At 54.5% G+C, this 210945-nt stretch carries 209 protein-coding genes, 2 tRNA genes, 1 other RNA gene, 3 pseudogenes, 3 riboswitches and 3 other annotated features (2 of these 221 only partly in view); of the genes and pseudogenes, 137 read left to right on the top strand and 78 right to left on the bottom strand.

Annotated features, from left to right (window positions below):
- A protein-coding gene (locus BA6348_RS26825; RefSeq protein ID WP_155808668.1) for a hypothetical protein crosses the window boundary here: on the top strand, nucleotides 1-134 show its 3' portion. It extends 40 nt beyond the left edge of the window; the window shows 134 of its 174 coding nt (coding positions 41-174); its start codon lies beyond the left edge, outside the window; it ends in the stop codon at nucleotides 132-134.
- Between the two features lie 1953 nt (nucleotides 135-2087).
- On the opposite strand, the gene BA6348_RS18660 is transcribed toward BA6348_RS26825, so the two are convergent.
- A complete protein-coding gene (locus tag BA6348_RS18660; RefSeq protein ID WP_005831964.1) occupies nucleotides 2088-2345 on the bottom strand; it encodes a hypothetical protein in 258 nt (85 codons plus the stop codon).
- Nucleotides 2346-2690: 345 nt separating this feature from the next.
- Here BA6348_RS18660 and BA6348_RS18655 point away from each other — a divergent pair.
- From BA6348_RS18655 to mnmL, 3 genes are all read left to right on the top strand, one after another.
- Nucleotides 2691-2775: transfer RNA gene (locus tag BA6348_RS18655), tRNA-Leu, on the top strand.
- 289 nt (nucleotides 2776-3064) lie between these two features.
- Nucleotides 3065-4303, top strand: a complete 1239-nt coding sequence (locus tag BA6348_RS18650) for a glycosyltransferase family 2 protein (protein WP_005831962.1) — start codon at nucleotides 3065-3067, stop codon at nucleotides 4301-4303.
- A 203-nt stretch (nucleotides 4304-4506) separates the two neighbouring features.
- The gene (mnmL, locus tag BA6348_RS18645) at nucleotides 4507-5475 is read left to right on the top strand and encodes a tRNA modification radical SAM protein MnmL/YtqA (RefSeq protein WP_005831960.1); all 969 of its coding nucleotides are present in this window, start codon (nucleotides 4507-4509) and stop codon (nucleotides 5473-5475) included.
- A 52-nt stretch (nucleotides 5476-5527) separates the two neighbouring features.
- Here mnmL and BA6348_RS18640 read toward each other — a convergent pair whose 3' ends face one another.
- Entirely contained in the window at nucleotides 5528-6256 is a 729-nt protein-coding gene (locus BA6348_RS18640; protein WP_122952664.1) for a glycerophosphodiester phosphodiesterase, read from the bottom strand.
- 371 nt (nucleotides 6257-6627) lie between these two features.
- Here BA6348_RS18640 and ablB point away from each other — a divergent pair, with 371 nt between their 5' ends.
- Nucleotides 6628-7482: a putative beta-lysine N-acetyltransferase gene (gene ablB, locus BA6348_RS18630; protein WP_026557000.1), complete on the top strand. Its 855-nt coding sequence runs from the start codon at nucleotides 6628-6630 to the stop codon at nucleotides 7480-7482.
- A 2-nt stretch (nucleotides 7483-7484) separates the two neighbouring features.
- On the opposite strand, the gene BA6348_RS18625 is transcribed toward ablB, so the two are convergent.
- Entirely contained in the window at nucleotides 7485-9029 is a 1545-nt protein-coding gene (locus BA6348_RS18625) for a PucR family transcriptional regulator (protein ID WP_039970545.1), read from the bottom strand.
- A 148-nt stretch (nucleotides 9030-9177) separates the two neighbouring features.
- Between BA6348_RS18625 and BA6348_RS18620 the strand changes: the two genes are divergently transcribed.
- From BA6348_RS18620 to BA6348_RS18590, 7 genes are all read left to right on the top strand, one after another.
- Complete coding sequence (locus BA6348_RS18620) at nucleotides 9178-10530, top strand: aspartate aminotransferase family protein (RefSeq protein ID WP_026557002.1); 1353 nt, start codon at nucleotides 9178-9180, stop codon at nucleotides 10528-10530.
- Between the two features lie 15 nt (nucleotides 10531-10545).
- Nucleotides 10546-11238 carry a 3-oxoacid CoA-transferase subunit A gene (locus BA6348_RS18615; RefSeq protein WP_005827939.1) on the top strand — a complete coding sequence of 231 codons (693 nt, stop codon included), beginning with the start codon at nucleotides 10546-10548 and terminating at the stop codon, nucleotides 11236-11238.
- Nucleotides 11220-11897, top strand: coding sequence for a 3-oxoacid CoA-transferase subunit B (locus BA6348_RS18610; protein WP_005827940.1), 678 nt, complete (start codon nucleotides 11220-11222; stop codon nucleotides 11895-11897). Before BA6348_RS18615 ends, BA6348_RS18610 begins: the two co-directional genes overlap by 19 nt.
- Nucleotides 11898-11930: 33 nt before the next feature.
- The gene (locus BA6348_RS18605) at nucleotides 11931-13211 is read left to right on the top strand and encodes a peptidase (RefSeq protein ID WP_005827942.1); all 1281 of its coding nucleotides are present in this window, start codon (nucleotides 11931-11933) and stop codon (nucleotides 13209-13211) included.
- A 156-nt stretch (nucleotides 13212-13367) separates the two neighbouring features.
- The gene (locus tag BA6348_RS18600; protein ID WP_007785009.1) at nucleotides 13368-14786 is read left to right on the top strand and encodes an aldehyde dehydrogenase family protein; all 1419 of its coding nucleotides are present in this window, start codon (nucleotides 13368-13370) and stop codon (nucleotides 14784-14786) included.
- A gap of 78 nt (nucleotides 14787-14864) precedes the next feature.
- Nucleotides 14865-14953: transfer RNA gene (locus BA6348_RS18595), tRNA-Ser, on the top strand.
- A gap of 354 nt (nucleotides 14954-15307) precedes the next feature.
- Nucleotides 15308-16876, top strand: coding sequence for an acyl-CoA synthetase (locus BA6348_RS18590; RefSeq protein ID WP_025848496.1), 1569 nt, complete (start codon nucleotides 15308-15310; stop codon nucleotides 16874-16876).
- A 164-nt stretch (nucleotides 16877-17040) separates the two neighbouring features.
- Here the strand turns inward: BA6348_RS18590 and BA6348_RS18585 are convergent, their stop codons facing one another.
- Nucleotides 17041-19308 (bottom strand): exo-beta-N-acetylmuramidase NamZ domain-containing protein, encoded by a 2268-nt coding sequence (locus BA6348_RS18585; protein WP_122952662.1) that lies wholly within the window; start codon nucleotides 19306-19308, stop codon nucleotides 17041-17043.
- Nucleotides 19309-19586: 278 nt separating this feature from the next.
- Here BA6348_RS18585 and BA6348_RS18580 point away from each other — a divergent pair, with 278 nt between their 5' ends.
- The 7 genes from BA6348_RS18580 (at nucleotide 19587) to BA6348_RS18550 (ending at nucleotide 28209) form a co-directional block, all read left to right on the top strand.
- On the top strand, nucleotides 19587-20381 hold the full coding sequence (locus tag BA6348_RS18580; protein ID WP_237716671.1) for a copper amine oxidase N-terminal domain-containing protein: 795 nt from the start codon (nucleotides 19587-19589) through the stop codon (nucleotides 20379-20381).
- 64 nt (nucleotides 20382-20445) lie between these two features.
- Nucleotides 20446-21069, top strand: a complete 624-nt coding sequence (locus BA6348_RS18575) for a sporulation protein (RefSeq protein WP_026557004.1) — start codon at nucleotides 20446-20448, stop codon at nucleotides 21067-21069.
- Between the two features lie 117 nt (nucleotides 21070-21186).
- Nucleotides 21187-24411 (top strand): AfsR/SARP family transcriptional regulator, encoded by a 3225-nt coding sequence (locus BA6348_RS18570; RefSeq protein ID WP_122952661.1) that lies wholly within the window; start codon nucleotides 21187-21189, stop codon nucleotides 24409-24411.
- Nucleotides 24412-24615: 204 nt separating this feature from the next.
- Nucleotides 24616-25197, top strand: coding sequence for a TetR/AcrR family transcriptional regulator (locus BA6348_RS18565; RefSeq protein WP_005827954.1), 582 nt, complete (start codon nucleotides 24616-24618; stop codon nucleotides 25195-25197).
- Nucleotides 25198-25244: 47 nt separating this feature from the next.
- Nucleotides 25245-26435, top strand: a complete 1191-nt coding sequence (locus BA6348_RS18560; RefSeq protein WP_005827956.1) for an HlyD family secretion protein — start codon at nucleotides 25245-25247, stop codon at nucleotides 26433-26435.
- Nucleotides 26428-27603 (top strand): ABC transporter permease, encoded by a 1176-nt coding sequence (locus BA6348_RS18555; protein WP_005827958.1) that lies wholly within the window; start codon nucleotides 26428-26430, stop codon nucleotides 27601-27603. Before BA6348_RS18560 ends, BA6348_RS18555 begins: the two co-directional genes overlap by 8 nt.
- Before the next feature lie 93 nt (nucleotides 27604-27696).
- A complete protein-coding gene (locus BA6348_RS18550) occupies nucleotides 27697-28209 on the top strand; it encodes a DUF3907 family protein (RefSeq protein ID WP_005827960.1) in 513 nt (170 codons plus the stop codon).
- A gap of 63 nt (nucleotides 28210-28272) precedes the next feature.
- Here the strand turns inward: BA6348_RS18550 and BA6348_RS18545 are convergent, their stop codons facing one another.
- The 7 genes from BA6348_RS18545 to BA6348_RS18515 all read right to left on the bottom strand — a co-directional run bounded on the left by BA6348_RS18545 (nucleotide 28273) and on the right by BA6348_RS18515 (nucleotide 35149).
- On the bottom strand, nucleotides 28273-28866 hold the full coding sequence (locus BA6348_RS18545) for an NAD(P)H-dependent oxidoreductase (protein WP_007785026.1): 594 nt from the start codon (nucleotides 28864-28866) through the stop codon (nucleotides 28273-28275).
- 33 nt (nucleotides 28867-28899) lie between these two features.
- Nucleotides 28900-30303: a S8 family peptidase gene (locus BA6348_RS18540; protein ID WP_005827965.1), complete on the bottom strand. Its 1404-nt coding sequence runs from the start codon at nucleotides 30301-30303 to the stop codon at nucleotides 28900-28902.
- A 71-nt stretch (nucleotides 30304-30374) separates the two neighbouring features.
- Nucleotides 30375-31007 carry a trimeric intracellular cation channel family protein gene (locus BA6348_RS18535; RefSeq protein WP_005827967.1) on the bottom strand — a complete coding sequence of 211 codons (633 nt, stop codon included), beginning with the start codon at nucleotides 31005-31007 and terminating at the stop codon, nucleotides 30375-30377.
- A 19-nt stretch (nucleotides 31008-31026) separates the two neighbouring features.
- On the bottom strand, nucleotides 31027-31803 hold the full coding sequence (locus BA6348_RS18530; RefSeq protein ID WP_005827969.1) for a Cof-type HAD-IIB family hydrolase: 777 nt from the start codon (nucleotides 31801-31803) through the stop codon (nucleotides 31027-31029).
- A gap of 134 nt (nucleotides 31804-31937) precedes the next feature.
- Nucleotides 31938-33053 carry an ABC transporter ATP-binding protein gene (locus tag BA6348_RS18525; RefSeq protein WP_005827971.1) on the bottom strand — a complete coding sequence of 372 codons (1116 nt, stop codon included), beginning with the start codon at nucleotides 33051-33053 and terminating at the stop codon, nucleotides 31938-31940.
- Nucleotides 33054-33161: 108 nt separating this feature from the next.
- Nucleotides 33162-34196 carry a PucR family transcriptional regulator gene (locus tag BA6348_RS18520; protein ID WP_122952660.1) on the bottom strand — a complete coding sequence of 345 codons (1035 nt, stop codon included), beginning with the start codon at nucleotides 34194-34196 and terminating at the stop codon, nucleotides 33162-33164.
- Nucleotides 34197-34240: 44 nt separating this feature from the next.
- Nucleotides 34241-35149 carry a metallophosphoesterase gene (locus tag BA6348_RS18515; RefSeq protein WP_005827974.1) on the bottom strand — a complete coding sequence of 303 codons (909 nt, stop codon included), beginning with the start codon at nucleotides 35147-35149 and terminating at the stop codon, nucleotides 34241-34243.
- Nucleotides 35150-35311: 162 nt separating this feature from the next.
- Here BA6348_RS18515 and acsA point away from each other — a divergent pair, with 162 nt between their 5' ends.
- Nucleotides 35312-37027 carry an acetate--CoA ligase gene (gene acsA, locus BA6348_RS18510; protein ID WP_025848509.1) on the top strand — a complete coding sequence of 572 codons (1716 nt, stop codon included), beginning with the start codon at nucleotides 35312-35314 and terminating at the stop codon, nucleotides 37025-37027.
- 125 nt (nucleotides 37028-37152) lie between these two features.
- Here acsA and BA6348_RS18505 read toward each other — a convergent pair whose 3' ends face one another.
- From BA6348_RS18505 to BA6348_RS18495, 3 genes are all read right to left on the bottom strand, one after another.
- Nucleotides 37153-38118, bottom strand: coding sequence for a cation diffusion facilitator family transporter (locus BA6348_RS18505; RefSeq protein WP_005827978.1), 966 nt, complete (start codon nucleotides 38116-38118; stop codon nucleotides 37153-37155).
- Nucleotides 38119-38145: 27 nt separating this feature from the next.
- Entirely contained in the window at nucleotides 38146-39192 is a 1047-nt protein-coding gene (locus tag BA6348_RS18500; RefSeq protein WP_122952659.1) for a flavin-containing monooxygenase, read from the bottom strand.
- A gap of 135 nt (nucleotides 39193-39327) precedes the next feature.
- Complete coding sequence (locus BA6348_RS18495) at nucleotides 39328-39729, bottom strand: ArsR/SmtB family transcription factor (protein WP_005827982.1); 402 nt, start codon at nucleotides 39727-39729, stop codon at nucleotides 39328-39330.
- Between the two features lie 139 nt (nucleotides 39730-39868).
- Here BA6348_RS18495 and BA6348_RS18490 point away from each other — a divergent pair, with 139 nt between their 5' ends.
- The 3 genes from BA6348_RS18490 to BA6348_RS18480 all read left to right on the top strand — a co-directional run bounded on the left by BA6348_RS18490 (nucleotide 39869) and on the right by BA6348_RS18480 (nucleotide 42433).
- Nucleotides 39869-40873 (top strand): permease, encoded by a 1005-nt coding sequence (locus tag BA6348_RS18490; RefSeq protein ID WP_007785036.1) that lies wholly within the window; start codon nucleotides 39869-39871, stop codon nucleotides 40871-40873.
- A 13-nt stretch (nucleotides 40874-40886) separates the two neighbouring features.
- A complete protein-coding gene (locus BA6348_RS18485; RefSeq protein WP_122952658.1) occupies nucleotides 40887-42038 on the top strand; it encodes a TIGR03943 family putative permease subunit in 1152 nt (383 codons plus the stop codon).
- 80 nt (nucleotides 42039-42118) lie between these two features.
- Nucleotides 42119-42433 (top strand): gamma-glutamyl-gamma-aminobutyrate hydrolase family protein, encoded by a 315-nt coding sequence (locus tag BA6348_RS18480; protein ID WP_122952657.1) that lies wholly within the window; start codon nucleotides 42119-42121, stop codon nucleotides 42431-42433.
- Nucleotides 42434-42482: 49 nt separating this feature from the next.
- Here the strand turns inward: BA6348_RS18480 and BA6348_RS18475 are convergent, their stop codons facing one another.
- The 3 genes from BA6348_RS18475 to BA6348_RS18465 form a co-directional block, all read right to left on the bottom strand.
- Complete coding sequence (locus BA6348_RS18475; protein ID WP_005827990.1) at nucleotides 42483-42884, bottom strand: SET domain-containing protein; 402 nt, start codon at nucleotides 42882-42884, stop codon at nucleotides 42483-42485.
- Between the two features lie 99 nt (nucleotides 42885-42983).
- The gene (locus BA6348_RS18470) at nucleotides 42984-43634 is read right to left on the bottom strand and encodes a response regulator (protein WP_005827993.1); all 651 of its coding nucleotides are present in this window, start codon (nucleotides 43632-43634) and stop codon (nucleotides 42984-42986) included.
- Complete coding sequence (locus tag BA6348_RS18465) at nucleotides 43631-44437, bottom strand: sensor histidine kinase (RefSeq protein WP_005827995.1); 807 nt, start codon at nucleotides 44435-44437, stop codon at nucleotides 43631-43633. The genes BA6348_RS18470 and BA6348_RS18465 overlap by 4 nt, the downstream gene beginning before the upstream one ends.
- A 106-nt stretch (nucleotides 44438-44543) precedes the next feature.
- Here BA6348_RS18465 and thiD point away from each other — a divergent pair, with 106 nt between their 5' ends.
- On the top strand, nucleotides 44544-45338 hold the full coding sequence (gene thiD, locus BA6348_RS18460; RefSeq protein WP_122952656.1) for a bifunctional hydroxymethylpyrimidine kinase/phosphomethylpyrimidine kinase: 795 nt from the start codon (nucleotides 44544-44546) through the stop codon (nucleotides 45336-45338).
- A 62-nt stretch (nucleotides 45339-45400) separates the two neighbouring features.
- Here thiD and BA6348_RS18455 read toward each other — a convergent pair whose 3' ends face one another.
- Entirely contained in the window at nucleotides 45401-46738 is a 1338-nt protein-coding gene (locus BA6348_RS18455; RefSeq protein WP_242507372.1) for a DUF4179 domain-containing protein, read from the bottom strand.
- A gap of 6 nt (nucleotides 46739-46744) precedes the next feature.
- The gene (locus BA6348_RS18450) at nucleotides 46745-47269 is read right to left on the bottom strand and encodes a sigma-70 family RNA polymerase sigma factor (RefSeq protein ID WP_025848525.1); all 525 of its coding nucleotides are present in this window, start codon (nucleotides 47267-47269) and stop codon (nucleotides 46745-46747) included.
- A 140-nt stretch (nucleotides 47270-47409) separates the two neighbouring features.
- Here BA6348_RS18450 and BA6348_RS18445 point away from each other — a divergent pair, with 140 nt between their 5' ends.
- From BA6348_RS18445 to BA6348_RS18400, 10 genes are all read left to right on the top strand, one after another.
- Nucleotides 47410-47619: a hypothetical protein gene (locus tag BA6348_RS18445; RefSeq protein WP_035317425.1), complete on the top strand. Its 210-nt coding sequence runs from the start codon at nucleotides 47410-47412 to the stop codon at nucleotides 47617-47619.
- An 80-nt stretch (nucleotides 47620-47699) separates the two neighbouring features.
- Complete coding sequence (gene splB, locus BA6348_RS18440) at nucleotides 47700-48773, top strand: spore photoproduct lyase (protein ID WP_026557011.1); 1074 nt, start codon at nucleotides 47700-47702, stop codon at nucleotides 48771-48773.
- A gap of 160 nt (nucleotides 48774-48933) precedes the next feature.
- Nucleotides 48934-49575, top strand: a complete 642-nt coding sequence (locus BA6348_RS18435; RefSeq protein ID WP_025848528.1) for a deoxynucleoside kinase — start codon at nucleotides 48934-48936, stop codon at nucleotides 49573-49575.
- Nucleotides 49576-49619: 44 nt separating this feature from the next.
- Nucleotides 49620-50309, top strand: coding sequence for a deoxynucleoside kinase (locus BA6348_RS18430; RefSeq protein ID WP_005828008.1), 690 nt, complete (start codon nucleotides 49620-49622; stop codon nucleotides 50307-50309).
- A 268-nt stretch (nucleotides 50310-50577) separates the two neighbouring features.
- Nucleotides 50578-51315 carry a class I SAM-dependent methyltransferase gene (locus tag BA6348_RS18425; RefSeq protein WP_005828009.1) on the top strand — a complete coding sequence of 246 codons (738 nt, stop codon included), beginning with the start codon at nucleotides 50578-50580 and terminating at the stop codon, nucleotides 51313-51315.
- Nucleotides 51316-51403: 88 nt separating this feature from the next.
- Nucleotides 51404-51688: a 4a-hydroxytetrahydrobiopterin dehydratase gene (locus BA6348_RS18420; protein WP_005828012.1), complete on the top strand. Its 285-nt coding sequence runs from the start codon at nucleotides 51404-51406 to the stop codon at nucleotides 51686-51688.
- A gap of 105 nt (nucleotides 51689-51793) precedes the next feature.
- Nucleotides 51794-52117 carry a hypothetical protein gene (locus BA6348_RS18415; RefSeq protein WP_007785058.1) on the top strand — a complete coding sequence of 108 codons (324 nt, stop codon included), beginning with the start codon at nucleotides 51794-51796 and terminating at the stop codon, nucleotides 52115-52117.
- Nucleotides 52114-52887, top strand: a complete 774-nt coding sequence (locus tag BA6348_RS18410; protein ID WP_005828016.1) for a DUF3109 family protein — start codon at nucleotides 52114-52116, stop codon at nucleotides 52885-52887. Before BA6348_RS18415 ends, BA6348_RS18410 begins: the two co-directional genes overlap by 4 nt.
- Before the next feature lie 67 nt (nucleotides 52888-52954).
- The gene (locus tag BA6348_RS18405) at nucleotides 52955-53464 is read left to right on the top strand and encodes an acyl-CoA thioesterase (protein WP_025848534.1); all 510 of its coding nucleotides are present in this window, start codon (nucleotides 52955-52957) and stop codon (nucleotides 53462-53464) included.
- A 75-nt stretch (nucleotides 53465-53539) separates the two neighbouring features.
- Nucleotides 53540-54460, top strand: a complete 921-nt coding sequence (locus BA6348_RS18400) for an aldo/keto reductase (protein ID WP_026557012.1) — start codon at nucleotides 53540-53542, stop codon at nucleotides 54458-54460.
- 106 nt (nucleotides 54461-54566) lie between these two features.
- On the opposite strand, the gene BA6348_RS18395 is transcribed toward BA6348_RS18400, so the two are convergent.
- The 5 genes from BA6348_RS18395 to uvsE form a co-directional block, all read right to left on the bottom strand.
- Nucleotides 54567-54995, bottom strand: a complete 429-nt coding sequence (locus tag BA6348_RS18395) for a thiol-disulfide oxidoreductase DCC family protein (RefSeq protein ID WP_026557013.1) — start codon at nucleotides 54993-54995, stop codon at nucleotides 54567-54569.
- A 105-nt stretch (nucleotides 54996-55100) separates the two neighbouring features.
- Nucleotides 55101-56609, bottom strand: a complete 1509-nt coding sequence (gene hutH, locus BA6348_RS18390; protein ID WP_007785063.1) for a histidine ammonia-lyase — start codon at nucleotides 56607-56609, stop codon at nucleotides 55101-55103.
- A gap of 325 nt (nucleotides 56610-56934) precedes the next feature.
- A complete protein-coding gene (locus BA6348_RS27425; RefSeq protein ID WP_242507371.1) occupies nucleotides 56935-57378 on the bottom strand; it encodes a hypothetical protein in 444 nt (147 codons plus the stop codon).
- Nucleotides 57379-57552, bottom strand: a complete 174-nt coding sequence (locus BA6348_RS26815) for a hypothetical protein (RefSeq protein WP_165329001.1) — start codon at nucleotides 57550-57552, stop codon at nucleotides 57379-57381.
- A gap of 347 nt (nucleotides 57553-57899) precedes the next feature.
- Nucleotides 57900-58832 carry a UV DNA damage repair endonuclease UvsE gene (uvsE, locus tag BA6348_RS18380; protein WP_122952665.1) on the bottom strand — a complete coding sequence of 311 codons (933 nt, stop codon included), beginning with the start codon at nucleotides 58830-58832 and terminating at the stop codon, nucleotides 57900-57902.
- Nucleotides 58833-59144: 312 nt separating this feature from the next.
- Here uvsE and BA6348_RS18375 point away from each other — a divergent pair, with 312 nt between their 5' ends.
- From BA6348_RS18375 to BA6348_RS18350, 6 genes are all read left to right on the top strand, one after another.
- Nucleotides 59145-59627, top strand: a complete 483-nt coding sequence (locus BA6348_RS18375) for a hypothetical protein (protein ID WP_026557015.1) — start codon at nucleotides 59145-59147, stop codon at nucleotides 59625-59627.
- A 271-nt stretch (nucleotides 59628-59898) separates the two neighbouring features.
- The gene (locus BA6348_RS18370; RefSeq protein WP_026557016.1) at nucleotides 59899-61074 is read left to right on the top strand and encodes an amidohydrolase; all 1176 of its coding nucleotides are present in this window, start codon (nucleotides 59899-59901) and stop codon (nucleotides 61072-61074) included.
- A 33-nt stretch (nucleotides 61075-61107) separates the two neighbouring features.
- Nucleotides 61108-61938, top strand: a complete 831-nt coding sequence (locus tag BA6348_RS18365) for a DUF3100 domain-containing protein (RefSeq protein ID WP_005832930.1) — start codon at nucleotides 61108-61110, stop codon at nucleotides 61936-61938.
- Nucleotides 61935-62372 (top strand): hypothetical protein, encoded by a 438-nt coding sequence (locus BA6348_RS18360; protein ID WP_005832928.1) that lies wholly within the window; start codon nucleotides 61935-61937, stop codon nucleotides 62370-62372. The genes BA6348_RS18365 and BA6348_RS18360 overlap by 4 nt, the downstream gene beginning before the upstream one ends.
- Before the next feature lie 172 nt (nucleotides 62373-62544).
- Nucleotides 62545-63336: an ABC transporter ATP-binding protein gene (locus tag BA6348_RS18355; RefSeq protein ID WP_005832926.1), complete on the top strand. Its 792-nt coding sequence runs from the start codon at nucleotides 62545-62547 to the stop codon at nucleotides 63334-63336.
- Between the two features lie 93 nt (nucleotides 63337-63429).
- Nucleotides 63430-64119, top strand: a complete 690-nt coding sequence (locus BA6348_RS18350; RefSeq protein WP_005832924.1) for an MBL fold metallo-hydrolase — start codon at nucleotides 63430-63432, stop codon at nucleotides 64117-64119.
- A gap of 89 nt (nucleotides 64120-64208) precedes the next feature.
- Here the strand turns inward: BA6348_RS18350 and BA6348_RS18345 are convergent, their stop codons facing one another.
- From BA6348_RS18345 to BA6348_RS18335, 3 genes are all read right to left on the bottom strand, one after another.
- A complete protein-coding gene (locus BA6348_RS18345; protein ID WP_026557017.1) occupies nucleotides 64209-64826 on the bottom strand; it encodes a SurA N-terminal domain-containing protein in 618 nt (205 codons plus the stop codon).
- Nucleotides 64827-65025: 199 nt separating this feature from the next.
- Nucleotides 65026-65712: a tetratricopeptide repeat protein gene (locus BA6348_RS18340; protein ID WP_007785072.1), complete on the bottom strand. Its 687-nt coding sequence runs from the start codon at nucleotides 65710-65712 to the stop codon at nucleotides 65026-65028.
- An 80-nt stretch (nucleotides 65713-65792) separates the two neighbouring features.
- Nucleotides 65793-67739: a beta-propeller domain-containing protein gene (locus BA6348_RS18335; protein ID WP_007785074.1), complete on the bottom strand. Its 1947-nt coding sequence runs from the start codon at nucleotides 67737-67739 to the stop codon at nucleotides 65793-65795.
- 179 nt (nucleotides 67740-67918) lie between these two features.
- Here BA6348_RS18335 and BA6348_RS18330 point away from each other — a divergent pair, with 179 nt between their 5' ends.
- The 6 genes from BA6348_RS18330 to BA6348_RS18305 all read left to right on the top strand — a co-directional run bounded on the left by BA6348_RS18330 (nucleotide 67919) and on the right by BA6348_RS18305 (nucleotide 73940).
- A complete protein-coding gene (locus tag BA6348_RS18330) occupies nucleotides 67919-69454 on the top strand; it encodes a fumarate hydratase (protein WP_007785077.1) in 1536 nt (511 codons plus the stop codon).
- Nucleotides 69455-69641: 187 nt separating this feature from the next.
- Nucleotides 69642-70607: a HipA domain-containing protein gene (locus BA6348_RS18325; protein WP_122952654.1), complete on the top strand. Its 966-nt coding sequence runs from the start codon at nucleotides 69642-69644 to the stop codon at nucleotides 70605-70607.
- Complete coding sequence (locus tag BA6348_RS18320) at nucleotides 70597-71343, top strand: HIRAN domain-containing protein (protein ID WP_005832914.1); 747 nt, start codon at nucleotides 70597-70599, stop codon at nucleotides 71341-71343. The genes BA6348_RS18325 and BA6348_RS18320 overlap by 11 nt, the downstream gene beginning before the upstream one ends.
- 177 nt (nucleotides 71344-71520) lie before the next feature.
- Nucleotides 71521-71904, top strand: a complete 384-nt coding sequence (locus BA6348_RS18315) for a LysM peptidoglycan-binding domain-containing protein (RefSeq protein ID WP_005832912.1) — start codon at nucleotides 71521-71523, stop codon at nucleotides 71902-71904.
- Nucleotides 71905-72025: 121 nt separating this feature from the next.
- The gene (locus tag BA6348_RS18310; protein WP_005832911.1) at nucleotides 72026-72214 is read left to right on the top strand and encodes a hypothetical protein; all 189 of its coding nucleotides are present in this window, start codon (nucleotides 72026-72028) and stop codon (nucleotides 72212-72214) included.
- Nucleotides 72215-72443: 229 nt separating this feature from the next.
- A complete protein-coding gene (locus BA6348_RS18305; protein WP_122952653.1) occupies nucleotides 72444-73940 on the top strand; it encodes an MDR family MFS transporter in 1497 nt (498 codons plus the stop codon).
- Between the two features lie 65 nt (nucleotides 73941-74005).
- Here the strand turns inward: BA6348_RS18305 and BA6348_RS18300 are convergent, their stop codons facing one another.
- Together BA6348_RS18300 and yfkAB are read right to left on the bottom strand one after the other, a co-directional pair.
- Nucleotides 74006-74260: an alpha/beta-type small acid-soluble spore protein gene (locus BA6348_RS18300; RefSeq protein WP_026557020.1), complete on the bottom strand. Its 255-nt coding sequence runs from the start codon at nucleotides 74258-74260 to the stop codon at nucleotides 74006-74008.
- Nucleotides 74261-74290: 30 nt separating this feature from the next.
- Nucleotides 74291-75406 (bottom strand): radical SAM/CxCxxxxC motif protein YfkAB, encoded by a 1116-nt coding sequence (gene yfkAB, locus BA6348_RS18295; protein ID WP_005832907.1) that lies wholly within the window; start codon nucleotides 75404-75406, stop codon nucleotides 74291-74293.
- A gap of 78 nt (nucleotides 75407-75484) precedes the next feature.
- Between yfkAB and BA6348_RS18290 the strand changes: the two genes are divergently transcribed.
- A complete protein-coding gene (locus tag BA6348_RS18290; RefSeq protein ID WP_026557021.1) occupies nucleotides 75485-76165 on the top strand; it encodes a DUF1385 domain-containing protein in 681 nt (226 codons plus the stop codon).
- Between the two features lie 212 nt (nucleotides 76166-76377).
- Nucleotides 76378-76923: a GNAT family N-acetyltransferase gene (locus BA6348_RS18285; RefSeq protein WP_005832903.1), complete on the top strand. Its 546-nt coding sequence runs from the start codon at nucleotides 76378-76380 to the stop codon at nucleotides 76921-76923.
- 45 nt (nucleotides 76924-76968) lie between these two features.
- On the opposite strand, the gene BA6348_RS18280 is transcribed toward BA6348_RS18285, so the two are convergent.
- Entirely contained in the window at nucleotides 76969-77499 is a 531-nt protein-coding gene (locus BA6348_RS18280) for a gamma carbonic anhydrase (protein WP_005832901.1), read from the bottom strand.
- 13 nt (nucleotides 77500-77512) lie between these two features.
- Entirely contained in the window at nucleotides 77513-77821 is a 309-nt protein-coding gene (locus BA6348_RS18275; RefSeq protein ID WP_025848379.1) for a HesB/IscA family protein, read from the bottom strand.
- A gap of 135 nt (nucleotides 77822-77956) precedes the next feature.
- On the opposite strand from BA6348_RS18275, the gene rnpB reads away from it, so the two are divergent.
- The 3 genes from rnpB (at nucleotide 77957) to BA6348_RS18260 (ending at nucleotide 81255) form a co-directional block, all read left to right on the top strand.
- Nucleotides 77957-78346: RNase P RNA component class B (gene rnpB, locus BA6348_RS18270), an RNA gene on the top strand.
- Nucleotides 78347-78571: 225 nt separating this feature from the next.
- Nucleotides 78572-80614 (top strand): molybdopterin-containing oxidoreductase family protein, encoded by a 2043-nt coding sequence (locus BA6348_RS18265; RefSeq protein WP_122952652.1) that lies wholly within the window; start codon nucleotides 78572-78574, stop codon nucleotides 80612-80614.
- A 47-nt stretch (nucleotides 80615-80661) separates the two neighbouring features.
- Complete coding sequence (locus tag BA6348_RS18260; protein ID WP_235694761.1) at nucleotides 80662-81255, top strand: DL-endopeptidase inhibitor IseA family protein; 594 nt, start codon at nucleotides 80662-80664, stop codon at nucleotides 81253-81255.
- A 46-nt stretch (nucleotides 81256-81301) separates the two neighbouring features.
- Here the strand turns inward: BA6348_RS18260 and asnB are convergent, their stop codons facing one another.
- Nucleotides 81302-83149, bottom strand: a complete 1848-nt coding sequence (gene asnB / locus BA6348_RS18255; RefSeq protein WP_122952651.1) for an asparagine synthase (glutamine-hydrolyzing) — start codon at nucleotides 83147-83149, stop codon at nucleotides 81302-81304.
- 133 nt (nucleotides 83150-83282) lie between these two features.
- Between asnB and BA6348_RS18250 the strand changes: the two genes are divergently transcribed.
- From BA6348_RS18250 to BA6348_RS18225, 6 genes are all read left to right on the top strand, one after another.
- Nucleotides 83283-85034 carry a LytS/YhcK type 5TM receptor domain-containing protein gene (locus tag BA6348_RS18250; protein WP_025848389.1) on the top strand — a complete coding sequence of 584 codons (1752 nt, stop codon included), beginning with the start codon at nucleotides 83283-83285 and terminating at the stop codon, nucleotides 85032-85034.
- Nucleotides 85034-85762 carry a LytR/AlgR family response regulator transcription factor gene (locus BA6348_RS18245; RefSeq protein ID WP_005832892.1) on the top strand — a complete coding sequence of 243 codons (729 nt, stop codon included), beginning with the start codon at nucleotides 85034-85036 and terminating at the stop codon, nucleotides 85760-85762. Before BA6348_RS18250 ends, BA6348_RS18245 begins: the two co-directional genes overlap by 1 nt.
- Before the next feature lie 140 nt (nucleotides 85763-85902).
- Nucleotides 85903-86253, top strand: coding sequence for a DUF485 domain-containing protein (locus BA6348_RS18240; protein WP_005832890.1), 351 nt, complete (start codon nucleotides 85903-85905; stop codon nucleotides 86251-86253).
- Complete coding sequence (locus BA6348_RS18235; RefSeq protein ID WP_005832888.1) at nucleotides 86250-87776, top strand: solute symporter family protein; 1527 nt, start codon at nucleotides 86250-86252, stop codon at nucleotides 87774-87776. The genes BA6348_RS18240 and BA6348_RS18235 overlap by 4 nt, the downstream gene beginning before the upstream one ends.
- A gap of 135 nt (nucleotides 87777-87911) precedes the next feature.
- Nucleotides 87912-89429, top strand: coding sequence for a solute symporter family protein (locus BA6348_RS18230; protein WP_371861776.1), 1518 nt, complete (start codon nucleotides 87912-87914; stop codon nucleotides 89427-89429).
- Between the two features lie 46 nt (nucleotides 89430-89475).
- Nucleotides 89476-89787 (top strand): hypothetical protein, encoded by a 312-nt coding sequence (locus tag BA6348_RS18225; RefSeq protein WP_005832886.1) that lies wholly within the window; start codon nucleotides 89476-89478, stop codon nucleotides 89785-89787.
- 50 nt (nucleotides 89788-89837) lie between these two features.
- Here BA6348_RS18225 and BA6348_RS18220 read toward each other — a convergent pair whose 3' ends face one another.
- Together BA6348_RS18220 and BA6348_RS27420 are read right to left on the bottom strand one after the other, a co-directional pair.
- A complete protein-coding gene (locus BA6348_RS18220; protein WP_122952649.1) occupies nucleotides 89838-90077 on the bottom strand; it encodes a Ger(x)C family spore germination C-terminal domain-containing protein in 240 nt (79 codons plus the stop codon).
- A gap of 12 nt (nucleotides 90078-90089) precedes the next feature.
- On the bottom strand, nucleotides 90090-90743 hold the full coding sequence (locus BA6348_RS27420; RefSeq protein WP_242507370.1) for a hypothetical protein: 654 nt from the start codon (nucleotides 90741-90743) through the stop codon (nucleotides 90090-90092).
- Between the two features lie 214 nt (nucleotides 90744-90957).
- On the opposite strand from BA6348_RS27420, the pseudogene BA6348_RS18210 reads away from it, so the two are divergent.
- The 14 genes and pseudogenes from BA6348_RS18210 to BA6348_RS18145 all read left to right on the top strand — a co-directional run.
- A pseudogene (locus tag BA6348_RS18210) lies at nucleotides 90958-93095 on the top strand (molybdopterin-dependent oxidoreductase); the annotation flags it as partial.
- A gap of 111 nt (nucleotides 93096-93206) precedes the next feature.
- Entirely contained in the window at nucleotides 93207-93701 is a 495-nt protein-coding gene (locus BA6348_RS27860) for a helical membrane plugin domain-containing protein (RefSeq protein WP_309479501.1), read from the top strand.
- Between the two features lie 151 nt (nucleotides 93702-93852).
- Nucleotides 93853-95181 carry a cytochrome ubiquinol oxidase subunit I gene (locus BA6348_RS18200; protein ID WP_026557023.1) on the top strand — a complete coding sequence of 443 codons (1329 nt, stop codon included), beginning with the start codon at nucleotides 93853-93855 and terminating at the stop codon, nucleotides 95179-95181.
- A complete protein-coding gene (locus BA6348_RS18195) occupies nucleotides 95178-96191 on the top strand; it encodes a cytochrome d ubiquinol oxidase subunit II (RefSeq protein WP_007785108.1) in 1014 nt (337 codons plus the stop codon). Before BA6348_RS18200 ends, BA6348_RS18195 begins: the two co-directional genes overlap by 4 nt.
- Nucleotides 96192-96437: 246 nt before the next feature.
- A complete protein-coding gene (gene fdhF, locus BA6348_RS18190; protein ID WP_026557024.1) occupies nucleotides 96438-99389 on the top strand; it encodes a formate dehydrogenase subunit alpha in 2952 nt (983 codons plus the stop codon).
- A complete protein-coding gene (locus tag BA6348_RS18185) occupies nucleotides 99389-99868 on the top strand; it encodes a helical membrane plugin domain-containing protein (protein WP_005832877.1) in 480 nt (159 codons plus the stop codon). The genes fdhF and BA6348_RS18185 overlap by 1 nt, the downstream gene beginning before the upstream one ends.
- A 44-nt stretch (nucleotides 99869-99912) precedes the next feature.
- Nucleotides 99913-100335, top strand: coding sequence for a phosphate-starvation-inducible protein PsiE (locus tag BA6348_RS18180; protein ID WP_026557025.1), 423 nt, complete (start codon nucleotides 99913-99915; stop codon nucleotides 100333-100335).
- A complete protein-coding gene (locus BA6348_RS18175) occupies nucleotides 100332-100682 on the top strand; it encodes a Na-translocating system protein MpsC family protein (protein ID WP_005832873.1) in 351 nt (116 codons plus the stop codon). Before BA6348_RS18180 ends, BA6348_RS18175 begins: the two co-directional genes overlap by 4 nt.
- A 36-nt stretch (nucleotides 100683-100718) precedes the next feature.
- Nucleotides 100719-101540, top strand: a complete 822-nt coding sequence (fdhD, locus tag BA6348_RS18170) for a formate dehydrogenase accessory sulfurtransferase FdhD (protein WP_025848403.1) — start codon at nucleotides 100719-100721, stop codon at nucleotides 101538-101540.
- A complete protein-coding gene (gene moaA / locus BA6348_RS18165; RefSeq protein ID WP_039971437.1) occupies nucleotides 101527-102534 on the top strand; it encodes a GTP 3',8-cyclase MoaA in 1008 nt (335 codons plus the stop codon). The genes fdhD and moaA overlap by 14 nt, the downstream gene beginning before the upstream one ends.
- A gap of 5 nt (nucleotides 102535-102539) precedes the next feature.
- Nucleotides 102540-103793 carry a molybdopterin molybdotransferase MoeA gene (locus tag BA6348_RS18160; protein WP_122952648.1) on the top strand — a complete coding sequence of 418 codons (1254 nt, stop codon included), beginning with the start codon at nucleotides 102540-102542 and terminating at the stop codon, nucleotides 103791-103793.
- A 77-nt stretch (nucleotides 103794-103870) separates the two neighbouring features.
- On the top strand, nucleotides 103871-104500 hold the full coding sequence (locus BA6348_RS18155; RefSeq protein WP_242507369.1) for an HD-GYP domain-containing protein: 630 nt from the start codon (nucleotides 103871-103873) through the stop codon (nucleotides 104498-104500).
- Nucleotides 104501-104675: 175 nt separating this feature from the next.
- The gene (locus BA6348_RS18150) at nucleotides 104676-105737 is read left to right on the top strand and encodes an HD-GYP domain-containing protein (protein WP_122952646.1); all 1062 of its coding nucleotides are present in this window, start codon (nucleotides 104676-104678) and stop codon (nucleotides 105735-105737) included.
- A gap of 150 nt (nucleotides 105738-105887) precedes the next feature.
- Nucleotides 105888-106757 carry a universal stress protein gene (locus BA6348_RS18145; protein ID WP_005832862.1) on the top strand — a complete coding sequence of 290 codons (870 nt, stop codon included), beginning with the start codon at nucleotides 105888-105890 and terminating at the stop codon, nucleotides 106755-106757.
- A 128-nt stretch (nucleotides 106758-106885) separates the two neighbouring features.
- Here the strand turns inward: BA6348_RS18145 and BA6348_RS18140 are convergent, their stop codons facing one another.
- Both BA6348_RS18140 and BA6348_RS18135 read right to left on the bottom strand, forming a co-directional pair.
- Nucleotides 106886-107278 (bottom strand): MFS transporter, encoded by a 393-nt coding sequence (locus BA6348_RS18140; protein ID WP_007785128.1) that lies wholly within the window; start codon nucleotides 107276-107278, stop codon nucleotides 106886-106888.
- A 145-nt stretch (nucleotides 107279-107423) separates the two neighbouring features.
- Nucleotides 107424-108017 carry a TetR/AcrR family transcriptional regulator gene (locus BA6348_RS18135; RefSeq protein WP_122952645.1) on the bottom strand — a complete coding sequence of 198 codons (594 nt, stop codon included), beginning with the start codon at nucleotides 108015-108017 and terminating at the stop codon, nucleotides 107424-107426.
- Between the two features lie 151 nt (nucleotides 108018-108168).
- Between BA6348_RS18135 and BA6348_RS18130 the strand changes: the two genes are divergently transcribed.
- Nucleotides 108169-109011, top strand: coding sequence for a deoxyribonuclease IV (locus BA6348_RS18130; protein WP_005832855.1), 843 nt, complete (start codon nucleotides 108169-108171; stop codon nucleotides 109009-109011).
- A gap of 51 nt (nucleotides 109012-109062) precedes the next feature.
- Nucleotides 109063-109464 (top strand): hypothetical protein, encoded by a 402-nt coding sequence (locus BA6348_RS18125; protein WP_005832854.1) that lies wholly within the window; start codon nucleotides 109063-109065, stop codon nucleotides 109462-109464.
- A 125-nt stretch (nucleotides 109465-109589) separates the two neighbouring features.
- Here BA6348_RS18125 and BA6348_RS18120 read toward each other — a convergent pair whose 3' ends face one another.
- Complete coding sequence (locus BA6348_RS18120; RefSeq protein WP_026557029.1) at nucleotides 109590-111014, bottom strand: sigma-54 interaction domain-containing protein; 1425 nt, start codon at nucleotides 111012-111014, stop codon at nucleotides 109590-109592.
- Between the two features lie 287 nt (nucleotides 111015-111301).
- Here BA6348_RS18120 and BA6348_RS18115 point away from each other — a divergent pair, with 287 nt between their 5' ends.
- The 6 genes from BA6348_RS18115 to BA6348_RS18090 all read left to right on the top strand — a co-directional run bounded on the left by BA6348_RS18115 (nucleotide 111302) and on the right by BA6348_RS18090 (nucleotide 116216).
- Nucleotides 111302-111970: a CoA transferase subunit A gene (locus tag BA6348_RS18115; protein WP_005832850.1), complete on the top strand. Its 669-nt coding sequence runs from the start codon at nucleotides 111302-111304 to the stop codon at nucleotides 111968-111970.
- Complete coding sequence (locus BA6348_RS18110; protein ID WP_007785141.1) at nucleotides 111970-112632, top strand: 3-oxoacid CoA-transferase subunit B; 663 nt, start codon at nucleotides 111970-111972, stop codon at nucleotides 112630-112632. The genes BA6348_RS18115 and BA6348_RS18110 overlap by 1 nt, the downstream gene beginning before the upstream one ends.
- 40 nt (nucleotides 112633-112672) lie before the next feature.
- Entirely contained in the window at nucleotides 112673-113488 is an 816-nt protein-coding gene (locus BA6348_RS18105; protein WP_005835056.1) for a transporter substrate-binding domain-containing protein, read from the top strand.
- 87 nt (nucleotides 113489-113575) lie between these two features.
- Nucleotides 113576-114241 carry an amino acid ABC transporter permease gene (locus BA6348_RS18100; RefSeq protein ID WP_025848420.1) on the top strand — a complete coding sequence of 222 codons (666 nt, stop codon included), beginning with the start codon at nucleotides 113576-113578 and terminating at the stop codon, nucleotides 114239-114241.
- An 18-nt stretch (nucleotides 114242-114259) separates the two neighbouring features.
- Entirely contained in the window at nucleotides 114260-115000 is a 741-nt protein-coding gene (locus BA6348_RS18095; protein WP_122952644.1) for an amino acid ABC transporter ATP-binding protein, read from the top strand.
- A 28-nt stretch (nucleotides 115001-115028) separates the two neighbouring features.
- A complete protein-coding gene (locus tag BA6348_RS18090) occupies nucleotides 115029-116216 on the top strand; it encodes a thiolase family protein (RefSeq protein WP_007785148.1) in 1188 nt (395 codons plus the stop codon).
- A 202-nt stretch (nucleotides 116217-116418) separates the two neighbouring features.
- Here the strand turns inward: BA6348_RS18090 and BA6348_RS18085 are convergent, their stop codons facing one another.
- The 3 genes from BA6348_RS18085 to BA6348_RS18070 all read right to left on the bottom strand — a co-directional run bounded on the left by BA6348_RS18085 (nucleotide 116419) and on the right by BA6348_RS18070 (nucleotide 120617).
- Nucleotides 116419-117690, bottom strand: a complete 1272-nt coding sequence (locus tag BA6348_RS18085) for an erythromycin esterase family protein (RefSeq protein ID WP_026557032.1) — start codon at nucleotides 117688-117690, stop codon at nucleotides 116419-116421.
- Nucleotides 117691-118026: 336 nt separating this feature from the next.
- Nucleotides 118027-119742 (bottom strand): arginine--tRNA ligase, encoded by a 1716-nt coding sequence (gene argS, locus BA6348_RS18080; RefSeq protein ID WP_007785153.1) that lies wholly within the window; start codon nucleotides 119740-119742, stop codon nucleotides 118027-118029.
- Between the two features lie 76 nt (nucleotides 119743-119818).
- Nucleotides 119819-120079, bottom strand: a binding site (T-box leader).
- Nucleotides 120080-120122: 43 nt separating this feature from the next.
- Nucleotides 120123-120617, bottom strand: a complete 495-nt coding sequence (locus BA6348_RS18070; protein WP_005835067.1) for a hypothetical protein — start codon at nucleotides 120615-120617, stop codon at nucleotides 120123-120125.
- 213 nt (nucleotides 120618-120830) lie between these two features.
- On the opposite strand from BA6348_RS18070, the gene BA6348_RS18065 reads away from it, so the two are divergent.
- On the top strand, nucleotides 120831-121109 hold the full coding sequence (locus BA6348_RS18065) for a hypothetical protein (protein ID WP_007785156.1): 279 nt from the start codon (nucleotides 120831-120833) through the stop codon (nucleotides 121107-121109).
- On the opposite strand, the gene BA6348_RS18060 is transcribed toward BA6348_RS18065, so the two are convergent.
- Entirely contained in the window at nucleotides 121106-121213 is a 108-nt protein-coding gene (locus BA6348_RS18060; RefSeq protein WP_005835070.1) for a YjcZ family sporulation protein, read from the bottom strand. The two genes, BA6348_RS18065 and BA6348_RS18060, sit on opposite strands and share 4 nt — an antisense overlap.
- Before the next feature lie 210 nt (nucleotides 121214-121423).
- Nucleotides 121424-121525, top strand: a riboswitch (SAM riboswitch).
- A gap of 116 nt (nucleotides 121526-121641) precedes the next feature.
- Between BA6348_RS18060 and metH the strand changes: the two genes are divergently transcribed.
- Both metH and BA6348_RS18050 read left to right on the top strand, forming a co-directional pair.
- Nucleotides 121642-125094, top strand: coding sequence for a methionine synthase (metH, locus tag BA6348_RS18055; protein ID WP_005835072.1), 3453 nt, complete (start codon nucleotides 121642-121644; stop codon nucleotides 125092-125094).
- A gap of 33 nt (nucleotides 125095-125127) precedes the next feature.
- Nucleotides 125128-126993, top strand: coding sequence for a bifunctional homocysteine S-methyltransferase/methylenetetrahydrofolate reductase (locus BA6348_RS18050; RefSeq protein ID WP_005835074.1), 1866 nt, complete (start codon nucleotides 125128-125130; stop codon nucleotides 126991-126993).
- An 80-nt stretch (nucleotides 126994-127073) separates the two neighbouring features.
- Here the strand turns inward: BA6348_RS18050 and BA6348_RS18045 are convergent, their stop codons facing one another.
- From BA6348_RS18045 to BA6348_RS18035, 4 genes are all read right to left on the bottom strand, one after another.
- Entirely contained in the window at nucleotides 127074-127922 is an 849-nt protein-coding gene (locus tag BA6348_RS18045; RefSeq protein ID WP_005835076.1) for a phosphotransferase, read from the bottom strand.
- A 214-nt stretch (nucleotides 127923-128136) separates the two neighbouring features.
- On the bottom strand, nucleotides 128137-128715 hold the full coding sequence (locus BA6348_RS18040) for a mismatch-specific DNA-glycosylase (protein WP_026557033.1): 579 nt from the start codon (nucleotides 128713-128715) through the stop codon (nucleotides 128137-128139).
- 122 nt (nucleotides 128716-128837) lie between these two features.
- Nucleotides 128838-128981 carry a hypothetical protein gene (locus BA6348_RS26810; protein ID WP_005835081.1) on the bottom strand — a complete coding sequence of 48 codons (144 nt, stop codon included), beginning with the start codon at nucleotides 128979-128981 and terminating at the stop codon, nucleotides 128838-128840.
- Between the two features lie 186 nt (nucleotides 128982-129167).
- Complete coding sequence (locus tag BA6348_RS18035; RefSeq protein WP_122952642.1) at nucleotides 129168-130688, bottom strand: carboxypeptidase M32; 1521 nt, start codon at nucleotides 130686-130688, stop codon at nucleotides 129168-129170.
- A 188-nt stretch (nucleotides 130689-130876) separates the two neighbouring features.
- On the opposite strand from BA6348_RS18035, the gene BA6348_RS18030 reads away from it, so the two are divergent.
- Both BA6348_RS18030 and BA6348_RS18025 read left to right on the top strand, forming a co-directional pair.
- Nucleotides 130877-132475: a peptide chain release factor 3 gene (locus BA6348_RS18030; protein WP_025848437.1), complete on the top strand. Its 1599-nt coding sequence runs from the start codon at nucleotides 130877-130879 to the stop codon at nucleotides 132473-132475.
- A 123-nt stretch (nucleotides 132476-132598) separates the two neighbouring features.
- Nucleotides 132599-133750, top strand: a complete 1152-nt coding sequence (locus tag BA6348_RS18025; protein ID WP_035317419.1) for an MFS transporter — start codon at nucleotides 132599-132601, stop codon at nucleotides 133748-133750.
- A gap of 1082 nt (nucleotides 133751-134832) precedes the next feature.
- Here BA6348_RS18025 and BA6348_RS18020 read toward each other — a convergent pair.
- The 4 genes from BA6348_RS18020 to BA6348_RS18005 form a co-directional block, all read right to left on the bottom strand.
- The gene (locus tag BA6348_RS18020) at nucleotides 134833-135978 is read right to left on the bottom strand and encodes an IS4 family transposase (protein WP_025845287.1); all 1146 of its coding nucleotides are present in this window, start codon (nucleotides 135976-135978) and stop codon (nucleotides 134833-134835) included.
- 92 nt (nucleotides 135979-136070) lie between these two features.
- Nucleotides 136071-136532: a hypothetical protein gene (locus tag BA6348_RS18015; RefSeq protein WP_165329000.1), complete on the bottom strand. Its 462-nt coding sequence runs from the start codon at nucleotides 136530-136532 to the stop codon at nucleotides 136071-136073.
- Nucleotides 136533-136651: 119 nt separating this feature from the next.
- Nucleotides 136652-137427, bottom strand: a protein-coding gene (locus BA6348_RS18010; RefSeq protein ID WP_170206163.1) for an IS5 family transposase whose coding sequence is annotated in 2 segments (ribosomal slippage) — nucleotides 136652-137100 and nucleotides 137100-137427 — 777 coding nt in all. Because the reading frame shifts where the segments join, the coding sequence is not laid out codon by codon here.
- 28 nt (nucleotides 137428-137455) lie between these two features.
- Complete coding sequence (locus BA6348_RS18005; protein ID WP_129552216.1) at nucleotides 137456-138565, bottom strand: hypothetical protein; 1110 nt, start codon at nucleotides 138563-138565, stop codon at nucleotides 137456-137458.
- 519 nt (nucleotides 138566-139084) lie between these two features.
- On the opposite strand from BA6348_RS18005, the gene BA6348_RS18000 reads away from it, so the two are divergent.
- The 3 genes from BA6348_RS18000 to BA6348_RS17990 all read left to right on the top strand — a co-directional run bounded on the left by BA6348_RS18000 (nucleotide 139085) and on the right by BA6348_RS17990 (nucleotide 142695).
- Entirely contained in the window at nucleotides 139085-139408 is a 324-nt protein-coding gene (locus BA6348_RS18000; protein ID WP_005827057.1) for an ArsR/SmtB family transcription factor, read from the top strand.
- A 95-nt stretch (nucleotides 139409-139503) separates the two neighbouring features.
- A complete protein-coding gene (locus BA6348_RS17995; protein ID WP_026557036.1) occupies nucleotides 139504-140505 on the top strand; it encodes an NADP-dependent oxidoreductase in 1002 nt (333 codons plus the stop codon).
- A gap of 246 nt (nucleotides 140506-140751) precedes the next feature.
- On the top strand, nucleotides 140752-142695 hold the full coding sequence (locus BA6348_RS17990) for an AraC family transcriptional regulator (protein ID WP_122953106.1): 1944 nt from the start codon (nucleotides 140752-140754) through the stop codon (nucleotides 142693-142695).
- Between the two features lie 255 nt (nucleotides 142696-142950).
- Here BA6348_RS17990 and BA6348_RS17985 read toward each other — a convergent pair whose 3' ends face one another.
- The 3 genes from BA6348_RS17985 to BA6348_RS17975 are packed head-to-tail and all read right to left on the bottom strand — an operon-like array spanning nucleotide 142951 to nucleotide 144750.
- Complete coding sequence (locus tag BA6348_RS17985; protein ID WP_129552215.1) at nucleotides 142951-143130, bottom strand: hypothetical protein; 180 nt, start codon at nucleotides 143128-143130, stop codon at nucleotides 142951-142953.
- Nucleotides 143117-143908, bottom strand: a complete 792-nt coding sequence (locus BA6348_RS17980) for a DUF817 domain-containing protein (protein ID WP_005827063.1) — start codon at nucleotides 143906-143908, stop codon at nucleotides 143117-143119. Before BA6348_RS17980 ends, BA6348_RS17985 begins: the two co-directional genes overlap by 14 nt.
- Nucleotides 143905-144750, bottom strand: coding sequence for a sulfurtransferase (locus BA6348_RS17975; protein ID WP_005827065.1), 846 nt, complete (start codon nucleotides 144748-144750; stop codon nucleotides 143905-143907). The genes BA6348_RS17980 and BA6348_RS17975 overlap by 4 nt, the downstream gene beginning before the upstream one ends.
- A 97-nt stretch (nucleotides 144751-144847) precedes the next feature.
- Here BA6348_RS17975 and BA6348_RS17970 point away from each other — a divergent pair, with 97 nt between their 5' ends.
- Nucleotides 144848-145456, top strand: a complete 609-nt coding sequence (locus BA6348_RS17970) for a DUF502 domain-containing protein (RefSeq protein WP_025848451.1) — start codon at nucleotides 144848-144850, stop codon at nucleotides 145454-145456.
- Between the two features lie 90 nt (nucleotides 145457-145546).
- Here BA6348_RS17970 and BA6348_RS17965 read toward each other — a convergent pair whose 3' ends face one another.
- Both BA6348_RS17965 and BA6348_RS17960 read right to left on the bottom strand, forming a co-directional pair.
- The gene (locus BA6348_RS17965; protein ID WP_005827069.1) at nucleotides 145547-145792 is read right to left on the bottom strand and encodes a hypothetical protein; all 246 of its coding nucleotides are present in this window, start codon (nucleotides 145790-145792) and stop codon (nucleotides 145547-145549) included.
- Nucleotides 145793-145944: 152 nt separating this feature from the next.
- Nucleotides 145945-146382 carry a DUF2621 domain-containing protein gene (locus BA6348_RS17960; RefSeq protein WP_007785178.1) on the bottom strand — a complete coding sequence of 146 codons (438 nt, stop codon included), beginning with the start codon at nucleotides 146380-146382 and terminating at the stop codon, nucleotides 145945-145947.
- 174 nt (nucleotides 146383-146556) lie between these two features.
- On the opposite strand from BA6348_RS17960, the gene BA6348_RS17955 reads away from it, so the two are divergent.
- From BA6348_RS17955 to BA6348_RS17945, 3 genes are all read left to right on the top strand, one after another.
- The gene (locus BA6348_RS17955; RefSeq protein ID WP_005827074.1) at nucleotides 146557-146931 is read left to right on the top strand and encodes a hypothetical protein; all 375 of its coding nucleotides are present in this window, start codon (nucleotides 146557-146559) and stop codon (nucleotides 146929-146931) included.
- Between the two features lie 98 nt (nucleotides 146932-147029).
- Entirely contained in the window at nucleotides 147030-147992 is a 963-nt protein-coding gene (locus BA6348_RS17950) for a tetratricopeptide repeat protein (protein WP_005827076.1), read from the top strand.
- 170 nt (nucleotides 147993-148162) lie between these two features.
- Entirely contained in the window at nucleotides 148163-148552 is a 390-nt protein-coding gene (locus BA6348_RS17945; RefSeq protein WP_007785186.1) for a VOC family protein, read from the top strand.
- Between the two features lie 90 nt (nucleotides 148553-148642).
- Here BA6348_RS17945 and BA6348_RS17940 read toward each other — a convergent pair whose 3' ends face one another.
- Genes BA6348_RS17940 through BA6348_RS17930 form a run of 3 tightly spaced genes read right to left on the bottom strand, consistent with a single transcriptional unit; the run spans nucleotide 148643 to nucleotide 151231 of the window.
- Nucleotides 148643-149449, bottom strand: coding sequence for an ABC transporter permease (locus BA6348_RS17940; RefSeq protein WP_005827080.1), 807 nt, complete (start codon nucleotides 149447-149449; stop codon nucleotides 148643-148645).
- Nucleotides 149430-150233: an ABC transporter ATP-binding protein gene (locus BA6348_RS17935; protein WP_005827083.1), complete on the bottom strand. Its 804-nt coding sequence runs from the start codon at nucleotides 150231-150233 to the stop codon at nucleotides 149430-149432. Before BA6348_RS17935 ends, BA6348_RS17940 begins: the two co-directional genes overlap by 20 nt.
- A gap of 5 nt (nucleotides 150234-150238) precedes the next feature.
- Nucleotides 150239-151231 carry an ABC transporter substrate-binding protein gene (locus BA6348_RS17930; RefSeq protein WP_005827085.1) on the bottom strand — a complete coding sequence of 331 codons (993 nt, stop codon included), beginning with the start codon at nucleotides 151229-151231 and terminating at the stop codon, nucleotides 150239-150241.
- A gap of 130 nt (nucleotides 151232-151361) precedes the next feature.
- Between BA6348_RS17930 and rnz the strand changes: the two genes are divergently transcribed.
- The 3 genes from rnz (at nucleotide 151362) to BA6348_RS17915 (ending at nucleotide 153525) form a co-directional block, all read left to right on the top strand.
- Nucleotides 151362-152321, top strand: a complete 960-nt coding sequence (rnz, locus tag BA6348_RS17925; protein WP_025848458.1) for a ribonuclease Z — start codon at nucleotides 151362-151364, stop codon at nucleotides 152319-152321.
- Between the two features lie 327 nt (nucleotides 152322-152648).
- Nucleotides 152649-153305 (top strand): YczE/YyaS/YitT family protein, encoded by a 657-nt coding sequence (locus tag BA6348_RS17920; RefSeq protein WP_025848460.1) that lies wholly within the window; start codon nucleotides 152649-152651, stop codon nucleotides 153303-153305.
- A 130-nt stretch (nucleotides 153306-153435) separates the two neighbouring features.
- Nucleotides 153436-153525 carry a YjcZ family sporulation protein gene (locus BA6348_RS17915; protein WP_007785194.1) on the top strand — a complete coding sequence of 30 codons (90 nt, stop codon included), beginning with the start codon at nucleotides 153436-153438 and terminating at the stop codon, nucleotides 153523-153525.
- Between the two features lie 89 nt (nucleotides 153526-153614).
- Here BA6348_RS17915 and BA6348_RS17910 read toward each other — a convergent pair whose 3' ends face one another.
- A complete protein-coding gene (locus tag BA6348_RS17910) occupies nucleotides 153615-153854 on the bottom strand; it encodes a stage VI sporulation protein F (protein ID WP_025848465.1) in 240 nt (79 codons plus the stop codon).
- 191 nt (nucleotides 153855-154045) lie between these two features.
- Here BA6348_RS17910 and BA6348_RS17905 point away from each other — a divergent pair, with 191 nt between their 5' ends.
- Nucleotides 154046-154975, top strand: a complete 930-nt coding sequence (locus tag BA6348_RS17905; protein WP_005827093.1) for a S8 family peptidase — start codon at nucleotides 154046-154048, stop codon at nucleotides 154973-154975.
- Between the two features lie 75 nt (nucleotides 154976-155050).
- On the opposite strand, the gene BA6348_RS17900 is transcribed toward BA6348_RS17905, so the two are convergent.
- Complete coding sequence (locus BA6348_RS17900; protein WP_026557037.1) at nucleotides 155051-155377, bottom strand: hypothetical protein; 327 nt, start codon at nucleotides 155375-155377, stop codon at nucleotides 155051-155053.
- Nucleotides 155378-155450: 73 nt separating this feature from the next.
- On the opposite strand from BA6348_RS17900, the gene BA6348_RS17895 reads away from it, so the two are divergent.
- Together BA6348_RS17895 and BA6348_RS17890 are read left to right on the top strand one after the other, a co-directional pair.
- Nucleotides 155451-155915, top strand: a complete 465-nt coding sequence (locus BA6348_RS17895; RefSeq protein ID WP_005827098.1) for a YaiI/YqxD family protein — start codon at nucleotides 155451-155453, stop codon at nucleotides 155913-155915.
- Nucleotides 155899-156567: a phosphatase PAP2 family protein gene (locus tag BA6348_RS17890; protein ID WP_122953107.1), complete on the top strand. Its 669-nt coding sequence runs from the start codon at nucleotides 155899-155901 to the stop codon at nucleotides 156565-156567. The genes BA6348_RS17895 and BA6348_RS17890 overlap by 17 nt, the downstream gene beginning before the upstream one ends.
- Before the next feature lie 5 nt (nucleotides 156568-156572).
- Here the strand turns inward: BA6348_RS17890 and BA6348_RS17885 are convergent, their stop codons facing one another.
- Nucleotides 156573-157457, bottom strand: coding sequence for a LysR family transcriptional regulator (locus BA6348_RS17885; protein WP_122953108.1), 885 nt, complete (start codon nucleotides 157455-157457; stop codon nucleotides 156573-156575).
- A 133-nt stretch (nucleotides 157458-157590) separates the two neighbouring features.
- Between BA6348_RS17885 and BA6348_RS17880 the strand changes: the two genes are divergently transcribed.
- Nucleotides 157591-158808, top strand: a complete 1218-nt coding sequence (locus BA6348_RS17880; protein WP_007785202.1) for an MDR family MFS transporter — start codon at nucleotides 157591-157593, stop codon at nucleotides 158806-158808.
- A 307-nt stretch (nucleotides 158809-159115) separates the two neighbouring features.
- Here BA6348_RS17880 and BA6348_RS17875 read toward each other — a convergent pair whose 3' ends face one another.
- A complete protein-coding gene (locus tag BA6348_RS17875; protein ID WP_007785204.1) occupies nucleotides 159116-160549 on the bottom strand; it encodes an amino acid permease in 1434 nt (477 codons plus the stop codon).
- Between the two features lie 216 nt (nucleotides 160550-160765).
- Entirely contained in the window at nucleotides 160766-162106 is a 1341-nt protein-coding gene (locus BA6348_RS17870; protein ID WP_237716668.1) for a sigma-54 interaction domain-containing protein, read from the bottom strand.
- A 278-nt stretch (nucleotides 162107-162384) separates the two neighbouring features.
- Here BA6348_RS17870 and BA6348_RS17865 point away from each other — a divergent pair, with 278 nt between their 5' ends.
- Nucleotides 162385-163596, top strand: a complete 1212-nt coding sequence (locus tag BA6348_RS17865; protein WP_122953109.1) for an ornithine--oxo-acid transaminase — start codon at nucleotides 162385-162387, stop codon at nucleotides 163594-163596.
- A gap of 275 nt (nucleotides 163597-163871) precedes the next feature.
- Nucleotides 163872-164009 carry a sporulation histidine kinase inhibitor Sda gene (gene sda / locus BA6348_RS17860; protein ID WP_005827113.1) on the top strand — a complete coding sequence of 46 codons (138 nt, stop codon included), beginning with the start codon at nucleotides 163872-163874 and terminating at the stop codon, nucleotides 164007-164009.
- A gap of 161 nt (nucleotides 164010-164170) precedes the next feature.
- Here sda and BA6348_RS17855 read toward each other — a convergent pair whose 3' ends face one another.
- Nucleotides 164171-164674 (bottom strand): hypothetical protein, encoded by a 504-nt coding sequence (locus BA6348_RS17855; protein WP_005827115.1) that lies wholly within the window; start codon nucleotides 164672-164674, stop codon nucleotides 164171-164173.
- A gap of 277 nt (nucleotides 164675-164951) precedes the next feature.
- Between BA6348_RS17855 and BA6348_RS17850 the strand changes: the two genes are divergently transcribed.
- From BA6348_RS17850 to BA6348_RS17830, 5 genes are all read left to right on the top strand, one after another.
- Nucleotides 164952-166481, top strand: coding sequence for an AbgT family transporter (locus BA6348_RS17850; RefSeq protein WP_005827117.1), 1530 nt, complete (start codon nucleotides 164952-164954; stop codon nucleotides 166479-166481).
- 203 nt (nucleotides 166482-166684) lie between these two features.
- Complete coding sequence (locus tag BA6348_RS17845) at nucleotides 166685-167854, top strand: MalY/PatB family protein (RefSeq protein ID WP_025848476.1); 1170 nt, start codon at nucleotides 166685-166687, stop codon at nucleotides 167852-167854.
- A 107-nt stretch (nucleotides 167855-167961) separates the two neighbouring features.
- Nucleotides 167962-168894, top strand: a complete 933-nt coding sequence (glsA, locus tag BA6348_RS17840) for a glutaminase A (protein WP_005827121.1) — start codon at nucleotides 167962-167964, stop codon at nucleotides 168892-168894.
- 93 nt (nucleotides 168895-168987) lie between these two features.
- Nucleotides 168988-169269, top strand: a complete 282-nt coding sequence (locus BA6348_RS17835; RefSeq protein ID WP_005827123.1) for an Fpa/YlaN family protein — start codon at nucleotides 168988-168990, stop codon at nucleotides 169267-169269.
- A 103-nt stretch (nucleotides 169270-169372) separates the two neighbouring features.
- Nucleotides 169373-169613, top strand: a binding site (T-box leader).
- Between the two features lie 39 nt (nucleotides 169614-169652).
- Nucleotides 169653-169902, top strand: a binding site (T-box leader).
- Between the two features lie 56 nt (nucleotides 169903-169958).
- Nucleotides 169959-171299, top strand: coding sequence for a sodium-dependent transporter (locus BA6348_RS17830; RefSeq protein ID WP_025848480.1), 1341 nt, complete (start codon nucleotides 169959-169961; stop codon nucleotides 171297-171299).
- 87 nt (nucleotides 171300-171386) lie between these two features.
- On the opposite strand, the gene cax is transcribed toward BA6348_RS17830, so the two are convergent.
- Nucleotides 171387-172430 (bottom strand): calcium/proton exchanger, encoded by a 1044-nt coding sequence (gene cax, locus BA6348_RS17825; protein ID WP_005827127.1) that lies wholly within the window; start codon nucleotides 172428-172430, stop codon nucleotides 171387-171389.
- Between the two features lie 171 nt (nucleotides 172431-172601).
- Between cax and BA6348_RS17820 the strand changes: the two genes are divergently transcribed.
- The gene (locus BA6348_RS17820) at nucleotides 172602-172862 is read left to right on the top strand and encodes a hypothetical protein (protein ID WP_005827129.1); all 261 of its coding nucleotides are present in this window, start codon (nucleotides 172602-172604) and stop codon (nucleotides 172860-172862) included.
- 68 nt (nucleotides 172863-172930) lie between these two features.
- Here BA6348_RS17820 and sleB read toward each other — a convergent pair whose 3' ends face one another.
- A complete protein-coding gene (gene sleB, locus BA6348_RS17815; protein WP_007785218.1) occupies nucleotides 172931-173698 on the bottom strand; it encodes a spore cortex-lytic enzyme in 768 nt (255 codons plus the stop codon).
- A 148-nt stretch (nucleotides 173699-173846) separates the two neighbouring features.
- Here sleB and BA6348_RS17810 point away from each other — a divergent pair, with 148 nt between their 5' ends.
- Nucleotides 173847-175475 carry a thiamine pyrophosphate-binding protein gene (locus tag BA6348_RS17810; protein WP_007785220.1) on the top strand — a complete coding sequence of 543 codons (1629 nt, stop codon included), beginning with the start codon at nucleotides 173847-173849 and terminating at the stop codon, nucleotides 175473-175475.
- Between the two features lie 74 nt (nucleotides 175476-175549).
- The gene (locus BA6348_RS17805) at nucleotides 175550-175885 is read left to right on the top strand and encodes an Asp23/Gls24 family envelope stress response protein (protein ID WP_005827135.1); all 336 of its coding nucleotides are present in this window, start codon (nucleotides 175550-175552) and stop codon (nucleotides 175883-175885) included.
- A gap of 53 nt (nucleotides 175886-175938) precedes the next feature.
- Here BA6348_RS17805 and ftsW read toward each other — a convergent pair whose 3' ends face one another.
- Together ftsW and BA6348_RS17795 are read right to left on the bottom strand one after the other, a co-directional pair.
- Entirely contained in the window at nucleotides 175939-177108 is a 1170-nt protein-coding gene (ftsW, locus tag BA6348_RS17800) for a putative lipid II flippase FtsW (protein WP_007785222.1), read from the bottom strand.
- A gap of 70 nt (nucleotides 177109-177178) precedes the next feature.
- Nucleotides 177179-177523 (bottom strand): YugN family protein, encoded by a 345-nt coding sequence (locus tag BA6348_RS17795; RefSeq protein WP_005827140.1) that lies wholly within the window; start codon nucleotides 177521-177523, stop codon nucleotides 177179-177181.
- Between the two features lie 176 nt (nucleotides 177524-177699).
- Between BA6348_RS17795 and BA6348_RS17790 the strand changes: the two genes are divergently transcribed.
- The 6 genes from BA6348_RS17790 (at nucleotide 177700) to BA6348_RS17765 (ending at nucleotide 182281) form a co-directional block, all read left to right on the top strand.
- Entirely contained in the window at nucleotides 177700-178140 is a 441-nt protein-coding gene (locus tag BA6348_RS17790) for a CBS domain-containing protein (RefSeq protein WP_005827142.1), read from the top strand.
- A gap of 135 nt (nucleotides 178141-178275) precedes the next feature.
- On the top strand, nucleotides 178276-179325 hold the full coding sequence (locus BA6348_RS17785; RefSeq protein ID WP_007785224.1) for a MerR family transcriptional regulator: 1050 nt from the start codon (nucleotides 178276-178278) through the stop codon (nucleotides 179323-179325).
- A gap of 448 nt (nucleotides 179326-179773) precedes the next feature.
- Entirely contained in the window at nucleotides 179774-180172 is a 399-nt protein-coding gene (tnpA, locus tag BA6348_RS17780) for an IS200/IS605 family transposase (protein ID WP_025843694.1), read from the top strand.
- 398 nt (nucleotides 180173-180570) lie between these two features.
- The gene (locus BA6348_RS28060; protein ID WP_371861764.1) at nucleotides 180571-180768 is read left to right on the top strand and encodes a zinc ribbon domain-containing protein; all 198 of its coding nucleotides are present in this window, start codon (nucleotides 180571-180573) and stop codon (nucleotides 180766-180768) included.
- A 275-nt stretch (nucleotides 180769-181043) separates the two neighbouring features.
- Complete coding sequence (locus tag BA6348_RS17770; protein ID WP_026557044.1) at nucleotides 181044-181787, top strand: thermonuclease family protein; 744 nt, start codon at nucleotides 181044-181046, stop codon at nucleotides 181785-181787.
- A 167-nt stretch (nucleotides 181788-181954) separates the two neighbouring features.
- Entirely contained in the window at nucleotides 181955-182281 is a 327-nt protein-coding gene (locus BA6348_RS17765; RefSeq protein WP_122953110.1) for a LytR/AlgR family response regulator transcription factor, read from the top strand.
- On the opposite strand, the gene BA6348_RS27410 is transcribed toward BA6348_RS17765, so the two are convergent.
- Nucleotides 182252-182821 carry a hypothetical protein gene (locus tag BA6348_RS27410; RefSeq protein ID WP_221175369.1) on the bottom strand — a complete coding sequence of 190 codons (570 nt, stop codon included), beginning with the start codon at nucleotides 182819-182821 and terminating at the stop codon, nucleotides 182252-182254. The genes BA6348_RS17765 and BA6348_RS27410 overlap by 30 nt on opposite strands.
- A gap of 254 nt (nucleotides 182822-183075) precedes the next feature.
- Between BA6348_RS27410 and BA6348_RS17755 the strand changes: the two are divergent.
- The 10 genes and pseudogenes from BA6348_RS17755 to BA6348_RS17710 all read left to right on the top strand — a co-directional run.
- Nucleotides 183076-183331, top strand: a pseudogene (locus tag BA6348_RS17755) (EAL domain-containing protein); the annotation flags it as partial.
- Nucleotides 183332-183571: 240 nt separating this feature from the next.
- A complete protein-coding gene (locus BA6348_RS17750) occupies nucleotides 183572-184150 on the top strand; it encodes a glycerol-3-phosphate responsive antiterminator (protein WP_026557046.1) in 579 nt (192 codons plus the stop codon).
- Nucleotides 184151-184300: 150 nt separating this feature from the next.
- Nucleotides 184301-185563: a PTS galactitol transporter subunit IIC gene (locus tag BA6348_RS17745; RefSeq protein ID WP_005827156.1), complete on the top strand. Its 1263-nt coding sequence runs from the start codon at nucleotides 184301-184303 to the stop codon at nucleotides 185561-185563.
- A gap of 21 nt (nucleotides 185564-185584) precedes the next feature.
- On the top strand, nucleotides 185585-187099 hold the full coding sequence (locus tag BA6348_RS17740; RefSeq protein ID WP_026557047.1) for an FGGY-family carbohydrate kinase: 1515 nt from the start codon (nucleotides 185585-185587) through the stop codon (nucleotides 187097-187099).
- Nucleotides 187100-187113: 14 nt separating this feature from the next.
- On the top strand, nucleotides 187114-187872 hold the full coding sequence (locus tag BA6348_RS17735; protein WP_026557048.1) for an SDR family NAD(P)-dependent oxidoreductase: 759 nt from the start codon (nucleotides 187114-187116) through the stop codon (nucleotides 187870-187872).
- Between the two features lie 31 nt (nucleotides 187873-187903).
- Nucleotides 187904-188758, top strand: a complete 855-nt coding sequence (locus BA6348_RS17730; RefSeq protein ID WP_005827160.1) for a class II fructose-bisphosphate aldolase — start codon at nucleotides 187904-187906, stop codon at nucleotides 188756-188758.
- Between the two features lie 18 nt (nucleotides 188759-188776).
- Nucleotides 188777-189820, top strand: a complete 1044-nt coding sequence (locus BA6348_RS17725; RefSeq protein WP_005827161.1) for a 2-hydroxyacid dehydrogenase — start codon at nucleotides 188777-188779, stop codon at nucleotides 189818-189820.
- A 140-nt stretch (nucleotides 189821-189960) separates the two neighbouring features.
- The gene (locus tag BA6348_RS17720; RefSeq protein ID WP_005827163.1) at nucleotides 189961-190197 is read left to right on the top strand and encodes a spore coat associated protein CotJA; all 237 of its coding nucleotides are present in this window, start codon (nucleotides 189961-189963) and stop codon (nucleotides 190195-190197) included.
- Nucleotides 190187-190456 carry a spore coat protein CotJB gene (locus tag BA6348_RS17715; protein ID WP_005827164.1) on the top strand — a complete coding sequence of 90 codons (270 nt, stop codon included), beginning with the start codon at nucleotides 190187-190189 and terminating at the stop codon, nucleotides 190454-190456. Before BA6348_RS17720 ends, BA6348_RS17715 begins: the two co-directional genes overlap by 11 nt.
- A 20-nt stretch (nucleotides 190457-190476) precedes the next feature.
- Nucleotides 190477-191046, top strand: coding sequence for a manganese catalase family protein (locus BA6348_RS17710; RefSeq protein WP_005827166.1), 570 nt, complete (start codon nucleotides 190477-190479; stop codon nucleotides 191044-191046).
- Between the two features lie 53 nt (nucleotides 191047-191099).
- Here the strand turns inward: BA6348_RS17710 and BA6348_RS28055 are convergent, their stop codons facing one another.
- Both BA6348_RS28055 and BA6348_RS28050 read right to left on the bottom strand, forming a co-directional pair.
- A complete protein-coding gene (locus BA6348_RS28055; protein WP_122953112.1) occupies nucleotides 191100-191399 on the bottom strand; it encodes a hydroxyacylglutathione hydrolase in 300 nt (99 codons plus the stop codon).
- A 3-nt stretch (nucleotides 191400-191402) separates the two neighbouring features.
- Nucleotides 191403-191781: pseudogene (locus BA6348_RS28050) on the bottom strand (ribonuclease J); the annotation flags it as partial.
- A gap of 202 nt (nucleotides 191782-191983) precedes the next feature.
- On the opposite strand from BA6348_RS28050, the gene BA6348_RS17700 reads away from it, so the two are divergent.
- Nucleotides 191984-192403, top strand: a complete 420-nt coding sequence (locus tag BA6348_RS17700) for a hypothetical protein (RefSeq protein ID WP_005827170.1) — start codon at nucleotides 191984-191986, stop codon at nucleotides 192401-192403.
- 93 nt (nucleotides 192404-192496) lie between these two features.
- Here the strand turns inward: BA6348_RS17700 and BA6348_RS17695 are convergent, their stop codons facing one another.
- Entirely contained in the window at nucleotides 192497-192946 is a 450-nt protein-coding gene (locus BA6348_RS17695) for a protease complex subunit PrcB family protein (protein WP_025843700.1), read from the bottom strand.
- A 67-nt stretch (nucleotides 192947-193013) separates the two neighbouring features.
- Between BA6348_RS17695 and BA6348_RS17690 the strand changes: the two genes are divergently transcribed.
- A complete protein-coding gene (locus tag BA6348_RS17690) occupies nucleotides 193014-194921 on the top strand; it encodes a hypothetical protein (protein ID WP_242507368.1) in 1908 nt (635 codons plus the stop codon).
- 72 nt (nucleotides 194922-194993) lie between these two features.
- Nucleotides 194994-195449, top strand: a complete 456-nt coding sequence (locus tag BA6348_RS17685) for a YlbF/YmcA family competence regulator (RefSeq protein ID WP_005827176.1) — start codon at nucleotides 194994-194996, stop codon at nucleotides 195447-195449.
- Nucleotides 195450-195463: 14 nt separating this feature from the next.
- On the opposite strand, the gene BA6348_RS17680 is transcribed toward BA6348_RS17685, so the two are convergent.
- Complete coding sequence (locus tag BA6348_RS17680) at nucleotides 195464-195793, bottom strand: hypothetical protein (RefSeq protein ID WP_026557052.1); 330 nt, start codon at nucleotides 195791-195793, stop codon at nucleotides 195464-195466.
- A 77-nt stretch (nucleotides 195794-195870) separates the two neighbouring features.
- Between BA6348_RS17680 and BA6348_RS17675 the strand changes: the two genes are divergently transcribed.
- Nucleotides 195871-196215 (top strand): YlbG family protein, encoded by a 345-nt coding sequence (locus BA6348_RS17675; RefSeq protein WP_005827179.1) that lies wholly within the window; start codon nucleotides 195871-195873, stop codon nucleotides 196213-196215.
- A gap of 160 nt (nucleotides 196216-196375) precedes the next feature.
- A complete protein-coding gene (locus BA6348_RS17670) occupies nucleotides 196376-197140 on the top strand; it encodes a LamB/YcsF family protein (RefSeq protein WP_005827181.1) in 765 nt (254 codons plus the stop codon).
- A gap of 90 nt (nucleotides 197141-197230) precedes the next feature.
- Here BA6348_RS17670 and BA6348_RS17665 read toward each other — a convergent pair whose 3' ends face one another.
- The 3 genes from BA6348_RS17665 to modA are packed head-to-tail and all read right to left on the bottom strand — an operon-like array spanning nucleotide 197231 to nucleotide 199469.
- A complete protein-coding gene (locus tag BA6348_RS17665; RefSeq protein WP_005827182.1) occupies nucleotides 197231-197935 on the bottom strand; it encodes a sulfate/molybdate ABC transporter ATP-binding protein in 705 nt (234 codons plus the stop codon).
- A 15-nt stretch (nucleotides 197936-197950) separates the two neighbouring features.
- Nucleotides 197951-198634 (bottom strand): molybdate ABC transporter permease subunit, encoded by a 684-nt coding sequence (gene modB, locus BA6348_RS17660; protein ID WP_005827184.1) that lies wholly within the window; start codon nucleotides 198632-198634, stop codon nucleotides 197951-197953.
- A gap of 22 nt (nucleotides 198635-198656) precedes the next feature.
- Nucleotides 198657-199469 (bottom strand): molybdate ABC transporter substrate-binding protein, encoded by an 813-nt coding sequence (gene modA / locus BA6348_RS17655; RefSeq protein WP_122953114.1) that lies wholly within the window; start codon nucleotides 199467-199469, stop codon nucleotides 198657-198659.
- A 146-nt stretch (nucleotides 199470-199615) separates the two neighbouring features.
- Here modA and BA6348_RS17650 point away from each other — a divergent pair, with 146 nt between their 5' ends.
- The 5 genes from BA6348_RS17650 to BA6348_RS17625 all read left to right on the top strand — a co-directional run bounded on the left by BA6348_RS17650 (nucleotide 199616) and on the right by BA6348_RS17625 (nucleotide 203666).
- Complete coding sequence (locus tag BA6348_RS17650; protein ID WP_005827190.1) at nucleotides 199616-200578, top strand: helix-turn-helix transcriptional regulator; 963 nt, start codon at nucleotides 199616-199618, stop codon at nucleotides 200576-200578.
- A 181-nt stretch (nucleotides 200579-200759) separates the two neighbouring features.
- Nucleotides 200760-202628: a stalk domain-containing protein gene (locus tag BA6348_RS17640; protein WP_122953115.1), complete on the top strand. Its 1869-nt coding sequence runs from the start codon at nucleotides 200760-200762 to the stop codon at nucleotides 202626-202628.
- Nucleotides 202625-203146, top strand: coding sequence for a shikimate kinase (locus BA6348_RS17635; protein ID WP_025843705.1), 522 nt, complete (start codon nucleotides 202625-202627; stop codon nucleotides 203144-203146). Before BA6348_RS17640 ends, BA6348_RS17635 begins: the two co-directional genes overlap by 4 nt.
- 67 nt (nucleotides 203147-203213) lie before the next feature.
- Nucleotides 203214-203375, top strand: coding sequence for a YqzE family protein (locus BA6348_RS17630; protein ID WP_005827201.1), 162 nt, complete (start codon nucleotides 203214-203216; stop codon nucleotides 203373-203375).
- 36 nt (nucleotides 203376-203411) lie between these two features.
- A complete protein-coding gene (locus BA6348_RS17625) occupies nucleotides 203412-203666 on the top strand; it encodes a YkuS family protein (protein ID WP_007785290.1) in 255 nt (84 codons plus the stop codon).
- A 113-nt stretch (nucleotides 203667-203779) separates the two neighbouring features.
- On the opposite strand, the gene BA6348_RS17620 is transcribed toward BA6348_RS17625, so the two are convergent.
- The 3 genes from BA6348_RS17620 to BA6348_RS17610 form a co-directional block, all read right to left on the bottom strand.
- Nucleotides 203780-204628 (bottom strand): hypothetical protein, encoded by an 849-nt coding sequence (locus BA6348_RS17620; RefSeq protein ID WP_206699437.1) that lies wholly within the window; start codon nucleotides 204626-204628, stop codon nucleotides 203780-203782.
- Nucleotides 204629-204732: 104 nt separating this feature from the next.
- Nucleotides 204733-205854 (bottom strand): YqhG family protein, encoded by a 1122-nt coding sequence (locus tag BA6348_RS17615; RefSeq protein WP_026557056.1) that lies wholly within the window; start codon nucleotides 205852-205854, stop codon nucleotides 204733-204735.
- Between the two features lie 36 nt (nucleotides 205855-205890).
- Nucleotides 205891-207591, bottom strand: coding sequence for a DEAD/DEAH box helicase (locus tag BA6348_RS17610; protein WP_005827210.1), 1701 nt, complete (start codon nucleotides 207589-207591; stop codon nucleotides 205891-205893).
- A 220-nt stretch (nucleotides 207592-207811) separates the two neighbouring features.
- A riboswitch (glycine riboswitch) is annotated at nucleotides 207812-207908 on the top strand.
- Nucleotides 207909-208025, top strand: a riboswitch (glycine riboswitch).
- 91 nt (nucleotides 208026-208116) lie between these two features.
- On the opposite strand from BA6348_RS17610, the gene gcvT reads away from it, so the two are divergent.
- The 3 genes in view from gcvT to gcvPB are tightly spaced (at most 43 nt apart) and all read left to right on the top strand, a layout consistent with a single transcriptional unit that may run on beyond the window.
- Nucleotides 208117-209220, top strand: coding sequence for a glycine cleavage system aminomethyltransferase GcvT (gcvT, locus tag BA6348_RS17605; protein WP_005827212.1), 1104 nt, complete (start codon nucleotides 208117-208119; stop codon nucleotides 209218-209220).
- Between the two features lie 43 nt (nucleotides 209221-209263).
- On the top strand, nucleotides 209264-210616 hold the full coding sequence (gene gcvPA, locus BA6348_RS17600; protein WP_122953116.1) for an aminomethyl-transferring glycine dehydrogenase subunit GcvPA: 1353 nt from the start codon (nucleotides 209264-209266) through the stop codon (nucleotides 210614-210616).
- On the top strand, nucleotides 210609-210945 hold the 5' portion of the coding sequence (gcvPB, locus tag BA6348_RS17595) for an aminomethyl-transferring glycine dehydrogenase subunit GcvPB (protein ID WP_005827216.1). The gene runs 1136 nt beyond the window's last position; the window shows 337 of its 1473 coding nt (coding positions 1-337); its start codon is at nucleotides 210609-210611; the stop codon falls past the right edge of the window. Before gcvPA ends, gcvPB begins: the two co-directional genes overlap by 8 nt.

Genomic DNA, 210945 nt, shown 5'->3' with positions numbered 1-210945 from the left:
ACCGCAGGGAAGTGCCTTCTTTCGTAGCGGGGAAGCCAGGGGTTTACACGATTTATTATGGAATTGATTACAAGGAAAACGGTCAAAACGTGCGCGTGTATCTTTCCACGAAAATTACGGTAGAGAAACAATAAGCAAACGCCCACTAAGCGGAGTCGGTTCCGGTCGGTGGTTTTTTTACCCCAAACTTCTGCAGCAGGAAGACACGATGTCAAAGACGACCAGGAGCGTGTTTGAGTCGTTTTTGGTTCCACAGTAACATTGGGCAGCGGGCATACGCTCCGTTGAACAGCAGACGGCCTAGGCAGGCGTGAAGTCGAGCGCAAAGTCTGCGTTTCCAGACGACACGATGAAAGGCTTTGTGCGCTGCAAAATTAGCGGTTGTAGACGAACTGCAAGCAGGAAGCCGGGTCTCATCATTTTCACGATTGTACAAGAGAACTGGCGGCATATATGCTGCACGTGTTCGGAAAAATGGAAGGCAATTCGGCCACGATAGTGTATGCGAATCGGTATGTAGAGGCGTGCTTCAAGGAATGGCATAAGTAGGAGAGGTAAAAAGTTTACAGAAGTTGTGAAGCTGTTAGCGACGCCTAAGACCTGGTACCGCTATATTTAGTACGAATTAGACAATGTGTACATATCCCACTGAGAGCACGATGCAGTGCAGCTACTGGCGCCCGCTTTCGTTCCCATGTCAGTTTCTCACGAAGGTTAGAGCGAGAAAGCAGAAGGCGTACGCGCGAGTTCAGGAGGAAAGAACAACAAATGCACGAGGGGTGTTCTCAAGACTTGCCGACTTGCCGTATGATGCCGCATGCCTTTTGCATCTGACCAATTTTCATCTGTTTGACTTCTGCAAAACCGCAACGCACAATCCAGCCTTTTTGCGAAAAACGATCCTGCTTGCGATTAGGCGGCCTTTGCTGCCCGAGATATAGGGGCCTCTTCGCTCTCATTCAATAGCAGAGCGTGCGTAGACAGGAGAGGGGAAGGAAAGCTTCCGTGCATGATACATGAACAGCGCAAAGTACTCTCTTACCACGTCCTCACTTTTATCCGTACGCAGCACGAAGCATGTACGTGTATTACAAGGAGGTGTTTACAGGACGACTTACTCCGCAAATAACTCCCCACCTTTCCTACCTCTACGATCTATTCAGATCTATTCATACCTGCAAAGCAGCTTTTATGTATATAGCCGACCAATCCTATAACACAAACGAGCCAAAAAATTTCAAAAACGCACAGCCTCTCATAGCTATCTTTCCTACACGCTAGGGCAACTCAAACCGATTTTTGCAAGGCGAAGAGACTTTAGGTTGAAAACCCATTAAGAGCTGAACGGCAAAAACGTAGAGACTCGCAAAAATGTAACAAAATAAGAGCCATTTTGTCGACAGAAAATGACTAAAAATGACACACATATAATAAGGAAGCTTTTCGATGGACGAGCATATTCACTACGAGTAGATTCCCCTGAAAATTCACTCGCTATTCTATATAACGTATCACAAGAAAAAAAGATACTCCTCTCTGCAAAAATGATTTCAAGGGCTGCTATTTTTCTCCGTCCTCGGAAAGTGGAGTATCAGTGGCGAGAGGACCGCCGTCAGAAAGAGGACCGTCATTGGCAAGTGCACGAAAGGAAACAGGCTACAGGTCATGCAAGCCGTTCAGGGACATTCCTTCGTGTTATCCGGCCATTGCCCGGCGACCTTTGCTATTTTCACAGAGTAAATAGCCTAGTAGCAAACGCAAGGGCAAGAGGACAAAACGACAAAACGATACAATCCAACCGATGGTGGGAGTCAGAGTCAAATCCAGGTCCTGAAAAGTCCTGAAAGGTGCTGAAACTCGCCTGGAGACGCCTAAGCATGAATAGCTACTTGACGCTACAGCAGTCGTTTTGCACCACACGGTATGCATCAGAGAAGAAGAACGGCAAAAGCACACCCAAAGAACAGAACAGCCAAAACAAAGCCAAGTACAACAGAAACCCCCACAAGCAGAAACCTGGCAAAGCCCTTGCTCAAACCGCAGCCGCTGCCCCCACCCCAGAAAGGAAGACCACGAACATATCGTGGTCAAATAAAGGGATTGTAGTAGTAAAGGCCATGCAGGTAACGCCGCTCTGCTTTTTCTAGCGCAACCGCCTTTTCGCTCTCAAGGGAAGCACGGAGCTTCTCCCAATACTCGGGAGTGGCATCGCTCAAATCGACCTCCAGCTCGTCGCCAACCAGGTTGCGGATTAGCTGCCAATCATCTGGATGCTCATACTGCTTCATGCCGCCGCCAATGAGCCGAATATCGTGCAGAAGCTGTTTGATATTCTCGGGAATCATCGTTTTTCCCCCATGACGAAAAATTTTTTTGAGAAAGTTGGCCTTCCACTACTGGTAATAATTTGTCTTTTTCGCCCTGAAATATGTAAGAAAGCCGAAAAATATGGCGCTGCGGTCTATGCATAATCGTGGCGAATCGAGGAGAGCGGATCCCAAAACTACTGTCCCTATTTTTGGAAAAACAAACAAAATCCGCGTGTTTTCGACAGGAAATAAATGCGGTTCCCAGATAGAATTTGGGCACTCAGATGGAGGAAAACGCTATTGACTTCGAAAAATGGATTGTGTATACTCAAAAACGTGATTCTGCGGCAGGTAACCTGCACAAACGGTCACGGATAACAGGCGGTCGTGGTGGAATTGGCAGACACACCATCTTGAGGGGGTGGCGGGGCGACCCGTGCGAGTTCGAGTCTCGCCGACCGCACCATCGTATCGAACCGGGGACTAAGCTTGGACCTCGTGTTTTCGAAATAAATCAAGCCTTTTCGACAAGGGCTTTTTTTTCTGCTCATGTTCAAGGCTTGTCGAATAGAAAGAGAAAAAGGTGGGAAAGGTGTTAGCAGTGCCTTCTTTTTTCCCACTTTTGGGTCATTGATCTTGAAACGCTTTTGATGTACACTCCCAATTGGGAGAAATACAATAGAGAAATGTTGGAAAAACAACACTACCTGAAGTCAGATCAGACCCAATTTGATTCAGGTCGAGGAGAAGAACCCATGAGTGTAATTAGAGAGATCATTGAGGGATTATTCATCGGATTCACTTCAACGGTAGGTGTGATTAGCACGTACCAAACGCTGGTTTCTTGTGCGGGCCTGTTCCGCAAAAAGGAGCAGGTGACAAGCGAGCCACAAAAAACATTTGCTGTACTGGTTGCGGCGCATAACGAAAGTGCCGTAATCGCTCCACTGATTGAGAACCTGAAAAAGCTGGACTACCCACGCGAAATGTACGACATCTTCGTCATTTGCGACAACTGTACTGACAACACTGCTGAGATCAGTCGGGCACACGGAGCCATCGCGTGCGAGCGTTTTGACACGTCCAAGCGCGGAAAAGGCTACGGGATTGAGTGGATGCTGGAGAACCTCTGGGCAAGGCCAAAGCAGTACGATGCAGTCGTCATGTTTGATGCAGACAACCTGGTTGAAAAGAACTTCCTGAAAGTGATGAACGACCGTCTGGTCAAAGGGGCGCGCGTGATTCAAGGCTATCTGGATTCGAAAAACCCGTTTGACTCCTGGATTACCCTGTCTTATGCTGTGACGTATTGGTTTACAAACCGCATGTGGCAGTTGGCCCGTCACAACCTTGGCCTGCCGAACACGTTAGGCGGTACGGGCTTGTGCATCGAGAGCAATCTGCTCAAGGAGATGGGCTGGGGAGCAACCAGCCTGACGGAAGACCTGGAGTTTGCTACGCGTTGTATTGAGCGCGGCATTTATCCGACCTGGGCCCATGATACGAAAGTATGGGATGAGAAGCCGATTGACTTGAAAGCTTCGATGCGCCAACGCTTGCGCTGGATGCAAGGTCACTACGATGTGGCTGGACGCTACATCGGAAGCGTACTGAAAAACGGCTTGAAGGCAAGAAGGCTGGGCATGCTTGACGCGGCTTTCTACCTGTTCCAGCCGATGTACGTGCTGATGGTGACGATGATGTCCTTGCTGTTTTTGGGCCGATATTTTGACATTGCGGCTCTGACGCCTGCTGCTACCATCCTGCCAACCTGGCTGGTGTACGGATCTACGGCTGTGTTTTATTTATTGCCGATTCTGGCGCTCTACCTCGAGAAAGTGCCACTAAAAGGATATTTGGGACTGCTCTTGTTGCCGTTCTTTTTCCTGACGTGGCTGCCGATCATGTTTTACGCGTTTTTCACCAAGAAAAATCAGGTGTGGAGCCATACGTCCCACACTCGCGCCATTCGTATCGAGGAGATCCAGCAATAGGCACGTGAAGCAAAAGACCACAGGTGCATCTCGCCCTGTGGTTTTTCTGTTAGCGAAAGTGGCGAAAGGAGCCTGTGATCTGGTATAATAACGCGATCACCACACGAAAAGAGAAAGCGTTGCAACTGGGAAAAAGGCACCCTGAGCGTTGGCTGCGCGGACAAAACCGAACCCGCAGCCGGGCCACGAGGAGGAATACGGCGATGAAGCTCGCACCACAACATTGCGATCACGATACTCCCTTGCTGTGGGGAGATAAACGATACCATACATGGAACTACCATTTGCGTTCGACTTTTCACGAAAAAATTTTCAAGGTTCCGCTGGACGGGGGCTTCAGTTGCCCGAACCGGGACGGCAAGGTCGCGACGGGTGGCTGCACGTTTTGCAGTGCGCGCGGCTCCGGCGATTTTGCCGGGGACCGGAGAATGGATCTAAAGCGCCAGTTTCACGATGTGAAAACCCGGATGCATGAAAAGTGGCCCCAGGCCAAATACCTTGGCTTTTTCCAGGCGTACACGAACACGTACGCCCCTGTAGACGAACTGCGCGAGATGTACGAGGTCATTCTCCGGCAGGAAGGAGTTGTCGGCCTCTCGATCGCAACGCGTCCTGACTGCCTCCCGGACGATGTGGTGGAGTATTTGGCGGAGTTGAACGAGCGGACGTATCTGTGGGTGGAGCTGGGCCTGCAAACGATCCACGAGCATACCGCGCAACTGATTAACCGGGCGCACGACTACGCCTGCTATGTCGATGCGGTGGAGAGGCTGCGCAAGCACAACATTCGCGTCTGTACGCACATCATCTACGGGTTGCCGGGAGAATCGCACGAAGAAATGATGCAGACGGCCGATGCGGTCGCCCATCTCGACGTGCAAGGGATCAAAATTCATTTGCTGCACCTGCTGCGCAAGACGCCGATGGTCAAGCAGTACGAAGCGGGCCTGCTGGAATTTCTTTCGCAGGAGGAGTACACCAAGCTCGTCGTCGATACACTTGAAATTTTGCCGCCGGAAATGATCGTCCACCGCATCACAGGCGACGGGCCAAAGGATTTGCTGATCGGTCCGATGTGGAGCCGCAAGAAGTGGGAAGTGCTGAACGGGATCAATGCCGAGCTGAACCGCCGAAACAGTTGGCAAGGGAAGTTTTATGTTCCGCACAGGTAAAAGTTGATTGATAAACAAAAAGGAGCCTCCGAGAAGGCTCCTTTTTTCGTGGCTATTCAACATGGATGATTTTTCTGGCGCGCCCCGGATAGTTGGTAATGATCCCGTCCACGCCGATATCGACGGCCCGCTGGATTTGCCGACTGCTGTTTACCGTCCAGCCGTAGACGGTCAACTGGCGCTGTTTGGCCTGTTGAACCAGTTCGCGTGTGAGCTGGTCGTACGGGACGTGCAACTGCTCGCAACGATACTGGCTTGCGACTGCCCACGGTTTTGCGAGCGGGCCGACGTATAAAAGGCCGGTCGTTTGCGCAGGATCCAGTTCTTTGATGCGCAACAAACTGTCGAAGTTGAACGTGGAAATGATCGTTCGCTCCGTGAGCTGATAGCGCTGGATCAGCTCAATGACTTTTTCTTCAAGGTGGGGCTGGTTTTGAAAAAAATTTTTCAATTCGATAATAAAGCGTAACGATGTATCGGAAAAGGCTTGAAATACCTCGCGCAAAACGGGAATCCGGGCTTTTGGATAACGCGTGGAGCAAGTTTTGTCTGCGCGAAGCTGGCGCAGCTCCCGCATCGTATAGCCGCGCACAGGACCGGAGCCGTTTGTCGTCCGTTCCAGTCGGTGATCGTGAATGACGGCCAGCTTGTTGTCGCGGCTTAGCTGGACGTCCAACTCAATCCCGTCCGCCCGCTTGCGGACAGCAGCGTGAAAGGCTTCCATCGTGTTTTCCGGATACAGGCCGGAAGCGCCGCGATGCGCGAACACAAGTGTGGACACGTGGGCTTCCTCCCTTCTCAGACGTGTCATGCATATTACATGCATATGTAAGTGGCCCCTCGATACTACCTATCCTGAGGGGCACAAAAGAGATTCTATGAGATTGAGACGAGAACGATGACGAGGAGAACGAACAGGACCAAAACAAGGGCGAAATCGTTGTTTCTGCTGCAGCTCATTAATACCCCCTCCTTCCCAGATGGAGCAACTCCCTTCATCTTATGAACCAATAGGGAAAATGGCGCTCGTCGAATGCCCAACCTGCCCGCATTTGTGCCTGGCTGCCCACTTTTTATACAGATTGGCAGATGACGGAGAAGCTCCATTTGCTACAATGAAAGCACAAGGAAACAAAGGGGAGGGGTAGTTTCATGACACAGACACAGATTGAGGAAATGCTCGCTGCGGGCGATTTGGTGGACGATCGGCAAAACCGCAGGGTCAAGCTGCATCTGTACGACCGGGCGCGGCTGAAGGAATACGACCAGATGCTGCGGCAGGTGGCCGAGAAGTCGAATGCCACCAAGCTGATCGTCTACGGGAAAAAGCGGGACGTAGCGGAGTGGCTCGCGCTTGGCTATCGGCAGGAAGGGGTCATTGACGGATTTTTTCGCGGAGAAAATGCCTACATGCTCACGGCGTATGTGACAGAGGAACGGGCGACGTCGACAGCGCCTGAGCTGGCGGAGGAAATTTTGGCGCTGAGTCTGGCAAAGGCGGGAGCGGGGGAAGAAAAGCCGCTGCCGGAAGGGTACAGCATGCGTCCGGCAACAGAGGCAGATGCAGAGGAGCTGGCACGCCTGTACGGCCTTGTGTTCGCGACGTATCCTACCCCCATGGATGATCCGCATTACGTGCGCAAGACGATGCAGGAGGGGACGGTGTACTTCGTCGTCGAGCATGCCGGGAAGATCGCCTGCGCAGCGTCTGCCGAAGTGTCGGAGCGGATGGGCTCGGCGGAGATGACCGACTGTGCCACCCACCCCGATCACGCCGGAAAAGGCCTCCTCCAGCCGCTGTTTTGCGCTCTGGAAAAAAAGATGGAGGAGGCAGGGATTTACTATCTCTATACCTTGACCCGGGCGCAATCGGCCGGGATGAACGTGACAGCAGCCAAGATGGGCTATGAATACCGCGGTCGGCTCATCAACAACTGCACGATTTTTTCCGGATTCGAAGATATGAACATCTGGGTGAAGCCGCTGCGGCAAACCAGGGACGAATAAGGCTACTCGCGGGAAGGAAACAGTTGCTGCTGCAGGCGGCGGGCCATGAGCGCCAGTTGAAGCTGCCAGCGCTGATGGGCATCCTCCAGGCGGTAGCCTGTTTTTTCCTCGATCTGGGTCAGGCGGTATTTCAAGGTGTGGCGGTGAATATATAACGCTTGGGAGGCTTGCAGGCCGTTCCCGTTTTGCGCGAGGTACACCTCCAGCGTCTCCAGAAGCTGCTGGTTGTATTTGCTGTCGTAGCGAATCAACGGCTCCAGGATCGGCTTCCACAAGCCGAGCATGCTCTGCTCGTCGCGGTGGTAAGGAAACAGGAACTGGTAGCCTTGCATGTCCCGGTAGCGCAGCATTTGCGGGGCGCGAGCGAGCAAGGGATAGGCTTGCAGCGCGAACATGGCTTCCTCGGACGCGCCAGAAACATCTGTCAACTGATCGCGCGGATTGCTGATGGCGACCTGCAAGGGAGTGGAGGAATGCAGCCCCTCCCAGCGGGCTGTGAACTGCTCCAAGAGCTGCAGGCTCGTCCGGTCATCGGGCAGCACGAACAGCAGGCAATGAGGCCGTTCTCGCAGCAAATACGAGCGCTGGTGGCGGTCGCAAAGCCTGCGCATCAGCGTGATGGCGCTTTGGTGCAGCTCCCCGAGCCTGTCCGGTTCGGCAGTGTCCACCTTGACGGCCACGACGAGATGCTTGCCCGACAACGGGTATCCGAGCATGCGACAGCGGCTTTCCAGCTCTTGCGGACTCATCGGCTTTCCGTTTAAAAGCTCCTCGACGAAGTCGCCTTTCAGCCGCCATTCTGTCGCAGAAACGGCGCGTTCTTTTACATATTCGAGCGCACACAAGGTAGCTGCGTGCTGGAGCGCCACATCGTCCAGCTCCTTCCACGCTTCCCGCGGCTTGGCCAGGCTGAGCGTGCCGAAATGCTCGCGACTGGCGCGGATGGGTACCGTATGCACGTGCTCTCTCGCTTCGTCATCGGTCGGCGCTGTCGGGCAGCCGTGCTGGGTCACTTCAAAGCCGAGCGCATCCAAAAGCGTCACGCCGCCGCCCGTCAGCTCTGCCAACTCGGCGGCGATGGCAGGCAGACCGCCTTTGGACAGGGCTGCGTCGATCATCCGGTTGTGGATCGCCTGCGAATAGGCGAGCGTCTCGAACTGCCGGTTGACGATCGGCTGCAAAATGGCTCTGGTAATCGTCGAGAAGTTGATTTCGGTCGGAATTTCGATGAGCGGGAGCTGGTGGCGATCAGCCAGCTCAAGAAAGCTTTCGGGAATTTCCCGCAAGTAAAATCCGGTATGGATGGCGACTCCGCTCAGCTTTTGTCTCGCCAACGTCGGAATGAACGAGCTTTGCCGCTCCATATTTTCAGCGAGGCCGAATCCGGTCGTAATCAAAAACTCGCCTTCCTGCAGCCGACTGGCGTCTTCGAGCACCTCGACAATCGTCACCCAGCGAATCGGATTGTCCAGTCCGCCCGCTCCGGCGATCAACCGCGTCTGCACCATGTCAGGCAGTTGCAGAGCCTCTCTGATCGTAATCGTCACGAGGCACACCTCCGTGTTGCAAAGTTCTTTATACAAAATGTACAAAAGATTTTGTCTCTTCGCCATATTTTTTTGCCAGCGCGTCGGATGGATGAACCGCACAGGTCAGCTAGGATAGAGGGAGAGAATAAGCGAGGTGGCGACGATCATGAGCAGAAGCTATGTAATCAAACCGGAGTTGGGCAAGACGTATCCGTTCATTTCTCATGGCAAAGGCATTTATTTATACGATAAAGACGGCAAGCGCTATATCGACGGCTGCAGCGGGGCTGTGACCGCGAGCATCGGCCACGGGGTGGAAGAAGTCGCCGAAGCGATGTACCAGCAGGCCAAAGAAGTATCGTTTGCGTACCGCTCGCACTTCAGCAGCGACGCTGTGGAGGAGCTGGGGGCGAAGCTGGCCGAGTGGGCGCCAGGTTCGTTGAACTGGACGTTTTTTGTGAGCAGCGGCTCCGAAGCGACGGAGACAGCGCAAAAAATCGCGATCCAATACTGGCAGGAAAAAGGCAGGCCGACGAAAAACAGAATCATCTCCCGCTGGATGAGCTACCACGGCATCACCATGGGGGCGCTCTCCATGTCGGGGCACGTGCTGCGCCGGAAGCGCTTCGTTCCGCTTTTGGAGGACTATCCGACGATTACCGGGCCGTATCCGTACCGCAGACCAGCAGGCATGTCGCTGGAAGCGTACGCCCTGGAATGCGCGAATGAGCTGGAGCGGGCCATTCTGCGCGTCGGAGCCGAGCAGGTGGCGGCCTTTATCGCGGAGCCGGTTATCGGGGCTTCCGGTGGCGCGGTCGTCCCGCCAGACGGCTACTTCCAGCGGATTCGCGAAATTTGCGACAAGTACGAAGTGCTGTTCATCGCCGACGAAGTGATGACAGGGGTAGGGCGCACCGGAAAAGCGTTCGGGGTCGATCACTGGGGTGTCGTGCCTGACCTGATGACGCTTGGCAAAGGGATGAGCGCCGGCTATACGCCGATGGCTGCCACGATGGTGACGGATGAAATTATCGAGACGATCACCCAGGGAAGCGGGCTGATTATGGCGGGACACACATACAGCGCCAACCCGCAGTCTGCTGCCGTCTCGCTCGCGGTTTTGAAGTACGTCGAGAAGCACGGCCTGATCGAGAAAGCGGCCGAGCAAGGCGCTTACTTGCTGTCTCGCCTGCAAGAGCTGGCAGATGAATTGCCGCTGATTGGCGAGGCGCGCGGTTTGGGCATGCTCTGCGGTCTGGAATTTGTCAAAAACAAAGAAACGAAAGAGCCGTTCGCCTTGTCAGAAGGAGTGGCGTCCAAGGTCATCGCGAAGGCATTCGAAAAAGGTCTGCTCATCTATCCCGCCATGGGGGGAATCGAAGGCGTGGCAGGAGACTCGATCATCGTTTCCCCGCCGCTGACGATTACAAAAGAGCAGATTGATGAACTGATCGCCCTCTTGAAAGATGCGATTGTCAGCGTCCAGCAGGAGCTAAAAGACAAGGCGCTGATTGGCTAGAGGGGGGAGACTGAAATGACAAACCGTTTTGATAAAGTGGTGACCGTACAGGAGGCGTTGTCCCATTTTCGCGATGGGATGACGCTGCTCGCGGGCGGCTTTGGCGGGGTAGGCAATCCGCCGACACTGATCCAGGGCATTTTGGATCTGGGTGTGCGCGACTTGACGCTGATTAGCAACGACACGGCGTTTCCGCACATCGGAATCGGCAAGCTGGTGACAGAACGACGCGTGAAAAAAGTGATTGCCTCTCACATCGGCTCCAACCCGAACGCAGGGGCGCAAATGACGGCAGGCGAGCTTGAGGTCGAGTTTTGCCCGCAGGGGATTCTCGCCGAGCGTGTACGGGCGGGCGGCGTCGGTCTGGGCGGGATTCTCTCCGACGTCGGCATTGGCACGATCGCGGAAAAAGGCAAGCAAAAAGTCGTGCTGGACGGAAAAGAGTACCTGCTGGAGACGCCGCTGACGGCGGAAGTGGCGATCGTCCATGCGAAAAAAGCGGACCGCTTCGGCAACCTGGTGTACGATACGAGCGCGCGCAACTTTAATCCGCTCGTGGCGATGGCGGGCGATATTACGATCGTGGAAGCGGACGAGATTGTCGAGGTAGGCGAGCTGGACCCGGAAGAAATCGTCACGCCTGGCGTCTTCGTCAACTACATCGTGCAAAGTGAAGGGGTGAACTGGCAATGGGCGTGGGAGAAGTAAAAGAGACCGAGAGCTACCGCGAGCGAATCGCGCGCAGGGCGGCGATGGAAGTCGAGGACGGCATGATTATCAATTTGGGGATCGGCATTCCTACGCTGGTGGCCGATTTTATCCCTGCTAACAAACGCGTCATGTTTCACGCGGAAAACGGCATATTGGGTACCGGACCGAGCCCGGCCAAAGGAGAGGAAAACGCCATGCTGTGCAATGCGGGCGGTTTTCCGGTCACGCTTGCGGCGGGGGCGTCTTTTTTTGACAGTGCCACGGCCTTTGCGATCATTCGCCGCGGCTTGCTGGACATGACGATCCTCGGCGTCCTCGAAGTGAGCCAAAACGGGGATATCGCCAACTGGATCGTGCCAGGCAAACGCGTGCCGGGTATGGGCGGAGCGATGGAGCTGGCGCAAAAAGCGAAAAAGGTCATGGTCGTAACCACGCACCTCGACAAAAACGGCCGCTCCAAAATCGTGCGCGAATGCTCGCTTCCGCTGACAGCGAGCAAGGCGGCAGACTGGATCATTACCGATATGGCCGTGATGGAAGTGAAGCCGGACGGCCTGTATTTGCGCGAGGTCATGTATCCGTACAGCGTGGCCGATGTGATCGGAGCCACCGAAGCTGAACTGAAGGTAGAGGGAGAAGTGGGCGTATTCCGCTAGGCAAAGACGATTCCAAAAGAACGGGGGAAGAACATGGCGAACTGGCAAGCGCTGATACGAGAGCAGTTGGAAAAAGATCGGGAGGCTTCCGTCAAGCTGCTGCAGGAATGGGTGCAAAGCCCGAGTGTGCAAGGAGCGGAGGAGTCCATTCAAAAAAGCATCGCCGAGCTGTTGGCGAAAATGGGTCTGGACGTCGATTTGTGGGTCATGGCGGGGGAGGAGCTTGTTTCGCATCCGTACTTCGTGTCGCCGCGCCAAACGTTTGAAGGCAGTCCGAACGTCGTCGGGGTCTGGAAGGGCGCAGGCGATGGCCGCTCGCTCATTTTGAACGGGCACGTCGATGTCGTTCCCGCTGGCGATTACGCGCAGTGGAGCGACGATCCGTTCAGCGGAAAAGTAGCGGATGGCAAGCTGTACGGCCGCGGCGCGACAGACATGAAGGGCGGCAACCTGTCCTCGCTGCTCGCGATCTCTGTCTTGCAAAAGCTGGGCGTGCGGCTGAAGGGGGACGTCATCTACCAAAGCGTCGTGGAGGAAGAGAGCGGGGGAGCAGGAACGCTCGCTACGATTCTGCGCGGCTACAAGGCAGATGCCGCGCTCATCCCTGAGCCGACCAACATGAAAATTTTCCCGAAACAGCAAGGCTCGATGTGGTTCCGACTGACCGTCAAGGGGCGTTCTGCTCACGGCGGCACCCGCTACGAAGGGGTGAGCGCCATCGAGAAGAGCATGCTGGTCGTGCAAGCGATTGGCCGCCTGGAAAAAGAGCGCAACGATCGCCTGGACGATCCGCTGTACGCCAAGCTGCCGATCCCGATTCCGATCAATATCGGGGTGATCGAAGGCGGAAAATGGCCGTCGTCCGTCGCCGATCTCGTCAAGCTGGAAGGCAGGATGGGAGTAGCGCCTGGCGAGCAGATGGACGATGCCAAGGCGGAGATGGAGACGGCTTTGCAGCGTCTGGCCGAGGTCGATCCGTGGTTTGCCGAGCAGCCAGTCGAGCTGGAGTGGTACGGCGCGCGCTGGGTGCCGGGAGATGTCGCGCAAGATCATCCGCTCATGGAGATTTTGCAGGACAAGTTCGCGGCAGTGACTGGCGAGCGCGCGATCGTGGAAGCTTCGCCATGGGGAACAGACGGAGGCTTGCTGACGGCGCTGGCCGACACGCCTGCGATCGTCGTGGGGCCGGGCGTCACACAGGTCGCGCACTACCGGGACGAGTACATCGTGCTGGATGACGTGTTCCGCTGCGCGGAGATTTTTGCGCTGACCATGCTGGACTGGTGCGGCGTTGCAGAAGGGCCAGCGAAGTAGGAGAGCGGGTAGCGGGCAGCTTTCGGCTTAGGGTTCGATTTTTTATGCGAAAAATGAAAAAGTTTCGCCTCCACGCAAGGAAGCGCGATCTGCTCTGGAGAATGATTGGAGGATGAGATGCGATAGTCCAATCGTTGAAGGACGGAGGAGATGGCGATGAAAAGAGCGTGTTATATCGGGGGAAAATGGGTGCCGATGGCAGAACATGCTCCGTTGTATTCACCTTGTACGGGCCAGGCAATTGCCCATGTTCCCCAGGCCGACGCGCAGGCAGTAGAACGGGCGATCGCGGCAGCCGAGGAAGCGACGACGGTGATGCGGCGGATGCCTGCTTACCAGCGGGCGGCTATCCTGGAAAAAATCGCGCTCCTTTTGGACGAACGGATGGAGGAGGCGGCCCGGATCGTCGCGCTTGAGGCCGGAAAACCGATCAGGACGGCGCGGGGGGAAGTGATCCGCACCGTGCAAACGTATCGGTTTGCAGCGGGAGAAGCCAAACGGCTGCACGGAGAAACGATCCCGCTCGACGCCGCAATCGGCGGAGAAGGTCGCCTGGCGTACACGGTCCGCGAGCCTTTGGGCGTCGTCGGGGCGATTACGCCGTTCCCGTTTCCGCTCAATCTGGTTGCGCACAAGGTCGGACCTGCGCTCGCTGCGGGCAATGCCGTGGTGCTGAAGCCCGCTTCGCAGACGCCGCTCAGTGCGCTTTTGCTCGCCGAACTGGCCGAGCAGGCGGGACTCCCGCCAGGGGCGTTGAACGTCGTCACAGGCAGCGCAGCCGTCGTGGGCGAAAAGCTGGTGACAGACCCAAGAGTTCGCGCCTTGAGCTTTACGGGAAGCCCGGCGGTCGGGATCGACATTCGCAACCGCGCTGGCCTGAAAAAAGTGATTTTGGAGCTGGGGGCCAACTCTGCGGTCATCGTCGATTCCGACGCGCAACTGGACGAGGTGGTGCCGCGCTGCCTGTTTGGCGCATTTGCTTATTCCGGCCAAGTCTGCACGTCCGTCCAGCGCATTTACGTCGCAGAGGGCCTGTACGACGAGTTTGTCAGCCGCTTTGTGGCGCAGACGAAGGCGCTCTGCGGCGGCGACTCGCTCGATGAGCACGCTGACTTTTCCGCAATGATTCACCCGCGGCAGACCGAGCGTGTGCTGGAGTGGATTGGCGAGGCGCTGCAACAGGGAGCACGGCTTGCCTGTGGCGGCGAAGTGGTGGAGCGGATGCTGTTGCCGACCGTTTTGACCCATGTGCCGCATACGGCCAAAATCTGTTGCGAGGAAGTGCTTGGGCCTGTCGTGCTCATCAACCCGGTAGCGTCCCTGCAAGAAGCGATCCGCCTGGTCAATGACTCGCGCTACGGTCTGCAGGCAGGCGTGTACACGAACAACCTGAGGGCTGCGCTGGAAGCGGCAGATGAGCTGCGGGTTGGAGGCGTCATCATCAACGACATTCCCACCTTCCGGGCCGATCATATGCCGTATGGAGGCGTCAAGGAAAGCGGCTTGGGAAGAGAAGGCGTCAAATACGCCACAGACGAGCTGAGCGAGCTGAAGCTCGTGGTGGTCAAGCGCTGAGACAGCCAGCGGCAGTCGGTCTGGAGGCGCTTGCAAGCGCGCTTGGCGCTATGCTATAGTTAAATCAGTCAGCAACGCGGAGGGATACCGAAGTGGTCATAACGGGGCGGTCTTGAAAACCGTTAGAGTGCAAGCTCACGCGGGTTCGAATCCTGCTCCCTCCGCCATCTTTTTTGCAAGCAGCCGATATAGGATGTACAGGACGAAGCGATCTCTTTTTTGCAGAAGAGGTCTTTTTCTTTTACAGCAGGAAAAGGTCAAGCTGCGGGTTTGGCAGCAACGAGACGGTCGCTGGGCAGGACAGCCGTTTTTTTCCTGAAAATCCAGAAGAACCAATATCGAAGCTTGGCGCGATATGATATATGCTGTACACAAGGACTCGATTGTTTCTTGGGGCCTGCGGCAGCTTCAATAATGCAGAGGGGGCTTCCGCTTTTTTTAGGATAAAATATCAGAAAATAAACATTATATAGAAGATTAAGATATAATAAAAGGGAAACGAGGATGAGGGAGGTATCACGATGATCGAAGCCCAACGAGCCAGAAGAAATACGCTTGGTGACATCCTGCGAAGAAGCCGAATGCGTTACCCGGACAAGATTGCCTTGCAGTTTGAGGAGGAAGTTCTTACATACAGCGAGCTGGATCAGCTTGTCAATCAGGCGGCGCACACCTTCCTCGCCAACGGTTTGCAAAAAGGCGAGAGAGTGGCGGTGCTGTCCCGAAACTCCATGGATTTTGTCATTCTCAACTTCGCGCTGGCCAAAGCGGGACTGATTATGGTGCCAATCAACTTCATGCTGAATACGAGCGATGTGGCGTTTATTTTGGGGCACGCGGAGGTGAGCGCCTGCTTTGTGGCACCGGAGTTTCTCGCCGTGGCGCAAGAGGCGATTGGACAGGCCGATCTTTCGCCCAAGCTGCTGTCGCTTGTCTCCAGACCCGCGAAGCCGGAAGGGGAGTGGGTGCCGTTTCGCACGTTGATTCAGGACGCGAGCACGGACGAGCCGGAGCAGGAGCTTTCCGACGACGATGTCGCCCACATTTTGTACACGAGCGGTACGGAGTCGCGGCCAAAAGGGGTCATGCTGACGCACGGCAGCATTTTGTCCGAGTACGTGAGCACGATTATTGATGGGAACATGTCCCACGACGACGTGGCGATCCACGCGCTCCCGTTGTTCCACAGCGCACAGTTGCATTGTTTTCTCGGTCCCTATATTTATCTCGGGGGCACGGGCATCATTTTGGAGCAGGCGACGCCTGGCCTGATGCTGGAGATGGTCGAGACGCATAAGGCGACACAGCTTTTTTGCCCGCCAACAGTTTGGATTGCCTTGCTGCGCTCTCCCGATTTTGCCTCCCGCAACCTGTCCTCGCTGCAAAAGTGCTACTACGGAGCGGCGATCATGCCGGTGGAGGTGCTGAAGGAGCTGGGGACACGCTTGCCGAACGCACAGTTCTACAACTTTTACGGGCAGACAGAGGTAGCGCCGCTGGCGACGGTTTTGTCGCCGAAGGACCAGATTCGCAAAGCAGGCTCGGCAGGCAAGCCCGCGCTGAACGTGGAGACGAAGATTGTGGATGATGAAGGTGTCGAGGTGCCAAGAGGCTGCATTGGCGAGATCGTGCATCGGACCAGCCATGCCATGATCGGCTATTTCCGCGACGAGGAAAAGACGCGGGCTGCCTTCCAGGGAGGCTGGTTCCATAGCGGTGACCTGGGGATTATGGATGAGGAAGGGTATATTACGGTCGTCGATCGGAAAAAGGACATGATTAAATCGGGTGGCGAGAACGTAGCGAGCAGGGAAGTGGAGGAGCTGATTTATCAGCATCCGAAAGTGTCCGAGGTGGCGGTGATCGGCGTTCCGCACCCGTACTGGATCGAGGCGGTGACAGCGGTCGTTGTGCCGAAGGCTGGCGAGACATTGACGTCAGAGGAGTTGCTCGCGTTTTGCAAGGAGCGTCTTGCCTCGTTCAAGGCACCGAAGTACGTCTTCATCACCGACACGCTGCCGCGCAACCCTAGCGGGAAAATATTGAAGCGCGAACTGCGTCTGCGGTACGATACGCTTCCGACTTCGTAGTTGCCTGTTTGCAGACGGGCAGGGTGATGGTGATAAATGAAAGTCCGGTTTGACTGTGGCAAGTGGGTAGAGGGATAGTGGCAGACTGACAGACTAACTGCGATAACAGAAAACCCGCCCGATGGCCGGAAGCGTCCGGTTTGTCGAGCGGGTTTTTCCGTGTTCTATTTCACATTGGAGACAGTCGGCCGGTCAGGGCTGATGACTTCGAAGCGGTAGCCTTTTGACTTTAAAAAGGTGATGACTTCCGGAAGTGCTTGCGCTGTTGGCGTTTTGGTGCTTGCGTCGTGCATGAGTACGACAATCTCTTTTTGCGATTTTACTTGCTGCTTGATATTGGCGAGCGCCTGTTGGGCTGTGTATTGATTGCTGCGGGCGTCGCCGTTGGTGACATTCCAGTCGATGAAGATGTAGCCTTTTTTGTTCGCTTCGGCTTTGATGGCACTCATGACTGTTTTTTGCTTGTTGTACCGTTTCGGGTCCTGGTATTTGAGGCTGACCGTGTTGGTGCTGCCGCCCGGGTAGCGGAACAAAACAGGCTTGGTGCCGATCGCTTTTTCTATGAGCTGATTGCCTTTCTCCAGGTCGGCGAAAAAGGCTTCGGTGCTTTTGTAAACGACTTGGTAATCGTGCGAGTACGTATGCCCGCCGATGGCATGGCCTTCCGCGACCGCCCGCTTCAAAATCGCTTCGTTGCCAGGGACGTGTCTGCCTACGATGAAGAAAGTAGCTTTCACCTGGTATTTTTTCAGTGTATCGAGTACGTGCGGCGTCACAGGCGACGGGCCGTCGTCAAACGTCAAATACGCGATTTTTTCCCCTGGCTTCGGCGCTGGTGCAACGGGCGGCTTGGGAGCCGGAGCGGTCGCGCCAGGCGGCTGGGCAGTTCCCGGTTTCGGAGCCGGAGCCGTCGTGCCGGGCGGTTGAGCAGTTCCAGGCTTCGGACTGGGAGCCGTCGTACCCGGAGGCTGAGCAGTTCCAGGTTTCGGAGCCGGAGTAATCGTGCCAGGCGGTTGAGAAGTCCCAGGCTGCGGAGCCGGAGCCATTGTACCGGGCGGCTGAGCCGTTCCAGGCTGCGGAGATGGGGCCGTTGTACCGGGCGGCTGAGCCATTCCAGGCTGCGGAACCGGAGCCGTCGTGCCGGGCGGCTGAACCGTCCCAGGCTCAGGAGCCGGAGCGGTTGTACCAGGCGGCAGTGTTGCCCCAGGCTGGCTGTGGATCGCCTCAGTCGGAATGAACGGGGCATCGCCATAGATTAAAAAGCTTTTACGCAGCTCCGTAAATTTGCCCAAGGCTTCTGCATAAGAGTCAACGATTTCTTGCGGGCTTTTGCCTTGCGCAAGCAGTGGGCCGATCTTGCTTGTGCCCATCACATGCTCGAACAGCGTCTTTTCCTTGTCAGTGCCAAGCGGTACGGGAAACGGCTGGAGCTGTCGCGCATAGGCAAGGGCGTACATCCCGGTTTTCACAGGATTGAAGCTGCGCGGATCGTAAATGTGCAGCCGGACGCCGCCCGCTTTCTCCTTTTTCTCCGGGAGAAAAATCACGCCAGGCAACAGGCTGCCGTTCATGAGATCGGCGTATTTCACGGAATCGATGCCTTCTGCGCCAACCCAAGTAAAATGGTCTGCCTGGGTAACAGGGGTGCCTTCGCCGAGTCCTGTCGCCATGTAACCGTAGACAGAAGCGAGGTCAGGCAAATGCGGGGAGCCCGGAACCCAGCTCAGCCCGGTCTCCTGATAGAGCATGGTGCGGGTGTAGCCTTGCATCGGGACGACGTACAGATCCGCGCCAATGGAACGGTTGAAAAACAAGGCAATCTCGCCGATGGTCATTCCGTGGGCCAAAGGCAGCTCGTCGACGCCGATAAAGGACTCATACGGCTTTTCCAACACGGGTCCTTCCACGATGGTGCCGCCGAGCGGGTTGGGCCGGTCGAGCACGATGACTTGCTTTCCCTGCTCCTTTGCCGCCGTCATGGCGTATTTCAGCGTCGATATGTAGGTGTACGTCCGGGAGCCAATGTCTTGCAGATCGACGAGAAGGGTGTCAAAATGCTCCAGCATTTCCGCTGTCGGCTGGCGGGTCGAGCCGTACAAGCCGTAGACCGGAATGCCGTAAACCGGATGGAGGAAGATCTCCGGCTGGTTCCCCACCTGTGCCTTGCCATCCAAACCGTACTCGGGAGCGAACAAAGCTGTGAGGGTAACGGAGCGGTCACGACGCAAAAGGTCGATGGTGCTCATTCCCTGGCTGTTGACGCCGGTTTGGTTCGTAATCAGCCCGACTTTTTTTCCTTCGATCAAATAATGGAATCGGTCGAACAGTACATCGCTTCCCAATTGAACGGCAGCGGTGTTGGCGGAGCTGCCTCCGGGGGGAATCATGGTCAAGATCAGTGCCAGGATAAGAAAAGGAATAAACTTTTTCATCATCATTGCCTCTTTCGAAGAAAAATACAGTCGTTTCTTGTTCATTGTAACGGTTTTTGTCAGGAGTATGGTTGTATTTTTGTAACAATTTGAAATTAGGTCTAAAGATAGAGGAATATCGTATTTATTGACGATTTCCAGTTGGTTTCTGCTTGTCCAATCGGGTTACTTCCTTCTACAATGACAGTACGATCTTGGTAGGCTATTTGCAGGAATGGCTTGAAACCGCTCCAAGCCTATAGTAGATTAAGAATCGTGTGAATCTTATTGGAAACGGAGTGGACATTTTGCTGAAAAAACTCGCATCATTCGTGCTGGCAATTGCCCTGGTGCCTATGGCAACATTTTCTGCCGCGGCAGCTCCTGCCCCTGCGCAGACTGCCGTCAAGGTGGAGTACAATAAAAAAGCGATTGTATTCCCCGATCAAAAGCCTTTGATCCGCGACAGCCGGACACTGGTACCGATTCGTCCCATCGCGGAAACGTTGGGCTTTAAAGTCGACTGGAACGAGAAAACGAGAACCGTAACGATCGACAAAGGCAACGACAACATCCGCCTGGTCGTCACGCAAAAAATTGCCAAGAAAAATGGACAAACCATCAATCTGGACGTGCCTGCGCAAATCGTCAACCAGCGCACCGTCGTGCCTGTGCGCTTTATTGCCGAGGCACTGAGCTACAAGGTTGATTGGGACCCGGCTACGCAAACGGTTTTGATTGCGGATCAGGCTGTTGCCAATCCAAATGGGACAGAAGAAAAGCCGCAGGAACAAACAAAGCCGACGGAAGAGGGCAAAAAGCAGGATACGGTGAGTCTGATCGACAAGGAGAGCGTCGTAGGCCAATTTTTTACTTTCTCGCCAATGGGGATATACAAAGTAGCAGGTAAGGTAGACCCTAAAGCAACGGTTATCGTCGATTTGGAAGGAACTTCCTATTCTGTTGATGTGAAATCAGACGGAACATTTGAGTTTTATCAAACTACACACGATGGCATTCGCAATTTCACCGTGAAGGCAGAATTGGACGGTAAACAGGATACGTTTGAAGGCGAATTGCAAAGTGCAAACTAAGCCAGCCACTTCCTGAGTAAGAACACCTCCCGCGCACAAACTATGCGCAAGGAGGTGTTTTTTGTTGAAGCGAATTGGTTTTGGCCTATACGCGTCCATTCTGCTTGCCGGTCTGTTGACGGGCTGCTCGCCAAACAAAGAACAAGGCACCGAAGATCGCAACGGAAACCAGGCCAAATTCGAAGCGTACGGCATCAACTATCGCAATGACAAGGTCGGGATGGACAAAGGACCCGCAGCGATGATTAGCCAAAAAATGGTTCATAACCGCGAGCCGCACCTCGTCGCCTATCTGGAGCGGCATGCGGAGAAGGTGCCGGGCGTAGTCGATATCAAGGTGCTCGCGTACAAGGACAATCTGCTGGTCGGTGTTTTGCCAGTGGATACGCCCAAGCCGGATGAAGTCAATCCGCGGCCGTCGATCCCCTATACACCGGGAAAAATTATCCGCAACGACAACGGGCATACAGATGCGCTGCAAAAGCGCGTGGTAGACCGAATGCGCAGCAGGCTGCAGACGGAGTCGCGCTTCAATCTGATGTACGTGTCCACCAACAGGGCGATTTACGATCGCATATCCGATTTGCACCAGCGCATCCTTCGCGGCGAGGAAGTCAGCAACGAGGAGTTCCAGGTGCTGCTCAATGACATCGGCTATACGGTCAAAGGGTACAATCTCGTCGATTGACAAAAGACCACCTGGATGCCCGGGTGGGCTTTTTGTCGAGCGGGGCTTGCGGCAGGAGTTTTGCAAGAAATGGGGAAATAGTCTGGAAGAGTAGGTGAACGGCAAGGAGTGCAACCGATGAGTCAATTCCAGGTACCCATTTCCAAAATAACTCTTCCTTCGCAAAAGCCGTATGTGCTGAGGCGTCCTGCGCTGGCGCGGAAACTGCGGCTTCTCGCGCATGCACAGCTCTGTCTCATCCACGCGGGGGCGGGTTACGGCAAAACGACATCGTTTGCGACGTTTTTGCACGATGAAGCGCGCCGTGCCTCTTGGTATTTCATCACGGAGGAAGACGCGGCGGTCGCTGATTTTTTCTGGTGTCTCACGGAGAGTGTCCGCCGGGTCGTACCTGACTTCGGACAGACGCTGCGGGAGCTGCTGCAGCGGCAAGCGCAGCACAGTGCCTCATCTGAGCAAGAACGGGAACAGGCGACAGACGGCGAGCGGCTCGCGGACTTGTTTGCCCAGGAGTGCGCGCAGCTTCCGGACGATTTCGTGATCGTCCTCGACAACTACCACCGGATTGCCAGCGGCAGTGCAGCCGACAGCTTCGTTTCCCAACTGGTTGAGCTGTTGCCGCATAAAGTCAAACTGGCGATCTTGACCCGCGTTCGTCCTAACTGGACACAACTGGAGCTGCTCACGGCGCGCGGCGAATGCCTGGAGCTTGCGACAGACGACCTGGCGTTTACGCTGGAAGAGAGCGAAGCTTTTTACTCGGATCAGTACGATATCGCCCTGACAGACGACGAGTGGAAGCAAGTAGACGAGGTCACGCGTGGCTGGGTGATCGCACTGCGCTCGATCGGTGAAAAAATTGCGAGGGGGTTCAAGCTGGCTGACAGCCTGCACGAGCTGTCCCGGCTGCTGCATGTACTGGAAGCGGACGTGTGGATGGGGCTTGACGGGAACATGCAGCAGTTTTTGATGGAGGCCGCGGCACTGGAGGCGTTTACCCGCGAAGACTGTCTGCAAGTACTGGGCGCAGGGGCAGAGGAAAAACTGCAGGAGGCGAGACGCAGCAACCTGTTTTTGCATGTAGATGAACGGGGCATGTACTTTTTCCATCCGCTGTTTCAGCGGTTGTTGTCGAGCAAGCTCGCGTCGCGCCAGGACATTTACCGGCGGGTCAACCAGGGAGCGGCCGTCTGGTACCGCCGCAAAGGCGAAGAGGAGCGAGCATTTGAGCGTTTGCGCCTGATTGAGCAGTGGGATGTGCTCGGCGCGTGGCTTTGTCTCGCTGCGGAGCGGTTTTTGAGCGCAGGCGTGCTGGACGGGCTGTACAAATGGCTGGCGCTTGTGCCGGATTCGATCAAAGCGCAGGAGCATTGGCTCTGGTTTTACCAGGGAGAGGTGGAGCGATACCGCTGCCTGTACGCCAAGGCGTTTGCCTCCTATGAGCAGTTTCTCGCCTTTTGCGAGGAAAAGCACGATCAGATCGGCCTGTGCCGCGGGCTGGAAGGCAAAGCGAGAGTCCACCTCGACAGCGTGCAGGGCGTCAAGGCGGAGGAGTTGCTCAAGCGGGCGATCCAGCTTCTGCCGCCGCAAGAGCAGGAGAGCGAAATGGCGCCAAGGCTGTATCGCTTGCTGGCGGAGATTTATACGAACCGCGGCGACTCCAGGCAGGCAGCGGCTTGGTATGAAAAAAGCCAGGAGCTGGAGCAGCAGACAGAGGTAGAGCTGGAGTCGCGGCTGCTGTTTCGCACAGGTCGGCTGCAGTCGTCCATCCAGCTTTTGGAGAACAAATGGCAGTTGGAGCAGACCCGGCATCCGACCTTGACGCGCTCGTATCGGGAAACGTCGCTGCTGCTGTCCTTTGTCTATGCGTTAAACGGCGAGTGGGAGCGCGGCTTCGAGGCGGCAGAGACGGCTATTCAGCTCGGGCGTGCGGCGCATTCCCCGTTCGTGGAGGCGAATGGCTACGTCCGCAAAGCGCACGCGGCGCTCATCAGCCAGGGGCTGCCTGCCGAGGAAATTCGCCAGCTCTACGAAAAAGGCTTGCAAATGATGGAGGAGTTGCAGTCGACGCGCGGAAAGTCCGAGACGCTACTCGGGCTGACGCTGTTTCACGCCAGTCAAAAGGCGCTCGACCAGGCGCTGTTGTACGGCAGGCGAGGCATCCACGAGACGGAGGCGATGCGCGATGACTGGCTGGGCAGTCTGGTGCGCATGGCAATCGGCATCGCCTATGCCAAATACGGCAAGGACAGCGAGGCGCTGGAGACGTTTCGCGATTGCTCGGAGCGGCTGAGTCATTGCGGAGACAGCTACCACGTGGCGATTTGCCAACTGTGGCAGAGCTTTCTTGCGTACCGCAGCAAGCAGTGGGAGCTGTTCGTCCCCGCCGTGACCCAGGCGCTGTCGCTGATGCAGACCGGGGAGTACTCTTTTTTGCTGCAACGCCCGACTTTGCTCACTCCGTACGACGTGCAGCAGTTGATGCCGATTTTGTTGGAAGCGGAGCGGCGCAAAGTGTCGCCGGACTACGTTTCACAACTGCTAAACGATCTCGGCCTGCAAAATGTCACGTTTCACCCGGGCTATACGTTGCGCATCCAGACGTTGGGGGCGTTTCGCGTCTGGCTGGGAGAGCGCGAACTGAGTGAAAAGGCATGGCAGCGCGGAACCGCCAAGCTGCTGTTCCAGTTGCTGTTGACCAAGCGCCATCACCTGCTGGCCCGCGAAGAGATCATGCATCGCCTGTGGCCGGACAGCGTCGAGGAAGCGGCGATTCGCGACTTCAAGGTCGCGCTTAACGCCTTGAACAAAGCGTTGGAGCCAGATCGGGCGGCGCGGACCGACACCTTTTTTATCCAGCGCCACGGCAGCTCCTACGGCTTCAACCTCGCGTCGGGGTATCACCTCGATGTGGAAGAATTTGAAAAGCTGGTCACATTGGGTTTGGCCGAGCAGGACGAGCGCCAGGCTGCGCTTTTGCTGGAAAAAGGGCTGGGCTACTACTTGGGCGAGTACATGCCGGAGTGTCGCTATGAGGAATGGTGCGTGGAAGAACGGGAGCGACTTCAGGCGCTGTTTTTGCGGGGCGCAGAAAGGCTGGCGAAAATCAGGCTGGAGCAGCGGCAACTGGAAAAGGCGATTCGCTGGTGCGAAGCGATCTTGCGGGTGGACGATTGCTGGGAGGAAGCGTATCGCCTGCTGATGACGGCTTACTACGAGCAAAACAACCGGACGCAGGCTATCCGCTGGTACAAAAAATGCGTGGCCAAGCTGCAGGAACAGCTCGGCGTCGCGCCGATGCCAGCGACAGAGGAGACGTACAACCGCATCCGGGAAAAATGAAAGACCGCGTACAAGCGGTCTTTTTTGCGTGCCCTGCGCCCGACACGGCTTTTCGCCCGTCCTTGCCCAAATGCAGCGGGAGTTTTCCCCGTCAAAAAAGCCGCCAGCGGATGCCGCACAGAGCTATTGACAAAACTAGGAGTGTTCCGTACACTGTTTTTGTACTGACCAGTCAGTTCAATAAAGACAAGGGGGACGGGAGTGATGGCACCATCCAAAAAAGACCAGATTGCCCAAGGAGCGCTGACGGCGTTTGCCCAGTTGGGCTATAGCGAAACCACGATGGACGCGATCGCAGAAATGGCACAGGTAGCGAAAGGAACGCTGTACTACCATTTCTCGACCAAAGAGGAGCTTTTTTTGTACGTGATTGAAAAAGGCGTGAAGATGCTGATTTACCATGTTGACAGTGTGATGCAAAACGAAGAGCTGTCTTTGGAGGATCGCATTTTAAATGTGCTGGATGAGCATCTTCGCTTCTTTTGCGAAAATCGCGAGCTGTGCTTCCTTTTGCTCAGCGTCTTTACGGGCGACGAACAGCGCGATTTGACAGTCGCCAAGTTGTTGACGGGCTATTTTACGATGATGGAAACGTATCTGAAGCAAATGCAGGAGCAAGGCTACATACGCCCGGATATCGAAATCGGAACGCTTGCTTCGGGCCTGTTCGGCATGGTCGGCTTTACGGCCATCCGCAAGCAATATCGCAAGGAACCGTTGGACACGGAAGAAAACAAGTATACGCTGCGCTGCTTTTTGGCAGGCATGCTGCAAGCGAAACAGTGAAACAGCCGTAAGGACCATACAGAAAAGACACAGAGGAGAAATCGACTATGAAAAAACGAGCATGGATCGGGGTGGCCGGTTTTGTGGCCGGAATCGCAGTGTTGGGAACCGTTTTGTTCGCATCCGGCGGAAGCAGTCTGGCCGGGGAAAAATCGACCCAGTTGACAGGCGTCATCGAAGGAACGGAAGTGGACCTGTCCTTTAAAATGGGCGGCTCCATCGAGCAGATCGCCTTTAAAGAAGGCGATGAAGTAAAAGCAGGGCAAGTGGTCGCCACGTTGAACAACGAAGAGCTGCTGGCGAAAAAGGAACAGGCAGAAGCGGCCTATCGACTGGCGCAGGTGAAGCTCGAGCAGGCGAAAAAAGGTGTGTCGCTGACAGACAGCTCAAGCAATGCCCAAGTCGATCAGGCGCAGGCGGTAGTCAGTTCGGCCGCGGCCCAGCTTGCGGCGAACAAAAACGGAGCGCGCAGCGAGGAAATCGCCCAGTTGAAAGCGAAGCTGCAAGCAGCGCAAACAGCGAACCAGATCGCGGCTTCGAACCTGGAGCGGATGCAAAAGCTGCTCGCTGAGGGAGCGGTCCCGCAAGTCAAAGTCGAGGAAGCGCAAATGCAGGCGGAAAAAGCCCAGGCAGAGCTGAAGGCCGCTGACGAACAGTTGAAAATGGCTCAGTCCGGCGCACGCCGCGAACAGGTCGATGCCGCGCAGGCTCAGCTCGACCAGGCCAAAGCAGCGTATAAGCAAGCGGTAGCGGCGCGCGGTCAGGTAGGTTTGAAGGAGCTGGATGTGAAATCGGCCGAGGCTGGCGTGCTGCAAGCCAAAGGCGCTCTCGCGGAAATCGAGGCGTATTTGAACAATACGAAGCTGGTCGCGCCGATGGACGGAGTGGTCAAATCCGTTGCCGTGCAAAAAGGCGAGCTGGTAGCGCAAGGCTTTACCGTTCTTACCTTGCAAACGAAATCCGATAACTACGTGAAGCTGTACGTAAACGAATACGCCCTCGGCCAGATCAAAACAGGCGACACGGTCAAACTGTTCGTCCCTGCGCTCAAACGGGAAGTAGAGGCGAAAATTGCCACGATTGCCCCGGCAGCGGATTTTGCCGTCAAAAAGGCAACCCAGGAGCTTGGCGACCGCGACATCCGTTCGTTCCAGGTGAAGCTGCTCGTCTCTGACCCAGAGCTGCGGCCAGGCTTGACGGTCGAGTGGAAGCTCGAAGGAGCTGTTGAAGGTGAGTAATTTCTCCCGGCTCTTCTGGAGCGAATGGCAAAACTTGTTTGCCAACAAAACGATTCGCAATGTGCTGTTTATCGTGCCGATTATATACTTGACGCTGTTCGGCTTTTTGTACAGCGAAAAGAAGGTAATGAACATCCCGACTGTCATGGTAGACGCGGACCAGACAGAGCTGAGCCGCGAGCTGTACCGCGCGTTTGAAGTCGACCAGACGTTCAAGATTACTTCCATCGTCGGAACAGAGGAGGAAGCGATGCGCCTGGTTGACAAAGGCGAGGCGAACATCGCCCTGATTATTCCGGCGGAGCTGGAGAAAAACGTCAAAGCCGGACGGCCCGCAGAAGTTTTGACCGTCATTGACGGCAGCAACATGATGATCTCGAACACCGCTGTCCGCGCCGCGAGCACGGTAGTCAAATCCGTGTCCGCAGGTGCGACGCTGAAAAAAATGGAAGCGAAGGGTAGCTGGGGCGAGGAAGGGAAAAACTTGTTCACCGGGATCGACTACCGCTATCGCGTCTTGTACAATCCGACGTTCAGCTACATGTCCTTCATGGTCTTCGGCTTGACGGGAACGGTGCTGCAGCAAGTGCTGTTCCTCGGGATTGCCTTGTCGGTAGCGCAGCAGAAGGAAGAGGGGACGTGGAAGGAGACGCTTAAGTCGCACAGCTTTTTCGCGATCACGGCAAGCAAGCTGCTGCCGTACTTTTTGGCAGGCACGCTCAATGTGTTTTTAGGCTTCACCCTGCTGCTGAAAGGGTTCGAAATTCCGTACTACGGCAGCACCTTTGACCTGATGCTCGTCGCAACGGCGTTCAACCTGGCGGTGCTCGCCATCGGCTACGCGATTTCCTTTTTCTCCAAAGACCAGTTGCAAGCTACACAGATCGCGATGATGATTGCCGTTCCTTCGTTTATGCTCTCCGGCTTCACCTGGCCGCTCGCTTCGATGCCGACTGCGGTTGCCGCGATTGGTAAATCTTTGCCGTTGACGTACTTCCTCGACGGCGTGCGGGAGATTTTGAGCAAAGGGCATGACCTGTCCTACGTGACGCATGATTTGGCCGTTTTGGGCTTCATGACCCTTTTGGGCCTGTTCTCTGCCTACGTCATATACTTGTTACAGACAAGGAAAAAAAAGGAAGTCGTTGCCGAAACGACAACGGTTTAGCAAGATTTGCAGAAAAGAAACCCTTGTGTTGTAAAGAATCTTTCCTATATACTTACTTAAAAAAGACAGATTCTTCAACGCAAGGGGGACAATATGTCAGCGACTCATCTGAAGCAATTGTGCGAAGAGACGTACACCAAGTTGAAAAAGGTAAGCATGGAACTGGAGCGTTATCTCAATCAGGTTACCTTGTCTAGTCTTGTATCCGCATCGGGCGACCCGGAAGAATTTGAAACTTATTATCGAGCGTATCTTTCCGATCTGCGCCACCTTTTGGTTTACTGTGAAAATGCGTACGACAGGCTGGGGGTATCCCTGCGCCGAGCACGATTTAACGAGGAGTTTGCCGAAGAAGTTCTGTACCAGGTGTACCACACTTGTGTGAATTACTTCTATTATCCCAAAGGCGAGGTTTATGAGGAAGACGGCCGCTATGCCTACACGGGACAAGACTGTATCATTTTCCGCAAACAAGTAACACCCGAGTTGCAGCAGTTGACCCTGTCCTTGTCCAGAGTGTTTGAGCAAATGCGTGATGAATTGCAATACTACGAAAATGACTATATAGCCAAAAAACGGCTGCATAAAGAACAAGCACAGGTGTAATGACCTGTGCTTGTCGTCTTTTATACAGATAAAAATTTGGCGCAGCCAAGTTTGCTAATCCGGCTACACGCCGAGCGGCTGGCGCGCACTCGCAGCGATTTTCTCGACCTCGGCAAGCATTTGCTCGCGGGCGGCGTTGTCTACGTAAGGGACGGCGGCAAAATTGCGGTAGGTCACATCGTAGCCGATCATGGCGAGCGTGCCGTCCACGATCTGTTTTTTCACCACAGCGTCGAAGCCGCTCGTCTGCATTTCCGCTTCGGACTCCCGGGTTGTCGTAAACACAATCGCCTGTTTGTTTGACAACAGGCCGACGGGGCCATTGGCGTCGTAGCGGAAGGCGAAGTTGTTCGTAAACACCCGGTCGATATAGCCTTTGAGGATCGCAGGAGGCGACCACCACCAGACAGGGTAAATCATCACCAGCAAATCGGCATCGGAAATCAGCTCCTGTTCGGTGGCAACATCTTGCGAGGCTGACCCGTTCGCTACTTTTTGCATGTCTGCCGCATCGAAGACAGGCTGGAATTTCATCTGATACAAGTCGCGCACCTCAAAGTCGATTTGTTGCTGTTGCAAGGAGCGGGTGACGCGGTCGAGAATGGCATGGCAGAAGCTTTCCTTTCCTTCGTGAGCAAAAACAATGCACGCTTTCATCGTCCATCCCTCCGTGGGTTACCGTTTGTATGCTTATTCGAAGCCAAAGCGCAGGCGCATAAAAAATTTGTTCAATAGTCCACCGACCGTATGCTCTGTTTTTTCCGTGCGCGCCGGCTCTGCCGGTTTGATTTGCCGCAGCGTCTGATTGACGTCAATCATGCCGTAGCCGTACAACTGATCGTGTCCGGGGGCGCCGAGGTCTTTGGCCGATTGGCGGATCAGCTCCATGACATCGTGGTTTTTCATGTCAGGATGGACGGAGCGCACCAGCGAGGCGAGCGCTGCGACGTGCGGACAAGCCATGGAAGTACCGGAGAGCGCGGCGTAGTCGCTGTAGATGTACGTGCTCGGAATATCGACGCCGGGAGCGGCGACATCCACGTAATCGCCAAAGTTGGAAAAATCGGCGCGTTCCTTGCGATGGTCGACAGCGGCGACGGCGAGCACTTCTTCATAGGCTGCCGGATAGCTCGGCTGATCGGTGGCGTCGTTTCCGGAAGCCGCGACGAGCACGACGTTTTTTTCATACGCATAGCGGCACGCTTCCTTCAAAGCGGCAGATGACGTGTAGTTGCCGACACTGAGGTTAATCACGTCAGCTCCGTGATCGGTCGCCCAGTAGATGCCTTGGGCGATATCGACAGCCGAGCCGGAGCCGTCCGCGCCGATGGCTTTGATCGGCATCAGCTTGCTGTTCCACGACATCCCGGCGATGCCCTCCTCGTTGTTCGTTTTTGCGGCAATTACGCCAGAGACGTGCGTGCCGTGCCCGTTGTCGTCCTCTGGTCGATTGTTGTCTTCCAGCACGTTGTAGCCTTCTACGAGCTTTCCGGCAAACTCGGGGTGATTGAGGTCAATCCCCGTATCAATGACCGCGACCGTGACGTCACTGCTGCCCTCGCTCACGTCCCAGCTCTGCTCCATGCCGATCAGCGGCAAATTCCACTGGTACTCCGCGTAGTACGTGTCGTTTGGCTTGCGGTTGGGCAAAAGCAGGTAGTTCGGCTCGGCAAACACCGAGTCGGGATGCTCGGCCAGCTTTTTCATTAACTGCTTCGTCGTCAGGCTTTTGGACTTGATGATGATAAATTGCTCAAAATCGCGTTTGATCTTGGCATCCAGCGAACGGACCAACTGGTCAATTTTTTTCTGTTCAGGGCGTGGGGAGAAGCGGACGACCACTTCATGCTCGACATAATGGCTGCGGTCGCGCGGATTGTGGTGGAGCGTCTGTACGTGGCTGCTTTTTTCCAGATCCCTGCGAATGTCTTTGACCTGCTCGATATAGTTGATCCGCGGTATGCTCGCCTCGATGGAAGTGACGCGGGGATGAGGTTCGCGCATTTCCTGCTCGGCATTTTGATGGTGACGATAAGGCAGGACGACCAGACCGACCAAGGCAAGGGCGGCGATAATTGGGGGCAAGACGCGCAAAAAAAACTCACTCCCTCCAGTGCTGATGACTATAGCGTGCACATGGAGAGAGTGATTATGAAGGAAATAGCTTACATTCGGTTGTCAAAAGGGCGAATCGGGACGGGACGAAGCGAGCGGCGTGGCAGCTTCCAGCCTTGATAGACGGAAATCATCCGGCAAACGATGATGGCGGAAAACAGCGTGTACAGCTCGCCGACGGTTGTCGCCCACTTGAGGCCGACAGCCAGCCCGGCGACCATGGCCCAGACCGCATAAATTTCTTCCTTGAACACGAGCGGCTTGCGTCCAGCGAGAACGTCGCGAATGATTCCGCCGCCGATTCCGGTCAAAACCGCTGCGACGATCGTCGCGCTGAGCGGGTAGTTCATTTGTGTGGCGTAAATAGCGCCCTGAATGGCAAAGGCAGAGAGCCCGACTGCGTCAAAAAACATCCCCCAGCGATTCCAGTAGTCAAGGTATTTGTGGGGGAGGACAAAAACGATGAGCATGGAAACGAGTGCGATTGTAAACAGTGTTCCCTGATTCCAAAAAGCGGTCAGCGGGATGCCGAGCAAAATATTGCGCATGATCCCGCCGCCAAATGCTGTGGCCATTCCGAGAACGATTACTCCCAAGATGTCGTATTCTTCCTCCATGGCGATGATCGCGCCGCTAATGACGAACGCTACCGTGCCAACGATGTTAAACCATTCCCAAGACATGTATCTTTCAACGTCCTTCCTAATTGATGAGTCCAAGTTGCAGCAAGCCGTGCCGGATGCCGTCTTCGTTCACATGACGGGTCACCATCTTGGCAAAAGGCTTCAATTCTTCATGGGCATTTCCCATGGCGACGCCCATTCCGACGTAGGAGAGCATTTCCCTGTCGTTGAGTCCGTCCCCGAACGCTACGGCGTCAGCGGGAGTGAGGCCCTCGTGCTTGAGGATCGCTTCGATGCCGCGCGCTTTCGAGCCGCCTTTTGGCAAAATGTCGAGGACGTGCTTGTGCCAGCGCACGTACGACACTTGCTCGAAACCTTCCGTATAGAGCGCTTCTTCTTCGGCGGTGCAATACAAAAACGCCTGATAGATCGGAGCGACCTCCCAGTAGCGATGGTGATGGGCCGGAGCGGGCAAGCGCAAAAAGTCGAACGAGTCGAGGACGTGCGGGTGATCGGATGTGTTCGCATAGCACTCTTCATGGCTTAAAAACACCATCGGATGCGCGTTTCCGTTTGCCATCTGCTCCAGTTCGGCCAATGTCGTCGTGGCAAACGGAGTATGGTGAATGACTTTTTGTTCGTTCACGACGTAGGAGCCGTTGAACCCGACAAACGTATCAATCCCGAGCTGCCGGGCGATCGGCATCAGGTGGTACGGCGAGCGGCCAGTTGCGATGGCAACCCGGATGCCGTTTTGCTTGAGCTTGCGCACAGCGTCCACGGTTGCTGGCGGAATCGCGTGCTCCGTGTTCAACAGAGTGCCGTCGATGTCGAAAAAGACAATTTTGTAGGCCATGTTTGCTCTCTCCACTCTTTCTCTATTTGTAGCCATAAAAAAGCAGCGGCAGTACAGAAGCCGCCACGGACGAAAAACGGTTGAGGACAACAGAAAAAGGAATGCCGGAAAAGACATTCCTTTTCACTTTGCTATTAGAATACAGCCACTTCCGTCTCGCTGTCAAATAGATGACATTTGGAAAGATCCATGGCGAGCTTGACCGTCATTTTCGGCTTCAAATCTTCGCGAGAGTCCACGCGGGCGACCATTTGTGTCTGGCCGATATTATGGAAGTAAACGTACAGCTCGGAGCCCATGTTTTCCACGACTTCAATCTGCGCCTCAAGCGAGCTTTCGAACGGATTGGCCTCCATAAAAGCGGCATCGCTGTAAATGTCCTCCGGGCGGATGCCGAAGATCGCCGGCTTGTTTACATAGCCTTTGTCGCGCAAAACTCTTGCTTTGTCCTCTGGGAAGCGGACGTGGATGTTTTCCGCATCGAAGTACAGGGCGCCGTCCTGTTCCGAAAGCTGCCCTTTGACGAAGTTCATCGCCGGGGAGCCGATGAAGCTCGCCACAAACAGGTTGACGGGGTGGTTGTAAATCTCGTTCGGCGTCGCCACTTGCTGAATCAGGCCGTCCTTCATGACGACGATCCGGTCGCCCATCGTCATCGCTTCCGTCTGGTCGTGGGTCACGTAGATGATCGTCGTGTTCAGCCGCTGGTGCAGCTTCAAAATTTCTGTGCGCATCTGGACGCGCAGCTTGGCGTCGAGGTTGGACAAAGGTTCGTCCATCAAAAAAACTTGCGGCTCCCGCACGATGGCGCGTCCGAGCGCGACACGCTGCCGCTGGCCGCCGGAAAGCGCCTTTGGCTTGCGGTCCAGCAGGTGGGAAATGTCGAGGATGCGGGCTGCTTCCTGAATCCGCTTGTCGATGTCGCTTTTGGAAAACTTGCGCAGCTTCAGACCGAATGCCATGTTTTCATACACGTTCATGTGCGGGTAGAGCGCGTAGCTCTGGAATACCATCGCGATGTCCCGATCTTTGGGAGCGACGTCGTTGACGCGGCGGTCGCCTATGTACAAATCGCCTTCGGAGATTTCCTCCAGCCCGGCAATCATCCGCAGCGTCGTCGATTTTCCGCAGCCGGACGGCCCGACGAGGACGAGAAACTCCCGATCCTGAATCTCCAGGTGAAAATCATCTACTGCCGTTACATTTCCGCCGTACCGCTTGTATATGTGGTTCAGTGTCACTTTTGCCATGGAAGAGGCACCTCCTTGAATGATAGGGGAGCAATTCTCGGATGACTTTTTGCAAGAGTAACAATTTTTAGACAGTTAGACTATGGATGAAATGTACAAAATGTTTTGTTAATGCTGCCGAAAGAGCAAATAGAGCTGGAGCAAAACGGCGTCAGGAAACTGGCGCGGATCAAGGCCCGTCTGTTCCGTCAGCTTGTCCAGCCGGTACAAGAGCGTGTTGCGGTGCAAAAAAAGCTGCCGGGCTGTCTCGCTGACATTGAGCTGCCGCGCGAACAGCGTCTCCAACGTTTCGCGCTGCTCGCTGCTGATTTGCGGCACAGACATGAGAGCGGCAAGCTCGCGGGCAATCGCCTTCGCCGTTTCCGCAGGCAGAGAAGCAGCCCAGCGCTCCAACGGATACATCCAGTCGCCCGCGACCATCACTTGTGCCCGGTATTGATGCAAGGCGCGGGACAACAGCAGTTGCCCGGCGAGCGTTTTTTCCAGAGAGGAAGGCGCAGCCACGGGCGCGCTGACAATGATGCGCACAGGCTCCATCCATTCGGTCGAGATCAGGTCGTACAGGCCGGATGCCCATTCCAGCAAGTCAGCCCGCTCCTTTGCGCCCTCCAGGATTGAGATCGGGAGCAGCAGGACAGAATAAGCATGACTCAATGCAAAAAAGGCGAGGCTCGACGCTTTTGGCGCGTAGGCAGCCGTTTCGCGGAAAAACGGGTGCAAACAGCTTTGCAACGCTTCCCACGTGCCTGTGCCTTCCGTCCGGTTGCGCTCGATCAAAAAGACGAGGCGCTCTTCCTTCCACGGCCAGCGGGCATCGAGACGTTCAGGGGGAGCCTGGCGCAATCCTGTGACCATGGATTGCAGCCATACCGCAATCTGCTCGTGCAGCGTCGGGGGCGCTTTTTCTTCGGGACGGGAAAAAAACAGACTCAGCAAGGAACGGGAAGACGCGGGCCACTGCATCGCTTCAATCAGCACGAGGTAGGCGGCATCGTGCTCAGACGCAAGCGAAACAAGTTCCCAGCCTTTTTGCTCCCATTCTTGCTGAGTCTGGCTGATCTCGTGTTCACAAACTTTCACGCAAACGATCGGCAAGTTCGTAACCTGCCTGATTTGCTCGACTTCCTTCATCCATTTTTCCACAGCGAAGACCTCCGTTACAAACTCTTGCGTAGGTCTATTATACATTACTCCAAGGCAAGCGTGGCGGCGCTTTCCTGCAAAGCGGAAGGCTGTGCTGCCGTTGCCTCTGGGACCGCAAGCAGGCTTGCGCTGCCTAGCGTGTGCAGTGTCATTTCCGGACGAGAGCGGAGGCGGACGTTCAGCCCTGTTTGCCCCAGGCCCTCACTAATGTAGAACGGCCGTCCGTCCATCTCATGCAGCCCTTTGACCATGTTCAGCCGCGGCAACTTCCCCATTTTGGCGAGGTGGTAAGGACGCGGCCAATGAATTTGCCCGCCGTGAAAATGTCCGGCCAGCAAGTAATCGTAGGCGTAATCTTTCATATGCAAGACGATATTCGGGTCGTGCGTGAGAACGAGGCGCACGCCTGTCGCGGGAACGGCTTGAAACGACTTTTCCAGTTGGCTGCGGCGCGTACTGTAATCGTCGACGCCGATGATGTGCAGCGGCTGGCCTTTATGGTCGACCGTCACATGTTCGTTGATGAGGACGCGGCAGCCGATCCGCGTCAGCTCCGATTTCAGTTGCGCCAGCTTTGGCGGCGAGAGAACGTAGTCGTGGTTGCCAAAAACGACATACGTACCGAGCGCAGGCTGCAATTGCATCAGCCGCTCGACGTAGGCGACTGCTTTCGGAATGTTTTTATGGCGATCGAGCAAATCTCCGGTAATCGCGATCAAATCGACCGATTGCCCGGAAAAATCGCGGACGATCCGCATCGGGTCAATCGACAAATTTTCCATATGCAAATCGGACAGATGCAAGACAGAGAGCGGTTCGAAGTCTTGCCGATCATCTATATGCTGCGACGGTTGCAGCGGAATGGAAACATAGTTGGTATGGACATCGAATGTATTGCGATACGCTTTGACAAAGAGCAAGGCGACAGCGACAATCAGTAAAAACCATAACATCTCTTCGGCCATCTCCTTTATCCCCAAGGTAGTGTCATTATACTCGATTTCTGCGCTTTTCGAATAAGTAGGTTCTGGCAGAAGGAATTTAGCGAAAAGTGCAGAAATATTATGAATGTTGCGTAGTGAAGAATCCATTAAGGGGTTTAGGAGAGTGAGAGCATGAACGTAGAAAAAATTCCGGCGACAGAAGGCCGATTCAACCTGGAGAATTACGACGAGACGTACGCCAATTTTGACTGGAAGGATGTCGAAAAGCAATTTTCCTGGTATGAGACGGGAAAAGTGAATATGGCTTATGAAGCCATTGATCGCCATCTTTCTACCGAGCGCAAGGACAAGGTCGCGCTGCTGTACAGCGATTTGACCCGGGAAGAAGCCTACACCTTTGCCCAACTGAGCGAGCTGTCCAATAAATTCGGAAATGTACTGCGTGACCTGGGAATCGCAAAAGGCGACCGCGTGTTCGTCTTCATGCCGCGTACCCCAGAGCTTTATGTAAGCGTTTTAGGAACGCTGAAGGTCGGTGCGATTGTCGGCCCTTTGTTCGAGGCATTTATGGAAGCAGCGGTGCGCGACCGTCTGGAAAACAGCGAAGCGACCGCGATTGTGACGACTCCTGCGCTGCTGCCGCGCATCCCGGTATCCGAGCTGCCAGCCCTCAAGCACGTCATTATTGTCGGGGCAAAAGAGGAGCTTGCGGAAGGGCAAGTCAGCTTTGAAGAAGCGATGGCAAAAGCATCCTCGGAGCTGGAGATCGAGTGGGTGGATCGCGAGGACGGCATGATTTTGCACTACACGTCCGGCTCGACAGGCAAGCCAAAAGGCGTGCTGCACGTCCACAACGCGATGATTCAGCACTACCAGACAGGAAAATGGGTGCTGGACTTGCAAGAAGACGATGTGTACTGGTGTACAGCCGACCCGGGTTGGGTGACAGGCACTTCGTACGGCATTTTCGCTCCGTGGCTGAACGGCGTCACGAACGTCATTCGCGGCGGACGATTCACTCCGGAAGACTGGTATAAAACGATTGAAAAATATAAAGTAACGGTCTGGTACAGCGCGCCTACCGCGTTCCGCATGCTGATGGGCGCAGGCGATGAGGTTGTGAAGCGCTTCGATCTGTCCAGCCTGCGCCATGTACTGAGCGTCGGCGAGCCGCTCAATCCGGAGGTTGTGTATTGGGGACTGCGCGTGTTCAACCACCGCATCCACGACAACTGGTGGATGACAGAGACTGGCGGCCAACTGATTTCCAACTACCGCAGCATGCCGATCAAGCCAGGCTCGATGGGCAAGCCTGTCCCGGGCGTCTACGCGGCGATTATCGACGACCAAGGCAACGAGCTGCCGCCAAACCGGATGGGCAACCTTGCGATCCGCGTCGGCTGGCCGTCGATGATGCGACAAATCTGGAACAACCCGGCGAAATACGCAGAATATTTCAGCATCCCGGGCTGGTACGTGTCGGGCGACTCGGCTTACAAGGACGAGGAAGGCTACTTCTGGTTCCAGGGCCGGATTGACGATGTTATCAACACGTCCGGCGAGCGCGTCGGTCCTTTCGAGGTCGAGAGCAAGCTGGTCGAGCATCCGGCAGTCGCCGAAGCAGGGGTAATCGGCAAGCCCGATCCGCTGCGGGGCGAAATTATCAAGGCGTTCATCTCGCTGCGCGCGGGCTACGAGCCGAGCGAAGCGTTGATGGACGACATCCGCAAGTTCGTGAAGGAGGGGCTGGCAGCCCACGCCGCACCGCGCGAAATCGAGTTCCGCGACAAGCTGCCAAAAACGCGCTCCGGAAAAATCATGCGCCGCGTCCTCAAGGCGTGGGAGCTGGGCCTGCCGACAGGCGACCTGTCCACGATGGAAGACTAGGCGAACAGACGAAGAACCATCTCTCTTGGTAAGGGAGATGGTTCTTTTTTTGCTCAGTGGGGCGGGGCTTGGAGATGGGACGTTCGTGGTTATGGCGGTGTGCGTGAACGTGTGAGTTCGCGTGTTCAGCGGGAGTGTCCGTGCTCATGCACATGCCCCCGCGCCCCTCCCTGACAATGCAGCTTGCCGTGCGAGATTGAAGAGTTCTCAATCTGGATCGTCGCGTGCGTGATGCCAAATTCTTTTTGCAAAAGCTCCAGCGCCGCATCCAGGACAGGGTAGCTCGGCAAGCCGTCCTCGACGATGAGGTGGCACGTCAGCGAGTCAAAGCCGGAAGTGACCGTCCAGATGTGCAGATCGTGCACTTTGCGCACGCCGTCGAGCTGGCCCAGGCGCGCTTCCACCTTTGTCGTGTCGAGGCGGGAGGGCGCTCCTTCCAGCAAGATGTTGACCGATTCCTTGGTGACGCGCCAGGCGCTGAGCAAGATCAGGAAGGCGACGATAATGCTGATGAGCGGGTCGGCGATGTACCAGTCGAAAGCGAGCATCAGGATGCCGCCGAGAATGGCGCCGACAGAGCCGAGCATGTCGCCCAGAACGTGCAGGTAGGCGCTGCGCACGTTCACGTTGTCCTTGTAATCGCCGCGCATGAGGACGAAGGCAGCGGCGATATTGGCGAGCAAACCGATGGCGGCAATGACGATCATTTTTCCGCTGGCCACCTCGGGAGGCTGGAGCAGGCGCTGGAAGCCTTCCCAGAAAATGAACAAGGAAATCAGCACGAGCGTGACGCCGTTTGTCAAGGCAGCGAGAATTTCAAAACGCTGCATCCCGAACGTTTTTTTGGCCGAAGGGGGACGCGCGGCAAAGTGCAAGGCAACGAGGCTGAGCAGAAGCGCCAGGGCATCGCTCAGCATGTGGCCGGCATCGGATAAAAGCGCAAGACTGTTGGTCAAAAAGCCGCCGATCGTCTCGACGATCAAAAACACCGTGATGATGAGAAAAGAAGTGAACAGCGCTTTTTTGCTCGCTCCTTTTCCATGGTGATGATGGTCGTGTCCATCTCCGTGGTCGTGATGGTGGAATCCCATAGTGTTGCCCTCCTCTATTGGGTCGCTTTAGCGGACGAGTTGTTCAGCAAGAAAGAAAGCGTCTTTTCCCACGCCGCCCATGAGCGCGGAGGCGCGTGTATGCTGCCAGGGAAGCCCGAGAAAAAACAGTCCCGGCACGGCTGTGACACCGCGATCATGCCGCGGCCAGCCGCTTGGGTCGAGTACGTCTGCCATGGACAGCCAGCCGTAGTCGGGGCGAAATCCGGTCGCCCATAAAACGCTCTGGAAGCTCGCCTGCCCGCCGTCCACGAAAAAGGCGGTTTTGTCCGCAAGGCGAACGGTTCTGGCCGCGATGCGCATGGCGCCAGTTTTTGCCAGAGCTTTCATCTGTTTTTGGTAGCCAAAAATCGGATCAGGTCGTTTCATCAGTTGCTTTCCGACCCACGACGAGCGCGGGGCGTCCAGCAAGCCAAACAACTGCATGTAGTCAAAAATAGTTTTGCCCAAAACGTACAAAGGCAGATGAACGCGCGGCTGTCCGCTGGAAAAAATGACGGGGCGGTGCATGGCCAGCTCCACGGCGATTTGCGCGCCCGAATTGCCTGAGCCGACGACGAGGACGGGCCCGGCGGGGAGCTGGCTTTCGTTTCGGTAGTGCGCCGTATGGAGCGAGACGGCATCGGGGGCCAAATGCCCGGCAAACGGCGGGATGTAAGGCGATTGAAACGGGCCTGTTGCGACGACGACGTTTTTCGTTCGCAGCGCTTCGTGCCCTGTCTGCACGAGAAAGCCCGATGCCGTGCGCTCGACGGAGACGACCGCCGTATTCAAACGGACGGGCAATTGAAAATGACTGGCGTACAGCTCCAGATAGTCCGCGGCTTCGTCTTTCGTCGGAACGGTATGCGGCTCTCCGGGAAAGGCCAGGCCGGGGAGGGCATTGTGCTTGCGCGAGGTAAACAGCACGAGGGAGTCGTAACGCTTGCGCCAACTGTCCCCGACGCGTCCGTTTTGGTCCAGAATGACAAAGCGTACCTGCCGCTGCTGCAAAAAATGGCCCAGCGCAAGGCCGGACTGGCCGCCGCCAATGATGATGACTTCGTAGTCGTGCATGGGAGACCCCTTCTTTCGGCCGGGAATTTACCTAAATCATACCACATTCATTATTATATTCAAACAATCATTTGAATGTTAGGTAAAAACAATAAAAAAAGCCGCCACAAATGTGACGAGCCACAATGGAACTAATCAAGAACGAGCTGTCTTTTTCGATTGCTTCAATTCGGCCGCATGCTCGATCCCGCACATAATCAGATGGCGAACATGGTCGTCGTCCAGGGCGTAGTAGACGAGCTTTCCGTCCTTGCGGTGCCGCGCAAGCCCCATGTTGCGCAGCAAGCGCAGATGGTGGGAGGTGTTGGCAATCGAGCTGTTGATCGTGGCCGCGACATCGCACACGCACAGCTCGCCCTCCAGCGCCAGGGCGTAAATGATTTTCGCGCGCGTGTCGTCAGCCAGCGCCTTGAACAAAGGGGCGACGCCTTCTGTTTCGCTCATCTTCGGCCGCAGCCTGTTTACCTTCGCTTCATCGACCGTTTGGATCTCGCAAACGTCTCCTTCTTCAGCAGCACGCTGAAATTCCAGCTCCATGTTCTTCCCCCCGCACAGTCGGTTTTATCCATTATAAAACGGAAAGGGACGGAAAAAAAGACGGGAACCAGGAGGAAAGTGCGCAAGGAGTATCTAATTAGGAATGATGACGATTTGCTAAAAGGAGTGGACAGCTTACGTGATTGCTAAAATTCGTCATTTCCTCATAGAGATTATAGGGGCCGTCCTTCTTGGATTGTGTGTAGTCTGGCTTACCACTGGCAGCCAGAATAGCTGGTTTTCCGGCTTTCGCATAGAATGGTCGCCGCGTTGGCTCGATGTCAAAACGTTTTTTCTCAGCATTTTGCTGGAGGCCATCCCGTTTGTGCTGCTGGGCGTGTTTTTTTCCGCCTTCATTCAGACGTTTGTCTCGGAAGAGCAGGTTAGGCGCTGGATGCCAAAACATCCGCTCGTCGCGTTACCGATTGCCGGGCTGCTCGGCTTTTTGTTTCCGGTGTGCGAGTGTGCGATCGTCCCGGTTGTCCGCCGCCTGATTCAAAAAGGGATGCCCGTATCCGTCGGCGTCGTGTTTTTACTCGCCGGACCGATTGTCAATCCGGTCGTGCTCTCCTCGACGTACATCGCCTTCGCGCGGCAGCCGGATATGGCGCTGTACCGGGGAGTCGCCGGTTTTCTCGTCGCGCTGGCCGTCGGCTTGTTGGTCTGGCTGTTTGTGAAAAAGAACCCGCTGCGGCTCGGGACAGAGGCGCAAATTCGCCACGAAGCCGCCCATAGCGAAGCGATGCGGGGCAAGCTGTCGGCAACTTTTGCGCATGCCGTTGACGAATTTTTCGACATGGGCAAATTTTTGCTGTTCGGGGCGTTGGTCAGCAGCATCCTGCAAGTGTTCATGAGCCGCGACATTTTGGTGGAGATCGGGCAAACGCCGATTACGTCCCATCTGGTCATGATGGGCATGGCTTACTTGTTTTCGCTTTGCTCGGAGGCGGATGCCTTTATTGCCGCATCGTTTTCGGGCACGTTTCAAAGCAGCTCGCTGCTCGCTTTTCTCGTCTTTGGACCGATGCTTGATTTCAAAACGACGCTGATGCTGCTCGGCACGTTCCGCTTCGGATTTGTCGTCAAGCTCGTCGTCGCCATTACAATACTGGTGTTGGCCGTTACGATGCTGATGCCGATCTAGGGGGAGGAAAGAAATGGAACAGACGAACTGGACCAGACACTATTTGATGCGCAGCCTGATTTTGGCAGGGTTCGCCGCGCTGTTGTCCTACCTGATCTGGACGGAAAAGCTGGGGCATTACCTCGCGCCGAAGCTGCACATGCTCAGCTACGTCACGCTAGGCATTCTCGTCATTTTGACCATTGTGAGCGTGCGCCAGTTGTTCAGCAAAAACCGGGCGTACGAGTGCGACTGCGAGGAAGCGCACCAGGTGCCGCGCACGCGCTGGGGCTCGCTTGTCATCTACAGCCTGTTTTTGCTGCCGATCTTCATGGGCTTTTTCATGCCGGATAAAATATTGGGGAGCGCCGTAGCGGAAAACCGCGGGGTTACTCTGCTCAGCAGCGACGCCAGAAAATTGGCGGCAGTGGCGACAGGAGCTGGGCAACCAGAAGCAACGTCCCAGCCGTCCAGGGAGCAGGGCGGCCAGGCTGCACCGCCAGAGCAGACAGGCGAGGACGCATCGCCATCACAGCAGGCAAATGCGCCAGTCGTGGTGGAAACAACAGGCGAAGGCCAGAAGGGCGATCAGCAACAGACGCCACAGCAATCCGCGCAGCCGCAAGCGATAGAGCAAGCAGTGCCCGCAGACGCAACGGCTGCGAACCCGACAGCAAGTGGCACAGCACAGGCTGCTTCTGGCGCCAGTCCGTCCATGACGGACGAGGAGCTGAAGCGATACTTTTCGGGCGGGGGCTTCGGCGATTTTTACACCGACATCGCCGCTTCCATGTACAGGCAGCCCGTGATCTCGCTTCATGACAAAATCTTTTTGGACGGCCTCACTACGCTCGAGCTGTACGCGAAAGACTTCGCGGGAAAACAGCTCGAAACGCTCGGCTTTGTCTACAGGGAGCCTGGACTTGGCGACAAGCAATTCGTCGTGGCGCGTTTTTCGGTGACGTGCTGCACGGCGGACGCCAGTGTCTTCGGCATTCTCGTGGAGAGCGAGGACGCAGGCAAATGGGCGAAGGACAGTTGGGTCAAGGTGCAGGGCAAGCTGGAGCTGCGCCAGGTCGACGGCTATGACATGCTCGTGCTGAAAGATGCGAAAATCCAGGCGGTCAAGGCACCGAAAGATCCGTATGTGTACTACAGCTACGAGGCGGCAGATATCACCCCATAAAAATCGTGTTTACCATGGGCTTCGCCAGTTAATCTGGCGGAGTCATTTTTTTGTACAGAACAGGGCGAGATTGCTGAGCTTTGGATAACCCGCATGAAGGCTTCGGCGGGAAGCTGCGGGGAGTGGCCGGACAAGGCTTTAGCGTCATCGGGCACGACTATTTGGATGCCGTGCGAAAAGCAGGAGCGATTCCGCTCGGGATTCCTGTCGGGGATCTCGATGCTTGCCAAGAGCTTGTAGCGGCGGTCGATGGCATTGTGCTGGCGGGCGGAGAGGATATCGACCCGGTGCGGTACGGGGCCAGGATTGACATGCGCTGCTCGGCGCTTGCGCCGGAACGCGACGAATACGAACTGAAGCTGCTGGAGGCGGCGCTGGCTGCCAACACGGGCTAAAAAACAAAAAGGCAAGGGAAAAGCTCCCCTGCCTGTTGATCGCGCTTGCCTATTCCTTTTTATTGCCGGACTGCTCTTCTTCGTAAAACCAGAGCGGATCGTCGCAATCCTCATCGCCGTTGTAGTTAATCAAAATCTCTTCGCCCGCCTGAATGTCGCGATAGGCGTAGAAATCGAACGTGTGGTTGTCAAAATTGATGCTGTACGTGGCGTTTGGCGTGTAGGAATGGTTGAATAGCATGCCGTAGCCGAGCAAAAACGCGGTATGGTTGGCACCGTATTCAAAGGCGTAGTCCGCCAAAAGCGTTTTTTCAATGTGCTCGTGTTCCTCGTTCAAATAAGGAAGAACCGGAGCTTCATGGAGCAATTCGCCTTTTGCAAAGTCGCGCATGGCGAAAACGCCTCTGTTTAATTCTCCGTTGCTCAGCTTGGAGGTCTTGACTTCGAGCATGTGGTTCACCTGCCATTCTTCATGTCTGGTATCGTAAAAACGGGTCCTTCTAAGGATGACAGTGGTTGGCGCGGAAAGCAACTGTTTTCGGTTGGGAGCTTACTTTTTCATAATCAGATGGTGGCGCACCGCGTAGGCGGCGAGCTGCACGCGATTGGCCAATTGCAGCTTTTCCAGGATGTTTTTCAGGTGGTTTTTCACCGTGTTTTCCGCGATAATCAACGCTTCGCTGATTTCCCTGTTCGTCTTTCCGGCTCCGACGTACATGACGATTTCCCGTTCGCGCGGCGTCAGCACATCCGGCACCAGATCGTCCACGTGCTCCTCCTGCCTGAACCGGTACATCAGCCGGGTTGCCATTTCCCGCGTCAGCTCGCTGTCTTCGCCAAGCAACGCGTGCAAGTAGTTGATCCAGTCGTCTGGCTCCAAGTTTTTCAGCAAATAGCCTTGCGCGCCGAATTGAATCGCGGTAATCAAGTCTGCGACGTCATCCGAGACGCTCAGGATGACGACCTTGATGTGCGGGTACGCTTTTTTCACCTCGCGGGTCGCTTCCAGGCCGCTCCATTTCGGCATGTTGATGTCCATCAGCACCAGATCGGGCTGCAACTGTCCACAGAGCAAAAAAGCTTCCTCGCCGTTTTCGGCCTCGCCGATCACTTCAAACGAAGGGTCCGGGTCCAAGAGCGAGCGAATCGCCATGCGAGCCATCGGGTGGTCGTCAGCGATCAGCACACGGTATGCGTTCATTGCGAAAAACCTCCAGGATGGGCTGTCAGGCGAATGATGGTGCCGCCGTCTGCCCGTTTTTGAATGTCAATTGCGGCGTTCAACTGGCGCGCCCGCTCGCGCATCATCGACAAGCCGTATTTTTTCGTGTCTGGCTTGGTATGGGCAATTCCCACGCCGTCGTCCTCGATCACGAGCTGCCAGCTCCGCGGCTCGCCTGTCGTCAGTCGAATCCAGGAATGCTTGGCCTGCGCATGTTTGCGGATGTTGGCAAAAGCTTCCTGGATGATTCCGAACAGTTGCACTTCCTCCGCAGGGGTGAAAAAGCTTTCCTTCACGCGCAAATCCGCTGCGACATCGACGCCGGACAGCGCGCTCCACTGCGTCAGCCATTTTTCCAGCCGCTGGTCGAAGCTGCCTTCCTCCGGCAACGAGCGCAGGTTGAAAATCGCCTGGCGCACGTGGTTGTCGATGGCCGAAACCGCTACTCTGGCGTCATCCAAATGCCCCTGCTTCAGCTTGACATTGAGAAAAAACAAAGATTGCGCGATGCCGTCGTGCAACTCCCGGGCCAAACGCTCGCGCTCCTCGTACACGGCCCTCCTGGCTTGCTCCTCGACGATCCGCGCGTTCATCTGCTTGATCGTGCGAAACATCCAGGTGGCGAACAAATAAGACAACAAGAGCGTCAGCAAAGTAATATATACGTTGCCCGTTTCCATGGACATATAAGGCAGCAAAAAATCGTGCCGAACAAATTCGAAGCCCCCGATAATGATCGTGGGAATGAGCACGGTCAGCCAGTAAAACAAGCGATACGACATAACAAATCCCTTCTTTGCGGTTGGTCATCACTCCTAAGTATACCGAATGGGACAAGCGGATGATATACTCGTAGGAGAAAAGGTGGCGAAAGCAGGAGGGAGATTCATGCATACAATCGCGAGAGCATTGACGATAGCAGGATCAGACAGCGGGGGCGGAGCGGGCATCCAGGCCGATTTGAAGACGTTTCACCAACTCGGCGTTTACGGAATGAGCGCGATTACGGCGATTACGGCGCAAAATACGTTGGGCGTGGCCGGGGTGTATCCGCTGCCGACAGAGGCGGTGGCCCAGCAGATGCGCGAAGTGTTGCGCGACCTGGGAGCGGATGCGGCGAAGACGGGAATGCTGTTTGATGCGGACATCATCCGCGCAGTGGCGGCAGAGGTGCGCGCCGCGAGTCTGCAAAAGCTGGTCGTAGACCCGGTGATGATCGCCAAGGGCGGGGCCAAGCTGCTCCTGGACGAAGCGATTGACGCGCTGAAAACAGAGTTGCTGCCGCTCGCGGAAGTCGTGACGCCGAATTTGCCGGAGGCCGAGTGCCTGACAGGTATGACGATTCGCACCCCGGACGATATGCGCGAAGGCGCCCGCGCGATTCATGCGCTCGGAGCGCGCAACGTCTTGATGAAGGGCGGCCACCTCGACGGTGATACCGTCGTCGACATTTTGTTTGACGGCCGCGACTTTTTCGAGTTGTCGCATGAGCGCATCCATACCCGGCATACGCACGGAACGGGCTGCACGTTTTCCGCTGCGTTGACGGCAGAGCTGGCGAAAAATACGCCGCTCGTGGCTGCGGTTGAAAAAGCGAACCGCTTTATTTTCGAAGCGATCAGGACCGCTCCGCAATTGGGCGGCGGCCACGGTCCGACCAATCACTGGGCGGTTGTGGAGTAAAGCGAAGGCGAGCGACAACAAAATGGCCTCGCGGAGAGCAAATTCTCTGCGAGGCCATTTTGCTATTTGACTTGCACGGTAAACCCGCCTTGCAAACGAGCGGGATAGTCCGTGAGGGTAAAAGTGTAGAAATCAGGGGCGCCGTTCTTCGTCAGTCTTTGGTAAATCAGGCTGTACGTCTGAAGACGCCTCGCCGGATCGCGCGAAGACGAGCTTCCCTGGACGTAGTCGTATTTATTCGCCTGATTGTCCGTGATGTCGCTGCCCAAATGGATGAAGCGATGCGCGTCCGCTTCCTCGACTTCCAGCTCCCAGTCCATGCCGACCACATCATCGACCTGGCGCAGCGCAGTCAGCTTGAGCCTGGCATCGGGTGCTTTGACGAGCTTCTGCGTCTTCGCGTCGATTACCACCTGCAGCTTGTCGCGGTCCAGCGCCCGAATCCCGTTTGCTTTCAAAAACAGCTTTTGCGGCTCCAGAAAATAGATGCTTTCCAGATTGTACACTTTGCCGTTTTCCCCGTTGTCACGCGTCGGCACGCCATTTCCCCAGAAAGCGTACGTCTGGCCGTTTTCATCCACCAGCCGCAGATCGTCAAAGCCGAAAATATGTTTGGAGTTGCCCGGATCGAAGCGGATGCTGACTTCTGTTTGCGTAGGGAACACCGTCATTTGCTCGATGGTAAACGTCTGTCCGTCCACCGTCACTTTTTTTCCGACAGGAACCACTTTTTTCTCAAATGTCGTGTATTTGCTATGGTCGATCGGAAACGTAATCGCAAGCGGAGGGTTCAGCTCTACGCCGTCGAGGTCGAGCGTCACTTTGGCTGTCAGCGCGTCAGGTACTTCGCTTGTTTCCGGGAGAAAAATATCAATCCGGTTTTTTTGCTCCTCGTTCGCTTCCACGTCCATGCTAGACCAGCTCGCTCCGTGCTCCCACTCCTTGCCGGAGGCGTCAAACAGCTCCAGCTTGCGCATCCCGACCTTTTGGCCGCTACGTTCGTGCTTCAAGGTGTAAAACAGCAGCATCCGCTTCTGATCGGTCAGCACCTGGTCGATCGTGAACGTGATGCCTGCAAGCGAGCCGCCTGTGCCGATGTCCTGGACCATCTCGTGCTCGGCAGCCCGCTGCAACCCTTTGTCATCGCGAATCAGCTCGACGAACTTTTCCATCCCGGGAATGTGGCTGACATAAGCGGCAACCGCCGGGGAGAGGCGCACCGAGAACACAAAGGCCAGGAGCAGACACCCTGTCGCAATTCCCGAGCAGAGGCGAACCAGACGGCTGCGGCGGCGTCTGCGTTGAAGGCTTTTGGCCTGGGCGATGCCAGAGCGAATGTAGTGCTCGATGTGCGGCGGTACGTGCGCGTCGGTCTGACCCTCTGTTTTTTCGATATCCATATACATTCACCAGCCTTTCCCGAGTTCTTTTCGCAATGTAGCCAACGCCTTGTGCAGCCAGGTCTTGATCGTTCCTTCCGGATGGCCGAGCCGTAACGCAATTTCGCGAATGGTCAGATCTTCAAAATATTTCAGGATGATGATGCTGCGGTAAGCAGGCGTAAGCTTGGCCAGCGCTTCCTCGATAACGAGTTTGTCCGCCGTGTGCTCCCACTGCTTGCGATCCGGGTCCGCCAGACCGTCGCCATCGGGAAAGTCGGGGGCAAACCGTTTTTTTCGTTTCAGCTCGTCCAGACATACGTGGATGAGAATGCGTGTCAGCCAGGTGCGAAAATGCGCGGGCTGCTTCAGGCGAGACAAGCGGAGATAGGAACGGCAGGTCGCTTCCTGTATCGCCTCCAGCGCGTCCAGTTCGTTGCGCAAAAAGGCGTAAGCCACGCTGTACAGCTGCTGTTGCTGCTGGCAAATCAACTGGTAAAAAGCTTCGTCGTCTCCTTGCCTGGCTTGCGAGACAAGTTGTTCCAGATTCACATTTTCCCCCTCCTACACGTATTAGACTGCGCAAAGGCGAAAACAGTTTTGGGAAAATCGGCAATCGCTGCGTCTTTTTTGAACCAACTGCCTGCTTGTTGCTTACAGTAAAGGAAGAAGCAATGAGGGTGGGGGAAGGCATGTGGACCAAATGGGTAACGATTCATGAATCGTACGGGCTTCCTAGAGTGGCGAGCGAGTGCCGGCGATATTTGGAGATAAAAGGAATCCGGGTCAGGCTGTTGTCCAGAGAAACGAAAAAAGGCGGGTATGTGTACACGCTGCAGGTGCCGTCCAGCCAGGCGGCGGAAGCGCGACAGTGGCTGCGCGAGTTCAAAAGCACGCTGTAGAGCGTGAGCAGCCAGTGATCTCCTCGAAAGCTTGTCCGACTGTGCAGGCCATACTACACACTGGGAGGGATCTTGCGCTTATGGTGACGACACTGCTGGAAGCACCCGCGAAAACAGGGCAGAAAAAAACTGGCCTGTTTGTGCCCGACTACGTTTTCGTCGAGCCAAACGCACTGAACTATCCGCTCGGCCAGGAGCTGTACCAGCGTTTGCAAGCGGAAGGCATCCCGCTGCAAATGACAACCAGCCACAATCAGGTGCGCGGCATTCCCGGCGAGACAGAGGTGGAAAAGTACCGCAATGCCAAGCGAACATTGGTCATTGGGGTGCGCAAAACGTTGAAGTTCGAAACCTCCAAGCCGTCTGCGGAATACGCGATTCCGCTGGCTACAGGCTGCGCGGCGCATTGCCACTACTGCTATTTGAATACGAACATCGGGTCCAAGCCGTACGTTCGCGTCTACGTCAATACCGATGAAATTTTGGCCCAGGCGAAAACATACATCGAGGAACGGCCGGGAGAGATTACCCGATTCGAGGCAGCCTGTACGTCCGATCCGGTCAGCATCGAGCATTTGACAGGAAACCTGAAGCGAGCGATCGAATTTATGGGGGAACAGGAGTATGGCCGTCTGCGGTTCGTTACCAAGTTTCACCACGTCGATTCGTTGCTCGATGCGAAACATAACAAGCATACCCGTTTTCGCTTCAGCATGAATGCCGATTACGTCATCAAAAACTTCGAGCCGGGCACTTCCAGCTTTGCGCAAAGAATTGAAGCGGCGGGCAAAGTGGCAAAAGCAGGCTATCCGCTCGGCTTCATTTTGGCCCCCTTATACTGGTTTGACGGATGGGAGGAAGGCTACACCGACTTGCTGGAACGGCTGCGAAACCAGCTCGTCCCGGAAGCGCTGGCCGACCTGACTTTTGAGCTGATCCAGCACCGCTTCACCAAAATTGCCAAAAACTTGATTTTGCAGCGCTATCCGAAAACCAAGCTGGCGATGAACGAGGAGGAGCGCAAATACAAATGGGGCAAGTACGGCAAAGGCAAGTACGTCTACCCGGACGTGCAGGCCAAAGCCTTGCAGGCGCATTTGGAGAGGGAGATTGCGAGACTGTTTCCCAAGGCCAAAATCGAGTATTTTACGTAGCGCAAAAGCGTTTGTCCGACCGACTGCTCTGATCGTCAGGAGCAGTTTTTTTTATTGGAAAAAAGCGGCATGCGACAGAAAAGGAATGGTTTCGACAAATGGAAGTACGCGTGCTAAAATATGGAGTGCTCTCATTTTGGCGAAAGGAACAGAGGCGTATATGAAGTCCATATTAATAACTGTCGAGGGACCGATCGGTATTGGAAAAACCTCGTTGGCGCGGGAACTGCACCGCACTTGCGAATTGCAATTATTGGAAGAAATTGTTTATGAAAATCCGTTTCTAGGAAAGTTTTACGAGAACATCGCGGAGTGGAGCTTTCAGCTAGAGATGTTTTTCCTGTGCAACCGCTACAAGCAGTTGCAGGATATTCACGCCCACTATCTCAACCAGGGCATTTCTGTCGTATCCGATTACAATATTTTTAAAAATACGATTTTTGCCAAACGAACGCTGTCCGACAACAATCTCCCGAAGTATCTCAAAATTTATGATATCCTGACAGAAGATTTGCCGCAGGCTCATCTGGTCATTTACTTGACGGCGTCCATCGACACGGTCATGAAGCGGATCGCCATGCGCGATCGCGAGGTGGAGCGGACGATGGATGTGGGCTATATGGAAAATCTGATCGCCGATTACAACGAATTTATGGACGAGTTTGAAAAGCACCACCCGGATACGCCTGTCATCAAATTCAACTGTGACGAGCTGGATTTCGTCCATCGGCCAGAGGATCGGCAGTATATGCTCGATCTCATCCTGCCGCGCATTCAGGAGCTGCGGGGGCAACAGGCATAACGATGCCGTGTGATTGGCAAGTATTTCAATAAGGAGTTGCGTACATGTCTAGGTTTCAAAACAGCCATCTTCGTGAAAAATACGGCATTCCGAGCAATGCGGTCATCACCATCGGCGGAACGGTAGGCGTCGGCAAATCGACGTTCACACACGCCCTGGCCGATCAGCTCGGTTTTCGCGTGTCCGTGGAAAAAGTGGACAACAACCCTTACCTTGGCCGTTATTACAACGATTTGTCCCGCTGGGGCTTTCACCTGCAAATCTTTTTCCTGGCCGAGCGCTTCAAGGAGCAGAAGCGGATGTTCGACTACGGCGGCGGCTTCGTCCAGGATCGCTCGATTTACGAGGATACCGGCATTTTCGCCCGCATGCTGTACGAGCAGGGCAACATGACGGAAGAAGACTACCGCACGTACACAGAGCTGTTCGAAGCGATGGTCATGACGCCGTACTTCCCGCATCCCGATATTTTGATCTACCTGGAAGGCAGCTTCGATGACATTATCGGGCGCGTCCAGGAGCGGGGACGCCCGATGGAGCAGCAGACCCCGATCGACTACTGGCGCGATTTGTTCAACCGCTATGATAGCTGGATTCACTCGTTTACCTCCTGTCCTGTTCTGCGGGTGAACATCAACGAGTACGACGTCGTGGACGACCCGGCCTCCGTGGAGAGCATCATTGCCCGTGCGGCGGAAAAAATTCGCCTGGGACGAGCTGCGCGCCTGCCGTAGCCAGCCCCAAAACCCCCTGTCCTCCTACTGTATGGCAAGGCTTGCCGCCAGCAGGAAAGACAGGGGGTTTTTGTTTTCGGACTGTGTTTGCCATTCACCGGACGGGATAGTCTTCGAGCCTCAGCGCATCGCTGTCGTCGTTTCTTCGCGAGTGTGCTTTTGGTCAGGCTTCCTGCGGTTTTCCGTGCACTTCGGCGGGGGGAAATCGGCTGCGGATAAACCCCGCTGTGGTATAATGAGAGCATCTTGGAATTAAAGGAGCTAGGGAATGGCAGAAGAATGGTTTGAACGCAGCTTTCGCGAAGATTACGTACTTGTGTATCGGCATCGGGACGATTCGGCGGCCGACAGCGAGATCGCCAATCTGCTCGAGCGATTGCCGATAAAGAGCACGGGGCGCGTACTTGATCTTTGCTGTGGGAGCGGGCGGCATTCGCGTGCGCTGGCTCGCAGAGGATACGAAGTCGTAGGTGTCGACCTGTCCCCCGTGCTGCTGCAGCTTGCGGAAGAGCAGAACACCTATCCACAGCTCAGCTTCGCTCGCTGCGACATGCGCCATATTCCGTATCGGGACGAATTTGACATCGTAGTCAACCTGTTCACCAGCTTTGGCTATTTTTCGTCCGATGAGGAAAACGCGCAGGTCGTCCGCAATATGGCGCAGGCATTGAAGGTGAACGGGGAAGTCGTCATCGACTATTTGAACCCCGCCTACGTGAAGCAGCATCTTGTCCCGCACTCCACCAAAGAGGTCAGCGGGATGCTGATCGAGGAGAAGCGCTGGATCGAGGACGAGGCGGTAAAAAAGCGGATTTTGATTCGAGACGATCCCGCCGCGCAGCCGAGGGAGTACTTGGAGCAGGTTCGGCTTTTCTCCGTGGAACAGATGACGGCCATGCTGGAGCTGGCCGGATTCGGACAAATTCAGGTATTCGGCAATTACCAATTTGAACCGTATATAGCCAGTCAATCGCCGCGCATGATTTTTTACGCGATCAAGCAATAGGTAGCGCGGATAAGCGTGACTAACCTTTCTGTCTGCTGAATATGATGGTGTTACCACCGATTCATCGGACAAAAGGGGGGCGATGTGAGTGAGCAAGCTGTCTTTGGAACAGGTCAAACTGTATTTGAGCAAGGTTCCGGGCTGGAAGCTGGTAGAAGACAGGATGGCGCTGTCTCGCACATATCACTGTAGAGACTTTGCCACGGCTGTGAGCTTTGTAAACCGTGTGGCGGAAATGCTTGAGCATGACAGTCAGCATGTCGAGATTCACCTGTCTGGCGGAACTGTGACGTTTACGCTCGCGACCCGCGAGGCAAAAGGGCTGACGGGCAAAGATTTTGCCCTCGCCCAGACGATCAGCAAAGTAAGCTAGCGTCAGGAAACAGCCGCTTCGGTTTGGGAAGCGGTTTTTCTTTTGGCTTTTCCGCTGCACTTTGCTATGATGGGCAGTAATGATATTTTTTCGGAGGGATTGACAATGGAAATTCAACAGCACGAACAGCTTTTGCGCCTGCTTGCGGACGAGTTTGCCAAGCAAACGCTGTCTGTCACTTTTACGCAATGGGACACGGAAAGCGAAGACGATGAAGAAGTCGCGCAGTTTCAGGGACAACTGACAGAAGTGAAGCTCACCGACAACGAATTTGACGAAAAAGACCTGTTGCTGCTGTTTGTGGCAGCGGACGAGGAAAGCGTGGAAATTTTGATGGAAATTCCCGGAGAAGAAGTGGATCTCGCCACCTATGCAGACGGAAAACTGAACATTTTCGGTACGGAAGCGGAGATCGTCCTGGAAAAATGAACAGGAAGCCATCCTATCGCTACGTCGGAACACCCGATCCGATGAGTGAAAAAGAAGTGTACAGTTGCGAAAAGTACATGAAAAAAAACAGGCATGCGATGATAAAGGCAGGGCGGTACATGGTGGACGTACCCGCTCTGCTCGCTTTGTTTCACCTGGACTGCTGGAATTGCCGGGCGGTTCACCGCGAGACTTGCTGCGAAGGCGGCCAGCCATACGCCGTCGAGGAATGGCAAATCCCGCTGCTGGAAAAACAGGTTCCGGCGATCGCTGCCCGTTTGCAGACAGCAGGCGAGCGGGAAAACTGGGAGCGCTACGGCGTGTGGGACCGGGGACAGTTGCCAGGCACGATTCGTATGCGGCATGGCAACTGTCTGTTTTATCAGGAAAACAACGGCCGCTTCGGCTGTGCGATCCACGCCTACGCGGAAGAGGCAGGGCACGATGTCCTGCCGCTCAAGCCGTTCAGTTGCCAGTTGTACCCGCTGGATTTGATTGATACGGGCCAGGAAATTTTGTTGACTGCCGTGACCAAAGAGACGTCGTCCTTTTCCCGCTGGGGAACGGACTATTTGGAGCAGTTTTACTGCGCGAACCGGGAGCGCAGGAAGCTGGCTGCGCACATCGACGAAAACTGGTTCGCGCTCGATGGCTACCGCCCCGCCTACGAATGGAACGTGCCGATGCTGCGCTATTTTTTGCAGGAGGAGGCGGATACCGTGCTGGACCGCCTGCGCGAGCGCAGCCATATGACAACTGTCAGTATGTAATTGGAACAGCGGATGCCTTGTGATATGATGGGGGAGCATGAACATGATTGACAAAGGAGCAACAGTGATGAACGTCAAGACTACACAAGAATCCCGCACGATCCAGGCATCCTTGGTTCAACCGTCCGATACGAATTACCACGGGACCATCTTCGGCGGGACGATGATGGCCTATATAGATGAGGTAGCGGCAATCGCTGCCATGCGGCATTCGCGCCGCCCGGTCGTGACTGCTTCCATAGACTCCATCGATTTTTTGGCACCCGTAAAAATGGGGCATTCGATCTGCCTGGAAGCGTTTGTCTCCTCGACAGGGCGCACGTCCATGGAGGTCTTTGTGAAAATCGTCTCGGAAAACCTGCAAACAGGGGAACGAGTCCTGACTGCCACTTCGTTTTTGACTTTTGTCGCGCTCGATGAAGCGGGCAATCCTACCGAGGTTCCGGCCATCGTTCCGGAAACCGAGGAAGAGAAAAGGTTGATGGCTACTGCCGAGGAGCGCAAAAAAATGCGCAAGGAACGGAAAGACAGCCTGCAAGCGTTTGTCAGCCAGTTAAACATCGAAAAAACAATCTGATGTTCGTTTGGTTTCACCCTGAGCGACAGTTCGCTCAGGGCCTTTTCTACATAGAGGCGCGAGGAGGAATCGACAATGAAGTACCGCAGATTAGGGAAAACGGAACTGACTGTTTCGGTCATTGGCGTAGGGACGTGGCAATTTGGCGGAGAGTGGGGGCAAGACTTTTCGCAGCAAGAAGTCGACCAGATTCTGGACAAGGCGCACGAGCTGGGGATCAACCTGATCGACACCGCAGAGTGCTACGGCGATCATCTGTCCGAGAAGCTGATCGGAGGCTATTTGAAAAAGAGCCGCCGCGCCGATTGGATCATCGCGACGAAGTTCGGCCACCATTTCCACGACAAGTTTTCGCGGACGAACGAGTACGGGGCTGCCGCTGTGCAGGAGCAACTGGAAAAATCGCTGCGGGCTTTGCAGACCGACTACATCGACCTGTACCAGTTCCATTCCGGGCCAGACGAAGCGTTTGACAACGACGAGCTGTGGACGTATCTGGACAAGCAGGTGCAGGCAGGGAAGATTCGCCATCTGGGCTTGTCGATTGCCAAAAACGACAACATGCATCAGGTGGGCGGAGCTTCCCGCGTCAACGCGCAGACGATCCAGGTCGTCTACAACCGGCTGGATCGCAAGCCGGAGGAAGCGGTGTTTGCGTCGTGCGCGGAGCAGGATTTGGGCGTGCTCGCACGCGTGCCGCTGGCGAGCGGTTATTTGAGCGGAAAATACAAGCCAGGAGCCGTGTTCGCCGGAAACGATGTGCGCCACCGCCACGATCCGCAGCACGTCGCCCGCCTGCTCGAAGAGGTTGCCAAAATCAAGGAAAGCGAAGTGCCGGAGGGCGTGGACATGGCGCAGTGGGCGCTGGCGTGGTGCCTGAAGCACCCGGCCGTCACGACGGTCATCCCGGGCAGCAAAAGCCCGGCACAGGTGGAGGCAAACGCCAAAGCCGCTGCCTTCGCAAGCGACGATCACCCGCAAGCGCGGGTCAAATAGCGAAAAGAGGAGCCGACAGATCGCGACGGCTCCTCTTTTTTTTGTACATAAGTGCCACAAAGGCGTCGCCAAGGGTTTGGCGCAGCCAAGTTTTCTAACCGATCAGTCAGTCCAGAAAGCGAGCCTTGATCTCGGGAGTAGGCAGCATGCACTGTTCCTGTTTGCCAAACCAGCGGTAACGGTTTTTGGCCACCCAATCGTAGGTGAAATCGCGGACGGGACGGGGGAACAGACGGCCGAGGTAGTAGCACAGCGGCCAGGCCCCGGACAGCTTGCGCGCCACTCGCAAAATCGCGTCTGACTTGGTGTATAAGCGTCCATGGGCAATCAGGACGACAGATGACAGCCCGCTTTCGGCATACGAAAAGCGGGACAAAATTTGCTGCGCTTTTTCCGACTGCAAAGAAGCGAAGTGAATGCTGCCGGAAGGATCGCGCTTGAGGATGAATTGAACGGCGCTGTTGCACAAATGGCAAACACCGTCGAACAACAAAAGATAGTCAGGGTGTTGCAGCGGCTCAGATGCTGGCTTCATCAGGCAGCCCTCCATGCTCTACAGCGAATCGAATGGTCGTGCGGTCGTGCCGCCTTCGCTTTCATCATAGCAGAGAAGGGAGGGCATTCCCAGCGCGGATCACTACTAGAGAATGACAAGCGCTCCTTTTTGAATCAGTTCCTCTGCTTTCACCAGGTCGGGGTGCATTTCCCGGTCCTCGTGCAGACGGGGAATGACGCGGCGCAGCTCTTCGTAAGCTTTTTTCGTGCCTGCGCCCAGCTCTCCATTCCCGAAGTCGATCGCCTGTGCTGCCGCCAAATATTCGATGGCGAGCACCTTTGTCACGTTGGAAATGACCGTGCGCAGCTTGCGGGCGGCGGTTGTCCCCATGCTGACGTGGTCCTCCTGGTTTGCCGAGGACGGGATGGAATCGACGGACGCAGGATGGCACAGCACTTTGTTTTCCGAGACGATGGAAGCGGCTACATATTGCGTAATCATAAAACCGGAATGAAGACCGCCGTTTTCGGTCAAAAATCCGGGCAGGCCGCTAAGCTGCGGGTTGACGAGTCGCTCTGTGCGGCGCTCGGAGATGTTGGCCAGCTCTGCCATGGCGATCGCCAAAAAATCGGCGGCAAAGGCCATCGGCTGCCCGTGGAAGTTTCCGCCGGAGATGACATCGCCTGTTTCCGTGAACAGGATCGGGTTGTCGGTCACGCTGTTGCACTCCCGGGTGACCGTCGCCCAGACGTACTCCAGCGTATCGCGTGTCGCTCCGTGGACTTGCGGGAGGCAGCGCAGACTGTAAGGGTCCTGGACGCGCAGCTCGCCCTGCTGCGAGGTTCTTTCGCTGCCGGACAGGTGCGCGAGCAGTCGTCTCGCCGATTCCTGCTGTCCGGGATGCGGGCGGACGAGGTGCAGTTGCGGATCAAACGCTTTCGGTATGCCGCGCAACGCTTCAATCGTCATCGACGCGATCAGCTCCGCGCTTTCCAGGACGACGCGCGAATCGTACAAGGCCAGGCAGAGCAGGGCGGTCATCGCCTGCGTGCCGTTAATCAGGGCCAGACCTTCTTTGGCCTGCAGGCGAATCGGGGAGAGCCCGACTGCTTTGAGCGCCGCTTCTCCGCTCATCCGCTGTCCATTGACGATCGCTTCGCCCTTGCCGAGCATGACGAGGACCATGTGCGCGAGCGGAGCCAAATCGCCGCTGGCGCCGAGCGAGCCTTGCTGGGGAATGACCGGATGGACGCCGCGGTTGCACAGCTCGGCCAGGTGCAGCAGCGTTTCTTCCCGGATGCCGGAATAGCCTTTTGCCAACGCATTGATTCGCAACGCCATCATGGCGCGGACGACTTCCACCGGATAAGGCTCTCCCATTCCGCAGGCGTGGCTCATAATCAAGTTTTCCTGCAGCTTGCTGACATCTTCGCCCTGAATCATGACATCGGAAAATTTGCCGAAGCCTGTGGTGATGCCGTAGACGACTTTTTGCTCCTGGAGCATCTCTTCGACCATCGCCCGGGAGCGGCGCACATTTTCCAGCGCCTCGGGGGTCAATTCGATGCGGTGAGCGTCCCTGGCAATCCGGACGACGTCTTCAATGCGCAGGCGATTCCCATTCATATGGATGACGCTTGCTTGCTGATTCATGGATAGTTTCCTCCTTTAACAGAGCAGAGAACGAAAAGAGCGAGGGGTTAGGATACTAGATCCTAACCCCTCGCTCCCGGGTTCTATGTGATTGGATGAAACGCGTAAGCCCGATTGGAGGCCACATACGTCTTTCCTCACTTTCGCTCTACAACTGTCAGATAATTTTCGTTATTAGTATTATTGTAACGAAAGTGAGCGCGCAGTCAAGATCAAGATTGGCACGGCGCCTTCCCTATAGTGGAAAAAAACGGGCTCAATCCATTTTTGGAAACTGGGCGATTGTCGTTTCTTGAGCGGGATAAATGTCATACCATGTACTGTGTTATTTCATCAGAAAGGACGTGTTCATTTCCGTGGAAAAGCGACGCAAGATGCCGCCTGTGCCTCCATCGTCCCCAAGGCGTCCCAAAGAAATGCCAAAGCCGCCTTCCCCGATAATGCCGTTGCCGTCACCGATTGTACCGTCTCCTAACGTACCATCGCCAAACGTACCGTCACCGTCGAAGCCGAAAGCGCCGCAAAGCTCGGAGAATCCGCAGCACAACATCCCGGCACGCCCGATGCCGCAACGGCCGAACGTGCCATCTCCTAACCAGATTATGCCGAATACGCCAAACCCGATGCCGCCAAAACCGATGCCGTCCAATCCGATGCCGCCAAACCGGATGCCAGCCAACCCGATGCCGCCAAACCGGATGCCAGCTAACCCGATGCCGCCAAACCGGATGCCAGCCAATCCGATGCCGCCAAACCGGATGCCGTCCAATCAAATGCCGCCAAATCGGATGCCAGCCAACCCAATGCCGCCAAACCGCAGACCGAATCCGATGCCGCCGAACGTCATGCCGAACCGGCGTCCACCAAATGCTTCGCCAAACATGAGGCCGCCGTCAGCGGAAAACGTCCGGCCAGGCTCGGAAATCGAACTGTATTTGTTCAAGTTCCATTTCCATATGGACCGGATGCAGTATTTCCGTCACAAATGCGAGCAATACCGGGATCACCGCCGGAAATACAGCGAATACCGCAGACATTACAAACACCATCAACGGAGAATGAAGCATTATCACGACCGTTGCCAAGTTTGGCATCATAGGGGCAGCAGCTCTGGCGGACGCAGCAGCTCATCGTCTTACGGACATAGAAGCTCCTCCTCCGGACATGGCTGCGACTGTGGTTGCAGTTGCGATTAACGAGCAAGCAAAAAAAGGACGCCTGTTTTCGCGTAGGCGTCCTTTTGGCTGTTTGGCTGGCGGCAAAAGCGAATTGGTTTTCCTGCCGGGGCGATCAAGGGGCAGCGGCAAACGCCTCGACCTCAACCCCGCGTTTTTTCAGATGTTGCCGCAGAGTCAGCAGCGCATCGTCTTTGTTTTTGCATTCCAGCACAATATCGACATGGTAATCGGCGAGAGCGCTGGCAAAAGCGATAAATTCGTCCGGATCGATATTGTCCGCATGGGAGCGAAAGTCTTTGGCTGATTTCGGCGAGGACATGTGCATTTTCGGGATGCGCTTCCCCCACGTCTGGATGATGCGCGGAAGATACTCTGTCCATTCCTCGCCGTCCGAATGGCAATGGTGGTGATGGATGTCGAACACCATCGGCACACCGATCTGCTCGCACAGCTCCAACACCTCGCGCATGGTGAAGGACGTGTCGTCATTCTCCACGACCAGTCGCCGCTTGACCTGCTCAGGCAGTCGCTCAAAGTTCGCCGCAAATCGTTCCAGGGAAGTGACCTTGTCCTCGAACACACCGCCGGCATGCGTGACCAGCACCGAATTGTCGTCCAATCCAAGCAGATCAAACACTTTGGCGTGATACGAAAAATCCGCTATCGCCGCCTCGACCACGGATGGCTTGTCGCTGTTCAAAATGCTGAAGTGGCCGGGGTGCGCTGTCAGGCGAATGCCGTTGTTGCGGATGAATGTGCCTGTCTTCTGAAAGTCCCAGGAAAATTCTTTGGCCCAGTCCCAGTCTGCCGCGACCGGGTGCGTAGCCAGCGGCACAAATTCCGAGGGGAGGCGATACAAAAAAATGCGGTTTTCCACGTTGTAGGCGAGCAAATCCATCAGGTTGAAAAAATTCGTCTGCAACACTAGCCGCAGCTTTTTCAGGCGCGCCTGCGGCTCCAGTTTATTGATTTGCGCAACGGTCGTCTTTTTGTTCGGATTGTTTTTCAGCTTTACGCTGATGCAGGCATAGCCCAAACGGATCAAGGAAATCACCCCTGGGATCGTCGTCACCACGTAGTATCTCCAAAAACAGTAGCGGCGTGTGATATGAAAACTTCCCAGTTGCGCGCATGAAGGTGAGCGAACAGGCAGGGCGCCTGTGTACACCCTTTTTCGATCGGCATGTTTCCTTTCCGTACGGCCACCCGCCTGCAACGGACAAGCATCAGGTGCGATGGATTGCCGCAGCGACACGGTAAAAGCTTGGGCAACGGGCCGCCGCGACTCATAAGCCAAAGCCCCCGGAGAAAAGCTACTGGTAGAAACGAACGATAAACCGTAAAGGAGCGAAGCGTGATGAGCAAAAGCAAAAGCGTGAGAACGTTACTCGTCATCGGAACCGTTCTGCTTCACCTGACTTCCCCAGCTCTCGCCGGACAAGCGGCGGAACCGGGCCAGATGATGCAGCAAGCGGCGCGGCAACAGGCGGAGAGCGAGCACAATCGCTACGAAGTGGCAGGCATTACCGACCCGGTTGCCTTTGAAGCTTTTTTCGACAAGCTTCAGGAGGCGGTGAAGGCCGGGAACAAAGCACAAGTCGCAAGAATGGTCCAGTATCCGCTGCGCATAAACAAGGACGGGGGCAGCCGCTACGTGCAAAATGAGCAGCAGTTCCTCGCGGAGTACGACGAGATTGTCACACCGAAGGTCAAGGAAGCTTTGCTCGCCCAAAACGTCCGTGAGACGTTCGTCAACGCCCAAGGCGTGATGGTGGGCAACGGTGAACTGTGGCTGGGCCAAAGCGGCGGCAAGTACGTGTGGTTTGCCGTCAATTTGTAGGAAGCGGGGCAGGGCTTTTCTGCGGAAAAGCCCTAAAGGACGCTGTTCAAAAATTTTTATTGCGTTTTATGTATATTTTACGTGGACATTATAGATAGAAAATTCTAAAATAACTAATAAATAGACGGGGATCGAGGTGGATTTGACAAAAAATGTCCTTCTGAAATGGACATTTGTAATTTTGGCTCACACGTGATAGAATTCACGGAAAGCCAATTTGTTTAATGAAACTTAACTGAACGTAAAGCTAGAGAGAAAAGGAGTGGACACAGTGAGTTTGGATACGAAGCGATTGGCGGACGAATTGGCAGAACAGGTCGTTGCCTGGCGCAGACATTTGCACCAGCATCCCGAACTGTCGTTTGAAGAAGAACAGACGTCTCAATATGTGTATGAAAAATTGCGATCTTTCGGAAATTTGGAATTGTCCCGTCCGACGAAAACGAGTGTGGTTGCTCGCCTGATCGGCTCCCAGCCGGGAAAAGTGCTCGGCATGCGCGCCGACATGGACGCCCTGCCGATTCACGAAGAAAACGATGTGCCTTACGCATCCGGCAAAGCGGGCGTGATGCACGCTTGCGGGCACGACGGGCACACCGCGATGCTGCTTGGGGCGGCGAAAATATTGTCGCAGTACAAAGACCGCATCAAAGGGGAAGTGCGATTTTTCTTCCAGCACGCAGAGGAGCTTCCGCCGGGCGGCGCGGTCGAGATTGTCCGGGCAGGAGCGGCGGACGGTCTGGATTCGATTATCGGGATTCACCTCGCTTCTTACATGCCAGTCGGAAAATTCGGAGTTTTATACGGGGCGCTCACCTCTTCCACAGACCGTTTTGATGTGAAAATCCAGGGCAAGGGCGGACACTCCTCCCAGCCGGAGTCGGCGATCGATCCGGTCGTCATCGGCGCGCAAGTCATCACCGCTTTGCAGCAAATCGTCTCCCGCAATGTCAGCGCGTTGGACAAGGTCGTCCTCTCCGTGACGATGTTGAACGCAGGCACGGCCTACAACATCATTCCAGATACGCTGACGCTGACAGGCTCGACCCGCTGCTTTAACGCGACAATTCGCGAAAATCTGCCGGTCTGGATTGAGCGGATTGTCAAAGGGATTACCGAAGCACATGGGGCCGGCTACGAGTTCTCGTTCTCTCACGGCTACACCTCCGTCGTCAACGACGAGCAAGTGACCAGGCTGATGGAGGACATCATTCGCGAGCGCTGGGGCGAGGAAGACATTATGTACATCGACCCGCTGATGCCGGGCGAGGATTTCTCCGAATACTTGAAAAAGGCGCCAGGCTGCTTCATCCAGTTGGGAGCGGGCAATCCGGAGAAAGGCTTTGTTTACCCGCACCACCACCCACGCTTTGATTTTGATGAAGACGCATTGGCTCGCGGCGTCGAATTGTTCGTTCGGGCAGCGCAAAAGGTAGTCATCGAATAGCAGACAGAAACAAGACCGAACAGGGGGATCCTTATGACTGAGGGACGCGTGAATGTGTACAAGCTGCATTTCCTGGTGCTTGTACTGGTAGCCTTGACAGAGTTTATCGGCACGAAAAAAATCAATATCGGCATCGGCGTCATCGCCTTGTTCCCGATGCTGTACGCACTCGTTATCGGCGGTGTCATTAGCTGGCCTTCATTCAAGTTTTTGAAAGAAAAAGATATGAATGTCGCGGCAAACATTTTGGGCGTTTCTTTTCTGATCTTCGTATGTAAGCTCGGCGCCAACATTGGTCCAGAGTTGCCCAAGCTGTTTGGAGCGGGCGTATCGCTGCTCGTCCAGGAGGTAGGCCACATCGTCGGAACGATCATTTTGGGCTTGCCAGTGGCGCTTTTGCTCGGTCTGAAGCGCGAATCAATCGGGGCTACCTATTCCCTCGACCGCGAGCCTAATCTGGCGATTATCGTGGACAAGTTCGGGGCAAGCTCGCCGGAAGCGCGCGGCGCACTGGGCGTTTACATTTGCGGTACGTTGTTTGGCGCGATTTTCATGTCGTTGCTCGCAAGTATCCTCGGCAGCAGCGGACTGTTCCATCCGATTTCGCTCGCGATGGGCGCAGCGGTTGGTTCAGGGAGCATGATGGCGGCAGCGACAGGCTCGCTCGCCGTAATTTTCCCGGAAGCGCAAAAAGACATCGCCTTCTACTCGGGGGCGGCGAACTTGATGATGAGCATTATCGGTACGTATGTATGCATTTTCGTCTCCTTGCCGCTCACGCAGCGGCTGTACGCATGGCTGGAGCCGATCATCGGCCGCAAAAACGCTTCTTCTGACACAGAAGGGGGGAAAAGAAGCGCATGAATCAAATTTTGACGATTCTCATCATTGGCGCAATCTCACTCATCGGTAACTGGATCGGCTATGGCGTGCCGATCATGGAATCGTTGCCAGGCATTGTGCTTCTCGCGGTCATCACCTTGATCGGGATGGGCTTTACGAAAATTTTGCCGTTCAAATCTCCGGTGATTGTCTGGATTTCTCTGTTTGCCATGTTGGCTACTTCTCCTTTCTTCCCAGGAAGCGAGTACACGGCAGCGTCGATTGCCAAAATCAACCTGCTGGCGCTCGCGACACCGATTCTCGCATACGCCGGTCTGTCGCTTGGAAAAGACATTCATCTGTTCAAGCAGTTGAGCTGGCGGATCGTAGTCGTATCCCTCGTCGTTTTCACAGGGACGTTCCTGTTCGCAACCTTGTTCGCGGAGATCGTGTTCAAGATTCAAGGAAAGTTTTAAGCAAACCGCATTAGCGAAACAAACCTTCGTGGCTCGCAACTTGCCGCGAAGGTTTTTTCGCATCGCCTCCGGGTGTACAAAAGAATTGATCGATCAGGAATGGACAGTTATACTCTTAATAATCAGAAAGATTACGGCTTCCGACAAAGTAAGACAGGAGTGGAGAGAGCAAATGATTATTGATGTGAACCAAGTCATGTGGCAAAGAGACGAAACGGTCATTTTGCGCGACGTTAACTGGCAGGTGCAAGAAAACGAGCACTGGTGCCTGGTCGGACTGAACGGCTCCGGCAAAACGAGCCTGCTGAAAATCATCTGTGGCTACACTTGGCCGACAAAGGGGCAGGTCAGCGTCCTCGGAAATGTGTACGGAACGGTCGATTTGCGCGAAGTAAGAAAATCGATCGGCTGGGTCAGCACGGCTTTGATCGCACAGCTTCACGAGCACGAGACGGCCTTTCGCGTCATTTTGAGCGGGAGAGAAGCGACGATTGGCCTGTACGCGGTTCCGGCGGAGAAAGATGTGCAAAAAGCGTCCGAACTGCTCGAAACATTCGGCTGCACGGAGCTGCGGGACAGGCCGTTCGGAGCGCTTTCGCAAGGAGAGCGGCAAAAGGTGCTGATTGCGCGGGCGTTGATGGCGTCCCCCCGGCTGCTCATTTTGGACGAGCCATGTACGGGACTGGATTTGCTGGCACGAGAGCAGCTTTTGTCGATGATCGAGCAAATTGCCAAGCAGCCGGACGGGCCGACATTGCTGTACGTCACTCATCATATCGAGGAAATTTTGCCGTGCTTTACCCACACGCTGCTGTTGAAGGCGGGGGAGGTCGAGCGGGCGGGAAAAACGGACGAGGTGCTGACCGCAGACGGATTGACCCGCTTTTTTGGGGTTCCGGTCAACATTGCGCGGTCGCAGGGACGCTCCTGGGTCAGCCTCGGGGAAGCGGCATCGGTGCTTTAACAGCCGATCTTTTGGCAAGAGTCGGCAAGGTCGTGTAACATTGTGTATAATAACAGTATGAATAGAAACTGGGAGGAGAGGAGAGATGGAGGCATGAACAACGTGATTGCACCAATCACAGACTCCACCTGGGCGATCATCACCTACGAGGATGCGTGGCAGAGCTACGTGAACAGCTACGTGGTCAAACAAGGTGAATCGTTTGCTGTTATCGATTCCCACTTGCGCAAGCAGCGGACGTACTTTCAGCAGGCGCTGGAGGGAATCGGTGCCAAGCCGGAGCGGATTGAATACGTTTACTTTACCCATCGGCACGCGGACCATATCGGGAATGCCGACATGTTTCCTTCCCGAAACAACTGGATTCATCTCGACGATTACTACGAGCTGGACGATTTCTCTCAGACGCTGTTCGGGCACACCTTCACGGGGAGCGGCGGAGATCTACCGTCGTTGCGTTTTCGGCAATTGTCCTTTCATACGGAAGGGTCCGTGGCGTTTTTCGACCCGCAGAGCAAAATTTGTTTTGTCGGCGACCACATCTGCTTTGATAAAGCCGAGCTGGGTCAGATCGTCGGAAAAGAAAGCGAGTGCCGGGCGGCGTACAAGGCGCATATAAAAAGCTGGGCCATCGACGAGCCTGATCGGGTCCCGGAGTACGTGGAGGGGCTGGAAGCGTTGCTTGACTGGCCGATCGAATTTTTGGCGACGGGACACGGTCCCATCCTGCAAGGCGACATCCCCGACTTTTTGCAGGAGCTGATCGCGATTTTACGTCCGTAACTTTTTTCTGCAAAAGAAAAGACTTGTGCACCGGAAAAACGGGCGACACAAGTCTTTTGGCATTACGCGTGCGGGTGAATCAAGCGCGATTATTCCTTTGCTTGCTCCACCAGAACCGGGTCCATGATCTGGACGTTGTACTTTTTCTTCATTTGCTCCAGCCACTCGTCCGAGTGCTTGCGTCTGTTGCGCTCTAGCAGCTTCTCGGCGATCTCGGGACGAGCTTCTTCATACGTTTTTCCGAGCTTTTCTTTATTTTTCTCGTAGTACTCCTTGATTTGCTCCTCTGTTACCGGGAATGCCTTTTCAAACACTTTGTCGCGCAAAAGGAGCATGCCGAACCGCTCGCGGAGCTCTTTTTCATTCATTTTTCGTTCCTGCAAATACTCCTGGAACTTCTCCGGTGTTTTCAATTTATCCTTGATCGGATTGATCTTCGCGTCGATCTCCTGCTCGGTCACTTTGATGCCTTGGGCGGCGGCTTCCTGCTTGCACAGTTCAATGGCAATCAGGTCGGTCACGACTTTGGCGCCAGCCTCTTTTTTCATCTGCTCATAGAGCGCGGTTTGCGAGATCGCGGTGTTGCCGACTGTCGCGACTGCACTTGTGTGGGCGGCGGCAGGATCATTTGCCTGCGATACGCCGATCACAGCCAGTCCTGTCAGGAGGACGGCGACTGTCAGGATGGAAATGTCAAACTTTTTCATTTCAAGAAACCTCTCTTTCTGGCCTACATCTGTTGAAATAGTATAGAGCAGCGATACGGAAGAAAAATGGAACGGCTTTTACGAGAATGCCACATTTTCCTGCCCGATATGCCCGTTTTCTGGAAGCAGGCGGCAATAAAAAACCGCACACCAGAAAAATCATGTGCGGTGTCATTTGGATTGGAAAGCAGGCGGATATTTAGCTGACGTGAGTCGAAGCCTTTTGCCATTCCTCCAGGCGTTTTTCCAGCTCGGAGCGGTTGAAGTGCAAAGAGCTGGCCGATTTGTTCAGCAACTGGCGGAGATAGGTCAAGGCGTGCTCGTAGTTGCCCTTGGCTGCTTCGATTTCAGCGAGGCAAAACAGCTTCCACTCCTTGGCAGAGCGCTTGGTGGCAATCAGTTGATAAGCTTCGAGTGCGCTTTCGATTTCGCCCAGTCGAGCGTGCGAGCAGGCGATGAGCGCGAGCGAATCCGTCATCCTCTGGTCGCGTTGGTAAATGCGGAAAGCGACTTCCAGCGATTCGCTGTAACGGCCGGACGAGTAGTAGACGATCGCCAGGTTGTAAAACAGGTAGTGAATCATGGCCTGATTGAACAGAGAAGGGCGTTCCTTGCAGACGTTGATGCCCGAAACAATGTACTTTTCAGCCAGTTCGTAATTGCCGATCATGATTTCGTGTGTCGATTTATCGAGCATGGCTACCGCACGCGAACGGTTTTTTCGGTAGGATGCCTCCAACCAGCTAAGCCGTACATCCAATCGGCGCTTGTACAGATTCGCCATATATTGAAAACGGAAGGGCCAGTGCAGGCGAATGAACATGACCAGCAGCACGGCAGCTAATCCCGCCAGTGTTGAAGTCAGATTAAGACTCAAATACTCCACGTAATGACACCCTCTCTTTTTGCGCTGCCTCTATTCCCCCATCTTAGCACAGAACCTGTCCGCGTGACAGACCATTCCCTTTATTTCGTCAATGGCAAAGTCTTTACAGCTTTCGGCCCTTGAAGCGGCTGGGCTTTGACGAAGTCGTCGGAAACGGTGTAGAGCGTCTGGTCAATCGTCAGGATTCGCTTGATGTTTTTTGTGCTTTCGTACCAGCCTTCCCCTGCCTTGTCTCTGTCTGCTTGCTCCAGATGTGTAATTTTGTCCGTCAACGTAAAGCCTTTTTCCAGATCGAGCCGGTAGACGTACGCGCCCTGGAACGTGAAGTGGCCGTAGCCGCGAATGTCCTGCTTCGCCTTTTGTTCCTCGGTCCATTCGTAGACGGTGACCGGGAAGGCGAGCAGCCCTTTTTCCTTGGAAAACAACAAAGCTTTATGGTTGCGCAACAGCTCGGAGTCTGTTCCGCGGTCGCCGATGACGGTTTTGAACTTTTCTTTCGGCTTGGTCACGTCGCTGACGTCGAACAGCGCGATTTTCATGCCCTGGTAAAAAGCCATGTCCTTGTCTGACTCTGCTTCCTTGCCGAATCCGATGATGTGGTTCTCGTCATACGGATGGAGGTAATCGCTGTAGCCCGGAATTTTCAGCGCTCCCAAAATACGCGGGGCAGCAGGCTTTGCCAAATCGAGCACGAACAGAGGGTCTACGTTGCGGAACGTCACCATGTAGGCGCGTTTCCCCATGAAGCGGACGGAGTAGATGCGCTCGGTCGGAGCGATGCCTTCCAGCTTGCCGTGGATTCCGAGCGTGCTGTCAAGGACGTACACGTTGTTTTGCGAAGTGCCGGAATCGGTGCGCCACATGTTTCCGCTCGTCGTCGCGATCCGCAAGTAGCCGTCGTGTTCGTCCAGGGAAAACTGGTTGAGAATCTGGCCCGGCACGCTGCCTTTTGCCGAAAAGGCGATCTTGCCGTCGTTCATGCCGAAGCGGTAGATCGTCGTGTCCGTCGCAAGCGGCGGGGGGGCAAACGAAGGGGCAAGTGACTCGCCTTGCTTCAGCTTGATCGGCTCCGCTTTATGCTCGGTTACCGCTACGTACAGATTGGTCGGGGAGGCGTAAATATTTTCCCCTGCGCCCAAATAAGTGGAAAGCGACAGCTTTTGTTTAGGCTCGTCGAGATTGACGCCTGCCACCATCAGGTAGTTCGGCTGCAAGCTTTCCGGAAAATAGCGGATGTCGCTGTACGGAACGGTTTGATACTGCTCGCCGAAGGCACTGTCGCGATAGGCAGGGCCAGGCAGCTCCGTTTTTTCCTGCAAAATCCGGTAAGTGTCGATGTAGTGATTGGCCGTCAAATACAGGCTGGAACCGATTTTGCGGGACGACAAATACTGGCCTTCCACTTCCAGTTGTCTGATGAGCCGCGGTTGCGCTTTGTCTTGGATGTCGTAGACGAGCGCTTTGACAAGCTGGTTGTGGCGGTAATACGGGATAGCGCGCTTCGAAGCGGGCAAAGGAGCCAACTCGACGCTGCTGTTCGCCTGGCCGATGACGATGAGTTTTTTGTCGTCGACGAACATCTCCAGCGGCGTGAACAGGCCGTCCTCATAGCTGATCCGGCTCGTCATGCGCATCTCCGAGGCCGGGTACGCTTTGACGATGCGCACTTCGCGACTCGTCGACTGGTACAGGTAGGTGCCATCCGTCTTGACGATGTCGGCTTCATCGACGCCTTGCACCTGCGTGTTCGTCGCAGAAAAATCCGGGGCTGCTGCGCTTTTGCCGGAATCCCTCGCTTCAAGGACAGCAGCCGCTGCGGGCATGCTCAACTCGGCTTCTGCCACGACGTAGTTGGTTTTCGCCTTTTTCAGCAGCTTCTTGAATTGCCCGTAGGAACCGACGACAGGCAATCCGTCTTGCTCTGAGGCTGTGACAGTCGGCTCGTTGAGCGAGCCTGGCGGAAGCAAAAACGGCAGAGCGCACAGCACGACGGCTGTCACGATAAGTCCCGCTGCTTTTTTCTTCATCTCGATCCCCTCGCATCTCGATCTTGGCAGGATGTGCATTCAGTTATAAGACGCAGAATGCTGCTTTAACGTTTCACATTGTCTTTGGTCAGCAATCTACGGACAGGGGGGAGAGCGTGTGCTATAATAATAGGCGGTTTAAGCTACCATTCACACTTACGTCAAAAGGGGCGTCATAGATGGAAAACTTGAAGCAAAGCATTCTGGAACTCATCACGGATACGTCAACAAACTTGCCGCCAGACGTGCGTCGCGCCGTCAATGCAGCAAAACTGAAAGAAGATTTGGGCACTCGTGCTGCGCTGTCCTTGTCCACCATCGCGCAAAACGTCGTGATGGCCGAGGAAAACGTCTCTCCGATCTGCCAAGATACGGGGATGCCGACCTTTGAGGTCAAAACTCCGGTTGGCGTCAACCAGCTCACGATCAAAAAAGCGATCAAGGAAGCGATTGTAGAGGCGACGAAAACAGGCAAGCTGCGTCCCAACTCCGTTGACTCCTTGACAGGGGCAAACAGCGGGGACAACCTGGGGCCAGGTACTCCGGTCATTCACTTCGAGCAATGGGAAGAGGATGAAATCGAAATCAAGCTGATCCTAAAAGGCGGCGGCTGTGAGAACAAGAACATTCAATACTCCCTGCCCTGTGAGCTGGAAGGTCTGGGCAAAGCGGGCCGCAACCTGGATGGCGTGCGCAAATGCATTTTGCATGCGGTCTACCAGGCACAAGGACAAGGCTGTAGCGCCGGCTTCATCGGCGTAGGCATCGGTGGCGACCGCACCTCCGGCTATGCGCTGGCGAAGCATCAACTGTTCCGCCCTGTGGATGATGTCAATCCGAACCCGGACCTGGCCGCGCTGGAAAACTACATTATGGAAACAGCGAACCAACTGGGAATCGGGACGATGGGCTTCGGCGGAAACTCGACCTTGCTCGGCTGTAAAGTGGGCGTGGAAAATCGCCTGCCCGCAAGCTTTTTCGTTTCCGTTGCCTACAACTGCTGGGCGTTCCGCCGTCAAGGTGTGCGTCTGAACGCCGAAACAGGCGAAATTCTCCGTTACTTGTACAAGGACGAGGAAGTCGCCATGGATTTGGCTCCGACCGCAGCCGCAAGCGAAGAAGGCGAAAGCCGTCGCGAGGTAGTGCTCGAAGCGCCCATTACGGAAGAGCAAATCCGCAGCCTGAAAGTGGGCGACGTCGTCATCATCAACGGCGAAATGCACACCGGACGCGATGCCCTGCACAGCTACCTGATGGATCACGACTGTCCTGTGGACCTCAATGGGGGGATCATCTACCATTGCGGTCCGGTCATGCTGAAGGATGAAGCGGGCGAGTGGCATGTAAAAGCGGCTGGACCGACGACTTCCATCCGCGAGGAACCGTACCAGGGCGACATTATCAAGAAATTCGGAATCCGTGCCGTTATCGGAAAAGGCGGAATGGGCGCAAAAACGTTGAAAGCGTTGAACGAGCACGGTGCTGTCTACCTGAATGCAATCGGTGGCGCGGCTCAGTACTATGCAGAGTGCCTGGAAAAAGTCGAAGGCGTGGACTTCCTGGAGTTCGGTATTCCCGAAGCGATGTGGCATTTGCGCGTAAAAGGCTTCGCCGCCATCGTGACGATGGACTCCCACGGCAACAGCTTGCATGCCGATGTCGAGAAATCGTCCCTGGAAAAATTGGCTCAGTTTGCCGAGCCGGTATTCAAATAAGGGAAACCGTATAGAAATAACGCAAAAGCCTCTGACATTATATGATGCCAGAGGCTTTTGAGCTGTAAACGAGTCATTCAAGCAATAACCCTTGTCCTGTGGTCATGAAAAAGCAGTAATAGCTTTTAGCATTAAACATGTGCTATTTGATATAATCAGCATAGATTATTGTTAAGGAGATTGCCATATGTACCCAATCTTAAATATTTCAGGGTGGCCCTTCGAAGATCTATACGTTTCGGGATCAAAAGAAAAGAGATGGTACAGATTTCCTGAGAGTTTTAAGCTAGGCTTATTCAAGCTTCCTGTTTCGCTGACAAGTAGTACATGGAAAATAGAAGGAGAATCTACTGGGGAAATGTGGGCTGAAAAAATTGCTTCCGAAATAGGCAAAATTCTGGGTTTTAGCACACATACTGTAGACATAGCTTGTGTTGCGGCTGACGACGAAATCGTAGGGCATTATGGGCTAGATATTTCGAAGTTGGATTCGGGAATGATTTACGGAGCACTTTGTCATTCCTTTCTTGTTGAAGGGGAGGAGAGTTTAGTTGAAGGTGCAGATATGATCATGGAATATGATTTTACATACAATCGGGACATTTTACGGGGAGAGTTTGAAGTTTACAGCTATGAGTTATTAGAGAAAATTTTTCGTAAATACAATTTTATAGAAGAACTGTATAAAATGATGGTTTTTGACACTTTAATAGGGAACACAGATCGACATCAAGATAATTTTGGAATCATAAGAAATGAAAAAACAAACGAGATACGGTTTGCTCCTTTTTACGATAATTCTTCTAGTTTAGGAAGAGAGTTACCTCAACATAAAATCATGCTAATGATGCGGGATAAACAAATGTTTGATGCATACTTATTTGGAAGGAAATCAAGTTCTTTAATCAAATGGGGAAACATTCAACAGCATGAGAAATTGAATATTTTTTCGTTGTTTCAAAAAATCAGGGAATGTACCCCTGAAATTAGTAAATATGTGTCGCGTATTGAACGACTTTCTGATAATTTGATAATCCAATTGCTTGAAAAAGTACCGGACGTAGTTATGACTGACCTTCAAAAGCAATTCGTTATACGCTTGTTAATAACTCGTCGAGACTATATGTTAAGGGAGTTTAGCCATGAAAATTAGTTTTAGTAAATTACTTCTAAACTGGAAAAGTCCAGTTTCAGGGAGAAATTTCCCAGTAGGAGTACTGCAAAAAAGGCTTGATAGCGGTCTGTACGTGTTTTCTTATAACATTTCAGTCGTTGAAGAGGCAAAGGCGGAAGGTTTCATTCCGTTTATCGGGATTAGTGATATCGAGTCAGTCTATGAAAGCAAGAAATTGTTTTCCGTTTTTGAAAGAAGACTTCCTAACACGAAACGAAATGATTTTCAAAAATTTTTGTCTGATAATGATTTGCAGGGTTCTGATGATGTGTATTGGGATTACTTATGTGTAACAAAAGGGAAATTGGCAACGGACTCGTTAACGTTCATGGAACCAATTGTTTATGAAAAGAATTATGTTTTATTTAGTTGTGAGGTTGCAGGCTGGTCATATACAAAATCTAAGAACAGGGATTTTCAACAGAAGGAGAACATTGAGTTTATTGTCAGAATAGACGATGTTAATCCTGAAGATTCGTCTGCAGTTGAATTTATTGACCAAGAAAATCATTATGAACGAGTGGGGTACATACCAAGACCGTTTAATCTGCTTTTTTATCGGTTGTTGAAACAAAAAATCAGTGTTTATTCAAAAGTTTACCACTTAGGAAAAGAAGATAACCGACCACATGTGCTTATTTATACCGAAGATATTGAAAGGGAAATAATCGAAAGGGAAACAGATTTGCAGTATTTAATTGAGTATCATGATTAGCACTGTTGTTCATTCTCACTCCTAAGCATTCTTGGGCGCCTTGCCGCTGCGCGCCTGCAACGGCGAATATACTGGGTGTTTACCTATCTTTGCAAAAATGGGTATTTGTTTATCTCCACTGTCTCCGGGCGGGCATAGGCTAGTAACGAACAAGAAACGATAGAGGGAGTGAGCTTCGTGAACTATACAGTCCGTGCGGGAGATACCCTGAACAGTATTGCCGCTCGCTTTGGCGTGCCCGTTCAGGAATTGATCCGCGTAAACAATATCGCCTATCCGTATTACATTTACGTCGGTCAAAACCTGTACATCCCGGTCACTGCCACGCCTGCTCCGACGAGTGATGTGGAACGGAGATTGACGCGCGTGGAAAATCGCGTGGATGCGCTGCGCGACGACTACACCAAAGTCGATGATCGCGTGGATCGCCTGGAAACACGCGTCAACCGCCTGGAGGCGCGCGTGACCCGTCTGGAACGCCTCGTGCCCGGCCCGGTGCCGACGCCTGCGCCAACCCCGCCCCCTCGACCGCGCCCGACTGCGACTCCACGCCCGCGCTAAGCCATTGGACGTCCGGCCATCCTTCCTTTTTGCAAAGGGCTAATAATTTTCCCGCTACGCCATCGCCTCTTGGCCCCGAACTGCATAAGGTAGTACTAGAGGATTACGAGGAGGTGCGGCCATGCTAGGGTTTAACGGCAAAAACGTCAGACACCATTTCATGGGCGTCTATGGAAAAGTGGTGCAGATTCGCGAGCTGGTGGAAGTCATCGACCAAGTATTCGATTCCTTTCACAAAGTAAACAGCATCAGCAAGACGATGCTTGGGCCACGCAAGCCGAGTGCGAAAAATCTCGACAAACTCAGATGACGATCAGGCATGAAGCCGGACAACCAAAAAACCGCCTCCAGTCGTTGCTGGGGCGGTTTTTTATCTATAGGTAAGGCGTCCGAAAGCAATGGAAACCTGCAAGTTCTCAGGGGCAGACTCTATCATCAGAATAACCGATCGCAAAGAAAAAGTCTATTCATTTTTTGCGATTTCCCTTATATTTTTGAAGCTGTCAACGACGGTTTTACAAAAAAAGGGAGGGAACGAGATGAAGGAACAAAAGCGTCAGGTGAATCTGGTGACGGCAGGCTTGCTGCTTGGTCTGGTGTTGGCGTCGCTGGATCAGACGATCGTGGCCACGGCCATGCCGACGATTACAAAAGAATGGGCAGGATTGTCGCTCTACAGTTGGGTGTTTGCGATCTACATGCTCGCTTCGACGATCACGATGCCGATTTACGGAAAGCTCGCCGATTTGTTTGGCACGCGGATTGTCTATTTGAGCGGGTTGGCGCTGTTTTTGGCGGGGGCGCTCTTGTGCGGATGGTCAGGCTCGATGATGGAGCTGATTACCGCCCGGGGAGTGCAAGGCTTGGGGGCCGGGGCTTTGCTGCCGATTGCCTTTACGATTGTCGGCGAGCTGTACCCACCCGAGCAACGCGGAAAATTCCAGGGCTTGTTCGGAGCGGTGTTCGCTTTGGCGAGCATGGTCGGTCCGACGCTGGGAGGGATCATAGTGGAGAAGTGGGACTGGGGCTGGATTTTCTTTCTCAATCTGCCGATCGGCATTCCCGCCTTTCTGCTCATCGCACTGGCGTGGCGCGGGAAAACGATTCGCGACAAAAAGCCGCAGATTGACTGGTACGGAGCCATCAGCCTGAGCGCCGCTGTCCTTGCGATTTTGCTCGCCCTGGTGATCGGAGGGGAGCTGCATGACGCATGGGGCTCATGGCCGGTTCTCGGCTTGTTCGGTACGGGTCTGCTTTTGACGGGGCTGTTCATCTGGGTTGAAAGCAAGGCGAAGGAGCCGCTTTTGCCGCTCTCGCTGTTTCGGATTCCGGCCATCGGCTTCGGAAATATCGCAGGCTTTTTCGTGAGCGCAGCGCTATTTGGTGCCATTGCTTACATTCCGCTGTTCGTCCAGGGCGTGAGCGGAGCAAGTCCGGCGGAGGCGGGGTATATGCTGACACCGCTCATGCTGTCCGTGGCAGTGTCTTCTGCCATTGGCGGAAGGCTGCTGGCCAAAGCTTCGTTTCGCGCGATTCTGGTTCCGAGTCTGGTCTTGATAGCGATTGGCTTTTACCTTTTAGGCCAGCTTCAGGCAACCACGCCAAACAGCCAGCTTTTGGTTTCCATGATCGTGACGGGGCTTGGGATGGGAGCAGTCTTCCCGGCGCTCGGTACAGCAGCCCAAAGTGCGGTTCCGCCCGAGGCACGCGGCGTCGCCATGTCGACCTCGCAATTTTTTCGCTCGATTGGCGGGACGATGGGCATCAGCGTATTCGGAACGATTTTGGCGTGGCACATGCAGGCGGGGATGAACGAGGTGAGCGGTATGGCAGACTCCACGCTGTCTGCTGAGCAGCTTGCCGCCCTTGCCGATCCGAAGCTTCTGCTGGACGAGCAGCTTCGCAGTGCGCTTGCGCCCGAGTCGCTCGCGGCCGTGCAGCACGTATTCAGCGAGGCTTTGCACGGCGTGTTTTTCTCCGGGATGCTGCTGATTTTCATCAGCCTGGCTGCCAGCATGCTGTTGGGGAGGGCGTGATTGATCGAAAAAGAACCCCGCCGCTCGCTTTCAGCAAAAGACAGGGTTCCCAAGGCGTGAGGCCGTTACGATTTTTGATTCATGGCTTGCGCGGCCATCCGCACCATTTCCTTTACCATGCTGCCGCCCAGCCTGCCGCCGATCCGGCCTGCGTCGTGTGAGCTGAGCTGGCCGTTGTAGCCGCGCTGCAGCGGGACGTGAAGCTCGGAAGCCACTTCATACTTCGCCTGGTTCGGATCGGCGACATGGGCGACTTGCGCTTTCAAGGCATCGAGCCCTGCTCTGGCACCTGGGACGAGAGGACGTTTTCGTCTGCTCATGGATATCACCTCTCGCCTTAGCGTGCCCAACTAGACGAGTGCCTTGCGCAACGTGAAGTCCGTCTCCGGGTAGTAAGTGTTGGCAACGAGCAGGTTCGGCCCGGCACATTTGGCCGCGGGACAGAAGCAGTTGATCTTCTGGTTCAACGAATGGCGCTGCCAGGCGTCAAACATATGTTGAAGCTGAGCGTCCTGGATATTGCCGAGCGGCTCGACATCGCCGAAGTCGGTCACGATCACATCGCCCGTAAAAATGTTGATATTCAAGCGATTCCGACCATCCGGATCATTGCGGGTGGTCACATTTTTCGCTGTTCGCAGTCTTTGGATCAGCTCTCGGTCTGCCGGATCAGGGCTGCAGGCGAAAAAGGGGAGAGTCCCGAACAGCATCCACAAGTTTTCGTTGCGAATGTCGAGCATCCGGTGAATCGCCTGGCGCAGCTCATCCAAAGACAGCACGTTCAGGTCGCGGGCAAAGTCGCTGGCGTACATCGGGTGAACCTCGTGCCTGCGGCTGCCCATTTCCTGAATTTGCCGATGCAGTGTATCGAGCTTCGGCCACGTCCGATGATTGAGCATCGTCTCCGCGGAGACGAACACGCCTGCTGCAGCGAGCTTGCGGGAATTTTCCATGATGCGCTCAAACTGCGCTTCTGCCTGTTTGATTGAAACCGTTTGCCTTGCTTTTGCGTAAACAATATCATGAAATTCCTCTGGCGTAGACCAGTTCCAGGAAATGTGCATCACATCTATGTAAGGCAAAATCAGCTCGTAGCGGGAAAACGGCATCGACATGTTCGAGTTGATCTGTGTGCGCAGTCCGCGGTCTGCTGCGTAGCGCAGGATCGGCAGGATGACTTCCTTTACAGTTCGTTCGCTGTACATCGGTTCCCCGCCTGTTATACTTAGCGTAAGCAAATCCTTGGCTTCGTCCAGACGGCGCAGGATCAGATCGACAGGCAGGGCGGGATCGTCTTTATATCGCAATGTATCGCCAACCGCGCAATGCTCGCAGCGGAGATTGCACAGATTCGTTACCGTAAACTCCACGCTGGTAAGCTTGTAAGCGGGCGGTGTCGCATTAAACAACGGCTCCCATGGATCGTGTATCGGTGTGATTGGTGTTGTTGGAACCATGCGGATCAATTGTGGAAACCTCCTTCATTCTGCGTACAACTCAACCTATTATAACGACATTAGAGCGGAAGGAGAATAGCTAACGGCATGATTATGGGGATGTCTTTTGGACGCGGTGTGCTTTTTCATGATCGAAACGTGCTTGCTTGTGCCGAAGTAAAAGACGGCGTCATCCATATGTGGGCGGAAAAAATTACGCTCAAGACGATCGGCAAGCTGTGGTATCGGATTTTTTTCTCCTTTCCCTGGTATTATCAGCTTTTTCATCTGCTGCTTGCCTGCTATGTGGTCGCAGCCCTGGTCAATCCGGCGTGGGTGGTTATAGATCCGCTGTGGGTAGCGGTTTACATCGGCGGCTTTCATTTTGTTTTTCCAAAAATGATGAAAAAGTTTCACGGTGCAGAACATAAAGTCTTCAGCTATACAGGCAAAAAATCGCTGGCGGCCTTGCCGCAAATCGCCAAAGCCGATATCGTCAACGAAGGCTGCTCGACCAATCTGGTCGTCTGGTTTTTCGTCGGATTTTTGCTCTCGGTCTGGTTTTTGCCGCTGGAGTGGAGCGTTGTCTGCGGCGTGGGCGGCCTGTTCGTCGGGATGTTTGGGGAGCGCTACGTGCGCAAATATTGCGGCGTGCTTTACAAGCTGTCCGCTTTTTTTCAGAAGCACTTCACGACAAAAGAGCCGGATCGCCTGCACCTGGAGACGGCGATTCGCTCCTATATGCTGTTTGAGCATATTCGCGAAGTGGAGCGGCAGCGCTCCGCCTGAACACGAGCGGGCGGGCAGGAAAAGAGCAGAGTGTCCTCTTAATGAATGGATACGCTGCTCTTTTTTCTCCATGCCAGGAGTTGCCAAAACAATTGCGCCATTTCCTTTGTTTTGGTAAAATTTCCAATACTCGTTCGCTTGAGGGCTTTTTTGTGAAAAAATGGACGAGCACAGCAGAGTTTATCAACTCCAAACAGAGAGGGAGGGGCAGCATGCGAATCGAAAAGCGCGATTTTACCGTCAATGGGCTGACTTACACGATCCGCTCCGCAACGGAACAGGACGCGGGCGAGCTGTCCGCGCTGCGGCTGCAAATCGACGGCGAGACGGAAAATCTGGACCGGGAAAAAGGCGAAGACTACATCGACGAAGCCGGGTTCAGCGAGCTGATTCGCGCTGACGCCGCGAGCAGCCGCAACCTGTTTCTGGTGGCGGTGGCAGAGGGGCAGATCGTCGCGTTTTCGCGCTGCGCAGGCAGCCCGCTGAAAAGATTCGCGCACAAGGTGGAGTTTGGCGTAGGAGTCCTGCAAGCTTTTTGGGGATACGGCATCGGAAAACATTTGTTGCAGGAATCAATCGCGTGGGCGGATCGAACTGGCGTGAAAAAAATGACGCTGCACGTCCTGGAAACGAATGAGAAAGCGATCCGGCTGTACGAGCGGCTTGGCTTTGAAGTGGAGGGCGTTTTGAAACAGGACAAACTGCTTTCCGACGGCAACTACTACAATACGATCGTGATGGGCAGATATCGCGACTAAAAAAGGTCGAGGGCACGGATGTCCTCGACCTTTCGTCTCTATGCGCTACCGTTCCAGCGGGCTTTCTTCCAGCTTGCGGTACATTTTTCCTTTGTCGACGTAAGACTGGCGGATGCGCACCAGCTCTTTGAAGTCTGCTTCGGTCAGCTCCCGCTTGACCTTCGCCGGGTTGCCTACCACGAGCGTGCGGGGCGGCACTTTCATGCCGGGCGGGACGAGTGCGCCAGCCGCGACCATCGCTTCCTCGCCGATCTCGGCGCGGTCCAGCACAATCGCGCCCATGCCGATCAAGGCGCCGCGGCGGACGATGCAACTGTGCAGGACGGCATTGTGTCCGACCGTTACTTCGTCTTCGAGAATCAACGGGTTGTTCGGGCTTTGGTGCAGCGTGCTGTTGTCTTGCACGCTCACTCGTTTGCCGATGATGGTCGGCGCGATGTCGCCGCGAATGACGGTGTTGTACCAAATGGAAGAATCCTCGCCGATTTCCACGTCTCCCGACACGACGGAGCCTTTGGCGAGGAAAACAGTTGGATGAATGTTGGGCTTGATGTTTTCGAACGAAAGCAGTAGCATAATAACCTCCTGGTCAGTGAGTATGCGGGCAATTTGCCTCTTGCGGCCGGGGATGGAGAATGGAAAAACGCCCCGTGACAGGATCGCAATCGATGACAGTCCCAAGGAGCTTGTCTACGTCTTGCGGCTGGTAAAAAAAGCGGACTTCGTTGATGACCTGGACCTGATCGTGCTTTTCCGCTTCGGTGATGGCAATGCTGTAGGTAAAGCTGCCGCAGCCTGTCGTTGTAGGAACGAGCCTGATCCCCAGCTTGTCTGCGTCACGCTCTTCCGCGATCATCAGGGCAAGGCGCGCTGCCGCCTGTGGGGTAATGGTTATCACGGTCAACCCTCCTTGTCGCTTCTTTCATTGTACTACAGGTTGGCAAAAGGATCGAATGGGAACGTTCCAGTTTCTGCTGGTTGACCGCACATGAGCTGTATGATAGAGTATGTAGTACTGATTCTGAAATGCAGGAAATGCGGGTAGCCGCTGCCGCAATCGTCTCGGCGATTGGCGGTAGAGGAAAGTCCAGGCTCGCCCAAGCTGAGATGCTTGGAGTGTTCGTACCTGGCGCAAGCCAGGGCAGTGAGGCGCAAGCCTCGCTGACGGCGTGGAAAGGGCTCTCTCTGAGGCCCGAGTACGCTGAAAGTGCCACAGAAACGTAGCTTTTCTGGCGACAGAAAAGATGGAACGCGGTAAACCCTGCGAGCGAGAAACCCAAATTTGGTAGGGGAACCGTCCTGAAGGAATCAAACGGAAGGGACGGATGGTATCTTCGGATGCCATAGATAGATGGCTACCGCTCTTGGTGCGAGGGATACGTCCCGCTTGCAGCACGGGAGAGACAGAACCTGGCTTATAGCATTTCCTGCTGGATAGGATAAGACAAAACCGCCTGATTTTCAGGCGGTTTTTTATATGGACCGACTCGCAAGTGCAGGCCGCGGCGTTTTCGGTAGCGAAAATGCTCACCACTCATGCTAAAATACATAGAAAAGTAATGTTACGCGATCTGGTTACATGGATTTAGAGCTTGTGGCAGCTTGCAGCGAACAACCAAAAAAAGCAAACGACGAAAGAGGGACTACCGTGACTTTTACGACAGAGGAAAATGGCGTATTTCCTGCCGTCTGCTCCCTGGATTGCCCGGATCAGTGCGGACTGTTGCTTCACAAGCAGGATGGCAAGTTGGTAAAAATCGAGGGCGATCCGAACCATCCGGTGACGAGAGGAAACATTTGCAACAAAGTGCGCAACATGGCGGCGCGCCTCTACGATCCGAAGCGGCTGGCCTATCCGCTCAAGCGAGTCGGGAAAAAAGGCCGCGGCGAGTTTGTCCGCATCACCTGGGAGGAAGCGATCGAAACGATTGCTTCGCGCTGGCGTACCTTGATTGATGCGGACGGCCCCGAGTCCATTTTGCCGTACAGCTTTTACGGAAATATGGGCCGGATCAATGTGGAAGGCATGGATCGGCGCTTTTTCCACCGCATGGGTGCGAGCATTCTCGACCGCACGATTTGCAACAGCGCAGGAGCGGTCGGCTACAACTTCACGATGGGCGGCGCTTTCGGGACCGACCCTGAGGACACGGTACACGCCAAGCTGTTCATCATGTGGGGCATCAACACGGTCAGCACGAACATGCACCAGGTCGTGCTTGCCGAGCAGGCGCGGAAAAACGGCGCGAAAATCGTCGTCATCGACGTCCATAAAAACCAGACAGGACGCTGGGCCGACTGGTTCATCCCGATTTTGCCCGGGACCGATACCGCCCTGGCGCTCGGACTTATGCACGTCCTGTTCGCAGAAAACTTGGTCGATTCCGCCTTTTTGCAAACGTACACGGTCGGCCACGAAGAGCTAAGGGAGCACGTAAAAGCGTACGACCCGGTTACCGTGTCCGCGATTACGGGCGTCCCGGTTGACGATATTTACAAGCTGGCGCGCTGGTACGGGCAGACGTCGCCAGCCTTTATCCGCATCGGCAACGGCATTCAGCATCACGACAACGGCGGCATGTGCGTGCGGACGATCGCCTGTCTGCCCGCGCTCACCGGACAGTGGCTCGTGCGGGGCGGGGGCGCGATCAAGGGCAACAAAGGATTTTTGGAGCACAACAAAAACGCGTTGCAGCGGCCGGATTTGCTCGCCGACAAAAACACCCGCGTCATCAACATGAACGAGCTGGGCAAAGCGCTTCTGGAAGCGAATCCACCTGTGAAGTCGCTGTTTGTGTACACGAGCAACCCGGCGATTGTCGCTCCGGATGGCAACAAGGTCAGACAAGGGCTTGCGCGGGAAGATTTGTTCACCGTTGTCCACGATCTGTTTTTGACCGAGACGGCTCGCTATGCCGACATCGTGTTGCCCGCTACGTCCTCGTACGAAAACATGGACTTTTACACAAGCTACTGGCACCGCTACATTCAGTTGCAAAAGCCGGTTCTCGCCCCGTATGGCGAGAGCAAGTCCAACACGGAACTGTTCCGCTTGCTCGCTGCTGCCATGGGCTACGACGAGCCTGCCTTCCGCGATTCCGACGAGGAGATGATTCGCCAGGCGCTGCAGGGGCACGGCAATCCGCATCTGGAAGGAATCGACTTCGAGACGCTCGCGGAACGAAACTTCATGAAGGCCAAGGTCGATTCGTACTTTGCCGGCCGCCTGGCAACTCCGAGCGGAAAAATCGAGCTGTACTCGCAGACGATGGCAGACAGAGGCTATCCGGCCTTGCCGACATATACGCCGCTTCTGACGGACGACGCTTATCCGTACCGATTCATTCCCGGCCCGAACCATAACTTTTTGAACTCGACGTTTTCCAACAATGACAAGCACGTCAAGATGGAGAAAATTCCTCGCCTGCATATGAACAGCGCGGATGCGCTCGCCGCCGGGATTGCGGATGGGGACACGGTGCGCGTCTGGAATGAGCGGGGAGAATGCGAGCTGGTCGTATCCGTCGGCGAAAATGTTTTGCCGGGCGTGGTCGTCAGCCAAGGCTTGTGGGCAGATGCCCCGCAGGCCAAGCATTACGTGAACGCGCTCACCCCTGATCGGGTTGCCGACATGGGCGGCGGCGCGACCTTTTTCTCCGGGCGTGTGGACGTTGTGAAGCTCGCCAAATAAAAAGGGCGTACTAGCATAAGCCCTTCTCCATACGGTTTATGGAGGAGGTGAAATCGTTGGATGAATGGCGCATGTTCAAGCAGTTTATCAGCTCGGCCGAGCAAGTCTGGACACAGATCGCCACGTCGCCGCGAGGAAAGGTCGTCTACACCGTAAATGGCGTCGATTACACGCCCTTGCCCGACAAATACAACACGAAGCGGAAAATCTCCCGCATCTTTCGCAGGTATTGGGGCAAACAACTGACAGAGGCGATGATTCGCAACCTCCGCCTGCGGATGCTAAAAGGAAAGCTGTGTATCCCGTATGGCGCGGTCCCGCCGTTTCCGAACACGGTACAGTCTGTACAAGTCAAAGCGAACTGCCCCAACCAGCGAGTGGTGGCAGCGATCCTCGTCGGGGGAGAAAAGAAGACGAGAGTGGATTACCGCTTGATCCGCGCGGGAGAAACCGATGCGTTTACGATCATGAAGCGGTCCGGCCGCGAAGGTGACGTGCGATACCGTCCGCCTGCCGCCGCTTTGAAGGCGACGCCGAAGCCGGCGCCGAAGCCGGTCTTGCACCCTGCAGCGAAGCCCGAGGCAAAGCAGGCCAAAAAGAAAAAGAGCAAAGGAAAGAAAAAGCTCCTCAAAACCCCATAACCATGGGGTCGAGGAGCTTTGCTTTTGCACGGTTGCCATCGTTACGCTACGCCTTGATCGTGACCTTGTATTCGCGCAGCCAGTAGTCTAGCTGGCCCAGGTAGGCGAAAAGCTGCGGCGTGCTCATGAGCTGACCGAAGAACGGTATGCTGGAAGCCTGGGCGTCCGACTCGGCAATTTTGCGAATGACGGGGACATCGACCAACCGCAGCAGCGGCGAGCTCGGGTCGTTCAAAGTATCAAGCAGCCAGGTGCGGACGGCTTCGGTGTAGGACGGGTTGTGCGTTTTCGGATACGGGCTTTTTTTGCGGTACAGCACTTCGTCGGGGAGAATGCCTTCCATCGCCTTGCGCAAAATCCCTTTTTCGCGATTGCCGTACGTTTTCATTTCCCAGGGGATATTCCAGACGTACTCGACGATCCGGTGGTCGCAAAAAGGCACGCGCGCTTCCAGGCTGGCCGCCATACTCATCCGGTCCTTGCGATCGAGCAGCGTATTCATGAACCACGTAATATTGAGGTAAAACATTTCCCGGCGGCGTGCTTCCAGCGGGTCCTCACCCGGCAAGTGCGGCACTTCGTCGAGCGATTCCGCATAGCGCATCGCGACGTATTCCTCCGGTTTGACCCAGGCTCGCAGCTCGGGCGCAAGCCACGAGGCCCGTTCCTTCACCGCCCGCGACCAAGGGAAGGTCCCGGCGGTAAGCAGCTCCTCCCGGTGAAACCACGGGTAGCCGCCGAACACTTCATCTGCGCATTCGCCGGAGAGGACAACCGTCGTCTCTTTTTTGATCTCGCGGCAAAACAGGTAGAGCGAGGCGTCCACGTCCGCCATCCCTGGCAGGTCGCGGGCGAGCGTCGCTGTTTTCAAGGCATCGATCAGCTCAGCCGTATCCAATTCGATCGTATGGTGCGCGGTGCCCAAAAATTTGGAAACGAGCTGCACATACGGCGCATCCTCGTTCGGCTGAAAAGCGCTCGCTTTGAAATGCTTGTCGTTGTCTACATAGTCGATGGAGTAGCTGTGGAGCGTTCCGCGGCCTTCTTTTTTGAAATAGTCGGCGGCCACAGCCGTAATGACGCTGGAGTCAAGCCCGCCGGACAGGAGGGTCGCGACAGGGACGTCCGCTACCAACTGGCGCTGGATGGAATCGACGACGAGCTCTCTGACGCGCGCTGTCGTCGTGTCCAGGTCGTCGGTATGCGGACGGCTTTCCAACTGCCAGTATCGCTCCTGTTTGACCCGGTCGCGCGTGACGGTGAGGAAGCAGCCCGGACGTACTTCGTGCACGTTATGGAACACGCCATGGCCCGGCGTGCGCGCGGGGCTGATGCCAAACACTTCCGCGAGCCCTTCCCGCGACAGCTCCGGCCGTACATCGGGGTGGGCCAGCAGCGCTTTTAATTCGGAGGCGAGCAAAAACGAGCTGCCTCTCTGCGCGTAAAACAGCGGCTTGACACCCAGCCGGTCGCGTGCGACAAACAATTGCTGTGCCCGATCGTCCCAGATCGCAAAAGCGAAAATACCGTTCAGCTTGGAGAGGCAGTCCGTGCCCCATTCCAGATACGTGTGCAGCAGCACCTCCGTATCCGAATGGGACTGAAAAGTATGGCCGCAGGCGAGCAGTTCCTGCCGCAAGTCTTCCGTGTTGTACAGCTCCCCGTTGTAAATCATCGTGCAGGCATGTTCGCTTTTGAGAGCCGTCATCGGCTGTTGCCCGCCTGCCGGGTCTACCACGACGAGGCGACGATGACCGAGGGCGGCCCGCGGAGTCAGCCAAAACCCGTCGGCGTCAGGCCCGCGATCCGTGAGGCACCGGGTCATTTTTTGCAGTACCGGACGCTCCTGGGAAAGGTCCTTTTCCCAATCAATCCAACCTACGATTCCACACATGTTTCCATCATCCTTCCCATGAAGCATTGCACACTCAGCGTATGCAAAACGCCCAGCTTGATTGTCTGTCCAGCAGGGAATTCGAAATAAATGCGGAATTTATAGAAGATTTCAACACAAACAGGAGGAAGCCGTGGACAATCTCACGCTGCTGCTCATCGAACGGATGGGCATTCTCTTGACGCTCGGGTTTATCCTGACGCGGATTCCGCTGTTCCGGCAGCTTTTGGACCGGGAGCTGCACCTTGGAACCTCCATCGCTTTTTCGATGATGTTCGGCTTGTTCGGCATCGCGGGCACGTATGCGGGCGTGGTGGTGCACAAAGACGGGTACATCCCGGGCTTTTGGATTTTTTCGCTTGCAGGAGAGGAGATCGTTGCCAATTCCACGCTGGTCGGCGTCGTGATCGGAGGGCTTCTGGGCGGGCCGATGGTCGGGCTGGGAGCGGGGATTATTGCAGGCCTGCACTTGTATCAGTTGGGCGGTTTTGCCGCGGTTCCCATGGGCTTGTCCGTTCCGCTCACAGGGCTGTTGGCAGGTTATGTGGCGCGGTTTTTTTCGCAAGAACGGGTGATCTCGCCCTCCAAAGCGCTGTTTATCGGCATGTTTGCTCCCGTGATCCAGATGTCGCTGCTATTGATTATGTCAGGACCGCCGGAGCTGGTTCGCACGATGGTCAATGTCATTGGCATTCCGATGGTGCTTACGAACAGCATTTCGATTGCCATTTTTACGACGATGATTCGCGTCGCCTTGCAAGAAGAGGAGCGCTCCGCTGCGTTGGAGGCTGAGCGTGCGTTCACGATTGCTCAGCGTATTTTGCCGCAGTTGAAAATGGGGCTGACGCCGCAGACAGCGCAAGCAGCGGCGCTCGTGCTGCAACGCGAGGCGAAAGCGATCGCAGTAGCCGTGACGGACCGGGAGTGCGTACTGGCCCACGTCGGCGCCGGGGCCGACCATCACTTGCCCGGAGAAACGGTTCAGAGCGATCTGGAGCAGCGCGTGCTGGCCAGCGGCTCGATCGACAAGGGCGTGGGCCGGGAGATGCTCGGCTGCAAGCGCAAGCAATGCCAACTGCAAGCCGCCATACTCGTTCCGATCAAAGAAGGGGGAAGCGTCGTCGGCTTAATCAAGCTGTATTTTCGCCGTCCCCAGCAAATCGGCAAAGTTCAGGAGGCGCTGGCAAAAGGGCTTGGCAACCTCATCTCCAACCAGTTGACGCTGTCGCTCGCCGAGCAGATGAAAGGGCTGATGAAGGACGCGGAGCTGCGAATGCTGCAGGCGCAAATTCACCCGCACTTTTTGTTCAACACGCTCAATTCGATCGTGACCTTGATCCGGATCGACCCGCAGCTCGCCCGCCATATGACCATTCAGCTTAGCGTGTTCATGCGCTTCAATCTGAAGCTCACGTCGAGCACGCTGGTCACGGTCGGCCAGGAGTTGGAGCATCTGCACGCTTATTTGGAGATTATCCGCATCCGCTTTTCCGAGCAGTTCGCCGTGCATACGTCCGTTGATCCCGGCGTGGAAGACGCGCTCATGCCGCCCGGCACCTTGCAGCCGCTGATTGAAAACTGTATTCACCACGGCTTGCGCGACATGGGGGCAGGCGGGGAAATCAGCCTGCGCGTAAAGCGGCAAGGCCATGCCATCGTGTTTACGATCGAGGACAACGGCCGAGGATTCCCGGAGGAACTGCTTCCGCTCCTGGGCAAAATTCCGATGGAGCGCAAGGACGGAAACGGCATCGGGGTCCACAACGTCAACCAGCGGCTCATCAGTTTGCAAGGCCCGGATGCGCAACTGCATTTTGCCAACAGGCCAGAAGGCGGCAGTTCGATCACATTTGCGATTCCAATCAAAAAAGAGGTGAGTGCCTGATGCCGATTCGCATCATGATTGCAGAAGACGAACGACTTGCACGTGAAGAGTTGAGCTATTTGTTGCAACAGGAAGGGGATGTCGAGCTGCTTCCCTACGCGACCAACGGCCGGGAGTTGCTGGAAATGGTCGACGAGCACGAGCCGGACGTCGTTTTTCTCGATATGAAAATGCCGGAGCTGGAAGGGGCACAGGCCGCGAGAATGCTGGCCGCCCGCAAGCCGCAGCCGCTCATCGTCTTCTGTACGGCGTATGAGACGTTTGCCGTAGACGCCTTCAAGCTGAACGCCGTCGATTATTTGCTGAAGCCGACGGAGCCGAAGCGGCTGGTGGAAACGATGCAGCGCATCCGCGAGCGGCTGGTCAAGCCTAGGCAGGAGCCGGCTGCTCCCAAGCGCTCCAAGCTGATCGTGGAGGACAACAGCAGGCTGGTCGTGATCGATCCGGCCACGATCGTCTACGCTGTGCGAGAAGAGAGGCTCGTGCGCATCATTACCCAGACCGACACGTATTCCACGCGGATGACGCTGACCCAGCTCATGGAAAAGCTTGCCGGCTACGATTTTTTTCGCACGCACAAAAGCTACCTGGTCAACCTGCACTATGTGAGCGAGCTGGAGCCGTGGTTCAACGGCGCCTACAACCTGCTATTGAAAGGAGAGGCGAAGACGCGCATCCCGGTGTCCCGAACCTCGGCCAAAGATTTGCTGAGACGGCTCGAAGAATGAGGCGCTTGCAGATCGCGATGCAAAATCGGCCGTTGGCGCACGCCCCCAGACATCTTGCGCGAAAAGCCACACGAACAAAAACGGATTCCCTACAATAGAGGAAGCGCTTACATTTTTTGTTTGAAGAGGGGGAGGTTCCAATGAGCAAGCCGCTTTCGGTTCCAAAAACACAGGGCCAGAAGCAGGATAGCAGTGATTACACAGCGATCATCCAATCAGACACCTTCAAGGAGCTGTTGCGCAGCAAACGGGCGTTCATCCTGCCATCTTCCATTTTCTTCTTTGTCTTCTACTTTACTTTGCCGATCTTGACCTCCTATTTCACCGTGCTCAACCAGCCGGCGATTGGAGCGATTTCGTGGGCGTGGGTGTTCGCCTTTGCCCAATTCATCATGACCTGGGGCCTCTGTATTTTGTACACCAAACGGGCCGCGCGCTTTGACGAGCTGGTGGAGAAAATCAAGCGGGAGACAGGGGGCGGGGGCAAATGAATGTAACGGCATTTTTACTTTTTTTAGGAATTGTCGTGCTTACGCTGGTGATTACGTATTACGCTTCCAAGCGGACGAATACGACCAGCGAGTTTTACACCGCGGGCGGTGGGCTGACAGGGTGGCAAAACGGGCTGGCGATTGCGGGCGACTACATGTCTGCCGCTTCGTTTCTCGGGATTGCCGGAATGATTGCATTAAGCGGGTTTGACGGCTTTTTTTACAGCATCGGCTTTCTCGTCGCCTACCTCGTCGTGCTTTACTTGGTAGCGGAGCCTTTGCGCAACCTCGGCAAATACACGATGGCGGACATGATTGCTGCGCGTTTTGACAATAAGCAGGTACGTGGTGTGGCTGCACTGAACTCCATCGCCATTTCGATTTTTTACATGATCGCCCAGCTCGTAGGGGCGGGGGCGTTGATTAAGCTATTACTCGGGCTGGAGTACACGACCTCTGTTTTGATTGTAGGGGCGCTGATGACGGTCTACGTCGTGTTTGGCGGCATGACGGCAACCTCGTGGGTGCAAATTGTCAAAGCCGTGCTGCTCATGGTCGGCACGTTCATCATCTCGCTGATGGTCTTTGCCAAGTTTGATTTCAACCTGATGACGATGTTTGAACAGATGAAAACGGCGACGCCGCTCGGGGAGCAGTTCCTCAATCCGGGCAACAAGTTCAAGGTCGGGCTGGATACGATCTCGCTCAACCTGGCGCTGGTGCTCGGAACGGCCGGGCTGCCGCACATCCTGATTCGCTTCTTTACGGTAAAAGACGCGACGACTGCCCGCAAGTCCGTCGTCTACGCCACCTGGATTATCGGCCTCTTCTACATCATGACGATCTTCCTCGGCTTTGGCGCAGCGGCGTTTGTAGGAGCGGAAAACATGGATGCGGCCGGGAACATGGGCGCTCCGCTGCTCGCCCAGGCACTCGGCGGCAACTTCCTCTTTGCCTTTGTATCCGCCGTTGCTTTCGCGACGATTCTCGCCGTCGTGGCCGGATTGGTGCTGACCGCAGCCTCGGCGTTTGCCCACGATTTTTACGGCCACGTCATCCGCCAGGGCAAAGCGACGGAAAAAGAGCAAATGAAGATGGCGAAATGGGCTTCGGTAGGGGTTTCGGTCGTGTCCATCGCACTTGCGCTGTTTGCCCAAAATTTGAACGTGGCGTTTCTCGTCGCGCTTGCCTTCGCCGTTGCGGCCAGCGCCAACCTGCCCGTCATTTTGTTCACGATCTTCTGGAAACGGTTTAACACAACAGGGGCGGTCAGCGGCATGCTGGTCGGGCTGTTCAGTTCGCTGATTCTCGTGGCTTTGAGCCCCAACGTCTGGAATCCGGTTGCCGGAAAAGCGATTTTGGTCGGAGAAGCGTTGTTCCCGCTGCCGAATCCGGGAATCGTCTCCATCCCGCTCGGGTTTTTGGCCGCCTGGATCGGCACGCTGCTGTCCAGCTCGCGCAACGACGCGAAGTACGACGAAATTTTGGTGCGGGCGAACACAGGAATAAAGGACTCGGCGTAGAAGCAAATAACGCAAGGAAGCTCCTGCCAGGCAAAAAGGCTCAGGGTGATCCCTGGGCTTTTTCGTTTGGCGCGGGGAAAGGAGAGCGGGTCCGTGACGACGATCATTTTCTTTTTGGCTGTCATAATCGGGACGATGGCGATTACATATTCGGCTGCCAAGCAGACGGGAACGACCAGAGATTTTTACGCCGCCGGCAACCGCCTGACGGGTCTGCAAAACGGCATTGCCATTGCGGGCGACTACATGAGCGCGGCTTCGTTTCTCGGCATCGCCGGGACGATTGCCATGTACGGCTTTGACGGCTTCGTGTACGCCATCGGTTTTTTTGTCTCCTATCTCATCATTTTGTTTCTGATCGCGGAGCCGTTGCACAACCTCGGGCGCTATACGCTCGCCGACGCGATTGCCGTCCGCTTCGACAGCTTGTGGCTGCGCGGGGTGGTCGCCTGTACGACGCTGTTGATTACGATTTTTTACATGATCGCGCAGCTCGTCGGGGCAGGGGCGCTCATCCACTATTTGCTCGGCGTCCACTACGATACGGCGGTCATGATCGTCGGCAGCCTGATGACGTTTTACGTCGTCTTCGGCGGGATGGTCGCGACCTCGTGGGTGCAGATTGTGAAGGTGATTTTGTTGCTGACGGGGACGCTCATCCTCAGTCTGATCGTCTTTTCGCGATTCGGCTGGAGCCTGTCGGAGATGTTTTCCCACGTCAGCACGATCACGCCGTTGCAGGAGCAATTTTTGCATCCGGGCAACCAGTTGAACGATCCGCTGGAGACGATCTCGCTGCATCTCGCCCTGATTCTCGGCACCGCCGGGCTGCCGCACATCATCTCCCGCCTGTTTACGGTCAAGGATGCGGTGACCACCCGTTCCTCGATCTACACGGCTACGTGGGTGATCGGCGCGTTTTATTTGCTGACGATTTTTCTCGGCTTTGGCGCAAGCGCCTTCGTCGGCTATGAGGCGCTGAAAAATGTCGGCTTTGGCGGCAATCTGACCGTGACGCTGCTCGCGGATGCGCTCGGCGGCGAATTTTTGATGGCCTACATCGCTGCAGTCGCCTTTGCCACGATTTTGGCCGTGGTGACCGGGCTGGTGCTGTCCGCCTCGTCCGCTTTTGCCCATGACGTCTACAGCCATCTGATCCGGCGGGGGCTGGCGTCGGAAAAAGAACAGGTCGCGATGGCCAAATGCTCGTCGGTTGCCGTCGGATTCGCTTCCATCTGGCTGGCGATCGGCGCGGAAAAGATGAACGTCGCGATTCTCGTCGGTCTGACCTTTGCCGTCGCCGCCTCGGCCAATTTGCCGCTCTTGTTGTTTACGCTGTACTGGCGCCGCTTTACCGTGCGCGGGGCGATTTGCGGCGTGTTGACGGGGCTGATCGCGTCCGTCGTACTCGTCGTGGCCGGACCGACCGTGATGAATCCACAGACCGGCTTCATTTTGGCCGAGCCGATTTTTCCGCTGACCAACCCCGGCTTGATTTCGATTCCGCTCGGGTTTTTGGGCGCTGTGCTCGGCACGCTGCTCGATTCCCGCAAGCCTGACGCTGAAGCGCACTACGACCGCGTGCTGCTCCAGGCATTGACGGGCATCCGCACTTCGCAGGCGCGGACAGCACGCCAAGCGGATTCTGCATAAAAATTTGTTCCTGTTCCACCCTATAGGGGGAAGGAGGAGAGACAATTTGGGCCAGAAAAAGGAAGCAGATGTCGTTTCCACCGATCAGCCCGACGTGTACGAGCGGGCGCGAATCGCGTTGAACGAGTTGATCGCAGAATTGTGTGATGCCTTGGGCGAGGACGACACCGAATCGTTCAAGCGAAAAGGCTACGAGATGATCGGGCACTATTTTCGCCAACCCGTCAATACGGGCGATCTGACCTTGATCGTCGCCTCGGTGCTTTCCGACATTTTGTACAAGCTGGAGATGACCCAGCAAGGCGATGACGTCTCCATGGTGCGCGACGAGTACAGCGTCATGAAAAAAGAAGAGTAGAAACTGGCGACCCCGTGCAGAGGGTCGTTTTGTCTTTGTGGGCGGCTGTGTCATTTGATTCCGCCCGATCCGACGAGGTCGATGTTCACCTTGATTTGCCAGTCGAGCCGGGGATAGATCGCTTTCCATCTCTCCCAGTCTTTTTCCCGCTCGTAGTGGGTAGCCCGATAGCGCAAGCCAAACCCGATCGGATCGACGCCAAGCGTCTGCAGCTTTCGCAGCACGTGGTGATAGTGCTTTGTCCCTTCGCTGAGCCAGCTTCCGACGATTACGGTCCCGATCCCGAACAAGGCGCCATGTAATCATGGCGAATAAATAGGAAATGCAAAAAACGCGGTAAACAGGATACTGAACCCGATACAGGGGATCGTCCAGCGGTGCTTGAGTATTTGGACACCGGAAAACGCGCGGTTGAAAATCGACAGGCTGATGTATCCCGTCACCGCATACGTCGAGACGGCGAGGCTTTTCCAACTGGGAAAAATCCACGTGTAATCAATCATCGCCCTTACTTCGTCGAAGTTCATGTTTGGGTTCGTGTACGCCTTGACAATTGAAAACAGCAGGAGCGGCACGTTCAAAATCAGAATCAGCTCCGTGCTGTACAGCACCGTTTTCGAAGCTTGCAAGGCGCCGAAGCTCGCTACCGCAACAAATAGAATCAACAGTACGTACACCGGAGTCTCCGGGCTTAAATAGCGGGACACGATGAAGGCGTAGTTAATCAATACGAGCGCTCCCGATATAAACGACGCGCTGCCCAGAAGCAGCAGCGCCGGAATCGCAATGGCCCTGGGCAACGCGTGCCGCAAGATTTCCGGCAACCATTGGCCGCGAAACGTCAGCATCGAGCTGGTAAAGATGTACATGAGGATGTCCCCGATGATCGGGCCGAGTGCCAACGATAAAATCGCGCCGTCATACCGCTCTCTATACGCGATTCTCCGGCACGACACCAGGGCAAACACCCTGGGTTTTTTGTTGCCAACGTGAGCAGGCGGAATGTAAAGCTGCAGCTCGTGCGCCCGGACAGCGTTTGCGTAAAAATGTATAATCCCCCAGCGTTACGACAGAATAACTTCAGAATAGAAAGGGTACAGGCATTTTATTTACCTTTGTTTGCTTTGCGTACATACCAGGATGTTCTTTATTTTGTGGAGGGATGGCAAAATGGACGAGCGATCGTACACGATTCAAATCAACGACGAAACGTACCCCGCCGTGCAAGGGCAAACGATTTTGGATGTGGCAGAATCCCATGATTGTTATATTCCTCATATCTGCAAACATCCCAATCTGATGCCGATTCAGACGTGCGATACATGTATGGTGGAAGTGAACGTCCAGTTGGTTCGCTCCTGTGCAACGGGGAGCGAGCCGGGAATGATCGTCAACACAAAGTCGGAGCTGGCCAAAGAAGCGCAGTTGGAGGCGATGTCGCGCATTTTGCGCAATCACGAGTTGTACTGTACGGTTTGTGACAACAACAACGGAAACTGCGTCGTCCACAACACCGCCGAGTACCTGGAAATTGAGCATCAAAAATACGAGTTCAAGCCGAAGCCGTATCCCCCCGATCTATCCCATCCGATGTACCGCTACGAACCCGATCAATGCATCCTGTGCGGCCGCTGTGTGGAAGCATGCCAGGATCTGCAAGTCAGTGAAGTGCTTTCCATCGACTGGAACCGCGAAAATCCGCGCGTAATCTGGGACAACGATGTGCCGATCGACCAGTCTTCCTGTGTTTCCTGTGGGCATTGTGTCACCGTATGCCCATGCAACGCGTTAATGGAAAAATCCATGCTCGGCGAAGCCGGGTATATGACAGGGATTCCCGCCGATGTGCTGGAGCCGATGATTAACATCACCAAAGAAGTGGAACCTGGCTACAAAGAAATTTTTGCCGTATCCGAAATCGAGGCCAGCATGCGCAAAACCCGGATTAAGCGGACCAAAACGGTCTGTACGTATTGCGGGGTAGGCTGCAGCTTCGAGGTATGGACGAAAGGCCGCAAAATCTTGAAAATCGAGCCGCAGCCAGAAGCGCCCGTAAACGGCATCTCCACCTGTGTCAAAGGGAAATGGGGCTGGGATTTCGTCAACAGCGAAGAACGCTTGACCAGGCCGTTGATTCGCAAAGGCGACAAATTCGTCGAAGCGAGCTGGGAAGAAGCGCTTGGGTTTATCAGCAAGAAACTGAACGAACTGAAAGAAAAGTACGGGCCAGATTCGATCGGCTTCATCGCTTCCTCCAAATGCACCAATGAAGAAAATTACATTTTCCAGAAGTTCGCCCGCTCTGTCATCCAGACGAACAACGTCGACAACTGCTCCCGCTATTGCCAGTCGCCTGCTTCCATGGCGTTGATGCGGACGGTTGGCTACTCCGGCGACTCGGGAACGATTCAGGACATCGAAAGCGCCGGCCTGGTCATCGTGGTCGGGGCCAATCCGGCGGAATCCCACCCGGTGCTGACGACCCGGATCAAGCGAGCGCACAAGCTGTTTGGGCAAAAGCTCGCGGTTGTCGATCTGCGGAAAAACGAATTGGCGCAAAAAGCGAATTTGCATCTGCATCCGAAGCCGGGAACCGATCTGGTCTGGATTTCCGCGATTACGAAATACATCATCGACCAGGGCTGGGAAGCAAAAGAATTTATTCAAGCAAGGGTAAACGGCTACGAAGAGTTCGTCCAATCGCTGCAAAAGTTCACCCTTGAATATGCCGAAGAAGTGACCGGGTTGACAAAAGAAGAGCTGATAAAGCTGGCGACGATGATTCACGAAGCCGACGGCACGTGCATCCTGTGGGCGAGTTTGCCGACGTGGTGTTGCCCGCATCGCCGAGTCTGGAAAAAGACGGGACGTTCGTCAACACGGAACGGCGGATTCAGCGGCTGCACAAAGTGTTTGAGCCGTTGGGCGAATCCAGGCCGGACTGGATGATTATTCGCGATCTGGACAACACGATGGGCGCAAACTGGAACTACACGCACCCAAGTGAAATCATGGTGGAAGCAGCCAGCCTCGCTCCGATGTTTGCCGGAGTCAGCTACGAGCGGCTGGAAGGCTGGAACAGCCAGCTATGGCCAGTGAAGCCTGACGGGGAGGATACGCCGTTGCTCTTTACCGAGCGGTTCTCGTTCCCGGATGGAAAGGTACGACTGATTCAGGTTGACTGGCTGCCGCCGATGTTCGAGCTGACGAAGGACTTCGACTTGCATCTGAACAACGGCCGCCTGCTGGAGCATTTCCATGAAGGAAACATGACGTATAAAGCGACGGGAATTACCCACAAGGTTCCGAATCCGTGGCTGGAGGTTTTGCCGGAGCTGGCCGAAGAACGAGACATCAAGGACGGAAGCGTGACGACTGGATTTCCATCCCCGATTTACTCGGAACAGGAGGGCAAGCCGATGGCCAAAGCGATTACAAACATTGAACGGTACATTCCCACGCCAGAGGAAGAAAAGCAAAAGGCGATCCAGCAGGTGCTGGATGCGGTGAGCGAAAACCACCAGGCGCTGATTACGTTGCTCGATATCGTGAAGGAATTGCAGGAGATTGGCGTCTTGGACATCGTCCAGGGAGCGCTGAAAAATCGGCATGACATCGGGGTTATCGCCGTGTCCCAGCTCAACCAGCCCGGCATGCACCGGATCATGAAAAACGGGATGAACGCGCTGCAGTTTTTGGGCAAGCTGGAGCCTGGCAAGCTGCAAAACATCTTGAACGCCGTCGATCATGGAATCGTGCGGTTAACGGACACGAAAAGCGAGAAACCGATGGGCCTGATGGGAATGGGCAGGGCGATGATGGAGCCGAACGTCACCCTCGCGCTTGGCTCCATGATTAACTTTTTGCGCGGAATGGGCGAAGGCATGCAGGAAGCCGAGAAGCACGTTCATTGACCGCGACAGCAAGGAGGCGCGAGAATGCATACAGACAAAATCCCCGTGCAGGGAATGAAGGATGAAAACGACGCGGAAAAAGTGAGCGGTGCTGCCGGGTTCCACCGGGAGACGAGCAGGGACGACCGAATGCTGCCAAGGAGGAAAGCGGATGGATTTGGCGTTGCAAAGCAGAATTTTATTCGGACTTACGTTAGGGTTTCACATCATCTATGCCACCATCGGAGTGGGAATGCCGTTGTTGCTGTTACTGGCTGAAACGATGGGGATTGTGAAAAAAGACCAGCAGTACAGGCTTTTGGCGCGCAGGCTGGCCAAAGGGTATTCGATCACGGTTGCGGTTGGCGTCGTGACGGGGACGATCATCGGCCTGCAATTGTCCCTTCTGTTTCCGGGGTTTATGAAAATCGCGGGGCAAGTGATTTCTCTGCCGCTATTTATGGAGACGTTTGCCTTTTTCTTTGAAGCGATTTTTTTAGGGATTTACCTGTACACGTGGAGCCGGTTTAAAAAGCCGCTCTTTCATTTGCTCGTCTTGATTCCGGTCGCGATTGGCTCTGGCCTGTCCGCCTTTTTCATAACGACGGTAAATGCGTTCATGAATACGCCACAAGGGTTTACGATCGAAAACGGAGCGATTGCGAACATCGAGCCGTTAAAAGCGATGTTCAACCCGGCGACGCCGACCAAGGTAGCGCACGTACTCACGTCTGCGTACATGACAACGGCTTTCGTGATCGCCGCCATTGCGGCCTGGTTTATTTTGCGGGGCCACCGCAACGAGTACTATAAAAAAGCGTTGCGACTGAGCATGATGGTAGGACTGATTTTTGCAGTGGCGACGGCCGTGGTGGGCGATCTGTCGGGCAAGTTTCTCGCTGCCTACCAGCCGGAAAAACTGGCTGCGGCGGAATGGCATTTCGAGACGAAAACGCACGCTGACCTTCTGGTAGGGGGAACCTTGGACAGAACGACGAACGAGGTGAACTACGCCCTCCGATTGCCAAGCATGCTCTCCTTTTTGGCAACCGACAGCTTTCAGGGAGAGGTCACGGGCTTAAACGACATTCCGAAAGAAAACTGGCCTCCCTTAATCATTCATTACTGGTTCGACCTGATGGTAGGGATTGGAAGCTTCATGATTGTGCTTTCCTGTATCTTTGTCGCTTGCCGGATCTGGAAGCCGCAACTGGAATGGAACCGCTGGCTGCTCGGCCTGATCGTGCTCGGAGGCCCGTTGTCGATGCTTGCGATCGAATTTGGCTGGATTTTTGCTGAAGTAGGGCGGCAGCCGTGGATTTTGCGCGGGTATATGACCGTGGCAGAGGCGGCGACAACATCGCCAGACGTCGGGGCGATGCTTGTCCTGTTTAGTGTGATTTACGCTCTATTAGGCATATTGACCGTGTATGTGCTGGTTCGAATGGCGCGCAGAAATCCGGTGGAGCCGCTACTGGATGCGAGGAGTGAGCAGACGTGACGACGGAAGGGCTTGGAATCTCCATCCTCTGGCTGTTTTTGTACGGCTATATCATCGTCGCTTCGATTGACTTCGGGGCGGGCTTTTTCTCCTACTACGGAAGGATCACAGGCAAAGGAGAAATCATCAACAAAGTGATTACCCGCTATTTGTCGCCGGTCTGGGAAGTGACCAACGTCTTTCTCGTGTTCTTTTTCGTCGGCATCGTCGGCTTTTTTCCGGAGACAGGCTATTTCTACGGGACAGCGCTGCTCGTCCCGGCGAGCGTCGCCCTGGTCTTGCTGGCGATTCGCGGCTCTTTTTACGCCTTCAGCAAATACGGCAATCCGAGCAGCCACCTGTACCATTTTTTGTACGCGGCAACAGGCGTCCTGATCCCGGCTTCCTTTTCCACCGTCCTGACGATATCGGAAGGGGGATTTATCGAAATGGACGGCGGCGTCCCGCATTTTTTGCCCGGCAACCTTTTTTACAGCCCGTATTCCTGGGCCGTTGTGTTTTTGGCTCTCGTGAGTGTGCTGTTTATCAGCGCAAGCTTTTTGACCTATTACGCGAATCGGGCGGAGGACGCGCAGGCAGAGGGCGTGCTGCGGCAATGGGCGCTGTTTAACAGCTTGCCGACGATTTTTGCGTCTTTGCTCGTCTTTATGGCCTTGTGGAAGCATAATCCTGAGCATTTTTCTTCGCTCATGGACCATAGCATCTGGTTTATTTTGTCGTTTGGCTTCTTCTTGAATGCGCTGCGCTTATTGATCGTCAAAAGGGCATACGGCTGGATGTTCATTTCCGTCATGCTGCAATTTTTCACGGCGTTCTGGGGGTACGGAAAGTCCCATTTGCCGTATTTGCTCTACCCGTACGTCTCCTTTCATACGAGCGTCACGAATCCGACGATGGCCAAGTTTTTGGTCGCGGCTTTCATCGGCGGGATGGTGTTGCTCATTCCGTCGCTGTTTTTGCTGATGCGGCTGTTCATTTTTAACGCAAGATATGTGAAAGGCAAGGTGTGAGCAATCCTTCAACAAAAAGAGTTGGATTTTCGGGCGGTTTTGGTGCTATAATGAAGCTATAGTCGATCATTGATGGTTGGTCATCACGTATAGCCAACGCATCCTGATCTCCTCCATACGAATGGGATGGATAACTGGTATCAATTGATGCTTAGTCATTAGCCCACCATAAGACAATTTGTGCATGCGTTATGCCCGAATTGTTTTATGGTGGGCTTTTATTATGATTCTGGAGGTTTTTGGGAAATGAAAAAGGTAAAGTTTGAACTAAACAACGTGAAGCACGAAGCGGAAGAAGGGACCCGCATCCTGGACTACCTGCTGCAACACGACATCGAGCATCCGCATATATGCTACTCACCCATTTTAGGCCCAGTTCAAACTTGTGATACGTGCATGTGCGAAGTGGACGGAAAAATTATGCGGGCGTGCTCGACGCCGATTGCAGACGGGATGAAGATTCTCACTTCCTCCGAGCGGGCAAAAGGCGCGCAGACCGAAGCGATGGACCGCATCCTGGAAAACCACATGCTGTATTGCACCGTCTGCGACAACAACAACGGAAATTGCCGGGTGCACAACACGGCAGAGTTGCTCGAAATCGACCACCAAACGCGTCCGTTCCGCGGCAAAAACTACGAAGTGGACATGTCGCATCCTTTTTACCGCTACGATCCCGATCAATGCATCCTCTGCGGACGTTGTACCGAAGTATGCCAGGATTTGCAAGTAAACGAAACGCTGACCATCGACTGGGAGCGGGAAATCCCGCGAGTCATTTGGGATGACAACAAATCGATTAACGACTCCTCGTGCGTATCTTGCGGTCAGTGCGTGACCGTTTGCCCGTGCAATGCGCTGATGGAAAAATCGATGCTCGGCGAGGCAGGATTCATGTCAGGCATTCAAAAAGACCTGCTGAACCCGATGATCGATCTGATTAAAGAAGTCGAGCCTGGGTACAGCAGCATTTTTGCGATTTCAGAAGTCGAAGCGGCGATGCGGGAGACGCGAACCAAAAAAACGAAAACGGTTTGTACGTTCTGCGGCGTAGGCTGTTCGTTTGAAGTATGGACCAAAGGCCGCCACATTTTGAAAGTGGAGCCAACGGAAGACTCTCCGGTCAACAGCGTCTCCACATGTGTGAAAGGGAAGTTCGGCTGGGATTTTGTCAACAGCGACCAGCGCTTGACTACGCCCCTGATTCGCAAAGACGACGCCTTCGTTCCGGCGACGTGGGATGAGGCGCTGACGCTGATTGCCGAGCGGATGGGTGCGATCAAGCAAACCTACGGAGGCGAAGCGCTTGGCTTTGTCAGCTCGTCGAAAACGACAAACGAAGATGCGTACCTGATGCAAAAGCTGGCGCGCCAAGTTTTTGAATCGAACAACATCGACAACTGTTCCCGCTATTGCCAATCGCCCGCAACCGACGGACTGCTCGCAACTGTCGGATACGGCGGAGACTCAGGCACGATTAAAGATATCGCCAGCGCCGGACTGGTCATCATCGTCGGGGCGAACCCGACAGAGGGCCATCCCGTTTTGGCAACCCGCGTAAAACGGGCGAAAAAATTGCACGGGCAAAAACTGATTGTTTCCGACCTGCGCAAGCATGAGATGGCAGAGCGCTCCGATCTGTTCCTGCACCCGAAACAAGGAACCGATTTTGTCTGGCTGACGGCCGTTGCGAAGTACATCATCGACCAGGGCTGGCATGACGAGGCGTATATCCGGGCGCGGGTGAACCAGTTTGACGAATATCGCGCCATGCTGGAAAAATACACGCTGGACTACGCCGAAGCAGTTACCGGACTCGGCAAAGAACAACTGATCCAGACCGCCAAAATGATCCATGAAGCGGACGGCACTTGCGTTTTGTGGGGAATGGGCGTCACGCAAAACGTCGCAGGCTCGTATACATCGGCGGCGATCTCCAACCTGCTGCTGGTGACAGGAAACTACGGCCGTCCAGGAGCGGGCGCTTATCCTTTGCGCGGACACAACAACGTCCAGGGCGCTTGCGACATGGGCACGCTGCCTACCTGGCTGCCAGGGTACCAGCATATTACCGATGATGCGGCGAGAGCGAAATTTGAAAAAGCGTACGGCGTCACCATCTCCAACAAACCGGGCTTGACCAATATCGAAATGCTGGAAGCCGTCGAAAAAGGCGAACTGAAAGCGATGTACCTGATGGGCGAAGACATGGCGTGGGTAGATTCCAACGCGAACCACGTGCACGACACGCTCAGCAAGCTCGACTTCTTCGTCGTCCAGGACGTATTCCTGACCAAAACGGCGCAATTTGCCGATGTCGTCTTGCCTGCGTCGCCATCGCTGGAAAAAGACGGTACGTTCGCGAACACCGAAAGACGCATCCAGCGTTTGTATCAAGTTTTGGAACCGCTTGGCGATTCCAAGCCGGACTGGGCGATCATCCAGATGATCGCGCAACGCATGGGAGCCAACTGGAACTACCAGCATCCGAGCGAAATCATGGACGAAATCGCCAGCCTGGCGCCGCTTTACGGAGGCGTGTCCTACGACCGTCTGGAAGGATGGAACAGCTTGCATTGGCCGGTACAAAAAGACGGCACCGACGAACCGCTTCTCTACCAGGAGCGCTTCAACTTCCCGGACGGCAAAGCGAGACTTTCGCTCGTGGAATACATTCCGCCTGTGGAATATCCATCGGAATTTGACCTTACTTTGAATAATGGTCGATTGCTGGAACATTTCCACGAAGGAAACATGACGAACAAGTCAAAAGGAATCCAGTACAAACTGCCGGAAGTGTTTGTGGAGGTTTCGCCTGAACTTGCCCGCGAACGCGGCGTGCAAGACGGTTCCCTGGTTCGCCTCGTCTCGCCGTACGGAGCGATCAAGCTGCGGGTGCTCGTGACCGATCGGGTCAGCGGCAACGAACTGTACGTACCGATGCACTCCGTCAGCCATGAAAATGCGATCAACCTGCTGACAGGCAGCGTGGGCGACGTTCGCACGCAAACCCCTGCGTACAAACAGACGAAGGTGCGCATGGAGCTGCTCAAAGAAAAAGGCATGACCCCGCTGCCTATGTACAATCCTCGCTACGCGAAACGAAACCCGCAACTGGGTGTCCAGGTAGAGCGGAAATGGGCGAGAGAAGATTACGTGCCGATTGCAGAAGTTAACGTTGCGGGAGGAGAAAAATAATGGCAAGACCGATAACGAAAGTAGTGAAACCAGAGGTTAGCGAAGAACAAAAACAAGCGCAAACAGTCGATCGCGTCCTGCAATCCCTGGCCGAAAATCCGGAGGGGATTCAGGCGACGATCAAGCTGCTGCAGGAGCTGCATGACAGCGGCATACTGGGGGCGCTCAACGCCGCTGTCGAAGCGAAAGAAGATATCGCCAAAATCGTCGTCGGACAAATGGTTCGTCCGCCCGTCACGAACATGATTAACAATGCGATGGCGGCGGCGGGAGGATTGACAGAGCTCGATCCGGAAATGACCAAAAAGCTGATGGCCGGCGTTACCAAAGGGCTGCAAAGAGCGGATGAAGCTTTGCAGTCGGGAGCAAAGGTCGGCGTGTTCGATTTGATAAAAGCGTTGCGCGATCCGGACATCAACCGGGCGATGGGATTTGGCATCAACCTGCTGAAAGGAGTCGGGGAAGGATTGAAAGACTGATGAAACAGGCAGCAAGCTTTTTGAAGAGGAGGTCAGCTAGTTGGATGACGAAAAGCAAAAACGAATTGACAATCGTGCGCTTTTATCAACTCATGCTAAATACTTCGCTCATCATTCTCGGGTTGGTCTTGAGCTTTTACCTTGTACGCGAACTGTATGCCATTGTACTGGATGCCCTTCAAGGAAATAATAACGTCCATGATATTTTGGAAAAAGTCTTGGCCTTTTTTCTCTACTTTGTCTTCGTTTCGATGATCGTCAAGTATTTCCACGAAGCGTATCACTTTCCGTTGCGCTATCTGATCTATATCGGGATCACAGGCACTGTGCGTTTTATCATCGTCAATCGGGATGATGCGATGAACAATCTGATTTTATCGCTCGTTATTTTTATCCTGGTCATCAGCTATATTATGCTGGCTCCCCGTCAGAACAAGGTCGGTGAGCTAAAGGAGAATATCGAATGACAAAAAGTCTTGAGCACCAATTCAGCATGCTTGTGCGCGAGATACGCAAGGAATACGTTGGAAACGGTCCGCGCGAAATCCTCACTCGGTTTTGCGGGCCGTGGGTCATTTGCGAGATGAAAGGCAATTTGACCAACGTAGAAAAGTTCATGATTATGTCCGAAGACGGCAGACGAATGGTTCACGATGCGCGTACGAAGCTGGTGAAGAACATTTACAATGATCCGGCGGTAGTAGCGAAGCTGGAGGAAATTATCGACGCCAAAATTTTGCGGATTTTTTCCGATATCAGCCTGGAAGAAGACATCGCCATGACCGTATATGTACTGGACCGATCCATTTCATAACGAGCAGCAGCAAAGGAAAGGTGGGAAACAATCGTGATTCAGCCCGTGTCTATTTTGTCTCCTGTCCTGCACTATGAAAATGGCGCTTTGGAGGAAGTAGAAGATTCCATCGTTACAGAGTCGCCGATTACGATCATGTTGAACGAGGAAGAGTTTGCGACGTTAGTGTGCAGCCCGGAATACATCGAAGAGCTTGTCATTGGCTTTTTGGCGTCTGAAGGGGTAATTCAGGCATACACGGATGTGACTGACCTGTTTGTGGACGAAACCACTGGGTACGCCTACGTCCGCGCCGAAAAAGTGAACAGGTACAACCAGATGTTCCACTCGAAACGGTACGTCACTTCGTGCTGCGGGAAAAGCCGCCAAAGCTTTTACTTTTACAACGACGCGCGCACGGTGAAAAAGTTGGAAACGACAGGCGTGACGATCTCAAGCGCGGATTGCTTTCGCTTCATGCAGGCGATGCAGCAGTCAGCGAAGCTTTTTCAGGACACGGGCGGCGTTCACAATGCTGCCCTGTGCGATGCAAACGGGATCGTCGTCTCCCGAATGGACATCGGCAGGCACAATGCCCTCGACAAACTGTACGGGCATTGCCTGATGCATTCCGTGCCGGTAGAAGACAAAATCATGGTGTTCAGCGGCCGGATTTCGTCAGAAGTACTGTTGAAAGTAGCCAAGATCGGATGCAGTATCGTGTTGTCCAAATCGGCGCCGACCGAGCTGGCCCTGCGGCTGGCGCAGGAGCTTGGCATTACTACCGTTGGCTTTATTCGCAACCAGTCGTTCAACGTGTACACCTGGCCTGAGCGAATCGAACAGGCCGAAGGGGGGACGTCCAGTGATTCCAAGTGAATTAGTGGACTCGTTTGGCCGCGTTCACGACTATTTGCGCCTTTCCGTAACCGATCGGTGCAATTTGCGCTGTGTGTACTGTATGCCAGCGGATGGGATGGAATTTGAGCCGGACGAAAACATTTTGTCTTTTTACGAGATTACCGAGGTTGTCAGAGTGTTGGCCGAAATGGGCGTGAAAAAAGTAAGGCTGACGGGCGGGGAGCCGCTCGTCCGCAAAGGCATTGAAGAACTGGTCGCAGCGATAGCGGAAACACCGGGAATCGAAGACATTGCCTTGACGACCAACGGCATTTTTTTGGCGAAAAAGGCGGCGAAATTAAAAGCAGCGGGCTTGAAGCGCGTCAACATCAGCCTGGATACATTGAAGGCCGACCGTTTTTCGCTTATCACCCGCGGCGGCGATGTCCAGCGCGTTTTGGACAGTATCGCGGCCTGTCAACAAGCCGGGATTTGGCCGATCAAGCTGAATGTCGTTCTCATGAAGGGAATCAACGACGACGAGATTGAAGATTTTTTGCGGCTGACGCTGGACGGCGCTGTGCAAGTCCGCTTTATCGAGTACATGCCGATCGGCCACAACGACATGCGCTGGAAACAGTCGTATTTGCCGCTGTCGACCGTCTTGGAGCGATGTAAGCAGCTTGGCTGGGAAACAGAGGAAAGCCATGACGTGCGCGGCAACGGTCCCGCCCAGACCTTTCGGATTGCCGGGGCCAAAGGCAGCTTTGGGTTGATTCACCCGGTGAGCGATCATTTTTGCGAAACGTGCAACCGGCTGCGTTTGACGGCGGATGGCAACATCAAGCCGTGCCTGTATTGGGCAGACGAGTTTAACGTTCGCAAGCATATCGGAGACGATGAAGCGATTCGCCAGCTTTTTTTCAAAGCGTTGAGCATCAAGCCGATGAATCACGAAATGGCCAAGGCTTTGGCAGATGAAAGCCAATCTCATGTACCGACGGCAAGGCGCATGTCGCAAATTGGAGGATAAGCGAGATGGAAAACGCAAATCGTTTTCGCCGACAGACTGTTCAGGTGGAGGAAGCGCAGCGCAGAATCGAACAGCATCTGCGCCAGCTTGGCGTGGAGGAGGTTTCGCTGGAAGCTGCCTGCGGCCGCACGTTGGCAGAGGAGGTGACGGCGCCCGAGCCGATGCCGCATTTCCGCCGTTCCGGGATGGATGGCTTTGCGATCATGGCGAGCGCTACCAAGGGAGCGTCACCGGAATCGCCCGTCCTGCTGGAAGTGATCGAGCATGTTCCGTGCGGCTTAGTTCCGACTAAAGCCGTATCGCCTAATACGGCTACGCGGATCATGACCGGAGCGATGGTGCCGGAACAGGCAGACGCGGTTATCATGCTGGAAATGACCGACAACGTGGAGAAGCAGGGCAAAACGTTCGTGTCCATCAAAAAAGAGATGCCGTCCGGCAAAAATCTGACTCCGATCGGCCACGAACTCGCCAAAGGCGAATGCGTCCTGCAAAAAGGAAGCGAAATTCGCGCTGGCGAGACGGCGCTGCTGGCTACATTCGGCTTTTCTCGTGTCAACGTATATAAGCGCCCGACCGTCGCGATATTCGCCACAGGCTCCGAACTGCTGCCTGTGGACGCGCCACTGTGCCAGGGGAAAATCCGAAACAGCAACTCTTACATGCTGGCAGCGCTCGTTCGGGAAGCGGGGGGCATTCCGCTGTTGATGGGCGCGGTCCCGGATGAAGCGGACAAAGCGCAAGCGGTTATTCTCGATGCGTTTTCCACCGCGGATTTTGTCATCACATCAGGCGGCGTATCGGTAGGCGACTACGATATTCTCGTCGATCTTTTCCAAAACTGGGAAGGGGAGCTGCTGTTCAACAAAGTAGCGATGCGGCCCGGAAGCCCGACGACGGCAGGGGTGTGGAAAGACGCCTTTTTATTTGCCCTGTCAGGCAATCCGGGGGCGTGCTTTGTCGGCTTCGAGCTGTTCGTCCGCCCGGCGATTTTGGGGATGCAAGGGCGCAAAAACAAATACAGACCGGAATGCACGGCTTTTTTAGGAGAGGCGTTTGCCAAGGTCAATGCGTATCCGCGCTATGTCCGCGGAAAATCGTATGTGCAAGATGGCAAACTGTTCGTAAAGCCTGTCGGAATGGACCAGTCAAGCGTAACCGTGTCGATTAAAGATTCCGACTGCTTGATTAAGATTCCCCCTGGCGGGAAGGGTGTGCAGCAAGGAGAGCTTGTCTTTGCTCTGCTGCTCCGAGAATGACGAAAACGTTGCGGCGCTACATTTCGTAAATTTCGCTTGAGAGAAAAGAGCGGGATGACATGGCCGGGGAGGCACCATTGCAAAAACTGTTAACGACGATGCTGCATAGTAACCGTGCGGCTACGAATCACATGGTCGAAACGATCCACTCGCTCGTTTCATGCGTGAACGCCCGTGATCCTTATACGTATCAGCATTCGGTCAACGTTGGCTTTTACGCCTGGGTAATCGCCAACCAACTTCAGCTCGACGAGGAAGAATGTGCCAATGTGTATATCGGCGCCTTGCTGCACGACATCAGGATCATTGGCACACCGGATTCGATCCTGAGGAAAAACGGGTCGCTCACACCGGAAGAATTGGCTATCATGAAAAAGCATCCAGAGATCGGCTACGCGATTGTAAAACGGATTGCTCCCTTGCAACAGCGAGGAATTGCCAAGACGGTGCTGTACCATCGCGAACGGCTGGATGGCAAAGGCTATCCGCACGGCCTTTTCGCTGCCGAGATTCCGCTGGGCGCAAAAATTGTCTCTGTCGCCGAGGCTTTCAACGCGATGACGTCAGCGCGGCTTTACCGCCCTGTTTTGGACTACGGGAAGGCTGTCGACCAGTTGCTGGACGGAAAAGGCAGCCAGTTTGACCCGACCGTCGTCGACGTGTTCCTGGAGGCGATGGCCAGCCGCAGAGAAAAAGCGCGACTGTAAGGCCAAAAGAAACAGCGCCGTCTTTTGTGCGAAAAGCACCGGATCATCCGGTGCTTTTTTGCTGCAAAGGTCCTTTTTTGCCGGATTGTTCATAAAAACATCTGCGAAACATGTTTTTCCAATGCTAAGATAGGGAAAAAGCATCAGGGGAGAAGGAATCAGGAGGATTGACCCCATGAAATATGTGAGCGTAGATCAAGTTGAGCCTGGGGATGTGCTGGCTCGCAGCATTTATACGAGCGAGGGCTTGACGCTGTTGCAGACGGGTGTGCAACTGACCGTCGGAATGATAAACAAGCTGCGGCGCTTTGGGGTGACGATGCTCAGTATCAAGGACCCTTTTTTCGACGAGGTGAAGGAACAGGAGGTAGTCACAGAGACGACGCGAAAAGATGCCATTCGCAATCTGTCAGGCGCGATTTCGTGTGTCCAGTCCGGCAAGGAGTTCGACGTGCGCGGCATTCAAAAGTCTGTCGGCAACATTGTCGAAGAGACGCTGCGCAATCGCAAGGTGCTGTTAAATCTCGGGGAAATTCGCACCAAGGACAACGCCCTGTACATCCATTCGCTCAACGTCTGCATGATGGCGACCGTGATGGGCGTCGGGCTTGGCTACAACACCACGCAACTGAAAGAGCTGGCAATCGGCGCGCTTTTGCATGACATCGGCAAGCTGTCGGTGGACAAGGAAGCGCCAGCCTACAAGAAAAACAGCAGGACCAATCATCATACCTGGATAGGGTTTGAAATATTGCGAAAAAAACACGAGATGAGCATCGTGTCTGCGCACGTGCCGCTCCAGCACCATGAATGGGTCGACGGAACCGGAGTCCCCCGCGGACTAAGCGGCGACGAGATTCACGAGTTCGCCAAAATCGTCGCGATCTGCAACTACTACGACAATCTGATCTCGCCGCTTTCCGAGGAAGAGGAGACGCTGCCTCCCTACGAGGCGTGCGAGCGAATCATGGGCCTTGCGGAAAAGCGCTTCGACCACAAAATGGTCATCCACTTCCTGCGCTCGATCGCGCTGTACCCGATCGGCACGTCGTTCAAGCTGAGCACAGGCGAAGTCGGCGTCGTGATCGACCAAAACCGCGGCCTGCCAGCCCGTCCGGTCGTGCGGGTCATCAGGCGGGAGCAGCAGGCGAATCGGCGGATGGCAGAAGATCACGAGATTTGCGATATTGATCTCGGCGCAGAGCCCACCATTTTTATTACAGGAGTACTAGAATAGAGAGAGAAACTAGACCTAAGGGTTTTTTCGATGCCAAGATCAGGGAATTCCCCTACATACATAATGAGGGTGTCAGTCTACAATGAAAACAGGCAAAAAGTCTCAAAAATCGACTTTTTGCGACGATGAAAGAGGAAAGGACGTGTCCTTATGTCCCGTATTCTAGTACCAGTAGATTTCTCTGCACAGTCTATTCAGGCGGTTCGCTTTGCTCTTGCGTACGCCAAAGATAAGCATGAACTGACTCTGCTTCATGCCATCCCTCCGTTTCCATCGCGCAACGTCGTCCGCAAGCTCGGGCAAAAAAGCGTGGAAGATTTCCAATTGGATGAAGCGAGAGAAGACTTGAAAAAGTTCCTCACGATTGTCGAAGAGGCAGGAGTCACTTACGAATTGGAAATCGAGTTCGGCGAGCCGCATGAAGTGATCGCCAAGCACGCGACAAAAGGCGAGTACGCCGCAATCGTCATGGGGACGCACGGATACGGCCGGATCACCGGATTCCTGCTGCAAAGCGTCAGCTACCCGACGATTCACGACGCCCAGCTTCCTGTCTTCCTCATTTCCGAGGAGACCGATGCCAGCCGCTTCCCTTGGCAAAAAGTGCTGATCGCCGTCGACGGCTCGGAGCAGGCGAAAAACGCAGCGCAAAAAGCGATTGCCTTGAGCCAGGACATTCCGGGCGTTTCCTACCTGCTGCTCAGTGTCGTGACGCCTCCTGTCGCTTATGCCGGAGTGTACGGCGTAGGCTGGGAAGACACAGCGACGCTGGAAAACTGGGGAAAAGAAACCGTGCGCACTTGCGAAGAAGTGCTGGAAGCGGCGCAAATTCCTTACGAGAGCAAGGTAGTGATTGGCGATCCGGCGACAGTGATTCGCCAGACCGCCGAAGAGGAGCAAGCAGGTCTGATCGTGCTCGGTCACCACGGGCTTGGCGGCATCGCGGGCACTCTTCTCGGCAGCGTGACCTTCAAAACGATTCATCGCACCAAAACGCCGCTGTTGATCGTCAAATCATAGGCTCATTCGTGAACAGGCAAGCTGTCCGGACTCCGGGCAGCTTTTTTGTGCAGATAAGGTTGGATAAGATTTTATCCAGCGGAAAGTGCAACGAAGGCTGTGCCAATGGCTTGGCGCAGCCAAGTTTTCTAATGCTCCAGGGCACGCTCAGCGCCGGACGCCCAGTTGATGCGGGAGCTTCCCCAGGCGGCAACGAGCACGACCGCGCCTGCGATGACGAAGACATAAATCAGCGCGGTCAACTGCATCAGTGGCCCGGCCACAAACGAACCGAGCATCATCAGCCCGACGAGCAGCGGCGCAATCGTCCCGTTTACCCGGCCGACGTACGCTTCTTCGACAAGCGTAATCATCCGCATTCCGATCACAATTTCCAGAAAAGCAAGCCCCACTCCGGTGAAAAAACGCATGGCAGCGGTGACGATCAGCCAGACAGAGAGCGCCTCGACGACGATGGAGAGAGCGAAGACGGCAACCGGATTGTTTCCGCTCGTCTCCATCACGTAATAAAGCAAAGCCATGTTGCGTATCCAAATCCCGACGTTTTCCAGCGTATCGGAGACAAAGACGGTGAGAAAGACGCGATTTCCCCATTAGTGGCTTCATTTTGCACACTCCTGCGATTAATTAAACCGAACGTTCGGTCTATAAACTTTCGAAAAAAAGCTACCTGGCGACAATACCATGCAGCAAAACATCAATCCCCCGCTTCATCAAGGCATGAAGGCGCTCCTCCTCCATTTTGAAGCCGACATTGATAAGGCCGTTGACAAACCCTTCGAGGATCATCGCCAGCTCTTCCGGATCGGCCTCGGCAAATTCTCCGCGCGCCATTCCTTCCTGAAAAATCGACGTGTACAGCGTGTAGGAGGAGCTGAGCATCGCAAGCACCTGGTCCATAATGAGCGGATCGGCGAGCTGGCTGCCGGAAAACTCTTCTCCGGCTCGTTTCAACGGGTGGGACAAAAAGTCTTCGAGCAGAAAAGCGGCCAAGGCGTACAGCTTTTCCACCGAAGTGGCGTACTGCTTCTCTTTTTCCTTCCACAGCTCTGTCCACTCGTTATACTGCTTTTCCAGCAGGTGCAAAAAAAGCTGCTCCTTGTTTTTGAAATGGTAGTAAAGGCTCCCTTTGCTCGCTCCGGTCGCTTGGCAGATGTCTTCGATCGATGTGGCGAAGTAGCCCTTTTGGGAAAACAGCTCGGTTGCTTTCTCGACGATATGTTGTTTGGTTTTCTCCCCATCAAGGCGACGTTTGGACATGAAAGGCAAGGCTCCTTTTTATAGACTGAACGTTCGGTTTAATTTCGGTCTACCGGATGGGAGAAAGAAGCGCAAGTGCTTTCCCGCAAGGCGATTGAGAATGGACGGCCAGGGGAAAAATGGGGAAAGCGAGTGAGGGGGCGAGGAACGCATGAAAATCGGGTGTCACATCAGCATCCGCCACGGCTATGCAGAGGCGGCGCGAACCGCTCTGCGGGAAGGAGCCGCCTCTTATCAGTTTTTCCCGAAAAACCCGCGCAGCCTGGGGGTCAAGCAGTTTGATCCGGCCGATGCGGCAGCTTGCCGCGCTTTTTGCGAGGAACACGGCTTGGCGTCGATTGCCCATACGGCTTATCCGGTCAACTTGTGCGTGGAAGACGACGAGCTGGCTCTGGTGACGGTGCAATCGGTGCGCAACGATCTGGAGATTGCCGAGGCGTGCGGAGCGCTTGGCGTAGTTGTCCACTTCGGGCAGTACAAAGGGACGGACGTGCTTGCCGGCTACAAGCGGATGATTTTGCTGACGAATCGAATCGTGGACGGCTGGGCCGGACAGGCCAAGCTGCTGATCGAAAACAACGCCGGACAGGGCAACCGGATGGGCACGACGCTGGAGGAGCTGGCACAGGTGCGGCAACTGCTTGCCGAGCCGCAGAAGGTCGGGTTTTGCTTCGATACGTGCCACGCGTTTGCCAGCGGGCTGTGGGACGGGAAAAATTGGGGCGCGGTCATACAGCGTATGGAAGAACTGGACTATTTGCCGTATTTGTCCGCCGTGCATTTGAACGATTCGGTTTACCCGAGCGGCTCGTTTCGGGATCGGCATGCGCGCATCGGACAAGGGATGATCGGGGACAATGCTTTTGCCGAGCTGTTGCGCACGCCGCAGCTTCAAGGCTTGCCGATTGTATTGGAGACAGCGCGAGGGTCAAGCGGGGGGCATCGCGAAGAAATCAGGCACGTCCGGCGTCTGGCGAACAATTGGCAGGCTTGACCGGATTGTGGTACAGTGTGAGAGGATGTTGTCAACGAGGGAGGGGTACCAATGGCAAAACGGATCAAAGTGACGATTCACGATTTTGCGACGCTGAAAGAGAATTTGAACAACCCGGAAGAGCTGGCTCTTTACGAAGCAGCCAACGGGAATACATACGATGCCGAAATCGAGCACGACGGCTACGCTGTCATTGATGTGACAGAGGACGACTACATTGAGCTGGCACCGGGCGAATACCAGCTCATGATCGAGGAATGGACCAACGCCGGGCAAATCGGCGAGTGGACTTTGCAAACGAAGTCAGATCCGGCAGACGACACAGCGCTGCTGTATCGCAGCGTCGACGCGTCAGGCCAGGAAGTGCAGCCGCCGCAATCGCTGCCGAAGCAAGTCGTCGAGCTGGTAGCGAAGACCTGGTTTGGCAAGGCGCCAAAAAAGGTCGAGGAATAGTCGGACAAGAACAGGGAAAGGAGCGCTGCGAGTGGTAGCGCTCCTTTTTTTTCGCGCAAAAAATCGCAGGATGTAGCCGCTCGTGACGAGGAACAGGCGAAGGCTGGGAGCGGCAAGTACCGAGATCATTCGGCCGTCTCGTCCTCAAGCTGAATGTCGTACTTTTTGATCCGCCGCATCAGAAGCGATTGGGTGATGCCGAGCGCCGCCGCGGTCTTGCGCGTCGTTTTGTGGATGCGCAGCGCCTGCATGATAAATTCGACCTCGATTTTTTCCATCCGCTCCGTCAAGGAAAGGGAGCCGAGCGTGAGGATGCCGTCCTCCAGCTCGCGAATGCTGCGCAGTTCCTCCGGCAAATCGGTGGCGGAAATCTCGTCGAACTTGGACGTGATGACGATGCGCTCGACCAAATTTTCCAGCTCCCGCACATTGCCTGGCCAGTCATACTGGTGCAACACGTCCAGCACGTCAGATGTGAAACGGCGTTTTTGGTGGTGCTTGGCGTTGAATTTTTGCAAATTGTGGTGCAACAGCGGGAAAATGTCGTCTTTGCGCTCGCGCAAGGGCGGGACGTTGATCGGCAAAATGTTGAGCCGATAGTACAGGTCGTGCCGGAACTTCCCTTGGCGCACCAGCTCCTGCAGGTTGGTGTTGGTCGCGGCGATGATGCGGATGTCCGCCGTGTAAGTTTTGGTGCCGCCGATCGGCATGAACGTCTTGTTTTGCAAAAGCAACAGCAGCTTCGACTGCAAATGGTAGGGCAGCTCGCTGATTTCGTCGAGGAACAGCGTCCCTTTGTCCGCCATTTTGACCAGGCCGATTTTCCCCGAGTGGTTCGCCCCGGTAAACGCCCCTTTGTGATAGCCGAACAGCTCCGATTCGATCAACGTTTCGGGGATGGCGCTACAGTTTACATGCACGAACGGCCCTGCGCTTCGCTCGCTAAGCTGGTGGATTTGCTCGGCGAGATGGCTTTTGCCCACCCCGGTTTCGCCCGTGATGAGCACAGTCGTGTCGACCAGCGCGACTTTTTTTATCAGTTCCATGAGCGCCAAATACGAGCGGCTGTTGCCGATCAGCGTCTGCGACGAGCTTTGGTTCGCTTCCCGCTTCATGAGCTGCAGTTCCTCGCTGTAGCGCTTCAATAGCGCGACGGTTTCCTCCAACTGCGAACTGGCCCGTGCCGCCTCCGTAATGTCCCGGGAGTGGGCGACGATCAGCTCCGGCTTTCCGTCTTCGTCCGGGATAATATGGCCTGTCACGAGAAATTTTCCTTTGCTGTTCACAAGCTGGATGGTCGTCGTCGGCTTGCCCGATTCAAGGACAAGCCGGGTCACGGAAGGACTGAAAATGCCCATTTCCTCCAGATCGGTCACGTTTTGCCCAATCAGCTCGGCTTTCGGGATGCCGCACAAGTTTTCGCTCGCCTTGTTCAGCCACAGTGTGGTTCCTTGCGCATCCGATATAAAAATGCCGTCCGCAAGCGAGTTCAATATGTCGATGAACCGATCTACAGACGACAAGGCCAAAATCTCCGCATCTTTTTCCACGCTTGATACGCTCCCCTCATTTTTGACCTGATTGTACAGGAAGTGACTGCCGATTGTATAGTGAGTCGGATTTGAAAAAACGCGAGTCGATTTCGATTCACCTGAAAAGAGTGCGTTTCTCTCCCTTTCGACTCAAAAGTGATTCTACTTCGATTCGTCAGAAAAGACGCAGTTTCGGCAATTTTCGCTACCATCCAGCTTTTTGGGTGTTGGCATAGGACTTGCTACTGTTAGCGGGACGTAAGCGACTTTGCTCAATAAACAAGAGAGATAAGGAATGGCATGCGATGCTAGCGAAACTGGTGACGCGCGAACAAGCGACGGAATGTGTACGAGACGGTGTCCGGCTGATGTACGGCGGTTTCGGAACGATCGGCTCCCCGGCTCTTTTGATCGACACGATTTTGGAAAAAGGGGTGCGCGACCTGACCTTGATCGGAATCGACGCGGGGTATCCGCAGGTCGGGATCGGCAAGCTGATTAGCCACGGGCGGGTGAGGAAGCTGATGACGACGCATATCGGCTCCAATCCGGAAGCTGGCCAACAGATGATGGACGGACGGCTCCAGGTCACGTTTTGTCCCCAAGGAATTTTTGCGGAAAAAATTCGCGCAGGGGGCGTAGGCATTCCCGGTATTGTTGTCGATGCGCAAATGTGGGGAGAAGCGACAGAAGGAGGGGAAGCGGTGGTTTTTGGGGGAAAGCCGTGCTGGATGGAACCGGCGCTGACGGCCGATGTAGGCATCGTCTATGCGAAACAGGCGGACACGTACGGCAATCTCATCTACGACAAGTCGGCGAGAAACTTGAATCCGCTGGTGGCGATGGCTGCTGACATCACCATTGCCGAAGTGGAGGAGATCGTTCCGGCAGGAGAGCTGGACCCGGAAAAAATCGTGACACCCGGCATTTTTGTCGATTACATGGTGAATCGCAGCGGCGGGGGGAACGGCTGATGCGACTGACGATGGATCAGCGAAACATGATCGCGCGGCGCGCCGCCAAGGAAATCGAACCGGGGATGGCCGTCAATCTGGGGATCGGGATACCGGAGCTGGTCGCGGACTTTATCCCGCACGAATGGCACGTGATGTTTCATTCCGTGAACGGCATTCTCGGGGTAGGCCCCACGCCAATCAAGGGCGAAGAAGACCAGCATATCTCCAATGCGGGGGGAGCGCCCGTTACCGTAGTTCCGGGCGCTTCTTACTTCGACAGCACGATTGCCTACGGCATGATTCGGCGCAAGAAGCTCGATGTCGCTTTTATCGGGGCCTTGCAGGTCAATCGCAGGGGAGATTTGGCGAACTGGATCGTCCCTGGCTCGCGCGTTCATGGCATCGGCGGTGGAGCCGAGCTGGCCTATTACGCCAAAAAGGTGATCGTCCTGATGAGCCATGTGACGCGGACAGGCGAGCCGAAAATCCGCAGGGAGTGTACGTTTCCACTGACCGCGAAGCGCTGTGTCGACCTGATCGTCACAGAGCGGGCGGTTATCGAGGTCACGCCGCAGGGGCTGATGCTGACAGAGGTCATGTATCCGTACTCCTTGCAGGATGTCATTTACCATACCGGAGCGCCGTTGTTGATTTCAGAACATTTGCAAATGGTGGAGTAATGAAAAATTTTTCCGCACAAAGATAAGGGGGCTTACCAACATGAAAAAATCACTCAAAGCCGTTGCAGGCGTATTGTTCTCGCTGTCGCTTCTCGTAGCAGGATGTAGCCAGGGGGCTTCGACGAACGATGGCGGGGGACAGGCAGGCGCAGCCAGCGGAAATGCGTCCGCGATGACGAAGGAGGCAGGCGTGTTCGTCTTTGCCGCTTCCGGCGAGTACCAGCCGTTCAGCTATTTCAAGGATGGGCAGCTTACCGGGTTTGACATCGAAATCGGCAACGAGATCGCCAAACGGCTGAATTTGCAGCCAAAGCCCGTCACCTCGCCGTTTTCCGGGATTATCGCGGGGGTCAAGGAAGGGCGCTACGATGCGGCGATTGCCAGTCACGCGATTACGGAAGAGCGCAAGCAGCAAATTGATTTCGCCGATCCGTACTACTTGTCCGGCGGCCAACTGTTCACTCGTCCCGACGGCACGACTTCCACACTGGAAGAGCTGAAGGGCAAGGAAGTCGCAGTCGCCTTGGGCACTACGCATGAAAAAATGGCGCGGGAGTACACCGACAACATCAAGACGTACGACAGCGACGTCACGGCCCTGCGCGCGCTGGAGCAAGGCAAGCATGACGTGGTCATTACGGACAGTGTGGTCGGCGAGATCGCGATTGCCCAAGGCTTGAAAATCAAGAAAAGCGGCGCGCCGTTGTCTGAGGTTCAACACGGAATCGCCGTGCGCAAAGGCAATAGCGAGCTGTTGAACAAAATCAACGAGGTGCTGAAGCAAATGCACGAAGACGGCACGTATCTGAAGCTGAGCGAAAAGTACTTCAATCGCGACATCAGCAAGAACGAATAAGGTTGACGTTTGTGTAAGGCCGCCTGTCATCCGCGCAAGGAAAGCGGCGGGTGACAGGGACATTTTATCAGCGAGGGGTGGCATCGAGTGCCCAGTATTGCCCATTTGACAGAAGAGTTTTTCCGCACATTGCCGTTTTTTTGGAAGCCGCTGCTCTTGACGTTTGAGCTGACGATCGCTTCCGTCATCGCAGGGTCGATCATCGGGCTGTTCGTCGCCCTGTTGAAAGTCTCCAAGTTCAAGCTCGGGCAAATTGTTGCCAACGTCTATATTATGGTCATTCGCGGAACGCCTTTGATCGTGCAAATTTTTGTCCTCTATTTCGGTTTTTACAAGGTGATTGATCTCGGTCAATTTTGGTCAGCGGCTTTAGCCTTGGCGATCCACAGCGGGGCGTACATCGCGGAAATTTTCCGCGGGTCCATCCAGTCGATCGACAAGGGACAGATGGAGGCAGGCTTGTCGCTCGGGATGTCTACCGGCCAGACGATGCGCCGGATCATTTTGCCGCAGGCGATGAAGCGCTCCATTCCGCCGCTCGGCAACCAGTTTATTTTGTCGCTGAAGGAGTCGTCGCTGGCTGCTTTCATCGCGATGGATGAGCTGTTCTCGCTGGCGCGCCGCCTGTCTGCGGAAACCTTTGATGAGATGACGTACTTTTTGATCGTGGCCCTGTACTATTTGGTGATTGTCATGATCTTTACGTATATCGTCCATGTGATGGAAAAGCGGTTGGCCAAAGGTGACGTATAGAAGAGGGGAGGGAGAATGATGGAAGACAAGCAAGTCATGATCCGCGTGCAAAATTTGAAAAAAAGCTTCGGCGCCGTGGAGGTGCTGAGAGACGTGACGCTACAGGTAAAAAAGGGCGAAGTCGTCGTGCTGATCGGGGCGAGCGGCTCGGGAAAAAGCACGCTGATTCGCTGCATCAATTTTTTGGAGATCAAGGACGGCGGCGAGATTTTCATCGAAGGCAAGAGCATCGATCCGAAAAAGGACGACTTGACGAAGGTGCGGCAAAAGGTCGGCATGGTGTTCCAGCACTTTAATCTGTTCCCGCACAAAACGGTTTTGGAAAACATCATGGAAGCGCCGCTGATCGCGAAAAGGGCGGACAAGGAGCAAACGAGGCAGGAAGCGCTGCAACTGTTGCAGAAGGTAGGCTTGTCCGAAAAAGCAAACGTCTATCCATCCTCGCTGTCAGGCGGACAAAAACAGCGGGTAGCGATCGCCCGTTCGCTGGCGATGAAGCCGGAGATCATGCTGTTCGACGAGCCGACCTCCGCGCTCGACCCAGAGCTGGTCGGCGAAGTGCTGGAGACGATGAAGCAGCTCGCCCAGGACGGGATGACGATGATTATTGTGACGCATGAAATGGGCTTCGCCAAAGAAGTGGCGGACTGGGTCGCGTTCATGAACCAGGGCAAGATCGTGGAGATGGCCCGCCCGGCAGACATGTTCAACAATCCGCAGGAAGAGCGGACGCGCGAATTTTTGAACCGGGTCTTGTAACGAGGGCAAAACGAAAGGGAGCGTAACGATGAGAGAGGTAGTCATTGTCGCCGGCGTGCGCAGCGCGGTCGGCGCATTCGGCAAAAGCTTGCGCGACGTCCCGGCAACGGAGCTGGGACGGCAAGTGCTGGAAGGGCTGATGGAAAAGGCGGCTTTTCCCAAGCAGGAAGTGAACGAAGTGATTTTCGGCAACGGCTACGTGCACGGAGGCGGGCTGAACGCGGCGCGCATCAGCTCGCAGTTGGCCGGATTTCCCCGCCATGTGTACGGGCACATCATCATCAAGGCGTGCGGCTCGGGCTTGAAAGCGATTGGCAGCGGCGCTTTGGCGATCATGGCCGGGCAAGAGGACGTGGTGGTTGCGGGTGGCGTGGAGAGCATGAGCAACGTGCCGTATTTGGTGAAAAACCGCTGGGGCAGCAAGTTCGGCAACTTGACGATGGAAGATGCGCTTTTGTCTGACGGCTTGATCTGTTCCTTGGAAGGCGAGCACATGGGCAACACGGCTGAACGGCTTGCGCAGCAGTACGGCATTTCCCGCGAGGAACAGGACCGCTTCGCCTACGACAGCCACAAAAAGGCGGCGACTGCCATAGCCGCAGGCAAGTTTGCCAGCGAGATCGTGCCGATTGCCATCCATGAGCGCAAAGGAGTGCGGGTGTTCGATCAGGACGAGTCGGTCCGCCACGAGATTAGCCTCGAAGACTTGGCGAAGCTGAAAAGCGTGTTCCAAAAAGACGGAACGATCACGGCAGGCAATGCGTGTCCGATGAATGACGGCGCAGCCGCAGTGTTGATGATGTCTCGCGAAAAAGCGGAGGAAGCGGGGCTTATGCCGCTGGTCAAAATCAAGGCGTTTGCCAGCGCGGGAGTCGAGCCGGGCGTGATGGGGATCGGGCCTGTGCCGGCCACCCAAAAAGCGCTGCAAAAAGCAGGGCTGACGCTGGACGACATCGGGCTGATCGAGCTGAACGAGGCGTTTGCCGCGCAAACGTTGGCGGTGATGAAAGGGCTGGAGCTGGACCCGGCCAAGGTGAATGTCAACGGCGGCGCGATCGCGCTCGGCCACCCGGTCGGTGCCACCGGCGCGAAGCTGACCGTCAGCCTGATGAACGAAATGGTGCGCAGCCGCGTCAAGTACGGCATGGTGACGCTTTGCATGGCAGGGGGAATGGGCCTGTCTGTCATTTATGAAAACTTGACGCTGTCCTCGTAAGCTTTTCGGCGGACAAAGAACAGCACAGGAAAAGCCCCGTCAGAGGGCCACGTCGATCTCGGCTCGTGGCGGTCTGGCGGGGCTTTCTTTTGCTGGTGATCCGGGGCGACGTCTTGGGGCGGAGCGGAGCCATTTGCGCTTTGCGCACAAGCGACCGGAAAGCAGGCGGATGGTTCCGGTGCACGTTTTCGTTCGCACGCCGTCAGTCCGCGAGCATGACAGAAGGAGTCGCCGTCCGCACGAACACGAGCGCATCAAACGCTTTTGCCGGGACCATTTGCAGCGTGTACATGTTCTCGATGCTCGCGTACCAGCCGCTAAACACGTCGCCGATGGCGCTGATCGGCTGCGGACGATTCACATAGGCGTAAAAATCGGCATCCTGCCGCGTTTTGGCGAAGTCCAGGAAGCCGTCCGGCAGGTTGGTGCGCGCGAACAGCACGGCGAGGCGGTGATCCCCGGCGTTTTTGACAGCAAACAGCTTGCGTTCGTCGGTAGTGGCGTCCTTGGCCAGAAAGGCGCTTTCATAAAATTCGCTGCCGATTGCGTAATACTGGTCGCCGAGCGCTTTCGCCAAATACGCCCCCATGCAGGTTGCAACGCCCGTGGTCGTGGACGTCTTTTCAATGTGCCCGTTGTGTCCGGTAATGAACAGGCGCTCGCGACCGTAATGTTTCTTTTCCAACGCGAGAATCCACATGACGCGCTCCGCCATGTAGCGATCGCGGGCGCTGCCGTAGTTGACGTTCGTTCCGTGCAGGATCGCGTTTTGTCTGATCGACTCGGCAAAGGCTAACGCCAGCTCGTAGTCTTTTTCGGAGCTTTTGGCGGTGTAGGCGGCTTTGTTTGCTTTCATCCGGCCGAGCAAGCTCTGGATGTGGGGAAGCCCTTCCTTGGCCGGCTGTTGTTCGGACAGCGTTTGATCGGTCAAAGCTGCCAAAGCTTTTTCATAGGTTGCGGCGAGGGGCGGATCGACTTTTTGCAAATAGGCGAACAGCGCTTGTTTGTTCTGGTCGTAGCGCTGCATGTCAAAGCCGTAAAAGCGGATGCGGTCGCGGTCAGCGCGCTGTTCGTTGTACGCGCGCATCCAGGACAACAGCGCTGCCATCTCCTCGGTGTTGTAGATCGCAAAGCCGAGCGCTTTTGCCGCCTCTTGCGCTGTCCCGCTTCCGCCGGATATGTAGGCGTCGACCTTCTGGCCGCCGCCGAAGTCGCCTTCGATGGCGAAGGCGCGGTAGCCGTGCTTTTCTACCAGTTGCCGAAACACGTCCAGCTTGAGCGTCGTAAATTGTTTGTTGCCGTGGGTCGCTTCGCCAAAGCCGATAACCGTTTTTTGGGGCAGCTCCATTTTCGATACGGGAACGACATGCTTGTTCATAGACGATGGCAGTGCGCTTGCCGCCTTCGCCTCGAAGGCTGTCAATACGCTCAGCACGAGCAGCAAGCTTGTGGCGAGCAAAAGAAATTTTTTCATCGTTTACCGTCTCGCTTTCTGTGGCAGGTCGCCTGTTTGCGACCAGGTGTGAACAGCGGGATGTGTTTGTTGCCGAGTGGAGCCAAGGCGTTCCTGCGGGGGAGCCGCTATCTTAAGCCGGGGTGTCAAACGGAAGGAATCTGCCCGTTGCCCGTATTTGCCACATCCTTCTTGCTTTCCTCTCCTATTATGGCACAGGCTGGAAAAAAGGGCACGAAACAAATGAGTCAACTACCCGCGAGGCGCTTTTCATCCAAAAGCAAAAGCCGGGGCCACCTTTTGCCAAGGCAGGCTTCCGGCTTTTGGGTCAGATCATGCGTCAAAGAACGGCGCTTCCTACATTTCCTCTGGCGCTGCCAGTCCGAGCAGGCGCAGCCCTTCTTTCAACACGGCCACCACCGCTGCCACGAGCTGGAGGCGGGAAGCTTTCACGTCTTCTTCTTCCGCGAGAATGCGGACGTTGGCGTAGAATTTGTTGAACGACTGCGCGAGGTCGATGACGTACTTGCCGATTTGCGACGGGTCGAAGTTGTCGCTGGCCCGTTCGATCACCTCAGGGAAGCCGTTCAGCAAGGTGATGACCGCCCATGCTTCCTTGCTGTCCAAAGCGCCTGGTACGAGGCTCGCTGTCGTTTGCGGCTGGTAGTTGCCTTTGCGCAGAAGCGAGCAGGCGCGGGCGTGCGTGTATTGCACGTAAGGTCCGGTTTCGCCCTCGAAGGTGAGCATTTCTTCCCAGGAGAAGTTGATGTCGTTCAGGCGGTAGTTTTTCAGGTCGTGGAAAATGACAGCGCCGACCCCAACCTGGCGGGCAACTTCTTCCTTGTTCGCGAGCGTCGGGTTTTTCTCCTCGATCACTTTTTGCACGTCGGCAATCGCTTGTGCCAATACTTCCTCCAGCAAAACGACTTTTCCTTTGCGGGTGGACATTTTCTTGCCGTCCTTGAGCATCATGCCAAACGGGATGTGGTGCATGTCGGCGGACCAGGCGTAGCCCATTTTTTCCAGTACCTTGTACAGTTGCTGGAAGTGGAGACGCTGCTCGTTTCCGACGACGTAGAGCGCTTTGGCGAAGTCGTACGTCTCGTGGCGGTACAGGGCGGCAGCCAGATCGCGCGTCGCGTACAGCGTCGCACCGTCCGATTTTTTAATCAGGCACGGCGGCATGTTGTACTCGTCGAGGTTGACGACCAAGGCGCCGTCCGATTCGGTCAGCAGTCCTTTTTCTTCCAGCAAGGTGACGACGCGATCCATCTTGTCGTTGTAGAAAGCTTCGCCGTGCGTGGAGTCGAAGGAGACGTTCATCAGCTCGTAAATTTTCATGAACTCCTTGAGCGATTCGTCGCGGAACCATTTCCACAGATGCTGTGCTTCTGCGTCGCCGTCCTCCAGCTTTTTGAACCATTCGCGGCCCTGGTCTTCCAGAGTCGGGTCTTTTTCCGCTTCTTCGTGGAAGCGCACGTACAGGCTGAGCAGCTCCTTGATTGGCTCGGCTTTTACTTTTTCCTCGTCTCCCCACAGACGGTAGGCGACGATCAGTTTGCCGAACTGCGTGCCCCAGTCGCCCAAATGGTTGATGCGCACAGGCTGGTAACCGCGTTTTTCCATGATGTTCGCAATCGCGTTTCCGATCACGGTAGAGCGCAGATGGCCCATGGAAAACGGCTTGGCGATGTTCGGCGAGGACAGGTCGATTGGCACTTTGCGGCCCTGGCCTACCTGGCTGCTGCCGTAGGCGCTGCCTTGCTCAAGGATCGTTCCGATCACTTGCGCCGCCACATTTTCCTGATCGAGAAACAGGTTGACGTAAGGGCCGACTGCTTGGGCAGAGCGCAGTGGCGCTCCTTCGATTTTTTCGGCAAGCTCTGTGGCGATCATCGGTGGCGCTTTGCGGAGCGCTTTTGCGAGCTGGAAGCAAGGGAAGGCGATATCTCCCATCGCAGGGTTTGGCGGCGTTTCCAGCATGCCGTAAACTGTTTCTGTTGGGAAGGTGTCCACACCGAGAGAGGTGAGGGCAGCGGCGATTTTTTCCGCGACTTGGTGCTTGTAGCTCATTGTGATTCTCCTTTCAAAATGGGAAAAAGCTTAAGGGACGCAAAAGAAAACAAAAAAACCTCCGCGTCTCCTGGATAAAAGAGACGAGAGGTTGTGCTCCCGCGGTGCCACTCTTGTTGTTTTCGCCTGCATGCGTGCATCAGGCAAAAACCGCTTTGTGCTGCTGTAACGGGCAGGCCCGGCAAAACCCTACGCGATCCGGGCGCGATTTGCTTCGCCGGATGTTCAGGCCGCATCTCCGAGGGGCGCTTCCTCGCGTGGTTCGGCATCGGGCTTCCACCATCCCCGACTCGCTACAGCCTCATTCCAGGAGTACTTTCCTCATCAACGATTCGCTTGTTTCTCTAGCATTATAGCCGTTTTTGGTGCCAGGATGCAACTTACTCTTCGGCTTTTTTCAAAATCTTGTCGAGCTCGGCGAAATATTGCTTCGTCAGCTTTTCTTTTTCTTCCGCGCTCATAGTTTCCGCGTTCATCCACTGCTGCTTGTAAAGCTCCAGTTGCTCCACCATCGCCAGCTCGGCCGCCGCCTCCTCGTCCAGATCGTAGTTCTCGGATGGATCAAACGGAATGAGCCGATTGTCGTTGCCGCTGCGCAGGTAGGGGGAGCGCCAGTTTTCCGGGAAGCGGTACGGCTGCTCGCCGAACATCAGTCCCAGGACGTCATCGGAGTCAATCGGCAGGAAGTGATCGTAGTTGTCCCTGCGGCCCCCTTCCGACAGGTTGATATGGGACAAAAAGTAGCGCAAATAATGTTCTCCTGTTTCGGTATGCTTTACGATGGAGTAGCTTTCAAATTCGGAGCTTTCCAGTTCTTTTATCGTTTCTATACAGGACAGAAATTCGTCCTTTTCACGCGCGAGCAGAGCGTCCATTGTCGATCGTTCCTTTCATCGGTTTGGGTAGCCTCATGATAGCAAAAGCGTTTCGCTCTGACAATGAAGGCAGAGCGGTCAAGTGCCATCCTGTTGAAAAAAGTTAACTAACGATGCTTCTCACAAAAAGCCCGTAGCTGGATCAATGGCGGCGAGAAGGCAACGGTCGCGCCTGCGGCAGCAGAAAAAGTCGCGCAAGCCTTTTGGAAAACGATGGTGGGGGAAGAAGCCGACGTTTACGAGCGCCAGGCGACAGAGGTTTATGCGGATGAGCATTGGCGCAACAGAACGTGGATGAACGTCAGCGACCAGCGGATGGAAAACGGCAAGCCTGTCCCGTATGACGTCCTGACCGTCCAGGTGGACAAGCGTGAGCGCGTCGCCTTTTACGGCAGGCGGTCTGGCTGCGATCGCACTGTCCATGACATGAAAAAAGAGGCTATCCCTTCAAGCCAAGGCAAGGGGGATAGCCTCTTCCTGTCATTTACTTAGCAGTCGTCGTTCGAACACCCGACAATGACCAGCAGGATAAACAGTACGAGCACCAATGCGAAGCTGTCTCCAAAGATGCCGTGTCCGCAGTAAGATGTACTCACGTTTGTTCCCCCTCCTTTCCGTTATGCTACAGTCTATACACGAACGCACAGATTGGCGTGGGCGAATGCCCGGTATGCGCAAAAATGGGCGCAGAAGAGCGGGAAGAGTGTAAAGAATAGACAAATTCTCAATTGACGAAGACTTTTCGCGGTGTTAAGATACTTTCAAACATCAAACCTGAAAGCAAAAAATGAATAGCATAGTAACAACTCTTATCAAGAGAGGCAGAGGGACTGGCCTGATGAAGCCTCGGCAACCGGTTAAAATCCGGTGCCAATTCCAGCAAAGCTACGTGCTTTGAAAGATGAGAGGATGGTTCAGGCGCAAGTGTATCCGCGGACAAATCCTCTTCTTTCAAAGAAGAGGATTTTTTGATGCAAAAAACGGCTGAGAATAAACCGACGCAAGGGAGAAAAGGAGCACGTCAATGAAACCCACTTTTCGCGAACAGCTTTCCCGGAAAATTCTGATTCTGGACGGTGCGATGGGCACCATGCTGCAGCAGGCGAACCTGACCGCCGATGATTTTGGCGGCGAAGCGTACGACGGCTGCAACGAGCTGCTGAATTTGACCAGGCCCGATGTGATTCGCTCCATCCATGAAAAATATTTGGAAGCGGGAGCGGACATCGTGGAGACCAATACATTCGGGGCGACTTCGGTCGTGTTGGCCGAATACGATGTCGCGGACAAGGACCTGGAAATCAATATCGCCGCTGCCCGTCTGGCGAAGGAAGCAGTCGATGCCTACTCCACAGCCGAATGGCCGCGCTACGTGGCGGGGGCGATGGGGCCGACGACGAAAACGCTGGCACTGACAGGCGGCGTCACTTTCGAGGAACTGGTGGAGTCGTACTACCGCCAGGCAAAAGGGTTGATTATCGGCGGGGTGGACGTCCTGTTGCTGGAGACGTCGCAGGATACGCTGAACGTCAAGGCAGGCGGGATCGGCATTCGCCAGGCGTTTGAAGAACTGAACGTAGAACTGCCGGTGATGCTGTCCGGAACGATCGAGCCGATGGGTACGACTTTGGCGGGGCAAAACATTGAAGCGTTCTACATCTCGCTTGAGCACCTGAAGCCCGTGACGATCGGCCTGAACTGTGCGACAGGGCCGGAATTTATGCGCGACCATCTGCGCACGTTGTCCGGCTTGGCCCAATGTGGGGTAAGCTGCTATCCAAACGCCGGGCTGCCGGACGAAAACGGGCACTACCACGAGACGCCGCAAGGACTTGCTGCGAAAATGCGCGCTTTTGCCGAGCAAGGCTGGCTGAACGTGGCAGGCGGCTGCTGCGGAACGACGCCTGACCACATCCGGGCAATGGCGGAGGCGCTCAAAGACTGCAAGCCGCGCCAGGCAACAGAGCAGGCGGTCAGTGCCGTATCCGGCATCGAGGTCGTCTACGTCGAGGACGACAATCGCCCGCTTCTGGTCGGGGAGCGCACGAACGTCATCGGCTCGAAAAAATTCCGCGATCTGATCGCAGCAGGGCAGTACGAGGAAGCGTCCGACATCGCCCGCGCCCAGGTGAAGCGCGGGGCGCACGTCATCGACATTTGCCTGGCTGACCCGGATCGCGACGAGTATGCGGACATGGAAAAGTTTTTGCAGTTCGTCGTGAAAAAGGTCAAGGCTCCGCTCATGATCGACTCGACAGACGCGAAAGTGATGGAGCTGGGCTTGCGTTATTCCCAGGGAAAAGCGATTCTCAACTCGATCAACCTGGAGGACGGACTGGAGCGCTTTGAAGAAGTGGCTCCGCTAATCCGCAAGTTCGGGGCGGCCGTCGTCGTCGGGACGATCGAGGAAGCCGGAATGGCGATCACCCGCGAGAAAAAGCTTGAGGTCGCGAAGCGCTCCTATGACATATTGGTCAACCAGTACGGCATCCCGCCGCAGGATATCATTTTTGACCCGCTCGTCTTTCCGGTAGGGACGGGAGATGAACAGTACATCGGCTCCGCGCGGGAGACGGTGGAGGGGATTCGCCTCATTAAAGAAGCGATGCCACAGTGCAAGACGATTCTTGGCGTCAGCAACGTTTCCTTCGGTTTGCCGCCAGCGGGACGCGAAGTGCTCAACGCGGTGTTTTTGTACCATACGACGCTCGCCGGACTTGATTTTGCCATCGTCAATACGGAGAAGCTGGAGCGCTACGCTTCGATCCCGGAGGACGAGCGCAAGCTGGCGGAAGCGCTGCTGTTTGAAACAAACGACGAGACATTGGCAGCCTTTACGGAGTTTTACCGCCAGAAGAAAAAAGAAGTGCGCGTGGAAGCTTCCTCGCTGACGCTGGAAGAGCGGCTGGCCCGCTATGTGGTGGAAGGCTCGAAGGACGGCCTGGTCGACGATTTGAAGCTGGCACTGGAAAAGTACACGCCGCTGGAAATCATTAACGGTCCGCTGATGGCCGGGATGGAAGAGGTCGGCCGTCTGTTCAACGGCAACCAGCTCATCGTTGCGGAAGTGCTGCAAAGCGCGGAAGTCATGAAAGCGTCCGTCTCGTTTTTGGAGCCGTTCATGGAAAAGAGCGATTCCGCGTCGAAAGGCAAAATTTTGCTGGCGACCGTCAAAGGCGACGTGCACGACATCGGCAAAAATCTGGTGGAGATCATTTTGGCCAACAACGGCTACAACGTCGTGAACCTGGGGATCAAAGTGCCGCCTGAGCAACTGATTGCCGCCTGCCGCAAAGAGAAGCCGGATGCGATCGGCCTGTCCGGGCTGCTGGTGAAGTCGGCCCAGCAGATGGTCATTACCGCACAGGACTTGCGTGCGGCGGGAATCGACGTGCCGATGATGGTCGGAGGGGCGGCGTTGACCCGCAAGTTCACCTCCAACCGGATTGCGCCTGAATACCGCGGGGTTGTGCTGTACGCCAAAGACGCGATGGACGGCCTCGATCTCGTCAACCGTCTGCAAAACCCGGAGGAGCGCGAGCGGCTGATCGCGGAACAGCAGGATTTGGCCGAAGCGGCTGCTGCCGCTGCTGCACAGCCTGTCGTGCAGGAGAAAAAAGCTCCGCTCCCGGCGCGTTCGGCCATCAGCAGAACCGTTCCGATCCACCTGCCGCCGGATTGCGACCGCCATGTGCTGCGCCAATACCCGATCAGCCACTTGCAGCCGTACTTGAACTTGCGCATGCTGCTCGGCAAGCATCTGGGCGTGCGCGGCAATGTGGAAAAGCTGCTCGAAGCGGGCGACGAAAAAGTGCTGGAGCTGTACGGCGTGGTCGAGGAACTATTAAAGGAAGCGAAGCAGCGCGGAACGATTACTGCGCACGGCGTGTACCAGTTTTTCCCGGCGCAAGCGGACGGCAACGATATTATCGTCTACGATCCAAACGATCACAGCAAAGTGCTGGAGCGCTTCTCGTTCCCGCGCCAGCCGGAGGAACCGCATCTGTGTCTGTCTGATTTCTTGCGCCCGGTCGAGAGCAAGGAAATGGATTACGTCGGCTTTTTGACTGTGACGGCAGGGGGCGGTATCCGCGAGCGTTCGACGGAACTGAAGGAGCGCGGCGACTATTTGCGCTCGCACGTCTTGCAGGCGCTCGCTCTGGAGTTGGCGGAGGCGTTCGCCGAGCGGATTCACCACATGATGCGCGACGTCTGGGGGATTCCCGATCCGGCGGAGATGACCATGCTGGAGCGCTTCGGTGCCCGTTACCAAGGCATTCGCGTGTCGTTCGGCTATCCGGCTTGCCCGAATCTGGAGGACCAGGCGCAGTTGTTCCGTCTGCTGCGGCCAGAGGATATCGGCGTTCAGTTGACAGAAGGCTTCATGATGGAGCCGGAAGCATCTGTCTCCGCGATGGTATTTGCCCACCCGGAAGCGCGCTACTTTAACGCGGGTCCGTCGGTGTTTGAAGTATAGATCGTCTAATGAAATGGGAGAGAAGGGATTGAGTTGACGACGAGCAAGAAAGACTTACGGGACTATTTGCAAGATCACCTGCTGGTCGGAGACGGAGCCATGGCGACCCAGCTACATGCGCTGGGTGCCCCGGTTGGCGTCAGCTTTGAAGAATTGTGTTTATCCAATCCGCGCGTGGTGCATGAGGTTCATGCCTCGTACTATCAGGCGGGGGCGCGCCTTTTGGAGACGAATACGTTTTCGGCGAACCGCGACGCGCTCAGCCGCTACGGCCTGGAGCACAAGGTAGCGCGGATCAACCGTCTCGCTGTGGCGATCGCCCGCGAGGCGGCACAGGATGATGCGTATGTAGCGGGCAGCATCGGCTCGATTTTGGCCGGACGGGTCAAGAAAAAGGTACTGGATGAATATCGCGACCAGTACGAGGAACAGGCAATCGCCCTGTTGCACGCAGGCGCAGACGCGCTGATTTTGGAGACGTTTCTCGATCTGGAGGAGCTATTGCTGGCGATTGAGGTCATCCGTCCGTTGACAGATGTGCCGGTCATCGCCCAGCTTGCGACGCTCGAAGTCGGGCGGACGCGCGACGGCTACTCGTTGACAGACGCTTTTCCGCAGTTGAAAAAGGCAGGAGCTGACATCATCGGCCTGAACTGCCGTTTGGGTCCGGCTGAAATTTTGCGCTCTTTTGAAGGGACGATCTTCCCGGACGATTCGCTGCTGTCGGCGTTTCCAAACGCAGGAAGGCTGGGCATGACGGACGGGGAGTACGCCTTCAAGTCGTCTCCCGAATACTTTGCTGAAAGCGCCTTGCGCCTGAGGGACCAGGGAGTTCGCCTGATCGGCGGCTGCTGCGGAACGACTCCTGCGCACGTGAAGGCGATGGCAGACGCGCTCGCTTCGCAACAGCCGAAAGCCCGCGTCAATCCGCCCGTTGCCCTGGTCGAGCGCCCGCACATTTCCGTGCAAAGCACCCACGAGCGGGAAAAGCCGAGCATTGTCGAGCGGGTCAAAACAGGCACGACGATCATCGTCGAATTTGATCCGCCGCGCGATCTCGACGCCGAGCAGTTTTTGGACGGTTGCTGCGAACTGCACAAGGCCGGGGCGGATGCGATCACCCTGGCGGACAATTCGCTCGCCACTGTGCGGATGAGCAACATGGCGCTCGGCGCGCTGATGAAAAACAGGCACGGGATCGACCCGCTGCTGCACATCGCCTGCCGCGACCGCAATCTGATCGGCCAGCAATCCCACCTCATGGGGCTGCACGCGCTCGGCATCGACCAAATTCTCGTCATCACGGGCGACCCGTCGCGCTTCGGCGATTTGCCGGGGGCCAGCTCGGTGTTTGACGTTACTTCCTTCGATCTGATCCGCATGGTGAAGCAACTGAACGAAGGCGTCTCGTTCTCGGGACGTCCGCTGAAGCAAAAAGCCCAGTTTATCGTCGGCGCGGCCTTCAACCCGAACGTCCGCAACATGGCGGCAGCCGTCGCCCGACTGGAAAAGAAAGTCGAGGCCGGGGCCGATTACATCATGACTCAGCCGGTGTACGACGTCGAATCGATCCGGCAGGTGCACGAGGCGACCAAGCACATCGGGATTCCCGTCTTTATCGGAATCATGCCGTTGACCAGCTCGCGCAACGCCGAGTTTTTGCACAACGAGGTGCCGGGCATCAAGCTTTCGGCGGAAGCGCTGGAGCGAATGAAAAAGGTGCAGGGTCCGGCCGCCAGACAGGAAGGGATCGCCATTGCGAAAGAGCTGCTCGATACGGCTGTCCGCTATTTCAACGGCATTTACCTGATTACGCCCTTCAACTACTACGAGATGGCAGCGGAGCTGATCGCCTACGTGCGCCAGCAGAGCGCGCTGGTCAAAACGGCGCAGCCGTAACGGCTTTCGCTCGCCAAGCCCACTCTCTGTCGACATGCCAACAGGCCCTCGCGTAAAAGACAGGCTACAGCCTTTGTCGTTTACGCGAGGGCTTTTAGTTCGTCCAGCATGTACGCAGTCTTTAAGGATTCGCGTGTGCAAAATTGCTGGATGTGCGCCGCATCCATTTGCTCGTACTGCTTCATGCGCAAAAAGCGTTCCATTATATGCGGAAAGGCGAGGTCGACAAACAGCAGGTGAAGCTGTTCGGCCGACAGCGGGTTTTCCCGCAAATAGCCGCGCAACAGGTAGGCAAACAGTTGCTTGTTCCATGCCCCTTCCTTGCGCATGGCAAGCGACAGCACACGGCTGATGTCTTTGGAAGGAAAGTCGTAGCGGACATCTTCCCAGTCGATGATCGCGATTCGTTTGTTGCGCACAAGCAAATTGCCGTTGTTGAAGTCGCCGTGGCAGAGGAAGTGCTTGCTGAGCGGCGCTTTTTTCCACTTGGCAAAATAGGCGGACGTATTCAGTTGCTTGCGCGCCGTCTGTCCAGCCTGGCGAAAATACGGGAGGTACTCGACGATGGTGGAGAAATGCGGCTTCTGCTTGTCTGCGTGCCGTTGCTCCCATTTTTCCAGCGCGGCCAGGTCCGTTTTGTATTCTTCCGACCATTTTTTGGCGCCGTTGTAAAGTTCGCCGTGCTTGGAGGTAAAGCCGAGCGAGCTTTTGTGAAACTGCCCGAGCAAAGCGCCGACCTGCTCCAGCTTGCCCGGCGAGTTGTAGGCGAGCTTCGGCCAGGACAGCCACTGATGGAGGACGAACAGGTTGTCTTTCCAAATAATATAGCGTTTGCTGTTTTTCGTCCGCTGAATACCGGGGATGAGGATTCCTTGTTTGCGCAGGTGCGCTTCGGCGTTCAGGATAAAATGCTGGCGCTCTTTGGGCAAATACGATACTTTGCCGATGAACTTGCCGATGGAAGTATCGAAAAAAACGACGAGCGACTTGGGCGTTTCCCTAAGCTTTTCGTGCTGGATGACAGTCAGGGCGTATTTTTGCTCGATCTTGGGATGAGGTCGTCCATCCGGTTTGCGCCTCCCTTGCGTATAAGATCGTACGATTATAGTACGCCAAGAGAGACAGCGGTTGACACAAAAATGCTCAGCCGGGCGGCAAGGGCAGCGGATGCCAGTTCTTTTCCCGCAAAAAGGCGCTGAGCTCGGCGAATTTGGCGATTCTCTCCGCGCGCGTGAAGGAAGCGTTGGCTCCGCTCGTGGACGGGATCACAAACAGATAGCTGCCAGCCCAGTCATCTGTGGCAAATGCTTTTTCCGGCTGCAAGCCGAGAGCGACAGCCGCCTTCTTCCGGCCCGTGGCATGGCGAAAGGCGGTAATCCCGTTAAAGCAGATGACGCGCGGGCGATAGGTCTGGATCATCTGGACGAACTGCTCGGCCCCTGTCGCGAAGTCGTCGCGGGTGAGGTCCTGCGACGAGCGGGTAGGGCGCGAGACGAGATCGGTAATGCCGTAATCGTATTCAAGCAGCAGGGCGGTTTCTTCCGGGCGCAGTTGCCGGGGGGTAAGCCCGCCTTCGAACAGGCCGCGCCAAAACAAATTCGCCGGGTTCGCGTAGTGGAAGCCTGCCGACGCCGAGACGCGCCCGGGATTGATGCCGCAAAACAAAACCGCCAGATCGCGGCGGATGTAAGTCGGCAGCCATTTTTCCGTAAAGTCGACCAATGCGATTCCCTCCGTTTTTTTCACATTGTAGCACATCCGAGAGCGCTTACAGCAACAAGCAAAAAAAGCCGCCAGACGGCTGGCAGCTTATCGGTAAAAGGTCGATCGGTTCGGTAGTGAAATTACAGTTGAGCGTACGGCAGCATGTGCTCCGGCTCGTTCATGATGAATTGTTCCATTTCATTGCGGACGTATTTTTTTGTCTCGAATGGAACGGCTTCGTGTTCTTCTTTGCCCCACAACCAGCGCGACAACGATTGAATCATAAGGATTCTCCTCACTTGGTGGTAATGTTTTACATGCTCATCATACTCCTGTTTTGTTGGTTTGTGGTTGGGGATCTGTGAATAAGGCGTGAAGAAATGGTGGATAGAACGTGAACAAAAAGGAAGCGATTACAGCCACAGATGAAAAAAGCGCTCCCGGATCGGGAACGCTGAGGGTACAACCTGTTACAGTTTGTAGATGTCGGTATATTTTTTCTCCAGGTAATCCATCAGGTAAGTGGCGTTTGTGCCTTCCCCGGTAATCGCTTGCACGAGTTCGCGCGGGCTTTTCATTTTGCCGTACTGATGAATGTTTTCTTTGAGCCAGGCGCGAATCGGAGCGAAGTCGCCGTTCGCCACGAGGTCTTCGAAGCCGCTAAGCTCGCTTTTCATCACATGGGCGAACTCGGCGGCGTACACGTTTCCGAGCGAGTAGGTTGGGAAGTAGCCAAAGCTGCCGCCGGACCAGTGCACATCCTGGAGGACGCCCAGCGTGTCGGTTGGCGGTTCGATGCCCAAGTATTCCTTCATCTTTTCGTTCCAGATTTGCGGCAGATCGGCAACCTGGATCGTCTGGTTGATGAGCCCTTTTTCGATCTCGTAGCGAATCATGACGTGCAGGTTGTACGTCAGCTCGTCTGCTTCGGTGCGGATGAACGACGGGGTCACGGAGTTGATAGCGCGGTACAGGTCTTCGGCCGTCACGCCTGCGAACTGCGCCGGGAACGCTTTTTGCAAATCCGCGAAAAAGTGGTTCCAGAACGGCAGGCTGCGCCCGATCATGTTTTCCCAGAAGCGGGACTGCGACTCGTGAATGCCCATCGAGGTGCCGTCGCACAGCGGGGTAAACAGCAGCTCCGGATTGATGTTTTGCTCGTACATCGCGTGGCCCGCTTCATGAATGCAACTGAACAAGGCGGAGTTGAAATCATTTTCGGCGTAGCGCGTCGTGATGCGGACATCTCCCGGATTGAAGGTCGTGCAGAACGGATGCGCGCTTCTGTCCATCCGGCCTGCCTTGAAGTCGTAGCCGATTTTCTCCAGGATATAGCGGCTGAACGCTTCCTGCTCGGCAATGGGGAAGTTTTTGTGCAAAAACGACGTGTCCGGCTTGTTCGGGGAGTCGGCGATCGCTTTGACCAGCTTGACGGTTTTTTCGCGCAAGGTGGCGAAGATCGGATCGAGCTGATCGACCGTCATGCCCGGCTCGTACAGGTCGAGCAAGGTGTTGTACTTGTTCTTGCCGTCGTGTCCCCAATATTCAATAAACTCAAGCTGGAAGTTGACGATTTTCTCCAGGTACGGCTGGAACATGGAAAAGTCGTTGTTCGCCCGGGCTTCTTCCCATACGGTTTCCGCCTGGGAGGTCAGCACGACAAACTCCTGATACTTGGCAGCCGGAATTTGCTTGTTGCGGTCGAACTCTTTTTTGCATTCGAGGACGCTGTGGCGGGTGATTTCGTCGAGTGCTTCCAGGGCGGACGGTTCACCGAGCTCGGCGAGAAACGCTTCCATTTCCTTGGACGTCGCCAGCTTGAACTGTTCGCCAGCCAGCACGCCGATGATCTCGGAGCGGGCATCCATCCCTTTGCGCGGAGCTTGTGTAGCTTTGTCCCAATGCAGGACGGCGAGTGCCTGGTTGTAGCTGGTCATTTTTTTCACATAGGCCCGAAAATCGGCCGCGCGTGTTTCGAGATTCGTCGTCATGAAGTCCCTCCTGTGTAATTGTGCATAGCCATGTTATCAATATGTACATCATGCAGTCAAAAAATTTTTACTACTAAATATTATAACGATTTGGAGAAAAATTACTAGGTGGATGCAGGGCGCATTTGTCGGTATAATCGTATAGGAAAACAATCTGGCACCTTATTCGCGACGACAGGAGAATGAAGATGAGTCAAACCAATCCCCAATGGGAAAATGAGATAGCAAAACGCCGCACCTTTGCCATCATCTCCCACCCGGATGCGGGTAAAACAACGATGACGGAAAAGCTGCTCTACTACGGTGGAGCCATTCGTGAGGCAGGGGTGGTCAAAGGCCGGAAAAACGCCAAGCACGCCACATCCGACTGGATGGAGATCGAGAAAAAGCGCGGAATCTCCGTGACGTCCAGTGCGATGGACTTTGAATACAAAGGGCACCATATCAATATTTTGGACACTCCTGGTCACCAGGACTTCAGCGAAGACACATACCGCACCCTGACCGCCGCCGATGCCGCTGTCATGATTATCGACGTGGCCAAAGGGGTGGAGGCGCAGACGATCAAGCTGTTCAAAGTCTGTCGGATGCGGGGCATCCCGATTTTTACGTTCGTCAACAAGCTCGACCGCCACGGGAAGGACCCGTTTGAACTGCTGGAAGAAATCGAGCGCGTGCTGGGCATCCGCTCGTACCCGATGAACTGGCCGATCGGCATGGGCAGCTACTTCAGCGGCGTCTACGACCGGATGAAATCCCGCGTCGAGCTGTACCAGAACAACTCGCAGCACGAGGAAATTTCGTTTTTCCCGGTCAAGGGCGCAGAGGACCCGATGATCGGCGAGCGCGTCGGTCAGGAGCTGTGGCAGCAGTTGCAGGACGAAATCTCCCTGCTCGATGTCGCCGGGGACGAATTTGATCCCGAGCTGATCGCCCAAGGACAGCTCACGCCTGTATTTTTCGGCAGTGCGATCAACAACTTCGGCGTGCAGACCTTCCTGGACAACTTCCTGCAAATGGCGCCAGCGCCTTCTGCGAAAAAGAGCAATATCGGCCTGATCGATCCGTACACGAATCCGTTTTCCGGCTTCATTTTCAAAATCCAGGCCAACATGAACCCTGCCCACCGCGACCGTATCGCCTTTTTGCGCATTTGCTCCGGCAAGTTCGAGCGGGGCATGTCCGTGAAGCACGTGCGTCTCGGCAAAGACATCAAGCTGGCCCAGCCTGTGCAGTTCATGGCGCAAGATCGCGAAATCGTCGAGGAGTCGTTCGCCGGTGACGTCATCGGCTTGTTCGACCCGGGCATTTTCCAGATCGGCGATACGCTCTGTGTCGGCCAATCGTTTGAGTACGAGGAAATGCCGCACTTCTCGCCGGAGTTTTTCTCCAAGGTGATGGTGAAAGACGCGATGAAACACAAGCAGTTCCAAAAAGGCATCATGCAACTGACAGAGGAAGGGACGGTGCAGTTGTTCCGCACCTATCCGATGGAAGAGCTGATTTTGGGTGTAGTCGGCGTCCTGCAGTTCGAGGTGCTGGAATACCGCCTGAAGGCCGAGTACGGTGTCGAAATCATGCTGACGAGAATGCCGTACCAGATCGCGCGTTGGCTGGAAGGCGATAAGGCGGCGCTCGACGCCGTGAAAAACAAAACGGTTACCGACCGCTATGGCCGCCCGGTGATGCTGTTTGAAAGCGAGTATCAACTGCGGGTCGCCATGGAAAAGTATTCGTCGATCAAGTTCCACGAAAGCTCGCTCGGATTGAAAGCGACGCAGTCATAAGTGATGAAAAGAACAGGACCTCTTGAGCAGTGGCGGGGTCCTGTTTTGCTTTTCCTATCCTACTTGGACGACTCCCCTCATATACTGGGACAAAGACTGGCGGGATGAGAGGAAGGGAATGCTTTGAGGGTTCTGCTGTTGGTCGTGTTGTTTCTCGTTGCCTTCGACATGCACGCACAGACGCCGCTTTTGGCGCCGTACTTGAATATTTTGGGTGTGTCGGCTGCCATGATCGGCTTTGTGCTGGGCGGCTATGCAGTAAGCAATCTGACCGGAAATCTCTTCGCGGGTCCTTTTCTCGATCGGTTTCCGAAAAAGTGGTTTATCGCCGGAGGCTTGATTCTGGCCGGATTCATGCTGATTGGTCAAGGCGTCGTGACGCATACGGGCGGTTTTTTTGCTTTTCGGCTCATGCTTGGCTTTGTCATGGCCTTCGTCTCTCCCGCCTGCTCGGCGATGCTGGGCGAGACGGGCAAGACGGCGCTCGAACAAGGCGAGATCATGGGCAAAAAAGGACTGGTGCTCACGACAGCGGGGATTGTGTCGCCAGCGGTCGGCAGCTTTTTTGCCGTTCAGTTCGGCTACGGCCAATCGTTTGTCATTCTCGGCTACATCATGATCGTAGCCGGCGTGTTTTCCTGGCTCGTGCTCCCGGCCAAAGTGGATGGCGGCGGCATGCCTGCCAAGCTATTGCCCAAGGCGGCAGGTCGCCAAAGCCTGCTGACGATTCTGGAAAATCGCATGCTGTATCCGGCCTTTTTGGGCGGGTTTGCGATCATTTACGCGCAAGGGACGATCATCTACGAGGTGCCGCTGCTCGTGCAAAAGCAAGGGATGTCGCCAGCCGTGACCGGCATTTTGTTCAGTTTGAAAGGTTTGGGGGCGCTGGCGATTCTCTGCCAGTTTTGGCTGCACAAAGTCCCGGTGGAGACGCGAAGCTTTGCCGGACTCGGAGTGCTCGGCGCGCTTTTGTACATGCTCGCGCTCGGCGTGGCGATCCCGATCCAGGTGATGATGTTTTTGTTCGGCGCCTGCTTCGGCATGTTGTTCCCGGCTTTTGCCACGATCCTGACGGTGCACTCGCCGCGCGAGCTGTACGGCAGCGTGTTCAGCATCTACTCGGCGGTGCTGTCTGTCGGGGCGGTGCTGAGCCCGGTCATCGCGGGCTTGTTGGGGAATTGGCATCATTCGTACTTTATTGCGTTCTTCGTGACGGCAGGGGTGTGTTTGATCGGCGTGTTGCATCGGTTGTTGTTGAGCGGGGTTCCGCGGTAGAGGGTGGAGAGAGTTTTCCTGGGGCGGGGGAACTCTTTTTTGTGTGCGGGGTATATCGACATTTTTAAAAGCAGAAATGAGGGGGGGCGACCGAAAATGCCTTATTGATAATAATAGCTATTAACGAAAGTATGATTCATGGTCTTTAACGAGAGAAAATGTTGGGACAGTTTCTAGAAATGCAAGTATCTTCGTTTAGTACTGCAGTTACACTGTTCTTTGGTTTTCCTTAGTCTGCCAGAGTAATTTTCAGAGGAATTCAAGTAGACACAAGCGAGGCGAAATACTGTAGATCTAGTTTCTGTGCTCCAGAGTGAAGCAAGCCTCCCAAACAGTAGACAAAACTAGTGTCCATGATACTAGTGTGTTGTAATATGCACACCTTATGGGGGCTGGCTCCACGATTGGCACTATTAAACTACATGAAGTCCAGTGTAAACTGGGTAATTTGGTGATCCAGTCATTATAAAAAGCAAATAGTTAAAAGTAGGGGGGAAGATTGAGTGTTTAGACAGAATACTTTACAGACTAATTTGTTTCAATTATTTCTGCGACTTGTAAGTGCATTTGCGGATTAGCGGTCTCTAGCGTTATTCGATGAAATTTTGTTTTAAATTTGTGTTTCAAGTCATCAACGACAGTTGGCTTTATAAGGTAATTGGGGAAATTGTCAGCGAACTCTTTCCGATTGTTCCATAACCTGAGTTCTCTTACTTTTTGTGATTCAGCATCAATATTCTCAGAGCGAAGGTCAGTAATAGACCCATGGCCAAAATATGTTGCTAGTGCCATAAAATCAATTATTGGAACGTCATGCAATTTCATTCCTGTGAAGTGGGGATAATTACAAATAACAGCAGAATAAATTGGTTTCCCCTCTACACCATTTAGTATTTCAGAAAAGTAATCATTATGTTTTTGTCATTAGCGTTGCATAAAAAATGAATCCATCTATTGTCAAATTATTCTGAATGACATTTTCAACTTCACAACCAAAAACGAGAACAGCCAAGCAAAAGGTAGCCACTATCCATTTGGTAGTTTTATACATTTATTACAACATCGACAACAACAAACAACACTTACTTCCTTTTCTGTCGCCCTCTGGATGTTCGTTTGGATTGGTAATCCATTCTGCCTATCCATTGTTCAAAGGTCTGCCAGAGAAACACTTTGAGCCATCTACTGATTTGCAGCAGACTGTGCTGACTGTTTCTTTCCAGCTTTACAAGAAGCAACAAGCAGTAAGCAATGAGAGCGAGAAAAACTTGATTCCAGACCGCATTTTCACTTGTTCCATAGAACGTCTTGATCTTTGCGTGTTGTTTCATCCATTTGAAAAACAGTTCTATTTGCCAGCGCCAACGGTAGATGTCGCTCAATTCTTCTGCTTCTAAGTCGAACCGATTGGTGATGATTCGAATACGATTTCCTTTCGAATCATGCGTTTCAATCAGTCGTAACACATTATCCACCCGTTTTTGTGGCGTTCCAAGAAGGATCATGGAGTCAGATAAAACGGAGCTTTCTGGTGGTACTTTGAAAGTATACAAATGACGAGTTTCCGCGTTATCCTTGAGACGTGAAGCAAAAAAGATGCCCTGATCGGTATACTCATCGAACTTTTCATAATCCACGTACCCTCGATCAAAGACGTACATGGCTCCGATCTCATCAATCAGCGACTCCATTTGGGTGCGGTCATTGGATTTGGCACAAGTTAGGGAAATCTTTTCAGGATAGACATCCTCCTGGCTTGCGAAAACGAGACGAAGATGAATTTTGATTCCTGCCTTTGTTTCGCGAAAGGTTGCCCACTTATACTTTTGCAAACATAATCCAATTGTAGTGGAATCAATGATCTTTATGTGTTTTCGAAGAGAGCAGGCTTTTCCGGAAACGCGTTGAATTTGCTGGACAAGGTCGACAAAAACTTCTTCAAGCAAAGCAGGTTCTACCCGATTGTTTTTTCGACTAAGCTGTGCGGGGCTGATCGATGACAGTCCTAATTCTTGCTGAAATTTCTTTGATAGAACATCGTCAGCAATGGCTCGAAGCCCTTCGCGTTGCTGAAGTTGGGCATGTAAAAATAGGAGAAGATACGCTTTTGTCGTCAGCTTCTTCACGTACTTGTCTTGATCCGTTTCGTCAATTCGTTGTTGAAGTTTCATAATATTGATGGGTGCAACCCATTTACCAAATGAAGAAAATAGGGTATTCTTGTCCATGAGCTATCCTTTGCGTTGGATTTGGACAGGAACTACCTGACCTTTCCAGTGTAAAGGATTTTTTTGTTCCCTAGACAACCAAATACCAAAGATTATGTGTATTTTGAATGATGGGAAAAGATTAATGCAACGCTAGTGTGTTTTTGTACAAAGTTTATTTTTCTCTTTAACTGTAGGGCTCCATCAGATAATCTTTTGATGGCATTATGGACATCCCTTGGCTCCATTGGATACTTTACATTTTTTATTTCAGCAATAAAGATAAAATCATCGAATGAAACGATAAGGTCAATTTCCTCAGAAACTTTCTTTGAAATCTGAAAATCGCTTAGTGAAGGAATAGTAAAATTACCTTTAGAGACTAACTTGGATTTTAAATCATTTTTAATGAAAGTTTCTAGTGCAAAACCCCTCTCATTTAAATTAAATCCAGCTCCTTCAAGCCATTCATCGATCAATTGCAGATAATTGGGAGATAATATGGATGGTATAGAAAGATAGAATACATCTTGATCTTTTACTAAAGGGCGTTTCCATAGATTTATTCTTTCCATTTGGAGAATGTCGCTTTGTATTAGATTTATGTAAGATTCAATTTGAGTAGTTGTGTATGTCGTTGTATCTATAAAATAATTCATTAAATCTTTTTTTCTAGGATGTGTCTGAAAACTCATTATTGAGTTAGTTTAAAGATGGACGCGACATATACAAACGCTAGGAATGATTTGGCCAGCTTGTCGTAACGAGTAGCGATTCGTCGAAAATGTTTGATTTTATTGAAGAAGCACTCCACCAAGTGCCGTTCTTTATAGCGGTACCAATCCACTTTCCAAGGATTTTTATTATTCGCTTTAGGCGGGATGGTGTACGCTGCCTGCTTAGCCGTAATCCAATGCCGAATGCCTTCTGAGCCGTAGGCTTTGTCACCAACAATATGGCTTCCCGTAAGATCAAACCCTTGAAGCAAATTGATCGCTGGAACGGAATCATAGACGTGCCCCCCCGTGAGAAGAAAAGCGAGGGGATTCCCTAATCCATCGACGACGGTATGAAGTTTGGTTGTCTTTCCGCCACGGCTGACGCCTATGTGCTGATTTACTTCGTGTCCTTCTGCGTTTTTTTAGCACCCGCACTGTGTTGATGAGCTTTGACCGATGTAGAATCGATGCTCAAGTTTTCAAAGTCAGGTTCTACGTGAAGAGCTTGGAAGATGGCGACAAGTAATCCGGTATCTCTCCACTTGCAGAAGCGACTGTAGACCGTTTTCCATGAACCATAACGTTCTTCCGGCAAATCTCGCCAAGCCGCACCACTTCGGGCAATCCAAAGAATGGCATTAAACATGGTACGATTACTTAATTTGGACGGACGTCCTGTTCGATAGGGGGGGAACATGTCCTGAATTTGTTCCCACTGTTCATCGTTTATTTCGTACCGTCTTTGAATCATGCTCGTTGCTCCATTCGTTTTTCCTAAATCATACCACATTTTCTTTAGTTTTCAGACACGTCCTAATTCTAACCATATAGTCTTTTATATCTGTCGCATCATTTACTTCAGGTAAGCAATCCTTAACTTTTTCGGTTAAATGAACTAGCTCACTGTGTAAAACCATTAAATCATCCACAGTTAGCTTTCCTAATTTTTCAAGTTCTTTTCTTGTGAAATGTGGGTAGAATGCTGCAATAAAAGCCAATCCTTGTACCAACTCTGATTGTAGTAAAGCATTCGGCCCCTCGTTTTGAACTGAATAGCGAATATATCCTCTCGAGTTAATACGGATATTTGAAATGTTCTTCCCTTTTCTCGTTTCTGATAAAAAGCGTAAGTAAATCGGATTTTCCTTTAAGTGCTGGTAAATAGTTATAGAGTATGCAAGCGCATTCCTTTGCACTCTGAACATACCAAGTTGAAGAAGAATTTGGGAATCCGGTTCAATGTAACGTAGATATAATTCTTCATTTTTTTCAATGATCGTTCCGTTCTCCCATACCATACGATCAAAAGCGTCTTTAACTACGTATAGCAGGTTCGAAGCTCTATACATTTTACTAGAAGCTTCATGAATTCTTGCTGGTACAGCATTATTATGCCGAGAATCTTCTTTGTGAAAATATTTTAAGTAATTTAATAGTAGATTTAAAAGATCAGTTTGCAACTCATAAGAATTTACAGCATTACTTTTGAAATTTTTTTCATCAATTTTGAGCATTGCCATTTCTTCAAGTCTTAATTGATTAGTTGATTGAATCATTTTATTTATTGACATCTCAATCATTTTTGTATCATGATTTACAATCGCAATTAAGTATTGGATAACGTTTATTACATTAATTCCTGGTTCACTTAAAGTTTTTTTCATATATTCGTACAGTTCTTTGTAATAGTAATTAAATACAGGCGTTTGCACAGCTATTCTAACGGCGTCAATATCACTTTCCTTATCTTTAATTTGTGATGTATCTTCCTTTTCCGATTTTAGATACTCTTTTAAGATAAGTTGAATTTGCTCTGGGTTGTAATTGTCACTAAATGGGTTGAAAGATTTTTCATTAAATAATAATTTACGGATGCTAGTGATCTTCAAATTACCATGCCTCCAAACATACATAAGACTTCAAAAGACAATCTACCATGTTTTTCCTGTTGATTGCAAGAGTACCCCCGAAGATACACAAGCGCAGAATGTGGGAATATATGATGTCAGCCAACAATTGCAAGTTTCATTAGAAGAAGTCGAGTGTATATTCTACTCCGCATGAATGGCTATGGGCAAACAGACGTTCATTCTAACAACATTGTAGCGGGAACCGTTTCCCTATAACTAGCGAGTGGCAGGAGGATACATAGAAAAGCGGGCAACCGAAAAAATGAATGAAAGAGGGAGCTCAGCAAGGGGCACATTTTTAGCAGTAAATAAAAACTTATTCAGTGGCAAATGGAAGCTGCTGCTGGTAGAGACAAAGATTCAAAGTAAGAAAGTAAAACAACGGGCTTGCATCTGCAAAAACCTCCACCTCCCACTTGCATTTACAAAACAAGTGGTTATAATTACGTTTAAACGATTAAACCAAAGAACCAATGAACGAACGAAAGGATGAACCGCATGAGCCAGCGAACCGAGCATGTGCTGCAACAATTTAAAGACTGCATTCCTCTGCTGGAAGTGCTGACCGATGAAAATCGGCAAGCGATTATTATGCTGCTGGCACAGAACAAATCGGGACTGAACGTCAATGCGATCGCGAGCCATATAGATTTGTCCAGACCGGCTGTCTCCCATCATTTGAAGGTGTTGAAGCAGTCCGGCTTTATCACATCCGAAAAAAAAGGCGTAGAAAATTATTACGTATTGACTGTCCGCAAACCGCTTGAACAACTCAAAGCATTAATTACCGCCGTGGAAGCCGAGTGCAATGGGTCGCAGTGACTACCTAGAGATGCAAGAGAAATGTGGTAGCGAAATTGTTTTGCACAATTGGTTCGTTTGTTTAAACCAATAATCATAAACAGGAGTGATCGTACATGAAGGCCATCGTCATTGAGAATTATGGAAAAAATGCTCCATTAGTATTGACAGAACAGCCAATGCCCAGTATCGGAGAACATGATGTGCTGGTGGAAATTCATGCTGCCAGCTTAAATCCGATCGACTTTAAAATTAAAGAAGGAAAAGTGAAATTCCTGTTGAGTTACAAGTTTCCGCTGATCTTGGGCAACGATTTCTCCGGAGTTGTCGTCAAGGTTGGCGAACGGGTGAAGGCGTTTAAACCCGGAGATGAAGTTTACGGCAGGCCCCGCAAAAGCCGGATCGGCACATTGGCCGAATTTATTGCTGTGCATGAGGATGATATTTGGCTGAAACCGCAAAATTTGACCTTTGAAGAAGCGGCGTCCATACCGCTGGTTGGACTTACGACTTACCAGGCGTTTTCCGATATTTTGCATCTTCAAAAAGGCCAAAAAATCTTGATTCACGCAGGTTCGGGCGGCGTAGGCACCTTCGCCATCCAACTGGCCAAAAGGATGGGCGCTTTCGTGGCGACAACAGCAAGCGACAAAGGGTATGAACTGGTCAAATCGTTGGGGGCCGATCTCATCATTAATTATAAAAAAGAGAACTTTGAGGAAATGCTTACCGGGTATGACGCTGTCTTTGATACGCTAGGGGGAGACGTCCTGGAAAAATCGTTCCGCATCCTCAAGCCAGGCGGACAAATCGTCTCCGTCTCGGGCATGCCAAACGCAAGATTCGGAAAAGAAGCCAATTTGGGTTGGATGAAAACGGCCATGTTGTCCATCGTGAGCCGTAAAATCACAGCGCTTGAGCGGAAGACCCAAACGAAATATCACTTCCTTTTTATGAAAGCGAGCGGCGCGCAATGGAAGATCCTGACGGAAATGATCGAAGCAGGCCAGATTAAGCCTGTAATTGACAAGGTGTACCAGTTGAAAGATACCGCGCAAGCATTCGACTACCTGGAAAGCGGAAGGGCCAAAGGAAAGGTAATCGTAAAAGTAAAGTAAACAGTAATGCAAGGAAGAAAAGGCAACCGCTCCGCATGAATTGAAACAGGAACGCTTCCCTGCCATGCTGCCGACGTTTTTGGAATGCTCGCGAACTTGCACGGGCCAGACCCCGAACTGGAATTTTCCGCAGGTTGATCTGGCCCCCAAATTCCCTTATAATACCGATGTGTTTTTGTGATAATCATTCTCATAAAAATCAAACAAATCAACGCTTCTTGCGCAAAAACAGGCAGGTGTGCTCGGATGAAGGAAGAGGAAAAAAAGAAAATCCATGACTTGTTGGCACATTGGACGCACGCGGCTGTTCAGGTGATCGACGTTCGGCATTTTGTGTTGCAGGCGCAAGAGTCGTGGAACAGCTACCGGCTTCCGGCCTCCAGCTATTTTTACGCTTGCAAGGGACAGGCCACGGTTCGACTGGATGGGCGCGAATATGCGGCAGACCGCTTCTTGCTGCTTCACGGCGGCAAAGGCATGGTGCTCGACGTGAAGCTGACAGACGACGAGCTATTCGCGTTTTACCTGATCTTGTACAAAGCAAAAACGTTGCTGCCGCGCCTTGCCGACCATGCGTTGCTAAACGATGGCGGCAAAGAGCCGTTTCAGTTGCCTTATGCGCTTGTGCCGCATGAGCCAACCGGACTGTACCATCTGGCCGCAACGATGGCCCGCGAATGGGACGCACAGGAGCGGCTTCGGGCAAAAGGCACGTTTTTGCAGTTTGTCCACGAGGTCATGCAGCAGCTCATTCAGCACGGGTTTCACCAAGAACAACAGCCGCTCGCCAAGCAGGTCGTCCGCTTCCTGGAAGCGCATTACACAACGCGGATTTCTTTGGAGAGCCTCGCTGAGCAGTTTTGCTACAGCGCCCGCTACTTGACCCGACTGGTCAAGGAAGAGACAGGCCACAGCCCGATTGATTACGTCATCTCACTGAGGATGGAAAAAGCGAAGGAGCTTTTGGCCCGGACGGACGCGAAGCTGCAGGAAGTAGCGGCTGCTGTCGGATACCAGGATGTGCTCTACTTCAGTCGGCTGTTCAAAAAGCATACAGGCATGACGCCGAGCGCCTTTTCCAAGCATGCCCTGGCCGCGCCTCCAGTTCCGGATCGTCTATATGGAAAGCCCGGATTATCTATTGTGGACGAGAAGGGGGAAAGCTATAGTGTTAACGATAATCGTTATCAACGAAGCTTTGGGGGGATCGTTCGCATGAACAAAAAATCAACGCGCCACATGGCAACTCTCTTCATGGTCAGTCTCGCACTGCTCGTGAGCGCGTGCTCCGGCACGGCAAGTCCGACACCGCAAGCCGAGGGGAGCGTACAGGAGCAAGCCGGAGCGGCCCAACGCGAATTGACAGACGGGTTGGGCAACAAAGTGACCGTACCTGCGCATCCGCAGCGGATCATCGCTTCTTATCTGGAAGACCATCTGGTGGCGCTGGGCGTGAAGCCGGTCGCCCAGTGGTCGGTAGGCAAAGGCGACGTGCAGGGGTATCTGCAAAAAGATTTGGCAGGAATCCCGGCGATTCCGTATGACCTGCCGCCTGAAGTCGTGATGAGCTACAATCCCGACTTGATTATCATGGACAATGCAGAACTGGTAGCGGGAGACAAATATAGCCAGTACGCCAAAATTTCGCCGACGTACACGATTGGCAAAGAAAAGAACAGCGACTGGCGCAAAGAGCTTCTGATCGTGGGCGAGGTCCTGAACAAGAGCGAGGAAGCGAAAAAGGTACTGGCCGATTACGATACGTACGTGGCCGAAAGCAAAGAAAAGCTGAAGCAGGGCATTGGCGAAAAATCGGCGGCGGCACTGTGGGTAACGGCGAAAGCCGTCTACATGGCGCGTCAGGACTTGTCCAGCGGGGACGTGCTGTACAAAGACCTTGGGTTCAAAGTGCCTGCTGTCGTCCAGGAAATTTCCAAGTCGGGCGATGCCAACTGGAACTCCGTGTCTCTGGAAAAGCTGGCACAGCTTGACGCCGACTACCTGTTTGTCGTAAACAGCAAAGGCGTGTCCAAGGACGAGTTTCTGAAGGAGCCGGTCTGGGCGAATATCCCTGCGGTGAAAAACGGACATGTCTACGACTTTACGACAGAATCAAGCTGGTTGTACACAGGCGTGATCGCCAACCGCCAGATGATCGAGAACGTGCTGGAAAACGTATTGAAACAATAAGTCACTCACACCCCAAACCATCGTTCGCAGCAAGCGGGCGGCGGTTTGGGATTTTTTATTGCCGTCTGTCATTTAGAATAATTATCACTTATAATGATAGCCAGTTGTTTCTGGCAGCCCACAAGCCGATCTCGCTGGAAACGCTGGGCGAGTACGATGGCGATTACCTCGTGTTGACGAGCGACTCGAAAAAGCTGGCGGACTACCAGGCAGACCCGATCTGGGGCAAATTGCAGGCGGTCCAAAACGGCGGGTCTACATCTGGGGCGAGGAAAGCTCGTGGTTCCAGGACCCGATCGCCGTGCTGTCGCAGGCAGAGCTTCTGGCGGATTGGCTGGTCGCGGAAGCGAAAAAGTAGAGAGATTCCCAGCGCAAAAAGGCAACGAACCTACCGTTGCCTTTTTTGCTATTGCCCGCCTGCTCACTTTGTCTCAACCGACTTGCCGCCTGTCCGTCGCGCTTTTACATGCTTCAACTCCGCCACGATGATGAAGCTGACGATGACGAGCAAAAACCACGAGCTGATTTTGCTAAGATGCACCAGCTCCCAGCCGGAGCGCTGGTTCGGGTACGCCCAGGCGCCGAAAAAGGTGGCGATATTTTCCGCGATCCAGATGAAAAAGCCGATCAGGAAGTAGCCGAGCGGGATCGGCATGGAAAAGCGCTCGTGGGTGACGCGAAAGTACACTTTCGATCGCCAGAACACGATGAACATGAGCACCATTAACACCCAGCGCAGGTCCCAGATGAAGTGATGGGTGAAAAAATTGAGGTAGATCGCCGCACCGAGCGAGGTCACCCAGATCGGCTTCGGCCAGTTGGTCAGGCTAACGTCCAGGCGACGCCACGCCTGGCACAAATAGCTCGCGACACTCGCGTACATGAAGCCGCTGTAGAGCGGAACGCCAAACACCTTGCTGTACCCGGCCTCGGGATAGCTCCAGGAGCCCATGTGCACCTTGTATATTTCCAGACACAGTCCGATCAGGTGAAAGACCGTGATTACCTTCAACTCGTCCCGCGACTCCAGCCCGCTTTTCACCATGAACACCTGAAAAGCCAAACAGAGCAGCAAAAGCAAGTCGTATCTGGGCAGGCCAGGGATCGCGACGAATTTGGATACCGCGAGCGAAGCGAAGATGAAGACGGGAAACAGGCAAGACATGGCCTCCTGATACCCGAAGTGCAGCAGGAGGCGAATGAAGCGGATCATTCTTCGATTCCTTCGGCAGGAGTAGGGCCTTTGGCGACAGGCAAATCGTAGGAGCTCCAGTCGCTCCAGCTTCCTGCGTACAGCTTGGCGTCAGCCCGTCCTGCCTGGTGCAAGGCGAGCAGGTTGGTGCAGGCTGTGACTCCCGAGCCGCAATAGACGATGATTTCCCGGTCTGCAAAGTCGGCGATGCGAGCCTTGAGCTGCTCGGGCGGAAGCATGGTCATGTCCGCTGCCAGGTTGTCCTTGTAAAAGAAATGGCGGGCGCCAGGGATGTGTCCGGCCTTCGGATCGAGCGGCTCCTGTTCGCCGCGATAGCGCTCGCCTGCCCGCGAATCGAGCAGCACGGTTTCAGGCGTGCGCTTTTGCACGTCTTCGATGCCGACCAGCATCTCCGGGCGCGGGCGCGGGACAAACGTACGCGCCTGCGGTGTCGGCACGTCAGCGGTCACCTCGTAGCCAGCCTTTTTCCAGGCGGCGTATCCGCCATCGAGCACGGCGACGCGGTCGTGACCGAGGTAGCGCAAAAGCCACCAGAGACGTCCAGCCATCGACATTTCCTGGTCATCGTAGGCGATCACGGTCGTCTGCTCATCAATTCCTGCGCGCGAAAAAAGGGCAGCGATAGCGTTGATATCCGGGAGGGGATGGCGTCCGCCATGCTCGCCCTTTGGACCGGACAGGTCGCGATTCAGATGAAAGTAGAGCGCCCCTGGAATATGATCGACTTCGTATTCTTGCGCGCCTTGTTCGGAAGCGGACAGCGCAAAGCGGCAATCGGCGATGACGATCCGCTCGTCGTGCAAATGATCGCGGAGCCATTGTGGTGTGACAAGTGCTTGCATGGTTCACCCTGCTTTCTGATTTTTTCTTCATCATAGCAGATGACTATCCGATGGGGTACAATATTTCTAAAAAGTGGCGGAAGAGAGGAGCAACGGGATGAAGCGTGTGATCCGATACTTTTTGGAAGGCTTGCTGTACGTGATTCCACTGGCTGTGACGATTTACATTTTATACACCATTTTTACGACGGTGGACAGTTGGTTTTACAATCTGGCCAGCAACCGGTTCCATCTCCATTTTCCCGGCGTCGGAGTGCTGATTACAATTGTGGGGATTACGATTGTCGGCTTTTTGGCCTCCAACGTGCTGACGCGCGGCCTGTTGGCCGTCGTGGACAGCATTTTTGAAAAAGTGCCGTTCATCAAGCTGATTTATACCGCGATCAAGGACTTGATCGGGGCGTTCGTCGGCGACAAAAAAAGCTTCGACAAGCCGGTTCTGGTGACGCTGTCGAAGGATTCGGGAGCCAAAGTCATCGGCTTCATCACAAAAGAAAGCATGGATACATACGGGCTTGCCGATCACGTCGCCGTTTATCTCCCGCAGTCGTACAACTTTGCGGGCAATTTGCTGCTCTTTCCGAGCGAGCAGGTGCAGCCGCTCGACATGGACAGCGCCGAGGTGATGGCGTTTCTCGTCTCGGGCGGGGTATCCGGCAAAAAGGCGACCCCCAAGGCCGAAAACGAACAAAGCTGCCAGGCATGAGGCAGCTTTTCGTCTTTTTTTCTATGGAACATACAAAGGGCAGCTTCCGGCTTTGCGACCAGTAGCTGCCCTGCTCTTTTTTCGCGTCCATTAACTGCTGAAAAAACCGCTGTGGCTGGAATGCTTGCGACGATAGTAGCGATGGCCATACGTTTTGTGACCGAGCTTCCACAGCGGGCCGCGATGGCGATAATCGCTGCTGCTGTATTTGCGGTAGCCGCGCCCGCCCATTTTCCAAAAAAACCGCGCGCCTTTTTTCAACAGAGCCACGACAATGATGACCGCGACAACAAACAGCACGAACCCGATCCCCAAAATGGTCAGTATGACTGACATCTGCATCGTCTCCTTTTGCCCAGCCCGTTTCGCGTTGAAAAAGCTTTTTGCGCAGGCCAGTGATCCGTATAAGTATTCTTACGGATGGGCAGAGAGGAAGTTTCAGACGGAGCAAGCCGGCTTTCGGGCAGGCGGGGCAGTGCCTGCTGCCTTTACGCGTTCAAATATTTCTCGTAAGGGGTGTAGTCGATTTGCTTGGATTGCAAGTGGGCGATGAGCCATTTGTGGTCGCGCTTGGGAGTAGCGACGATGTATCCTTTGACGATCAGCTCTGTCGTAATCGAGGTCGCTTTCTCTTCCAGGGCGATCTGCCCGATTTTGGCTGCGATCGAGCGTCTTGCCACATCGCGGAATAGCTGCGGAACAGGCTCAACCAGCTCGTTGAGCAGCGTCAGGCCTTCTTCTGTCCACAGCGAGCGCGTCTGCTCGATGTAGTAGTCCTGCCAGTCGAGATCGGACTTCCCGTCCTGTTTCGGCATGGACTTGAGGAATTTGCGAAACATGAAGTAGCCACCGATCCCCATCAACCCGACAAGCACAAACGTCCACCCGACAATAAACAGGGAAAACCCTGTCGACATTTCACTCATGTGCGTACACCTCGTAACCGTAATCCATAAAAATGCGCATATAGGTAAAGTGTACCTTATTTTCAGTCGAGCAACAAACTTTTTGTGCTTTTGCCCATCCTGCTGGTTTTCTCTTCCCAAGTACACATACAATTTAGTATGATTAGAATTAATCTTTATTGGGAGTGGACGCTCATGTTCAAGCTTGGACAACGCGTCGTCATTGTTGCCGACTCCTTCGAGCAAGGCTTGCCGATAGGCGAATACGGGTATTTGATCGCACGCGACCGCAACCCGGACAGTGCGTTTGCATGGGTCATTCGCATACCCAAGATAGATAAGCATATTCCAGTGGTAGAAGAAGACATCGCCCTGGAAGAAAAACTGCTGGAGGAGGAAGCGCAGCGTGTCTCGCAGGAAGCTTTGCTTGATTACGCTCTGGCGACGCGCAACGAAGCCCTCTTCAGGCAACTGATGGGCATGTCGGATGCAGAAGAGGCAAATGACGAACCAGCGAAGGAATCAATGGAGGATTTTATCCGTAAAGTAAATCTGAAAGCCTGGATATAACGATCTGCGGTTTTCCTTTTGGGGAAAATCGTTCTTCTTTGCAGGACGGGGCTTGTCCCTTGATACTATTGTGAAGGAAATGAAAGCGAGGCTGTTTCATGTCTGAATTTGTGACGTTTACCAATGAATTTGGTCAAACCATCGAGATGTCCCGGGAGGACTACCAGAAAAAAGTGATTCCGCACAATCTGGATATGTATTGGGACCAAAAAGAAAAGCTTCGTGACTTTGCGATGGAGTTGGTGAAGGAGCAATTTCATGAGCAGGCGGCTGTTGCGGCGGACAGGCTGCTTGAGCTGTACGGGCCAATTGAGTCTGCGCTCATTTTCCGCGCGGTTGTTCACATGCAGGCGAGAGAATTTGAGCGGGCGAAAACGATCCTGACCGATTGCCTGGAGCGCTTCCCTTCGTCGGGGACGGCCTGCACCAATCTGGCGAAGATTTACGCGTATGAGGGAGAAGAAGACAAAGCGTTCGAAATCTTGAATACGGGCCTGCAAAAAGACCCGAACCAGGAAAACGGCCTGAACATGTACGTCGAGAGCTTTTTGCAGAGCGGCAAGCGCGAGGAGTTGCGCTCTCGCCTGGAAGCGCTCTGTGTCAAGGAAGGCGCCTGGAGGCCGCAGTTGCATCTGGCCCGCCTCGCTCTGACCGAAAACGATCTGCTGAACGCGATGAAATGGTACACGGTGGCTATCGAAGGAGCCAAAGACCGCTTCGAAGTGGTCATGACGGTAACGGGCGAGCTGGGACAGGCAGGCTATGTGTATCAACTGATCCAAATCTGTGAGAAGTTTTGGACGCCGGAGTTTCCGTATCCGTATGCCGGCTTCAACTATGCCAACGCCTTGTTGGCGACCGACCAGAAGGAAAAGGCGATTGCGATTCTGCGCACGATGCAGGAGCATCTGCCGGACAACTACAAGCCGATGGTCGACCATTTCCTCGCCCGGGTTCCCGGAGCGTTGGAAGTGGAAGCGGCAGCGCAGCAAAAAGTGGCAGCCAACAGCCAGCCTGGCGATCAGGCGGCGAAAAAGAGCTGGTGGAAGTTTTGGAAGTAGCCGAAAACGCGTACATAGCGCCCGACATCTGGCTGTCGGGCGTTTTTCTATGCGGTTGCAACAGCCTGTGCGGCGAACGGCAGGGGACAGCCACGCGCGCTTGGCGCAAAAGCCGCGAGCGAACGGGGCCGCCCGCGCCAAAAGACCGCGAGCAAAAAGGAGGACGAAGCATGCTGCACCATCTGGAGTTGTATGTAGCGGATTTGAAGCGATCCGCGGAGTTTTGGGGGTGGCTCTTGGAGGAACAGCTCGGCTATGAGCGCTACCAGCAATGGGCGAGCGGGATCAGTTGGAAGCACGGCAACACGTATCTGGTGTTCGTGCAGGCAGAGGAACGGTTTCTCGATGTGCCGTATCACCGCTGTCGCGTCGGATTGAACCATCTGGCTTTTCACGCGCGCAGCCGGGAGCAGGTGGAGGCGATTCGCGAGGAGCTGTGGCGGCGAGGCGTGCCGCTGCTCTACGAGGACCGCTATCCACACGCGGGCGGCCGGGAGCATTACGCGCTGTTTTGCGAAGACCCGGATCGGATCAAGGTGGAGATCGTAGCGCCGGAGTAAGAGAGTGGCGAAAGCGCCCCGGCAAGACACACAACCAGCGAAACAGCGCGACCATCCCCGGATGATGATCGCGCTGTTTCGTACCTCCATCTATTTAAACTGGCTGGTGAGCCGCCGCTCGAGAAAGGCGACGCCCTGGTACATCAGCGTGGCGACGACCGCGATGATGGCGAGGCTCATCATGACCATGGTAAAATTAAACACTTGGAATCCGTAAATAATCAGATAGCCCAACCCTTGCTGGGAAACGAGAAACTCGCCGACGATGACGCCCACCCAGGAAAGGCCGACATTGACTTTCAACGTGGCAAGCAAGGTCGGAATCGTCGCAGGGAGAATGACGAGGCGGAAAATTTGCCGTTTGTTGCCGCCGAGCGTCTGGACGACCTTGACGTAGTTTTGGTTGACCTCGCGAAAGCCGGAGTAGACGTTGATCGTGGTGATGATGATCGAGATCGCGCAGCCCATGGCGATGACAGACATCAGCCCCGGCCCGAAGCCGACGATGAAGACCGGGCCGAGCGCGACTTTCGGCATGCTGTTGGCGATCACGAGATACGGCTCCAGCACGCGCGACAGAAACGGGGACCACCAGATGACGGTCGCGATGACCGCCCCGAGCAGCGTGCCCAAAAGAAAGCCGATGACCGTTTCCCATACCGTCATGCCTACGTGGGGAAGCAGGCTGCCGTCCAGTAGCTGGGACCAAAACTGTGCCCAGATTTTGGAAGGGTAGCTGAAAATGAGCGCATTGATTGTGTTCGTGCGCGCAAGCAGCTCCCACAAGCCGAGAAAGGCGAGAAACAGCAGGCATTGCGTGGAAAACACCCAGTAGCGGCCCGTCGCCTCCTGCTTCAAGTAGTTGCGGTGGATGGCTTCAATGTCCTTTCGCTGCATCGGATACCACCTCCATCTCCTTCCAGACGCGATGGAACAAGTCTTGGAAGCCATCCTGGTTGCGGGCGTCGAATGGCAGAGAGTCGCGAATCGCGGCAGGGACGGCCAGCTCGCTGCTGACCCGGCCCGGGTTGCGCGAAAAAATGTAGATGCGGTCGCCCATGGCAATTGATTCGGACAGGTCGTGCGTCACCAGGATGGCGGTTTTTTTATGCTTGCGCAAGGTGGAAAAAATCAGGTCTTCCAGCTTCAGCTTCGTCTGATAGTCCAGAGCGGAAAACGGTTCATCGAGAAGCAGCACATCCGGTTGACAGGCAAGGGTGCGGACGAGGGCGACCCGCTGTCTCATGCCGCCGGACAACTGCTGCGGGGAAGCTTTGCGCACGTCGGCAAGCTCCATTTCATCGAGCAGATGCAAGGCGTATTGTTCCGTCTCCCTGGTGCGGATTCCCTGGATGTCCAGTCCGAGAAAAACGTTGTCTTCAATCGAGCGCCAGTTGAACAAATAGTCTTGCTGGAGCATGTAGCCGACCTGCCGGGACGTTCCGCGAACGGGTTTTCCATCGATCAGCACGTTTCCGGCAGTCGGCGTCTCCAGTCCGGCAACGAGGGAGAGCAGTGTCGTTTTGCCACAACCACTAGGGCCAACCATACAGATGAACTCGCCTTCCTCCACGCGCAGGTTGATGTCCTGCACCGCCATGAACGCCCTGGTCGTAGATAAATAGAGATGGGTCACGTGGGAAAGTTCAATCTTGGCCGGCGTAGAAGGAATCTGGTTCATGACGATTAATTCCCTTCCTTGGATTGTTTGGCGAAGGTGGTGTTGACCAGCTTGGTGTAATCCGCCCGTTGCTTCAACTCACCTGCCGCATCCATAATTTCTTGAAGCTGGTTCCATTCCTGTTCGTCCAACACTGGATCGGCGGCGTAGGAACCTTGCTCCAAATAGCGCTGTACGGCGTTCTCCAAAATTTGCGGGTCGATCTGCTCGAAGTATTTTCCGATGACTTCAGCCGTTTCCTTGGCGCTGTGGCTGGCAACCCACTGTTGCCCTTTGTAGACCGCATTGGTAAACTTTTGGATAGCCGAAGGATTGCTGTCGATATAGCTTTGCTTCGTCATGTAGACGGTGTAAGGGACGGTGCCGCTCTCCTTGCCGAATGAGGCGACGACGTGGCCGATCCCTTCCTGTTCGAAGCGGGACGCTTCCGGCTCGAACAACTGTACAAACTCGCCGGTTCCGGAAGCAAAGGAAGAGGCAATGTTTTTGAACTCGATATTCTGGATCAGCTCCAGATCGCTTTGTGGATTGATATTGTGCTTTCCCAGCACGTACTCTCCGACCATTTGCGGCATGCCGCCCTTGCGTTGACCGAGGAAGACGCTGCCTTTGAGCTGTTCAAACGAAAACGAGTCCGTTTTGTTGCGCGCGACGAGGAAAGTACCGTCTGTCTGGGTCAACTGGGCGAAGTTGACGACGACGTCTGCCGCCCCTTGCTGCGAGACGTAGATGCTCGTTTCCGAACCGACCAGAGCGACCTCGATCCCGCCGGACAGGAGCGCAGACATCACCTTGTCGCCGCCGGGAATCGTGGACAGCTCCACGTCCAGGCCTTCTTCCTTAAAAAATCCCTTTTCCAGCGCAACGTATTGGGGAGCGTAAAAAAGGGAGCGGGTTACTTCGCCAATTCTTATTTTTTCAGAAGTGCTGGAGCAGCCGGTCAAAGCGGCGAACAGAGCCAGACAGGCAGCCAGCCCCAGCGCAAAAAATCGTTTCATTATCGGGAGTCCCTCCTTGCTAGGCTGTTGTTTGTTGTAAGTTATGCGCCCAGACAAAAAAGGGTGAATGCTTACAGACCGTGACAGGCACGCTTGTGGGAAGCTCCGCCAAAGGAGAGGTGCAATAGTCGTGATCGTGACATTTTTAGGGACTGGATCAGGTGCGCCCACTACCCGCCGCAATGTGAGCGGAATCGGGCTTCGCTTTTTACAAGCAGGAAAATGGTGGCTGTTTGACTGCGGGGAAGGGACACAGCATCAACTGCTGCGCTCTCCGATGAAAATCAGCCAGTTAGACAAAATTTTCATTACGCATTTGCACGGCGATCACCTGTACGGACTGATCGGCTTGCTCGCTTCCAGATCGCTGCGTAACGGGGAGGCGCCTCCGCTTGCGCTGTACGGGCCGCCGGGGCTGGACCGCTATTTTCGCGCGATCATGGACATAAGCCCGGTGCATTTGCAATACCCGCTGGATCTGTGTATCGTCAGCGAAGGCATCGTGTACGAAGACGAGGACGTGATCGTCACATGTCGCAAGGCGAAGCACCGGGTGCCTTCGTTCGCGTACAGCGTCCTGGAAAAAGACAAGCCGGGGGCGTTTCTGGTCGAGCGGGCGAAAGCAGCGGGGGTGCCGTCCGGACCGCTGTTCGGCGCGTTGAAGCGGGGCGAGCAGGTCATGCTGCCAGACGGGCGCGTGCTGGATGGCAAAGACTTCGTCGGCGCTCCGCAGCCTGGCCGCAAAATCGTCTTCAGCGGCGATACGGAGCCGTGCCAAAGTGTCGAGGAGCTGGCAGCAGGGGCTGACTTGTTGGTACACGAGGCTACTTACGCGGATCGCGACAAGGAGCTGGCTGTGCGCAGCGGGCATTCCACGGCGAAGGAGGCCGCCGAGCTGGCGAAGCGGGCAGGCGTGAAGGCGCTCTGTCTGACGCACTTCAGCCCGCGCTATGAAGACGAGGATGGCGATTTTTCCATGGCCGACCTGCTGGCGGAAGCGCAGGCGATTTTTCCGGAGACGCAGCTCGCGGAGGATTTGGGCAGTATCGCGGTAAAGCGAGTGCGAAAAACGGTGGGAGAAACCGAGTAACCCTGCTATAATGAATAAATTATTACTTAGGAAAGAGGAGGAGCATGCAGCGAATGACGTTGCCCCTCTCACGGGAAGGCGGTTGTCCCTGGGAGGCAGAAGCAGTCAGCCGGGAAAGCGTCAGCGGATCGGGACGAGACGGCAGCTTGCCGAGGCAGGAAGCTGCATGTAACTTTTGCAAAGCCTAAGAGGCATGACTGCAAAGAACGGATTGCTGGAAAGAGAGTAACCGGCTCGTCGCGGCAAGCCCTGGCATTTTGTTCGCCAGGGCGGCGTTTTCGCCGGGAAAAAAGAGAGAGCGCAACGGGAGAGGAAAGGTGAAAGACTGTGTCCGGTAGACGGGTCAGCAGGTCGATTGTCGTGCGCTACGCCATGTTTGTTCTCGGGCTGTTTATCGGGGCATTTGGCTGTGTGCTCGCGATCAAGGCAAACCTGGGAGTGGCGCCGTGGGATACGTTCCACATCGGCTTGCAAAAAACGTTTGGCTTAACGATTGGCATCTGGTCGCAGATCGTCGGCTTGGCCGTGATTTTGTCATCGTATCTGGTTGCCAAAATCAAGCCGACCTTTGGCATGTTTTTGAACATGGTCTGTTTCGGGAGCTTTCTCGATCTGATTTTGTGGCTCGATATCGTGCCGGAGCTGTCGTCCGTTTGGTCGCGATTGGCGATGTTTTTGCTGGGCCTTGTGGTGATGAACATCGGGATCGGGATGTACTTGTCGCCTCGGCTGGGAGCCGGGCCGCGCGACAGCTTCATGCTGGCGATGAACGAGCGGCTGGGCTGGAGCATTCAGAAGGTTCGGCTGATTATTGAAGTCGCGGTCCTGATTGCCGGGGCAGCATTGGGCGGACCCGTTTCCATCGGGACGGTGCTGATCGCCCTGCTGACGGGGCCGATGATCCAGAGGACCATTCCGTTTTGGCAATCGGTCATGAAAAAGCAGTACGGCATGATGGAGCCGATCGAGCGGCGGGCGAGTTGATCTGCCGCTGTTTTTCCTCACAGCAACTACACACGTAACCAGAAATGGGCACGGACTGGGCGAGCGTCCAATCAAGATTGGCTATTCGCACATACAGTATGATTAGTTGCTGACAAAGGAGGGAAAGCGAATGAGTCTGTTCAACGGAGGATTCGACGATTTTGCTTTGATTCTGGTGTTGTTCGTATTGCTGACAATCGTTGCTTGCTCTTGCGACTAACGAGGTAACACCGGCTGCATAGGTTGGCAATAGCAAGAGGGAGAGCGTAGCTGCTCTCCCTTTTTGCTGTTTTTGTTTTGTCAGCGGCGTCAGCCGAGCTTTTCATGCACCTGCTTTTTGACGCTTGCCATTTGCTTGTCGGACAGTTTGACCCCGACCGCTTTGCTGACCTTTTTAATCAGGTCGGCAAGCTTTTTGTCATCTTTCAGGTCCTTTTTCGTAATCCCTTTCGCCAGTGACTTGATATCGTCCATTTTCCATTTCTTCTTGCTCTTTTTGTTGATTTTTTTCAGAAGATCGCTCGTTTTCTTTCCTTTTGCTTTTGCCATGCAGCACTCGCTCCTCTCCAAATGTATTTACGCCTGCCCCTTGCAAATATATGGGAGAAGCCTTCTGTTCGCTTGGACAGATCGACTGGGCTATTCGCCTATTTTGCCGGGCGATGTGCGAATGCCTAAGCAGACACAGGCGGATGTGACATAGGATGTGGCAACGCCATGCATGACAGGAGGCTAGCGGGTTGAAAATCATCAGCTTTCAGCGGGGGATGCCGTTTCACGAAATCCTGACCGATTTGCAGAAAAAAGTAATGACCAAAACGGAGAGACTTCCTTGGCGTTGTTACGACGACTGGTCTTGCCTGTGCATCAAGGAAAACATATACGAGCAGCACTGCGAACATTTTCGCAGGTATGAGGCGATGGTAGAGGAGAACGTGACGGTAAGCGTGCATGCACAGACCGAGAACGAGGACGAAATCCCGTGGGGTGTCCGCTACGTCGGAGCAGAGCGACTGTGGCGAAAAGGCAGGGGCGAGGGCGTGAAGGTCGCTGTCATTGACACGGGAATCTCCCGCAATCATTTTGATTTGAAGGGACGGATCAAAGGCGGCGTCAATTTTGTGCGCGGCAAGCAAAACGGGCATGGCACGCACGTGGCCGGGATCATCGTCGCGGAGATGAACCAGCGCGGGATTGTCGGTGTGTCTCCCGAAGCCCACTTGTACGACGTGCGTGCTTTTGACCACGAAGGCAAATCGTCGCTGTCGACGATTTTGCAGGCTTTGCAGTGGTCGATCGCCAATCAAATGGATGTCATCAACATGAGCTTCGGCATGCCGCAGTACAGTGAGGCGCTGGCGCGAGCGGTGGAAAAGGCGAACGAGCACGGCATCGTCCTGGTAGCTTCTGCGGGAAATAGCGGGGGAGAAGTAGAGTATCCGGCCAGGTACAAAGGCGTGATGGGGGTAAGCGCGATCGATCAGTCGGGCAAACTGGCGTCGTTTAGCGCGCGCGGCAAAGGTGCCAACATGAAAGCGCCTGGCGTGGAAATTTTGTCAACATGGCCCGGAAACCAGTTCAAAAAGTTGAACGGAACCTCCATGGCTGCCCCGCACGTTTCTGGTCTGATGGCGCTCGAAATCGGGCGAAAGCGAAACAAAAAGAAATAGTCCGAAGAGGACGAAAAAAAGCTCCATGGCAGCGAGGTAGCCGCGGAGCTTTTTCGTGTTCCTTCCATCGGAAAATTATTGATGGACTTTGGTGTCATGGTCTTGCTGGACGCGAAACCATATATTAAGATCATTAATGACGCTTGCTAATTCATGGATCTCGCTGTTCAGCTCACAAGAACGGGCGAAATTTTCCTCTTCCGACATCTGCCTTGTTTTTTCGATGATGACAGCTTCCACCCGTTGGATCTGATCCGGGATGGTCGCGCGGATTTCCTCCCACTCCATCAAAATGTCGGCTCGTTCCGTATGTGAATACTCCTCCCATGGCATATCCAATGCAGGAAGGCGAATACCTAATCGTTCATCGAAAATAAAATAATTGCGCAAAGGTGATCTCACTCCTCTCCACTTCCATCATACCAAAAACGGAGCAGCGCGGGGAGAGAGAAAAGCGCACGAAAGGAAGTGGCGAATGGAAAAAGGACGCGTTCTCATCGATGCCGATGCCTGCCCACGACAGGCTCTCGTCATCGCACAGGAGCTGTGCAAGGAATTCGGGTGGCTTTGCCTGACTTTTGCCAGCTACAATCATCAGATCGGCTCTGAACATCACGTAACGGTAGATGCAGGGCCACAGGCGGTCGATATGAAGCTCGCCAACGAAACCCGTCCGGGTGATGTGGTCGTGACGCAAGATATTGGACTGGCTGCGCTCATCCTCGGCAAAAAGGCGCGGCCGCTGACGCCGCACGGTCTTGTTTTTGAGCCGGAGCGAATTGCTTTTCATCTGGAGGAGCGAAACGAAAAAGCCCGCTATCGTCGCGGGGGAGGAAGAACGCGAGGCCCGGCGGCGCGTACGCGCGAAGATGACCAGCGCTTTGCGGCTGCGCTGCGCTCGCTGTTGGAGAGAGGAGAAACGTATGAAGTGGACGGCTAAGGAAAGTGGATTGATTGTGTGCGGCATCGTCTTTGCGGTGCTTGGAGCATGGATGTTTCGCCAGTACATAGCAGGTGAGGTAGCGGGGATGGATCAGGCGGCCTTTGCGTTTTTCGCAGACGTTCGCTCGGAGGCGGCAACGACCTTTTTTCAGATGCTTACGCTTTTGGGGAACGCAACGACCTTAGCGCCGCTCGGCGTCGTGCTGGTTGCAGCCTTTTTCTTCAAAGGGCACAAGCTGGAGGCGGTCGTCGTCCTGCTGACATTGGGGGTAAGCGAGGTCGCCAATGAACTGTTGAAGCTGATGTTTGCCCGTCCCCGGCCTAGTGGCTTTAATCTGATCGAGCTGCCGGATTCGTTTTCGTTCCCGAGCGGCCACGCCATGATCGCTCCTTGCTTTTACCTCATGCTCGCCCTTTTGATTGCGCGCTGGTATCAGGAGAAAAGCTGGTCGGCGTACATACAGCCGATTGCGCTCGTCGTCGTGGTGTTGCTCGCGGCAAGCCGCGTCTACCTCGGTGTGCATTATTTGAGCGACGTGCTTACGGGATTTTGCCTGTCGCTGTGCTGGTATTTTCTCGTCCGCTGGGGCTATGAAAGAAGGCTGGGGAGACGAGATTCCGTCGTCGACCCCATACCGCAATCGCGCTAGATTCGCTAAGTGGTAGAATAACCTAATTCACTCATGAGACTCAGCCATTTTTCCACGCTGGGTTTATTTTTTTTGTCTTTCGGCAGGACGATGTAGGCGGAGCGCTTCGGAGGCTTGTTTCCTGTAATCGGCAGTTCCTTGAGCGTTCCGGCAGCCAGCTCCGACTTGACGGCGGAGCGGGTCAGCAGGCTGACGCCCAGCCCTTCCTTAATCAAATCAATGGCCAGCTCCGCCTTGTCGACGGTCAGCTTGGGCACGTAGTTGCGCGGCAGCGTCTGTCTGATCCATTCGTTGAAGGGCGGTCCCCAGTTCATGTAGAGCAGCGGCAGGTTGCGAAGCTCGCGCGAGTCCACATGAGTCGACTGGGCGAAGCTGCTGTGCGGACAGCAGACGAGGACGATTTCATCGTCCCAGGTGGGAATGACCTCAAAGTTCGGCAAAGACGGCGGCACATATACGATTCCGATCTGAATGACGTTGTCGAGCAAATACTGGATGACGTCGGAGGAATGCCCGGTTTTGGTGCTGATGGCAATTTGCGGATAACGGTAATGATACTCTTTCAAGATCGGTTCGAGGGTAGAGGTCCAGATGGCGTTCAGACTGCCGATGGACAAGTAATCTTCATATGGCTGGAGAGAAGCGACTTCGCTCAGTGCCTCGTGAGACAGCTTGAGGATTCTTTCGGCATAGGGCAAAAGCGTCAAGCCAGCCTGGGTAATTTCCACACTCCGCTTGTCGCGGATAAACAGCGGCTTCCCGACTTTTTCTTCCAGTTGCTTGATTCGCATCGTCACCGTAGACTGAACGAGATGGAGCATTTCCGCAGCCTTGGTGAAGTTTTTCGTCTGTGCCAACGTGTAGAAGGCGCGCAGTTGTTCGAAGTCCATAGCGTGTGTTTCCCTCTTATCTAAATATTTGATAACCATATACAAAAACGTTCGTTTCCCAAATTATACCCTGTTCTTTAAGCTGGGGATATCCCCAAATCATGAGAGATAGCGGGAGAGCGAGGGGTATCAAATGAAGAGGGAAATGTGGAAAGAAACACCGTTTTCTGTCAAGCTGCTCTTGACGACATCCTTTATGATGAACCTTGGTTTTTATGCCCTGATTCCGTATCTGACCTTGTACTTGACGGGCAGTATTGGATGGACGCTGGCGATGGCGGGACTCGTGCTCAGCGTGCGGCAGTTTTCCCAGCAAGGCTTTGCGTTTTTGGGCGGAGTGATGGCCGACGCCTTTGGCTACAAAGGTGCGATGGTTCTCGGCATGGCCGTGCGGGCTGTCGGGTTTGCGATGTTCGCATTCTGTACAGAGACGTGGCATTTTTTTATCGCAGCGATTTTGTCTGGCCTCGGCGGGGCGCTGTTTGACCCGGCTGGCTCGGCTGCGTTTGCGATTTTGACGCCGGATTCCATTCGCAAAGAAGTGTTTGCCTTTCGCAATGTACTCGGCAATATTGCGGTAGTCGGCTCGCAAATCGTCGGCACCGCACTCTCGGCCGTTGATTTTACGTACTTGTCGCTGTTTGCCGGAGCGATTTTTGGCGTGAACGCGCTTGTCTCCTTCTTTTTTCTGTCCCCGATCAGTGCCACCAATACACGGCACAGTATTTGGGAGAGCATGTTCACGGTGATCCGGGACAAGCGTTTTGTCCGCTTCACGTTCATCCTGATGGGCTATTATTACTTGAATATGCAAGTATTTTTGACCATACCGCTGCTCGTGGAGCATGTGACACACAGCAAAACTTCTGTCGGGATTGTCCTGTCGGCGATGTCGCTGTTCGTCATTCTTTTCCAGATGAAGGTGACGCAATGGCTGGAAGGATATCCGCATCGGCTGACCTTGATCGGCATCGGCACGCTGGTCATGGGCGTGGGGCTGTTCCTGTTTACCTTTGCCGATTCGCTGTGGATGCTGCTCATCGACGTCTTCCTGTTCGCGCTGGGCACGATGATCGCCGTGCCGAATCTGGTAGATGTCGTTCCGCGTTTTGCGCCAAAAGATTTGGTAGGAGCCTATTACGGCTTCAACGGATACTCGATTGCCATCGGCGGCTCGCTCGGCCAGGTCGCAGGCGGCTGGGTGTACGATGTCGGGCTGAAGCTGCAGGCGGCGTGGCTTCCGTGGACGATCTGTCTCGCCGTAGGCTTGTTGGTTGCCTGGATGCTCCATTTGATGGAGCAAGACACGTTCAAGCTCGGCAACGATTTGACAAAAATCGCGCAACCGTAAGCTTTTTGACGAGAAAACACGAAATGTTATTGGGCGCCCATTGAAACATTTTCCATGGGTGGTGCGTATATAACGATAGAAACGAAAACGATGGGCGTTAGGAAAGTGAGGGAATCTGATATGGAAGATATGAAAAAGCTGAAACGGATGTTGCTGGTGACGAGTTCCCTTGGATTTGCCGTCTTTGCCATGGTAGTCATAACGGAAATTGTGCGAATCTCCCTGTAGCATGGCCAAAAAATCATGACCATAAAGCGAAAAGCTTGCCTCCTTTGAACAGGAGTGCAAGCTTTTCTTTTATATTTGCTTACAGATTGTTCGCTTTGCGATAGGAGCCCAGTTCAGTGTCTGGCTGCGGCTCCAGCTTGTTTTTGAAGCGAAGCTGGTAGATCAGAATCGCAATGAGCATGAACGGAATGCCACAGTAGAGAGCGATGCGCTGCTCCGGATCAAAGGCCAGGCTGACGAGGACGCTCAGGTTCAAAATCAGCGAAACCAATGGAAGTACAGGGTACAGCGGCGTACGGAACTTCAGGTCTTCCAGCTTGCCGCCATTTTTCAGGTAGTGGCGACGAAAAGCGAGCTGGGACGCGGAAATCGAGATCCAGCCTACCTGAGCACCCAGGCCAGCGATGGACAGAAGCACCATGAACACGGTATCTTCTGCAAAAAAGCCGGACAGAAGCGAGAGCAGAGAGATGGAAAAAGTAATAATCAACGCATTCATCGGAATGCCTTTGCGGTTGACGATCGCAAGCTTGCGGGAAGCCATTCGCTCATTGGACAAGGAGTAGAGCATCCGCGTAGCGGCGTACAAGCCGGAGTTGGCTACAGACAACAGCGCAGTCAGGACGACGAAGTTCATGATGTCTGCTGCATAAGGGATACCGATGCTGTCAAACACGACGACAAACGGGCTTTCGATCACGCCAGCCTGTTGGTACGGAATCATCCCGGCCACGATGGCAATCGCCAAAATGAAGAAGACGAGCGTGCGCCACACGGTAGCGCGAATGGACTTCGGAATCGTTTTCTCCGGTTCCTTGCTCTCGCCGGCCGCGATACCGATCAGTTCGGTACCCTGGAAGGAGAAGTTCACCGTAATCATCGTCATCAACAGGCCGGTAATGCCAAACGGAAGCAGCGGACTGCTGGTGAAGTTGGAGAACATCGGAGCAGGTTGTCCATTTTTCATGTCAATCAAGCCGAACATAGCCGCTCCACCCAAGATGATAAACAGGATGATAGCGCTTACTTTAATGCTGGAAAACCAGAATTCGGACTCACCGAACGCACGGGCAGAAAGCGCATTCAACAGGAACAGAAGGACACCGAAGATGGCGCACCACATCCAGACCGGAGAGTCAGGGAACCAGCGCTGCATCAACAGACCGGAAGACAAAAGCTCGAGGGCAACGGTTACGGCCCAGCCGAGCCAGTACAGCCAGCCTACGCCGAAGCCAAGGGACGGACTGACGAACCGGGTCATGTACGTTTGGAACGAACCAGCTACCGGCATCGCTACAGTCAGCTCGCCAAGGCAGAGCATGGTCAAATACATGATAAAGCCGCCGACCAGAAAAGAAAGGATCGTGCCAACGGGTCCAGCCTGGCTTAACGTATAGCCAGAACCGAGAAACAGTCCGGTCCCGATCACGCCTCCAAGAGAAATCATGAAGAGGTGCCTACTGCTCATACTGCGTTTTAGTTCATTGTGCTGTTCGTTGCTGCTTGGTGTCATAAAACCCTCTCCTTCACGCGAGAAATATTGATTTGATGAATGCGTTTTCAGGCGTGCTATATGTTTTGCAAGAATGATACCAAAAGTATCAGCGCAAGCAAATCATCTTTGTCAGGTAGATTATGGAGAAGAGTGCAAAGAAAATGGGCGTTTCTGTGCAAAAAAAATAAAAAAACGCCAAAAATTTTGGCGTCGTAAAATGAAGAAGCAAGCCGCTTATCCTCTGATTCCCAATTTGCGCAGGCGGTACTGCAAGCTTTGCCGACTGATGTGCAGTTCCTTGGCCGCGCGCGAGATGTTGCCGTTGTAGCGGTCTACGACGTGATGAATATAGGCGGTTTCAAACTCCTGCATCGTTTCCTTCAGCGATTTGCCTTCCTCAATAAACGGAAGAGAGCGGGGAGACGCTTGCTCGCTTGCGGTCGCGCTGGCAGGGGAGCGGCGCAAAAAGTGCAGCGGCAAGTGCTCGTAGCGGATCGTCGTCTCGTCCACCATCAAGTTCATCGCCCCTTCGATGAGATGCTGCAGTTCCCGGACGTTGCCGGGCCAGTCGTGCTCCTGAAAAAATTGCAGGACGTCGCTCGCGACACCTGTCACTTCCATTTGAAACAGCTCATTGTACTTTTCAATAAAATGCGAAACGAGCATCGGGATGTCTTCCTTGCGCTCGCGCAGCGGAGGCAGGAACAGGGTGACGACGCCAAGGCGGTAGTACAAGTCTTTTCGCAAATGAGAATTGGCGATCGCCTCTACCGGGTCTTCGTTGATAGCGGCGATGATGCGCACGTCAATCGCCCGATCCTTCGTGTCGCCGATGCGCCTGATCGACTTCTCCTGCAGGGCGCGCAACAATTTGGCCTGGAGAGGCATACTAAGCGAGTTGATTTCATCAAGAAACAACGTGCCGCCTTCTGCCTGCTCGAACAAGCCCGGTCTTTCCACTGCTCCGGTAAAAGCGCCGCGGGCCGTGCCAAACAGCAAGCCTTCAATCAGGCTGTCGGGAAGCGCCGCGCAGTTTTGCGAGATGAGCGGGCCGGATGAGCGCAGGCTGGCATTGTGGATGCTTTGCACGAACAGTTCTTTGCCTGCTCCGGTTTCGCCGACGACGAGCACGGAGGAGGAGGTGCGCGCTGCCCGCTTGGCGTTTTCGATCACGTCGAGAATCGCTCCGCTTTTTCCGATAATCTGGTCAAACGTGTAGCGGGAGCCGTTTTTCGCAAGCAAGTTTTCGCGGATGAGCCGCTCCATCTTTGTCACATCGTTGGCGATCTCCATCGCGCCGATGATTTGCCCGTTTTCGATGATCGGGTATGTATTGTTGATGGTCGTAATTTCTTTTTGCTTGTCGTTGAAATACGTTTGCCGCGTATTGCGTATGCTATTTCCTGTCCGCAAGCAGGTGAGCAGCGTGCTCTCCTGTCCGCTGTGGAACTGGAACACCTCTGACAGAGGCTTGTGCAGGACGTCCTGGCGTGCCATCGACTCCAGCTCGGTCATTTTCTGGTTGTACACGATCGTCGTTCCGGTGGCGTCAATCACGTGGACGCCCTCATTCATTCTGTCTAGGATATGCTCGTAGATGCGAAGTAGCGTTTCGAGGGAGTTTTCTTGCCTTGAAGACGACACAATGGTTCACCAGCCTTTCTTCGTGACAGTATCATATCATACAAACGACTGCGTGCAAAATGATTATGCACCTGCAAAATAATACGGGAAGGACCTGCAAAATTTTTTTGCTCAAAACGGCCCGTTCCCCGTCATTTCCTTTGTTTTTTACATTGGCATCATTCTTGCTTGGATAAGATTAGCAAGTGAAATCGAAGGAGGCTATCAGCATGACGAAAACAAAAGTTGTCATTGAACAAACCGAAAAATACGGCGCACACAACTACCATCCACTACCGATCGTCATCTCCAAGGCAGAAGGCGTATGGGTAGAAGACCCGGAAGGCAATAAATATTTGGATATGCTGAGCGCGTACTCCGCTCTGAACCAGGGACACCGCCATCCGCGCATCATCCAGGCGCTGAAAGATCAGGCAGACAAAGTAACGCTGACCTCCCGCGCTTTTTACAACGATCAGTTGGGCGAATTTTACGAGAAGCTGTCCGCACTGACAGGCAAAGAGATGATCTTGCCGATGAACACAGGCGCGGAAGCAGTGGAAACCGCTCTCAAAGCTGTTCGTCGCTGGGCTTACGACGTGAAAAAAGTACCGGAAAACCAGGCGGAAATCATCGTCTGTGAAGGCAACTTCCACGGCCGCACCGTGACCATCACGTCCTTCTCTTCCGCAGAAGAGTACAGACGCGGCTTCGGACCGTTCACGCCTGGCTTCAAAATCATCCCTTACGGCGACATCGAGGCGCTGAAGCAAGCGATCACGCCAAATACAGCCGCGTTCATGCTCGAGCCGATCCAGGGCGAAGCGGGGATCATCATTCCGCAAGAGGGCTTCCTGAAACAAGCGCAAGAAGTATGTAAAGCAAACAACGTCCTGCTCGTCTGCGACGAAATCCAGACCGGCTTCGGACGTACAGGCAAACTGTTTGCAAGCGACTGGGAAGACGTCAAGCCAGACATGTACATTATGGGGAAAGCGCTTGGCGGCGGGGTATTCCCGATCTCTGCCGTTGCAGCGGACAAAGAAATTCTCAGCGTGTTCGAACCAGGCTCCCACGGCTCTACCTTCGGCGGAAACCCGCTCGGCTGCGCTGTAGCCGTAGCGGCGATGGACGTTCTCGCTGACGAAGGTCTTGTCCAACGTTCCCTGGAGATGGGAGAGTACTTCATGGAAAAATTGAAGGAAATCTACAACCCGATCATCAAGGAAATTCGCGGCCGCGGCCTGTTCATCGGCCTGGAGCTGACGACTGCTGCCCGTCCTTACTGCGAGAAGCTGAAAGAGCTGGGTCTTCTGTGCAAGGAAACGCACGAAACGACCATCCGCTTTGCACCGCCGCTCGTAATTAGCAAGGAAGACCTCGACTGGGCGATCGAGCGCATCAAGCAAGTACTGCACGTTTCCGAAACAGCAAACGCGTAACAAACACAAACAGCCTTCCGATTCAGGAGGGCTGTTTCTTTGTTTGAAAGGGAAAAAGGAAAGAGCAGTCGCAATCGTTCGACAAATTTCGACTGTCTGTGGATAAAAGTGGAATAAATATCCACATACGTATAGCGGCGTTTTCTGTTGTTACACACAGATTGCCCACAAGTTACTCACAGCATTTCCACATCGTTTGTGGATATCAGAACGGTTGTTCGATACTCTATCATCTGGTACAATGAACGCATACGAGAGGATGGAGGTGAGCAAGGGTGAAATACTTGAGTGACCAGATGCTGATAGAAGTATATCATCGTGCTGTCGACCTTCAGCTAGATTCCGCTTTTATTGAATTGCTTCGCGCAGAGCTGCAGACACGCAACATTCGCATCACACAGGCCAGCGCCTAAGAGCAACACACATAAGAACCAGCGACAAAAGCCATCCTTGGCGACGAACAGCTCCGGATTGTCAGATTCTCCTGACAATGGGAAGGGGCCGCTCAGTTAGAGGATGGCTTTTTCTGTCGTTCGTTTGTTTGACTGCTTTCCATGCTGCCCAAATCCATAGATCAGGCCGTGAAAAACTCCAACGCCGTGATTCCCGTAATCGGCGCTTCTTTTTTCAGCAAAGTTTCCGGCAAGTAAAAGTAGACAGGTCCGTCTTCCTTGATCGGCTTGCCGGCTTTGGAAAACTGCAGGATGGCCCGTCTCGCTTCGGAAATAGGGAGGACGACCGGGTCCGCGTTCTCGCGATGCAGCCGGACGTGTGTCGCCTCTGGCAGCGGTGCCGCATTCGTAATAAACGGATCCAGCCGAATCCCGTAGTCGCCGTCCAGCACTTTGCGCTCCTCTGCCAGGCTTTTGCGCTCGGACGGCAGTTGCGCGCCTTCCTTCAGCTCCTTGTCCCACTGCGTTCCTGTTCCTTGCAAATATTGCATCTGTTTGGACAAGGACGGGTCTTCTTCGCCCGCATACGTGTTCAAATCAAACTTGCGCTCGTCGAAAACCCAGACAGTCGGGTCCAAAGTGATCGGGTACGTGACAGCCCCTTTGAACACGATAACATCAGACATGAAGCATACCTCCGTAATCTTTCAACATCATCTAGCATTTTACTATACCTGTTCGCGAAAGGGCAAACAATGAAAATAACGAAAATTTCATAAATCAGTCTGAAAATTATTGACACACATTTTTGAATTTATATAATTATATTAAAATATTCTTATAAGTAAGATATTTGGCGCAGGACGGCAGGGGAAGGAACGAGCCGCGGTTTTGAACGGACGCCTGACTGGACGCGCTAACACGTTCAGGTCAAAAAACTTGGACATCATGAGGGGGCATACTATGGCAAATGGGGCAACAAATCTGAAACCGCAACTGGAGCAGCAAAGAGGCATTCTCAAATGGATCGAAACCGTCGGCAACAAGCTGCCGCATCCGTTCATGCTCTTTGTCATCCTCTGTTTGGCACTCATGGTCATCTCGGCGATTTTGTCCGCGATGAACTTGTCCGTCGTGCATCCCGGAAAAGGAGAGGCAGTCGCGGTCAAAAGCCTGCTTAGCGTCGAAGGCATTCACTGGATTTTGACGAGCATGCTGAAAAACTTCATCGAGTTTCCGGCTCTCGGACTGGTGCTGGCGATGACGCTCGGGATCGGCCTTGCGGAAAAAGTCGGGCTGTTGACCTCCGTGTTGCGAAAAATGATGGCCCGTGTGCCAAAGGCGATTGTCAGCTACGCGGTCGTATTCGTGGGCGTTCTCGGCAATCTCGCGTCTGATGCGGCGATGGTCATCATTCCGCCGCTTGGCGGGCTTGTTTTTCTGGCGATGGGGCGCCATCCGATCGCAGGATTTGCCGCCGGGATGGCGGGTGTATCCTCGGGCTTTACCGCGAACCTGTTTATCGCGGGAACCGATGCTCTCCTGTCGGGGATCAGTACAGAGGTAGCGCGGACGATTGATCCGAATGCCGTCGTCACTCCGGTGGACAACTGGTTTTTCATGTCGGCGTCCGTCTTTTTCCTCGCCTTTGCCGGAGGCTGGATTACCGACAAAATCATCGAGCCGCGCCTCGGCACATACCAGGGGGATCGGAACGTCCAGTTCGACGAGCTGACTTTGCAGGAAAACAAGGCGCTGCGTCACGCGGGGATCGCCGCGCTCGTCTTTGTCGTCATTCTCGCCCTGCTCGTGGTACCGGAAGGAGCGCTGTTGCGCGATCCGAAGACAGGCGATTTTCTGACCTCGCCGTTTTTAAAAGGAATCATTCCGATCATTTTGCTGTTCTTCGTCACCGTCTCGTATGTGTACGGACGAGCCATGGGGCTAATGAAGACGTCGAAGGACATGCCGCACTACATGTCAGAGGCGATCAAGGACATGTCCGGCTTCATCGTGCTCGCGTTCACAGCCGCTCAGTTCATTGCCTTTTTCAACTGGAGCAACATCGGCATCCTGATGGCGGTAAACGGCGCAGAGTTCATGAAAAGCGTCGGGCTGACCGGGCTGCCTGTTGTGATTGCCTTCAGCCTGTTTACAGGCATTTGCAGCCTGTTCATCACGAGCGGCTCCGCGCTGTGGGCGATCCTGGCTCCCGTGTTCATGCCGATGCTGATGCTGCTTGACTACCACCCGGCGTTCATTCAGGTGGCCTACCGGATTGCCGATTCGGCCACGAACACGATCTCTCCGGTGAACCCTTATTTGCCGCTCATCCTCGCTTTTTACCAGAAGTACAACAAGAACGCGGGGATGGGGACGATTTTCTCCACCATGATGCCGTATGCGATCGTCTTTTTGGTCATCTGGCTCATTCAGATGGCGATCTGGTATTACGCAGGCTTGCCAGTCGGGCCAGGTGTCTATCCGCGTTAACAAACGGTGCCAAAGAGCCGCTGACTTCGTCGCGGCTTTTTGTGCGTCAAAAAGCAGGCGCAGCCTTGGACAATTGCCGACGAAGCGGTTATGCTGAACGATAGAGAGGAAAGCTTGGCTTGGCCTGGAGACGGACAACAGGAGCGAGCGGGAACAGGGCGGACAGGCTGCCGGAAGCTTTGGAAATCGCGGGAGGGAAAACCATGTACGACTTTGAGACGAGAATCGAGCGCAGAGGAACGGACAGCGTAAAATGGGACATTGACAATCCGAAGGTGAACGGAGAGGGCATGCTGCCGATGTGGGTGGCCGACATGGATTTTGCCTGCCCGCCGGAAGTGACGGAAGCGATTGTGCAGCGGGCGGCGCACCCGATCTACGGCTATCCGCTGAAGAGCGCCGCTTTTTTTGCGAGCTTGCAGGAGTGGATTCGCAAACGGTTTGGAGTCGAGGTGGAAACGAGCTGGATGGCGGGCATTCCGGGTGTAGTTCCTGGCATCCATGTCGCGATTGAGGCATATACATCACCAGGGGAGCGCGTTCTGATTCAGACGCCGGTGTACCATCCGTTTTTCCATGCGGTTGAAAACCGGGGACGGCAAGTCGTGCGCAGCTCGTTGCGCGAGCAAGACGGCCATTATGAGATGGACTGGGACGACCTGACCAAAAAGCTGAGCGACCCCGCAGTGAAGCTGATGCTTTTGTGCAGCCCGCACAATCCTGTCGGCAGAGTATGGACCAGGCAGGAGCTGGAGCGGCTCGGAGCCTTGTGCCTAGAGCATGGCGTAATCGTCGTGGCTGACGAAATCCACGCCGACCTCGTCTACGAGCAAGGCAGCCACACCCCGTACTATTCGCTTCCCCCGGAGCTGGCCAGACAGAGCGTGACGTTTTTGGCGGCTTCGAAGACGTTCAATCTGGCAGGGCTGTTCACGTCTTATCTGCTGACGGAAAACAGGCAACTGCTGCGCGATTTTACCGCGACCGCTTCCCGGATGGGCTACGAAAACTTGAACCTGTTCGGCATGGAAGCCACCATCGCGGCCTATCGGCACGGGGAGCCATGGCTCAACGAACTGCTTATGTACTTGCAGCAAAACGCGACGTACATCCAGCGCTATTTGTCTGAGCATGTACCGGGCGTCTGTATGCCTGTGCCGCAAGCAACCTATTTGGGCTGGATGGATTTTCGCCGTCTGGGCCTGAAACAGCCGGAGCTGAATCGTCTGCTTCGCGAAAAAGCAAAGCTCGGGTTTCAGGACGGCGTCGTGTTCGGACAGGAAGGGGAAGGCTTCCAGCGGATCAATTTTGCCTGCCCGCGCGCTGTCGTCGAAGAAGCGATGGAGCGTTTGAAGCGGGCCATTACGGAGTAGGGCGGGTGGCAAAAAGAGTGGCGATGCGTCCCACAATTTGACAGCCACCGTATTCAAATCTACAATCTATTCATATACATCGTGAATATGGATAGAGGGGATAGCAGATGGAGATCGAGCGAGCGTCGATTCAACTGGCCGAAGCAGTGAAAGCGGCCAGCGATTATACAGGACAAGGCAAGGTGGCGGCGTATATTCCCGAGCTGGCAAAAGTAGATTCGCGCATGCTCGGGGCCGCGGTTTGCCTGCCCGACGGGACGATTTTGTCGGCGGGAGATGCAGATGTTCCGTTTACATTGCAAAGCATCTCCAAAATATGCTCGCTGATCGTCGCGTTGTGCCAAAACGGACAGAAGCATGTGTTTGAGCGGGTAGGCAAGGAGCCGACAGGGGACCCGTTCAATTCGATTATCAAGCTGGAGACGATCAAGCCGCACAAGCCGCTGAACCCGATGATTAACGCCGGGGCGATTGCCGTCGCGGGGATGATTCAGGGCAATGGAGTGGAGCAGCGCCTGGACGCAGTGCTTAGCCTGCTGCGCAAAATGACAGGAAATCCCGCGCTGTCCATCAATGAAGCGGTTTACTGCTCGGAAAAGCGAACGGCTGCCCGCAACCGGGCGCTCGCCTGGTTTTTGAAAGACAGCGGGGTTCTTGCGACAGACGTGGAAGAGACGCTTGATTTGTACTTCCGGCATTGCGCGATTGAGGTCACAGCCAAAGAGGTAGCGAGATTGGGCATGGTGCTTGCCGCCGACGGCGTGATTCCCGAGACGGGCGAGAGAGTGATCCCGCAAGAGGTCGCCCGCATCTGTAAAACTTTTATGGTGACCTGTGGCATGTACAACGCTTCCGGAGAGTTTGCCATTGACGTCGGGATTCCTGCGAAAAGCGGCGTAGCCGGAGGGATCATGGCTGCGGTCCCGCAGCGGATGGGGATCGGGGTCTTCGGTCCTGCTCTGGACGAAAAAGGAAATTCGGTCGCCGGAGTCAAGCTGCTTGAGCTTCTCGCAAAGGAATGGAATCTTGCTATCTTTTAGCTTCTTGCAGTTGATCCAGCTTCTCCCCTTTTCAAATGGCCCAGAATCGCGTACTATGTATGATAAGGATGGAGGCAAACGGAGGGATAGGTTTTGACAGAAATTAAAGTTCCTGATCTGGAACAGAAAGCGCTAGCACTGCTCAAAGCAGACGCAGACAAGATTTACAAGCTCATCGACGTACAGATGGAAAACCTGACCATGCCGCAGTGCCCACTGTATGAAGAAGTGCTTGATACCCAAATGTTCGGGCTTTCTCGGGAAGTAGAGTATGCAGTTCGCCTTGGACTGATTGCGGAAGAAATTGGTCGTGAAATCATGGGTTCATTGGAACGCAAACTGGCGACTCTCCATGAACTGTTCAATCAAAAGTAAGGCGAGGAGAGCGGCGATTATCCTCGCTTTTCGTTTTTTTGAAAAAGGTCTTGCCTATTTGTGTTGTATATATTAAATTTATACACAAGTATTTGATATAAGCGAAAATGCGATGACGGAGACCAGTACACGGAAGACACCGCTTGACAGGGAGAAGCTGCCCCAGACTGCAAGCAGCTTTGAAGCGCGAACCGTGGAATTCCCTCCGGAGCAGCCCTCTGAACGGCAGAGCCAACTAGGAGGAAACGGGTCATTTCCGTTAACGATGAGCAAGTGAAGTGCCGGGAGCGCGAATGTTCCTGGTGCTTAATCAGGGTGGTACCGCGAACAGACTCGTCCCTTTTTTGGACGGGTTTTTTTATTCGCCTGCCTCCCTGCATAGGAAAATAGCTACGAAAGAGACCAGTAAACGAAATGTGCTGCCTGACAGGGAAGCCGCTGCCATAGACTGAGAGCAGCCGCAGGACAGCCTTCGTCGAATTCCCTCTGGAGCTGACCTCTGAACGCAAGGCGCCGCAAGTAAGAGAGTCCGGGTCATACCCGTTATCAATGACGAGGAGAGACATGTCTTTATAAGCAAAGGCGATGTCTAACTAGGGTGGTACCGCGAGAAACGAACAACTCGTCCCTTTTTGGGGCGGGTTTTTTTATGTGTGGCAGCAATCTGTATAGTTGAGGAGTGAATCATGATGAAAAATCAAGCAGAACAGTGGACGAGCCGGCTCGGCTTTATTTTGGCCGCAGCAGGTTCCGCCATTGGCTTGGGAGCGATCTGGAAATTTCCGTATATGGTAGGGACGAGCGGGGGCGGCGCGTTTTTTTGCCTGTTCCTGATCTTTACGCTCGTCATCGGGCTGCCGCTGTTGCTAGGCGAGTTTACGATTGGCCGCAGCACGCAAAAAGAAGCGATCAGCGCCTACCGGGCGATTGCACCGGGGACGATGTGGCACTGGATCGGCCGCCTTGGCGTCGTGACCTGCTTTTTGCTGTTGTCGTTTTACAGTGTGGTCGGAGGCTGGATTCTCACTTACCTGATGCGTGGCCTGTTGGGACAGTTGATCGGTGCGCAGTATGAGCAGCTTTTCGGAGAGGTCATCTCCGCTCCGGTAGGCGCAGTCGCTGCCCAGTTTGTGTTCATGCTGATTACGGCCTGGGTGGTGGCCCGCGGTGTGCAGAGCGGGATCGAATCGGCGAACAAATACATGATGCCGGCCTTGTTCATTCTGTTTCTCGTGTTGATGTTCCGTTCCTTGACGTTGCCTGGGGCGATGGAAGGCGTCGCGTTCTTCCTCCGGCCCGACTTTTCCGCACTGAGTGCAGAAGCGATCCTGTACGCGCTCGGCCAGTCGTTCTTCTCGCTCAGCGTCGGCGTATCGGTCATGGTTACGTACAGCTCGTATTTGGCGAAAAACGAAAGCCTGGTGCGCTCCGCAGGCTCGATTGTCAGCCTGAATCTGCTCGTTTCCCTGTTCGCCGGACTGGCCATCTTCCCGGCGGTCTTCTCGCTCGGCTTGGAGCCAACGGCTGGTCCTGGCCTGCTGTTTATCGTCCTGCCGTCTGTCTTTGAAAAAATTGCGCTCGGCGGACTGTTCCTGTTCATCTTCCTGGCCTTGTTCCTGTTTGCCACGCTGACCTCTGCTTTTTCCATGCTGGAAATCATCGTCGCTTCCTTGGCCAAAGGAGAGGAAGGAAAGCGCAAGCGCCTGTCGTGGATCGTCGGCCTGCTCATTTTCGTCGTCGGCGTGCCGTCTGCTTTGTCGTTTGGCGTCTGGAGCGAGGTGACCGTGTTTGGAAAGTCGATCTTCGATGCATTCGATTATCTCGTCAGCAACATTTTGATGCCGCTCGGAGCTTTGCTGATTGCCATTTTTGTGCCGCTGAAAATGAAGCGGGAAGTGCTGATCGAAGAACTGCGCGCCGACCAATCGCCGCTCGCCAAGCGTCTGTTCGTCGTCTGGCTGTTGCTGCTGAAATATGTGTCGCCCCTGGCGATCGTGCTCGTCTTCATGCAGATGCTCGGAATCTGGTAGCGGCAGCGAGCCGGCCAACTAAAAAAGGAGTGCAACGGCAACGACTGCCGCGGCGCTCCTTTTTGCTTTTTCCCAAAGCAGCGGGGATCAGGCGAAGAAGAAGGCGGTTCCGAGAATGATGTAGACCGTGAGCAGAAGAACCCCTTCAAACCAGTTGGTCGCCCCGTCCTTCGTGATCGAGATCGTAATGAAGGTCGCAACCCCGATCGCTGCCAGCTCAAAAGGCGTGAACACGATGTCCATCGGATTGCCGAGCAGCAGGCTGACCAAGACGAGCGTAGGAGCGACGAACAGCGCAATTTGCAAGCTCGAGCCGATGGCGATTTCCACGGCAGCGCCGATCCGCCCTTTCATCGCGAGCAAAAGCGCTGCGCTGTGCTCGGCGGCGTTCCCGATGATGGCGATGACGAACGCACCGACGAACAGCTCGGACCAGCCGAGCGAGTGCGACACATGCTGGACGCCGTGCACGAGCCATTCCGAGACGACCGCGACAAACACGGTCGAGACGGCGAGCATCAGGATCGAGACGCCTTTCGACCAGACAGCGTCGCTTCCGTGAGGCTCGATGTCGGACAAAAAGTCGCTGTGCGTAATCATGGAGAAAATCAGCCAGAGGATGTAGGCGACGATCAGCAAAATCGCGATGACGATGCTCAGCGTCTCAATTTTGACTGGCGGCAGCTCCCTCATGAAGACAGCCGGAATAAACAGGGCGACGATCGCGAGTGTCATCAGCGAGGCGTTGTGCCCAGCCAGTCGGCTGTTGAAGTTTTGCTCCCTGTACTTCAGTCCGCCCAAGAGCACGCTTAGCCCGAGCACGAGAAGCATGTTGCCGATGATCGCCCCGGTGATCGACGCCTTGACCATGTCGAACAAGCCTTCCTTGACGAGGAAAAACGCGATAATCAGCTCGGCGGCGTTGCCGAAGGTGGCATTCAAAAAGCCGCCAATCCGGTCTCCCGCATAATGAGCCACGCTTTCCGTCGATTTGCCGAGCCAGGCCGCGAGAAAGATGATGGCCAGGGCAGAGGTCGCGAACTGGAAAAATTCGTTATCAGTAAAGTAGTGCGCAAAAGCCGCCAAGAGCACAGAGGCCCCGACGAGAGAAAAAAAGAGTCGTAAATTCATGCGATCACCTCAATTGCAAATATCCATTAGTTACCTACCTATTGAATCATACCAGCAAAGTCTTCCTTTTTGTACCAAAAAATTGATGCTCTCCTGGAAACCAGGACGATAGGTATAGAGTTCCTCTTCTGGCAGAAACTAAACGATGAAAGAAGACAGGGAGGTGCTACTATGACCAAGCCTTTGTTGTGTCCCACGTGCAAGTCAAACCGGATGCGCTTTACCATTATCGAACAAATCCCGCGCTACATACGGCTGGACCCGCAAACGGGAGAAGTCGTCCAGCAGATGGGCAGCGAGGAACTGGACTTGTTTCATCAGCCGTACAAGGGCGAATCCTACATGATTCAGTGCGGAGTATGCGGCACGACCGAATCGGAAGAGCGGTTCGTCAAGATGGCGCAGCATATGCAGTCCCAGCGCTCCACCTGACAGGACGGGAAAACGTAAACAGGCACGCAGTCTGCTCGACTGTTGTGCCTGTTCTTTTTTTGCAAACCTTATCGGCAGAAGATGTGGCGGCCGATCTTTTTGATTTGCGGACGGCTCCAAATCCAACCGGACGTAGCCGTATCCGGGTTGAAGTAGTAGATTGCCCCTCCGGTCGGGTCCCAACCTTTCAAGGCGTCGTTGACCGCTTTTTTCGACTGCTCGTTTGGCGTCAGCCAAATTTGCCCGTCTGCTACAGCGGTGAAAGCGCGCGGCTCGAAGATCACCCCGGCAGGTGTGTTCGGGAAGGCGGGGTTTTTCGTCCGGTTCAAAATGACCGCTGCCACCGCTACCTGCCCGATGTACGGCTCACCGCGGGCTTCCCCGTAAACCGCATTTGCCATCAGGCGCAGGTCGTTGGCCGAGATGTTGGCGGCGTGGTACGTCTCTTTTTTCGGACTGCTCGGCGCCGCAGGTGCGCTCGGAGTTGATGGCGACACGCCCAAGTCTGCCGCGGTCGGCTTGTAGTTTTTCGTAGCGTTGTACAGCTTCAATTTCGTTTTCGCTCCGAGCACGCCGTCAACAGGCAGTCCGAACTCGTACTGGAAGTTGCGCAGTGCCCAGTACGAACGCCAGCCGAAGATCCCGTCTACCGTCCCGGTATAAAATCCGAGGTGCTTCAGGCGATACTGCATTTCCCGGACGTCGCTCCCTTCTGCGCCCACTTTGACGATTTGCTGGCTGAACGCATCGGAGCGCATGGGAGAGATCATGATCGCGGTTGTGACAACGAGCGCTATTGCTGCCAGTGCTATCAGCCATTTCACAGGCTGCTTCATTTTTGCTCCTCCTTTGGAAATGTGCTAATCAACTGATGATAATTGTTAGGTTCTCCAACTTTCTACACAACGCCCTAGTAAAATACTGGAGAATGCGTACACTACCATTGACTTTTTCATGGCTGTAGATTGAATGGAGGAGTAGCAAATGAGAGTGGCGCAATACGTGACGAAACAACTGGCAGAGTGGGGCGTAAAACGCGTCTACGGCGTGGCCGGGGACGGCATTTTCGCCTGGCTGGACGCGCTGGGGAAACAGTCGGAGATTCAGTACATTTCGTGCCGGCACGAGTCTGCGGCGGCGATGATGGCGAGCGCCGAAGCGAAGCTGACGGGCAAGCCGGCCGTGTGCGCAGCGACGATGGGACCGGGCTTCGTCAACCTGCTGAACGGGCTGGCGGATGCGCATACAGATCGCGTTCCCGTCATCGCTATCGCCGGACAGGTCGAGACGCACAAGCTGGGCGGGGGCTACAAGCAGTTTGTCGCCCAGGAAGACATGATTCGGCCGATCAGCGCCTACCAGACGACCGTCAGTCACCCGGACGCCGTGGGCGAAGCTTTGCACCGCGCCTTCGTGACGGCTGCCCAGCAAAAAGGCGTGGCGCATCTGGCGATTTGCAAGGACGTGTTTGCGCAAAAAACGAAAGCGGTCGTGCTGCCGCAACTGCCGCGCATCCCGCGCGTGCTCGGCGACCGGGTGGAGATCGAATCCGCCGCAGAACAGATCATGCGTGCGAAAGCGCCGCTCATCCTGCTTGGCACAGGAGCGCGTCCGGCGGCAGCTTTGTGTTTACGGTTCGTGGAGCAGTTGGGCGCAGGAATTTTGTTGTCGCTCGGGGCAAAAGGGGCCATCGACGAGTCGCATCGCCTGGTGCTCGGCGGCTTGGGCGAAGGCGGCAGCGAGGCTTCCCTGCAAGCGCTGGAAAAGGCCGATTTGCTCGTCATTTTGGGCGCAAGCTGGTTTCCGAAGGAGTTCATTCCGAAGCAGTTGCCGATCATCCAGGTCGATCACGCGGCGGCATCCATGCATGCGCATTCGCAGCTTCTGCCTGTCACGGCCGATCTGCTGGACGTCCTGCCGATGTGGAGCCACCGTTTAAAAACCCGTCCGCCAGGCGATGCTTGGGAGAAGAGCGTAGAGAGCTGGCATGCTCGGTTTTGGGCGGAAAACGCAAAGCGCAGTCAGGCGCAGTCGCCTGACGAGGCAGTGAGGCCGGAAAGCTTGATGCACACATTGGGCGAGGTGGTGGCAGACGATGCGATTGTCGCGCTCGATACCGGCGAGCATACGATCTGGTTCAATCGCGCGTTTCGCGCAAGCAGACAGCAGCCGCTCTTTTCCGGGAAGTGGCGCACGATGGGCTTCGGTTTGCCAGCGGCGATTGCGGCCAAGCTCGCTTTTCCGGGCAGGCAAGTGGTCTGCATAACCGGAGACGGCGGCCTGCAAATGAATCTCGCGGAGCTGATGACGGCAGCCGAACAGCAACTCGCGATCACGGTCGTGGTCGTGAACAACCGGACGCTCGGTTTGGAAGAACTGAAAATGCAGCAGGAAGGGTTTCGCCCGTTTGGCGTGCAACTGCACAACCCGGATTTTGCCCTGTGGGCCAAGGCGTGCGGGGTGGACTCCCAGGTGGTGCGCACGGGTGCGGCCTTGGAGCCTGTCTTGCGGCAAGCGCTCACGGGCGAGCGCTTGACATTGCTTGACATCCATTGCACAGCGCCGACATTATCCGAGAGAAAAAAACAAATTCCCTTCCAAGCCCAAGCATGAGTTGTTTATAATGAAAGAAAACTCAGATAAAACGGGGGAGCAGATATCATTCGGTCGAAGAGGAGGGCATCCTGATGGCTGACAGACTTGGCGAGATCAGAGTGGCCGATCAAGTAATCGCGATCATTGCTGCCGTAGCCGTGGAGGAAGTGCTGGACGTTACGGTGCGGTCGGGTGGGCTGTATCAGGACTTGGCGAAAAAGCTGAATGGCGGGGCGAAAGGAATCACCGTGGCGGTCACAGAGGACAGAGTCATCGTCGACATGCGCGTGTCAGTCCGCTATGGCGCGCAAATTCATCGCGTGTGCCACACGTTGCAGGAAAAGGTGAAGGAAGCCGTCGAGAGCTTGACCGGACTGTTTGTGGAAGCGGTCAATGTGCGTGTAGAGACAATCGAGCTTGGCAAATGAAAACGACCTGCGCATCGGCAGGCCGTTTTTTTGCTTCTGGGCAAAGCGAGATGCTACATTGAATAAGGCTGCTTCTTGAGCTGCTCCTCCAGCTTCTGGCGGCTGACCTCGCGCGACACGCTCAGCAAAAAGCCTGTCGAGATCAAGCAAACGAGCAAGGAAGAGCCCCCGTAGCTGATGAAAGGAAGAGGTACGCCCGTGAGCGGAATCAGTCCTGTCACGCCGCCGATGTTTAAGATCGCTTGCAGGGCAATCATGCTGACGACCCCGATCCCGGCCAGGCTGGCAAAGGTGTCCTTGACGCGCAGACATATGTGGATGCCGCGCAACAGGAACAGCAGGTAGACCAGCAGGAACAGAGAAGAACCGATAAACCCAAGCTCCTCCGTAATGATGGAGAAAATGAAGTCGGTGTGCATCTCCGGCAAGTACAAATACTTTTGGATGCTCTTCCCGAAGCCCGTCCCGGACAGTCCTCCGTGGGCGATGGCAATCCACGACTGAATGATGTTGTACCCGGTTCCGCTCGGATCGTTCCATGGATTGATGTAGGAGTTAATGCGATTCAAGGCATGCGGCTTCAACGTGATGTATCCGAGAAAAGCCACGGTCACAACCGGGCCGCCGAGGCCAATCAGGTGACGAAGTCTCGCTCCGCCGCAGATCATCACGATCAAGGCGCTGCCCAGAAGAATGGCGGCTGACCCAAGATCGGGCTGCACGACAATCAGGAGGAAAAACAAACCGGTAACCATGAGCGGGGGAAGCAAACCAGACTGGAGTTTGCGTACCCCCTCTCCTTTTTTCGCGAGAATCGCCGCCAGGTACAAGATCAGACCTAGCTTGGCGAACTCTGCGGGCTGCAGGCTGGATGATCCGATCCTGAACCACGAACGCGCTCCTTTCACATCCTCCCCGATTCCCGGAATCAGCACGAGCACAAGCATGATGAAGCTTCCTAACGCAATCAGCAAGAAATTGCGCTTGTAAAAGGAGAAGGGAATATTCATGGCGACCAGCATGCCGACGATTCCGATCAGCAGGAAGCGGATTTGCCGCTTCACGAAATACAGCTCGTCCCCGTTGCAATAAGAGCAGCCATTGCTAGTGAAGCTGGTCAGGGCGAAAATGGAGCTTGCACTAAGCACCATGGTAATACCAAACCCGACGATCAGGGCGGTTAAAAACAGGAGCAGGAAGTCAGGTACGCCCCTAGTCTTCACGGTAATACCCCCTTCTACGTGAAACAGAGAGGGGATACCTCTCTGTACCGCAGTGCGTTTTCATTTGGAATTAGTGCGAGGAAAGCTTTTCGCCAAGCATTTGCAGCTTGAGCTTCGCCGTTTTGACAACGGATTCAGGCATCGGATAGTCGTAATCCAGTCCGTGCGGGAAAAGGTGTTTGCCCATGTACGGATCTTCCAGCTTCAGGACGGCATGGGTGTCTTCCAGCTTGCCTTCGATCACGTTTGCTTCGATGCGCAGGTAGAAGACGTTTCCTTTATCTTGGATCTTATAATCGTATGTAGCGTGCTTGTAATCCCAGGCGCCACGATCAAAGCCAAGCTCGCTCATGTAATGCTCCAGATCGGCGAAAAAGACTTCTTTCGTGCTAAGCCCAGTGTCCTTGATAACCATTCTTTTTCCTCCTACAAATGGTGAGATTTTCACTTATTAATGATAGTCTGTTTTTGGAAGAAGCGCAATGCATAACTCCATTTCGGCCGCGACCTTAGCTTGCCCTTTCTCGCGAATGAAAGGATAGCGGAGAGGACAAACTACAATCGTTCAATTAGCAAAAGGAGGAGAACGAAATGGCCAAAGTGGAAAACCGTACCCTGCGCGAAATTATGACCAAAGATGTCGCAACCGTGACGCTTAAGGATAATGTGTACGAAGTAGCTTGCAAAATGCGTGACTGGAACGTAGGCGTCATCCCTGTCGTCGACGAAAAGAACGACGTCATCGGGATCATCACCGACCGCGATATCGTCATTCGCGGACTTGCGGAAAAGCATGAAGGCTCCACGGCGACAGAAGTAGTCATGACCAAGGACATCATTCTCGGCCAGCCGGGCATGACAGTCGATGAAGCGGCGAAGATCATGGCCCAGCACCAAATCCGCCGCCTGCCTGTGGTGGAAAACGGCAAGCTCGTCGGCATTGTCGCCCTCGCAGACATGGCGATCCGGCAAGTGCACCACGACGAGGCGAGCGACGCGCTCCAAGAAATTTCCGAGCCTGCTCATCACTAATGGCTGCCTGAACCAAAAGCACGCATGAAAAGCTGCCGGAAGCAACGCCGGGCAGCTTTTTCGTTTTTTCTCTGTACATTGACGCAGCGGTAAGGTATATGATACCGATAAAGAAGCTGACAGGGAGAGACACGCATGCTGATTAAGGACATGGCGCGCAGGCTGCAAATCACGCCGCGAGCCATTCGCTATTATGAGGAAAAAGGGCTGATCCGGCCGGCGAAGGCAGGTGATTCCGGATATCGCCAGTTTACCGAAGAAGATGTTTGGCGGCTGCAAACGATCATGACGCTGCGCGAGGTCGGAATGTCGATTGACGATATTCGCGAGCTGCTGGCGCAGATGAAGGAGCACGAAGGTACCTTGCTGCATTACCTGGAACTGCAGCGCTCTTTCATGTACACGAGATGGGTGGAGATGGCCAAAGTCATCCAGACGACGGAGGCGATGATCGAGCGCATCGGCAACAGCCAGACGATCGACCCGGGCGAGCTGTTCGAGCTGGCAGAAGCGAACAAACGGCTGCGGCAAACGCGCGACAACTGGGTGGATCGCTGGAATTTCAACCAGATGGCAGACAGTTACGACGAGTGGGTGCAGCGAGAGTCGCAAAGCACGAACGCCCATCAAGCGTACGAGCGGGTGCTGGATGAAGTCGTCGCCGCGCTCGGTCCCGTGAAAGGCGAGAGCGGGCTGGACGCAGGCACAGGCACGGGCAACCTGGCGAGCCGTCTCGTCCGCCAGGGGGCGAGCATGAGCGGCTTCGACCAGTCGCCGCAAATGTTGAAGCGCTGCCGGAGCAAGCTGCCCGGGATGGAGACGAAGCTCGGAACCTTTTTCGCCTTTCCGTTTCTCGAGGATCGCTTTGACTTTGTGGCGACGAGCTATGCGCTGCACCTTCTCGATGACGACCAGAAGCTGCTCGCGCTCGCCGAATGCCGCCGGGTGCTGAAGCCGGGGGGACGCCTGGCGATCGCGGATTTGATGTTTGTGGACGAGGCTGCCAGACAGGCGCATCTCGCTGCATTGGCCCGAGACGGGAAGAACGAGGCGATTGCGCAAATTGAGGACCGCTTTTACGCCGACCGCTCGCGGCTGCTCCGGGAGCTTGCGGCGCTCGGATTCGCCGCAGAGGCGCGACAGCTCACCACGTACACGCATCTGATCGTCGCGAGGCTGAAATAAGAAGAACATTCCTTTACTTTTGGGCTCTTCCAAACGCTGACACGTGCCTAGCCTTCTGCATAGGCTGTAGCGAGAAGGAAAGGAGGACTCCACTATGGGTCTGTTCGATAGCTTTTTTGATCGCGATAACGAGGAGTTTCTGTGGATTATCATTGTCGTGGTCGTTCTGCTGTTCTTGTTTAGCGCCGATCGTGACTAAGTCTGTACGTATAGACAAAACGACCTTGTGGAAGGTCGTTTTTTCGGTTTAGGCGAAAAAAACTTCTGTCGCCAGAATCTGTTCTTTTGGCGGGGCTTCACGCAAAGCCGCGTGCGGAACGAGCGAAAAGACGAGGCCGTCAAGCTGCGCAGGCAGCGGCGGACTTACGAAACACATAGCACATGTGCGAGTGTTTTTCTTTTGTTATTCATCGTTGAAGTTTGTTTTTTATACTGATACAATGACCCTATGGGACAAGAATATAGACGTACAGCTACCACAGTATCTCTCATCCACTATCATTTTGTTTTCTGCCCTCGTTATCGAAGAAAAGTATTAGTGAACCAGGTGGAAATTCGATTCAAGGAACTACTTGAAAAAATATGTCAAGAGAATGACTGGCATATAGTAGCCATGGAAGTGATGCCAGATCATGTCTATCTGCTCCTGAACTGTCTTCCCACCGATTCTCCATCAGACATCATGGCAAAAGTGAAAGGAGTGACCTCTCGAATCATAAGGCAGGAGTTCAAGCATCTTGCTCATTTGCCGAGTCTGTGGACACGCTCTTTTTTCGTAAGTACAGCAGGAAACGTATCAAGCGAAACCGTAAAGCGTTATGTGGAAGAACAAAAGAAAAGGGGGTGAACACATGCAAGCTTTAACGGTTACGGTTCGCCTATCTCCTGATCACCAGATCTTCTTCGTCATTTAGGAAAGGAATATATTCGTGTAGTCAATCAGCTAACGGAACAAGCTGAACAACTTGGTACGTTTCCAAAGACAACGACGAAAAATGTAGAAACCATTCTACCATCAGCCGTCTGTAATCAAGCCATACGTGATGCCAAGAGTGTATACCGAAAAATCAAGAAGTTGGGTACTCGCCCCATTCTGAAAAAACCTGTCTATTTCGTCAACAATCAAAACTACACGGTATCCGAAAATACAGTTGCTTTCCCGATCGTGGTAGATGGAAAGACGAAGAAAACAGCGTTTGATGCTAGGATGACGAGCCGAGATCGGGAACGGTTACGCAAAGGAAAATGTGGGTTGATGCGTATCATGGAAAAGTCAGGGAAATGGTACGCTCAAATTTCGGTAGGCTTCAGCAATTCATCTCCTGCAAAGCAAATCTTGTTGGGATACAAGTTGTGGAAGTGAATCCAGCCTATACTTCTCAACTCTTTCCTGTCTGTGGGGAGAAGAACAAAGCGAGAGACAGAAAGTACGAATGTTCATGAGGATTCAACACGCATCGTGATCGGGTTGGAGCCATCAATATCATGCGTCAACCTGTGGCAGATGGTAACAGTCTGTCAGCCTAAGATGCTAGACGCACTGTCTTAGGACGGGCTGATGAGACAGCCCTGAACTTGGGGGAACTACGGATAGCAGAAATGCACTTCCGACTACCACCCAAGAATCCCATTGGTACCAAAGGTGTCAGCTTGCCCCTTTAGGAGTGGGAATCTCAATAATCTGAGAATCAATGCAACAAAGAAGAGGAGAAGAATCAATGAAACCAATCGTACTTTACTTGTTCGCTCTGGCGCTTCTCTTGGCCGCCTGTTCCGCTTCGGGACAGCCCGAGGCAAACGGGGAGATGACCGCTACGGTCAAACGGGTGGTGGACGGCGACACGTTTGAGCTGGCGAGCGGGGAAAAGGTGAGAATGATTGGAGTCGACACGCCGGAGACGGTCAAGCCTAACCATCCGGTCGAGCCATATGGCAAGGAAGCCAGCAACTACACCAAAGAGCTTTTGACAGGGAAAAAAGTGACGCTCAAGTTTGACGTGGAGCCGTACGACAAATATCAGCGGCTGCTCGCTTATGTGTATATGGAAGACGGGACGTTCGTCAATGAAAAGCTGGTGCGGGACGGCTACGCGCGCATCATGACGATTCCGCCGAATGTCGCCAAGGCCGATGTGTTTCTGGCAGCGGAGCGCGAGGCGCGGGAAGCCAATCGCGGGCTGTGGGGCCTAGATCCTGACGGCAAGGACGCGGGCAAAAAGCCAGCGGACAAAAAATCAGCAGACAAAGAAACGGGCAAGTCCGCCGCGAAGCCTGGCAAACCAACGGACAGTGACCGCGATACGCCGCCAGAAGGCAAAGCGATCAAAGGCAACATCAACGCCAAGGGCGAAAAAATTTATCACGTCCCCGGCTCCGCCAGCTACGAGCAGACGAAGGCCGAGATGTGGTTCGCAACAGAAGAAGAGGCGCAAGCTGCCGGGTTTCGCGCTCCCAAACGCTAGGCGGGTTTGCTGTCTGCGAGGGGCTGCCGGAGCGAGCGGATGTCCCCGACCATCCAGCAAGGCGCCCGAAGAGAGGCAAGAGCAGTTCGCCGACATACCGCATGAGCGGGGCGCTGGATGAAGCGCATTTCTGATTCGTTTGCCGACAGGGAAGGTGGGGAATTTTTATGAACGTGATTATTGTGGATGACGAGCCGCTTGCTCTTCGCCGTATGGCCCGGATGCTCGCGCGCGTGGGCGGTCTGAACATTCAGGGGCAGTACCGGGAGCCGCGGATGGCTCTGGATAAAATCGTCCAAGCACCCCCGCAGGCCGTGTTTCTCGACATCCAGATGCCTGAGCGAAACGGAATCGAATTGGCCGAACGAATTTTGCAGGAGCATCCGGATACCGCGATCATCTTCGTCACCGCCTACGATGAATACGCGATCAAGGCATTCGAGCTGAACGCCTTGGACTATTTGTTAAAGCCGATTCAGTACGACCGCCTGTAAAAAACGATCGAGCGGCTTTTCAAAAGCAGGCCGCCTCAGCCAGCGAGCGTCCTGCAGGCTGGGACTGGCTTCCTTCGCTGTTTTCGCTCCTTGCAAATGGAGCAGGCTGGAAGAGAGCAGGTGACGATTCGCTGGAAAACGGTCAAGGGGCAGGAAGTATTCGCCTTTTTGCTGCATCACAGGGGAACGGTCGTCAAAAAGCAGGTGCTGCTCGACCAGCTCTGGCCGGACATCGACTGGAAGAAAGGCATTACGCAGCTCTATACGACCGTGTACCCAATCAGAAAAATATTGAATGAAGAAGGACTGGCGATCCAGATTGTAAATTGTGATGAAGGATATTTGTTGGAGATGAACGGAACGAGGCTGGACGTGTCTGAATGGGAAGCAGCGCTCGACGGCGCGCCGGAGCTGACTGGCGAAACCGTGGACGGGCATTTGCGGCTGTCGCAGCAATACAGGGGAGACTATTTGGCGGACCACCATTACCGATGGGCGGAAACAGAACGAAGCCGGCTTCGCGGAAAATTTTTGCAGCATGCCCATCGCCTCGCCCGGTGCCGAAGTACTATATCCATCGGCATATTGCCCAGATCGGCTTGCACATTCCAAAAGAAGAGCGGGAGAAAACAAAAAAGCTGTTTTACGAGGCTTCCGGCGACTTGCCGAACAGCTTTGAAACGCGTTGGCTGCATCCGGACGGGAGAAGCATCGAGCTGAGCGTCATGAAGGTTCCCGTCGACATCGCGGGAGAATTGATGGGGACGCACATCATCATCAAAGACATCACGGAAGAAATTGACCGCTCGTTCATTACCGATATTTCGCAAAGCCAAAACGACCGGGCAATCGTGTCCACGATCATCGCCATGGCGCAAAACCTCAAGCTCGACGTCATTGCGGAAGGGATCGAGACGAAAGACCAACTGGACATTTTGACGGAGAATGACTGCAAAAATCCAGGGCTACTACTTCGCCTGCCCCCTGTCAGCGGACGATGTGGAGAAAATGTTTTTCATGCCTTCGCGCCTTCTGGACAGTCGCAAGTAGCTGGGCTGGCAGGCGGCTTCTTTTCAGCGGCAAAAACTTCGACGAGGGCGTTTGCCGTGCGCTTTGGGCCAACCTGTGATTTCGGGTTGGCCTCGATTTTTACGGGGCGAAGGTTGTGGGCAGAAAAGTGGGAAGATTTTTATTACAGACGGTTGACAAACCAAAAATTCTGTTATTAAATAATGGCGAAAGCGCTTTAATTAACAATCAACAACGAAATGTCAAAAGAGGGCCTCCCAGATGGCGAATGCATTTTTTTCTAATCACGTCACAATTCCTTCTGTCAGGGACCTGCGCCATTTTCAGTTTGCATTGCAGAGTGAGGCGCCCATCATCCTGCTCTCGGATGTCCATATCGGCAATCTGAAGAGCTTGACGCAAAAGTGCCACGAAGCGCGGAAAAAAGTGATTGTGCACGTAGACTTGATCGGCGGGTTGAACAAAGACCAAATCGGCATCAAGCTGCTCAAAGATTTGTTTCAGGTGGACGGACTCATCTCCCCGAATGCCAAGATCGTCAATCGGGCAAAAGATGTCGGCCTGATCGGGATTCATCGCTTCTTTTTGCTCGACTCGCGCTCGCTGGAAAACGGCTTGAGAGGTCTTGAAATGAGCGAACTCGATGCGATCGAGATTCTTCCCGGCCCGTTCGCCAAACCGTTTCTCAACCAGTTTCGGGCGGTCAAAAATGTGCCGATTCTCGCGGGCGGTTTTATCGATTCGGTGGAAGTGATCCACGAGCTGTTCGACGCCGGGATTAACGGCGTGACGACGAGCAAGCGGGATTTGTGGAATACAATGTACAACAAAATACAGTAACGGGTTATGTGTAGATGCGAAACCCTACAGAGAGTTAGTGCGAAAAGGCGCTAGCTCTGTGTAGGGTTTTTTGTTTGCGAAAAAGGAGGTGGTGCACCCGACGAGTGCTGCTTGTGCAAGCCAAAAAACAAATGGGGGAGGCAAACGTAAATGGCGGTTATTCAATTTTTGATTCAGCTTGGTCCAGCAGTCATGATGCCGATTATTTTCTTTATTCTGGCGATGATCTTTCGGGTGAGAGTCGGGCAAGGCTTCAAAGCATCCATGCTGGTAGGCATCGGGTTTGTCGGGATCAACCTCGTCATCGGCCTGTTGCTCGGAACGCTCGGACCGGCAGCAGAAGCGATGGTCAGCCGCTTTGGCCTGTCGCTGACGGTCGTAGACCCGGGCTGGCCGGTCGGAGCGACGATTGGCTGGGGGACGCCGATTGTTCCGTTTGTTGTGTTTAGTGCCGTAATTTTGAATATTTTGCTGCTTATGTTTAAATGGACGAAAACGGTCAACATCGACATTTTCAACTACTGGCACTTCATGCTGACCGGGGGCGTCGTCTACGCGGCGACCAACAGTGTCGTGGTCGGAACGATTGCGGCGCTGATCCACTTTTTGATTGCCATCGTGATCGCAGACGTCACCGCCCCGCGAATCCAAAAGGAATTTGATCTGAAAGGCGTCTCGTTCGCGCATGCCACTTCGGCCATTTACGTGCCGATCGGGATGGCAGTGAACTGGATCATCGAAAAAATTCCGGGCCTGCGGACGATCAAAGCCGATCCGGAAGAAATCACCAAAAAATACGGAGTGATGGGCGAGCCGCTCACCTTGGGGACGATTCTCGGCGTTCTGCTCGGGATATTGGCGGGCTTCGGGATTGCCGAAATTTTGACGCTCGGTGTAAAAGTGGCGGCGGTCATGGTGCTGCTGCCTGCGATGATTAACGTGCTGGTGGAAGGGTTGGAAATCGTGCGCAAAGCAGCGGAGGCGTTTTTGAAACAGCGGTTCCCGGACCGGGAGTTTTACATTGGTCTGGACACGGCCTTGCTGATCGGAAACCCTGCCGTGCTCGCCACTGGCTTGCTGCTGATCCCGGGTGCTTTGATCCTCGCCATCCTGCTTCCGGGCAACAAGGTGCTGCCGTTCGTGGACTTGGCGTCGCTCGTGTTTTTGATTCCGATGGCGGCTCCGTATTTGCAAAAAAACCTCGTCCGCCTGTTTATTTCGGGGCTGGTCATGGTCGCGCTCGTCCTCTATGCCGGAACGAGCATCGCCCCGCTGTACACGACCGCGGCCAATCTGGTGAACGTCTCGCTGCCGGAAGGAGTCAGCGCCACGACAGAACTGGCTAACCTGGTCGGCGGAGCAACGACGCCGCTTGGTTGGCTGCTCATCAAGCTGGCCTCAATTTTTGCATGAAACCGTTAAGGGGGAGAGAACGTGGCACAATTTTTGATTGGCATTGACAATGGGGGAACGGTCACGAAAGCAGCGGTGTACACCATCGACGGTCGGGAGGTAGCTGTCTCCAGCCGGAAAACGGCCATGCTGATGCCGCAGCCCGGACATACCGAGCGAGACATGGAGGAGCTGTGGAAAGCCAATGTGGCCGTAATTTCCGATGTGCTCAGGCAATCGGGCATTGATCCGCACGACGTGGCGGGATTGGCAGTGACCGGACACGGAAACGGACTGTACCTCGTCGACGGCGAAGGGCAGGCGGTCGGAAACGGAATCGTCTCGACGGATACGCGCGCCAAGCATCTGGTCGAGCAGTGGTACGCGGACGGAACGGCGGAGCGCGTCCTGCCGAAGACGATGCAATCGATTTGGGCTGGTCAGCCGGTCGCGTTGCTGCGTTGGCTGCAGGAGCATCGAGGCGAGCTGCTCGAAAAAGCGCGCTGGATTCTGATGTGCAAAGACTTTATCCGCTATCGGCTGACGGGGGAAGCGTACGCCGAAGTGACCGATCTTTCCGGCACGAACCTGTTCAACATTAAAGAAGTCGCTTACGACCGCGAACTGCTTGCCGATTTTGGCTTGCAAGGAATCTTCGACAAGCTGCCCCCGGTGAAATACTCCGCCGACATTTGCGGCTATGTGACGGAGCAGGCGGCGCGGGAAACGGGGCTTGCCGTGGGCACACCGGTGGCTGGAGGACTGTTCGACATCGACGCCTCCGCGATTGCCTCGGGCGTGACGGACGAAGACAAACTGTGCGTCGTCGCGGGGACGTGGAGCATCAACGAGTACATCACGAAGGAGCCAGTGGTGGACAAAGACTTGTTCATGACCTCCATCTACTGCATCCCCGGCTATTGGCTGACGCTGGAGGGTAGTCCGACCTCGGCGAGCAACCTGGAGTGGTTCACCAACGAGTTTTTCAGCCAGGAGCACGACGCGGCCGCCAAGCAGGGCATCAGCGTGTATGAGCTTTGCAACCAGATGGTCGCAGGCACGAAGCCCGAGGATTCGCATATCGTCTTCTTCCCGTTTTTGTTCGGCTCCAATGTGGATGCCAACGCCAAGGCGTGCTTTATCGGCCTGAACGGTTGGCATACGAAAGCGCATATGGTCAGAGCCTTGTACGAAGGAGTCGTTTTCGGCCATCGCCAGCACATCGACAAGCTGCTCGTTCACCGCTCCCGGCCAAAAGCTGTGCGTCTCGCTGGCGGGGCCACGAGGTCGGAGGAATGGATGCAGATGTTCGCAGACATTTTGCAGTTGCCCGTCGAGGTGGTGGAAGGAACAGAGCAAGGCACGCTCGGGGCCTCCATCTGCGCCGGGGTCGCGACGAAGCATTTCGCGTCGTTTTCCGAAGCGGCGCAGTCGATGGTGAAAATCAGCAAGACGTACACGCCAAACGAACAGCATCAGGCCATTTACGAGCAGAAGTACCAAGCGTATTTGGAAGTGCTGGAAGCGTTGCAGCCACTGTGGAAAAAACTTTCGTGAAGGATGGAATCGACATGGACTTCGGCATCAAAGGAAAAAGCGCAATCATTACCGGAGCTTCCCGCGGCGTAGGGCGGGCCATTGCTCTCGCGCTTGCGAAAGAAGGGGCAAAAGTCGTCATCAACTACAACCGCAGCGCCGACAGCGCGAATGAGGCAGCGGATCTGATCCGGCAAAAAGGCGGCGAGTGTATCACGATTCAAGCGGACATCGGCAAAAAGGAAGAGTGCGACCGGCTGATGGCGGAAGCGACCGCAGCTTTCGGCAGCGTCGACATTTTGGTCAACAACGCTGGCGTGTGGCCGAAAAACTGGGTGACGGACATCTCGCTTGCTGAGTGGAACCACACCATGGATGTGAACCTGACCTCGGTGTTTCTCACTTGCCAAAGCTTTGTCCATCACCTGTTGGCCGAAAAACGCCGCGGCAAAATTTTGAACGTGACCTCGCAAGCGGCGTTCCACGGCTCGACGACAGGCCATGCGCATTACGCCGCGAGCAAAGCGGGAGTCGTCGCGTTTACCGTCTCGCTTGCCCGCGAGGTCGCGAAGCAAGGAATCAACGTCAACGCGCTCGCGCTTGGCATCGTGGAGACGGACATGATTAAGGCCGACCTGGAGCTGAAAAAAGACTACTACGTCAACCGGATCCCGCTCGGCCGTGTCGCCAAGCCGGAAGAAATTGCCGATATCGCCGCTTTTCTCGTCTCGGAAAAAGCGAACTACATTACGGGCGCGACGATGGATGCCACCGGCGGCATGCTGATGAGATAAAGAGCTGTACGAAAGGATAGGAGGAAGAAAGATGTTAACCACACTGCACGAAGTCGTAAACGATGCCCGAGAAAATCAGTACGCCGTCCCTGCCTTTGACTGCGTGGGCGATATTATGGTGCGGACGATTCTCGATACGGCGGAGCGGCTGCAATCGCCCGTCATCCTGATGTGCCTGGAGCACAACCTGAAGGAGCCGAACGGATTCATTTTCCTGGCAGAGTACATCAAGGCAGTTGCCCCTGCCTATCGCATTCCGATCGTCCTGCATCTCGATCACGCGATGGACACGGAGTTGGTCAAGCAAGCGATTGCCCACGGCTTCACATCTGTCATGATCGACGGATCGAGCTTGCCTTTTGCCGAAAATGTAGCGCTGACCAAACAGGTCGTAGAGTTGGCGCACCCCCACGGCATCAGCGTGGAGGCGGAGCTTGGGCACGTCGGCGGCAACGAGCTGGGCGGCACGTACGGCACCGAGTCGAAACTGACCGAGCCGCATCAGGTAGCGGAGTTCGTCGAGCGAACAGGTGTCGATGCCCTAGCCGTTTCCATCGGAACAGCGCACGGCGTCTATACGGCGGAGCCGAAGCTGAACGTAGAGCGGATGCGGCAGATCAATTTGGTCAGCCCTGTCCCGCTCGTTTTGCACGGCGGCTCGGGCACGCCGGATGCCCAGGTGCAGGAAGTCGTGCAGCACGGAATCAGCAAAGTGAACCTGTACGCCGACTGCCGGATCGCGATGGCAAAAGGCTTGAAGCGGGCTGCGGCGGAAATGACCAGGATCGACCCGCTGCCGGAAGAAATGTTTTTGCCGATCAGACAAGAGCTGGAGCAAACGGTGGAGCAAAAAATTCGCATGCTGGGCGCAAATGGCAGAGCGTAACGGATAGGAGTGAGAGAGATGAAAGTATTGGCGATTGCCGATCGGTTTATTCCTGCACGCGAGATGGCGGAAGGACTTGGAGAGCTGGAAAAGCTGGGCTGGGACGTAGAGGTCAGGGAATGGCAGCACGCCTCTTTGGAAGAGCTGCAAAAAGACAATCTCGCGGTAGAGCTGCACGGGCCGGAGGCGGTGACCATGCCGGACGACGTGTTTGCGGGAATCGAGCAGTACGAGGTGCTCATCGTGCAGTTCGCGCCGGTCTCTGCGAAAATCATCGCAGCGGCGAGCAAGCTTGCGGTCATCGGGATTTTGCGCGGCGGCACGGAAAATGTGGCGATTGCGGCAGCCAACGAACGGGGGATCAGCGTACTGAATACGCCAGGCCGAAATGCCCGGGCCGTGGCGGAGTTTACGCTCGGGCTGATCCTCGCAGAAGTGCGAAACATCGCCCGCGCGCACGCGGCACTCAAACAGGCGGAGTGGCGAAAATCGTTTCCGAACAGCGACGCGATTCCCGAATTGTATGGAAAAACAGTAGGATTGATCGGCTATGGCAATGTCGGGCAACTGATCGCCGGTTTTTTGACGGCCATGGGCTGCCACATCCTCGTGTACGACGAGTACATCGCTCAAGTGCCCGAACCTTGTCAAAAGGTGGAACTGAACGAACTGTTGCAGCGCGCGGACGTCGTCTCCCTGCATTTGCGCCTCACGGAAAAGACGCACCATTTTATCGGGGCACCGGAGCTGGCGCTGATGAAGCCAAACGCCGTCCTGATTAATACGGCACGCTCCGGGCTGATTGACGAAAAAGCGTTGGTGTCATTTTTGCAAGCGGGGCGAATCGCAGGCGCCGCCCTGGACGTATTCGACAACGAGCCGCTGGCAGCAGACGATCCGTTGCTGCAACTGGACAATGTGACGATTACCCCGCATATGGCGGGCAGCACGAGAGACGCTTTTACGAACAGTCCCAAGCAGATGGCAGGCTACCTGGCTGCGATCGTGCGAGGCGAAGAAAAGCTGCCGATCGTCAACCGATTACAGCCGCGGCTGCCGTAGATCACGCTTGGCCTCTTGTTCATCGCAACTTGATGAACAAAAGGCTTTTTTTCATGGCGGGACATTTATCACGCTTGCTGGGTGGGCGGCATATGGTAACCATGACGAACGAGAAAAATGCGCATGGAGGAGGTCATCTGTTGAACTCGCAAACACGTATCTGGTTTCCTTACGTCAGCCCATACGATCCTTGTCCGCCCATTCGGGTCAAAACATACGCGGTTCCTCCGCAGTTGTTTATCACGTTCCAGCCGCCAGACCTGCCACAGTATTCCCCGGCCGAGGCATTACGGGCAGGCACATTGTGGCCGTCTCTGTACAGTCCTTACAATCCGCAGCAGGATTACGTAGGAAGAGAGGGTTCCCATGGCACATAGTCAACAGCGAGGCAAAGAATATTACGCACTGTTACAGCAACTGCAGGAGATCGATTTTGTCCTGGTCGAGCTCAATCTGTACCTGGATACGCATCCAACCGATGTCAACGCGATTGAACAGTTCAACGATCTGACAGAAAAGCGTTGGGCTTTGGCGAATGAGTACGAGAAGCATTACGGCCCCTTGCAAAATTTCGGGCGGAGCTATTCCGGATACCCGTGGCAGTGGAACGACGAGCCTTGGCCATGGCAAGTGTAGAAATGAGGGAGACGTAGACGATGTGGATTTATGAGAAAAAGCTGCAATATCCGGTTCGCGTCAGCAAATGCGATGTGAAAATGGCCAAATACTTGACGGAGCAATACGGCGGTGCCGATGGCGAGCTGGCGGCGGCCTTGCGCTACATGAACCAGCGCTACACGATTCCGAACAAAGTCATCGGGCTGTTGACCGACATTGCGACCGAAGAGTTTGCCCATCTGGAAATGATCGCGACGATGGTCTACAAGCTGACCAAGGACGCGACGGTCGAACAACTGGAGGAAGCCGGGCTTGGCGCGCATTACGCCAACCACGACCGGGCGCTTTTTTACAACAATGCGGCAGGGGTTCCCTGGACGGCTACCTATATCGCGGCCAAGGGCGATCCGATCGCAGACTTGTACGAAGATATCGCCGCAGAGGAAAAAGCGCGGGCCACGTACCAATGGCTGATCGACATGACAGACGACGTCGACCTGCAGGACAGCCTGAAGTTTTTGCGCGAGCGGGAAATCGTCCACTCGCTGCGCTTCCGGGAAGCGGTGGAGATTTTGAAAGAAGAACAAGGGCGCAAGACGATTTTTTAACAGCGCACGTCAAGCCCGATCAAAAAAAGAGAGCCTTGGCGCTCTCTTTTTTGCTACACATCCATAATAATCGGCAAAATCATCGGCCTGCGCTTTGTTTTCGCGTACAAATACCGCCCGATCGACTCGCGCAGCGCTTGCTTCAAGCGATTCCACTGGGTGATGCTCTCGTCCTGCAAATCCTCAATCGCGGCTGCCGCGATCCGCGTGGCCTCGTCAATCAGCCCATCCGAATCGGGGCCGTAAACAAACCCGCGCGAGATGAGGTCAGGACCGGAAATGATTTTTCCGTCTGTTTTGTTGCGCGTGACGACGAGAATGCCGTCCTCAGACAGATGCTTGCGGTCGCGCAAAATGGCCAGCGCGAACGCCTCGCGCAGATGATCGCCGACCAGCTTTTCCGAAGGCGTGAAGCCCGGGCGTTCGGCATTCGTGCTCTCCGCAGCAGGACGAGCACGCCGCTTTGACCGATGGCGGCCATTTCGTGCAAATCGGGGGTCTGCTTGTGGACAGGGGTCAGATCAAACTTGAAATCCCCGGAATATACCACTTTGCCTTCCGGCGTGTCGAAAACGACGCCAAGGCAATCAGGAATGCTGTGGTTCGTCTGAAAAAAGCTGGCGGTCATGGCGCCCAGTGCGAGCTTGGCGTTGCGGTCGATTTGAACCAGCTCTGCCTGCTGCAGCAAGCCGTGCTCTTCAGCTTGATTTCAATCAGTCCGAGCGTCAGGCGCGTGCCGTTTTGTGTACTCATACCGAACCATGACCTCCCGAAAACCATGTGATGATAAGGGGTTACTTTTTGCGCGAGAAAGAAGGATTATGTATGAAAGCCAGACGGGGAAACGGCGAGGAAGCCAACAGCACAGCAGCGTGAATGAGAACGGGAGCAATCGGGCACAATGTGGGATGACTGAATTTGGAAAGGAGCCGTCCCGGTGAAAAGCAAACGATTGATATTCCGCTTGTTCCTGCTGATCGCGATCGCAGCGGTTGTCGAGTGGTTCGTCTACTCCAAGGACGATACGCAGACGAACGTGGCTGTCGAACAGGCAGAGGCGCATCAGGAAGCGCCTACACTAAAAGTCGCGCACTCGCTTGAACAGGATGACCTGCAACTCAAGCTGGCCGTTACGAATTTCAACTTTTCCCTGGAGAACATGGGGAAAGAAAACAAGCACGGCGAAGGCCACGTCCATTTGTATCTGGATGGGAAAAAGATCGCGAAAGTGTTTGAACCAAGCTATGTCTTGAAAGACATTCCGAGTGGCAAGCACGAGATCACGGTCGAACTGGCCCACAATAACCATGAATCGTATGGAGTATCCGAGCGCTTCAGCATCGAGGTCAAGCCTTGATGCTTGCCTAGTCGATTGGATTCCATAGAAAAAAGCCGACAGGAAAGCGCCATGGGCACTCGAATTGTCGGCTTTTATCATGAACAGGAACGGCTAGCGCATGTGCACGCTCACTTGTGCCTGCTGGTCCGGCAAGGCGATGACGAGCGTCGGGTACGAGATCGCCTGTGTTTTCAAGGCACCCGGAGCAGGCGGCTGCACGTGCACGCGAACGGTAAAGCCGTGCGGGCCTGTCCGTTTGACCTGGTCGGTTACGATGCGATAGCCGCCGGTCGGCTTCTGTCCCGCGCCGATGACGACATAAGCTTTGCCGTTTGCGCGCACGACCGTGTGTCCGCCGCTTTTTCGCACTTTTTTCAACGCTTCCGTCACAGCAGGCGGATACGGAGCGGCGACAGCTTCGTATGGAACAGTCTCTACAGCGGACGGTACAACCTCTTTTCCTGCGGGCGCAGATGCGGTAGGATGTGGAAGAGACATGGACGTAGCGCCAGTGACACACAGGGAAGCAGCGAGCAACAAGCCAGGGAATATATTCATCATCAATCTCCCTCCAATTGGTAAAAGTAATCGTGATGAGATCATAAAAACTGAGGTGACAGGAGTGCGTGTGAAGGATTCGCTGGAATACCTGTCCGAAGCAACGAGACAAGCGATTCTGAACGAACAACAAAAGCGGTTTTGCATCGAAACAGAAGATCAGGAGCTGTCGTCCAGGCTGGCGGATTCCCGCTTTTTGCAGCAGGTGTGGGAACAGGCCGACGAACTGGAACGAACGGTCATCAAGCTGTTCATCACCAAGGCGACGAGAGGATTTTTCAGCAAGCGTTCCTGGGAACGCGAAACGGCAAAAGAGCACAGACACTTGTCCGTCGGCCTGACGAAGCTGCGCCGCCTGGGACTGATTTTGACTGTACGCAAAATGTGGAGTGAAATAGGCTATGTGATGCCGCAGGAAATTCGCGAGCAGTTGACGCTTCAACTGTTGCCGGACTCATCCGCGGCGTATGTGTCCTTGTCCAAAACGCTCCCTTATTATATACCAGCCGGCAGGGGGATACATCTGGATCTTTTTGGGCTTCTCCTGTACATCCGCGACAATCAGGTGCCGGTGACGCAAAAAGGAAGCATTCACCGCAGGGCGATACAAAAAATGGTTCCGCTCTTGTCGATGACAGACGAGCACGTGCAGGGCGTCACTCTTGCGCCGCTGGACAAAGAGCAGCGAGAGGGGCTCGCGCTGACGGTTGTCCTCGATCTGGCTTTTCGGCTCGGGCTCGTAGTGCGCAAGGACAAGAGCATGGCGCTCGACTCCTTCCAGATCAGGCGCTGGCTGAACAAGTCGGCGCCTGAGCGGTGGGAAGAGCTGTACCAGTTGGTTGCGGAGCAGCTTTTGCCGCACGGCGATTGGTGGGATGCGTTTGCCCAGATGATGAGACAGGTTCCGCTGGATCAATGGTGTTGTGTTGACAGCCAATTGCGCATGCTAGAGACAGCGGGCTTTGCCTTGCCGCAAGAGGCAGACAGGCTGATTGTGGAGCAGTGGCTGCACGTCTTGCTCGGGCTGGGCTGGGTGCAGCTTGGGGCAGACGAGCAGGAGCGCCTGTTCTGGCGGTGGAACAGCTTGCCGCACCTGACGGCGGAAGAGGGCTGGTTCGTAGACCCGACGGGAGCGCTGACGATTCCGCCGCTCGTTCCGCTGCGGGATGTGTGGGAGATCAGCGAGTTTTGTCAGTTGCGCTTCGATGGGCAACTGATTCGCGGAGAGTTGCAAGCGAAGCTGCTGCAAACGTACCTCGCTTCCGGCGGCAGCGAAGAGCTGGTCATGGAAAAGCTGCGGGTCGCCTGCGCCCATCCGCTGCCGGAGGGGCTCGTCGAAGTCATCGGGCATTGGGCGAAGACGGCTACGCAAATTCAACTGGAGCCGTTTTTTTGCGTCAGGACCGCACATGCCGGATTCGTGGAGGAATGGCGGCAAATCCCCGACTTTCAGCCCTTTTTGCAGCACGTCCTCTCGCCGACGGAGTTTTTTATTCCGCTCCCGCAAAAAAGGCAGTTGGTCGAGCTGCTCAGGCATTACGGCTACGAGCCGCACGTCGTCTTGCACGCGGAGTCCGCGGAAGCGAAAGAAACGCAAGAAACGCACGAGGACGCCCAATCGTCCGACAGAGGGCTGCTCGTCATCGAGCGCCCGTGGGACGGCTACGCCATCGAAAATACGTTTCCGGCCCAAAGCGAAGCCATGCCGCAACTGTCGACGCTTCCCAAAATGTGGACGCAGCACTTCCAATCGTATCACCCGCAGTCGCTGCGCGATCTGTTGAAACGCGCGACCGAGCTGCAGTTGGAAGTGGAAGTGCAGTTGACGAACCAGGAGAAGCTGCGCGGGCTGCCCGTGGAGGTCAAGCTGGAAATGGGCTATTGGCTCGTCACGATCAGCGGGCCGCACGGAAAGCGTCCGTACAGGCTTGACGAGATCGGCCGAGTGCGCATTGTGGTGCCTGACTATCTGTACTAGGAATGTGGATCGTGGTACAATCAGAAGGGACTAAAAGCTTTACGCCTTTAGTGTGAAAGGGGGTCTCGCTCAATGGAAGCAGTAGAGACTGTGGATATGGCACAGCTTATTATGGAGTCGCACGAGCTGTCCACCATGATTAACCAATCGCGCGAGGTCTTGGAATACTTGGAGGCCAAGCGCCGGATGGAGGCAGACGAGGAAGTGCAGCGCCTCCTGTTGCTGTTCGAAAAGAAAAAGGAACAGTACGAGGATGTCCAACGGTTCGGGAAGTACCATCCCGATTACAACCATATATCAAAAGAAGTCCGCGAGCTGAAGCGGACGATCGAGCTGCGCGATTCCGTGCAAGCCTTCAAGCGGGCAGAGGACGCGCTGGATGAACTGCTCTACCAGGTGAGCAGAACGATCGCCCACTCTGTCTCCGACACGATCAAGGTGCCGAGCAACAATCCGTTTCTCGAAGCGCAAGGAAGCGGTTGCGGCACGGGCGGAAGCTGCGGTTGCAGCGTGAAAAAGTCTTCCTGATTCGCAAGCGAGGCTTAGCTTTGCGGCGGAGATTTTTCCCGCAGCAGAAAACAGTCTTCGCACAGGTTGCCGCAGCAAAACTGCTTTTCACTGGGGACCAGAAAGCGAAAGCGGTACACGTGCTGGTCGTCGCCTGAGCGCACGTAAATGCATTCGGGCTTTAGCTTGGTACCGGTGGTCAGTCGCTCGCCCGCTTCCATCAGCCGTTCGGTCAGGCTGGAAGCGGGGAGCGCGCTGCTTACATAGAAGAAGCGTTGGCCGGCATGGGTGCGCCAGCCGCTTTTTGTGACGATGCCTTCCTGGTGCAGTGCTTCCTCGAAGCGTCGATAAAACGTAGCCAGCATAAAAGACCACAGTTCCTTTCTGTAACAGGCGTTTACAGGTGATTATACCATGATGGGGAAGGAGACCAACGGCTTACATGAGAGAACGACGTCTGGGTGTTGCGGTGTGGGTAAAAAACACGCGTGCGGCCAAAAATTTACGCAAATTTGGCACCATTCATTACATCTCCAAACGGTTAAATTACGTTTCGATGTACGTTGATGCGAATATGTTGGATGAAACGATCCGCATCATGGAGAAGCTGCATTTCGTGACCAAAATCGAGCGCTCCCATCGTCACGAGATTCCGGTCGAGTACAACAACGCAAGACCGGACAAGGCGAAGGAATACGACTACAAGCAGGAAAAAAATCAAGTGATGGCGCTGGCAGAGACACTGATGGCAGATGAGAGCAGCCCAGCGACCGTAGGTTCGACATAAGATGTTCACCAAGCTGCCAGTTTTCGGCAGCTTTTTTCCTTTTGCTCGGCCACCGTACATGGTATGCTAGAGGAATAGGAAAACACCAGAAGTAGTGCCAATGAATGCGCTTTCAACACGCGTACATAGATCATGAGAGGAAAGGTGGGGGCGTACATACATGATTCATCTTGACATTAACTGCGACATGGCCGAGGGCTTCAGCAGGGGACGACAATCAGAGGATTTGGGAATTATGAAATGGATCACCTCCGTCAATGTTGCTTGCGGCATGCACGCAGGTGATCCGCATCTCATATGCAGAACGATTGAGGCAGCGCTCAAGCACGACGTAAAAATCGGAGCGCACCCGGGATACCCGGATGTGCAAGGCTTTGGACGGCGCTCGATGAATTTGTCCGTCAACGAAGTGTATGAGCTGGTGCTGTATCAGGTGGCAGCCCTCTCCGGCATGACGCGGGCGCTCGGTGGCGAGCTGCATCACGTCAAGCTGCACGGGGCGCTGTACAACGAAGCGGCGGAGCGGCCGGAGCTTGCCGAGGCGGTGGTTCAGGCGGTAGCCGACATCGACGAGGAGCTGATCCTGTACGCCCTGTCCGGCAGCAAGCTGGTCGAGGCCGGACTGGAGCACGGGCTTCAGGTGGCCGAGGAAGTGTTTGCCGAGCGGGCGTACTTGCCGAATGGCCGTCTCGCTCCCCGCGAGCTGGAGGGCAGCGTGCTCATCAGCAAGGAAGAGCGGATGGAGCAGACGCGCCAGCTCGTCCTGAAGCAGCGAGTGAAGACCGTGAACGGCCAGCACATTGATCTGGCGGCAGATACGCTTTGCGTTCATCACGAGAGCCACGATATTTTGCAGTTTTTGGGTGAACTGCACAAATGGGCGAAGCAAAACGATGTGAAGATCGAGCCGATCAGCGCTCGCTAGGCTCGCCAGAGTGCCAGGCAATCCGCATAAAAAGCCATACGGCAACGCCAAATCCGGTCAGGAAGAGGACGTTGCCGTTGGCTTTTTTCATCAAAGTGGCTGCGACCGCATGCGGTCAGCGTGTTTGTCCCCCGACAAGAGGGGAAAACGGTCTTGGCCGTTTTGCTTCGTTTGCTCGACGATTTTTCCGTTTTCCAAAAGCAGGATCGTGTCTCCCAGCTTTTCCGCTTCTTCCCGGTCGTGGGTGACGAGCAGAAACGGGATGTGCCACATGGCATGGAGCCGGAGCAGCTCATCCTGGCATTGCCTGCGCGTGTCCGCGTCCAGCGCGGAGAGCGGTTCGTCCAGAAGCAAAATATCCGGCTCGGTGGCCAGCGCCCGGACGAGCGCGACCCGCTGCTTTTGCCCGCCGGAGAGCTGATGCGGGTACTTTTCCAGCAGATGATCGATCCCGACCGTAGACAAGAGCGGCTCCAGATGCAGCTCATGGCCCGTCTTCAAGCCGTAGCGGATGTTTTGGGCGACCGTCATGTGCGGGAACAGCGCGTAGTCCTGAAATAAATAGCCGACCTTGCGCTTTTGCACGGGGAGCGGTTTTTGCCCTTGCCTGTAAAAAGTCCGACCATTCAGCGCGATTTCGCCCTCATCAGGATGCACGAGTCCGGCAATACTGTTCAAGATCGTGGTTTTCCCTGAGCCGGATGGACCGAAGAGGACGACGATCTCCTGTTCCGTGGAAAAGGAGACGTCGAGCAAAAAATCAGGCAAACGCTTTTGAATCGTTACCGAAAGCATGTAGGTTCCCCTGCCTTACTTTTGATTGGCGTACCTTCGCACATTGCGGCGGCTCCACCAGTTGAGCCAAAGCGTGGTGCCCATGCCGAGCGATACGATGATGACGACCCAAAACAGCGCTTTTTCCATTTGCCCGGCCTCTACAGCAAAGTAGATGGCGACCGGGATGGTATCCGTTTTTCCTGGTATGTAGCCGGCAAGCATCAGCGTGGCGCCAAACTCGCCCAGGCCGCGGGCAAACGACAGGACAAGTCCTGCCAACAACCCCGGCCAGGCGAGCGGGAAAGCGACCGTCCAGAACACCCGCCATTCGGAAGCCCCCATCGTCCGCGCGGCATTTTCCAGGCGGCGATCCACTCCGGTAAACGCCGCGACCGCACTCTGGTACATCAGCGGAAACGAAACGACGACAGAAGCGATCACTGCGCCTGTCAGCGTGAAGACGACCTGGATGCCGAACCATTGGAACAGCAGTTGGCCCAAAACTCCATTTTTTCCGAACAGCAATAGCAGGCCGAAGCCGACGACCGTCGGCGGCAGGACGAGCGGGAGCAAAAAAAACGACTCCAGCACGTTTTTGCCCCAAAACTCCTTCTGCGTCATCCAGCGCGCGCCGAGCATGCCGAGCACAAAAACAAAGGAGGTGGATAGCGCAGCCACCTTTAATGAGAGCATCAACGGTGTCAAATTGGTTTCCATAACGCTCGCCACCTCCGTTTTCTTATTGGAATCCGTACTTCTGTAAGATCGCCTTTCCTTTGTCGCTTGTCAAGTAGGCAAGGAAAGCTTTTGCTGCATCTTGATGCTGGGAAGCGCTGACGACCGCTCCTGGGTACACAATCGGCTTGTGCCATTCCGGTTTGGCTGTCGCGAGCACCTTCACATCTTTGGAGATCGCCGCGTCGCTGGAATAGACGATTCCGACTTCGGCGTTGCCTGACTCTACGAAGGTCAGCACTTGGCGAACGTCACTGCCGAATACCATGCGGCCAGACAAGGAATCCCACAGTTTCAGCGTTTCCAGCGACTCTTTTGCATAGCGGCCTGCTGGAACGGTTTCCGGCTCGCCGACTGCGATGTGCTTGATTTCCGGCTTGTTCAGTTCTTCAAAAGAACTGATGGCAAGCGTGCTGTCTTTGCCTGCCACGAGCACGAGCGCGTTGCCGGTAAAGTCCTGACGCGTATCTTTTACGATCAGTTGTTTTTCATCCAGCCCGTCCATGTCTTTTTGGCTGGCAGACAGGAAGACGTCAGAAGGAGCGCCCTGGGCAATCTGGGTAGCCAGTTTTCCCGAGCTGCCGAAGTTGAAGGTGAGTGTCGTGCCAGGGTTTTCGGCCTCAAAAGAAGTTTTCAGTTCGTTTAAGGCATCCGTCAAGCTTGCCGCTGCGGAAACCATCAGCTCCGCTTGTGGCGCTTGTTGCTGCGCATTTTCTGTTTTGGCAGGTTCAGTCGCCTGCGGAGCGGGTTGTGAAGTCGAGCATGCGCCGAGCATCAGGGTGAATGCTGCGCATAGAGCGAGCCATTGCTTTTTCATTGGAAATTGACCTCCATTTGTTATGTCTAGTTATAACTAATTATAACTGGATATAAATGAATTATAGTAGCTTCTTGCGAATAATCAATTGCGAATTTAGGAGAATGGAAAGAAAATGAAAGGAAAGAACGGAACGGAGGCCAAATATGACTGACGAAAATTCTTATACAACGGAAGAAATCGCAAAGCTTTTGCGCATCTCGAAGCTGACCGTGTACGATCTGATTAAAAAAGGCGAGCTGCCCGCTTACCGTGTCGGCAGGCAGATGCGCGTAGACAAAAGCGACCTGGAGGCGTACAAGGCGCGGGCAAAAGGCGGCTATCGCCCGGCGCAGGCGGCATATTCCGCCCCGCTGCAGGGACAAGCCCAACAGACAATAGAGCAGGCGCAATCGACAGGGACGCGCCACGTCATTATTAGCGGGCAGGATGTCAGCCTGGACTTGCTCGCGAGCCATCTGGAAAAGCGCGAGCTGTCGCTGCGGCCGCTTCGCTCCTACGCCGGCTCGCTGAACAGCCTGGTTGCCATGTACACGGGCAAAGCCGATATCGTCAGCACCCACTTGTTCGATGGAGAGACGATGGAGTACAACGTGCCATACGTTCGCCGCATCCTGACCGGGCATCGCTTTCTCGTCGTCAACATGCTGGCGCGCTGGGCCGGCTTTTACGTGCAGGAGGGCAATCCCAAACATATTTTGTCCTGGACCGACCTGACCAAGCCGGGAGTGCGGATGGTCAATCGCGAAAAAGGCTCGGGGGCGCGGACGCTGATTGAGGAACAGTTCCGGCTGGCGAAAATCGCAGGGCGCGACGTGAACGGCTACGAGCACGAAGAGACGAGCCATCTCGCGGTGGCGGGAGTCGTCGCCCGCAAGGAAGCGGACGTAGGCGTCGGGATCGAAAAGGCAGCGCGTCTGGTCGGGGTGGAGTTCGTGCCGATGGTGAAGGAAAGGTACGATCTCGTTATGCTCAAAACAAAAGAAAACGAAGCCTTGCTTGCTGCCGTCCTCGACATTCTGCGTTCTGCCGCTTTCCAAAAGGAGATGGAGGCAGTCGGCGGCTACGATCTGAGCCAGACAGGAAAAATCATATACGAAACATGGTAGGAAATTCGCCGTTCGCCCAAGCTGCTGACAGGGAGGCGGCTTTTTCATTTGCGGCAAAACAGATCGACAAAAATGGCGATTTCTCTACAGAATCTCCTGAATTTCTACTCACTCTGTTTTTTATTTGCTACAATGGAACAAAAATGAACGCTTGCAGCCGAGCGATTTTTTGGGGGCTGTCATGAAGACTTTGCAAAAAACGAGTTTATTGGTATGTGTAACGATTCTGGTCATGTTTGGCTCTATCGGCATCATCAGCTATTGGCCAGCGATTTCCAAATGGTTGGAGACAAGCCAGGCGACAGGCGCGGAACAAACCGGAGCCGATCCGTTTTCATACGATCCGCCGCTGCCTTCCTACGTGAAGGATTTGCATCCCGTCTACAAGATTCAAGCCGAATTACATACGTCTGAGGCCAAAATTACGGGGAAAATGACGGTCGAATTTGACAATCCGCAGACGGCAGACCTGCGTCTGTACGTCTACGATTATTTGTGGAACAAAATGACGGTCAAGTCGATCCGCTACAAAGACAAGCCGCTTGCCTTTGAACGCGGCCTGTCCACGGTCAAGCTGGCAAACCCGCTGGGAGCGGAAATGCGCGGGACGCTCGCGATCGAGTTTGAAAATCCGGTGCCGCGCAGAGGGACGCGCTTTGGCGTCAAGGACGACATCTGGACGCTGACGACGTGGTATCCGATGCTGGGCGCGCAAAACCAGCAAGGAAAATGGTACGATCCGCCGCAACGGGTAGATTTTGGCGATCCGTTCGTCTACCATTACGCCAACTACGACGTCTCCTTCGTCTCCCCGAAAGGCTACAACTGGGTCAGCTCGTGGGGCCGGGGCAGTACAAAGGCAGTCGAGGGCAGCAAGCAGCTAATCCGCTACGAGGGCAAAAAGCTGCTCAATTTCGCCTTGGTCGGCAGCCCGCTGTATCATGTGGAGACGATCCAGATGGGGCCGAACCTGTCTGTCGATATTGCGTCCGTGGACAAAGGCAACATCCAGCGGATCAAGACGATTGCGGAGTCGGTGTTTCCTACGTACAACGACTGGTACGGACCGCTTCCGTATCCGCACGTCGCGATTGCCGAGACGAGCACGGGCACGACGTATGCGATGGAGTACGCCAATCTCGCCATTTTCAAGCGCGACATGTACCAGCGCAATCTGATCGACCACTGGTTGCCGCATGAAATCGCCCATTTGTGGTGGTACAACAGCGTGGCGACGCTGGAAGCGTCTCACGGCTGGCTGGACGAAGGGCTTGTGGAGCTGAGCGTGTACCATTACTTGCAAAACCGGTACGGAGCGCAGTCGGCCTCCACGCTGCTCGATGAGTACAATCGCGACGCCCGCCGCTTGCAGGAGCGCTACCCCAACGGCAGCCTGGACAAGCCGTTGCAAAAGTTCGCGACCGAAGAAGAGTTCCATTGGACGTGGTATTCGAAAGGGGCGCTGCTGTTTGACCATTTGCGCAAGCAGATTGGCGATGACGCGTACAAACGTTTTCTGCACCGCGTGCAGCAAAACTACCACGGCAGCGTGATCGGGGCCGAGCATCTCGACCAGGCGCTGGGGCAAACGCTGCAAGGCGAAGCGAAATACTTCGTGTACGCGACGAAAAAGCCGAATCGCGAAGGCCTGGGCGCTGTGCAACTGGAGCCGTACATCACGACGATCATCAACAACATGAGCTTTTATCCGTCCATTCCGGCCAGGGCGACAGGCGGCACGGTGTATTTGCCGCTGCGCGAGCTGGGGGAAAAAATGGGGCTTGCCATAAGCTGGGATCAGGAAAAGCAGATGATTCGCGTAAGAGGCAATGGCCGAGAAGTGTTCGTCAAGGAGCGGGAACGATTCGCCATCCGCGATGGGCAAAAGCTCGACCTCGGTCATCCGCTGACGGAAATCAAGGAGCGCACGATGGTGCCGCTGTCGTTTTTCGCTGACGTATTCGAATGGGATACGGACTACAATCCAGCCGAGAAAACCGTAAAAATTCAAACGCGAAAAGCGAGTGGAAAGGTGGCGGAAACAAAATGAAAAACTTGATTCTGGTCGGCTTTATGGGAACCGGAAAGACGACGGTCGGCGTCGCGCTGGCCGATTCTTTGGGAATCGCGCACCATGACCTGGATGCCGCGATCATCGAAAAGGAAGGCTGCTCCATCCCGGAGCTGTTCGCCCGGCACGGGGAGACGTATTTTCGCGATGCGGAGTCCCGCCTGCTGTCACAGCTTCTGGACGATGGTCCGCAAGTTTTGACGACAGGCGGAGGAGCTGTCCTGCGCAAGCAAAATGTCGAGATCATGCTGGCAAAAGGAACCGTGATCGCGCTTTATGCCAGCGAAGAAGAATTAATCAGGCGGCTGGAAAACGATACTTCGCGCCCGCTGCTTTCCGGCGGGGTGGCAGAACGTGTGAAAACATTGATGGCGGAACGCGCGGGGGCGTACGATTTTGCCCCGATCCAGGTGGATACGACCGGAAAAAGCCTGGAGGCGATCGTGGACGAAATTAAGGCGCAGGTGGTTGAAAGCGCAAAAGACGGGAAACAATAAAAAAGGACAGCGCTATTGCCGGAAAAAAGACGGCGTGTATCTGCGAGTACGAAGGAGGTCACGTGCGATGTCCTTTCAAGAGTATTTGAAGTACCTGACGAAATTGTTTGTCCAGTACATGGATACGCCAAAAGATGAACGGCGTCAGCGAAAGGCTCCGCGTGAGCCTTGGTCGGCACGCTGGTTCGGGGCGATCCCTATGTCGATCCGGCTGTTGTGGCGCAAATAATCCTACCTTGGTAAGCGGACGGAGGGTGCGGTGCGTATGGCGAGAGTAGCGGTAGAAAAGTCCCTTTCCCAGATTCGCAAAATGCTGTGCGATAACGGCTATGATGTCGTCGATTTGGGAAACTGGCAACAGGTGGTCGACGCGATCGTGATTACGGGTCAGGATATAAACGTCTTGGGCGATCAGAACAAGACGATTACAGGTGCGTCGGTAATCAATGCAGAGGGAATGACGGCCGATGAAGTTTTTCATGCCGTACACGAACGCCTTTCCCCAACCGATCATCATTGATCGAAAATAGCCAAAGGCTGCGCCTTCGCTAGAACAAGCGCGCAGCCCAATCAAAAAACAAGCTCTCCGCCAGCGACTGGCAGGGAGCTTGTTTTTTTGCCAAAAGCGACGGATCAGCTCTGCGGCTGCCCCGCTACGTAAAATTTTCCGACCTTGTCAGCGTAAGCGTAGGGGACAAAGCGCAGCCCTTCATCCCATACTCCCACGTAAGCGTTTTGATCGTTCCACAAATGAAGCGAGCCGACGACGAACGGGGCGAGCACCTGGGAGTGGTACAGCGGAACGGTCAGCGTCACGGGTGCATCGCTTTGCTGCTGCCACAACTGCGGCCATGAAATTGCGCTGTCCCCGTACAACTGGCTGACCCAGCCGATCTGGTCGAACGGATCTTTTTGCGTCCCTTGCAGGATGCGCGTCCCTGTCAGCCGCTGCCCGGTCTGTACCAGATTTTGCGCAGCCAGGCTGCGAAAGACTGGCTCGTTTGCGGCGAAGGAAGCGGGGTACGCTTCGCCTGTTTTGGCGTTCACCAGTTGCGGCGACGACTGGCGGGCGATCAGCCAGTAGGAAGCGAATCCGTCGTAGACAGGCTCTGCGGCAATTTCCCGCGGGGCAAAGGCATCGTCGAACAAAATGTATTCCCCGACCCCGTATTCCAACAGCACGAATTTTTCCTGGGCAGGCGCTTCGACGGCCTCTCCCACGACCAGGTACCCTACCTGTCTGTCTGTTTTTTTGATGCTGACCAGCCACTGATGTTGATTCGGGCCGAGTGTCTGCACTTCTGTATCGGCTTTTTGCCACTCCTTGAATTGCGGATCGCGGTTGGCGAGTTCGTTCATCCACGTCTGGATTTGGGCGTGAAACTCTTTGTCCCAGCTCTCCTCTGCGTGGACAGGCCAGGCGAGCAACGCAAAAGACAAGAGCACCCCGAGAAGGGGGAGGAATCGTCTGGTCACAAACATGCACCACCTTTTGTACAGGCTAAGCTTATTCCTATTGTAACCAGCTATGACAAAAAGATTTGTTGCAACTTGTCAGTTCCGCAGCACTTCTTCTCGCTGATCTTTTACATGATTCGCCCGGATGCGGGGAGATGGCGCACCGTTTTTGCCGGATGCGCTTTAATGACAGGCGGAGCAGAGTGCAAGTAAAACAGTCCGCCGTTAATAAAATGAACCTCGATGCGCGGCTCGTACTGCCAGCGCAGCTCGTCCATCCGTCGCTGTTTTTCTTCTTCCGGCGTGCTTTTTTTCCATTCCTCCTGGTTGATTTCCTCGCGCGGCGTCACCTGGACGCCATTGGCACGTAAAAAGTCGAGGATTCGCCCGCCGGAAGAGCGGTATTCGTCAAGCGTCTGCGCAGCTTCGACAACAGCCTCCCTGGCGGGGACGGCGTCGCGCGCAGGCAGCGGGATCGAGGCTTTTTGCTCCGGGGACTCTACCGCTTCCGCCTCGGCTGCTTCTGTCTCGCTCTGTTCGGCAGGCGGCTCTCGTCGGGCCAGCTCTTCGTAGTAGGCGGCGAGGATGTCCAGCTCCTCCGTCAGTCGCGCCCGCGCCTCTACGGCCCACTCCTGGTCTTCCTGCGCGATGATCGCATCGACCTCCTGCCGGGCCAGCTCCAGCGCGTCTTCCACAGACAGCTTCCGGTCGAGCGTGTAAAAGTAGTCCGGGATCGCGGGCGCAAGCGTCAACTGAAACAAAAACGAGGAAAAGTCGTGCACGAGGCGCGGCTGATGCAGGTTGATCCCGAGATAGAGCATGATGTCGCGCCGTTTGTCGCAGATGAGCGATACTTTCAGGTTGAGCCCGAGCCAGGGAACGAGCGGCGTGGAGCGACGCTTGCCGGTGCTTGGCAAGGAAGCGGTATTTTGCTCGTACATGCATAAAAAGCGCCCGTGCTTTTTCGCCGAGGCAAAAATTTGCTGCATGCGCGCAGCGCCCAGATGCAGATGCTCGGCCCGCAGCCCGTCCGGCATCCGGTCCGGGTGAAACGCAAAGGTGAGCACGAGCGGCTGGTAGGCCAGGTTCATTTTGTCGACCCAGCTCCAGTAAAACGGGCGGTTGCCGATATCCTTGTCGACCTCGACCGGAAGCTTGACCGTCAAGTAATCCGGGTGGGCTTCGACGATGTGCGCGGAAAAAGTCGCGAGGTAGCGCTCTACAAATTGCCTGACCTGGTTGGCTTGCATCAGGAGAAACCTCTTTTCTTGTGTGCGTTTTTTCTGCTACTGCTCTGCCGCTTCCGACAGGGCAGGGGATGCGTGCTGCTGTCTGCTGGCGCGGATGGCGTGGCCCATGTTGTCGAGCTTCAACGCCATTTCGCGGGCCGATTTGGAATCCATGATGATCTGCGTCAAATTTTCTTCCAGCGACGAGTTGAGATTCAGCCGCTCCACGATGTCGTCCAGTTCGCCGATGACCATCTCGAACAGGTCGATTTTTTCGTACAGCAGCTTCAAAATGTGCTCCTCAATCGTGCCGACGGTGGACAAATTGTAAATGTGCACGTCCCGCTTCTGGCCGAGACGGTGGACACGGCCGATCCGCTGCTCGACGCGCATCGGGTTCCACGGCATGTCGTAGTTGATGACCTGGTTGCAAAACTGCAGGTTGATCCCTTCCCCGCCAGCCTCTGTGGCGATCAGTACTTGCGCGCGGTTTTGAAACAAATCGGTCATCCAGTCTTTTTTGCTGCGCTTGAAGCCGCCGCGAAACGGCACAGAAGTAATGCCGTGGTCATGCAAATATTTTTGCAGGTAGTTTTGCGTCGCCCGGTACTCGGTGAAAATGATGACTTTGTCGTTGATCTCCTGGATCAGCTCGACCGTTTTGGCCGCCTTGGAATGCGTCTCGATCCGCTTAATCATCTCCACCAGCTCCAAAATTCGGCCGCGCAGGGGGGAGTCTTCGCTGGTGCGCTGGTGCATGTTGTACAGCGTCATGAACGAGGCTTCCTTGCTGGAGCAAACCTCGCGCTGCAACGTAATCAAGGCGAGCGAGTTGAACAGGCCAGCTCCTGTCTGGTACTGGTCGCGCACAAAGCGGGTGACGCCCTCGTACAGCTCCATCTCTTCCTGCGACAGCTCAATCGGAATCGACTGGACGCGGCGACTGGTGAACTGGATGCCGCCGTCGCTTCGCTTGTTGCGAATCATCACCTTTTCAATTTCTTCGCGCAATTTGTCGCTGTTTTTCGACTGTCGCTTTCCTTCGACGTAATTGGAGGAAAACGACGTGGAGTGGCCGAGGTGCCCCGGCTTCAACAAATTAATCAGGTTGTACAGCTCGTCCATTTCGTTCTGGATCGGCGTAGCCGTGAGCAGCAGGCAATATTTTTTGCGAATTTCCTTCACGAACTGATAGTTTCGCGTCCGTTTGTTTTTCAGCTTGTGCGCCTCGTCGATAATCAGCATGTCGTAGTCGATGTCGAGGACGTGGCGGCGGTGCGGATCTCGTTTCGCCGTGTCGATGGAGGCGACGACGACTTCATGCTGCCGCCACATGTACTCCTTTTTTTGCGCCACGGCGGGAATCCCGAATTTTTGCTGCAACTCCTTCGTCCATTGGATGACGAGGGAGGCGGGGACGAGCACGAGAATTTTTTTCGCCAGACCCCTGACCATGTACTCCTTCATAATCAGCCCGGCTTCGATCGTCTTGCCCAGTCCGACCTCGTCGGCGAGGATCGCGCGTCCGCGCATGTCGTTGAGCACTCGCTCCGCCGTTTGCAACTGGTGGGGAAACGGGGAGAGCAGCGGCAAGTATTTCAGGCATTGCAACTGATCGAACTCGCGAACAGCCATGGCCTCTTCCGCTTCCAGCGCCAGCTTGAACAGCTCCCACTTGTCCCAGGGGCCGTCTTCGTGCATTCGCTCCGTCAGCGGGGATATCCAGCTCGTGTCAAATGAAACAGGAATATTCGGCATATACGTTACTCCTTTACACAGCTCTGCCATAACTTTCATGCGCTTTATCAAAAAACTTAACATTTATGATCGTGTTCATCATTTTGTTAAGTATTTCTTGATCTGACTGTTAATTTGCATATTTTCAACGGCGGACTCTCATGGTAGGATATAGAGGAAGTTCATTCATTAGTATGGAAATCATAGCAAAAACTTATGTATGACCATCTAACCAACGCGAATGATAGTAGCAGGGAGAGACTGCGCGAACCACTGCAGCGCCGAAGGAGCAAGCCGGGAACGGTGAATCTCTCAGGCAAAAGAACCTCTACTGGACGCAACTCTGGAGAGAGCTCGAAATCGGAGCCACCAAAGGGGAAACTTGCAAGCGCGGTGATCCCCGCCGCGCTTGATTGGCAAGGTAACTCTCAGGTACCAAGGACAGAGGAGGAGAAATGGGCACCGTTCTTTTGGTGTACCCGTTTTTTCGCCTCTGTTTTTTCATGGGGAGAAATGCCGACTAACAGTTTTTGGGAGGTGCCACACATGTCCAATCTGAAAAGAACGCCACTGTTTGATTCCTACGCAAAATACGGCGCCAAGACAATCGACTTCGGCGGCTGGGAGCTGCCTGTACAGTTTTCCAGCATTGGCCAGGAGCACGAAGCCGTTCGGACGAAAGCAGGTCTGTTTGATGTATCCCACATGGGAGAAGTAGACGTAAAAGGCGAGAGTGCGCTCGAATACTTGCAGCGCGTCACCACCAACGACGTGTCCAAGCTGGCTGTCGGGCAAGCGCAGTACAGCGTGCTCTGCTACCCGGACGGCGGTACGGTCGACGATCTGCTCGTTTACAAATACGCGGACGACCATTACCTGCTTGTCATCAACGCAGGAAACATTGACAAAGACTTTGCATGGCTGGAAGAGCACCTGATTCCGGGTGTCACGATTGAAAACATTTCGCCGCAAACGGCGCAAATCGCCATTCAAGGGCCTTTGGCCGAGTCGATTTTGCAAAAGCTGACCGCCACAGACCTGTCGAAAATCGGCTTCTTCCGTTTCGAGCGCGACGTAGAGGTCGCTGGCATTTCCGCGCTGGTATCCCGCACAGGCTATACAGGCGAGGACGGCTTTGAAATTTACCTGCCTGCAGAGCGTGCCGCTGAACTGTGGGACGCGTTGCTTGAAGCGGGCAAGGAAGACGGGCTTCTGCCTTGCGGACTTGGCGCGCGCGACACGCTGCGCTTCGAAGCGAAGCTGCCGCTGTACGGCCAGGAGCTGAGCAAGGACATCACGCCGATTGAAGCAGGCATCGGCTTCGCGGTGAAGGTGGACAAAGAAGTGCCGTTCATCGGCCAAGAGGTGCTCAAGGCGCAAAAAGAAAACGGCGCGCCGCGCAAGCTCGTCGGCATCGAGATGATCGACCGCGGCATTCCGCGCACGCACTATCCGGTCTACGTCGGCGAAGAGCTGGTGGGCGAAGTGACGACAGGCACGCAGTCCCCTACCTTGAAGAAAAACGTCGGATTGGCGCTCGTGAAAAGCGAACATGCGGCGCTTGGCACCCAACTGGAAGTGGAAATTCGCGGAAAACGCCTCAAAGCAGAGGTTGTCGCCGCTCCGTTTTATAAACGTCCGAAAAACTAAGCAATCGCCCACTATACATCCTATTTTGAGGAGGACAACGTTCGTGAAATACCGCTACCTGCCCCAAACCGATCAGGACAAGCGCGAAATGCTCGAAACTCTCGGCATTTCCAGTGTAGAAGAACTGTTTGCAGACATCCCGGAAGAAGTGCGCTTCAAAGGGGCGCTGAACATTCCGGAAGCTCTGTCCGAGCCTGATCTGGTGAAATACTTCACGCGTCTGGCTAATCAAAACGTGAACTTCAGCACGCACGTCAACTTTTTGGGTGCTGGCGTTTACCAGCACTATGCGCCAAGCACAGTCAACCACATGTTGCTGCGCGGAGAATTTTTTACCGCCTATACGCCTTACCAGCCTGAAATCAGCCAGGGCGAGCTGCAAGCCATTTTTGAATTCCAGACTATGGTGTGTGAACTGACCGGAATGGAAGTAGCGAACTCCTCCATGTACGACGGAGCGACTTCCTTGGCAGAAGCGGCGATGATGGCGGCTGGTCACACTGGCAAAAAGCGCGTCATCGTTTCCCGTGCTGTGCACCCGGAAGCGCGCGGCGTTCTGAAAACATACGCGTACGGTCAAGGCGTAGAGCTGGTTGAAGTCGGCATCAACAACGACGGCGTAACCGACACACAAGCTCTGGAAGCGCTGATTGACGAAAACACAGCGGCCGTTATCGTGCAATATCCTAACTTCTTCGGAAACGTGGAAGACTTGGCAGCGGTCGAGCCGATTGCTCATGGCAAAGGCGCTCTGTTCATCGTTTCTTCCAACCCGCTTGCGCTGGGCGTATTGGAAGCGCCAGGCAAACTGGGCGCTGACATCGTGGTGGGCGACATGCAACCGTTCGGCATTCCGGCATCGTTTGGCGGTCCACACTGCGGATATTTCGCAACGACTACCAAGCTGATGCGTAAAATGCCAGGCCGGATCGTCGGGCAAACCAAAGACGAGAACGGCAAGCGCGGTTTCGTACTGACGCTGCAAGCTCGTGAACAGCATATCCGTCGTGAAAAAGCGACTTCGAACATTTGCTCCAACCAGGCTCTGTTGGCACTGGCGGCTGCGATCACCCTGACTGCGCTCGGAAAACAGGGCGTACAGGAAATGGCGATGATGAACTTGCAAAAAGCGCATTACGCCAAGCAAGCGCTGCAGGCAAAAGGTCTGGAAGTGGTCTTTGCCGCTCCATTCTTCAACGAATTCGTAGTCAAACTGTCCAAGCCGGTGGCAGAAGTGAACAAAAAGCTGCTTGACGTTGGCATCATCGGCGGCTACGATCTGGGACTGGATTACCCGGAATACGCGGGTCATACGCTGCTTGCGGTAACCGAGCTGCGGACCAAGGAAGAAATCGACACATTGGCGGCTGAATTGGAGGCGATCACACGTGCGTAACGACCAGGAAAAAGCACTGATTTTTGAAATGAGCAAACCGGGCCGTGTGGGCTACAATCTGCCGGCATTGGATGTACCAGAGGTAGAGGTGGCAAGCCTGCTGCCGAAGCACCTCATCCGCGAAACTCCTGCTGAACTGCCGGAAGTATCCGAGCTGCAGTTGGTTCGTCACTACACCGAATTGTCCCGTCGCAACCACGGGGTAGACAACGGCTTCTACCCGCTCGGTTCTTGCACGATGAAATACAACCCGAAAATCAACGAAGACGTTGCCCGCTACCCAGGCTTCGCGCAGACGCACCCGTACCAGCCGGAAGAAACCGTACAAG

Origin of the sequence: Brevibacillus agri, assembly GCF_004117055.1 — a bacterium.
GTDB lineage: Bacteria > Bacillota > Bacilli > Brevibacillales > Brevibacillaceae > Brevibacillus > Brevibacillus agri.
The sequence above is the reverse complement of the archived record's forward strand: the minus strand, read 5'-3'. Positions and strand labels throughout refer to the sequence as shown.

Bases quoted from the DNA above. Each gene is read 5' to 3' on its own strand.
- BA6348_RS18660 (WP_005831964.1), bottom strand. From the start codon at position 2,345: ATGATTCCCGAGAATATCAAACAGCTTCTGCACGATATTCGGCTCATT.
- BA6348_RS18650 (WP_005831962.1), top strand. From the start codon at position 3,065: ATGAGTGTAATTAGAGAGATCATTGAGGGATTATTCATCGGATTCACT.
- mnmL (WP_005831960.1), top strand. From the start codon at position 4,507: ATGAAGCTCGCACCACAACATTGCGATCACGATACTCCCTTGCTGTGG.
- ablB (WP_026557000.1), top strand. From the start codon at position 6,628: ATGACACAGACACAGATTGAGGAAATGCTCGCTGCGGGCGATTTGGTG.
- BA6348_RS18620 (WP_026557002.1), top strand. From the start codon at position 9,178: ATGAGCAGAAGCTATGTAATCAAACCGGAGTTGGGCAAGACGTATCCG.
- BA6348_RS18615 (WP_005827939.1), top strand. From the start codon at position 10,546: ATGACAAACCGTTTTGATAAAGTGGTGACCGTACAGGAGGCGTTGTCC.
- BA6348_RS18610 (WP_005827940.1), top strand. From the start codon at position 11,220: ATGGGCGTGGGAGAAGTAAAAGAGACCGAGAGCTACCGCGAGCGAATC.
- BA6348_RS18605 (WP_005827942.1), top strand. From the start codon at position 11,931: ATGGCGAACTGGCAAGCGCTGATACGAGAGCAGTTGGAAAAAGATCGG.
- BA6348_RS18600 (WP_007785009.1), top strand. From the start codon at position 13,368: ATGAAAAGAGCGTGTTATATCGGGGGAAAATGGGTGCCGATGGCAGAA.
- BA6348_RS18590 (WP_025848496.1), top strand. From the start codon at position 15,308: ATGATCGAAGCCCAACGAGCCAGAAGAAATACGCTTGGTGACATCCTG.
- BA6348_RS18585 (WP_122952662.1), bottom strand. From the start codon at position 19,308: ATGAAAAAGTTTATTCCTTTTCTTATCCTGGCACTGATCTTGACCATG.
- BA6348_RS18570 (WP_122952661.1), top strand. From the start codon at position 21,187: ATGAGTCAATTCCAGGTACCCATTTCCAAAATAACTCTTCCTTCGCAA.
- BA6348_RS18565 (WP_005827954.1), top strand. From the start codon at position 24,616: ATGGCACCATCCAAAAAAGACCAGATTGCCCAAGGAGCGCTGACGGCG.
- BA6348_RS18560 (WP_005827956.1), top strand. From the start codon at position 25,245: ATGAAAAAACGAGCATGGATCGGGGTGGCCGGTTTTGTGGCCGGAATC.
- BA6348_RS18550 (WP_005827960.1), top strand. From the start codon at position 27,697: ATGTCAGCGACTCATCTGAAGCAATTGTGCGAAGAGACGTACACCAAG.
- BA6348_RS18545 (WP_007785026.1), bottom strand. From the start codon at position 28,866: ATGAAAGCGTGCATTGTTTTTGCTCACGAAGGAAAGGAAAGCTTCTGC.
- BA6348_RS18535 (WP_005827967.1), bottom strand. From the start codon at position 31,007: ATGTCTTGGGAATGGTTTAACATCGTTGGCACGGTAGCGTTCGTCATT.
- BA6348_RS18530 (WP_005827969.1), bottom strand. From the start codon at position 31,803: ATGGCCTACAAAATTGTCTTTTTCGACATCGACGGCACTCTGTTGAAC.
- BA6348_RS18525 (WP_005827971.1), bottom strand. From the start codon at position 33,053: ATGGCAAAAGTGACACTGAACCACATATACAAGCGGTACGGCGGAAAT.
- BA6348_RS18515 (WP_005827974.1), bottom strand. From the start codon at position 35,149: ATGTTATGGTTTTTACTGATTGTCGCTGTCGCCTTGCTCTTTGTCAAA.
- acsA (WP_025848509.1), top strand. From the start codon at position 35,312: ATGAACGTAGAAAAAATTCCGGCGACAGAAGGCCGATTCAACCTGGAG.
- BA6348_RS18505 (WP_005827978.1), bottom strand. From the start codon at position 38,118: ATGGGATTCCACCATCACGACCACGGAGATGGACACGACCATCATCAC.
- BA6348_RS18500 (WP_122952659.1), bottom strand. From the start codon at position 39,192: ATGCACGACTACGAAGTCATCATCATTGGCGGCGGCCAGTCCGGCCTT.
- BA6348_RS18495 (WP_005827982.1), bottom strand. From the start codon at position 39,729: ATGGAGCTGGAATTTCAGCGTGCTGCTGAAGAAGGAGACGTTTGCGAG.
- BA6348_RS18485 (WP_122952658.1), top strand. From the start codon at position 40,887: ATGGAACAGACGAACTGGACCAGACACTATTTGATGCGCAGCCTGATT.
- BA6348_RS18475 (WP_005827990.1), bottom strand. From the start codon at position 42,884: ATGCTCGAAGTCAAGACCTCCAAGCTGAGCAACGGAGAATTAAACAGA.
- BA6348_RS18470 (WP_005827993.1), bottom strand. From the start codon at position 43,634: ATGAACGCATACCGTGTGCTGATCGCTGACGACCACCCGATGGCTCGC.
- BA6348_RS18465 (WP_005827995.1), bottom strand. From the start codon at position 44,437: ATGTCGTATCGCTTGTTTTACTGGCTGACCGTGCTCATTCCCACGATC.
- thiD (WP_122952656.1), top strand. From the start codon at position 44,544: ATGCATACAATCGCGAGAGCATTGACGATAGCAGGATCAGACAGCGGG.
- BA6348_RS18455 (WP_242507372.1), bottom strand. From the start codon at position 46,738: ATGGATATCGAAAAAACAGAGGGTCAGACCGACGCGCACGTACCGCCG.
- BA6348_RS18445 (WP_035317425.1), top strand. From the start codon at position 47,410: ATGTGGACCAAATGGGTAACGATTCATGAATCGTACGGGCTTCCTAGA.
- splB (WP_026557011.1), top strand. From the start codon at position 47,700: ATGGTGACGACACTGCTGGAAGCACCCGCGAAAACAGGGCAGAAAAAA.
- BA6348_RS18435 (WP_025848528.1), top strand. From the start codon at position 48,934: ATGAAGTCCATATTAATAACTGTCGAGGGACCGATCGGTATTGGAAAA.
- BA6348_RS18430 (WP_005828008.1), top strand. From the start codon at position 49,620: ATGTCTAGGTTTCAAAACAGCCATCTTCGTGAAAAATACGGCATTCCG.
- BA6348_RS18425 (WP_005828009.1), top strand. From the start codon at position 50,578: ATGGCAGAAGAATGGTTTGAACGCAGCTTTCGCGAAGATTACGTACTT.
- BA6348_RS18415 (WP_007785058.1), top strand. From the start codon at position 51,794: ATGGAAATTCAACAGCACGAACAGCTTTTGCGCCTGCTTGCGGACGAG.
- BA6348_RS18410 (WP_005828016.1), top strand. From the start codon at position 52,114: ATGAACAGGAAGCCATCCTATCGCTACGTCGGAACACCCGATCCGATG.
- BA6348_RS18405 (WP_025848534.1), top strand. From the start codon at position 52,955: ATGAACGTCAAGACTACACAAGAATCCCGCACGATCCAGGCATCCTTG.
- BA6348_RS18400 (WP_026557012.1), top strand. From the start codon at position 53,540: ATGAAGTACCGCAGATTAGGGAAAACGGAACTGACTGTTTCGGTCATT.
- BA6348_RS18395 (WP_026557013.1), bottom strand. From the start codon at position 54,995: ATGAAGCCAGCATCTGAGCCGCTGCAACACCCTGACTATCTTTTGTTG.
- hutH (WP_007785063.1), bottom strand. From the start codon at position 56,609: ATGAATCAGCAAGCAAGCGTCATCCATATGAATGGGAATCGCCTGCGC.
- BA6348_RS18375 (WP_026557015.1), top strand. From the start codon at position 59,145: ATGAGCAAAAGCAAAAGCGTGAGAACGTTACTCGTCATCGGAACCGTT.
- BA6348_RS18365 (WP_005832930.1), top strand. From the start codon at position 61,108: ATGACTGAGGGACGCGTGAATGTGTACAAGCTGCATTTCCTGGTGCTT.
- BA6348_RS18360 (WP_005832928.1), top strand. From the start codon at position 61,935: ATGAATCAAATTTTGACGATTCTCATCATTGGCGCAATCTCACTCATC.
- BA6348_RS18355 (WP_005832926.1), top strand. From the start codon at position 62,545: ATGATTATTGATGTGAACCAAGTCATGTGGCAAAGAGACGAAACGGTC.
- BA6348_RS18350 (WP_005832924.1), top strand. From the start codon at position 63,430: ATGAACAACGTGATTGCACCAATCACAGACTCCACCTGGGCGATCATC.
- BA6348_RS18345 (WP_026557017.1), bottom strand. From the start codon at position 64,826: ATGAAAAAGTTTGACATTTCCATCCTGACAGTCGCCGTCCTCCTGACA.
- BA6348_RS18335 (WP_007785074.1), bottom strand. From the start codon at position 67,739: ATGAAGAAAAAAGCAGCGGGACTTATCGTGACAGCCGTCGTGCTGTGC.
- BA6348_RS18330 (WP_007785077.1), top strand. From the start codon at position 67,919: ATGGAAAACTTGAAGCAAAGCATTCTGGAACTCATCACGGATACGTCA.
- BA6348_RS18325 (WP_122952654.1), top strand. From the start codon at position 69,642: ATGTACCCAATCTTAAATATTTCAGGGTGGCCCTTCGAAGATCTATAC.
- BA6348_RS18320 (WP_005832914.1), top strand. From the start codon at position 70,597: ATGAAAATTAGTTTTAGTAAATTACTTCTAAACTGGAAAAGTCCAGTT.
- BA6348_RS18310 (WP_005832911.1), top strand. From the start codon at position 72,026: ATGCTAGGGTTTAACGGCAAAAACGTCAGACACCATTTCATGGGCGTC.
- BA6348_RS18305 (WP_122952653.1), top strand. From the start codon at position 72,444: ATGAAGGAACAAAAGCGTCAGGTGAATCTGGTGACGGCAGGCTTGCTG.
- BA6348_RS18300 (WP_026557020.1), bottom strand. From the start codon at position 74,260: ATGAGCAGACGAAAACGTCCTCTCGTCCCAGGTGCCAGAGCAGGGCTC.
- BA6348_RS18290 (WP_026557021.1), top strand. From the start codon at position 75,485: ATGATTATGGGGATGTCTTTTGGACGCGGTGTGCTTTTTCATGATCGA.
- BA6348_RS18285 (WP_005832903.1), top strand. From the start codon at position 76,378: ATGCGAATCGAAAAGCGCGATTTTACCGTCAATGGGCTGACTTACACG.
- BA6348_RS18280 (WP_005832901.1), bottom strand. From the start codon at position 77,499: ATGCTACTGCTTTCGTTCGAAAACATCAAGCCCAACATTCATCCAACT.
- asnB (WP_122952651.1), bottom strand. From the start codon at position 83,149: ATGTGTGGAATCGTAGGTTGGATTGATTGGGAAAAGGACCTTTCCCAG.
- BA6348_RS18245 (WP_005832892.1), top strand. From the start codon at position 85,034: ATGCCGATTCGCATCATGATTGCAGAAGACGAACGACTTGCACGTGAA.
- BA6348_RS18240 (WP_005832890.1), top strand. From the start codon at position 85,903: ATGAGCAAGCCGCTTTCGGTTCCAAAAACACAGGGCCAGAAGCAGGAT.
- BA6348_RS18235 (WP_005832888.1), top strand. From the start codon at position 86,250: ATGAATGTAACGGCATTTTTACTTTTTTTAGGAATTGTCGTGCTTACG.
- BA6348_RS18230 (WP_371861776.1), top strand. From the start codon at position 87,912: ATGGCGATTACATATTCGGCTGCCAAGCAGACGGGAACGACCAGAGAT.
- BA6348_RS27860 (WP_309479501.1), top strand. From the start codon at position 93,207: ATGGCCAAAGCGATTACAAACATTGAACGGTACATTCCCACGCCAGAG.
- BA6348_RS18200 (WP_026557023.1), top strand. From the start codon at position 93,853: ATGGATTTGGCGTTGCAAAGCAGAATTTTATTCGGACTTACGTTAGGG.
- fdhF (WP_026557024.1), top strand. From the start codon at position 96,438: ATGAAAAAGGTAAAGTTTGAACTAAACAACGTGAAGCACGAAGCGGAA.
- BA6348_RS18185 (WP_005832877.1), top strand. From the start codon at position 99,389: ATGGCAAGACCGATAACGAAAGTAGTGAAACCAGAGGTTAGCGAAGAA.
- BA6348_RS18180 (WP_026557025.1), top strand. From the start codon at position 99,913: ATGACGAAAAGCAAAAACGAATTGACAATCGTGCGCTTTTATCAACTC.
- BA6348_RS18175 (WP_005832873.1), top strand. From the start codon at position 100,332: ATGACAAAAAGTCTTGAGCACCAATTCAGCATGCTTGTGCGCGAGATA.
- BA6348_RS18160 (WP_122952648.1), top strand. From the start codon at position 102,540: ATGGAAAACGCAAATCGTTTTCGCCGACAGACTGTTCAGGTGGAGGAA.
- BA6348_RS18150 (WP_122952646.1), top strand. From the start codon at position 104,676: ATGAAATATGTGAGCGTAGATCAAGTTGAGCCTGGGGATGTGCTGGCT.
- BA6348_RS18145 (WP_005832862.1), top strand. From the start codon at position 105,888: ATGTCCCGTATTCTAGTACCAGTAGATTTCTCTGCACAGTCTATTCAG.
- BA6348_RS18140 (WP_007785128.1), bottom strand. From the start codon at position 107,278: ATGGCTTTGCTTTATTACGTGATGGAGACGAGCGGAAACAATCCGGTT.
- BA6348_RS18135 (WP_122952645.1), bottom strand. From the start codon at position 108,017: ATGTCCAAACGTCGCCTTGATGGGGAGAAAACCAAACAACATATCGTC.
- BA6348_RS18130 (WP_005832855.1), top strand. From the start codon at position 108,169: ATGAAAATCGGGTGTCACATCAGCATCCGCCACGGCTATGCAGAGGCG.
- BA6348_RS18125 (WP_005832854.1), top strand. From the start codon at position 109,063: ATGGCAAAACGGATCAAAGTGACGATTCACGATTTTGCGACGCTGAAA.
- BA6348_RS18115 (WP_005832850.1), top strand. From the start codon at position 111,302: ATGCTAGCGAAACTGGTGACGCGCGAACAAGCGACGGAATGTGTACGA.
- BA6348_RS18110 (WP_007785141.1), top strand. From the start codon at position 111,970: ATGCGACTGACGATGGATCAGCGAAACATGATCGCGCGGCGCGCCGCC.
- BA6348_RS18105 (WP_005835056.1), top strand. From the start codon at position 112,673: ATGAAAAAATCACTCAAAGCCGTTGCAGGCGTATTGTTCTCGCTGTCG.
- BA6348_RS18095 (WP_122952644.1), top strand. From the start codon at position 114,260: ATGGAAGACAAGCAAGTCATGATCCGCGTGCAAAATTTGAAAAAAAGC.
- BA6348_RS18090 (WP_007785148.1), top strand. From the start codon at position 115,029: ATGAGAGAGGTAGTCATTGTCGCCGGCGTGCGCAGCGCGGTCGGCGCA.
- BA6348_RS18085 (WP_026557032.1), bottom strand. From the start codon at position 117,690: ATGAAAAAATTTCTTTTGCTCGCCACAAGCTTGCTGCTCGTGCTGAGC.
- argS (WP_007785153.1), bottom strand. From the start codon at position 119,742: ATGAGCTACAAGCACCAAGTCGCGGAAAAAATCGCCGCTGCCCTCACC.
- BA6348_RS18070 (WP_005835067.1), bottom strand. From the start codon at position 120,617: ATGGACGCTCTGCTCGCGCGTGAAAAGGACGAATTTCTGTCCTGTATA.
- BA6348_RS18065 (WP_007785156.1), top strand. From the start codon at position 120,831: ATGGTGGGGGAAGAAGCCGACGTTTACGAGCGCCAGGCGACAGAGGTT.
- metH (WP_005835072.1), top strand. From the start codon at position 121,642: ATGAAACCCACTTTTCGCGAACAGCTTTCCCGGAAAATTCTGATTCTG.
- BA6348_RS26810 (WP_005835081.1), bottom strand. From the start codon at position 128,981: ATGATTCAATCGTTGTCGCGCTGGTTGTGGGGCAAAGAAGAACACGAA.
- BA6348_RS18035 (WP_122952642.1), bottom strand. From the start codon at position 130,688: ATGACGACGAATCTCGAAACACGCGCGGCCGATTTTCGGGCCTATGTG.
- BA6348_RS18030 (WP_025848437.1), top strand. From the start codon at position 130,877: ATGAGTCAAACCAATCCCCAATGGGAAAATGAGATAGCAAAACGCCGC.
- BA6348_RS18020 (WP_025845287.1), bottom strand. From the start codon at position 135,978: ATGGACAAGAATACCCTATTTTCTTCATTTGGTAAATGGGTTGCACCC.
- BA6348_RS18015 (WP_165329000.1), bottom strand. From the start codon at position 136,532: ATGGAAAGAATAAATCTATGGAAACGCCCTTTAGTAAAAGATCAAGAT.
- BA6348_RS18000 (WP_005827057.1), top strand. From the start codon at position 139,085: ATGAGCCAGCGAACCGAGCATGTGCTGCAACAATTTAAAGACTGCATT.
- BA6348_RS17995 (WP_026557036.1), top strand. From the start codon at position 139,504: ATGAAGGCCATCGTCATTGAGAATTATGGAAAAAATGCTCCATTAGTA.
- BA6348_RS17990 (WP_122953106.1), top strand. From the start codon at position 140,752: ATGAAGGAAGAGGAAAAAAAGAAAATCCATGACTTGTTGGCACATTGG.
- BA6348_RS17980 (WP_005827063.1), bottom strand. From the start codon at position 143,908: ATGATCCGCTTCATTCGCCTCCTGCTGCACTTCGGGTATCAGGAGGCC.
- BA6348_RS17975 (WP_005827065.1), bottom strand. From the start codon at position 144,750: ATGCAAGCACTTGTCACACCACAATGGCTCCGCGATCATTTGCACGAC.
- BA6348_RS17970 (WP_025848451.1), top strand. From the start codon at position 144,848: ATGAAGCGTGTGATCCGATACTTTTTGGAAGGCTTGCTGTACGTGATT.
- BA6348_RS17965 (WP_005827069.1), bottom strand. From the start codon at position 145,792: ATGTCAGTCATACTGACCATTTTGGGGATCGGGTTCGTGCTGTTTGTT.
- BA6348_RS17960 (WP_007785178.1), bottom strand. From the start codon at position 146,382: ATGAGTGAAATGTCGACAGGGTTTTCCCTGTTTATTGTCGGGTGGACG.
- BA6348_RS17955 (WP_005827074.1), top strand. From the start codon at position 146,557: ATGTTCAAGCTTGGACAACGCGTCGTCATTGTTGCCGACTCCTTCGAG.
- BA6348_RS17950 (WP_005827076.1), top strand. From the start codon at position 147,030: ATGTCTGAATTTGTGACGTTTACCAATGAATTTGGTCAAACCATCGAG.
- BA6348_RS17945 (WP_007785186.1), top strand. From the start codon at position 148,163: ATGCTGCACCATCTGGAGTTGTATGTAGCGGATTTGAAGCGATCCGCG.
- BA6348_RS17940 (WP_005827080.1), bottom strand. From the start codon at position 149,449: ATGCAGCGAAAGGACATTGAAGCCATCCACCGCAACTACTTGAAGCAG.
- BA6348_RS17935 (WP_005827083.1), bottom strand. From the start codon at position 150,233: ATGAACCAGATTCCTTCTACGCCGGCCAAGATTGAACTTTCCCACGTG.
- BA6348_RS17930 (WP_005827085.1), bottom strand. From the start codon at position 151,231: ATGAAACGATTTTTTGCGCTGGGGCTGGCTGCCTGTCTGGCTCTGTTC.
- BA6348_RS17915 (WP_007785194.1), top strand. From the start codon at position 153,436: ATGAGTCTGTTCAACGGAGGATTCGACGATTTTGCTTTGATTCTGGTG.
- BA6348_RS17910 (WP_025848465.1), bottom strand. From the start codon at position 153,854: ATGGCAAAAGCAAAAGGAAAGAAAACGAGCGATCTTCTGAAAAAAATC.
- BA6348_RS17895 (WP_005827098.1), top strand. From the start codon at position 155,451: ATGGAAAAAGGACGCGTTCTCATCGATGCCGATGCCTGCCCACGACAG.
- BA6348_RS17890 (WP_122953107.1), top strand. From the start codon at position 155,899: ATGAAGTGGACGGCTAAGGAAAGTGGATTGATTGTGTGCGGCATCGTC.
- BA6348_RS17885 (WP_122953108.1), bottom strand. From the start codon at position 157,457: ATGGACTTCGAACAACTGCGCGCCTTCTACACGTTGGCACAGACGAAA.
- BA6348_RS17880 (WP_007785202.1), top strand. From the start codon at position 157,591: ATGAAGAGGGAAATGTGGAAAGAAACACCGTTTTCTGTCAAGCTGCTC.
- BA6348_RS17875 (WP_007785204.1), bottom strand. From the start codon at position 160,549: ATGACACCAAGCAGCAACGAACAGCACAATGAACTAAAACGCAGTATG.
- BA6348_RS17870 (WP_237716668.1), bottom strand. From the start codon at position 162,106: ATGAATGAGGGCGTCCACGTGATTGACGCCACCGGAACGACGATCGTG.
- BA6348_RS17865 (WP_122953109.1), top strand. From the start codon at position 162,385: ATGACGAAAACAAAAGTTGTCATTGAACAAACCGAAAAATACGGCGCA.
- BA6348_RS17855 (WP_005827115.1), bottom strand. From the start codon at position 164,674: ATGTCTGATGTTATCGTGTTCAAAGGGGCTGTCACGTACCCGATCACT.
- BA6348_RS17850 (WP_005827117.1), top strand. From the start codon at position 164,952: ATGGCAAATGGGGCAACAAATCTGAAACCGCAACTGGAGCAGCAAAGA.
- BA6348_RS17845 (WP_025848476.1), top strand. From the start codon at position 166,685: ATGTACGACTTTGAGACGAGAATCGAGCGCAGAGGAACGGACAGCGTA.
- glsA (WP_005827121.1), top strand. From the start codon at position 167,962: ATGGAGATCGAGCGAGCGTCGATTCAACTGGCCGAAGCAGTGAAAGCG.
- BA6348_RS17830 (WP_025848480.1), top strand. From the start codon at position 169,959: ATGAAAAATCAAGCAGAACAGTGGACGAGCCGGCTCGGCTTTATTTTG.
- cax (WP_005827127.1), bottom strand. From the start codon at position 172,430: ATGAATTTACGACTCTTTTTTTCTCTCGTCGGGGCCTCTGTGCTCTTG.
- BA6348_RS17820 (WP_005827129.1), top strand. From the start codon at position 172,602: ATGACCAAGCCTTTGTTGTGTCCCACGTGCAAGTCAAACCGGATGCGC.
- sleB (WP_007785218.1), bottom strand. From the start codon at position 173,698: ATGAAGCAGCCTGTGAAATGGCTGATAGCACTGGCAGCAATAGCGCTC.
- BA6348_RS17810 (WP_007785220.1), top strand. From the start codon at position 173,847: ATGAGAGTGGCGCAATACGTGACGAAACAACTGGCAGAGTGGGGCGTA.
- BA6348_RS17805 (WP_005827135.1), top strand. From the start codon at position 175,550: ATGGCTGACAGACTTGGCGAGATCAGAGTGGCCGATCAAGTAATCGCG.
- BA6348_RS17795 (WP_005827140.1), bottom strand. From the start codon at position 177,523: ATGGTTATCAAGGACACTGGGCTTAGCACGAAAGAAGTCTTTTTCGCC.
- BA6348_RS17790 (WP_005827142.1), top strand. From the start codon at position 177,700: ATGGCCAAAGTGGAAAACCGTACCCTGCGCGAAATTATGACCAAAGAT.
- BA6348_RS17785 (WP_007785224.1), top strand. From the start codon at position 178,276: ATGCTGATTAAGGACATGGCGCGCAGGCTGCAAATCACGCCGCGAGCC.
- tnpA (WP_025843694.1), top strand. From the start codon at position 179,774: ATGGGACAAGAATATAGACGTACAGCTACCACAGTATCTCTCATCCAC.
- BA6348_RS28060 (WP_371861764.1), top strand. From the start codon at position 180,571: ATGTGGGTTGATGCGTATCATGGAAAAGTCAGGGAAATGGTACGCTCA.
- BA6348_RS17770 (WP_026557044.1), top strand. From the start codon at position 181,044: ATGAAACCAATCGTACTTTACTTGTTCGCTCTGGCGCTTCTCTTGGCC.
- BA6348_RS17765 (WP_122953110.1), top strand. From the start codon at position 181,955: ATGAACGTGATTATTGTGGATGACGAGCCGCTTGCTCTTCGCCGTATG.
- BA6348_RS27410 (WP_221175369.1), bottom strand. From the start codon at position 182,821: ATGCTGCAAAAATTTTCCGCGAAGCCGGCTTCGTTCTGTTTCCGCCCA.
- BA6348_RS17750 (WP_026557046.1), top strand. From the start codon at position 183,572: ATGGCGAATGCATTTTTTTCTAATCACGTCACAATTCCTTCTGTCAGG.
- BA6348_RS17745 (WP_005827156.1), top strand. From the start codon at position 184,301: ATGGCGGTTATTCAATTTTTGATTCAGCTTGGTCCAGCAGTCATGATG.
- BA6348_RS17735 (WP_026557048.1), top strand. From the start codon at position 187,114: ATGGACTTCGGCATCAAAGGAAAAAGCGCAATCATTACCGGAGCTTCC.
- BA6348_RS17730 (WP_005827160.1), top strand. From the start codon at position 187,904: ATGTTAACCACACTGCACGAAGTCGTAAACGATGCCCGAGAAAATCAG.
- BA6348_RS17725 (WP_005827161.1), top strand. From the start codon at position 188,777: ATGAAAGTATTGGCGATTGCCGATCGGTTTATTCCTGCACGCGAGATG.
- BA6348_RS17715 (WP_005827164.1), top strand. From the start codon at position 190,187: ATGGCACATAGTCAACAGCGAGGCAAAGAATATTACGCACTGTTACAG.
- BA6348_RS17710 (WP_005827166.1), top strand. From the start codon at position 190,477: ATGTGGATTTATGAGAAAAAGCTGCAATATCCGGTTCGCGTCAGCAAA.
- BA6348_RS17695 (WP_025843700.1), bottom strand. From the start codon at position 192,946: ATGATGAATATATTCCCTGGCTTGTTGCTCGCTGCTTCCCTGTGTGTC.
- BA6348_RS17685 (WP_005827176.1), top strand. From the start codon at position 194,994: ATGGAAGCAGTAGAGACTGTGGATATGGCACAGCTTATTATGGAGTCG.
- BA6348_RS17680 (WP_026557052.1), bottom strand. From the start codon at position 195,793: ATGCTGGCTACGTTTTATCGACGCTTCGAGGAAGCACTGCACCAGGAA.
- BA6348_RS17675 (WP_005827179.1), top strand. From the start codon at position 195,871: ATGAGAGAACGACGTCTGGGTGTTGCGGTGTGGGTAAAAAACACGCGT.
- BA6348_RS17670 (WP_005827181.1), top strand. From the start codon at position 196,376: ATGATTCATCTTGACATTAACTGCGACATGGCCGAGGGCTTCAGCAGG.
- BA6348_RS17665 (WP_005827182.1), bottom strand. From the start codon at position 197,935: ATGCTTTCGGTAACGATTCAAAAGCGTTTGCCTGATTTTTTGCTCGAC.
- modB (WP_005827184.1), bottom strand. From the start codon at position 198,634: ATGGAAACCAATTTGACACCGTTGATGCTCTCATTAAAGGTGGCTGCG.
- modA (WP_122953114.1), bottom strand. From the start codon at position 199,469: ATGAAAAAGCAATGGCTCGCTCTATGCGCAGCATTCACCCTGATGCTC.
- BA6348_RS17650 (WP_005827190.1), top strand. From the start codon at position 199,616: ATGACTGACGAAAATTCTTATACAACGGAAGAAATCGCAAAGCTTTTG.
- BA6348_RS17640 (WP_122953115.1), top strand. From the start codon at position 200,760: ATGAAGACTTTGCAAAAAACGAGTTTATTGGTATGTGTAACGATTCTG.
- BA6348_RS17635 (WP_025843705.1), top strand. From the start codon at position 202,625: ATGAAAAACTTGATTCTGGTCGGCTTTATGGGAACCGGAAAGACGACG.
- BA6348_RS17630 (WP_005827201.1), top strand. From the start codon at position 203,214: ATGTCCTTTCAAGAGTATTTGAAGTACCTGACGAAATTGTTTGTCCAG.
- BA6348_RS17625 (WP_007785290.1), top strand. From the start codon at position 203,412: ATGGCGAGAGTAGCGGTAGAAAAGTCCCTTTCCCAGATTCGCAAAATG.
- BA6348_RS17620 (WP_206699437.1), bottom strand. From the start codon at position 204,628: ATGTTTGTGACCAGACGATTCCTCCCCCTTCTCGGGGTGCTCTTGTCT.
- BA6348_RS17615 (WP_026557056.1), bottom strand. From the start codon at position 205,854: ATGCAAGCCAACCAGGTCAGGCAATTTGTAGAGCGCTACCTCGCGACT.
- BA6348_RS17610 (WP_005827210.1), bottom strand. From the start codon at position 207,591: ATGCCGAATATTCCTGTTTCATTTGACACGAGCTGGATATCCCCGCTG.
- gcvT (WP_005827212.1), top strand. From the start codon at position 208,117: ATGTCCAATCTGAAAAGAACGCCACTGTTTGATTCCTACGCAAAATAC.